A 230,686-nucleotide genomic window follows, 5' to 3' on the forward strand; every position below is an offset into this window, starting at 1 on the left:
GTCACTATGGTTGGCAACATCAGTGCCATGAAGTTCTGGTTCAATGACGAGCTTGTTCAAGTAAATCTGCTAAAAGCAACTGACCTTAGAACTCACCTGACTTGGATCAAGAAGTCCGTAAAAGCCCTTCAATAAGAGCTTGAGATTCAGTTGACCGCGCAACCTTTTGATCTGAATATTCAGAAATGTTGAATATCTATATAGATGCTGACGGTTGCCCGGTTAAAGACGAAACATACAAAGTGGCTGAACGCTATCAACTGAAAGTATTCGTCGTCGCCAATAAGTATCTAAATGTTCCCCAAAGTTCCCGTATTGAAATGGTCGTCGCCTCCAGCGACTTCGATGCCGCTGACGATTGGATCGTGGAGCACGCTCAAGCCGGCGATATTGTTATTACCGCCGACATCCTACTTGCCGAAAGATGCGTTAAAAAGCAGGTCCGTGCCATTGGCAGCAAAGGTATTGAGTTCACTGAAGACAGTATCGGCTCGGCTGTCGCAACCCGCGAACTTATGCAAAACCTAAGACACATGGGTGAGGTCCGCGGCGGCCCCGCCCCGATGGATAAAAAGGATCGCTCAAAGTTTCTAAGCACACTGGATCAGGTCATCCAGCAACTGAAGCGGTCCTGAATAAGTTAAGTATTGGATTTACGTCGGCGCCTTTTCATACTGCAACCGCACCCATCAACAAATGTGAATCCGCGTCAGCTAATTGTTTTGACCTATTAAATACCTCCTGAAATCATTGTCCCATCTACATTTGAGGGGGATCAATGAAGACAGTGCTTATCGCGATTGCAACTTTGTTTTGTACGCAGGCCTTTGCCCAAGAGACTTCGACATCAACAACCAAGGTTTCAAGTCCAACGCAAACATCTTCGGTGCCTGCTGCCAATAGCAGCATTACGACCACCGCTCCAAAACAAGAAAATCCATGGCATTTCACTCTGGGTTCTGAAAACTACAACTACGAAGCAGACAACCGCAGCACCGACTCAGGAAACGTTACCTCCTACAACTTTGTAGGTGCTCGCTATGCCCCTTCAAAACTTTGGGAACTTGAACTTCGTCAGCATTTTCAAATCGTCTCTAGCCGTGACCGCCTGGGTGGTCGTGACGCAATTCTTCATCGCGACTCTGCAACAGCCATGGCCGAAACAGTTCTGCGTGCAGCCTTGAAGCCGACAGGGTTTTTGGGATCCAGTGCTGCCCTTATTGATCTTAGATACTATGCCCCTACTGACAATGTCGGCCGTGAAAATCACGAACTGGGTCGTATTCGTCTTGATAACTATTTCGAGTGGACGGTGACTCCGAAGTTCACGATGGCGGCCTACGTGTCTCCACGTGTCCTACTTAACAGCCAGGACAATCCAAACAAAGCCGTCGGTGCTGATGCTGAATACTATCAATTGAAAGCAGCACCTTACTTCATCTATACCATGAACGATCACATCAATCCGTACTATGCCTACACCGTTTCCGGCAGATCCAGCCAAGCTCAACGCGGGAATTGGGATTTGGATATGGCAAACACAGGTTCTCACGAAGTCGGATTGAATCTTTATTATGGCGCCTTCTATATCAATCCAGCGGTGATCAGCGATACGAACCTGGATGACGGCAGCGGATCTGTAGTTAGCAACGACTCGCGTGCGTTCTCTTATGATAACTTAAGCTATAATTTTAACGTTTACGCCGTTTTCTAAATTCATAAAAAGTTAAATCTTAGAATTTGAAGCCTCCCAATTGGGAGGCTTTTTTTATTTAACGTACGCTGGTGAACAAATGACCACACTTCGCGTGGCATACCCCTTGCTTTGTGAGTTCCTCAAAACATATTGGAGCAAATTGGCTCCGTTACTGAGGGGAATCACAATGAATCGATTTTTTACCTTGCTGTGCGGCGTTTTGATCTGCTCATCCACATGGGCAGGAACATTTGGAAGACCAGGTCAGTCCGGTCAAACTGGAAACTCGGGCCACTACGGTGGCAACGGAGACGACGTCACTATCTTTGCTCCAAACGCTCAAGGCGGAAGATACAATCTGAACGGTGGCGATGGTGGTGATGGTCACCCCGGAGAAGATGGCGGTGACGCCTACTTTTGCAGTCAAGACCGTGTCTCCGAAGACCTTTTTGGAGCTAATGCAGGCGACGGTGGAGCCGGCGGTAACGGTGGTAGTGGTGGTCATGGCGGTGATGCAACCATTTATTATACTGATATATCTCAACTCAAAAAAATATTGATCATCTCTGAAGGCGGCGAAGGCGGCCGAGGCTCCTATGGTGGGCGCGGCGGATCACGAGGTTGCCGTTGCGACTACAGAAACTGGGAAATGCCCCCACGTTGTTATGACTATAAAGATAAAGACGGAAAACTGTGCCGCCGCTGCGACCCACCTCCCCGCTTTACCTGCGACGATGGATATTCCGGTCGCGACGGTTCCCGTGGTAACGATGGCAATGATGGACACAACGGCTCTGTCACACTTATCAAATCCGCAACGCCACTACTGGAAGAAAACAGTATTGCAGCAGTTTCTGTAAATAAACTGAACACAAACCAAACCGTGCGTGCAGTTCTGACAGAAAATCTTTTCACAGGAAAAGCAGGCATTCGCTCATTCCTGGCGCCCGGCTCAAAGGTAAACGACAACTACGATGAGTTTGTTCGTCGTGCCTCTGAAAATGTCGCGATCGTTTGGCAAGCGCCCCGCAAACCAGCAGATCACACAGGTAAAGTTGCCGCATACATCCGCAATGGCAAAGTAGGTTTCGAAGTCAGCTCCAATGATATTCTGATCACCGAAAGATCAGATTCAACACAAGAGCACACACTGACGATTAAAGAAGCTTACAAAGTCGACGAGTTTTCACGCATTGGTATCACCAAAGAGGGCTTGGGCAAGAATTCAAAGATCAAAGTACAGGCGATTTCACCAAGACCGGATATGGTCACTGACTCTTACCATGTGACGATCACTTATGTGCGTTTGATCCTAAGAGACAAAGTCGTTTTCTCGGGTGCAGTTCCAAAACAATTCATCACCAAAAGCGGCAATCAAACGATTGTGAACATCGGCCAGATCAAGTTCGAAGACTCGGACAAGATTTGGAATAAGAAGCTGGTAATCAACTTCTCATTCAACCGCAAAATCGCAAACAGCTACGAGAACATCTCGAAGTCTGCGACTTATAAGCAGGATAAGCTGTAGGAGCATTTCGGTACAAATTCCCGCAGGAACTCCTGCGGGAATTGAACCCGCGTCCACAAGTGATCCGTCATAAGACGCTACATACTTAGTCGATATTTTAATTTGATGATGGGACCGCTAGTGTGTGAGATTTAAAGACACTATGAAAAAGAAGGCTGCAAAAAAGATTTCAAAAAAAGTAGTTCGCAAAAGTCCGAAACCAAAGCTTTTGTCAGGTGGAAATCCTCAAATTGCTAAAGGCGATGGCGACGAGCCCGTGCAAGCTTACATTTCAGCTGTTCCTGGATGGAAAAAAGAAGTTGCTCGCAATCTTGATAAACTAATTACGCAGCATATTCCCACCGTAAATAAAGCTGTGAAATGGAATTCGCCCTTTTATGGAATGGAAGGCAAGGGATGGTTTTTAGGTTTCCATGTCTTTACGAAGTACGTGAAAGTCACTTTCTTCAATGGCGGATCACTAAAACCACTTCCACCCGTGGAAGCAAAACACAAAATCATCCGATATCTCCATATTTATGAAGACGGTTTTGATGATGCACAGTTTGTGAAGTGGATTAAACAGGCCTCTAAGTTACAGGGATGGAAGCCGTAGCTCCCCGAAGGGGAGTTACTTATCAATTATTTTTCTTTGAAAAATCGGTGGAGGCGAGTCGCGACTTATCGAAACTTCCTCCAGAGACAAAACTCATCCTATGTTGTGGAATTCATTCGATTCATAGATATCTAGTAAGTTTCTTCTGGAGGAAAAATGCAACGTGGAGGAAGACGTTCTTCCTCCGCAGTCTAGGATTTAAACGGAACTAAGATATCAAACTCACTGTCTGCCGAATCACGATTGAATTTTGATCCATATACCTCGATAGACATGCCGTCCAAAATCTCTAGTCCACTTTCGGGCATCCATACGTTCCAAATCTTGCGAACTGTATCGCCTGAATCTGCCAAATGCCCCTTGTGGGTAAATTTCGCGTACTTGCCAGCAGAAACTACGACTTCTGTAAATCCAATTGGAAGAGGGTGCTGGCTTCCAACCTCAATTCCTGCCAAGTACACATATCTATCCGTAGCTGATTTCTTGATCTGCCGATGGGACTCTAGCCCAACTCCATAGACAACTTCTGGATCAATTGGATTTATTTCTGACCAACGGGCCACAAATTGATCCCAGTGATTATGAGCCGCCTGAAAATCATACTCACTATATGGTTTTGCAACTCCGATCAGTCGCTTCTCTTTCATTTCAATAATTTCTGGTCTCACCGCATCCCCTTTTGTTAAGGCGTTGATATCGTCCAATGTTAGAGGTCGATCGACCTCAATGGACTTCCTCATTTTGCGGAGTTGGCCAGGAGTAACATCATAGGCATTTTTAAAAGCGCGAGTGAATGCTTCTTGTGATTCGTACTGACACTCAAGAGCAAGATCCAAAATATCTTGGTCGGTATCAATCAATCGACGAGCAGCTTCACTCATTCTGCGTTTGCGTACATACTCACTCACAGTCATTCCCATCAAGCTTGTGAATACTCTATGGAAATGAAATGGAGAAAATGCACCAGCACTAGCAATCAAATCCAAATCTATCTGCGCAAATAAATTCTGATCAATATATTGAATTGCTTTGTAGACTCTAAACCCATGGTCACTCATGACTTCCCTCTGCTGAAAGTACATATAACGAACTTTCAGCGGTGATTTTTGATCTATCTTGCTAAAGTAATAACAGAAATTCAATTCCCCCAGGCTACCCTGTGGGAATTGAACCCAAATAAATCAACATAATTAATGATTTAGAAAATGGTGGAGGCGGGGGGAATTGAACCCCCGTCCGCAAGTGATCCGCGATAAGGCGCTACATACTTAGTCAGTGTTTTAATTTGTTCGTAAGTCTTCCACAGACAAAATCCTTACGACACATTCCCCCAGTAAATTTAAGCAAGTCTGCTGGAGAAAACCCAACTCGCCGAGGTCTCTAATTTGACAATCTACTCCAAAAGCGAAACCACCTTAAGGGAGATCGTGCGGCTAATTAAGCTGCAAGTGCGTAATCGTTGCCAATTACAAAATGGACGTTTTTATCGAGGTCCTCATCCGCCCCGGTATGCTCCTTATGTTTCAGCACCCACGTCGAAGCCAGTACGCCCCCGTAGTGTTAAACATTACTCGTTCATTGTAGCACAGATTTTCAATTCACCTAATCGAAGTAAATTTGAAGTTCTAGTCTGCTCAAAACGATCGGACATAGTGTGTTTTTGGATCGTAGAAAACAACACCCAATTCACCACGTCAAAGCACGGTTTTTAAGCACGTTATGTTACACCACCTTAACAGTACGCTAACGTGAGCATGACAATTCACCTGGTAAAAGGTCCAGATATCCACCATTTATAGGGGTCTTCCACAGACTTATCCACATTGTTGCTGAAATTTTGGTGCTTTTTTTAAGGGAAATTTAAGATTCTTAAATTTTCGTGAAAACGATTCGTGTTTTCTGACATGCTCGGTAACATAGCAAAATGGACTTAAAAGGACAAAAAAAGGGAGCAATTTGCTCCCCATTTTCGCTTCAAAATTTGATCTAAAACTTAGCGGAAAAGTTCCGCTGCCGATGCCGCTGATGCCGCCAAAGAACTTACATTAGAACGTTCTTTGTTAGCATCCTGGTTCGCGTTCGGAATCAAGGAAGACTTCTTCGCTGGTGGAGGTGGAGCCTCCGTTTGTGGTGCCACTGCCACCGGCTTCGCTACAGCTTCAGGTTGCGCTTGCGGAGGTACAGGAGCTGCTTGAACTGCTGCCACCTCTACCGCTTGGGCAAGAACTGCCTCAGCTTTTGCTACCGCTTCAGCACTTGGTGCCGCTGCTTCCATCACAGAGTCAGCAAGTTTCACATCAAGAGCACTTTGCATAACTGGTTGAGAAGACGCGTTCACAGAGTTTGTTACCGGGAACAATTGGATGTTCAGTTGGTACACTCTTTCGCCTTTTGATTTCATACGAGCGATGGAGTTGTCTTTATGCAAACCTTTGCGCATCTGACGAAGTTTGAATTTGATTTCCTCGAACTCAGCTTTCGTCAAAGACATCGTAAGCGTACCGAATTCACGATCTGTCGGTTGATCCTGGTAAATGGATTCAAGACCCAAGTACATCAATTGAGATTGAAGTTTACGAACCAACGCAACCGGGATGTCTTCAGGAGATTCAGTCAGGCTGCGGGCCTTCTTGATCTCCCCTGTTTTTTCATCACGACGAAGTTCGCCAGAAGCGATCAATGCCTGAAGAGAGTTTTCGATTTCGTCTTCAGAAGCTTTGCCGCGCAAAAGGTTTTTCAATGATTGCGTATCAAACGTCACGCCATCTTGATCCACCATCGCATAAACGATCCAAGCAACCCAGTTCGGAACTTTCTCGAAGGACTTACGATCGATCTCACCCGATTTAAGTTTCACACCCACGCGGTGCTCAGACATTTTTTTAAGGAAGATATTACGATCTGCAGGGTCGGTCGCTTGCGTGAAGTTTACCAGCAGGCGGAATTCTTCGGTTTGCTCTTTATTGAAACCAAGTGCTTTACCGAATTTACCGATCATGTCCTCGGAAAGGTTTCTTTTACCTTCGATGATCATTTTCAGATAATTTGGAGATTTGATGTTCGCCGCTGCAGAGAAAACTGCGTAGTTATACTGGCGCAAAGAACCCTTGGAAGCTTTACGTTTATACTGATAAAAATCCGCAAGATATTCGCGGTAGTTCATGTAATCGGACAATGCTGGCGAAACCAGCGAAGTGTTTGAAATTTCTTTGCCTTTGCCGAACTCGTGTTGATTGTGTTGCATTGAAATTGCTCCTTTTGCGCCTAAATAGTTGAACGCAGTTGGAGCTTCAAAACAAGGGGATTCAATACGTAAGGCGGCATGTTTTCGCGCGGCATAAAAAAAGGGCCTCCGTTTTCACGAAAGCCCCTTGATGAAGAACAAAATTTTCGAACTACCTAGCGTGGACGCGGTGGTTCTGGTGGAGGAACCGGGCGATCGTTATGACATTTTTCAAGAATCAATGTGACGTTATGAATGTCCATGCTGCCATATGTGTAGATCACCATATTTTGCGTATTTGGTCCGATCACCACATTTTGTGGATTCCATAGATATGTTTGAGTCCATGGCCCAATTTGCAAACGAGGGTAGACGAACACTCCATTAATAGATAGATCCGCAAACGAAGAGTTCACCAACGACATTGCTTCGAAACGCACAGATGCCAAACGGTACCCACGGTACTGACGGGAATTAAAGTATCTGCCAATATCCAGGACATCATTGCCCATCATACGACGGCTGATACCAAGACTTACTTGCTCACAACGGCATGGGTTTTCAACTCCCCCACCACCGCCGCCGCCACCTTGGCAACGAAGATTCAAAGCAATTGTGGAGATATCAGACATGCCACGCACTTCGATCTCCATCATGCGCACGCCTTGGCCGATCACAGCGCGGAAGCGCGGCACAAAGTGCACGTAGCCTTGTGGAGAGTTCGCCCACTGATCAACTTGACCGTTAATCAGGAAACCCATTTGTGTGCGGATGTCAGAACCAAGCACTTGCACACCTACAGATTCAACCACGCAACCTTGATAGCGATGGTCAATTCCCGCAAGCGCAAACAAATTCAAACGTTGATTGATCACGCGACGTTGAACGTAAATAACTTTTTGATCTGAACCATAACCGCCGTTACCCGGTTGACCTGGATTTGGACTGTGCGGCGGCGGAGGTGGAGGAATCGGAGTCGTCGCCGGTGGCTTGCCCGGATTTGGTCTCGGGTTAGGTTTTGGATTCGGTTTTGGCTGAGGGCGCGGTTGCGGCTCTGGCTGCGGATATTCTGGCTCACCTGGAACCGGAAGATCGTCATCTGGTAATGGAAGTGGATTGTTATACCCACCGCTTTGCGGTCCTTGGTTTTGTCTTGTTTGCGCTTCACTGACTTGCGGTCCAAAAACCATCGCCATGGAAATCGCCAAGATAAAAATCTGATTCAGAGCCATCTCGTCCCCCTTTTGCATAATTAGAATCTGCGCAGAGGGCATAAAGCAAGCGTTATACCAATCATTTGGGTGTCATAAAGTACCCAGGAAGCATGACAGCATAAAAAAAAGGGCTGCAGCTTGGAGTCTGCAGCCCTTGGGCAAACAAAGGGGGATCCTTTATTTGTATTTTGGGTTTATTCAACAGATGGCAAGTCTTCACCGATGCCATCATCGTAACCGCCATCGTAACCGCCATCGAAACCACCGTCGTCATTTTGACCTTGGTAGTCGTTAAGATCGATTACTGGTTTGATACGTCTCATGAACGTGATCGCAAATGCATCTTGCTTAAACGTCGCAAGCTTTCTCATTTTAAATACGATACGCAATTGACCCAAACCATTGTTAGCTGTCAAACGAGCTTCGCCAATCATGTTTTGGTAGCTCAATTTACCAGAGCTTGTCAGACCATCTTCATCCGCATTTGGATCTGTTTTCAATGGCTTCAATACGATGTTCGTGGAGTTGCCAGATTGTGGCGCAACCAACGGACCCGCGAAAGCCAAAAGTTGATTCGAGCGAGTTGTAATAGTCACTGTGAAACCAGAACGACCGTTAACAACTTCCCAAGTATTCATAAACGCAGTTTTAACGCTGTTTGAAGACTGGTTGTATTCCTTGGAGTTTTTCGCCAAGTCACGCATTACGTCGTATTCTGGATTGCCATTTTTAGACAACGGCATTTTGAAGTGAAGGTCTGCGATGGATTGACGGAAAACGATATCAAACTTGCTTGCAGAACCCGCGTAACCCAACTCCGCTTTTACCAAAGTCGTTTCGCATTTACCGTCCAAATCAAGGCACTGAAGAGTACCATGAGAAGGAAGTGAACCTGTCGTCTTAGTTCCGTTGCCAGCACGTGCTGACTGAAGCTTGATGATATCGTTGTTTTCTTCCAAAGAAGAGTTACCAACAAAGTTGTAAACTTTCGGGAAACCATTTTCCTGAACTTTCAATGTCACAACAGATTGATCAGATACACTGTCAAACTTCAATTTAGCTTCAGTAATAGAAGATGCATTGCCAACATAATCACGTTTCAAACCGCGAATTACATCCAACGTATCGTCTGTAGAAGAGGACGTATAAAGAAGACCTTCGCTAGATACAGCACCGGTCACACGTTTACCGTATTTGTTGCTGTCAACATTAGCCGGCTGAGCCGTCTCGTAGTTAGGACCCACGATAACGCCGTCAGAGTTCATCACACCGTCAGCCACTGGAGCTGTCGGATTAACATTTGTGCCAGCTCCTTCAAGAACCGGAAGATCAGATTCATCCAAGGTGGATTGAGTTTCAGGTGGTGGGGCACCAACACCTGCAGTTTTATCTTTGCTGCAGGCAGCAAGACCTAGTGTTGCGACCAAAGCCGCAGTAATCAGAGAATGTTTTTGCAACATTGAAAACCTCCAAGTTTTTTCAGTCACGAGTTTTGATAGTCCCAGCAATAGCAAGGCTCAGGCCAAGTATTGTCACTGCTGAACATGCTTGTATTGCAATACAGACCTATCCTATGATGCCTTAGAGAAGGAATTACATGGCTGCTTACAATTTGAACGCCCTATTGAATGATAAGAGGAAATTTCGACACCACCTCCTGCTGGTCACAGTTTTGGCCCTGGCTTTGGCGGGTTCCGTGGCAGTCCTATTTGACCAGTCTGTGGCTCTATATTTCAATACTCCAGAAATGCACCAATTCATCAGACCGCTAGCCCGCGAGGTCACCAATATTGGGCTTTCTGAGCATTATTTTACTATCTGTATCCTGACCTGGATTTTTTGCGCCTATGTGGCGCCCCGATTCGCCAAACTCAAAAAGTATTCAGCATCTGTTGATTACTTCCGTCGTTGGGGTCTGAATTTTCTTGTGGCCTTGTTAGTCAGTGGCGCGATGACTCACGTCGTGAAATTCCTGGTGGGTCGCCAACGCCCTCACAAAAGCCCCTCTTTTGATCCCTTTGTTTTCGACCACATCACCACTCATTGGCACTGGCATTCATTTTCCTCAGGGCACTCGCAAGTGATGTTTACGACGGCCACAATGTTCTGTATCGCATTTCCCAAGTACAAATGGTTGTGGCTTGCAATTGCGGTGATGGCTTGTGCGACACGTGTGATTATCCAGGACCACTTTATCAGTGACACGATTTTTGGTGCTTGTGTGGGTTACGTTGGAACTTTGCTTGCACTTAAATGGATGCAAAGAAGCAAGAACGCCCTTATCTAAGAACGTTCAGATAAAAAGTCAGTAAGGCCCTGGGATGATTTCAGGGTCTTTACGATGCGCGCATACTCAGGAATAAACGATTCCACCACGCCCCAGAATTTCGGTGAATGATCCATGTGTTTTAAATGTGCCAACTCGTGCACGATCACATAGTCGATAATCTCCTCACCAAAAACCACCAGACGCCAGTTTAAATTGATCGCCTTTCTGGAAGAGCAACTCCCCCAGCGGGTTTTCTGTTCTCGGAATTTCAATTCCGAAGGATGAAGGTTCATCACTTCCGCCCAATGACTTACCTTTTGCGACAGAAGCTTTACGGCTTCACGTTTATAAAAGTGTCTCAGCTCGGCAATGGCTTTCGGATGATGCTCTAAAGAGGAATTAGCCTCCCACTGAGCTTTCGGAATATGCAGGAATAACTGATCCTCACTGACCGATACAAAGGCTTTTTTGGAGAGTGTGATGACGACCTTCAGTTCGCGGTCGCGCCCCAGATAGGGAAACCTCTCCCCGGCTTTGATGGTTTTCTTTGGATAAAGATCCGCGATCGCTTCAAACTTAATAAAGTTCTTTTCAATCCATTCACGCTTTGTGGACAGAAAATCCAGGACGGTTTGCTTGGTGGTGATTTTGTTAGTCACCACTTTAATGGGACGATTGGGATACAGGTAAATCGACAGCGACCTGCGAAAAGGCTTACGGTGCAATTCCACCGCCCAGTTTGCAAAATCAAATAATTCCACCGACCCACTCATGCAATGGAGAATGACTTAAGCCCCAAGAAGTGGCAATCTAAATCCATGGACAAGAATTCCTCTTTTTATAATTTAGATCCCGACAAAGTACTGCAAGCAGCGGATAATGCAGGCTTTTACCCAACCGGGGAATTCACGCAACTGAACTCCTATGAGAACCGCGTCTTTGATATCAAATTGGAAGAACCAGTTGAGCCAAACTCACAAAGCAAGAACGTCATCGCCAAATTTTACCGCCCCAATCGCTGGAGCAAAGAGGCGATTTTAGAAGAGCACGAGTTTCTGCTTTCCTTAAGAAATGAAGGCATTCCCGCTGTGGCACCTTTGTTTCAAGGACATGATTCCACGGTTTCTGAAGTTGACGGCATGTATGTTTCATTCTTCCCGAAAGTTTTGGGGCGCATGCCTCAGGAATTTTTAGGGGATGACTACCGCAAAGTAGGCCGCCTGATGGCGCATGTTCATAATGTGGGTGCGCGCAAGAAAGCGCCACATCGTCCGACTTTGGATACAAGTTACTACGGCGGCTGGGATACTTTGGACAATCTTCAGGACTGGGTCACGCCGGAATTACGCTCCCGCTATAATGTTGCTGCCGAAGACATTCTTTACGCCATCGACGATAACTTTGACCCGTCAGAATTCATTCGTATTCACGGCGATTGCCACAAGGGGAATTTACTAAATAACGGCACACAGTTTTTCCTGGTGGATTTTGACGATTTCGTCAATGGCCCGGTGGTGCAGGATTTCTGGATGTTGCTTTCAGGCGATCAGGATTCCTTCGGTGAAGAAAAAGATCTGATCATCTCTGGTTATGAGGAGCTTCGTGAATTCCCGGAGCATCAGTGGTCATGGATTCCAATGTTGCGTGGACTGCGAATCATCTCTTATGCCGGATGGATCGCCAAACGCTGGGAGGATCCAAGTTTCCCACGGTTGTTCCCTGAGTTTAACACCTACCGCTATTGGGCGGAGGAAGTTGAAGCGCTTGAGAAAATCGCGTGGTCCATTAATCCCGCCTAAATTTCGTTGACGGACCGTCCTTGGAAAGCAAAGCTTTTAATTAACAAGCTTCACCAAGGACGGACCATGAAATTTCTTATTTCAGTATTGTTGCTGGGACTGACCCTGAATTTGACTGCCTGCAAAGTTGCAGAAGTTGAGGAAGAGGAACTTCCTCCAGACTCTCTCGTCAACCAAACAGACTACAGCTCCTGCAACACGGGTAGCAGCGGAACCAGAACTATCATTGGTTCTTGGCTATATCGCCAAGGCGTCGGTAACACCAGCTTTACAAAAACATTCACTTTTTCCCGCGAATACGTGCGCATGACCAATGACTGCGTGTTTGACGGCATCCCGGTTCGCGCGACTTCCACGTCACGCGTAATGCTTGGCATAAACTCTGTGAGCTATTTGGATGCGGTACTTAATGAAAACGCATTGCAAAGAGAGGACTACAAACTGGTTTGCCAGTCGAAAATTGACCTCGCTGACCTAAGCTATCGCTTCCAGGGCAACTGCCTTGTCCTTACAGGCCAAGACGGCAAAGGCTCTTTGACACTTATTCCGGCCACCAACTAGTTCATTGCCGCCCCAGCATCAAAACCTGGGGCTCGCCGCAAAGCAGAACTTCCTCAATCCTTTGTCATGAGGTCCGCCCCTGATCTATATTTCTAGGGCTTATTAACCTATCAAAGGACAACTCATGAAAAAAATCAAAGTTGCAAATCCCGTCGTTGAACTAGACGGCGACGAAATGACAAGAATCATCTGGAAATTCATCAAGGAACAATTGATCCTTCCTTACCTTGATATCGACATTAAGTACTACGACTTGGGCATGGAACATCGTGATGCTACTAACGACCAAGTAACTGTTGACGCTGCTGAAGCGATCAAAAAATACAACGTTGGTATCAAATGCGCGACAATCACTCCTGACGAAGCTCGCGTTACTGAATTCAAATTGAAACAAATGTGGAAGTCACCAAACGGCACAATCCGTAACATCCTGGATGGTACTGTTTTCCGTGAACCAATCATCTGCAAAAACGTTCCACGCTTGGTTCCTAACTGGACAGCACCAATCTGTATCGGCCGTCACGCATTCGGCGACCAATACCGTGCAACAGATTTCGTGACTAAAGGTAAAGGTAAATTGACTGTTACTTTCCAACCTGAAAACGGTGGCGAAACGATCACTCACGAAGTTTATAACTTCAAAGGTGATGGCGTTGCTTTGACTATGTACAACACTGATGAATCCATCACTGGCTTTGCTCGTTCTTGCTTCAACCAAGCATTGACGAAAAAATGGCCTTTGTACCTTTCCACTAAAAACACGATCCTGAAAAAGTACGATGGCCGTTTCAAAGACATCTTTGAAGACATCTACCAAAAAGAATTCAAAGCGAAGTTCGATGCAGCTGGCATCACTTACGAACATCGCCTGATCGACGACATGGTTGCTTCTGCTCTTAAATGGAATGGTAACTTCGTATGGGCTTGTAAGAACTACGATGGCGACGTTCAATCAGACACAGTTGCACAAGGTTTCGGTTCTCTTGGTTTGATGACTTCAGTTCTTGTTACACCAGATGGTAAAACAATGGAATCTGAGGCAGCTCACGGAACTGTGACTCGTCACTACCGTCAGCACCAACAAGGTAAACCAACTTCTACAAATCCAATCGCTTCTATCTTTGCTTGGACTCGTGGTCTTGAGCACCGTGGTAACTTGGATAACAACCCTGAGTTGGTTAAGTTCGCTCAAACTTTGGAAAAAGTTTGCGTAGCTACTGTTGAAGCGGGCCACATGACTAAGGACCTTGCAGTTTGCATCTATGGCGACAAAGTTCCTGCAGACAAATACATGAACACCGAGCCGTTCTTGGCAAAACTTGATGAGAACTTGAAAAAAGCTCTTTCAATGTAAGCTGGTCTAATTCTTTAATAAGAATTCAAAAGCCCTGGGGAAACCCGGGGCTTTTTTTTTGAGATTTAGAAGGTAATCTTAATCGCATCAGCATTCTTTTTCGCAGGTCCGTGAAAGACGGCCTCGATATTGTTGCCATCCGGATCAATCACAAATGCGGCGTAATAACCTGGATGATAGGGGCGCTCCCCGGGTTTACCGTTATCTTTTCCACCCGACTTCAAAGCGACTTCATAGAATTTATCAACCATCGTGCGGTCTTTTGCCTGAAAGGCTAAATGCGTGCGGCCCGTTAGCTCCCCAGCTGCTGCCTGGCTGGATTTTGTGGAAATGAAAAGCTCATCGACCCAAATGAAATCCGGGCCTTCGCCGCCCAATGGAATTTGCAAAGTTTCAAAGAGCGGAAGATAGAACTTCTTCGTGGCCTCAAGATCACGAACAACCAGCTGAAGGTGATCGATCAAACGACCGCGATAAATCTCATTTGTTTCCATGATCTCTCCTTTGCTGGGGGCGACTATTGGTTGGAATCCTCTTTGGACCTACCAAGGATGAAGAGTTTTTTTAGCTCTGCCAATCCCTGAGGTAGTGTCATTTCGCAGGAGAAACCGGTCATTTCGATTTTCTGATTTGATACAACATAGTCCCGCTTATCAGGGTCTTTCATGGATTCATTTGCGGTGATCTGCAAATGAGGAACAACCTTCTGGATTTCGCTACATAGATCCAGCTTGGTCATGTTCGCAGAACTAAGTCCCACGTTAAAAATCTGCCCACGCATTTGATCCCAGTTATTAAGCGCATGAAGGTAAACCCGCGCGCCATCCAACACATGAAGAAAGTTTCTTCTGAAGTGTCCTTCAAAAAGATGGATCTCCCCGCTGTCCATAGCCTTCCACATAAAGTCATTCACCAAAAGATCATAGCGCATGCGGTAGCTGGCTCCGAACAAGGTCGCAAAGCGGAAGGAAAGAGAATTTTCCCTGGCTAGCACTTCCTGTTCAGTTTCAACTTTCAATTTTGCATAGTGCGAAAGCGGAGTCAGTGGACTGTTTTCATCGCAATAAGCTTCGCCACCCACACCGTATCCACTGTTGGTCATCGGAAAAAGCACCATTTGATTCTTGGATAGCACCTTCAGTGAATCGACGATTGACTGATGATTGATGGCTCGGGCAAGTTCCGGATTTTTTTCACAAACAGGTGCCCCCGTCAGACAAGCCAAGGGAAGCAAGGCATCGCACTGTTTTAACCAGTCTTCGTAAGAATTGAGATCGCAGACATCCGCTTTACGCAAATGAAGTTTCGGATTCTTGAAATGATTCTGAAGTACCTTTTGGTTGTATCTGAAATCATCCAAAGCAAAGACTTCGTGACCTGATGCCAGCATCAAGTCCACCAATTGAGTCCCTTTGTATCCGGCAGCCCCGGTAATCAGGATTTTCATGCCGTCACTGCAGATTCAAACAGTTCAGACACATCCAAACCCAGGTCTTTGCGCAGAACTTCCCTGCCGCCGTACTGGTAGGTGTATCCACCGTTCATATTCAACGCCATACGTTTTACTGAGCATTTTAAATCATGATCGACGACGGTTTCAGCCACCAAGGTCCCCAGACCACCATTTTTAAAGTGCTCTTCTAGGCAGATTACATGAGTGAATGTTTTAAGTTCTTGAATAAGCTTTTCGTGTACGAAATCCAATCTGGCCACTTCGATCACATTAAGATCAGGATTCTTGCTGATGATCTCCGGGGATTTAGCCACCAGATTGCCTGTCACCAGAAGCGCCTTCTTGCTTGCGCCTTTGCTTAAGTATCTAAAGCCCTGGGCAAAATTCATTGCGGATTCACCTGCAACGTGCGCAAGTACCTCGCGATCCATGCGAATGTATCGCGGAGTTTTTGGATGATCCAAAACATACTTCGCGGCTAGCTCTGCATTTTCCGCACTGGAGATATTCAAGATCTCGATATTGGGGAAGGCACGCATAACTGCCACATCTTCAATCCCATGATGAGTGGGGCCGGAGTCAGCATAACTGAATCCCCCGCCGACGGCGATGATCTGCACCGGCAACTTCATGATGGACATTTGCACACGGATTTTTTCCAGACAGTTAATCGTGATAAAGGAGGCAATCGCAAACGCAAATGGCTTTTTGCCTTCCAAGGCCAATCCCGAAGCCACAAGAATCGCATTTTGTTCAGCAATGCCCACGTTGTAGAACTGCCCCGGCAGGTTGCGACGAATCAGGTCCAAAGCCGGCGCACCCATATCAGCAGAAATAACCACGACGTCGCGATCGATTTTTCCGCGCTCATAGATTTCAGACAATAGAGCATCACGCTGGGAAAGTTCTGTGTGTGACATTATCTGGATCCTTTCGCCAAATCCTTGCGGGCTTGGTTGATTTCCTGAGTTCCTTTTGGCGGAACACCATGCATGACCGGATTATGGGAAAGGGATGGAATACCGGCGCCTTTTGTAGTTTCTGCGATAATCACCGTGGGTTGTCGATATTTACGATTGCGAAGTCCTGACATGCTTTGCACCAGTGACTCAATGTCATGACCATTTACTGTGACTACATTAAAGCCAAAGGATTCAAACTTTTTATCCAAAGGCTCAAGTGCCAGCATATTTTCAGTGAAATCCGTGGTTGCCAAAAAATTCCTGTCCACAATCACGACCAGATTGTTCAGCTGATTGTGAGCCGCAAACATCGCCGACTCCCAGATCGAACCCTCATACAATTCACCATCCCCCAACAGACAATAAACCATGTGCAGGTCCCGATTCATTTTTGCAGCCAATGCCACTCCGGCGGCCACGCCAAGTCCGTGCCCCAAGGCCCCCGTTGTCAGCTCGACGCCGGGAACACTGTTTTGCAAGTGAACACCGAAATGACCACCTTTTTGGGCAAAGCCATTTAGCCAGTCTTTGGGGAAAAATCCTTTTCTGGAAAGAATACTGTAAATAAGAGGACTGCATTGTCCTTTGCTGATGATCACGCGATCACGGCCCGGCCATTTCGGCTCTTCAGGCTTTACGTTCACCAGTCCACCAAAGTAGAGACTGATCAGCACTTCCACCGAAGACATTGAGGAAGTCACATGTCCCGTGCCGGCCTTAATACACATTTCCAAAACTTCGGTGCGCGTTTCGTGCGCAAGTTTGTTTAATTCTTCAACGTTCATCATCTGCCGACCTCAATAAGAGCTTTACATAGCTCGTCGATCCATTTTAACGGTAGACCTGGGAAGTTTCCCAGATAGAAACCATTGTGGTGAATTTGTTCAGTGTTTGTATAAAGTGCCGGATTCACATCAATGCCGCGGGTTTTTAAAAAACCCTGACGAAGTTGGTTGCCACCGCCCGACATTCCACGGCGATACTCCACCCCAAGGTTTAGCAAGACCTTTTCCACCTGAGGTTTTAGATGTGCGTGCTCTGAGCGCAATTGCAAAAGAAGTGCGTAGCTGGAGCTGCCTTTAATTGAGTAGTCAACGAAGTAAATCTGCTTATTCAGGTTACTCAGAAATCTTTGCAGTCTTAGGTTTCTTTGGGAGTTGTTCTTATCCAGACGCTTTAACTGGCTTAATCCCAAAACCGCACCAAGTTCGTTGTTGCGAAAGTTGTAACCTACAACCGGAAAATCAAATTCCTTGTAAACGTCTTTTGAGTTCCCAAGATATTCCTGCAATTCCTGGGGAGCCGTCGACTCGCGAAGAAGCCCATGCCCCCGCTTAATACGAATCAACTGCGCAAACTTGGAATCATTGGTGGATACCATTCCACCTTCAATGGTGGTCATGTGATGGCCATAGTAAAAGGAGAAATTCGAGGCAAATCCAATGCTGCCGACTTTCTTCTTACCAAAAACAGCGCCATGGGATTCACAGGCATCCTCGATAAGCGGAATATTTTTGCTTTTAAGCAAATCCAAAAGACTTTTACTCACCCCATTCAACCCCAGAACGTGTGTCAGAAAAACTGCTTTCGTTTTGGAGGTGATTGCTTTCTTTACGCTCTCAAAATCCAAAGCCAGGGTGTTTGGATTGATATCCACAAATACAGGCGTGAAACCATTTTCAATTACCGAGACCACATCAGACACCCAAGTCAAAGGCGGAAGAATCACCTCACCCAAGCCCACGGTGTCGCGCAGCGCAGACATTGTTAGAAAGTTCGCAGCAGATCCGGAGCTGACAAAGATACTGTGCTTTACACCCAACCACTGCGACCATGACTTTTCAAAAAGCTTTACTTTTTCACCTTGGGTAAACCGATCCGAAGTCATGATGTGTTTCACCAGAGCGGTTTTATCAGCGTCGGTGATATTGTTTTGAATCAAGGGCCAACGAATGTTATTCATATGAGGCCTTCGCCAGAACTTTATCGACAGAGTATTTGCGACTTAGGTTTATCTTTTTCAAATTTACAATGTAGTCATAGGTCTTCTGACCAAATTTCGTTTTGATCAGATTCAGATAAGAGGGGCTGTTGTGATAAATGCTCCAGGCCTGATCGCGGAACGTCAGCACTTCCGAAGAACTGATATACTTTGTCGGGAGTGGCTTGCAATCATAGGAATGCTGACTGTAGCCCAACCACGTCTCCGGAAGTTCCGTATTATTACGAACCGCCTCACGATAAAGCTCTGAACCTGGATATGCCATGGCAGAATAGAAATTGGCAGTTTCAAGATTCAGCTCAACCGCCAAATCCAAACTTCTTTGCATGGTTTCCAACGTATCGTCCGGTAAGCCAAAGACGAAGTTACCATGAACGTGAATGCCGCCATCTTTAAGCATCTTGGTTTTTTCGAAGATATCCTCTTCGGTATAGCGGCCTTTATTCACACCGGTTCTGACTTTTTGATCAAAAGCTTCTATCCCCAGCACAATCCAATTGATTCCAGCGGCTTTTAACTTATCGACGTGATGAGGTTTGATTGTATCAATGCGCCCGAACACCCAGATATTGAAGTTGTACTTTCGCTCAATCAATAGCTCGGCAATCCTAAGAAAGTGCTCTTCTTTTAGAACAAACATCTCGTCAGCGATCTTGATGTTTTTAACTCCCAATGAGGCGTAAACATCAAATTGCTTTATGATAAACTCTGGATCCCAATAGCGAAATGTTCCCTGTTTGCCGAACGGAGCACTGATGCAACAAAAGCTGCATTTGAATGGGCAGCCCAGGCTAGTGTAAACCGTGGCATAGGGCTGGCGTTGATCGATATGATCAAAACAATGCCAGTTCGGTGCTTTGTAATTTCCCATCGGCAAAGACTGCAAATCAACTTCTGGAAATACACTGCCCAATAGTTTTTGCTCAATCAGTGGAGCCGTGGGATTGTGCTCGATTCGCCCGTCATCGCGAAACCACAAACCAGGAACTTTTCTTAAGTAAGAAATAGTCTCCAAGTCCGTTTGCAAAAGAGCATCCAGTGTTCTTGGTCCTTCGCCCTCGCAAACAAAATCACATACCTCATCCTGCATGGTACGCAGTGGAAGGGCTGAGATATGACCACCCAACATGATGACTTTTAGTTGAGGATTCAGTTTCTTTAGTTCCGTACACAGATAACTTGCCCCAAACATCGCCTGGGTCGAAGCAGATGGATGCTGTCCATAAACCACGATACAGACCAGTTTGGGATTTAGCTGAGTGATTCGATCGTAGGTTTGCGAGGTCTGCAGCGCCTCGGCCGCACAATCAATCTGATCAGCGGAGTGCCCCATGCTTTTCATGGAAGCCGTCAGCATCCCCATCCATACCGGAAGCTCCAGTGTGGCAACGCCACCACTCAAATTCTGGTAGACGTGTTCAGATATTGGGGGATTTAGAAAAAGTATGTCCACTGATTTTACTCCAAAATTATTATTTGGATAAACAGCAGTTTGTGCAATAATTAATCATGTTATTATATTGCATTATATTTTTGCTTGTCGTCGTTTACTGGCCAACAGCCCTTTACTGGAACGACGACATTCTATGGGCCCGAGGTATTTCAAATTACATTGATTGGCCCGTTCATTTTGCCCACGCCACCAAAGTTCACTATCAGTCCATAGTTGAATGGTACACCCACAATCCGTTCGTTTATAACACGCGAAACAACTATCCATTCTGGGCAGATGTTCCATCAGGACTACTACTGCGCTTAGGACTGCCATTTAAGACTTCATTTCTTATCCCGTCCGTTTTGCTCACCGTATTCTTTCTTTATTGCGTTTATAAGTTCCTGAATAAAAGAGGTTTCGACAAAAATTCCATTGCCGCAGTCCTGGTGCTTTTTCTATTTGCCAGTATGCCCAACGGAGAAGGAACTCAGCCGCAACTTTGGCTTAATACTTTTAGCCCCAACCGCAGTCTACTTCTTACCTTTTCACTGCTTTTGATTGTGTATGGTATATTTAGTGACTTCCTGAATTCGGGATGGAACTCCGACCGAAAAAAGAAATTCCTGACTTTCACGAAACTGAGTCTTATCACTTTGATAATGTGCCTTACTCACCCACACACCCTGCTTTCCACAGCAGTAACTGCCACCGTATTCTCCGTCCTTATCTTTAAGAAAAAGAAATCTATTCCCATCGAAGCAGTGGCATGGGCCTTCAGCAGTTTGGCGATAATTCTAGCCTTCAAACATTACCTTTGGGGGGAAGCAACTGCGGGATACCCAATATTTCGACCCAATTGGACTTCTGAAAGGTTCTTCATCAGTCCCTTCTTATTTTGGCCGATGTTCGGTGGCGTCGTTTATACTCTGGGAATCGGATTGGCGATCTACAAGAAGAAGTTCCTGGAACTTTCGATCGTCATCACTTTAACTCTGGTCCACTTGCTATTCCAATGGCAAATCAACGAGTATGACAACATCAAGAACACCCTCTTGATGATGTTCTTGTGTGCCGTAATTTTGGTGGAAGTACTTCCATCAAAAAAGCTTCTGGCCGTAATTTGCGTTATCTGCATTTTGCCATCCCTCAAAGAGTGGACCGAAATCTATCCAATCAGTTCGCGAATAGAAATGGATATCGCTGAAAGAATTCAAAAGACTACTCCCAAAGACTATGTCGCAATTATCGATAGCCGCCACAACCATCTGGTGCCGATGTTTACGACAGTGCCAGTTATGGCGTGGTGGGACTTTTATTCCTGGACTCTGGGATTGAACACAAAACCCGAAACACTATTTAGATTCGAAGCTTTGCGAATACCACAGAAGACTTCATATTCAAAGCCGCTGCTTTATGTAGCCCGTCTTGACGGAGGCTATTCGCCATTCGAAGTGGCAGGACGATTCAAAGATTTGACAGGAGTTTATCTGCAATTCGATGCAAACGCTCTAAAAAATCTTGCACCTTACGAACAGTTTCCAGGATATACAATCTACAGGAAGCTCGCAGCCCCGTCTCCTTAATGATCCAGGTTTACGGCTTCATTAACGATATAGTGAGGCCTATTGCGAGTGGCTGTATGTACTTGACGAAGATAAAAACCAAAAAGCCATACGATAAAGAAAAGCCCTGAGAAACCAAAGCTCACAACCGTCAAAAGCAAAGTATTCTGGTTAAAAGAACCTGCCATCGACCATACACCAATTAGAGTACCAATGAAAAAAATCACGCCCACGAAGAAGGGCAGATGCAATGGAAAGTACGAGAAGTGAGTCCATGCCCTGAAAAATTCAAGATAGCTTCTTGTGCGACCCAATGAAAAATTCGTTTCACCCGCAAAACGTGGCTGTCGCTTAAACGGCAAATAAGCCTGCTTCAAACCAACCCAATCAGTGTATGCACGGAAATACGGATCCACCTCTCCAGAGCGTAAAATCTCATTTACAGCCCGACGAGTAAGAAGCTTAAAATTTCCACAATCGATTGAATACTTAAATGGATATGAAGCGGCCAGAATTCTATAGGACAGTTTCAGCATGATTCTTTTATACAAAGTCTCACCGTGACGTTCGACCATATGGGTATTCACCACGTCAGCATCAGTGGATTGCCACAACTTGACCAAATCGGCAAAGAGTTCGGGTGGGTCCTGAAGATCGGAATCCATCGTAACCACCAGATCACCCTTGGCAACCTTCAGTCCGGCAAAAAAACAGATATCCCGTCCCATTTGGCGGGTCATCTGCAGGATCCGAATTCGCTTATCAGATTTTATAGACTCTTTGATCAAATTTGGCGAAAAGTCCCGGGAATGGTCGTCGACAAAGATCATTTCTCCGTCGATATCAAAATCCTGTTTCAATTTATCCAAAGCAGATCCACAGCGAGCAATGAACTCTTGAATTGTGGCGCCTTCATTTAAATTCGTAAGTACTACTGATAGAAGCATATCATCTACTTTGCCATAGCCATTTTGATCATGCTAGCTTTAAAGAATGAAGAAGCCATCCCTCAATGAATTCATTTTTTACTACTTGATTCCTTTGATTTTCATTGGCAGCTACCTCTTTACTGCGGTTAAGGAAGTTAGGTATGGCTTAAATCGCGATTATGCCGAGGGAACAACCTTGGCATTTGTGGACAAGTACAGAAGCGCCACAAGCCCACGCGATATTTACTCCGCAGAATCATTTCAAGAAGGAGAGATCATCGGTTATCCAGCTCTGCACCTTGCCTTGATTAGCGCTCTTTCAAGCGATGCATCGACTGCACTTTCCTCCGGCAGAATCGTCTCGGTTACTTCAATATTACTCATCTCAGTTCTTGCGTGGCTCATATTGTTTAAAGGTCAGCTGGTAAATCTGAAATTTCTACCCCTGATAACTACTTTACTTCTGTATCAATCGGCAATTTACGACTGGTCGCTCTTGGCAAGAGCCGACCTGCTGGCCGCGCTCTTCGAAGTTCTCGGTATATTTATTTTCCTAAGATCCAATGGAAAGTCGATCGGTTCACTCGCCATCTCGATGATTTGTTTTGCAGGTGCATTCTTATGCAAGCAAAACGCCGTTGCTGGCCCGATCCTGATAGTCATTCTTTTGGCTTTAAACAACCGTCGCACCTTCCTGAAATCACTTCCGGTTTTAGCCGTTGTCAGCATAAGCATCGGCTTGATCGTCACTGCTTTATTTGGCGGCTCATACTGGCAACACACGATTCTGCAACTTGGTAAGCAGGAGTTCTTCCTTTCCAGATTGCTCCAATTAATCTCAGGATACTTGCCCGCTCATCTTTTTCTGTTCGCTCTTGCCCTGATCGCAATGAAGTTCTCGGATCATAAGCTGGCAAAACGTGTACTGCCTGTGTGGATTGGTATTGCATTGATACTGGCGTTGACGGGCCTGGGTAGATCCGGTTCAAACTATAACTACTTTATCTCCCTGAGTGTTCCACTGGGAATTATCGCATTCCTTGGCATACGAGTTGTCATGCAAATGGAAATGTCCTCTAAAAAATTGATGGCCTTGATTTGCCTGGCCCTTTTCACAGGAATGGCATTTGCGGAGAATAGCAACTTGGCCGGAAGGCTCACCTTCCTGGATCATCGCTCTTGGCCACCTTCGCGACAAGAACCTGAGATTGCTCTGTCCAAAACAAGAACTCACCTGGAAAGTATCGGCGCTAAAAATGTGTTTTGCGATGAACCTGGAATCTGCGCCCTGCTGGGCTATCCCACCAAATATATGTACTTTGAGAATCAAATGCATTCGGTGCGCAAGACGGACTTAACCCAGGTGTTCGATACCTTACTTCTCACGGAGTATCCCGACAAGAATCTCGCGTGGACTCAGTTTAAGCTGCCTGCGGGTTTTTTGGATCAGATCCAAGCCGATTATGAACTGCAACGAATCACCGAAATGGGATTCGTCTTTGCACGAAAGCAGTAGCTACAGAAACTTGCACTGATTATTCTGAACCAGTACAACTCTATCCAGAATACAATTGAATTTGAAACCCAGCCAGCCAGGATTTTGAACCCAGGATACATCCGTCAGTTCTTTCTTTATAAGATATGCTTCTGCGTTGGAATTGGCTTTGGGTATTCTGACTTGAACCAGCCCTTCAATACTCTGCCAATCCGTTTTGTAGCCGCTCTCTGAACAGATCATTTCGGAAAAATGGGCTTTGTGAACCTCACAAACCTGGCTCTGTGACGTTAAATAATCGAAGCGAAAACCACCCGCCGCAAAAACCAGGAGCGCTGCACCCATTATAATTAAAGCAATCAATTTCGATCTGTTCACAGGTATTAATTGTTGCTTTCGCCACTTGGATAGTCACTAAATAAACCATGAATATGAAAAAAGTTATTCTCTTGGGTGAATCAGGTTTAATTGGAGGTGCTTTAGCAAAAAAGCTTGGGGCCAGTGGGCAATTCGCTTTAACAATGCCATCTTCCAAAGAGCTTAATCTGCTGAACTCAGACGCGGTTGAATCATATTTTGCGAAACACAAGCCCGATCTGATACTCAATGCCGCCGGCAAATGTGGTGGCGTTGCTGCAAACATTCAAATGCCAGGAGACTTTTCCCTGGAAAACACGATCATCAGTGCATCCGTATTTAGTGCCGCAATAAAAACTGGTGTCACTCGTATTATTCATTTCATCCCTGCGTGTATTTACCCTACGAATGCCACCCTTCCCTATTCAGAGGATTCTATCCTAAGTGGTGCCCCCGAGGAATCCAGCCAGTATTTTGCGGTGGCGAAGCTAAATGCTTTATTTATGGCGGAAGCCCTGAACAAGCAGCATAAAACCAATTTTGTATCAATCATTCCCAGTAATGTATATGGCCCCTGCCATAGAGCCTCTGTAGACCATTCACATGTCATTCCCTCATTGATAAAGAAAATGACCACGGCAAAAAACAGCAACTCTCCCTCAGTGGAAATTTGGGGCAACGGTACCAATCAAAGGGATTTTTTGCATGTCGAAGATCTCGCCGAAGCCACTTATCAAGTCATGATGGCAATCAACCCACCACCGGTGATCAATGTCGGGAGCGGTGAAGTAACAACCATCGAGAATCTGGCCCGCATCATTCAGTTGCATGTCGGATATACTGGAAAACTTAACTTTTCAGACAACGGTTTGTCGGGCGCTCAGCACAAATACGTCGATACTTCCAAAATCAAAAAGCTTGGCTGGACGGCCAAAGTCTCTTTGCGCGATGGAATCAAATCTTTGTGATTTTAATATTCGCAGGGTGCCTCATTCCATCAACTGGAAGGAAGATATCGTCCTCACCATCCGGGGACTGCACTCTCAAGGTTTTTCCAATCTCAAAAAAATGCTGATTGGAAACTTTTTGCCGATCGGCCAATAAATTGAAACCATCCGGAAAAACATCTTCCGGATAGCTCTTTAATACTAAATTCAGATCAATTGAGACCCGCAGCCCGGCGTTTTCAGTCCGATGCGTGCCATGCAAAAGAGACGAATCCACCATCAGAATAGTGCCAGGAGCGCTGGTCACCGGCAGCTCTTGGCTATTGGCTATTAATTCATTCGCATCGTGATAGCTGCCAAGTGGTTTCATCCATTCGCTGCCCATTTCATTATTGGGTCGCCATACTTTCAGGCGATTGCCCTCCATATCCCCCAAAACTGGAATATGCAAAAGCACTGAGCGGGCTGAACACCCTACCCACGTTTCTGAATGCGGTAGCTCTGTTGGATAACTAAGGGATTTTGCCGTTTTATCAATGCCCTTCAAACGAACGTTGAATGGGTAAATCCAGAAATCGACAACATTAGAAATTTTCGACTGCGTAAGAATTTCTGCGATCAGTTTGTGAACTTGGGTAAACTTTTGGTCACAGTATGATTTGGGGATAACAATGCCTGAGGTGCTCAGGTTCTTGGCTTTCCTTAATACTTCCCCCAGAAACTGACCACTATCAATGTCGGACCAATCCGTTACACCGGCTGAAATACTCAAATACTCGCTGACGTGATTCTGCAACTGAGTATATAGCTGGGCCGGTATCTTGTAGCTTGCAGTCAATGGCTCGTCAGACTGAAATCCTGTGCGCGCCATTGCCTCATCAAAATACATTTTTCTGGAAAGCTGATAATCATTCATACCAGCTCCCCTTCCAAATGAGCCTTCAGTTGGAGATAACCTTCACGGGTTCCAAAATCAATCTCTGCGAACGAACCCAGAAGAAAGTCAGACTCATCCCTGATTTTCCCGAAAACATCCTTCTCAAAGGAACATTCAGCAGGCAATCCCAATTTTTCCCATTCATAAATGATGTCAGAATTTAAAAGCGCAACTCCGACATATTTATACTCTTCGGTGTTGTACAGATCTGACCATTTCTGCACCTCACCTTTGGAAACCAACTCAAGCATCTTGATGCCGTCAGACCTACCCATCAAGAATATAGATTTACCAGAAATGGGATGTTTCGACAGAGCCGGGAAAGGACATTCCTCGAAAAATGTGTCCGCGTTTGAAAGAATGAAACTGCTTTCCTTCAGGTAGGGCCCAATCAAAGCCAGAGCCCCACCGGTTCCAAGGCGTATTGGCTCCTCGGGGAATGAGAATCTCATACTATAGCTCTTCCCACTGACGTATTCCATAAGGGAATCTCGATCCGGTCCCGCCAAGAGAATTACGTGTTGAATTCCTGATTGCTGTGCTTGTTTGAGCAGATAATCCAGAAAAATAAAATTGCCAAACCGACTCAGACATTTGATCTGACCCTGAGCATTCAAAAAATCGTTTAGACGAGATGCTTTTCCACCCGCCAAGAGAACCAAAGTTTTTGTTTCCAATTCTGAAGTTCCCAAAGTAGCATTTCCCTGAATGATATTTAAAACGAGTATACCATATCGAATAGGTTTAATTGGAGGCGGAACAGATCTGCCTTTTTTTACTAACGAACATGGAACCGAAATCATCAACGCATCATTTAATGCTTTCTCTCATTGTGAAATTCAGAAAATCCAAAGTCCACACATTTTTATTGAGACACAGGATTATAAAACTCATGCACAAATAGACAAGCTTCCGGAGCTGGCCCTGATCGCCAAAGATGAATTCAGAATCTGTCTTGCAGTACTGAATCATTTTGCGGATCAGATAATGAATCTAAAATCTGGTATTCACATTAAATCCTATTCAGAGTTTGCTCCGCAAACAGGACTGGGGGGAAGCTCGGCACATTTGATATCTGTCTTAAAAACATGCCTGGAGTTTCTAAATCAATCATGGGATGACGAGAAGATTCTAGATACCGCCCATTCACTTGAAAGAAATACGCTAAGTATTTTTGGTGGCTTTCAGGATTTCTATCCGTGCCTTCATCAAGGCGCGCATCATTTGTCCAAAAAACCCGATGCAGAAATCATCCATCACAAATTAGATAGCTCTTTCCTTAGGAACCTGGATCTTGCATTTTTTGTGTCTGAAACAACTGGTGTCAGTTTAGGCGAAATGGAATTGCCGGATGCAAGTTCGCTTCAGTTGCAAAAAAAGTACGCCCGTGAAGCAGCTCTAGCCTGGAAGTCCGGTGACGGAAAGACGTTCAAGCAAACTCTTAAAAGCAGCTGGAACGTCAAACAAGGTTCTGATCAAGCGCCGAAACATGTCTTTGCAATGAAAAGCTGCGGTCTTTCCAAGAAAATGAACGTTCTGGCTGTGGAGAATTCCAATGAAAAGATTTTTTTGGAAACCATCGGCCGTGGAGTGCGTAAAGTTGAGTGGACTTAAAAATTTTATCAAACGTCACTGGGAGAAGTTGATCTTCCTAAACTGCATTGGTGCATTCTTAGCGCTTTATACTCATGACATCCTGTTTACACTGGATGGTGGCGGCAGATACGTCAGTGGCAAAGACCTGTTGGAAGTGGGTTATCACGGCTTCAATGACCACTACTTTATGGGAGGAATTCAAAATCTATTCTATCCCCCTCTTCATGATTTCCTGTTAGCAGGTGCAATAAAATTCAACGAATGGATTCTGTTCGGCGCATTGAATGAACGCCTTCTTTATAGCGCATTCGTATTCGGAATATTCACCTTCTTCATTTATTCCCTTTATAGAGTGAGCAGAAGTTTTGAAAACGCGTTCGCAAAAATATTCTTCGTTATTTTTGCGTCGTGGCCACTGTATTTGAATATTTACTCTTTCGAAAAGAAGTTTGGCTATTTTCTGAATTTCTACAAAACACCCTATACGGTCTATTTTCAGGGTTTAACTCTACATGACATATTCGTGACTGGAATCACCAATCAGTTTCTGTCGGCCGGATTTCTGGTTTTGGGAATTCTTTCAATCCAGAAAAAGAACAAGTACCTCTCGGCACTTTGGATTTCCCTTACGATTCTTAGTCACTTCGTCTTTGGACTGGTGATCGTGCTTATCTATGCAATAAAGAAGATTTTTGAGAAGGACTTCCGCACACTTTTTGCGGTTGGATTAGCATCCTTGGGTTTAACTGCCTTTTTTCTGATACCAATGATCGCAAATGGAAGCTATTTGATAACCATCAATTCAATTCCTATACGCACTGGCTTCTGGCTGTCGATCGTTGGTTTTTCATTTCTGTTCTATAAAAGCAGAACATATTCGTACTATCTATCCTTCTCCGCATTTATATTGGTAAGTTTAATAGGTATTTCAAAATTAGCGGATAAGTACGATCTGGCGTTCATACCTTTTCATTATTACCGTCTTTTGTTCGTCTCTCTTTTGGTGTTCATATTTGCCACAGCATTCGCTTTGAACGAACCACTGTCCCGTTTGCGTAAAGGCTTGATTCTGAGCGTATTTTTGGTCGCTTGGATTATGAATTTTGGCGGCCACTTCACGTTAGATAACTTATTTGATAAATATGAACCTGAAGTCGTCAGTATCACCCCTGAAAAACAGAATGACTTTTCTTTTGGGCGCACCTATTTTTTCGGGATCACAAGGGGCGTGGACTTTGCATCTGAAATAACCTTGCACAGAATGCAATCGAGATCGTTCTTCACCAAAGGTCTTTACTGGGAAAGCGCACCGGCAAACAGAATGACTTCTTCTGCTCTATTTTTCCTTACAGGTCCTCCTTCTGTCATGGAAGATGGATTTGATGATCCTTTTCATGGCAAAACCTGTCAGATCATGAGTTGTTTCTTCAGATCCTTCTTAAACCAATCCGTCGCAACGGAAGTTTTCATGCCGCCCAAATACACAGTCGTCGAACACTTCTGGCAGGGCATGAATTCGCGAAGTAACTTGGTTTCCTGCTATGATACCATTCTTAAGGATCTTGGCGAAAAGTCAGGACAACTCGCCTACGATTCTGTGAGCTTGGATCGGTATCTAAACAAAGCAACGGGAATGGTGCGCACCTTGAACACCAACTCCACCCGTCCCTCTTCACAATATTTCCTGGATCGCTGTACTGCAGATGTTAATGATGACGGACGCGTCCCTGCGAATCAACTTCACAAGATTTCCCGAGTTTCATCTGGAGATTATGAGTTTTTCGCACCAGACACCAAAACCTCACTTTTAGTTTCCTTGCAATACTTCCCAGGATTTAAGTACGAAGCCAACGGTTTGAAAGATCTTTTACCTGAAGATTCGCCGTCTGCAGGTATGATTCTAAATGGATCAGGCACTATAAAACTTCACTACAGCCGCACCCCACTCATGTGGGTTTCGTATTTTATTTCGGTATTAGCGTGGTCAGGAATGATTGTTATGGGTTTGGCCCATATACGACGTAGAATTCGTTCTGATAAATAATGTGGTACTGAGTTTCGATAAGATCCAAAACGTTATTAGAGAGTCTTTGCACTGGGACCACGTGAGCTGCGGACTCGCGAACGATCAATGCTATACTTTTACTTTTAAGCTGCTGCAAAAGAAGATCTTCTGAATATTCGCCCCTTGCGATGGACTGCCCGATTTCAAAGGGCCAAAATTCAGTGTTTTTATCTGCAAACATTGGCAGCGCCGGGTTTTCTGACCAGATAGACCCTTTGGCTTCACGAATATATTTTAAAACAACGTCCGTTTCTTCTTTAGCCTGATTTGTGTAATTAGCCCAGAATATATTAGGTCCCGGGTCCTTTATAAAATAGGAACGCACCTTCATATTTGGCCAACACGTAATCAGAACAACGGCGGCAGCAATGGAGGATTTAAGCAGTGACTTGTTTAAGTAGGTCTCTCCTCGGGCTACCAATAAAGTTAAAACGACGGACAACTCCAGCAGAAAATTTGAACTACTGCCCTCGCGCCCAGCACCCACAACCCAAATCAGGGAACTTGCCAAAAGCAATAACAATAACGCGTCAGCTTTTTTCAAATCCATTTTAACTAACCCATATACCGCCACCAATAGAACTCCTAAATGGAACTCAATATTGGACATCAGCATCTCAGTCAGGTTCAATAATTTGAACTGGTTTTGGTTGGATTTAATCAGATGGTCCCATACGAATCCCCCACTGAAATAGTGCAGGATTAAAAGCCCCCCAATGACGCCAGCAAAGTAAATTGACCAACGGCCCAGCTCTTTCTTTTGGAACCGGACCGTTTCCCAAAGCATCAACGTAAACGGAATCCACACAGCACTTTGCTTGGTAAAGAACGCCAGTATAAAACACACCAGACTTAGAATTTTGAAAGAACTCTTTTCTGTCACCTTCAGGTAAAAGAACAGTCCCAGTATTTGAAGAAATAATGCCAATCCATCGACGCGCCCCATGGCCATCCAGTTAGAAACCGAAAACCATGAAAACCAAAGCAGAAATGGCAGTGCAAAATCCCATGCCGTTGCCTTGTCCTCTTTCCAGTCGCAGTTTATTTTAGCAAGCAACAAGCCGACACCAACCAAAGCCAGCGTATTTATAAGACGAGCCGTGAACAACCAAGCTTCAGGTTCTTGCCCAATTAGCGACGTGATGTATTGAAATAAAGGAGTGTACGAAAAGTAGTTGAGATGTTCCGCGGCCTCGCGGGAGTATGGAAATAAACCCGAAAATAACGTTTTTACCTGGGAAAGCGTCGTCGCTTCCCCGTAGTCAATCGTATAGGGAAACCGCAGTATTTGTGCAGACCTGACGACGACGGCCAGATAGCAGATGAAGCCATAGAGAAAAAGAACGATTGATAGTGGTTTTAACCTTTTCAATTGCATGAATTAAAAAGTCGGCGAGTTATTACATCTATCTGGAGACGCCAAATCGCAATTATTGTTATTACATCGCAAATATCGCACTACTTGAGTGGAAATAGATGCACCACTACCCTGAACAGGAATTCGTTGCGAGTAACCGGTCGTGCCCCCTGCACCAACACATCTACCGGGAATTGTAATTGTTGACGTCGAAGCTGACGCAGGTCTGGTTCCTGAGCCCGGAATTGTTATGGTAACAGGCACCGATTGATCAGGAAAACAAACATTGCCGCCTGATTGCCCTGGCACATTGATGTCAACATAGCCACCACCACCAACTGTGCTATTCACAGTCTGCCCGCATGCTCTTGTAGAACACTGGGAATCTGCTGTTACAGCCCCTACGCCCTCACAATTGGCATTCGTGATCTTGTATATCTGTTCACAGCCTACACCGGTACCACCGACACCTTTTATCATTTGAGTGTTATTTGTTCCGCTTGGGCAAACTTTGCCAAGCTCATTGCGCACGGTTGTACCTGCAGGAGTACAAGTCCATGAACCACCCTGAATAGTTTGAATATCGTTTTCGTTGGGACAAAGAAAGTTACCATAGATCGTACCAAAGCAATTTGCAATTCTAGCTGCCGGACCAATTGGTCCTGTGGTCACAAAATAGGCCTTACCGACTTCAGTAAATTTTAAATCAACAGTTCTGGTATTTCCCGCATTCTGACGAACCTTCATTTTCAAATCAGTTACATACAGCCTCTGCGGAGCAGGAACTGCATTAAGTATTTCAGTTGGCTCAAATGCACGGATCCATTCGGTAGTTAAACCGTAGCTATTAAGACTTACGCCATCTGCAACAGTGTTTAGCGTGTCCAATCTAAACGAAACGGCGATATTATTTCCTGTTAGGCCTGGGATTGAGCCTGGTATCGCTGGTGCCAATTGGAAAGGATTCGTTTTATTAACTAACTGCGAACATACGGCGTTCGAAGAGATAACAGATTGTAAAGTTGAAGTAAGGGACGCTCGCGACAAAGATGCGCGAACTTGGGCTGCTTGTTTACTAGATGTATTTCCCATCTCAGCAACTGCTAAGCCAAGTATTGCAGCCAATCCGAAGCCTACAAGCACCTGTATTATACTCATTCATTCCCCTAAATAACGAACCAACGACTCCAAAGATAAGTACTGATATAATGACATCATTTGAGCAGATTGAAGTAAATACTTAAAAATTTACGTCTCAACCTAATACATTGGTCCAGCTAATTAAGAGCTTATTTGATGGGGTTTGCGATCTTATGTTCGCTTCACTAACAGTTGAAAGAACGGCACCAAACAGGTGTCGTTCTTTTCAGAAAATTTCCTGCTAATAAAACTACTTATTTTTTGCGAATTGAATATCCAATGAAATCGTCACATCATCACCGACCAGAACTCCACCGGCTTCCAAGGCCGCATTCCAGTTCAAGCCAAAGTCTTTGCGTTTGATTTTGGTTTTGCCGGAAATGGCAATTTTAGTATTACCCCAAGGATCTGTGTGCTCGGCGGATGGCCCTTCAACTTCAAGAACAACCTCTTTCGTCACACCGTGAATCGAAAGTTCGCCGGTCACTTTTAGCTCTTCGTCTCCAGAGCGCTCTACTTTGGTGGATTTAAAAGTGATCGTCGGATATTTTTCAACGTCGAAAAAGTCCGCACTCTTCAAGTGGGCATCACGCTGAGCTTCGCGCGTATTGATACTTGCTGACTCGATGGAGGCTTCGATCACTGATTTTGTAATGTCCGAAGAATCCAAAGCCAAAGTTCCGCTGAGTTTTTCAAAGCCACCATGAACTTTTGCGATCATCATGTGTTTGATGGAGAAGTTTGCGCTTGAGTGAGCCGGGTCGATTTGCCATTTAGTTGTAGTCATAGTGTCCTCCTAGAGACTTGTTTATTTGCTACTCCCTTACTATCGACCATAACTGATTGTCGCGGCAGAGGACTGATATGCAAATCATTGTTGCATTTGTGTACCCCCTTCTCTTCAGAGGACCTTGTTAAGGTTCAAATAACGTCTTCCCACAAAACGAAAAACAAATTAGTTTACGAATAAGCCGGAATAAGACAGTATCTCCAGGGGAATTCGGACTTAACTATGAATTTACTAAGAATCATCTCAGCATCGGCAATACTACTCGTCTGCAGCCAAAGCTTTGCAGACATGCGATTTGTTTATCATGCTCCCGAATCCAGCAGCGATCATCGGTATAAATACCATTGGGAAATTCTGAAAACCGCATTGGATTTGACCACAAAGAAATTCGGACCTTACTCTTTTGTGCCTTCTGAAGTATTCAGTGAGAATCAACAACTGGCTGAAATGAAAAAGAGCAGTCCAAAGCTGACTGTGATGATTCGGGAAACCAACAAAGTATACGAATCGGAACTGACGTCAGTGAAAATTCCGATCGACAAAAACCTTATTGGCTATCGCGTTTTCCTGATTGAAAAGAAAACCCAAAAAGAGCTTAACAACGTAAACTCATTGAAACAGCTGCTTACTTTTTCAATTGGGCAAGGCACTGGCTGGGGAGATATCTCGATTTTAAAGAACGCAGGATTTAACGTTCTGACTGAAGACAAGTACAACGATCTATTCAAATCCCTGAGTGGCGGAAAGTTCAAAATATTTCCTCGTGGAGTCGTCGAAGTCCTGGAGGAGTATCGCCAATTCAAGGGCAAGTATCCAAATTTGATGATCGAGAAAAATCTGTTGCTGTACTATCCTCTACCCACCTACTTCTGGTTTCACAATTCGCCAGACGGCCTTCTGATGGCACGCAGAGTGGAAGAAGGATTAAGATTCATGATTAAAACCGGTGCTTATCGCAAAATCTTCGACAAGCACTATTCAAAAGTCATTCGAGAACTGGATTTGAAAGACCGAACGATGATTGAAATCTCAAACCCCGATCTTCCAAACTCCGTACCCTTTGACCGAAAAGAACTCTGGTACGATTCGGCCGAGTAACAAGTTATTTAATTTGAATCTTTAATTTGTACTTCGCTTTGGAAGTGCAAGTGTTCTCGACACCATCTTTTGCACAAATCATTTTGCCACAGTTCATGGAAAGAACCTGATTGTCTTTGTTAAGCTCTTTCAATTCCTTCTTCCAATCAGCACAAGCCTTCTTCCAATTCACACGAGCATCTTTAATCATAGTGGCTTCGTCGCCTTGAATTTCGTCCTCGCCCTCAGTCACTTCAAACTTATTATCAGCCGTAGAACCCTTCTTAACCGAAATAGTAGTATCCCCATCCGCCGGAATGTCCTTAACCCCAATAGACTGAGCAAATGAAACCGAAACCAACAAAGTAACCAAAACCACAAAAACAGCTTTCATAAGAAAACCTCCAATTCAAAAATCCTACCCACTCCCCCAAAAACAAAAAAGCCATAACACCCCCGCTCCCCAACACAACCGTTCACCCAACGCACAAAGTCATCCCCCAAACTCTCCATGGAGCAGCTCTTCCGACTGGTTTTTACAAAGAACTCACTTCCACAGAGGAAATTTAGGATGGAGAGCAGGTTCGTGCAGACCTCCGCGGGGCCAGGAAGGCCCCCCGCCAAAGGCGGGAGCGGCAAGGGCAGGATGCCCGGGTCGAAACGAGCCTGCTCTCCATCCTAAATTTCCTCTGTGGGACGACGAGTTATCGAATGTAACCCAACCCCCAGTAGGATAGACCAATCCATGGCCGGGTCCCATGCAATGGCTCCCTTGACGAACTCCGCTAGGTCCGGAAGGAAGCAACGGCACTCGAGGGTCCATGTGATATGGGGTGCTCGGCCACTTTTTTGTTTTAAGCAGTTCGGAGAATGTTTTGTCTTATCAGGTGATTGCACGCAAATGGCGTCCCCAATCTTTCACTGACGTAGTCGGACAGAATCATATTACCCAAACACTGGCGAACGCGCTTAAAAACAACCGCCTTCCTCACGCTCTACTTTTCACAGGTCCTCGTGGTACCGGTAAGACTTCATCCGCTCGCATCCTGGCAAAAGCTTTGCGCTGCCCGAATGCAGTGAATTTCGTTCCGTGCAACACGTGTGATTCCTGCCGTGAGATCGCAATCGGTTCCAGCGTTGACGTTATGGAAATCGATGGAGCCTCCAACAACGGTGTTGATTCCATCCGTGAGCTTCGCGAAACCGTGGCATTCATGCCCACCAGCGGTAAATACAAAATCTACATCATCGACGAAGTTCACATGTTGTCGACAAGTGCCTTCAACGCCCTTCTGAAAACTTTGGAAGAGCCGCCAGGCCACGTGATCTTCATCATGGCGACGACTGAGGTTCACAAAATCCCACAAACGATTTTGTCCCGTTGCCAACGTTTTGATTTCCGCCGCATCACCACTCGTCAAATCACTGAGCGTTTGAAACTTATCTGTGACCAGGAAGGCGTCCCAGCCGAAGAAGAAGCTCTTTGGGTGATCGCACGCCAAGGTGACGGTTCCATGCGGGACTCGCAAAGCTTGCTTGATCAGGTCATCACGTTTGCAAACGGTCCTTTGACCCGCACGAACGTTGTGGAAATTCTGGGTCTGACTGATCGCGCTTTGTTGTTTGAAACTTTGACTGCATTGGTGGAGCGCAACTCCCAAGCAGTTTTGGCTGTCATCGAAAAGATCTCCAAGGCGGGTTTTGAACCGCATTTGTTCTCTCAAGATTTGCTTGAGATGATTCGCAATTTATTGTTGGTGAAGGTTTCTGAGTCTCAAGCCGCTCAAATTCTGGAAATGCCGGATACTGAGTTGCAGGCTTTGAACGATCTTGCCCAACGCCTGTCAGAAGAAGACATTCACATGCTTTTCGACATGGCCTTAAAAGGTGGAAATGATATTCCCCGCGCTCAAGATCCTCGCATCGTTCTTGAAGTGATTTTACTTCGCATGGCATCTGCGCCGAAGCTTTCCGACCTGAAGACCCTATTGGCCAACGGTCCCCAAGCCTCTCACAGCGCAGGTGGTGCCAGGCCCTACGTTCCGCCGGTAGTTCCCACCGCTCCAGGCCATCAAAGACTGAAAGAATCCCAAACCGTTCCGGAAGTTCCGTCGGGTTTGGAGAAAATGAAATCTACATTCGAGGCCCCGGCAAAGAAGGCCGCTGACAAACCGGCTGCGCCAGCACCGGCTCCAGTGGTGGAGGAGGCTAAACCAGAACCTCCGAAGCTTGCCACGGGCGCCACTCCGACCGAGCGTTGGATGCATTTTGTAGAACTTCTGCGCCAGGATGACGCTCTGTTTGCAGCAAAGATCGAAAACCTTCTGTTTGTTAAAGAGGAAGGCAAGCTTTTGACCCTGGGAGTGCCGACAAAATTGGTATTCCTAAAGGACCAAATGGCTGACACTTCTGTGCGTAAAAAGCTGCAAGGATTTATTGATTCGTACTGGGGTGCTGGGTATTCTTTTGAAGTATTAATGAAGGGTGATCAGGTCGGCGAATCCGCTCAGGCTCTGCAACAGAAAAAGGTGCAGTTGGCCGAAGATGAAATTCGCACCAAGATTACCGAAAACCCGATGGTGAAAGCAGCTCAGGAAGCATTCCAGGGCAAAATCAAATCCATCGTAGAACTTAAAGGCGAAACTTCGCCAAAGAAATAAGGAGTTCCTATGAAAGGCCTAGGCGGCGGAATGGCAGCTTTGATGAAGCAAGCCAATCAAATGCAAATGAAAATGAAAAAAGCCCAGGAAGAACTTGCTAAAGCTGAATACGAAGCAAGCACTGGCGGCGGCGCTGTAACTGTAAAAGTTAACGGCGACCACATGATCACTTCTTTGAAAATCAGCGCTGATGTTATGAAAGACGGCGACGTTGAAATGCTTCAGGACATGATCACTTCTGCAACTAACGAAGCAGTTAAAAAAGCCCGTGATATTTCTGCTAAAGAAATGGAAAAAATCACTGGCGGTATGAACATTCCAGGTATGTTCTAGTCAGATAATCGGAGAATCTCTTGCTTCACATCACCGCTCTTGAAAAATTAGTCCACGAAATGAGTCGTCTGCCTGGTATCGGGCCGAAGACGGCTCAGCGTTTGGCCTATTTCATTCTCAAATCCGAGACTGAGTTTCCAGAGCGCTTAAGTGAAGCCCTTCTTCGTGTGCGCGCGGAAGTTCACGACTGCCCTCAGTGCTTCAACTTTACGGATGCAGACCTTTGCCGTTATTGCAAAGATGCTCACCGTGCGGATGATTCCCTGTGCATCGTGGAAGAACCTTCCGATATTATGCGCATTGAATCCTCTGGTGCTTTCCGCGGCCGCTACCATGTTTTGCACGGGGCGATCTCTCCACTGGAAGGCATTGGCCCGAAAGAGCTTAAAATCCATGAATTGATTGAGCGCGTGGACGCTGGAATTCGTGGTGAAAGTCCCGTGATTAAGGAGATCATCCTGGCATTGGACGCAGATCTTGAGGGTGATACGACGATTTTGTACCTAGCAAAGCAACTTCAAGGCAAAGGATTGAAACTTTCTCGCATTGCCCATGGAGTTCCTATTGGCAGCGACATCGATTTCATAGATGATAGAACTATGGGTCGTGCCCTGCAAAATAGAGTGGAGCTGTAATGTCCTTTATTAACTACAATGCCAAAGAAATTCACTGCAAAGTCGTGTACTACGGTCCTTCATTGGGCGGTAAAACGACAAATATTCAGTGGGTTTACCAAAAAACAGCTGAGGATCAAAAATCCAAGCTCGTGGCATTGAACACGGACATTGAGCGCACTCTGTTCTTTGACTTCCTGCCATTGAACGTGGGAGAAATCCGCGGCTTTAAAACCCGCTTCCATCTTTACACAGTTCCGGGCCAGGTTGTTTACGATGCTTCCAGAAAGCTGATTCTAAAAGGTCTTGATGGCGTTATTTTCGTCGCTGACTCGCAAATCGAGCGTATGGACGAAAACTTGGAATCCCTTCGCAATCTGGAAACGAACCTTGAGCAACAAGGCTACGATATCCGCGAAATCCCATTGATCATGCAGTACAACAAGCGCGACCTTCCAAATGTCGCTTCATTGGCTGAGATGAGAAGCGCCCTGAACCCTTACAACGCCCCTGAAATCGAAGGCTGTGCCTCCGAAGGTAAAGGCGTGTTTGAATCTCTGAAAACCGCTTCCAAGTCCATTATCAACGTCCTTAAGGGCGGAACTACACTCTAGTTCATATTCAGATTTTCCTTACGACCTAGGCACTGCTGTGCTATAGGATACGGCACCTTTTGGGCGTATAATTTACGTTCAAAGCGTGAGTATGACGTGAGGTTGTGACGATGAACTATGATGTTGCTGCTGAAATTCAAAGACTGAAAAAAGAAAAGAACGCCGTCGTTCTGGCTCACTACTATGAAGATGGCGAGATCCAGGATGTTGCCGACTACGTGGGCGACAGTTTCTTTTTGGCCAAGAAAGGTCAGGAAGTGAAAGAGCAGGTCATCCTGCTTGCTGGCGTGGTCTTCATGGCTGAGTCCGTGAAAATCATGAACCCGACTAAAACAGTGTTGGTTCCGGAACTTGAAGCCTCATGTTCATTGGTTAAAGGCGCGCCTTACGACAAGTACCTGGCTTGGCGCCAACAACATCGCGATGGTATCGCGGTGACGTACATTAACTCTTCTGCTGAAGTTAAATCCATCTCTGATGTGATCATTACCTCTTCCAATGCCGCGCAAATCGTGGAAGCGATTCCTAAGGATCGCAAAATCCTGTTTGGCCCGGATCAACACTTGGGCCGTTGGTTGTCCAAGAAATTGAATCGCGAAATGGAATTCTGGAATGGCTCCTGCGAAGTGCATGTCTTGTTCAATGCAAATCGCCTGGCGGCGCTTATCAAGGAAAATCCAGATGCATTGATTCTGGCGCATCCAGAGTGCGATGATTCCGTATTGGCTTACGCCAATGTGATCGGATCAACACAGCACCTGCTGGATTCCGTTTCCACTCAACCACATAAGAAATTTATTGTGGCGACTGAAACCGGTATCTTCCACCAGATGCAAAAACGTCGTCCGGATGCCACATTCATTCAAGCGCCCGTTGTCGATGAAGGCTGTCAGTGCAATGACTGCCCTTACATGAAGATGAACAACATGGAAAAAATCAAACGCGCTCTTGAAACGTTGAAGCCGGAACTGAATCTGCCAGAAGCACTTCGCCTGGAAGCCAAAGTTTCTTTGGATCGTATGATGGATATCACCAGCGGCAAGCCCGTGCAGTGGCCATCTGAATTCACCCTGTAAAATTCCGAAGGGACTTTGACATGTTCATTGATAAAATGCTGTTGGAGTCCTTGAAAGCACATCTGAATTGCCCCGACTTGCTGGTCTTTGCGTACACCGAGTGGGGCAGCAGAAATCCCGATCACCGCAAACTGATTCATGCACATCGCGATCAGATTATTTTAAACTCCAACTCCCCTTTGCATTCCAGTATTGCTCATACCAGCGAGATGGGAGTTTTAGCGGTCTCCTCCCACGTTATTGGTGTCGACATTGAATCCACAACGAGAGTTTCAGAAGTCGTTGCAAAGCGCGTATCACGCCCTGGAGAGTACGAACAGGCCCCGAGCCCTGCCAGTCTGTGGATTGCGAAAGAGGCGTGCTTTAAGGCCCTGCGCCCCTTCAAACAGCCCTCGGTTCTTTCTGATTTTTCTGTAGGAAAATGGCAGAAAAATGCATCCCAATTTGAGACATTCACTCTGCTTGATTACTCTGAACATCAAGTCCCGTCTGAGGGAGCTGGCGTGTGTTTCCACCAGGAAAAATTTAGCTTTGGATTTTTCTGCGTGAACCTTTAACTTTGGTCCGGTCCTGCCGAAGAGTTTAATAGCTCATATGCAAGTTCCTTAAGAGCAAGGTAGGTAAAATGGGAAACACAGCTGCAAATAAAAGAGTTGCTCCACGCAAGGAAGTCACACCAATTCACGTCTCTTACATGACGTCGTTGGATGATTTCGCAAAGATCGCAAAAAATTGCGAAATTGTTGAGGCCTCATCATCAGGTCTGCTTTTACTGGTTAAAAGAGAAGACTTGATTCCCACGGCTTTAAGAAAAAATCTGACTCTGGATGTGTTGATTGGCGATCGCGTCTTCATGCATCTGGATGAAATGAACCTGGAAATTTCCGGCGTTATCAAAAGAACGAAATTGCTGGGCAAAAAAGGTTTCCACGTCGCTGTCGATTACAGTGAAGATGCTCCAGAATACTGGAGAGAATGTCTGATGGATCTTTTACCGACTCCAGGTGAGCTGGAAGAGGAATAGTTCCAGGGCTCATTTGCATATGAAAGCAAAAAGGGAATCCGTTTGGATTCCCTTTTTTATTTTTAGCGCGCATCCTTGGCATAGGACTTCATAAGCTCATCAAGCTTTGCGCTAAAGATCACCTGACCTTCAGCGCTGGCATAGTTTTCAGATTTAAGATCCTGACTATATTTTTCAATTTCTTGCGAAATCGCCGACCAATTGCTGTTCCGAATACTCAATTTATCTTCATCAATTTTTTGTGCCGGTCCCATTATGTCCCTAAAGTTGGGTCCCGCTTCCATTTGCTTTTGCAGCTGACGTTCTCGAACGGCAATGTCTTCCATTTGTGATTTAGTAGCAGGATTGTTTTTCAATACATCCTCTATCTTTTGGCGTAATAAACGATTCGCCCTTTCATTTTCATAATCTTTACGAAGACGTGCAACATTCGCCGGAGTTGCCGTGGACATTCCATTCTTCATTCCTTCGCCAGGACCCGCGCCCGACTCAACCCAGGTAAATGGCACATTCAGATCGCCAAGAACGGGTTGGATTCCCATGCGAAAAAAATTTTTTAAAGCGCTGAACTCAGGATTTAATGCGGTATCAACATCACCTTTATCATCAAGATAGCTCGCAGTGGCATTGAGCTTCGAAAGAATTTCCCCTCGGCTCAATTTCTTAATATCACCCCACTGTAAACTTTGTGGAGCCCCCACTTTATCCAACAGCTTGTTATATTCTGAAATCTCCTGGGAAAAGTTTTGAACGAAATTATTCTTTATATTCGAAAAATGAATCAATCGAATCATTGTATCAGCAGAAGGCATTCCGACTTGCTGATCTGGTTCCAGAACCTCTTTACAGTGAGCATAATCCTGAAGTTGCTCGTAAAAACGTCGCAATTCGCTGTTCGAAGTATTGGCAGGAGGATTTTCACATCCTGTTTCTGCATTCAAATAGCAGGTGTATATCTTCGCATCTTTGAGGTATGCACCCTGACACATCGATTGAACATTCTTAAGATCCATCGTGACACTTTTATTGGAAAACTTGTCACCTACACAAATAGCCGCATCGGTAATTCTAACGCCATCCAAGCGCTTAAGTGCTTTCTGTAACTCGTTTTCATCTTTGATCGCCGATAACTTTTTTTCTTGAGTCAGAAAGTCCTTAAGTAAAGCCCAATTCGCGGGGCTATTCCCAAGGGGTCCTTTCTTATCAAAACCCACGACAACCTCGACCTGAGGAAATGACTTCTTCCAGTACATACTAAGACTACTCAAGTTTGCAGTATAGCATCCCCATAAAGCCAGAGAGCGAATTCCATCGCCCAGAGGAGGATTACTTGAAAATGCGCTCGCCAAGTCTTTATCTGATAGATCTCCATAGATTCCTCCAAATTGGCCATTTCCGTCATGACCAGAAACAACCATGGAAGAAAGATGAACGTCCTTATTTTTTAAGTCTTTAAGAAATTTGTCGAGCTTCTCGCGATCAAGCTGATACTTTTGACGAAATTCATTCTCGTTGGCCATGGCTTCATTTAGGTATTTGGATGCACTTGAACATGCTGCCGATTCCGAATTTCTTTTGGAGCAACCCTTACGAAAATACTCTTCATTCGCCTTTTCAGTCTTTGCCTTGAGTGCAATCTGGTTTGCCGCGATTTCTTTTGTCACCTCAGGTATGGCAATGACTTTCTCCCCTCGAAGAGACGCTGCAGCCTTTGCAGCCTCTATTTCCTTTGGATTTCCATTCAAATCCAAAAAAAGAATGTCTGCGTGAGACTTGCATGAGAAGCATAGGAATACGACAACTCCGATTATAAAATTCTTCACTGGCGCTGCACCTTGATTAGATTTTTAATCTTAACTAGCTGCCTCTTGGAAAGATCCGGATACTTTTTTGCGAGTTCGTTCGCACTGTAATTTTGTGCGCGCAAAACAAACATGTCTCTGTCATAGTGACTTTTATCTTTAAAATACTTTTCCAGTCCGGCTTTATCGATCAAGTCATCGCGCTGCCCAGGAGAGATCACTTGATGTTCTCTTTGGGTTTTATTCACGGGTCCTTTAAGTTGTTCAGCTGGATACTGATTGGAATAAACTGAATGGTTTAACTCCACCCCAGGGCTCAGGTTCGTCGCGAAAGCGGATGGCGCGCTTAAAAGAATGGTTAGCGAAAGACGAGTTCCAAACATGAATTATCCTCTCCAATATCATAATACAGGAGCGAACAATTGTAAGGGCGAGTGCAATTGACCCGTCCTTAGACTAGCTTTCCTCCAGCCTAACTGGAGGAAACTCTTATAGATCGTAGAACTTAGGAAGACCCATCTCTGAAACCAGAACGATGGAGTAATGCGGAGGCAGAAACCAGCTTAGGGCTTCTGCAATTCCCTGATGTTCCTTCTCTGGCGGATTCCCCAAGGACTCCAGGGAGAATGCCAGATCGTAATTCTTACGATCCTGACTCATCACCAAAATACGCGGGCGCAAAACTGCCTGATCACGGAAGAATTCTTTGATGATTGTGCGAACATATTGTGGAAGATACTGTGGAGAAGCGTCCCCAGCATGAAGCGCCTGACCTTGTTGCAATTCCAAAGTACCTACTGGAGCTTCATCGGCAGTTCTGTAGAACAAGCCGGTCTCTTTGAAGTGCCAAAGCATACCGTAAGTGAAAACATAGTCCGGATAGTTCTTTTGCGGATTTACGGCCAAGCCCACACCTTTAAGTGCCGCCCACTGCATGATCTTATTTGCCGGCTCTGAAGCATCCATGGAAGTTTCAGTCAGCATATAGGGCCAGCCATCCGGTCCTTGTTGAGGAGCATCCAACATCAATTTCACGCTGCCGGAAGTGATCGCCATGAAGAAATCAATCTCCCATTGGTGATCACGTTGTTCGTCAGGTACTTTTACGATTTCGTTCAAAGTCATATTTGCTCCATCAAGGATCCAAAAAACAAAAGGCCAAACCCGCAGGTTCAGCCTTTGTATTGCCCTTCAAAGTTTGGGTCAAGACGCGATTAGTACTCTTCAACAATCACGATAGAACTGAAGCCAACTTTAGTTTGTGCCTTGCCGTTCTCATAAACTTGACGACCCGTTCTTGAATCGATCACTGGCATATGGCCTTTATCAGCTCTTACAACTGCGTCGTGGATCAAGTTGATTGGACCGGATTTAACGCGAACACAGCCACCAGAAGCACGGGAACCCAATGCCGCAACACCATTCGCCTCGCCACCTACGATATCTGGCGGAACCTGGTGAATAGCCAAACCGCGTTTGTCGTTAAAGAACATCGCATAAGGCATCATGAATTTAGACTCACCTGAGCGGTAGTCATAATTGTAAACGCGTTTGATGTTATAGAATCCGCGAGTTGTGTGTCTCCAGTGAGATTCACGAGAACCTTTGAAGATACCGTTTACGATACCTTTGAATTTACCGATGTATTCCAACTGTTCAGTACCAGTGGAAACATTAGTGGAAAGAACCAAGCGACGGTTTGTGTACAGACGAAGTTTCTGAGCACCAGGACCCTTCGCAGCTTTATTGATAACGATCACGTTGGTGAAATCGTTGTAGGCAGTGTCACCTGCAAGATATGCAGCCTCATTAAAAAGAATACCTTTTGGAGCTTCGTAAGCATCTTCAACCATCAAACGCTTTGCTGCTTCTTCACGCTTGGAAAGTTTAAGAGGTTGCTCTTCAGGGATGGATTGAGCAAATGCTGCCAAAGAGAATGTGGACGCCAAAAGCGCTGCCAGTACAAGTTTCATTGCGACTCCTTACAATACGTTCTGGTACTTTCAATCAAGTTCCATTCGAGGAGTCAGATAACTTAGGTACCGTTGGAAATCATTAGTTTTGTGAAGAATGGAACAAATCACCATACTTCGCACACTTAAAGTTAATCACGTTTAACCAAAAACACCCTACTTTGCAGTTGACCGCCCAAAAAACGCATAGCGTCACTGGCCATCTCTCGACTTCCCACTCTATGACGACGGGCCTACGATTGTTGTTCAACAAGTTAATCCTCAAAAGGAATTGAACATGAAAATCCTAGCTCGCTTTGCACTTCTGATCTCTGTTTCTATTCTTGGCTTCGCCTGCGCACATCACCGCGATGTCAGACCCAGCGCCAGTGGTGATCACAAAGTGATCCTGAATCAGGAAGATAAAGAAGCTGGCTATAGAGATGCGATGTCTCAGGCAGAAGACTACTGCAAACAAACCGGCAAAATGCCTCTGATCGTAACTGAGGGATCTAAATACCAAGGCAATATGGATGAAGGCACATATCAAAAAGCCAAAACCGCTTCCAAAGTAGCCCAAGCAGCCGGCAGTGCCGTCTTCGCATTGGGTGGCCAAACAGAATCCACCGTTGGCGGCATCACAGGCCTTGGCGGCTCCGTAGCCCGCGGCGCTCTAGGCAACGGCTACCGCTACGAACTAGTCTTCCGCTGCCAATAGCACTAAGGGGTCTGCTTGGAAGTTCTGCTTAAAGCAAACCCTTCAAAATCCGGTACGTCTTTACCGGTTGCCAACTTCAAAGCATGCATGGACTGACCGACGAGCGAATACCGATACAGGGTGGACTTAAGTGTCTGCCCTAGTTTTTTCATAGATTGATCGTTCCAACCCGTGGATTCGATTTCCGCGTGATAAGTGTAAGCAACCGTCATTGCCCATAAGTACATATAGCAGTTTGCCAGATATCCATTCAGAGTAAATACGGGGGTTGTTCCCCACATACTTCTGTCCTCTTCAAAGTAAGGCGCAGCCTTAACGGACTTGGTGATTTCATTTACAACAGACTGCAGATCATCTTTGTCTGGATTAAACCCGGAATACACATGCAAAGAAATTTGCGACAAATGCAACAATCCATGCGCTCTCTCATCGACTTCTTTTCTCATAAATTTAGTAAGCATTCCAACTTGCGCATCGGTTAAGGACTCGCCCGTTTTATAGTGCTTGGCAATTTTCTTTAGAACGTAGGGATTCTGCCCCCAATACTCAAGAACCATACTCTCAAACTCTAAGCTATCCTCTTCAATTCTGAACTGTGGACTGATCGTGCCTTGATTTTTCTTCCTCAAATATAACGCAAACAAATGTCCAAACTCATGGAAGAATCCAGAAAGCTCCTCAAAGTCCAGAAGGGAAGGTTTATCTGGAGTCGGGGAAGGAAAGCCGAAGGACAGCACACCAATGGGAGTGATGCTTTCACCATTCTCCAAAGAAGGTTCTCGTAAAGTTGACCAAAATGCACCAATGCTCTGAGTGCCAACAATTTTTTCTCCGGCTCTTTGGTACGGATCAATATAAAATCCACCAAGCTTCGTGCCGTCTTCATCAAACAGCCAATAAAACTCGACGTCGGCATTCCAGGATTTAACCTCGGCAGTTGCATTTTCAAAACGGATCGAAAAGCATTCTTCAAATAATTTGAATATTCTTTCTTTGGTTTCCTTATAGGGAAAGTACTCTGCAATCTTCGCTGCATCAAAGCCCTGTGACTCATTATAAAGTCGACCATAAAGCGCAAGATCCCAAGCCTCTAGCTCCTGAATACCGTCCCGAGCTGCCATTTCACGATAGGAGTCATGAAGCTGTTCCTGGGTTTTCTTATAAGCTAAGGCAAGAGACTTACAAAGCTGATCCAACTGATCAGCCGTTGCCGTATTAACATCCAAGGAGCTTTCCAAGAAATTCTCAAAGCCGCGAATCTGCGCCAGCTCTTTTCTTTTTGTCAGGATATTTCGAATCGCCTCGCTGTTATCAAACTCACCATGTGAGGCGATTTGCTTTCTTTGTTTGTAAATTTGCTTTTTCAATTCACGATTTGGGGAATATTCCATGAAGGGAAGGTAAACACCTGTGGTGAATGAAATTAACCAAGGACCCTGCTCTGGTGTTGATTCGTTTTTCTTGAGATGAGTATTGAAATGTTCGGAAGCACGCACGACCCATTGCTGCGGAAGTTCTCCCAGGTCCTTGCGATCATGAACAACGATTCCACCCGCCACCGTGGCCTTTTGAATATTTGAATTAAAAACTTCGGACCATTTTGCGATCTCTTTATTGATCCCAGAAATGCTTTGTTTTAATTGGGCATCCGCCAAGGTTCCTTGGCTTTTTGCATTATTAAGAATGCTCTGGATATACTTCTTCTGTTCTTGTTTAAAAGATTGATATTCATTGCCCTCTTGCAGGGATTGAACTTTCGCGATGATTTCAGTGGTGGAAACAAGTCTTCGTTCCAACTCAGTATAGTCCGAGAAGATTTCCGAATAGGCCTCTTGGTACTCATCGTTAGAAATGGAATAGACATAGACCACAATAAGTCGACTGGCAAAGCTGGCCACTAAAACTTCCGCCTCATAGAACGGAACCATAAAGTTATCCCAAGTCGGATCACTGACAGCTTTCAGAGTGGCGATTTTCGCATCAAGTTCTTTACTAAGCTGCGCAAAGGCAGCCTTGATCTCGGCCTTTGATGAATGAGTCATCTCGAAGCATCCGTTGGAACTTAAAAAACGCTCTGACATTTTTCTCTCCACACCTGCTGTTCCACGAAAGAACAACGCCCCTGTCAAGGCAATGGACAACAGGCAAATAAGTTCAAAGAAGCCCCGCTAAGAGCCCCCTGATTCGGTTCTAAGTACTACTCACGAAAAATAGCAAACCAGAGGCCAATCCAAAGATTGGAATGAAAGCAGCGAACACTGCTCGGAGTTATCTGCCGGCGGCAGATAACAACAAAACCTGAACTTCGATTTTAGGGGATGTTTCTTTAGAAAATACTTCGGCGACGCCGAAGTGCAGACAGTACAAATAAAAAAACCGCCCTATGGCGGTTGTTTTTACGGGGCCCTATCGCGGAAGCGATGGGGAGATCCAGAAATTAAAAAAGCTGCTCTAAGGCAGCTTTTTTAATTGGTAGGGAGTACAGGATTCGAACCTGCGACATCCACCTTGTAAGGGTGGCGCTCTACCAACTGAGCTAACTCCCTATTGGTAAGAAGGACCTATGTTTATCTGCGTCCTTCCGACTTTGCAATAACTTTTTTAAATATTTTAATAAATTTCTTAAGCCCTAGCGGGACACACACGTTTCTTGCGAGAAGCGGAAACGCGATGAAACCTTGGACAGCTGTAAGTTCACCATTTCACTGGTAGTTTTAGCTTCCACGCTGCCTACAGAAAGAACCATCACAGAATTTTTGTAGAGATTACCTGAAGTCGGTGGCTGAGGAGAGTTCTCCAAGCTAAATGACGTCAGTCTCAATCTGTAAACCGTACCACCACAGCTGGTCATTTGCGCCAGGATCATTTTTCCTGTCTCAAAGCCCACGCCCTCAGCCAACACTCTGCGAGTTTCCCCGTCAATTTGTCTGACCAAAAGTTGGCGACCACCGCTGGTCTTTTCTTTCACAACTTTAAATGCGAAATAAGACACGTAATCGTCTTGTTCGATTCTCCACAACCCTTGGATATCATCCCATGGGAACGGCTGAGCCGAAGACCATGGCCAAGGAATTGGTCGGTTGTCTCCAGACGGCATGATCGTACCTTCGTCATTCGAAGGATAAGCATGACCAACACTGGAAAAGATCAAAAGAGCTGCTAGTAAAATATGACGTAACATGAAATTCCCCTTTAGTGCTCGAAATGAATGCGAGCAGCTTTATTCATGTAATAGCCGTTTTTGGCTCTAAAAATATATTTTGGTTTTTCGTAGTCTGGTTCAATCAACTTACGAAGACGTTTAATCGTCACGTAAATCTTATTGTCATGAACAGCCGGATCATACGGTTGTTTCCAGACGTTCTCGACCAGGAATTCCTTGGAGTAGATCGTGCCTTGGTTCTGAACGAACAGGCGCAATAGATCCAAAAGAATGAACTGATTTTTGAAATCGATGCGACCCAGCTTGCGCTCGGTAACCGCATGATTAACTTCATCAAACACAAGGTCGTAGCTGTGTTGAGAATCCGCTCCGATTTTAGAAGCATAGAATTGGGCAATTTTCGCAAGACGAACGTGGTTTTCAGTGTCGATGGATTTTTGTGCCAAAGACAGATAAACACGCGCCAGATCTTTTTCGCCCATTTCGAAGTACACATCACCCAACTGAATCATCAGGTAAGACGCAGAAACCACGTTACGAGTCTCTTTCAAAGCATCATATGCTTTCCAAAGAACCGTGATGGATTCCTCGTACTTTTTCATCTGAGCCAAAATGTTACCATTCAGGATCAAAGCAGAAATTCTTAGCTCTGGGAAATTATAAACCTGGAAGAAAACCTCAAGGTTGTAGATCTCTTTCAGGGCGTCCGCGTAGCGAGCGACTGAAGGATTGGAGTAAACCATCGCAAGACCGAAAATAGCATTGCAGATGTCTTCCTTATTATCCGTAGCAAGCGCCAGCGCCAGGGCCTTTTGTACGTAATCAAGGGCATCGTCCGTCTGATTTTTGTAAGACGCACATACCGCAAGGAAGTAGTAAGTTTTAGAATTAAGTTCGAAGCCTTCTTTAAGGACAAGGTCTTGGAGTTTTTCCTTGGTCGCATTGATGTCTTCGATTTGTTCGCGTTCGGCAAAAATACGCAACAAAAGTGTTTGGCACTTCAAATAAGCAGAATGATTTTTCTCGGCGAAATAGCCATTAGCTGCTTCGCGGAGATGGTCCGTTGCGGGACCGAACTCTCCACGATCGCAATACAGCTTGCCGAGCTCATAGGCGCGATCGAATTGACTCATAGAAATTAAAACTCCAAATATTTCCAGATTCTGAGGAACGACAGGTTCTGTCAGATTGTCAGGATATCGTCAATGCGAGATGCGGGATGTTGCTCAAAAAGTGAGCATACTGAGAATTGATTTCAGTAAATTAATGTTCTGAGCTGGAACGGATGTAGTTGCTCGGCGCATCATTTCGCAATCACTTAAAAAAGTACGTGTTTGAAGTCGTCCGCGAGGTGCTTTTTCACTTCCTGAATAAAAAGCTTCACATTGATGTTCTGTTTATGGCGAACCGGAGTTACGGCCCAGATATCTTTTTTACCTTCATTGTAATTTTCCAAAACCGAAACAAGTCGGCCGCGCTTTATATCCTCGAAAGCATAAGAGCCAGGCAGTCTGGCGATTCCCAGTCCCGCCAAAGCCGCCTTATGCAAAACCCGGGGATTGTTACTTTTAAAATTTCCCGAGATCGGCACTTGAAAACCTTTGCCGCGTTTTTTGAAGCTCCACGAACTGCGCTCCCCGATGCAGTTGTGATGAATCAAATCCGCCGGCTCATTCAGTTCCGGCGCGGAGGCGAGATAACTTTTGGTACAAACAATGTATTCAAAACGCGAAGCGATTCTTTGCGCCAGCAACGATGAGTTTTCCAAGTGCCCGATACGAATAGCCACATCGAATTTTTCCTCAATCAAATCCACAATGCGGGTTGAGAAATTCAACTCCACCTTAAGCTCGGGATAGCGCTTGGCCATCTCCACCACAACAGGCGCGATATAGTCCTCGCCAAACACCCCTGCCAGAGTCACGCGCAAGCTGCCCCGCGGAGTATCAGACAAATCCAGGATTTCCTGTCTGGCCAGATCCAGATTCTTCAATGACTCACGGCAGGTTTGCAAATAACGCTCACCCATGTGCGTGAGTTGAACTTTTCGGGTGGAGCGGACGAAAAGCGCAATTCCCAGATCGCTTTCAAGCTGTCGGATGTTTTTGCTAATATGAGACTTGGATACATCCAGAACCTCGGCGGCTTTTGAAAAGCTTCCGGATTCGGCAACTTTGACAAAGGCAATGATTCCCTGGAGCGACTTTATTGTTTCCATGCAGAAACAGTATTGTTCCTTTCACTGGCTAGTCAAGTAAGTGCTATGTTCATATAATTTCTCTCATCATTTAATTCACAAGTTAAGGAGTCATCGTGAAGATCAAAGCCGCAGTCGCATGGAAAGCCGGAGCCCCACTTTCAATTGAAGAAGTGGACCTGCAAGGACCTAAAAAAGGGGAAGTTCTGGTTAAAGTTGTCGCAACCGGCGTTTGCCATACTGACGCCTTCACATTGTCAGGCGCGGATCCAGAGGGACTATTCCCCGTGATCCTGGGTCATGAAGGCGGCGGGATCGTTGAGGAAGTCGGCGAAGGTGTCACTACTCTAAAAAAAGGCGATCATGTTATTCCTCTTTACACTCCGGAATGCAAAGAGTGTAAGTTCTGTCTGTCCGGAAAAACCAATTTGTGTGTGCGCATTCGCGCCACTCAAGGAAAGGGTCTGATGCCGGATGGCACTTCCCGTTTCTCCAAAGATGGAAAAATGATTCATCACTACATGGGTTGTTCAACATTTGCGGAATACACAGTTGTTCCAGAAATCGCTTTGGCTAAAGTAAATCCTGCAGCACCTTTGGAAAAAGTCTGTTTACTGGGTTGCGGAGTGACGACAGGAATTGGCGCCGTACTAAATACGGCCAAAGTTGAAAAAGGCGCGACAGTTGCGGTGTTCGGCTTGGGTGGTATCGGTTTATCCGTCATTCAAGGTGCAAAAATGGCCGGCGCTTCCCGTATTATCGCCATCGACATCAATGATGCTAAACGCGAAATGGCTGAAAAATTCGGCGCCACTGATTTCGTGAATCCCAAAAATCATGACAAACCCATCCAACAGGTGATCGTAGAGATGACAGAGTGGGGTGTGGATTATTCGTTTGAATGCGTGGGCAACACCAGCCTGATGCGTGCGGCACTTGAGTGTGCACACCGCGGATGGGGCCAATCCATCATCATCGGCGTAGCCGGAGCTGGACAAGAGATCTCGACACGTCCCTTCCAGTTGGTTACTGGCCGTGTATGGAAAGGCTCCGCCTTTGGTGGCGTGAAGGGCCGCACCGAACTTCCGGGCTATGTTGATCAGTATATGTCAGGAGAAATTAACATCGACGACATGGTTACTTTCGAAATGCCGCTTGAAGATATCAACAAAGCCTTCGATTATATGCATGAAGGCAAAAGCATTCGTTCAGTTATCAAAATGTAGGAGCAACGATGGAAGCAACTCTTCTGAAGTCCCATAAGACATTCGAGGGAAAAACCCAGTTTTGGGAACACGACTCAACGTCGACTAAAACCAAAATGAAGTTTTCCACGTTTATTCCCACAGGCTTGGTGAAGGGTTGCGTGATCTGGCTGTCCGGTTTGACCTGCACAGATGAAAATTTCATCACCAAAGCCGGCGCGCAAAAGTATCTGGCAGAACACCAATTGATGGTCATCTGCCCGGACACTTCACCCCGCGGTTTACAACTCCCGGGCGAGCACGAAGCTTATGACTTTGGCTCTGGTGCCAGCTTCTATGTTGACGCAAAAACAGAAGGCTACAATGCGCACTACAATATGTTTTCCTATGTAGCGAACGAGCTTTTTGATTTGATCCAGTCCCAATTCCAAGTTCCCAAAAACAAAATCTCCATCATGGGTCACTCGATGGGCGGGCATGGCGCCCTGGTGATTGGCCTTCGCGAAAGTCAGAAGTTTCAATCCATCTCGGCATTTTCGCCGATTGTGAATCCCACCAAAGCCCCTTGGGGCGTTAAAGCCTTCACGGGCTACCTGGGTGAGGATCAGGATAACTGGAAACAATATGACGCCACAGAATTGATTCGCAGTGGAGCTCGTCACGAAGGCACCATACTTATCGATCAGGGCCGCGCCGACGAATTCTTCATCAAAGGTCAGCTTTTAACCAGTAATTTTGAAAACTCCTGTGAAGGGTCTGGTCAGAAAGTAAAAGTAAATTACCGTGATGACTATGATCACAGCTATTACTTTATTGCGACCTTCATCGAAGGGCACATCAAGCATCACGCGAGCTTCTTAACTTAGTTCAAAATACGGCTGTTCTTCACAAACTTAGAAGGACAGCCCCAGCGCCGACGATCAGCGCGCCAATCAATTGAATTCGCGTCAGGGATTCCTTCAGCAGGAACGAAAACAAAACCGCAAAAAATATCGAGGAGTTTCTGAGGGAAATTGCAAATCCCGGAACGGAAACCTTCAGGCCATACAGAAAAATCACAAAAGACAAATTGGCGGCAACACCGGCGGCGACGGCTTTGACGGATTCAGTTTTCAGAATTTGTTTAACGCGGTTCACGCGCGATCCTTTGATCGCAAACCATAAAAAAGGCCATGATATGACCATGGCAACCGCAAACAAGCTTTTCGGTTCTGCTCCATGGTGAAGCGCCTGATGATAGCTCAGATGATATCCGCCGATAAATACCGCGCAAACCCAGGCCCACGGCACTTTCGCAAACCAACCACCATTTTGCTCTGAAATCTTTGAGGGTGGAAAACTGAGAATAACGATGCCGCCCAAAACCGCAAGCGCCCCCACGGTCTGCAAAACTGTCGCCGTTTCACCCATGAAGGTCGTGGAGACAATCCATACAAAGATCATCGCTCCGCCTCGCATGATCGAATAGGCTTTGCCCAATTGGCTTTGCTTAAGAGACCACGCCAAGGTCACGAAATAAGCCCCTTCAAAAATGCCTGAAAGCAGCGCGTATATCAGCGGAGTGCCAGCGTTGAATTTGTCTGACATAAATAACAGTGAAACGGCAATAACCAGATTACTGACGGTCATTGCCACAAACAGGAATGCCTCTTTGTCCTTGGTGGTTTTTGCAATTGCATTCCAACTCGCATGAAGGAACGCAGAAGATAGTAGTAACAGGGCACTCGTGTTCATCGAGGCCCATCATACGCATCGGATCTATTTGCGGGAAGAAATTTGTTTATTCAACTGCGTTTTCCGATCTTCCAGACGCTGAAAAATCTGATCCACTTCTCGCTGAAAATCCTTTTCTGGTTGCTGAAGACCATTTAGAAAAGTGCTCCAGTGACGCGTGATTGCCGCCATCGCGACCGTTTCACGCATTTGCTCTTCGGTAGCGCCATGAAGTTTTGCAAACTCTGAATAGATATACACGCAACGTTCGCAGGAAGTTTGTGCGGAAACAGCATAACTAATAAGATCAATGGTTGCCGGAGACAGAGGAGATTTTGGATTCATGCTTAGCATCTTGTGTTCGTTCCACGCACCCGCGACACCTTTAGCTGCATAGGTTTTGATAAAGTTTGGCACGATCCCCACCGTTTTTTCCATATCCTTGTGGGCAGCGTTGACATCGCCGACCAATGGCGAAGGCTTGAGTTCGCTCATCTCCGCGGGCTTTTTCTTGCGCAGGAACTTAATCATATTATCCACGTCCATTTTAAACTTGGGCATTTCAATGGGAGAACCCTCCCAAAACGTGGCCCATTTCCGGGTGTCTGCCGCCACCGCGATCGCATAGTTTATCTCCTGAGGAGTTGCGCCATTAAATTTGGCTGCGCGCTTATGAAAATACACGCAATAAGTGCAAGGGATCTGCGCCGCCACCGCCACCCCGATCAGCTCTTTGGTTTTAGGAGTGAGTGCTGTCGTGGGATTTAACTGAATGTCGCGAATCTCCTGCCAGGCACCGGAAATAGCTTCCTGAGGAAACTCCTTCATATACGTCGGAACCATATCAAAAGTCGCACGAATCTCCTCATAAGCCGCTTGTGCCTGGGGATTCTGAGGAGCAATACTTTCCGGTTGTGCCGCATAAGCCACCAGAAAAAATAGTAAAGGAGCCAATAAGGGAAGGATGACTTTCATAAGGTTCTCCGATGTGTGAATACCTAAATCCTAAACACACCAAAGATCGTCCGTTAGACCCAGCTCCAAAAAACAAAGGGCCGGTCATCTGACCAGCCCTTCGCATTCAATTACTTCTAATTTCTAATGTCGTTCACCACTAGTGGTGAGCAACATTCTGTTGGCCCGTGTACTGAGCCTTGATACCAAACTCGCGTTCCTTTTGGATTTTGAAGATCTCTTTTGGATTTTTGATATCCAAAGCGTTGATCAACACTTGATCCACATGGTCCACAAGGATGACTTTCAAGTCTTTCATCACTTCCTTAGGGATGTCCTTAAGATCTTTTTCATTCTCTTTAGGACAGATGATCATCTTGATACCACCACGGTGAGCTGCCAGAGTTTTCTCTTTCAAACCACCGATTGCCATTACACGTCCGCGAAGTGAAACCTCACCAGTCATCGCAACTGTGCGCTTAACCGGGATTTTCGTGATCGCTGACACGATGGAAGTCGTCAAGGCGATACCTGCTGAAGGACCGTCCTTAGGAACAGCGCCTTCCGGCAAATGGATGTGCACGTCGATGTTCGCGAAGTATTCTTTGTCCAAACCGAACAAAGGACCTCTGGAACGTACGTAGCTCATTGCTGCCGCACAGGATTCTTTCATCACATCACCAAGTTGACCCGTTACCGTGAACTTGCCTTTACCAGGCACCACGCTCACTTCGACTGCCAACAAGTCCCCGCCCACTTCTGTCCAAGCCATTCCGTTCGTAAGACCGATTTCGTTCTCCGCCTCGATTTGACCGAACTTGAATTTGTGAGGGCCCAAAAGCTCTACCAGTTTTTGTGAAGTTACAACGTAACCTGCATTCTTACCAGTTTCCGCTTTCGTTGAAGTCTTCGCTCCTTTAGCACCTTTCTTGGCAGCTACTGTTTTACCAGCGGCTTTCTTAGCTGTGCCTTCAGATTTGAAGTCATTCAAAGTTTCATTCATCACGATATCTTTAGCCACTTTACGGCAAACGTTTGCAACTTGTCTTTCAAGGTTACGAACGCCGGCTTCTCTTGTGTAGAAGCGGATGATGTCGCGGATAGCTTCATCTTTTACCGTTACTTTGTGATCTTTCAGACCATGGTTTTCCAATTGTTTTGGAACCAGGTAGTTTTTCGCAATGTGGAATTTTTCCTGCTCGATATAACCTTCAAGCTGGATGATTTCCATACGATCCAACAATGGACGTGGGATTGTATGAAGGCTGTTCGCCGTTGCGATAAACATTACTTTTGAAAGATCGTATTCAACTTCAAGGTAGTGATCCTGGAACGTCGAGTTTTGCTCTGGATCCAAGACTTCAAGCATCGCTGCTGAAGGGTCACCTCTGAAGTCATTCGCCATTTTGTCGATTTCATCCAGAAGAACCAGTGGATTGCCTTTATCAACCTTGCGCAAAGCTTGGATGATTTTACCTGGCATCGCACCAACGTAAGTTTTTCTGTGACCGCGGATCTCTGCTTCGTCTCTCACGCCACCCAAAGAGATACGTGCGAAAGAACGATTCAAAGATTCAGCGATAGATTTCGCCAATGACGTTTTACCAACACCCGGAGGACCTGCAAGGCACAAGATAGGGCCTTTCATGTCTTTCGAAATCGAAAGAACAGCTAGGTACTCAAGGATACGGTCTTTAACTTTTTCCAATCCGAAGTGCTCGTCATCCAAAATGCGTTGAGCATTTTTGATGTCATGTTTCTCTTCGGAGTAATCCTGCCATGGAAGTGACAAGATCCAGTCGATGTAGTTACGAACAACTGTCGCTTCAGCTGACATCGGTGACATAAGCTTCAATTTCTTGATCTCTTTCATCACTTTGTCTTTAGCTTCCTGGGACATTTTCTTGTTCTTACATTTGATCTCTAGATCCTGAAGCTCAGCTTGGTAATCGTCTTTCTCGCCAAGTTCTTTTTGAATGGCCTGCATTTGCTCATTCAAGTAGTACTCTTTCTGAGAACGTTCCATTTGTTTCTTCACGCGAGTGCGGATCTTTTTCTCCACTTCAAGGATTTCGATCTCACCCGTCATCAAGTTCAACAAATGTTCCAAACGTTTGCTTGCATCGATGATCTCAAGAACTGCCTGCTTGTCTTCAAGCTTCAAGTTCAATTGAGCCACGATAATGTCAGCCAATTCACCTGGGTTCTCGATAGTGGAAACTCTCATCAAAATTTCAGGCGGGATGCGTTTGTTCAATTTTACGTAAGTTTCGAAAGTCGTCTTCACCGAGCGAACCAGCGCTTGGGCTTCAACTACGTTCGTGCCGTCTTCGTCCAAGGACTCAACCGCAACCATGAAGAAGTTTTCGTTGTTTACGAAATTCTTAATCTTTACGCGACGTTTGCCCTCTACCAGAACTTTCACAGTTCCATCCGGAAGACGCAGCAACTGGATGATTGTACCTACGGTACCGATTGTGAAGATATCCTTGGGCTCGGGATTGTTCGTTTTAGCGTCCTTTTGCGCCGCCAATACGATATCGGTTTGCTTGCTCATCGCTTCTTCCAGAGCATTGATACTCTTTTCGCGACCTACAAACAGAGGCATCATCATATGTGGAAATATGATCAAATCTCTTAGGGGCAAAAGCGGTAGTTGTGTGACTTTTCCCTCGCTCATATCCTCTCCCTCCCTTGGGTTAACGAGCTTCTTGTACGATTAGAACAAGAGGATGTTCATTCAGGTTAATTTAATCCGTTAAAACCTTAGCGAATCCTTCCTTATTTTAACTATGGTAACTATTGCGTGGGAAGCAATATGTGGAACCAGAAATATAAGTCTGGCCCCTGTCAGTTTAGACCCCGGTTTTTGCCTATTTTTGAGGCAAAATTGCCACCAACGGACCTACCGCTTCCGAACCCTTAAAATACGTGAAAAATAGAAAAACTTTCCTAATTGTAATACCTGTAAGAGAGATTTTCGTCCCCTTTTTCAAAAACTTGTTCGATAAGTGCTATGTGACACGTAAAGAATCCAAATGGTCCAATACCAACTCACTGAGCCTGAAGTTGCTTATCGCAACCTGGGCCGTCAGCTCCTTTGCCACGTTAATTCTAACGGCGGGGCAGCTTATTTTGGATTACCAAAAGGATTTCGATAAGCTACAGAACAACTTCTCCATCATTAAAAACTCCTACCTGGATTCCATGGCCGAGCATTTGTGGTCTTATGACACTCGCCTGTTGGAAATCCAGCTGGATGGACTAAGCCGTCTGCAAGGCGTGAGTTACCTGAAATTGGTTGCCGATAATAAAACCATCTACGAAACCGGTATTACGGATCCTGCTGAGGAAAGTCATCGCAGCTTTGAAATCCTGCATAAGAACACCAATGAAGTCCTGGGCACCCTGGAAGTCGAGCTGGATATCAGAAACCTGCGTGAGAAATACTTCCACGAGGCTATCTGGATTTTCATCCGCCAAGCCGCAAAAACCATGATCGTGGTTTTCTGTTTGTACTTCATCTTCAATCACATTGTGGTTGTGCACATTAAACGCATTGTTGAATATTTGACCTCCGACGAGCGCACTCGTGGTGAATTGCATTTGGATCGTCAATCCAGCGAAGTGAAAGACGAACTCGACATTCTGGTCGACTCCATCAACCAATTCAAAATCGAACTCCTGGAAGCAAACCAGCAGTTGGAGCAATTGAACCAGGCCCTTGAACACAAGGTGATGAATCGTACGCGCGAATTAACGACAAAAAATCAGAGTCTTGAAAAAGCCATGCTTCAGATCAAACGCATGCAGGCGACTCTTGTTGCACAGGAAAAACTGGCGTCCTTGGGTAGCCTAACAGCCAGCGTGGCCCACGAGATCCGCAATCCATTGAACTTCGTGCTGAATTTCAGCGAACTTCTCAGTGAGTCTGAGGATAACGAGGAAATCCGGGAGATCAGCCGTGTTATCCTAAAACACAGTCAGCGCATTGACCAAATCGTTCGCTCCATGCAGATTTTGTCGAGCTATGACAGCGACATTCTGGAAAACACAGATATCAACGAAATCGTAAAGAAGGCATATCAACAAACGATCGCCAACCGCGCGTTGGGCTCTGCCTACATTCCTCCAAAAGTGAACTATCGCCTTACTGAATCCATTCATGCTCAGGCGTATTCCGCTTCCTTGATGAGAGCCTTGTCAAACATCATTGACAACTCCATCCACGCGCTTGAGAAGAAAGTTTTAACTGAGAAAAACACTGAACCAGAACTCACTATTACAACTGCGGTCCGTGGGGACAATGTGGAAATTTCGATTCGTGACAATGGTATCGGCATCCCATCTATATTGGGAGAAAAGGTCTTTGACCCATTCCTCACTACCAAAGCACCCGGAGAAGGGGCTGGACTTGGTCTCACCGTTGCGTTTAACATTGCTCAAAAGCACGGTGGCACATTAAAGTACACAAGTGAGTTTGGTCAGTGGACTGAATTCGTGATGTCGTTACCTATGGTTCACGAAAGAATTCATGCATGATTCATATTGTGGTCGTCGATGATGAGGCAGATACGCATCTGCTTTATAAATTGAAATTTAAAAAGTTCTTCGCTGACCTTGGCGGAGTGAAACTTGTTTCATTTCTAAGTGCCCTTGACTGCCTGAACTACCTGCGTGTTGCCGATACTAAAGTTGACCTCATTATGTCTGATATTAATATGCCCGAGATGGATGGCTTTGAGCTTCTTCAGGAAGTTCGCAAGTCGAACACCACCCTTCCTTTCTATGTGGTCAGTGCATACGAATCCTCCGAATTCAGAAATCGCGCTGAGCAACTTGGCGCACAACGCTTCCTAAGCAAGCCCGTCGATTTCCACGCCTTGGGCGAAGCATTAAAATCCGATCTGAACCTATCTTTGTAATCCAACGTATTCTTCCATTTACTTTGGCTCCCCTTTTATAAGTTTCGTATAAGAAGAACACTACGAAATAAATCAAGGAGGACCTCAATGAAGAAGTTCGTTTTACCTTTGCTACTGATGGTTTCTGGAAGTATTCCCGCTTTTGCAACACCTCTTACCGCCGACAATATTGTGGGCCGCTACAATGTCGAAGCATCTTATATGTTCCAAAAGGCATATATGAAGTTTCACGTCATGAACAACAAGGAATTTGAAATCACCCGCTATCATAAAGATGGTCGCACTGAAGCAACCTGCCAAGGTTCATTCATAGTGACCAATAAATCATTCTATGATGAATACGGCATCCGCAACAACAATGGGCGCTACTTCAAAGGTGTCTTCACCTGCCCCAACGATCGCTCCAAGAAAATCGACTTCAACATCGACTACAAAAACACCCAGCTTGAAGATCTGCCAAAAGGTGTAAAGGTAACTGCAACCACCTCCATGGTTCCACGTGCCACCCTAAAAGCCTATGTAATCAAACTACCTTAAAAAACAAAAACCCCAGAGATCACTCCCTGGGGTTTCCACTTCGATTTTCGATAATCGATTCTCAATTCTCGGCAAGCGCCAGCTTGCTAAGCTGAATCTTTCTTTTTAGCTTCTGCTGCATCAGCTTCGGCTTTCATTTCCTCGTCGGTTTTGTAAACCATCATCGGAGCCGTGCCATCATTGATAACGTTTTCATCGATGATAACTTCTTTCACGTTACCTTTTGATGGAACGTCGTACATGATATCCAGCATTGCTGTCTCAAGCACGCCACGCAGACCACGGGCACCTGTTTTACGTTTCAAAGCCATTTGCGCCACGGCACGAAGAGCTTTGTCAGTAAATTTCAAGTCAACGCCCTCGAATGAGAACAGTTTTTGGTATTGCTTGGTGATCGCATTTTTAGGGCGAACCAAGATATCCATCAACGCATCTTCATCCAATTGACCAAGAACTGCGATCGCCGGTAGACGACCGATAAACTCTGGGATCAAACCGAACTTGGACAAGTCATCCGGCTCCACTTTCGCAAGCAAGTCAGACTGTGCAAATTCAGATGCCGTGCGGATTTCCGCTGCGATACCCAATGTTTTATTTGTCGTTCTGTTTTCGATGATTTTATCCAAACCAACGAATGCACCACCCACGATAAATAGAATGTTCGTCGTATCCACCTGGATGAATTCCTGTTGTGGATGCTTACGACCACCTTTCGGAGGCAGATTTGCAACTGTACCTTCCAGGATTTTCAGAAGGGCCTGCTGCACACCCTCACCCGATACGTCACGAGTGATGGATGGATTTTCTGACTTACGGGAGATTTTATCGATCTCGTCCACGTAGATAACGCCTTTTTGGGCTTTTTCCACGTCGTAGTCAGAAGCTTGAAGTAGATTCAGGACAACGTTTTCAACGTCTTCACCCACGTAACCTGCTTCAGTCAATGTTGTTGCATCCGCCATAGCGAATGGAACGTTAAGGATTTTTGCAATTGTTTGCGCCAACAATGTCTTACCGGAGCCCGTTGGTCCGATCAAAAGGATGTTGGATTTTTGCATTTCCACGTCAGCGGATTTTTTACCACCAGACATAGCATTCACACGCTTGTAGTGATTGTGAACCGCAACTGCCAAAGTTTTCTTGGCTTGAGTTTGGCCGATCACGTAATCATCAAGGTAAGTTTTGATATCAGACGGTTTTGGTACTTTGAAGGTACCTTTTACCGCTGTCTCTTTCTCTTTTTCCTCGTCGATGATGTCGTTGCACAGGTCAATACACTCATCGCAGATATATACGCCAGGACCAGCAATAAGTTTTTTAACTTCTTTTTGGCCTTTACCGCAGAAACTGCATCTCAATGCGCCGTTGGTGTCTTTAGTCGTCATCTCTGATTACCCTTTTTTCGCCTTACGAGATTCTACAACGTGGTCAAGCAGACCGAATTCTTTAGCTTGGTAAGGGTCCATGAAATTGTCCCTTTCCATTTGCTGCCTTAGGAATTCATAGTCCTTGCCAGTGTGAGTTTCATAAATTCGAGTCAATTTTTCCTTGGTTCTTAGTAGCTCGCGCGCATGAATTTCGATGTCCGTCACCTGACCAGACAAACCACCACCTGAAAGAAGAGGTTGATGGATCATGATACGGGTATTTGGCAGACTATAACGCATACCTTTGGTACCCGCTGTCAAAAGCAGGGAACCCATGGATGCTGCCATACCCATGCAATATGTCGCCACATCGCACTTCACGAACTGCATCATGTCGTAAATCGCCATACCGGCAGACACACTGCCCCCTGGGGAATTGATATACAAATGGATAGGCTTTTCCGGGTTATCGGATTCAAGGAATAGGAATTGGGCAATAAGTGCATTGGCTACTTCATCAGTCACCGCCGAGCCCAGGATGATAATACGGTCTTTAAGGAGGCGAGAGTAGATGTCGTATGATCTTTCACCTTTGGAAGTTTGCTCTATGACGTAAGGAATGAGTGGCACTGATGTCTCCTAATGTTGTCTACCCCCGGCCAACGCCGAAGGAATTTAAAGGTCTTATGCTGTGCTACCTATCGGAATACTCCAGCAAGACTTTATGAAAAAGCCTTTGACCCCTAGGAGTGCTATGTTACATCTAACAAAGCCGAATTACACAATCATTTTAAGAGGTTTAACTATGGCTTTTAACTTACTGAACAAAGATATTGATACTTTGACTTGCCCGGCTTTGGTCGTGTTTTCAAAGTCTTCATCACAAAAAGACAAGCTTGCGAAAGTGACTCATAATGAGCTGAACAAACAGCTGGTTGATTCTATCTCTGAAAAAACCATTACTGGTAAACATCAGGAAGCTATCACTTTCCGTGAATACAACATCAGCGGCTACCGTCATCTTATTGTTGTCGGTCTGGGTAAAGAAAACGAGATCACACACGAATCCGTTCGCCAATCTGTTGCTTCGGCACTTGAAGCAATCAAAGCATTGAATGTTAAAGAAGCTGCGATCCATTTTGACGGCATCACTGCTGGCAAAAAAGACGCTGCTGATTTTGCAAAAGCGGTTGCTGAAGGTTTGGTTTTGACTTCTTACGTATTCGACGAATTGAAATCGACTACTAAAGCAAAAAAATCTGAAGACGAATTGAACGTACACGTTGTTACTAAATTGGCAGCTGACAAAGCTGTTAAAGCGGCCTTCCACGAAGGTTCAGTTTTGGCGAACGTAGTTAACTTCTCTCGTCGCCTTGGTGATATGCCAGGTAACTTGATGACTCCGACAATCCTGGCAGACTCTGCAGTGGCAGCAGCTAAAGGCATCACAAACTTGAAAGTGACTGTTTGGGATAAAGCTCGTATCAAAAAAGAAAAAATGGGCGGCCTTCTTGGTGTTGCTGCTGGTTCTGATCAAGAGCCACGTTTCATCATCATGGAATACAAAGGCGCAGCGGCTTCTAAAAAGCCAGTTTGCTTCGTAGGTAAAGGTCTGACTTTTGACTGCGGTGGTATCTCTATTAAGCCAGGCGCAGGCATGGAAGAAATGAAATACGACATGTGCGGTGGCGCAAACGTAATCGGTACTTTGCTTGCGATCGCTCAATTGAAATTGAAAGTAAATGCAGTTGGTTTGGTAGCTTCTACTGAAAACTTGATCAACGGTTCTGCGACTAAGCCAGGTGACGTTCACACAGCTCGTAACGGTAAAACGTTCGAAGTGAACAACACTGATGCTGAAGGTCGTTTGATCCTTGCAGACGCTTTGTCATACGCGACAGAACTTGCTCCGCAAGTTATCTGTGACGCTGCGACTTTGACTGGTGCAATGGTTGTTGCTTTGGGTAACACGCACACTGGTTACTTCACTCGCAACTCTGCTTTGAAAACTAAAATCGAAAAAGCAGCCGTTCAATCTGGTGAATGGGTATGGAACATGCCTTTGACAGATTTCCACTTGAAAGACATGAAAGGCGTTTACGCTGATCTTTCTAACATCTCTTCTGGTAAAGGCGCTGGTTCTGCAACAGCAGCAGCATTCCTTGAGCAGTTCGTTGGCGAAGGCATCCCTTGGGCTCACTTCGACATCGCAGGCACTGGTTGGGCTGTAGGCAATCGTCTTCCATACGCTCCTAAAAAAGGTGCTTCTGGCGCGATGATTCGCACTTTCGTTGAAGTAGCAAAACAATACGTTTAATTGCGTTTTGAATCTTAAAACATCAAAGGCTCTGGTGAACCCAGGGCCTTTTGTTTTTTGGCATTAGACCTATCATGCCCCACCCTTCAATTTGATAATTCCTATATGGGGAATCCATTAAAATTTCTTTCGCTTTTGGTGTTATCTTTTCTGCCGATAGCATGTGCCTCGCTGCCAAAGAATGTTAAAAGAACACCCAGCTATACATTTCCTGCCGACCCCACAACGACAATATCCAAAAACATCAAAGCCAAACTTGCGCAACACAATGGCGACTCCGGATTTAATGCACTATTCAATGGCGAAGACGCCTTCGTCTCCCGAATGGCTGGCATGCGAACTGCGGAGCGGTCGTTGGATTTGCAGTACTACATTTGGAACAACGATTTGACCGGCACAATTCTGGTGGACGAAGTCTTAAAGGCCGCGGATCGCGAGGTTCGTGTGCGAATCCTGCTGGATGATCTGAATCTGGGAAAACACGAAAAAATGCTTCGACTGATATCGATGCACCCCAACGTTGAGGTGCGCATGGTGAATCCCTTTGCCCATCGCAGTATGCGCTTCATGGACATCTTCAGACTGGGAAAAATCGACCGCCGCATGCACAACAAAGTTTTTATAGCTGATAACGAAATTGCCATCGTCGGCGGAAGAAACATTGGTGACGAGTATTTCTGGGCCAGCAATGAGATGAACTTCGGTGATCTGGATATGTGGTGCATAGGCCCCGTGGTCTCCGGCCTGGCCAGCGAATTTGATATATATTGGAACGCAGAGATCTCTTATCCCATAGAATCCCTGACCTCCAATATCAAACCCACAGAACTTGATTATCTGACTTTTCGAGAAAATCTAAAAGGAAATACATACCAGGCCTATCAAGCACTCTATATTCAGCGACTTTATCAAAGCAATATGGGCAAAGCCTATGCTGCTGCCGACGTGCAACTTCAGTGGGCCCCAGCACAGGTGATCTATGATCCTCCTGAAAAGTTTGATCAGAAACCACATGAACAAACGAACAATCTTCAGTCACAGGTTCGACCTTACATGCGCGAATCCAAGCGGGAATTGTTCATGATCTCGCCCTACTTTGTTCCCGGGGACAATGGCGTTAATTACCTGAATAAGAAGGTTGCTGATGGAACATCCGTCACAGTTTTGACCAATTCACTGGCATCCGGCGACGTGGCCGCTGCGTTTTCGGGTTACAAAGGCTATCGTAAGGATTTAGTAAAAGGTGGCGTTTCCCTTTATGAACTAAAGCCCCACGATCACGAAAATCTTAGAAAAAGAAAACGCTCTATTGGTTCAAGTTCCTCACATGCAGGTCTGCACGGAAAGACGTTGGTCTTCGACCGGCGCACAATCCTGGTGGGCTCGATGAACCTGGATCCCCGTTCGGTATTCTTGAATTCAGAAATGGGGGTAATCATCGACAGCACCGAAATGGCTGAAAAGTTCGTTACGCAATTTCAGGAGAATCTGCCAGAGATTGCCTATCAACTGGGTCTTAACGAAAAGAACAAGTTAACGTGGACAACCCTTGAAGACGGACAAAAAAAAACCTTCACCTCTGAACCGGAAACCACCTGGTGGCAGAGAGTGAAGGCTTCGTTTCTTTCCTGGATAGTACCGGAAAGTCAGCTTTAGAAATTAACTACAACTGGATGACCCAGGTAGCGGGCAACTTCGTTGCTTTCGATAATCAAGTCAGCACTGTTGATGTTTTTCATACGGACAGTTTTAAGTAACCAGGTTTTTGGCCAATGATCCGGAAGATTTGCAAATCTTACTGTCACAGCACTGTCACCGTTGAATTGAAATTCGCCATCGGCAGGATTCTCACCCAGAATTTTTGCGACCGGAACCCAAAGAGGATTGATCTTAGCCATGTCTGAAGAGAATTCGCATGATCCTTCCACTTCCATGGACGGCTTATCACCAGAAACAGAAACGCCTTCCGCTTCAAAGACAAAGCTGACTTTGGCAAATTCCTGACAAGCCAGTTTTTTCTGACCGTATTGATCGACGAAAACAAAGTGACCCAAAGACAAACCGGATGCACCTGGTGCCTTCTTTAATTCAAAGCCACTTACCAAACGCTGTTTGACGGCTTCTTGCAGATTTTCACCAGACAGATGCGAAAAATCAAAGTTAGAACGAACGGCTGCCGGGTCACGACTGATTGATTGGATTTCTGTATTGTTGTAAACCAAAGCATAGCCTGCCACAAAGCAGACAAAGAAAAGCCCGAAGACTCCCACATATTTTTGCATATCGTTTCCTCTTATATGCAGGATAGCAGGGCTCGAGCGCGACTTGGAAATTAATGTGTCTACGCAGGTCTATCGTCTAGTAGGTAATGATCACGCTTTGCACGTTCATAGTTTGACCACCCACCTGCATTTGACGAATTTGCGGGTCCAGAACCATCTGCGGAACCGGTGCATTCTGTCTGGAACGGTAGGCAGCGTGGATGACCTGAACATCGCGCCCCTTGGACTTAAGTTTAACATCTATACTGCTGGAGTCTTTTGCGTTTAGCTGAAAGTTAATGACACCTTTATTGGAGATCGCTGAAGCCACTTGTTGACCATTCAAATAGATTCCAACTCTTTCGCCATCATTAGCACTGGTAAGGGCACTGATATAACGACCACCGGTATAATCTGTAGGATTTGAAGAGAAGCCTTCGGACGTCATTTGAGCCATATCAATGATGGTCAACGAAACCCCGATAGTCCCAGAAACCATTCCCGCATGGGAAAACACAGAGACCATCAACCCCGCCAAAGTAAGACCGACAGTGCGAAAATTAAGTTTGAAAAGGTTCATTTAAGCCTCCTGAATTCTGTATTCAGCAGCAATCCAGCAAAGCCCGTTCCCGACTCAGATTAAATACGTGATTGTTGATGGAACACCACCTGTCTAAATATAAGACAGGTGGCAGAAACTGACGCTGATTAAGTGTAGCCCTTGAATTGGGCATGCAGCTCGCGAGCCTCATGGGCGATGGCCAATAATCCCAATTTAGCGGTCCAACCATAAACGTTTTCCTGAGGGCATCCCGGAGTGTTGATCGCAAGATCAGATACACAAAGTCGTTTGTAAACTGCACCTGGGCTGTTCAGACTTTCAGTGGAGCTTTTCTCGGAATGCGTTCTTAAGAAACCACCGGCGAGATCTGATCCGATCATGTAAATAACCGGCTCCGCACTTGCTCCGTCTGCTTCAACGATGGAGGGAATTCCTTCCTGAATAATCACTTCTTCAACGTCACGACCACCCTTGGCCGCTTTCATTTTTTTACGTGATTTATAGCTCCACTCTTTTACTTCGGCTCCAGAACCCACGCGAATAACTGCCAGACCGTACGTTCCGGCATTGTTTTTTACGAATACAAATGGCTCTTGGTTAATTCCGCGCTTTTGATACTCGCCCTTCAAACGAGCCAGCATCGCATCCACACGGGCGGCAAGTTCGTCACGACTTTTTTCATCGCCAATATCAAAGTGCTCAAACAATTCAGTTTCCACATTCATCAGAAATGGATCGATTTTGGCAATCGCACTGAATTCTGCAACAAGCTGATTATAGTATTTGAAGTAGGTGCTTTTTTTACGTTGATACCATCCCAACTCACGAGGCGGATTCATTGGGAATTGCACAACAGTTTCCGCCCATTCTTCATAGGCCATGGAAAAGTCATTATTGCTGATGATTAAATCCGGATTGTAGTCCTTCATCAAAGTGCCGCTCATCAGTGCGGAGTAGAGAGTGATCTCGTTTCCTGCTGAGCTTGTGATTTGCAAAGGCTCTGGCAGTTCTCGGGGAATCGCCACACGCACTTCAATACTGGAAGCTTCGATCAATGACTTGATCGTGAAAACATTTTCCCAATAAAAGGCATTGTTGGTGTGCTCTTCCGTCACCAGAAGAACTTTTTTGATTTTATCACCGTAGTGTTGGGTGATGTACTTATTCATAAGAGACACTGATGTCTCTTTGTCCGTTGGACAAATATTGTTAAATCCCGCAGGAAAAATATTTGCATCAACATTGGTGATTTTATATCCCGAGTCCCTGATGTCATAACTTGAGTAGATCGGGTACTGGTATTCATTTGACTTGGCCGTGAACCAAGCACAAATCTCGTTCATATTGGCGATTGTTTGTTTGTGAAGGGTGAGCTTCGCCATTATTTCTCCTTAAAATCTTAACTACAAATTCGGATCCGTACCCGGAGCGACCTTTTTTTTGGGAAGTGCTTTTATAGAAGAACTTTCCTCGCCCGGCAACAAAGCATCTGCTTTTGTGCGTCCGGATCTTTTAATGCTGTTAAGTCTTTTAGACTCCTCCGTCAGACCCATGGTTTCATGGCCCTGATACAGAAGTCTTTCTGTTTTATTGCGCACATCATTGGCTAATGTGAAAAATTCAATCTGATAACTATTCAGAGTTTGTCCAGTGATCGGCTTATATAATTCCGCTCGATCAATTAAATGAACTAATGCGCCCCCCAAATGAGCCTGTTGACTTGGGTTTTGCTGAACTGACTCCACTTGCTGGTACATTTCATTGTAGGTTGCATTCAGTTGCTTTACAGCCCTCGGCGACCATTTGCTGTCATTCAACTCTATGGTTTTGATCAGATAGATCTGCATCAGATTCTGCGAGTTTACGAAAGAATCAAAGTTTTCCGCGGAGAGTTGGTTGGTGGAGGAGCTTCCCATCTGAAAGTAGGTTTTGGCCAACCAGTCTTTTTCAAGAGTTGCGGGGTCCGCTTCGGCGCGAATTTTTGCAATGCCTTTTTCAGCTTCGTTCAAATACTGAACGGCCTCTTTCTCTCGACCCATACGACTGTAAGCCGCCGCAAGCCTTGCCGGAATCTCGGCATAAGCTACCGTCATAGGCAGAGTGTTGCGTAAACTTCTTGCATCCAAAAGACTTGCAACTGCCTTTTGATCGTCACCCAGGGCCTCTTCGCAAAACGACATTCGATAGCTGGCCAATGCCGAGATGTCAGGTTGAAGGTTTCTGGTTTTCAAAGTCACGTCACGATAGATGGCGGCTGCCTCGGTCCACTTGCCCTGCCCCTCAAGCGCCTGACCTTCGCCAATGCGGGAAGCCTGAGTGTAAGAGGATACCGGATAAGTTTGTTGAAATAGCTTGAATTGCTTGAAGGCTTCCGGGTAATTCCCGGCGCTCAACGTATCTTGAGCGGTTTTGATATCGCGTTCTTCCAGAAGGCGCTGATTTTGCAATGCTCCTTCTTCGCTGCGATTCATTTGAAAAAAGCTACAACCCGTTAATGCGAAAAGAACAAACAGGCTGATCACTTTATTCATGGAACCTTCTCCTCCTCAGTAATGAGGGCGCTGATTTCTTCCAGACCCGAAAGGTCCGAGACATCCTTAACCAAGTCAGGAATTCTCAAAACACGGGCGTCGCGCGACATCTTCTTTTCAAAAAGTCGATAGATCGCATCCCTGTGATTGTAATAGGTCTTCATTTGCATGTACAAGTCCACAAGCCCTTGCTCCGCTGTCCCGCCTTCATAACCTACCCGGAGGTCCAGCCAATGAGGGAAAACGCGGTTCAAAATCACCGTGTCTAAGTTGTACCCACCCTTTCGGATTTCGCGGGAGAAAAACTCGGCTTCCTTTAATTTTGCCTGATCAAAACTGGTCACAAGGAAAAATCTTGTCGTCGGGGCCACGAGCATTCGCTGAACTTCGGTTGTTCTTTGCAAAAGCTTCCCCTGCCACTGTTCAATATTAATGAAGAAATCACCCAACTCGCGAATGAACTGTGAACCGGTCAGGGTTTCCAGAACTTTCAAAACCTGGCGTGTGCCCGCCTGAATCAGGTGACCGAAGATTCCGGATTTTTTTCCTTCAGGATCCCGGAACCACTTGGCAACTCCTTCACTGAACAATGTTGCCAGTTTCTGCGGAGCTTTCAGGAAATCCAGCGCATGTTTGGTCGGTGGAGTATCCAGAATGATCAAATCAAATTTCCCGGATTCATAGACCGAGTACAGTTTTTCAAGAGAGGTGAATTCCTGCGAACCACTTAAGCTTGTAGATAGCTGCTTATAAAGACTGTTCTCAAAAATTCTGCGAACAGCCTCTGATTTTTGTGCGGCTCTTTCCACGAATTCATCGAAGGTTTTTTTGTGATCTATGACGGAGGCGTACAGCTCCCCCTTGAAATTCTGACCGGGAACTTTGGTGATATCGTTCGTGCCTTCAATTCCCAAAGTCTGCGCCAGACGCTTTGCCGGATCGATTGTCAGCACCAGAACTTTTTTACCTTCTTTTGCTGCCAGTACGCCAACAGCCGCTGCCACCGTGGTTTTCCCGACGCCGCCACTGCCAACACAAACCAACACTTTGGTGTCTTTTAGCAAGTCGCGACTCATGGGATTTTCTCCACGGCTTTTTCCACAAGCTTCCAAGGATCAGTTTCAAAAAACAGCGGAACTTTCACGATGTTCTTAAAGTTTGTGCCTGCCTGTTTAAACATGGACTGTTGTCGATCCAGTTGTTGTTCAAGATACTGGGCAAACAATCCCAAATCAGAACTTGTCTGAGTCTCTGCGTTCTTTAATGAAGACAGTGGAATGTTCACATCCAGAACTTTGTTCATGACCAGGTTCGGCTCTACAGAGAATTCATTTTTCAAATATTCGAAAAGCTCCGTGGATTCTTTCAGAGGCAATTCCTCGGGCAACGAGACGATGTGATACTTCGTGATGTTCTGATCACGAAGTACGCGAATGATACTGCGACTTTGCTCCCCCATCGGACCAATCTGCACGGCTTGCGCCATTCCGCTGGGTGCCGCCAACAGTGCCTTGAAGTGCCCCGTCGCAAATGCATCCACCACCAGACAATCAAAATTCATCGGTGGACCGTACTTGCGTGGACCCGAAGTGATTTTTCCCAGCATCGCGAGCTCCGGCAAACCAGGTGCGATGTTTATGAAAGCCTTCATCACGGCATTATCGAAGAACAATTTCGCAAGACTTTCCACTTTGATCAGATACTGGGCATATTCACGCAGACAGGCTTCTCCGGTCCACAGAGCTACGGACAGTTGCGGCTTAATTTCAACGGGCTGAAAACCGACGTCAGCTAAGTCAAAGAAATCCTTAAAGAAACTTTGATCTCCCAGCTCCACTAATAGAACTTTTTTACCCTGACGACTTAATTTCAAAGCGAGCGCCGCGGCTATAACCGACTTACCAACGCCCCCTTTTCCCGTCACAAAGTGAATCTCTTGCTGCATAGATATTTAAAGTGTCTCTGAGCTTCGAAATATAGGCATTACGCATGGCATTACAAGGTGCCTTCAGAGCGGGCATAACCTACTATCCGACGGCTTTTAACATGTAGGAGTAATCGCATGAAATCAAACGTAGAAAAGGTTTCTAACCTTTCAAGAAAGATGAATATCGAAATCCCAGCTGCAGTTGTGGCAGCATCTTTCAACAAAGTGTTCAGCAGCATTCAAAAAGACGTGGAAATCAAAGGCTTCCGTAAAGGTAAAGCTCCTTTGAACACAATCAAATCCATCTATGGCGACCGTGTAAAACAAGACGTCGTTCAAGACCTAGTTCAAAAACACTACGCGCAAGCGTTGGAAGAGCACAAACTTGATCCTATCAGCTACCCAGAATTTGAGTTTGCTGATCCAGCTGCTGACAAAGACTTCTCTTTCTCTGCAGCTTTTGATGTTCGCCCGGAAATCACTTTGAAAAAATACGAAGGTTTGGAAGTTGAAAAAGAAGCTTTCGAATTCGACGCTAAAAAAGTTGATCAAGTGTTGGAAAACATCCGCTCTTCACGCGCAACTTTCGAAACAGTAACTGAAGATCGCGCTGCTAAAAAAGGCGACACTGCAGTTATCGATTTCGAAGGCTTCATCGGTGGCGCACCTCTTGAAAACGGCGCTGGCGTAGACCACAACCTAGAGTTGGGTGCCAACCAGTTCATCGAAGGCTTCGAAGACGGTATCGTTGGAATGAAAAAAGGCGAGAAGAAAACTCTTACTTTGAAATTCCCGGATCCATACCACTCTGCTGACCTTGCTGGTAAACCAGTTGAGTTCAAAGTTACTTTGAAAGAAATCAAAGCAAAAGTATTGCCTGAGTTGAACGATGAGTTCATCAAAACTCTTGGTGGACCAGAGTCTTTGACTGACTTGAAAAAAACTATTCAAGAAGACCTTGAGCAAAACGACAAAAAACGTATCGAAGACGGCTTCAAAAACCGCACTTTGAAAACTCTTGTTAAAGAAAACCCAGTTGAAGTTCCTCCTTCTTTGTTGAAAGAGCAAAAAGCTTCATTGGTTGAAGACTTCAAAAAGCGCATGGCTGACCAAGGCATGGGCGAAGCTGATTTCTCTTCTTACGTTCAAAAATGGGATGCTGATTTCACAAACACAGCGACTGAGATGATCCAATCTTCATTCTTGGTTGATGCTATTGCGAAAAAACATGATCTATTCGCGAAAAAAGAAGACGTTGATGCGAAATTCGAAGAATACGCAAAACAAACTGGCATCGAAGTTTCCCGTATCAAGGAATTCTACGGTCGCCCAGAGCAATCAAGCCGTTTGACTTACCAAATCACTGAAGAAAAAGTGATCAACTTCTTGAACAAAACTATCAAAGTTAAAGAAGTTCCAGCTGGTACATTCAAAGACGAACAAAACTAATTGTTCTTCTTCTGACAGTTGAAAAACTAAAAAAGGCTCTCGCAAGAGAGCCTTTTTCTTTAGGTACGGCCTTACCTTTAGAGTTGTGGTGTGAAGGCTTTCCAGAATTTGGCTGGGTCTTCGATGAATGGGGTGTGACCCATGCCTGGCAAGGAGACTAACTTCCCCTTTTTGATTTTGCTGATCACGTCTTTGGACATTTTTGGATAGTTGCCCATTTTCTTTTTATTTTCTTCCGGCGCCCAGGCTTTGCCAATTGCTGTGGTGTCTTTTGTTCCAACCACCAAGACGGTCGGCATTTTTAGATTTTTGAATTCATAGTACACAGGCTGGGTAAAGATCGCCTCTGAGGTCAGTGCCGACGTCCACGCGATGCGCGTGTAATCTGGGCCATCGAACCAACCCTTTGCTGGCACCAGGTATTTGTCGTACTCAGGTTTCCACTTGTTGTCGTAGTAGTGATCCAGTTGGTATTTCTTCACTTTGTCGATGTTGCCGGAAAGCTCCCCATCATAAAGCTGGTCCACTGATTTATACGTGGTCAGTGTCTTCCAGTCCTCTAACCCCAATGGATTCACCATGAACAGTTTGGTGACATTATCTGGATACATCAACGCATATCGTGCCGCGAGCATGCCTCCCATAGAGTGGCCCAGAAGCTGGAACTTTTCGATTTTCAGATTATCCATCAGCATTTTTGAATACGATGATAACGCATGAAGTGAATACTGAAACTCTGCCGGCTTCGTGGATTTTCCAAAACCGATTTGATCGATCATGATCACACGGTAGCCTTTACCCACCAAAACTTTTGCCATGTCTTCGAAGTAGTAACCGGAAAAGTTTTTTCCATGAAAAAGAACTATGACTTTGTCGGATCCCTTGTCAGGAGCCACATCCATGTAAGCCATTTTCAAATCCTGACCTTGCGCTCGGAAGGAATAGAATGAAACCGGGAATGGATAGTTAAACTGAGTCAGCTCAGCATCGAAGCCTTTCATCGGCTCAGATGTTTTTTCGGATTTTGGCGGCTGAGAAGCACACGCAGATAGAACAAGCAGCGAAATCAAAAGCAGTTTTCTCATATCATCTCTCCTAGAGAGAAAATGATACGGGATGAATCGCCTCATCCAAAGCATTCTTTAATTTCGAGTGCTAAACACCAGCGGGTTATCTGCAGTTATTGAATTGTTGGAAGTAACGCTGGCAGACGGAGTATTGGCTGCTGCAGTCGTTGACGTCAGCTGAGTTGTAGTGAGTCGTCGGGCAAACTCTGGAAGAGTTGCGAGCTACATTGATTGTGAATTCACCGTGGCTAAAAGAATCGCCATTGGATCCATAGATCGCATAACTGATTCTGTTTTTTCCGGAAGCCAACAATGGCTTCTGGAAAATTGTCGACAACCACAGGTTAATTGCGGAACCACTGCGTCCTTGTGAACCGTTATAGTCGTCTTCTTTTGTACGAACGGAACCGTCTTCACGAACGTTGCGCAGTTCATAGCGAACAGCTCTGGAATCACGTGGACCCACGAAATAGTCGTAAGATGCAGGATCCAGAACAACATCTCTGCACGTAAATGTGGCAGCGCCTCCGCCGTTGAACCCTTCGCAGGTAACGTGGACTTGGCCTTCAATGGGTGTTGCTTTGAATTGGGAGCCTGACGAAAAACCCACAGCATCGGCAGCATGAACTGCTCCGATGACCGATACGCTGGCGCATATAAATGTGAGTATATTCTTAAACAAGGAGGCCCCTCCACCCAGTAAAGTTGCGGTAGAGTAAGGCCCCTATTTTTCGGAATCAATAACTAGCGCGTCAAACCCTTCATGGTATTCCACGCCTTAAGATAGCTAAATGCTTGATATGCTTGGTAATCTTTCTTCAAGATATTGTCGCGAGGCGACAGCTTTTCTTCTTTTTTCGACCCAACGTCCTTCCACCAAGCCAAAGCACCTTCTTCAGCACCCTTTTTAACATCCAGCTTTTCAGCAGCTTTTTCCTTATCACCTTTCAAGTGACCAGCAATATCACCCTCGCGAGTGGTTTCTTGCTTCTGGATAGATTTCGCGAAAGTTTCTGGATCGATGTCTTCGATTTCAACATCAGGATGGATACCTTCCGCCTGGATCGAAGTGCCACTTGGTGTGTAGTAACGCGCAACCGTAAGTTTTAAGCCGGAACCGTCACCCAGTTTAATAACTGACTGAACGGAACCTTTACCGAACGTGCGTTCGCCAACGATCAAAGCTCGCTTATTATCCTGAAGTGCTCCGGAAACGATCTCACTGGCACTGGCTGTGTATTCATTCACCAGAATCACAAGTGGAACATCCGTGTATTTGCCTTTTTTCGTGGCCATTGCCACTTCTTTTTCAGCTTTGTTACGACCGATCGTTGAAACGATCACGCCTTCTTTCAGGAACATGTCGCTGACTTTAACTGCCTGATCCAACAAACCACCCGGATTTCTGCGCAGGTCGATCAACATACCGTTAAGTTTGCCATTGGCTTTAACATGGGCCTGGATCGCACTTTCCAAATCTTTGGAGGTGTTTTCAATAAAGCTTGTGATACGAACATACGCAAAGCCGTCACCCATATCGGTGTATTTCACGGACTTGATTTTCACCACACCACGAGTGATCGTGATATCGCGTGGCTTTTCTTCTTTTTCACGCACTACACGCAAAACAATTTTAGTGCCTTTTTTACCGCGCATGAACTGAGAAGCCTCAACCAAACTCATACCTTTGGTGCTGTTGCCATCGATAGCAATAACTTTATCACCAGCCTTGATACCCGCCTGCCAAGCTGGCGCGTCTTCGATTGGAGAAATGATTGTCAGAATTCCATTCTGATTTGAGATCTCGATACCCAAACCACCGAACTCACCACTGGTTTCAGTTTCAAAATCCTTGAAGATTTCAGGCGGCATAAAGTTTGTGTGGGGATCCAACTCGCGCAGCATCCCTTTGATCGCTCCGTACACAAGTTTTTTGGTATCCGTCTCTTCAACGTAATACTGCTGAATCAGATTCAACACTTTACTGAAGTTTTGCAGATCGGCGTAGCGATCCTGCGCGAATGCACGGACTTGAAAACCGGTTTCAGCCATTGCAAAGATTGTCAGAAGCAGAATGCCTCCGAGAATATAAGTTTTCCAGTAGCGTTTAATACTTTGCATGTGGTTAGAGTCCTTTCATCCACTGTTGCGGGTCGTAGGGTTCCGAAAAATGTCTAATCTCAAAATACATTCCCGCAGGCAAATCTGCGGAGGCATCACCTGAGGTGGCAACAATCTGGGATTGAGTAATTTCATCCCCGGTTGTCACTTTGATTTCTCCGGCATGGGAATAGACAGAATAATAGTGATCGCCATGATCGACAATTAAAGTATTTCCAAATCCAGGAAGTTCACCAACATAGGCAGCTTTTCCATCAAAAACTGACTTAATCGCACTTCCGGTTGCCGCCGAAATAAAAATACCTTTGCTGTTTAAAGTGTAAGGGTGATCCTTTGCTTTAATAAGTCCAAATTTTTGAGTTACGACACCTTCCAAGGGTCGAGGTAGCTCACCTTTGGAATCCATGAATGATGCTTTAAATAAGGCATCAAAGACACCCGCATCTTCCACATTAAACTGCTCGGATTTCTCTCTAAGCGCGCTGATTTTGTTTTCAGCGAACATTTTCGACTTGCGTATACCATTTAGAAGTTTGTTTTTTAAGTTTTGCTCAGCTACGAGCTTGGTTTCCTGAGTGGAAATTCGCGCTTCGACGGATTTCAGATTCTCCAGACGCTGCGCCAGGGACTTCCTTTTATTCTGAAGATCCTGGACGTCATGCCTGTATCCTTTAATCAACTCCAAATCTCTTTGGGCAACAATTCCTAAAATTTTCAAATTGCGATCCATGGAAACAGAGCTATCCGCATTCAAAATGAAACGCGCCAGCGGTTGGCCACCCAATTTATAGATGGCCTTTAAACGCTCCGCCAGCTGAGCTCGCTGAAGTTTCGCTTTTGAATCCAGCTCATCCACTTTATCCGTCAGGTTCTTAATATTAACTTCCAGTATGGAGCGTTGCTGGGATAACGACCCACGCTCCGTAACTGTTTTCTTAATTCGTTTATTGATTTCGTACAATCCAGACAGAACCTGTCGCTGCTTTTGTTCGGCATCCGCAAGCTTCTGCTTTGTGAACTCGATGTCTTTGCTAATTTCATCAGCCTTTTCCGCAGACGCACCGACAGCCGTGGCTGCATGAGCTGCGGAAACAGTAAGCAAAATTGCAAATGCCCCAAGGGCCATCGATCTTTTCAAATCCTAAGCCCTCTGACTTGCGGCCGCATAGCCATCATTAATTCGTCTGACACAAAGGTAGGAGCCAAACGCTCCCAGTAACGTTCCGCCGATTATCATCGCGGCAATCATTGCCGGAGAAATAAAACTCAATTGCTCGCCCAGTCTTAAGAAGCTTAGACGACCGTTCACTACTGTTTTTCCAATTGAGTACATTCCCAGACAGATCAAAATCGCCATCGAGGATGAAACAAAACCCAGCAAGGCCCCTTCTTTAAGAAACGGCTTGCGGATCATTGATGAAGTCGCGCCAATCATTTCCAGAACGACAATTTCATCACGATGTACCTGAACCGAGGCACGAATTGCATTGGACATAACAAAGATGGAAGCAATCAAAACAACAAAACCAACCAGGTTCAGTGACAAATTGATTGCGGATACAAATGCTCCATACTTTTCAACCCAATCCTGCCCAAAGCTTACATCATCAACTCCGGAGCGGTTCTTCAAATCCGCCGAGATCGCCTGCAATGTCCTGCTTTGTTCTTCAGTTGAAACATCAGATTTCAATTTAACCTGATAGCTTGAAGGAATCATTTTCAGAAGTTCTTCGTCCTGGCTGATATCTGGAGCATAACTTGCCAATTGAGCACGAAAATCCGTCAATGCCTTTTCCTGGGTTACCAGAGCAAAGTCGCCAATATCTTTTTGGGATTTAAAGTATGCTTCCAATTCCTGCCGGCCTGCTTCGGAAATATCCGATGACAAATAGACAGTCAGCTGAACATCCTCGCCCCAATGGGTCAGAATATTTTTGAAGTTCTGCGACAAAAGAGCCGCAGCTCCCATAACCACAAAACATGCAGTGACCACAATTAAAGTCGATAGCTTCAGTGCCAGATTTTTTTGCGGAGGTCTCACTTGCTATCCCCCACAATCATTCCTTCCTTAAGCTCAAGAGTGCGTTTCAAACGACGCTTCACCATTTCATGATCATGGGTCGCAACAAATACGGTTGTCCCCTGGGAGCAAACCCGCTCCAGCAGATCCATGATCTCTTCACTTAAGCGCGGATCCAGATTTCCCGTGGGCTCATCGGCAATAAGAACGCCAGGCTGATGAACGATCGCACGTGCAATCGCCGTTCTTTGCTGCTCTCCCCCTGATACGAAATCAGGATATTGATCGTGCTTATGGGCAAGTCCCACTTGTTCCAAAACATCGTAAACTTTTCTTTGAATTGCTGGTGCTTTATCGCCACGAATTTGCAGTGGAAGTGCCACGTTTTCGAACAATGTCCGGTCTTTAAGCAATTTGAAATCCTGAAAAATCACGCCGATTTTCCTGCGGAAGAACGGCACCTGACCATCACGAATCTCTCCCAGATCATACCCTGCAACTTTCACTTCTCCGGAAGTGGCCAAGTCATACGCAGAAATCATTTTAAATAGAGTTGTCTTACCTGCTCCACTTGGACCTGTTAAAAAAACAAATTCACCCTGATCGATCTTTAAATCGACGTTCTTCAGGGCATGCACTGGTCCCGGGTATGTTTTATAGACGTGAGAGAATTCAATCATCTCTCTATCTTATGAAAGATGGAGCATGATTCATACTCGCCAGAAGTCGAGGATTTGCCTTTTAAGGCATTCCCCCAGCCATCAGAGTATCAATGATCTTGGAGTGTTGACGATGAAGGGCCTGTTTGATCGCTTCAGTCGGTTGATTGGAGCCCAATTGCAGAACTCGTTCATGTGGAGTTTTGATGGTTTTCAGAACCGCACCGTTGCAAAAAATTCTGCTCACCAGAAATGGATTCGCCATGCCCCAATCTTCTGTTTGCACGTGGTATTTTTGTCCGCGAACTGTGATATCTGAATTAAAGCCTTTTTGCATTCCAACAAACCTCGATGTTCAATTTAACAAAGATTCATTACTTTCTCATCAAATTTTTATATGCACGGTGTTTTGACTCTTCAGGCAAGACCAATACTAAATGTCTATGGAGGTATATTATGAAGTTCGTTTCAGTTCTATTAATCTCAGCACTTACAACCATGTCCTTGGTCGCACATAGCCAGGAAGCTCCGCCTCCCCCATTTAAGGGTGAAGCTGAAGCCGGTGCCATCATGGTAACTGGTAACTCTAATTCAGAAAACTGGGCGGCAAAAGGCAAGGCTGCTTATCAACAAGACAAAAATATTTACAGCATGTTTGGTCAATATATCCGCACTGAAGCCAACGATGTTGAAAGCACAAAAAACTGGAACTTTGGTGTTCGTTATGACCGTGAATTCACAGATTATTTGGGCATGTTCGTGTCGCAAAAATATGAAAGCGATCCTTATGCGGGGTATGTACAACGTGACTCTACGGACATCGGTTTAAAATACTGGTTAGTCAAAGGCGACAGCTTCAACTGGAGCACAGAGGCCGGTTATCGTTATTCCAAACAACAAAACGTCGGCACTGGAACCACGTATGATCAGTTGATTCGTCTATACACTGAAATCAATACTGCAATCGACAAAGAATTTTCTTTCAGATATTGGATCGAGTATCTACCGAACATGACGAACCCTGATCGTTACCAGGTGAATACAGAGGCCTCCATCAACGCTATGTTAAATTCCATGTTCTCATTAAAGCTGGCTTACCTGCTACAATATCAAAACGAACCCGCTCCTCCGGGAGAATACAACACGACGACGACAACTTTGAATCTTGTCGCAAAGTACTAAAGAAAGGACTTTGGGTATGTTGAAAGAGTTTAAAACCTTCTTAATGAGGGGCAATGTTTTGGATATGGCAGTCGGTATCATTATTGGTGCCGCCTTCACTAAAATTGTAGGATCCTTTGTCAGCGATATGCTAATGCCTGTACTAAGTCTGGGCATGGGGAAAATTGATTTCGCAAACATGTTCATCGCCCTGAACGGCGAATCATACGCCACTTTAGACGCAGCAAAAGCAGCGGGTGCCGCGACTATCAATTATGGCGTCTTTATGAATGCGCTCATTGATTTTGTTATCGTGGCATTTGCGATCTTTATGATAGTGAAAGCTGCGAATCGTCTTCGCAAAGAAGAGGCAAAACCAGCCGACACCAAAGCTTGTCCTGAGTGCCTGACGAATATTCCTATCGCAGCAAGAAAATGCTCGGCTTGTGGAAGCCTGCAAGCAGGGCCTTCCATGTCTGGCAGAGCGCCCTCGATGAACGTCTAGTGTTTCAAATTGAGGCGTAAACTTTCCCCCTGAAAGTGACGATAATTGGTACTGCAATTGCAGCCGTTATTTAACATCAGGGGGAAATCAAATGAGTACAAATAGACAGTTCAGCAAATATACAGCTGTTAAAATAGTTTTCACCCTAATCACATTGATGACATCCGCAGTTTGGGCGCAAAGCCAATCCTCAAACAATTCTTCAAACAGCAATAGTAGTAACAATAATAGCAGCAGCAGCAACAACAATAATAATAACAACAGCGGCAACTGGGATAACTCTCGTTATGTATGCAAAGAATATCAGGACGACCTTCGTGATGCGAAGAACGATTTGACCAAACTCTGCAGAGACGCTGGCGCGGGGGGCGGTTGTGCCGAAAAAGTTGCATCTTGCAGCAGCGCTGCGGGAGCAGACGGATCTTTGAATCTTTATTCAACTGCAGCCACTGCAGTGGGCTCTGATAATGCCTTGGGAACTGCATTGGGTGTGATGGGCCAATCCGGCGGGGGCGGCAACGGTTGCCCCCAATACACTTTTCAGGACTACTTCAGCAAAAAAGATAAATATACTGATGATCTGGATAAAACTGAAGAGGACCTAGCTGCTCTTTCTGACGAAAAAGCGGAAGTTCAGGAAGATTTCAATAAAGAGATCGCAGACCTTCAGGAAGATCTGAATAAGGCCCAAGAAGACCTTCAACAAAAAAAGCGTGATCTTGCCGATCAAAAACGTGACCGGATTGCAGAGTTCCAAAAAGCTCAGAATGATTCCAAAGACTCTTTGGATGAATTGGGAACACAGCTTTTGGATCTTCGTGGCAAGGTGATTTCCGCCCAACGCGACAAGGCTTTGCAACTTATATCACTGACGGAGGCCTCCGCTAAAAGAGGATGCCTGAAAGCCGTAAGTGATCAAAAAGCCCAAATGGCGAAAGATAGTTCTTTGAGTGGCCTGTCTTCCGGAACAATGATTTCAAAAGCAAAACGTCAAAAGCAGGATCTGATTGCAATTTGGAATGATTGCATGACTGTTTACGAACAAAAGCGTCAGGCTCTTTTAGAATCAAAAAAACAAGAAGAAGAAACTCTGGATAACGAGATCAAGAAGGTTCAGGATAAAATGACTCGCGTTCAAGACAGCCTGGATCTGGCCGGTTCTCAAATGACTGAAATTCAGAATCAAGCCACCACTGAAGAGCAAGAAGCCGAACAGAATCTGACTAAACTCATGCAGAATATTCAGAACAAAATGACGGCAGCCAAACAAAAGTTGGAACAAAAACTTCAGACAATTGCCACAAAAACAACTCAGTACGGCGAGAAGATCAATCGTTTAAGTACTCAGATTTCACGACTTGGTGTTGAACCTCCGTCTGGGACAACCACGACTGCTACTGCGATTTCTGGCGAAATGGCTGATAAGCAGGAGCAAATTGAAGAACTTCAAAGCTGGGTTGACTCCGCTTGCGGCAGTATGAAAAACAATCGCGGAAATTCAAGTCAACAAGGCGGCAGAAGCTAGCCCTCGGACCAGTATCTCTGGACCCTCATGTAACACACTGCTAGAATGGGGCTTCGTTAAAGGAGCCCCTTACAGTGTTAAAAAAAATCATCCTGGCATTCGTCGCCCTATGTATCCTTGGTGTTGTCGGCGCCGTACTTGCTTATCAAACTGTTAAGTCCAATCTTCCCCAAATTATTACGGTTCAAGATTACAAACCTGAACTTGTAAGCCAAGTTTATGATCGCAACGGAAAAAAGATCGGCGAGTTCTTTCGTAAGCGCCGAACCTTGGTTCCCTACGACAAAATTCCAAAAGATCTGGTGAACTCCTTCCTTGCGGCAGAGGACGATCAGTTCTTCCAGCATAAAGGCATCAACCCACAAGCGATCTTCCGTGCTGCTTTAGCGAACTTAAGAGCCGGTCGTTCCGTACAAGGTGGTTCAACGATCACTCAGCAGGTTGCAAAAACCATGATGCTTTCCTCTGAGAAAACTTTGACTCGTAAATTAAGCGATATCCTGTTGGCAATTGATATGGAAAAAAATCTTTCCAAAGAAGATATTCTTTTCCTTTACCTGAACCAGATTTACTTCGGCCAAGGCGCTTACGGTGTTGAGCAAGCAGCGCAAACTTATTATCGCAAGCCAGTGAACAAACTGACTTTGCCGGAAATGGCTATTCTTGCCGGCTTGCCAACAGCTCCAAGTGCTTACAATCCAATTCGCAATCCATCTCGCGCCAAAGAAAGACAGATCTATGTTTTGCGCCGTATGGCAGAAGTGGGTTTCATCACTCAGGAGCAAGCCGAAAAAGCAATTCAAGAGCCTGTTAAAGTTTATGTTCGCGAAAACTACGAAGAATATGCTCCCTTCTATCTTGAAACCGTTCGCCAAATGCTGGTCGCACAACTGGGCGAAAATATGGTTTTGGATAAAGGACTTAGAATCTATACAGCATTGGATTTGAAGCAACAACTTGCCGCTCAGGATTCAGTGATGGCAGGCCTTAAAGGACTTGATAAACGCCAGGGTTACCGTGGTCCTATCAAGAACATCTCTTCGGATTCAGATATTGAAGCCTTCATCACCGAGAACAGAACGAAGTTAATTGGTGATTCCACACCGGAAAGAATCATCCAACCCGATGGCAAATATGCAGACCTGATTGCTCCAATCGACACAAAAGCCGCAAAAGAGCATCCCCTGCTGCCTTCTTATATTAAGATTAATGACACCGTTCAGGGTGTGGTTTCGAACGTGGATGACGCTTCTGGATTGGTTTACGTGAAATTTGCGGACTCCCAGGGTTTGATTGATATCGATTCAATGACTTGGGCTCGTAAGCCTGACTCTGAAAAACGCTACGACCTTGCGACCATCAAGAAACCATCCGAGGCACTCAAAAAAGGCGACGTTATCCTTGTTAAGATTGTCGGCGACAAGTTCTCTCCAACAAGAACGATCGCTCCTAAAAAAGGTGCTGCACCTTTGAATCTGCCGGATTTCAATAAGTACGTAGATTTGGAACTCGATCAGGAGCCACTTGTTGAAGGTGCTTTGATTTCTCTGGATCAGGATTCACAAGACGTTCTGGCAATGGTCGGCGGTGTGAACTTCGCAAGAAGTGAATTCAACCGTGCTATTCAAGCTCCTCGTCAAACTGGTTCTTCATTCAAATCCATTGTCTACGCATCTGCGATGGACAAAGGCTACAATCCTGCGACACCTATTATGGATGCCCCATTGGTGTATGAAGGTTCAACTGGTGATGAAGAGGGTCAGGGCGATTCGAAGGATTCCAAAGTTTGGAAGCCCGCGAATCACTCAAAAAGTTTTGGCGGCGACATCATCGTACGAAATGCTTTGTCGCAATCTTTAAATATTCCTGCCGTTAAAGTGATCGAAGATGTTGGGGTGCCTTGGGCCACTGAGTATTCGCGCCGTCTGGGAATCTTCAGTCCGCTGAATCCTGACTTCACTTTGGTTTTGGGTTCTTCGAGCGTGACTTTGTATGAAATGACAAAGGCATTCTCTGAACTGGGTCGCTTGGGCAAACGCACTCGCCCACTTTTGATTCATAAAGTGGCTGATGCCGATGGAAAAACCATTCTTGAAAATGTTTCCCTGGATGCACGCTTCGAAAGAGAAATGAAACCTTACGAAGATGATTTTGAAAATCGTCGTAAAGAGTATCTGGCTTTGATGGCTGATCCGGCAAAATTGGAAGAATTCAAAAAGAAAGAGCCAAAGAAGGCGGCCCTGGCTGAAAATCTTTTCTTCCAGGATCCAGAGCAACTGATCAAACCAACCACGGCATTTGTGATGACATCACTCCTTCGTGGTGTGGTTGAAGACAAAAATGGTACCGGTGCTCGTGCTCGCGCCTTGGGTCGCGAAGTTGCCGGCAAAACCGGTTCAACGAACAACTACTATGACGCGTGGTTTATTGGTTACACACCTCAGGTTGCCACGGGAGTCTGGGTGGGTTTTGACAAAGAGAAAAGTCTGGGTAAAGGCGAGGTCGGTGGCCGCTCTGCATTGCCAATTTGGGTAGATTACATGAAAGCCGCCCATGAAGGACTTCCTCATGTGACTTTCCCTGTACCGGATGGTATCGTGTTTGCAAATATTGACAGTGAAACTGGCAAGCTTGCAAATGCTTCTACCAAGAACATCCTGCGCCAGGCCTTCGCTGAAGGAACTGAACCAACTGCTGCTTCCAGCAAGCAAGAAGAAGCAACAGACTTTTACAAACAGGATTTTTCTGAGTGAAGGATATCCACCTCTGGGGTGTGAAACAGAACAACCTTAAAAACATCGAGGTCAAGATCCCGGTCGGTAAAATGACTGTGATCTGCGGCCCGAGTGGTTCAGGGAAATCCTCTCTGGCATTTGAGACCCTATTTGCTGAAGGACAACGCCGCTTTATTGAAAGCATGTCCAATTACGCACGCCAATTCCTGAATAAAGCACCAAAGCCTGACATTGAAGGCATCAGCAATATTCCACCGGCGATTTCAATCGAACAAAAGAACACTGTTAAAAGCTCGCGCTCCACGGTCGGCACAACAACCGAAATCATAGATTACTTGCGCTTGTTGTATGAAAAGATCGGCAAGTCTTATTGCCCGACCCATCACTGCCCGACTGAAAAAGAGAGCGTCACAGAGGCCACAGATAAAGTGATCAAAGAATTCACTGGTAAGCGTGGCTACCTCATGGTGGAAATTTCCGAGAGCGGACGCGTGGCTCAAGCCAAGAAGCTGCACTCATTGCTTTTGCAAGACGGTTACCTGCGCATCTATATTCCGAAGGTGGCGCCAACGGTAAAACCTGTTGCGACAAAAAAAGCGACTCTTAAGAAAACCAAAACCAAAGGTGCAACCAAAAAGACAGTCGAAGAGGTTATTAGTATTCCTATTGCCCCTTCCAGTTTGACCAATGAAGAAATGGGAACTGTTGTCGAGATTGGGGACCCGGCTGCAATTAAAAAAGGCCTCCCAAAGGAAACTTTCTATCTGATCATCGATCGTATGAGTTTCAATGCGGATGAAAGAGGCCGTATTGCCGATTCTTTAACGCAAGCTTATGAAGCGAGTATCAAATACAATACAAATCTGATCTCACGTAAAGCCACAATCCTGACGACCGAAGGTCAACGCCTGCAAGTCAGCGAAGAATCCTCTTGCCCGGTTTGCGGCTATACTCCACCGCCACTGACTTCAAGATTGTTCAGCTTTAACTCACCCATCGGCGCGTGCCCGACCTGTAAAGGTTTTGGAAATATTTTGGATATTGATGAAGCCAAAGTAGTTCCAAACCCTGCTATGAGTTTAGCCCAAGGTGCTTTAAGTCCTTTTTGGATGCCAAGTGCCGCCCACGAAAAAAAGCAGCTCCTTGCATATTGCAAGAAAGCCAAAATCGACATTCACACTCCTTGGCAGGAACTGCCGAAAGAGCACCGTGAAGTGATTTGGAAGGGCAACGACGATTTCTTTGGGGTTCGTGGCCTGTTCGAGTATCTGGACCAGATTAAATACAAAATGCATGTGCGGGTTTTTATCGCCCGCTTCCGCAGTCCTTTCCTATGCCCGGACTGCAAAGGTGCGCGACTTCGTGAAGAGGCCAACCATGTTTTGGTTGGCAGCGCGAACATCAATGAACTTTCCTCAATGATCATCGAGGATCTGTGCGAGTTCTTTAAAAAAATTGAACTTTCACCTCATCAAGTGGAAGTTGCCGGCGAAGTACTAAAACAAATCCGTTCTCGCCTGGAATTTCTAATGCGCGTGGGAGTTCATTACCTTTCCCTCAATCGTGAAACCAGAACTCTATCAGGCGGCGAATATCAAAGGCTGATTTTGGCAAATCAATTGGGCATGGGATTGTCGCAGGCACTTTATGTTCTGGATGAGCCAACAGTTGGCCTGCATCCACGCGACAACGACCGCTTGATTTCAATTCTTAAAGAACTTAAGGAACTCGGTAACACTCTGGTTATCGTTGAACACGATCACGACGTGATTAAATCCAGCGAAAACATCATCGAGATGGGACCGGGATCTGGATATCTTGGTGGAGAAGTCGTTTACTCCGGCACTACCAAGGAATTCTATAAATACGAAAAATCCAACACGGTTCCTTATTTGAAAGACAATAAACACCTGGCAAATCTTCGAACGATTCGCCCAGTGGATATCGAAACCTACAAGATTAAGATCGAACTAAAAGGCGCCAAAGGCCACAACCTTAAGAATCTGGATGTGGTGATTCCTTTGAATCGTCTGGTCACTGTGACAGGCGTCAGTGGATCTGGGAAATCAACGCTGATTTCAAAAACGCTGTATCCGGCTTTGGCGCGCGCCCTGGATCTGGAGTATCTTCCGGCCCAGGAATATGCCGGCCTCGAAGGTGTTGATCACATCAAGAATGTTCTTTTGATTGATCAATCCCCGATTGGAAAGTCTGCCAGAAGTTCACCGATTACCTACTTAAAAGCCTTTGATGCGATTCGAACAATCATGGCCAGCACTCCGGAAGCACAAACACGCGGCTACACGCCAGGGACCTTCAGTTTGAATGTCGACGGTGGTCGCTGTCCGGCGTGCAAAGGTACGGGCTTTGAAGAGATCGACATGATGTTCATGGATAACGTGGTTATTCCATGTGACGTGTGTGACGGTAAAAAGTATCGCAACGAAATCCTGGAAATTAAATACAAAGACAAAAACGTCTCTGAAATTCTGGCTATGACTGTAAGTGAAGCCATGAACTTCTTTGTTGCTCACCCTAATATCCGCAAGCCACTTTCTGTCCTGAAAGAGGTCGGCTTGGATTACCTGCAACTGGGTCAGCCTGCCAACTCCCTGAGCGGCGGGGAATCACAACGTCTTAAGATTGCCAAAGAGCTGTCTCAGGTCCAACAAAAGGCCACACTGTACATTCTGGATGAACCCACTACGGGACTTCATTTCCGCGAAGTTGATTTGCTGATGAAAGTTTTAAATAAGCTTATTGAAACAGGCGGCAGCGTCGTTGTGGTTGAGCATAATTTGGATGTGATCCGTGGTTCCGATTATATTATTGACCTCGGCCCTGAAGCGGGTAAAAAAGGTGGTAATATTGTGGCTCACGGCTCTCCTGATGACATCATGAAGGCCAAGAAAAGTCTGACAGGCCAATATTTAAAACGCTATATCGACGGGAATGCATAATACCCGCGAGACGGAAGTAGAATGCTACCTGAGATTAAAAAGTTACTTGCTGAAATTAAACCTCACAAAAAACGTTTTACCGTGGTTGCGGTCACCGGCATCTTGAATGCGCTGGCAACTGCACGGGTCGCTTTCTTGTCAAAGGTGCTATTCGATGCACTTTCAGCCAACAATCAGGATGAGCTTAAGAAACAAGTTCCAATCGTAATTGCACTTGGTTTTATTCAATCTATTTCCAGATACTATCACTTGTATAATATGAACTACATTTCTGAGGCAGTTGTCGCGCAGGTTCGCCAAAAACTTCAGTACAAGTTCATGCGTTTGAATCTCTCCTTCCACAACACCTATGCAACAGGCTCCGGCGGTTTGATCAGCCGTATTCTTAATGACATCAAAACCATTCAAGATGGTTTGCGCGTCGTTGCCGATATCTTTTTGTATCCACTCCTGCTGATCGGTTTGCTCGTCAATCTGGTTGTCATCGACTGGAAGCTGACTTTGGCGGTATTGATCGTTGCACCTTTGGTTGGAATGATTCTTAAGTCCGTTGCCCGCAGTATGCGCAAGTACATTCCGCGCGAACGCGACACCATGGAGCACATGACCTCCACCATCAAGGAAAGCCTGGATGGAGTGCGGGTTATTCAGTCATTCAATCTTGAAAAAGACATGGCAAAACGCCTTGAGGACGAATCAAACATCTTCCTGAAGATCCGCAAAATCGTATTCAAACGCCAGGAAGCAGCAGGCCCTGCAACCGAGTTTATCGCCACTTCCATCGTTCCGTTGATCATGCTGTACAATAGCTATGAGATCGCTGCGGGCCGCGGAACTGCTGGTAACTTTATTGGCTTTATCGTTTCCTTGTTGATGGTAAATGCTCCAATCAAAAAGATTCAGGAAGCTTACATCCGTATTCAGGAAGTTGTGATTTCAGTCCGCCGTATCTTTGAAATCATCGACAATACTTCAGAAGTTCCGGAAGTTGCCAATCCTGTTGCCTTCCCTAAAGACTGGAAAAAGATCAATTATAAAAACGTAAGCTTCAGTTACGGCAAAGAGATGATCCTTAAAAATGTGAATCTGGAAATCAACCGCGGTGAAGTGGTGGCCTTGGTCGGCGCCAGCGGCTCGGGTAAATCGACGATCGTGAATCTTCTGGAAAGATTCTTTGATTCAACTTCCGGTGAGATCCTTATCGATGGCGTAAATATCAGAGACATGGGCTTAAAAGATCTTCGTCGCAATATCGCTCTGGTCACTCAGGACGTGTTCTTGTTCAGCGATACCATCGAAAAGAATATCTGGGCTGGTGACTACAACCGCGACCGCAATGACATTCAAAAAATGGCGCAACTTGCAAATGCCCACGACTTCATCATGAAGATGCCACAAGGCTATCAAAGTCGTGTTGGTGACCGCGGAAATCTTTTGTCTGGCGGTGAAAAACAACGTGTCAGCATTGCTCGTGCGATGTTTAAAGATTCTCCAATCCTAATTCTGGATGAAGCTACAAGCGCCTTGGATACAGCCAGCGAAATCGAGGTTCAAAAAGGCCTGGATCACCTTCTGGAAGGTCGTACGGCTCTGGTGATTGCGCATCGTCTGTCCACAATTCAAAAGGCTGACAAGATTGTCGTCATGAAAGCCGGTCAAATTGTGGAAATCGGAACACACGCAAGCCTGTTGTCACTAAAAGGCGAATACCACAACTTCCACAGCCTGCAACAGACTACTTAAACTGCTCCGACAACCATTTCATCACATACGGCATGCGACAGCTCCAATAGCTGTTCGCATGTGTATTATCCTTACCACAATCCTTAATGCCAATTTCAAATTCAGGATGGTTCTTTTTTAGTTCCTCAATGAAGGCCTTAGTATCCGGAGTATCTTTCAAAAACGAATCCGCAGAGCCAATCTCTAATTGGAAATTCTTAAAGGGCAGACATCTCTCGCTCCCTGGCTTTTTTAGCTTGTCACAGATATGGCGAGCGCTGCGGGCTTCAAAGTCCTTGCCGACACCATAGGAGTAGTAATCTTCTTTGGGCTGATTTTGATTGGTGGTTGGAGTCCAGATTTCCGAAGGCGTTCGAAACACCGGGCTCATGGAAAAGACAGTACACACCAAATTGGGATTACTTAGACCCAGTTGTAAAGCTCCATTTCCACCCATGGAAATTCCAAATAAAGCGCGATCACAGGGCTCGTTCTTGATAACCTGAAAGTGAGTTTCGATATGTTCAACCAAGTCTTTAGTAACCATATCGGCCATCTTTACCTTGGAGATCGCACCGTTCATCCAGTAATGACTTTGGCCGTTTGGAGCAAAAATCAAAAACGGTCTACCGCCACTACGAATCGTTTGGTCATAAGCCTCCAGGCCACCAGCATATAATAGTGAATCACGATCGCCTCCGCGCCCATGCAGAAAAATCGCATAGGGGTACGGGGTCACTGTATCCGGCATATAACCCGGAGGAACGATAACGTTGAATTCAACTTTCTTTTTCAAACTTTTTGAAAAGAAATTCGACGAAAGACAGCGCGACGTAAATACTCTTTGATTAAAAACTTTCGCATCATACGGTTCACACCTGTTAGTGTTTGCAAAAACATTGAACGAAATCAAACCTAGAAAAACGCAGAGAATTAGACATTTCATATCCTTTAACGATAGCACATCACATTTTCGTTTCAATTTGAGTCGGCACATAAACATGGGAAATCACGGAGTTATTTCCCGTAGATCCTAAATCAGTGTACGAAAATTATATGACCAAGGTCCGGGTTTGCATGAACTTTCGACACAACCCTCAAGTCCGTCTAGTTTCTTGACGATAAAAATATCGACAGTTTGAAAGTTCTAGAAAAAGAAAAGGGAGTTGAAATGATTAATTGGGATGAGTTTGAACATATACATGTTATCAAAAAACTCAAACATATCCTTAGCGCTTGGTGGAATATCGACGTTGTATTCACTGACGAGCGAGGTGCACTAAGAGGGTATGACTCCGGCAAAGCTGGTTTCAACAATCCTGCAATCGCGGCTTTGGTAAATAAAGAAGCCGGTCAAGCCAGCATTGCTGAGCTTGTAACGAAATCACTTGATGATCTTCGTACTTCACAAAACCGCTTTTCATTGCGCAAGTGGGACATGGTTGGTTTTGATGTGGGTGTATTCCCTATCATGATCGAAAACGATTGTGTTGGTACAGTTGTGGCGATGGGTTTCTTCCGTGAAGCCAACTTTACTTCACGCATGACTGAAATCCGTGAGCGCTTGGCCGCTTTCGGCATGTCTGGCGAAGTGATTGAAAAATGCTTGGGCAAATTGAAGTTCCTGGATGACCATGAACGCACACACTTCACTGAAGTTTGTGAATTGGTTGCTCAAGAGATCGTGACTCTTCACTTGGAAATCACTTCCCGTGAAGATCGCATCAAAGAATTGAACAAAGAACTTGGCAACAGATTTAAATACGACAACATGATCGGTAAATCCAAGCCAATGCAATCCCTTTACGCTTTGCTTGATAAGATCAAAGGCGCGGACTCCACAGTTCTGGTTCAAGGGGAAAACGGTACGGGTAAAGAGTTGATCGCAAAATCGATCCACTACAACTCTCACCGTAAAGAAAAGCCATTTATCATTCAGAACTGTTCTGCATTCAATGACAACTTGTTGGAATCAGAATTGTTCGGTCACGTGAAGGGTTCATTTACTGGCGCTTTGAAAGACAAAAAAGGTCTTTTCGAAATGGCAGACAAAGGTACATTCTTCCTGGATGAGATCGGGGATACGTCTCCACAGATGCAAGTTAAGCTTCTTCGCGTGTTGCAAGAAGGTACTTTCACTCCAGTAGGTGCGACTGAAATGAGAAAAGTCGATGTTCGTATCGTTGCGGCGACGAACAGAAACCTAAAAGAAATGGTTGAACAAGGCACATTCCGTGAAGACTTGTACTACCGTCTAAATGTTATCAATATCCGCGTTCCGCCTTTGCGTGAGCGTAAAGAAGACATTCCGTTCCTGACGGATTTCTTCTTGAACAAAATCCATGAATCTCAAGGTGGCGTTAAGCACCAATTGACGAAGCGTGCACTTGAAAAACTGTACGACTATCCATGGCCAGGTAACGTTCGTGAATTGCAAAATGAAATCGAAAGACTTTGCGTTCTTTCCGGCGAAGAATCCAAATTGATGGGTGAGCTTCTTTCCCCAAAAATCCTGGAAGCTGGCGAGAAAAACAAAGTTCAAGGTTCCCGTTTGCAAGGTAAGTTGAAGGATGCGTTGGAAGATCTTGAGCGCGAAATGATCCGCGAGGGTCTTCGCCGCACAGGTTGGAATAAATCCAAACTTGCAAAAGAACTGGGCATCAGCCGTGCAGGTCTTATCATGAAGGTTGAAAAGTACGGCCTTGATAAGCGTAAGATCGCCCGCTAATTTGCGGCACCGATTTTAAAATATTTACCCGTTCGAACTAAAATTAGAGGGCTTTGAAGGACTACTTCAAGGCCCTTTTTCTATGCTCCAAACACAGCTAAGCACATGAAATCACGCATATTTACCCGTACACTCAACACTTGGCACCGCTCTTGTATATAAGGGTTTTTGTTAAGGGGTGTTTTTAATATGCAAAGTACAACTTTGGAATCATCATTTGTATCTCGTCTTAAGCAGCTGGTGGAAACTCGCTACGGCAAAGACCTGCAAATCCGTCAGCTGATGGATATGTCAACGATGCTACCTGATCAGGATACATACTTGCGGGGCAATGACTTTCACGTTCCCATTAAAGTAAATGGCTCCCTGCTGGGCACTGCGATCGTTCCTTCTGCATTGGATCTTAATGCTGAAAAACGCCAAGGCGTCACACAGCTGATTCGCATGGTTCTGGAACCAGCTCTATACAAATGGTATTTGGAACAAAAAGAATCCAATCTTGTAGAAATCAGCAAAGCAAACTTCGCCACCGAGAACCTTCATGTATTCGGCGACGAGGCCATGCCAAGCATTGATGAACTTCTGGAAGACAACTCCGAAGACCTGGCCAAAGGTCTGTCAACGGAACTTGTTTCTCACTTGATTCACCTTGAGGGCTCCACCAACACGACAAACAAAAAAGTCGCTCTGCAATTGCATGAGCTTACTGGACGCTGGGCATTTGTTCCTTTCAACGACATCAAAGGTCAACTGCACTCCAGCTTCGATATCGCTAAAATGGGTGCAATGACAGTTTTCGTCGAAAGAATCGAAGATTTGAACTCTGCTGAGCAGGAATTACTACTGGATTATCTGCGTGAAGAGCATGAATCTGATGAACCTCTTATCATCACGAGCTCAGCTCTTAGCCTGGAAGAACTTGGCAAGCTGGAAGGCTTGGCATCTGACCTTGTTGACGAAGCTTCGGTGAACTGTTTCGAGGTGGACCGCGCTCCATTGACGACACAGGGTTTGAAAGAGGTTCTGGAGTTGTTCTTTATGAAGGAACCAGAGATCACATAAGTTCTTGTCTTTACAATGAGTGTCTGTGAGAATTTTTCTTATGGTCACTCATGATGCTTTTCTAAATTCATTTTTAAGTCGCTCTTTGTCCACTGACGCATTCAAAGTATTCTCTCTTGCGGGAGATGCTTCGAATCGTCGCTACTACCGCGTGGTGCATGACAATCAATCCTGGGTGCTGATGCGCTGGGAACCCTTCGATCCACTGAACTACCCGTTCATGAGTGTATTAAATCACTTTTCAAAAAATGGCGTCCATGTTCCTAAAATCGTTGCGATGTCACCGGAAGAGGGTCTTGTTCTGTTGGAGGATCTTGGCGATTTGATGCTGGAGCGAAAGTTCTGGGAAAGCCAAAGTCATGAATCTTCCATGGAGTGGTATAAAATGACTGTGGATGAGGTTGTTAAAATCCACCACAAAGCGACGTTGGATAATGATCCGAACTGTTCCGCCTTCAAGATGAAATTCGATACTGAAAAGTTCCTGTGGGAAATGAATTACGGCAAAGACAATTTGCTGGCCGGAATTCTGAAGTTCCCTTTCAACGAAAAGTCCAACAAGGAAATTTCAGATATCTTTTTGGATATCTGCTCGAAGCTTGATGCCGAACCCAAGCGAATTGCTCATCGTGACTATCACTCCAGAAATGTGATGATCAAACTCGACAAAGTCCATATTATCGATTTTCAGGACGCTCGATTGGGTCCGATCCAATACGACCTGGTTAGCTTAATGCGCGACTCTTACGTCGATATGAGTGACGATATGGCCAACAAACTAATCAACTACTACCTTGAGCAATCAAAGCAGTATTTGCCCAAAGACTTCTCCCGCGAGCATTTTGACCGCGTGTATGAACTTCAGTCCATTCAACGCTGCTTTAAAGCCTGCGGAAGCTTCGCAAGCTTCTTCCATCAGCGTGAAGACCGTCGTTACCTAAAATATCTGTCTGGCACTCTACGCAGAGTCATGAAAGCCATCAACGAGTTCCCGGAATACAAAGTATTTGCGGATATTCTGATTGATTCAGGTGCATTGGAAAGAAAGTACGAATCCCTATGAATGTAATGCTTCTTGCAGCTGGCGAAGGAACTCGTCTTCGCCCTTATACGAATATTCTGCCCAAACCTGCCATGCCATTTCTGACTATTCCCTTGGCGGCACACTCCTTGGGCTTTCTGCAAGAAGTGGGAATTTCGAAGCTTGTCGTAAACACCTATCACCTGCCTGAAAAAATCCACAGCTTGTTCAACAGAATCAATCACGGGGCGCAAAAGCTCGTGTATTGCGATGAAGTGGGTGAAATTCTTGGGAGTGGCGGCGGACTCAGCAATGCCCGCGAACACTTCAAAGGTGGCGGTGATTTCATAATGATGAATGCCGACGAAGTCATCTTGCCGAAGGATTCCGAAGTTCTAAAAAAAGCCATCGCCCACCACAAATCCTCCGGTGCCTTATCCACTTTGATGGTTATGGATCACCATGAAGTTGGTACCAAGTTCGGCGGTGTTTGGACAGACTCTGCCGGAAACATCAAGGGATTTGGAAAAACAAAAATCGAGAACTGCGAAAAGGCCTGGCACTTCATTGGTGTGCAAATTCTGTCCGAAAGAATATTCGACTATCTGCCAGCGAGTGGCGTTTCCAATATTCTATATGACGGCGTGATGGCTGGGGTTGCCAAAGGCGAGAAAGCTCAAGTCTTTCCGTTTGAATGCACTTGGTTTGAAACCGGCAATCCCGCGGATTTGCTGGAAGCCTCCAAGCACTGCTTGCAGGTTATGATGGCCACTGATTCCCCGGAAAAACAAGCTCTTGAGAAAACATTCTCGCAGTTTGCAAAAGCGCGAATCGTTACGCAAAAGTTTGATCAGGCCACTTTGCAGTTTTCTGCAGAAGCGCTGATTGACAACAACTCAAAATTTTCTGGTTTTGTAAGTGTGGGATCTAGAACGACTATCGGAAAAGATTGTGTTCTGGAGAATGTCATTATTGGGGATGACGTGACGGTTGCTGACGGCACTCGCGTCAGCAACACGATCCTACTATAAATTACTTCTTTAAATCGATATCAGCTGAACCAAAAAATGAGTCCTGGCTTTCTTTGACTTTGTATCGTCGGGACATCATTAGAAAAATACTATCAGCGGCCACACCAATGGGTTCGCCGTTATAGTTCTTGCTCATGCCTGCCGCCAGTCTGGACGGATCCTTATCCAGCAAACTTGCCGAACCAGAGCCACCAGAGCCTGCGTATCCAGGGTATCCAGCACCAGATGATGAACCATCATCGCTGGGTAGTCGACCACCGCCGCCACCGCCAGCACCATCTTCATATCCATTCACTGCTGTTGTGGAGCCGATCTTAACTTTTTCCAAAGCTTTCTTTTCAACTTGGGCTGCCCCAGCCATCGCCGAATCGATTGCACCTTGTGGCAGACCCGCCGCCGCCATACCTGCAGCTGAAGTCATATCATTTACATTGTAAGAGGTTCCGTCCGGCGAAGTGATTTTCGTTGCTGAACCATTCACCAAACCCTTGGCTTTTAAATCACTAAGACCCGCTTCGGCTTTTTTCATATAGTCAGAGCCAACTGCCGCCACAGACTTATACTCTGGATCACTTGTTACGGATGAATTGTAATTACCATTCGAGCCATAGGCGTCAGACAAGTCCCCTGTGTAAGCAGCTTGAGATGCCTTATTGCCATCTTCTTTTGCCTGCTTCATGGAAAGAATCGCCATCGCCGTAAAGGCGGCGGCAACTGCACAAGCACTTTTATCGTCAGATGAACAACGCGACCAATTGATTGCGGCAATCCCAAACTCCGTGGCACTGGCCACGGCATTGATTGCCTGACCTTTGTTATTGGCTTTTGCAGAATCATCAGCAGAGCTGTTTACCGCAGTAGCATAGGAAGAAGTATTGCTGCCATCCACTCCCGAAGTTGCAAATGAGCACACCGGAGCCATTGCCAAGCTAAGAGTGCACGCCGATGTTGTTATGGTTTTTATCATCTTCATCGCGGTCTCCTAGTTATTAATTAATGAGGAACGGTTGTCCTGGTAGCGCTCGCGAACTTTTTCCCAGTTGGATTTTCCACCCTGACCGGTCACTTCTTTGCTCGCGTTTGTAGTTCCACCATTCATTTTCAAAGGATCTTTTGCTCCGCCTGGCAAGTAACTGCGATAGCCCGACTTATCACTGTCGGCATCTCCGCCACCGCCCCACATACCACCACCTCCGCCGCCACCACCGGCGCCGCCAAGGATGTTTGTATCAAGAGCTTTCTGACCGCTTTTTTCCTCACCTGCAGCACCAGCGCCACCGAAGCCGCTGCCACCACCAAGGTTTGCTCCGCCACCACCAACAGGGGCCCCTGCGCCACTGGCTGCGCTGGAAGGATTACGAGCACCTGAAATATCAGGGTCTGCGTTGCCCACAGCAAGATCTGCTGCCGTCAAACCGTCAGTTCCCGCTTCTGAAGAACCGGCCGATAGAGCTGACAAGCCACCACCAGAGGCATTCATAGATGCTTTAGCAGCTGTGGATCCACAACCTTCAAGCATTGGATTTTTTAAACAGATACACTCTGGCAAATTTGCATTAGCTGCAACAGCACAAGTTTCAGCAGTCGTTGCACCTGCAGTTGAAGCATCCGCACTGGATTCTTCTTCACAGCTTTCACCTTGTTTTAGTGATTGTGCGATACCAAAGATACCTGCCGCAGCAGAAATGGCCAACTGTGCATACTTTCCAGTACAAACTTCAGCTTTACCAGCGACGGAAAGATTGTTTCCTTTTTCAAGTTCTTGAGCCACAGCTCTCGCCATCGCATTTCGAACTTCGTAATAAGCAGGTTTACATGCTTCTGGGGCATTCGGATTCTTACAAGTAATACTGAGCTGACCATTTAAAACTTTGTACAGTTTTGTAAGTCCATCTCGAGCAGCTACACACGACATACCACAACCCGCCTTCATAACACCACATGCACCGGTGTAAGCGGTCATAGCGTATTTTGCGATATCCATAGCCTTAGCAAAGTTACTGCACGAATCCTTTACCGCTGCGCTCCCCACCGTTGACATCAAAGTATTAACTGCGGCAACGCCATCTTGAATTGCAGGACTCCAATTCTCTAAACAAGCATACGCAGCTTTTTCCTGGCGACTGATACATGCTTGACGATTGTTTTTATATTCGATCATTGCGTCACGAATCGGTATTTCAGCTTTATCCAAAACTTGCACCCATTGAGCAGCAAGACCTTTATAGTTGGCTTCAATTTGCGCATAAACGCTATCCAACCCCCTGCCCGCACCATCAGCGCCATCGGGAGGATCTTTTGAGGGATTTATAGTAGTTGGTGTTGAACCGGCAGCTTGCTTTTGCTTTGGAACACCGACATCTTTTTCAGAATAGGAATCCTGAGCAAATACTGGAGTGTGCGCAAAGCTTATTGCAAAAAGAATAGTAAACACGCGATGAATCGCATTACTCATAAATGTTCCCCTACCTGTCTCTTTTCGGACAAAAGTCAGAGAATCTTAAGTGTCTCATTTTGAGAAATTAAGAATGAATCTAGAAGTCTGAAGGAGGCAAATTCTTGATCTTGGCAGCTCCGGAGTTATCTCCACCCAATTGCAGCTCAGAATTCAAATAGTCAGAGGAGATCATTTTAACCGAGTAACCGGAGCTTCCACCCACAATACAATTGCCAGAAGTTGGCGGAGCAGGAGTTTCACCCTCGTATTTAGGTTCAATTGTACACTTACCCAGCTTGTTGGTGTTCAAAGAGTAGTCAAGCAGACCGTTGTCAGCCCACCCCGTAAGAGTGTGCTTCCAGTCCTTGGAGATATAAGTAAGTTTTTGATCAATATCCAGCTGCAGTTCCTGAATCTCGCGGTTTTTCAAAACCTTATATTGATCCTTCACACTGAATGCTTCCAGGTTTTCGCCACCCTGGTTGTAATCCTTGTGATGTCCGATATCGGGTCTTACAAGCTTATCGAAACCTGAAACCACTTTTGGGATGAACTTGTCTTTAATGCGAGTGTAATAGTTATGATAGAAGTCCGGCTCGATAGAGTAATAAGCCATATCGAATTGATCTGGTAAAACTGCCAGTAACTCCAGATTTCTGAATCGCGAAGGTCCGCGTGTTTCTTCGCTCCAAGCCAGCATATCCCCGTTTCCGGAATTCTTTTTTGCAAAGTCGAACGGCAATTGCTTCCAATGATCGAAGTTCGGTGCATTGTCACGCAAGTCAGCTTGTGTGTTTGAACGCCCCTGGCTCCAAGTTGGATCTAATCTGAAAATGGCGCGACCGAATTGGAAAAGCAAGTTACGGCTTTTCATCCCTACCGGATCACCAATAAAGCGGCTGTAGTTTCCGGCACGGGTTGCATCTTTAGGGTTACCGATATTGCTTGTATCGAAAATTCGCGGAGGCAGATTCTCATCCATCTTTCCGCCACCAGCAGATCTGTCAGATCCAGACGGCCATTGGGATTCATACCAAGGACCCATGCGACCACCAAAAGGCTTAAAGAATGCGCGCGCACGTAACTGCACGGAACCCAGTGGTGAGAATGGAATATTCGGCGTCGCCGTCGCACTCACACCCACATAGGCCATACACCAAGGGTTCTTTTCAACACCCATGGAGTAGTTGTACGGATCTTCAATATTTTGGCGAAGCCCTACGAACTGAGAAAGCTCACTAATCTCTCTCCACAGTGGATGGCCCTGATCCTCGCGAACTTCACGCGGCCAATTGTTTCGATCGGATGCCAATTCTTTTGGAACAGAAACGATACGGCTCTCTTCCTGTCGGCACTCAGTATCGATATAATTGAAAGCCGGTGCAATTCTGACTGGCACCAACCATTTTGCAGGCATGGTATCCGTTGCAGGATTATTACAACCTTCAGCACCAAGCGAGTTGTACACTTGCACCCTTAGAGCATCGTTGTTGTTAGCTGATGTCAGATTGTTTCTAAGGGTATTTAGAATACCTGTCTTAACGCTATCACCATCTAAATCATGAAAGTCACTGGTGCTGTTACTCATGGAGCGCGACATTGCCGCGATCAACAACATGCGATCACCTTGATCGATATTATAAGCCACCACATATTGAGCCAGCAGACGGTAGTTGAATGCACCGAAGTATCGGCAACGTTCAAAGGCCCGACTGCGTAAAAGTTCAGTCGCATTACTGATCGCCGCATTGATGCTATGGTGCAGAGCTATGGGTTTGGTTTGCTCGAAGATTCTGATGCCACTGTTGGACTTCAAAAACTTACATGTATTCTCCCCATCCGGCATCGGCTTGAAAGGAACGTAAGTGGCACAAAACGAAGGTGCATCGTAAAAGTCCCGCGCACTCATGTTGATGTCATCAGTGTCAGCAGATCCCGGGCGCAAGGTCAGACCCCGCGAAGGATCTTTTAAAAGCGGATGCTCCTCGAAATCCCCGGCAGTTCCAATCATACGATAGCGCCAAGCCAGCAACTTCCAGCTTTGACGAATCTGATAGTTCACATGTGCGATGGCGTTCATGTTCTCGGCCTGCTTCATCGCCCCATAGTAAGCGGCGAAATCCACAGAGTTTTGCAGATTGATTTTGTGGTGAACCAGAAGACCCACATTGATGACCATCGCGAAAAATATAAACAGTATCTGGAATATGAGGGCAACAAAAAGAGCAACCTGACCTTTGCGATTTCTCAGTATTTGAATAAGTGGTGGTTGGTCTTTCATCATGTCGTTTGATTATTGTCGCGTATACCTTGCGCAGAGGCAATAACTCGACCTTGAAAACTTTGACTTGTTCTATAGTGAGATGACAGACTTTTATCCATGACAACGAAGGGGAATCTCGACGATGGTCCGTAAAATTCTATCTGCCCTAATCGTCTTCTCGACAATCACTGCTCCACTGGCTTCCAGTGCCGCCGTTTTGTTTGAGGGATATTCAAAAATCAACGCAGGTGAAGATCACATCGGTTACGTGATCAGTCGCTATGAGTTTGACGACAAAAAGAAGCACTTTATTTCGACTTACTTTATCAAAACCGGAAAAGGGCCCACGGAAACCACGGAGAGCCTTAAAGCCACTGCCGATTCTGAACTGGCGCCAATTTCCTACGAATACACCTCGCTAGCTGGCAAGGACACCAAGATCATTGATGCCAAGTTCAAAGCCGGCGCCATGACTGCCTTGGTAAGCACCAATGGGAAATCCTCGAAAATTGAAAAGAAGATCCCCAAAGGAACTTTCCTTTCGACTTTCCTGGTTTATCTGATGTTGAAAAGTAAAGAAGGTCTTCGCTCTGAAACCAAGTATGAATATCAAGCCATCGCTGAAGAAGATGCCGGTATTTCAAAAGGTCAGGCATTGGTCGGCAAAGAACAAATGTTCAACGACTACAAGGTGTTTAAAATTTTAAACACCTACAAGGACTCAAAATTCCTAAGCTACGTCAATGAACGTGGCGAAGTCATCGCCACCAATGCGATGGGCACTGGAATCTCTACTGAATTGGTAGCGACTCCAGCAGAGGCCACAAATGGTCAATCCTACAGTGCCACAATCTTGAAAACATTGTTTGGAACTGTCCCTGCCGGAACTCAAAACGTGGTTGCCCAGGGTAAAAAAGCAAAACAAAATGCTCCCGCGACAACAATCGGCGCGCCTGTACAAGCTCCTACTCCAACGACACAACCAGAAACTGAACCGGGTCAATAATATGGGAATCAATCAAGTAATCGGACAACACATGTTCATCGGTATTCAAGGTCATTCACTGACTGCTGATGAAAAGAAATTTATCGTGGAAAAAAACATTGGCGGCATCTGCCTGTTTGGCAGAAACGTGGCTGAGCCAAAACAAGTTCACGACCTCTGCGCAGAGATTCAATCTCTTAGACACAAACAAGCCGACAAGGCTCCTTTGTTCATCGGAATTGACATGGAAGGCGGCCGTGTTCATCGCCTGAAACCTCCGTTCACCGTTTGGCCAGCACTTAGAAAGCTGGGCGACTTGGATGCACCGACTGTCTCTTTCCATTTTGCCAACCGCATGGGACAAGAGCTTCGCTCCGTGGGAATCAATCTGGATTTTGCCCCATCCGTTGACGTATTCACCAACGACGCCAACAAAGTGATCGGCGACAGATCCATCAGCTCCGATCCTGAGATGGTGGCGAAACATGCCTCCGCCTTGGTACGTGGTTATATCAAAGCCGATATCATCACTTGCGCGAAACACTTTCCTGGTCACGGAAATACTTTGCTGGACAGCCACGAAGATCTTCCTGTTGAGAACCTGGACAGGGCACGCTTGGAAAGCTGTGAGTTGATTCCATTCAAGAAGGCCTTCAAGTCCCGTGTCGATATGGTGATGACTTCGCATATTAAGTTTCCAAATATCGATCCTGAATGGCCTGTCACTCTTTCAGAAATTTTCGTTAAGAAAATGATCAAAGAAGAACTGCGCTACCGTGGTCTTGTGATCACAGACGATCTGGGCATGAAAGCGATGTCAGCACACTATGATATCGAGGAAATCCCTGTTCGTGCACTCCAAGCAGGTTGTGATCTGCTTTTATACTGCAATGAATTCGATGTCCCACCGATTGCTGTGGAAGCTCTGCTTGGAGCAGTCGCACAAGGCTCATTGGATCAGGCTCAATTGGAATCAAACCATAAGCGCATTCTTGAATTGAAAAAAGCGAAGATTGTAAACCCTGATCCGCTTCCAATGGAGGAAGTAATCAAGATCGTGGGCCACGCAGAGCACTTAAAGATCGCTTCTGCCATCAACAGCGGCACGACTCCGGAAGGGTTACTGCCAGAGTAACAGTCATGTAAAAAGTTCCCACCCCTGGGGTCTAAGCTGCAGCCTGCGGCGCCTGGGGTTGGCCTGGGAATTGATAATGCTCCTCTAGGTTGGCAGAGGAGTTTTTATGAAATTCGATCCAAAAAACGAAAATTTTGAGTCCGAAAGACAGCTCGATTTATTCACGTCGGGTACTGCAGGATTGGATTTCATTCCGGATTTTAAAATCCCGGCTCCCCGCCCGCCAGAATCAAACAAATCCCCGCGTTTTATGTCCATGTCCGTGGCCATGCATATAGCTGCAGCCGTGGCCATGGCGGTGTTAAGCGTGCCGTTGGCCAACGAACTTAAAACTGAAACTATCACAATTGAACTGGAAGAGCCGGTCGTTCACCAGGCAACCAAGGGTGCCGATGTGGAGCCCACACAAGGTGGTTCGCCTGCAAAACTTGAAACTGCATTACCAGAAAAGCTTCCCGGTAAGTTACCGGTAAAAGAGGCCGCCTCTGCTCCAGCCATGCCTGTTCAGAATGAATCCGCAGCCAAAGCTGTTGTGGCAGCGCCAGTTGCAATAGATGAAACTTTGCCTGAGCCGGTTGATGATCTCTTCCCTGCTGAAGTCAGCAAACCAGCTCCCGTAGCTGCTACAGTCGCCAAGGCGGCCCCTGCGAAAACAACATTCAAAGCGGCTCCGATGACTATTGATGATATCAACTCCCCAGAACTTGATGCCGCTGAAATCGCCGATCAAAAATCAGAAGCAAACATCGACGAGGACCTTAATAAGGATTTCGACGACATCGACAACAAATCCGCAAGCAAACTTGCCAAAGAAGAAGCTGAAATGAGCGCCATGGCTCATGCACTGAAATCCAATCATGATAGTGATATGCAATCACTGGAAGATCAAAACAGCGCACAAGCCGCAGCTCTTGCAGAGTCACAAAAAAATCTTCGCAACAGAAACGCTAAGGCTGTTGCCTCCGCCATGGCTTCTGAGAAAGCGGCTGCTCAAGCTGCTCAGGCAGCTGCCGCTGCTGCTGCCGCAAACTCTGCTAAAGAAGGAAACGGGCTTGGTGGCAACGGTGGCGGTAAAGGTGAAAAAGCCGGAGCCGGCGCTGGTAATAACGGATTGGATAAGGCCGGCGAAGAAATCGCTGGTGCACCAACAGGCGTAAGAAGCCTGGATCAGCTAAAGCAAATGCCGGGAAATAAAAGACCACAGTACAGTGAAGACGAGCGTCTTCAAGGTCATCAGGGTAAAGTCAGCTTTGAAGCTTACATCACAAAAGATGGCGTCCCTGTTCAGTTCAAAATGAAGCAGTCCACTGGATATAGAAATCTGGATAAGAAAACTTTGGCAGCCCTTAAATCCTGGAGATTCTATCCAGGACAAGAAGGCTGGGTTGAAATGCCATTCTCTTGGGATCTTAAAGGTGGCGTTCAAGAAGTGAAAGGCCGCCTAAGAACAGCCGTTGGCCAGCTTTAAGCCAGTCACAATCAGCACAAACGCAAAAAGCCTTTGGTGAACCCAAAGGCTTTTTACTTTTTCAAAGCACGAGGCTAATTAGTCTTTGAAAAGAGTTTTAGCAGACTTAGTTGTACCTTTAGTACGGATAGCCGCTTTACGTTTTTTACCGCTAGTAGTTTTTTTCTTCTCGCGAATGTATTCAGTTTTTTTAGTTTTAGAAGCCACGGTTTACCCCCGGAATATTTATTAAAACTCCGGCCGTGCCGAAGTGCGCTATTACCCGTCAAAGCCGGGATAGGCCAGACAGAACGAGTTAACTATCAAAAGGGAATAATCAAGTCAATCGAATGCCTATAATCTGACGATTTTTGTGTATTCCCGTAATAAGCGTAGTTTAAACGGAACCTAGGTCCACTGAACCCCGCCCCTACCGAAGCACGCGGCTGGGACTCGTCAAAATCATCGGAAAAGCCGAATCTGAAGACTGTAAAGCGATTTAAGAAGGTTTCAAGCCCCAAACCAATGAATCCCTCGGAATCGGCATCGGCTCTAAAGCGGGCGAAACTTCTATAAACATAGTTAAATCCCGCCCCCACTTTGGTTTTTTTGCGGATCTCTTCCGGAACGTTGGAAGGCGGCCCAAACAGGTTATATCCGACCAAACCCAAGCCAATACTGTCCACTGGAGTATAAAGAAGACCCAGGTCCGCGTTATAGGAAGTGAACGAGGATGCTGGCAAACTTTGCTCCAAATAATGAACACTCAAGCCCACTGTCCATTTATTCAAAAACATTTCTGCCATCGTGATGGCAATATCATGTTCCTTCAGCTCTCCAAGATTTTCGATCTCAGTCGTCTTTTGCACGTACGCACCGGCAGCAGGAATGGTGCTCTCTTTTGTGTTATCACTCAAAAAAGCTGCGATTTCATCTTGCGCAAATGACGTGTAAAAAAATCTTCCGCCCAAATGAGCCATGGTTGCGGGATTCAGGAAACTTGCATCTCCTGGCTCCACAGCCGCACGTCCAGTTCCGCCAGCTGCTACTGACGCCGAAGAATTATACACTTGGGCTACCGCTTGTATCGAGCTAAGATAAAGCAGAAGAAAAACAGAAAGTTTTTTTACTAAGCTCAAAGGATGGAGCATGAATCAACACCTCGCACGCATCATATGCACTGTCATTTTAGTCGTCACATACTATCAATCAGTTCACGCCAACGCCAACAACTTTACTGCGAAACAAATAAGATCCGGAGACAATCTGATCAGCATTCTGCGCAATAATGGCTTCACCGCACGTGAACGCGAATCCGTTCTGGCTTCAGATGTGGGATTGCGCCGCCTGTTTCTCACTCTGGATACCAAGTATTTAGTTCGTAAAGCCTCAGGAGAGATCGAACTGCGCATGTTCGACTCCCAGACATCTGACGCATTTCGCATTCTTAAGAAGAACGGCAAAGTTCAAGCCGGTCAGTACAATCCAAAATTTAAAACCAATGTTTTGCGCATTGATGGAAAAGTTCACGGCTCCATCCTGGGCTCCATTCTTCCGAAATTAAATAGCAACTGGGTTGCAACCCGCTTTATGGATGCCTACGCATTTGACCTGAAATCATTCCGTGGTTTGCGCCGGGGCGCCCCTTTCTGGTTCACAGTTGAAAAGAAGTATGAAGAAGGTCAGTTCGTAAAATACGGAGAGATTCTACAGGCTTCGCTGGAGATAGATGGCGAACAGGTTCACAAAAAATTCGTAAAGTCCAAGTACGGCGGAGTGTTCTTTAATGATCAGGACCTGCAGGAAAAGCGCGCATTCTATGCCCCTGTGAACTACATTAAAATCGCAAGCAGGTTTCAACCAAACAGACTGCACCCCATCACAAAAAGAAAAACTCCACATCTTGGAGTTGATTTCGAACTGCCGATTGGAGAACCGGTTTTGGCGGCAAGAAAAGGTATCGTGGTTCGCTATGGTCACAATCGAGCGGCAGGAAATTACATAGTTCTGCGCCACGCCCACGGAGTTGAGTCAGCTTATAATCACCTTTATAAAATTGATCGTCGCATAAAACAGGGATTGCAACTGGCGCCAGGAGATAAAATTGGTGAAGTTGGATGCACAGGCTACTGCACTCGCGCACATCTTCATTTTGCGATCAAACTGAACGGCAGAATGGTGGATCCGTTAAAGTATATCAAGCCGTACCCGAAGAACATGCATCAGGTACTGGCTTCACAAGTGGCTCAGAATTAATTCTTAAGACAGATCGTTGCGTAGTTGGCGCAACGTTTTGTTGGAATGACTTGATTTGGATAAGCAGCTGATACACTTCCGATTAGTGGATTGTAACAGGAAGCTGCGGAATTATACTCCACACCTTGTGCCACGCTATTCACAGTGTTTTCCACATAGCATGAAGGCACTGTCGCCTTAGGAACCATGCAACCATTCGTCACATTCACATCCCATTGATCCGCACGGAAATGACGACGAACCACTTCAAGTTCATAGCGAAGAGTCGCATTACCCGCGATTTCCGCCGCCGTGTGCGCCGGACAAGAAGCAGCGTCACGAGCCAAATAGATTTTGTATCTGCGGTTGCAATTCCAAGAAGCCGAAATCACATTTCCCGTATTCAAATCCACTTCCTGCAACACATGCAACACATTCAAAGGCGAAAAGCCGTTTGCAATATTCAGAGGCTGCCCGAAGGACATGCGGTAACCACGACCATACGCGGACGCCTTGTTGGTTGATCCGGAAGATACAACCGAGCCCACATTCGTAGTGCTGTTCAGGTAAGTCATCGTCAACTGACCTGCAGACTGCAGGATATCGCGCAAACTTTGAGAAATACTTTGATCCGAGTTGAACTTCAAATTCGCTTCTAGTGTGCGTGAGTTCGTGGAGTATGGATAGTAGCGAACCATCTGACCACGATTGCTTAGCAAGGACTCCATGATATAGGAAGATGAAAGAACATCTGCCATCGGAACCACATCGGTATTCAACGTCAAAGAACCACTTGCAGAATAAACGCTCGTCAAATTTGCACGATCACGCACTGCCATGGTCGGCATAACATTGATATTCGCCGGAGAATCTCCCAGATACTCTGCGAACTGCGCCTTGGTTACTGAGGTTGCGGGATAAACAGGAGAGAAATTTGATTCCACATAAGTATAATAACTATCCTGAACCTTCATGCCCATTGATTGGTAGGCACCTGCTCTGATCGCATAGTAAGCGTTGCTTGTAGCCAAATTTGATTCTGCGCAGGAGTTATAGGAAATCTGGTCAAATCCACCATCAAAGGCAAAGGGAACTGAGGAAACTTTCGATGCCATTTGCGAACCGTATTTTGAGGTGAGCGCCGCGTCCAAGCTGCCAAAATCACCCGTTTCATCCAAAGACGAATCGAAACCGGCCTTTCCGCAGTTTTGAAAGGAAACAACAAGCGCGAATGAGGCAGCTATGACACCGGCGACTTTCACCGTTGTTTGCTTGTTTGGCATTTTCATGGAAAATTCCCCCGTACTTCAACGATAACACGATGCTGGGTACATATCTGACAAAAAACAGGTTGGAAGCCCATTCGCAGCATATTTCGTTATGACTTGTATTAGAATGAAACGTTTGCGATTTTAAGAGCATGTCTAAAGTAAAAAAAGCCATAATTCCAGCCGCAGGTCTAGGTACCCGATTTCTTCCGGCAACCAAAACAGTTCCCAAAGAAATGCTTACCATCGTTGATGCTCCCATCATTCTTTACGTTGTTGAGGAAGCCATCAAAGCTGGAATTGAGGACATCGTACTAATTGCCGGACGTGGAAAACACGCTATCGAAGATTTCTTCGATAAGTCCTATGAGCTTGAAGATAAATTGGAACGCGATGGAAAGTCGAAACTCCTTGAGCGCGTCACCAAAGTACGCGACTCCGCAAATATCATCAGCATCAGACAAAAACACGCTTTGGGCTTGGGCCACGCTGTTCACTGCGGCTTGCCTATTGTTGGCAAGGAACCTTTTGCCGTCCTTTTGGGTGACGAGATCACTATGGAAGCCAATGGGGAACCGAACGTAACTTCGCAGTTAGTGCGATCCTTTGAAGAAACCGGCACCTCCACAATCTCGGTCATGAAAGTTTCTGAAAAAGACGTTTCAAAATACGGTATTGCCGAAGTCGAGGAAAAATCCCCAGGATTCTTCAAGGTGACTTCTCTGGTTGAAAAACCAAAACCCACTGAAACTAAAAGCCGCTGGGCACTGCCTGGTCGCTATGTATTTGATAATTCCATCATGGATCTTCTAAGCAATGCGCAACCTTCGCTGAATGGTGAAATCCAGTTAACCGACAGCATGAAGCTGCTGTGCCAGCAAAAAGGTCTTAATGCGATGACTTTTACTGCCGATCGCTACGATGCTGGTGATAAGCTGGGATATCTGCAGGCCAATATTGAGCTTGCGCTTAAAAACCCGGAACTGAGTGCGGATTTGAAATCCTACATCCTGGATCTGGCAAAAAATCTTAAGTAGTTAGGGAATTGTATGAAAAAAGTTTTACTTGCGAGTCTGATTGGTGTGCTGGCTCCCGCCCTGGGATCCGCTTTCATCCTTCCAACCAGAACGATTCTGCAAAAAACTTCTGATAATGCTGGCAGCGGTATTTACGCTGTTGAACAGGAAGTGCAATTTGCAAATGGCGATGACACTATTCTGGTTCGTGAAACCTGGTTGATCGACAACGATCGCACCATGCGCCTGACTGTAACCGGAACCAAGGAATTGCAAGGCAATTTCCGCATGCAATTTCTCTATGCTGGTGGACAGCGCTGGACGGTTTTGAACGGTAATAGAAAAAGCGACAAGACTCCTGACGATTTTCTGGAAAAGTATTTAAATTTCAGAAACCCCGATATCTTCGCAAACACTCTGGCTTCGATGAAAATCATTCCGGCCGGTGCCTATTCCAAGCGTTTGACTGCGAAAAAGGGCGACGACATCAAGTACGATGCGGAAAGCTGGGTGCGCTACTCCCGCACTGGTGGCGCCGTAAATTACGCTTTCGGCACACCAACACCTGAAGACGACAAGAACAACTATCCAGGTCTGTGGATCGAACAGGATCAGTTTGTGGTTCGCAAAGTTCGCCTGCCAAGTCAGGTGGAAATGACTGCGGATAACTACAATCAATTCGCCAAGGGTCTGCATTATCCTCGCACCCGCACGATTCGCTGGGGTAATAATACAGCAACGATCCGCCTGATCAGTGCTTCGGCTCGTCCTGCCACGGCTGCTTCACAATTCCAGCCAAACTCGCTGGACATGAACACAAAACTGGATGGCCTTGATAAACTTTCAGCAAAAGACGCCGTGATTGAATTCTATTCGAGGTTTAGATGAGTGAAGCTTCTCTCTGGAGAGTGGCAGTTGATGCCCCTCTTCCAGAAGCTTTAACATACAGCTCATCATTGCCTCTCGTTCGCGGTCAATTGGTCAATGTTCCACTCGGAAAACGAAAAACCAAAGGCCTCATACTCGGACCTACAACTGAAGTCCCTGAATTTAAAATTAAAGCGATTGATTCCATTGATGAAGAATATGCACCACTCCCCGACGCATTTGTAAAATGGTTGGAGTGGCTGGGTTCCTATTATCTGCATCCTGTCGGGCAGGTCGTACAGTCAGCCTTTCCTCCCCTGAAGAAAACAGACAAACAGCGCGCCAGCAAACGAGCGCCGGTGATTCCGCAGCTGGAAAGCGACAAGCTTCCAGACCTGACCCCGGAACAAAAAACAAGTATTGATGCCATCGCCCAACACCAGGGCTTTTCAACACATCTTCTATTCGGTGTGACTGGATCCGGAAAAACGGAAGTCTATCTGCGCCTGCTGGATAAAGCTCTTAAAGAGGGCAAACGCGGATTGGTGCTGGTTCCAGAGATTTCACTGACGCCTCAGCTGATCCAAAGATTTGCACGACGCTTTGGCGATAAGATCGCAGCCTTGCACTCGCAACTAACCGATCGCGAACGCACCAACCAGTGGTGGGATGTGGTAGAGGGACGAAAATCAATTTTGATTGGCGCCCGCTCCGCCTTGTTCTGCCCGGTTCCTGACTTGGGACTTATCATTGTCGATGAGGAGCATGAGCCTTCCTACAAGCAGGATGAGAAACTGAAATACAATGGCAGAGATGCCGCCGTCATGATGGGTAAAATCATGAACTGCCCGGTGGTTCTGGGTTCTGCCACCCCAAGCCTTGAAACCTGGAAAAACGCACAGGAAGGGCGCTATCATCTGCATCCCCTGAAGAACCGCGTGGCCAACCGCTCTCTTCCGGAAATTGAAGTCATTGATTTAAGAAAGCAAAAGGCGGACGACGATCATCAAAAACTGATGGTCGAAAAATACTCTCACCTTCCATATTGGATGAGCCCGCAACTTTTCGAACGCATGCGCGAAACGGCAGAACGTGGCGATCAAAGCGCCTTGTTTTTAAATCGTCGCGGCATTGCTCAAATGGTCGTTTGCCCGGCATGCGGTCACACACGCGAATGTCCCAACTGTGATATCTCGCTCACCTTGCACGCTGGCTCGCACTTGGTATGTCACTACTGCGATTATCACGAGCAAATGAAAAAAAAATGCCCCGATTGCAAAGAGGGCGAGCTTGAAGCCATTGGACTTGGCACTGAACTATTGGAAACCGATCTTACAAGATTGTTTCCGGGAAAAGTTATTGCTCGCGCTGATCGCGATGAAATCCAAAGTCGCGCGGATCTGGAAGACCTGATTGCCAGAATGGAAAGCGGAGAAATTGATATTCTGGTCGGGACACAAATGATCGCCAAGGGATTGGACTTCCCGAAGCTTAAGCTTGTGGGCTTGGTGCTGGCCGATGTGGGCTTCAATCTTCCTGATTTCCGCGCAACCGAACGAAGCTTTCAGTTGATGACTCAGATGAGTGGCCGAAGCGGTCGTCACGTCAAAGAAGGCGAAAGCCCCGGCTTGGTTATCATTCAGACTTTCAACACCGAGCATGACAGCCTTGTGTTCGCACGCAATCATGACTTTGAAGGTTTTGCTGCTCACGAACTAAACGTTCGCGAAGCCTTGAATTATCCACCTTGCGGAAAGCTTGTGAGCTTCCGTATTCAAGGAACCAAATTGAATGCCGTCGAAGAGACCGCTCGACTTTTAGCCAGACGTGCTCACAGCCTAAAGGCCCAAGTTGAGAAATATAAAGCAGTCGAAGTACTGGGGCCAGCTGAGGCCGCACTTGCAAAACTACGAGGACAATTCCGATATCATCTCCTCGTAAAATCGCCGCAAGGCTCTTTAACGAATCCATTCTCCAGACAGCTCCTTGGCGACCAGGAATGGGTCCCGTCGGGAGTTAAAATTATCATCGACATTGATCCAATGAATTTGCTTTAAATCAGTTCTGCGATCTACACTTATAGAAGTGCGCACAGTGGTCGCACAAGGACTGATATGATTCAATGCCCGCGCTGCGGAATACAAGTAACTGAGCTTCACCCTATCGAGGGCGATCTTGCTGCGAAATTGCAGCAGGCAGGCGAAGCCAATCTGCCACCGGAAGTGTGTGCAGGATGTATTTCTGATTTGCGCAGAACGGCCGTCACAAGTAGTGGCGGCGTATTGATGGCACAAGAGCGGGCACGCGAACAGCATCGCATGACGCTTTGGAAAAGCCGCGTGCAGCTAATCAAGCAAGCACGCAATTCCATGGGTCAGAAAATGTATGCCGAAGCCGCAATCTCTTACGAAAAATATCTGAAAATTCTGGATATCGTGTTTGAGGTTAAAAAAGGCGATAAGTTGCGCCCTGAAGCCTTCAAAGAAAGCGCACGCCATACAGAGCTTACAGTGGTTGCTTCCGTATACTGGGACTTGATGCGTATTTATGACACTCACGATCGCTATCATGAGCGCATGCAGAATTCTGCAAAGCAATTGGCGATGTTTGTGCAATTCACACCGATTTATCCGGATATCATTAAAAAGGCCGAGTCATTTGTTCGCACTGCCAAAAATCCGAATATTGTTAAAAATTTCCTGAAGCTTGCCGACAAAGAGCGTCCACGCTGTTTTATTGCAACTTCCGCGTTCGGTCCTCAGGCTTACGAAGTTCAAACACTGCGTGGTTTCCGAGATGAAACTTTGAAAGAATCGTTCCTCGGTCGTAAGTTTATTTACTATTACTACAGAATTTCCCCTTCTATAGCGTGCTCACTCGATAAGCACTCCTGGCTCAAACCCGCTGTCAGAGCCGTACTGCGCACATTGATTAAATGCGTTAGCCGATAATTCTAAAGCCTTCCTTCTTGCAAAGGCCCAGCCTTGTGGTGGAAGGTATTTACATGGCTCATATTTATGATTACGCAATTATCGGTAGTGGTTTGACAGGTCTTAGTATCGCAGCAGCTTTAAGCCGCGAAACCAAGAACATCGTTTTGCTTGAAGGTTTGGATAATTCCGCCGGCTCAAACAAACAAATTAATTTCCCAACAGGCCCTATCAACAACGGCATCCGCTTTGTTCCTGATTCTGTTTCCTCGGAAAAAGCTTTGGGCTTTTTGGAAAATCTATTGGGTCAGAAGGTGATTGCAGATGTTTCTGAAGAAGCACCTGTCACTTACGATTCTGGAAACTTCAAAACCTTCCTCGGTTTCGGTGAAAATCCGCCAGCATTCTGGGAAGAGCTTTCCTATTTCACTTCAAGCAAACGCATTGATCTGCAGCTGCAACCATTCCAATGGGCACAGATGCTGATGGAGCAATTCAAAGGCGATTTCGCCCCACGCTCCTATGTGACAAAGTTCCACCAGGAAGGTGATCGTGTAACATCCGTGACTGTCAACGGCTCGAAAACGATTCATGCTCACAACTTTATCTTCGCCGGCACAGTTCGCGATCTTTCTATTTTGCTTCCTGAGGACGCGATCTCCACGCGTGCGCGCTCCAAGCTGGGTAAAAACAATTATTGGACGGCACTATGCCTTGATATCTGCCACAGCAAAGCTGTGACTGAATCAACGGCAGTTCATGTTCTTAACGGCACAACTCAGGATGAGATCGGCCCTTGCGCCGGTCGCTTTATGCCCGCCGTTGAGGTTGATGGCAGCCAATTGCAAGCTTCCCAATGGATCACATTCATTGAAACCGAAATGACTGATGATAGCGAAGTTGTGGGAATGGCATTGAAAAAAATCAAACGCCAAATCAAACGCGCTTATCCTGAAGCTTTGGACGACATCAAGCTTGAGCGAATTTTTGTGGCTCCTTACATCGCCGGCAATGGCGACCTTAAGTTGAGCGCAAATCAAACGATCCCAAGCCTTGAGAATCTTTGGGTGGCCTCTTCCACTTTGAACGATCAAAAGAACCTTGTAGGGGCCCTTTTGCAGGCAGAAATGATAATTGCTTCCCTGGGCTTTAAAGTTGAGAAAACCGCAGCCTCCGAGGCTCCGGCCGAGGACTTTGCTGAAGCAAGCATGTAAGTTATTGAAATTATAGATGTTTGATTAACGCCGCTGCAGAAATGCCGCGGCGTTTCTTTTTGCAGCTTTTCATTCGAGAAACTCTGCTACCAGACTGAGCAAAAGATCCTTGCTCTTCCATGCCACGCTATGATATCCCGTGAGTCCAACAATAACACACTCTAGAGCACAACCTGGTCCCCGAGTACTGAAAAAGGGGTCTTCCGGCGAAACAAAAAAAGCTGGCTCTGCACTAGAGGAGGATTAACCAGAAAGGACGTACTACCATGGCACAAGTTACCATGAAAGAAATGCTAGACGCTGGAGTTCACTTCGGACACCAAACACAGCGTTGGAACCCAAAAATGAAACCTTACGTTTACACAGCTCGCGGCGGTATCCATATTATCGACCTGCAAAAAACTGTTGTTCGTGCGAACAAAGCTGCTGAATACGTAAAAGAAATCGCTGCTAACGGTGGTCGCATGATCTTCGTTGGTACTAAAAAACAAGCTATCGAGCCTGTTCAAGAAGCAGCAGCAAAATGCGGTCAATACTACGTTACTAAACGTTGGTTGGGCGGCATGATGACTAACTTCGAAACGATCAAATCTTCTATCGATCGTCTTCGTAAAGTTGATGCTATGAAAGAAAAAGGCGAATTCAACTACCTTACTAAAAAAGAACGCGCAAAAATCGAAAAAGAATACCTTCGTTTGTCTGAGTTCTTGAACGGTATCCGCGACATGAAAGAAATGCCTTCTGTAATGTTCGTAGTAGACCTTCCAAAAGAACACATCGCAGTTGCTGAAGCTAAACGCTTGGGTATGACTGTTGTTGGTATCGCTGATACAAACTCTGATCCAGATTCTATCGACTACCCAATTCCAGGGAATGACGATGCAATCCGTTCTATCAAATTGTTCACTAACCTGGTTGCTGACGCTTACATCGAAGGCGCTAAAACTTGGGAACAAAAAATCCGCACAATGACAGACAAACAATCTGACGTTGCTAAGGAAGCTAAAGGCGAAGAGGCAGCTCCTAAACGTCGTGCTCCTGCTGCAAAAGCTGGCGCGAAAGAAGCTCCTAAAAAATCTGCTGGTCCAGCAGTTGTTAAAGCCAACAAAGGTCGTAAACTTGTTGCTGCTGGTACAGCAGAAGAAGTTGAGATCCAAGCTGAGCTTGAAAACAAAGACGAATCTGCTGAGTAATCTCAGTCAGGTCTCTGAAGAAAGGGTGGCTTGACCACCCTTCTCTTTGTTTGTCCCATATATAATCAAAAGATCTTTATTACTGTTCTTATTATAAGGAGTCTTCCTAATGTCTATTTCCGCTACTCTTGTTAAAGAGCTAAGAGAAAAAACTAACGCAGGTATGATGGATTGCAAAAAGGCGCTTGAAGCGACTTCTGGCGATTTCGACGCTGCTGTTGAATGGTTGCGCGTTAAAGGTCTTGGCGCTGCAGCTAAAAAAGCTGACCGTATTGCTGCTGAAGGTGCGGTATTCGCACTACTTAACGGCACAACTGGTCTTGTTATGGAAATCAACTCTGAAACTGACTTCGTTGCTCGCAATGACGGTTTCAAAGCTTTGGCAGCTGACGTTGCTGAGCACATGTTCAAAACTGAACTTGCTGCTGACGTTTTGACTCAAGCTTTCTCTAAAGATTCTTCCAAAAAATTGGGCGATCTTTTCACAGAAGCTACTGCAACTATCGGTGAGAAAATCGTTCTTCGCCGTCAAGAGAAGTACACTGCTGCTGCAAACACTTTGGTTCACACGTACGTTCACGGTGAAGGCAAAATCGGTGTTATGATTGAAGTTGCTGTTTCTAAACCAGAAGCTGTAACTAACCCAGCATTGAAAACATTCGCACAAGATGTTGCTTTGCACATCGCTGCAATGAACCCAATGGCTATTTCTTCTGAACAAATCCCTGCGGACGTTGTTTCTAAAGAAAAAGAAATCCTAACTGCTAAAAACCTAGAGTCTGGCAAAAAACCTGAAATGATTGAAAAAATCGTTGAAGGTCAAATCCGCAAGTTCTTGGCTGAGAACTGCTTGATGGACCAAGCTTTCGTTAAAAATCCGGACTTGAAAGTTTCTGATTTGGCGAAAAACGTTGGTAAAGAAATCGGAGCAGACGTTACAGTTAAGCGTTTCGTACGTTTCGAATTGGGCGCTGGTATCGAAAAGAAATCCAACGACTTCGCAGCTGAAGTTGCAGCTCAAATGAAAGGACACTAATTTGAAAGCGCCTATCTATAAGCGTATTTTGCTAAAGTTAAGTGGTGAGGCTCTTGCTGGAAAGCAAGGGACTGGTATCAACACTGCGACAATCACACAGATTGCGAATGACGTAGCAGAGGCTTACAAGGCAGGCGTTCAAATTGGTCTCGTCATCGGTGGCGGTAACATCTATCGTGGTGTTGCCGCTTCTGCTGAAGGCATGGATCGCGCAAGCGCAGACTACATGGGTATGCTTGCGACATGTATCAATGCCCTGGCTTTGCAAGATGCTCTTGAAAAAGCCGGTGTTCCAACCCGTGTACAAACAGCCATCGAAATGGCTGAAATCGCAGAGCCTTATATCCGCCGCAGAGCTATTCGCCATTTGGAGAAAAACCGCCTGGTGATCTTCGGTGCCGGTACCGGAAACCCTTATTTCACAACAGATACAGCCGCTTCTCTTCGCGCGATGGAAATCGATGCTGAAGTGATCATGAAGGCGACTAAAGTTGACGGTATCTACGATAAAGACCCTGTGAAACATGCTGATGCGAAGAAATTCGAAAAAATCAGCTACATCGAAGTACTGAATCGCGGTCTCCAAGTTATGGACTCAACTGCGATCTCTATGTGCATGGATAACAAACTACCGATTATTACTTTTGACCTTTCAGTTCCAGGGAATATCCTTAAAGCTGTTCAAGGTGAAAACATCGGCACCCTGGTTCACTAGGGTCCAACTAAGGAGTCTCAACATGGCAATTGCTGACATCAAAAAGACTGCTCAAGCACAAATGGACAAATCCATTCTTGCTTTGGGTGAAGAGCTTAAAAAAATCCGTACAGGCCGCGCTCAAGTTTCAATGCTTGATGGCGTTCGCGTAAACTACTACGGCAATCCTTCTCCACTATCACAAGTCGCTTCCGTATCTACTCCAGATGCGAAATCTTTCCTTATCGCGCCTTGGGAAGTATCTATCCTTAAAGACATCGAACAAGCGATCATCAAATCTGAATTGGGCATGGCTCCAATGAATGACGGTAAAGTGATTCGTTTGAAAGTTCCTGACGTAACAGAAGAGCGCCGTAAAGACCTTGCAAAACAAGTTAAGAAAATTGCTGAAGAAGCACGCGTAGCTGTTCGTATGGCTCGTCGTGATGCCAATGAAGCGATCAAAAAAATGAAGGCTGATAAAAAAGCACCTTTGAGCGAAGATGAAGCTAAAAAAGGTGAAGCTGACATCCAAAAAGTGACAGACGATATGATCAAAAAAGTGGATCAAATCGCTGACGAAAAAGAAAAGTCAATTTTGACTATCTAAGGTTTGGGAGCCCGGTGACTCTACCTAAGCATATTGCAATCATTATGGATGGTAACGGTCGTTGGGCTCAGCTCAAACGAAAGCCACGTACTTTTGGTCATATCAAAGGTACGCGCGTGGCTAAAAAAATCATCACAGCATGCTCCCGCAAAGGTATCAAAAACCTTACCCTATACGCATTCTCTACTGAAAATTGGTTCCGCCCTCAGGCTGAAGTATCTTTCCTTATGAAAATCCTGCGCCGTTATCTGGCAAAGGAAACCAGCAACTTGGTTAAGGAAAACATCCGCTTCTCCGTGATCGGTGATCTATCAAAAGTTCCTTCAGATGTTTTCAACGCAATCAAACAAGCTCGCGAAGCTACAGCTCAATGCACAGGCCTGAATCTGGTCTTTGCCTTGAGCTATGGCTCTCGCCAGGAAATGACGTCAGCTGTCCGTGATATTGCACAGATGGTAGCTAAAGGCGAAATTAAACCTGAAGAGATCGATGAGGCTTTGATTAGCACTTCGTTAAGCACGTATCCGACTCCAGATCCTGATTTGATTGTTAGAACTAGCGGCGAGCAAAGACTATCAAACTTCTTACTATGGCAGGCCGCTTATTCGGAATTCTACTTCACGGAAACTCTGTGGCCTAACTTCACAGAAGCTCATCTTGAGGAAGCCCTAAATGCTTTTTCCGTGAGACAACGCCGCTATGGCAAGGTCTCTACAAATGACAACTTGGAAAAGCTTTCTAACTAGAGCCGCTTCTGCCCTTGTGGCATTGGCAATCATTTTTGCACTTTATTACTTCCTAAAAATTCAGGGACTTAAAATCATCATTGCGGTCGCAGTTGTTTTGAGTGCGTGGGAACTTCTGGGCATTCTGTTTAAGTCAGAAAATTCCCCGCTGCTAAAAGGTGCTTTTTTCGCACTGACTTTGTTTGTCTTTTTCGTATCCACGATGGCTTTGAACTTGGGTGCTATCATCTTCGCACTTTCCATGATTGTTTTAACAATCATCAGTTTGTTGCAGCTTCACAAATCCGGCGATCTGCAACGTATGACTAAGTTTCAAGCCCATTCCGCTTTGGGATTGATGTACGTGGGCCTTTTGCCGTCTTTCGCATATCGCTTGCTGGATCAGGAAGCCGGTCTTTCTTGGTTTATTTATTTGCTCGCAGTGGTATTTGCCGGCGACACGATGGCTTATTGCTTCGGTGTCTTGATCGGAAAACACAAAGTTATGCCTACTATTTCCCCTAAGAAAACCTGGGAAGGGTCTGTCGGTGGAATCGTTGGTTCTGTTCTTGCGGGCTTCATTTGCTGGAAGTTTCTGCTGATGGATTACCCTTGGTATTTCATTTTGGGACTTGCCGCTGTCTCAGGATTTGTCGGTCAATTCGGAGACTTCTTTGAGTCTTTGCTAAAGAGGGTTGCGGACGTAAAAGATTCCGGAAAAATCATGCCTGGCCACGGCGGGGTCTTGGATCGAATTGACGGTGTCCTATTCGCAAGTCCTGTAATTCTACTTGGAGTTGTGATCCTATCTCATCTTTCGTCGTAAGAATAAAGTCGAGCACCTCGACATATATTTTGTAATTTAGTAGCTCCGGGAAGCTCTAACCAATTAGAATAACCGGATGGAAATGCTATTAAATTTAATTCACAGCGGTTTATCAGTAGTTCTACCATTCGTTATTCTACTGGGTATTTTAATCTTCGTTCACGAATTGGGGCATTTCCTGGTGGCCCGTTGGTGTGGTGTTAGAGTCGAAGTTTTCAGCTTGGGCTTCGGTAAAAAAATCCTAAAATACAAAAAAGGCGATACTACCTACGCCCTTTCCATTATCCCACTTGGTGGATACGTTAAAATGTTTGGTGAACAACCAGGCGTTGAGATTTCAGAAGAAGACAAAAAGGTCGCGTTCACGCATAAAACGGTATGGCAGCGTATCGCTGTTGTTCTTGCCGGTCCTTTGATGAACTTCTTTTTTGCCATCTTTGTACTAATGATGGTGGCCTTCATCGGTGAAGATGCAAAAGCACCGATGCTTGGTGATATCAAACAAGATACTGCCGCTTACACTGCTGGCTTCCGTTCCGGAGACCGCGTAATTTCCATTAACGATAAGAAAATCGGAACATGGGAAGAAATCCAAAATGTTCTAAGTCTTAAAGCCAATCAGGATCTGCATCTTGATGTCGTCGTTCAACACGAAGGCAGTCAGGAGGAATCAAAGGTTTCTGTCCTTGCGAAGGCTGAACCAAATCCAAACATCCTAAGCGCCTATGACTACATGGCCAATGTTGAAGGCCTTACAGCGCTTTCTGCTGGCACAACGGTCGGTGTGATCCCAAACACCGCTCTATTTGCCCTGGGTCTGCGTACCGGCGATTCCATTGTCGGCATCAACGGATCCAAAGTTAGCCACTGGAGAGAACTGCAAGCGGCACTTGAAAAAGCCAACGTTAGCGCACCATTGTCTCTGGATATCATGGGCAAACGCGAGGGCGACAAAGAAGACAAAGCTCTTACTGTGACTCTGGCGCCACTTGAAAGCATGAAAACTTTCACGATGAGCAATCTGGGTCTTGAGTCCTCTGAGCTTTATCTAAGTAAAGTCATGGACAACTCCCCGGCAAAAGCAGCAGGATTGAAAGAGGGCGACCGCCTGGTTTCAATCAACAATACTGTTTTGAACAAATGGGACGACGTCATTGCCAACATCAAATCATTTGATGGCAAAAACCCGGTTGATATCAAAGTTCAACGTGAAGGCCAGATCGTAGATTTGAAGATCACACCTAAAATGACCACGCAGATGACGGCTGCAGGCACCGAGGAAAAGCGCTACACAATTGGTATTGCACCTGTTGTGAACCTGTCCACTCCAGAAACACTGGTGGTGCGCACCAACAACCCGATCGAAGCACTTGTTCGTGGTACCGAGAAAACTTGGGATTTCACTGTGATGACGGTGATGAGCTTTGTTCGCCTATTTGAGGCTAAAATCTCCCCTAAGAATATTGGCGGCGTCATTTCAATCGGTCAGGCAGCTAGTGAAACTTATAAAATTGGTATCACTCCTTTCTTACAGATGATGGCAATTATCTCTGTGAATCTGTTCATATTGAACCTTTTGCCAATTCCAGTGCTTGATGGTGGACACTTGGTGTTCTATACCATCGAGGTAATAAAAGGAGCTCCGCTGAGTTTGCGCAAGATGGAGATCGCCCAACAAGTCGGTATGGCTTTGTTGATGAGTTTGATGATCTTTGCCTTGTTCAATGATTTTACTCGCATCTTTAGTCTATGAAGATACTCGCAATGGAAACCAGCACCCTGCTAGGCGGGGTCGCTGTTATTCAAGATGGAAAAGTCGTCGCTGAAGAATCCTCTCAGCGACAAAAGTCTCATACCGAAATCATTTCCCCATTTGTTGAAAGAACTTTAGAAACAGCCGGACTTCGATTGGAAGACATTGATGTCTTTGCCGTCGGACAAGGTCCAGGGAGTTTTACAGGTATTCGTGTTGCAGCCAACGCTGGCAAAACCTACGCGTATAGCTTTAATAAACCCATGGTCACCATAGACTCTTTGATGTTGCTGGCTCAGCAAGCTCGCGAATCCAAGCTCCCGGTTCTGGCAATCATGAATGCTTACAAGAACATGGTGTACCTTGGTATGTTCGATTGTTCGGGCGATGAACCGGTGTATTTAAAGGGTCCAGCCGCTATTCCTGTGCGCGAACTTTCCCAACACATCGATCGCGATGTCACGGTTGTTGGCGACGGTTGGGAGACCTATCACGAGTATTTTCCCGAAGAACTAAAATTGAAAATGCATCTGAACTCCGCATTTCCCAATGAGCCTTTGGCAAAAACTTTGGGGTTAATGGCAGAGAAACGCGCACAACTTGGTCAAACTTTGGACTGGAAATCGTTTATTCCCCTTTATATTCGCGCATCTGAAGCCGAAGAGACAAAAAAAGGAATATTAATTTCCCCCTTGAAATAGGACTGTCCATGGATCGCGACTTCGAACAAGAAAACAACGATGTTTTAACCTTCAAAAACTCTTCTTCCAAAGACAAGGCTGCTGCCAAAATTTGGGTTACAGCTTCTGGCAAGGGCGGCGTCGGCAAAACGTTTGTTTCTTCAAGTTTGGGAATCACGCTTTCAAAACTTGGTCACTCGGTCGTCATCGTGGATCTTGATCTCAGCGGTGCAAATATTCACACCGTGATGGGCATCAAACCTTCTCATATGAACATTCGCCACTACTTCGAAGGCGTAAAAACACTTCAAGAACTGGTGATTCCGACTCAACATCAAAATCTTTCTTACGTACAGGGCTTCTGGGATTCCTGGTCTCCAATCGACTTTACTATGGAGCAGATTCAATCTCTTATCCCGCAACTTCACTCCTTGCGCGCTGACTACGTGATCGTGGATTTGGGTGCCGGTGCTCTTGAGCCGCACTTGGAACTTTTTAAAGCTGCTGATGAAAAATTTTTGGTCACAACACCAGAACCTACCAGCATTGAAAAAACCTATCGCTTTATTGAAGCTTTTGTCTGCCATACGCTAAAACAGGATTCCACACCTGATGCCTACGGCAATATGATCTCCACGTTGCGCAGTCACCGCCAACGCACTTTGGGTAAACCATTTTCATTCCGTTCCTTCCTGAAAGAACAAACCGGATTGAATTATGATTTCTTCGAAAGTCTGACGAACAAGCCAGTTCGCTTGTTGGTTAACAATTGCCGCTACCAAAATAACGCTGAACTGGGTTATGGGATTAAAAGCGTCTGCAACAAGTACTACGACCTTAGTATTGATTTTGCGGGTGCGATCGATTTCGACAATGCAGTGTGGCAGTCAGTCAAAGGCCGTGAACACGTGCTATTCGCCCAACCATTCACAGGTCTGGCGGGACAATTTTTAACCACGTGCAAACAACTTATTGATCCCGAGGAACTTCGCGCCGTAGTATAATAGGTGCATGGAAGCGACTACTCGTTATAATTACTACGAAATTCTTGAACTACCCGCTAATTCACCTCAACACGAAGTGACTGCGGCCTATGAACGAGCTCGCAACACCTACTCAGGCGAAAATCCAGCTATTTACACAATCTTCTCTGAACACGAAGCCCGTGAATTTTTGGTCCTGATCGAAGAGGCGTACCAGGTTCTTGGCAACAAGATCCTACGTAACATCTACGACCAAAGACTGTTAAGCGGCTTGGCTTCCCTCAACGAACTGACTTATGCATCCATCGTTGAAGCCAGCAAAACAGTGACTCCTGCAGAACCAAAAGCAATCGAGAAAAAGCCTGCACCAGTCTTCGAAAAAAACGAAGCTCTGGAAGCAGAGATCAAAGCTCAGGAAAACTGGACGGGCGAATTCATTAAGAAGGTTCGCGAATACAAAGGCATCACTGTTGAGCGCATGAGCGAGATTACCAAGATCAATGCTTGGTATGTAAAAGCCATCGAAAGCACTGAGCCAGATAATCTTCCAGCAGTTGTTTTTGTACGCGGATATGTCGTGCAAATTGCAAGAGCGTTGGGAATTGATGACAAGAAAGTCGCTGATTCCTACATGAAAAACTTCAAAAAAGCGCTTGGAAAATAAATCCAACTCTGAACATTCCGATCAAACAATTCAGCTCACAGCTTTGCCCGAGATGGTGGGTTTGCGTTTGGATAAAGCACTCGCTTTATTGCCTGAAATCGAAAATCGCACTCGTGCGGCTCACCTGATCGATAATAATCTTGTTAAGGTAAATGGGAAATCAGCCAAGGCTTCCCAACCTATTAAGTCTACAGACAATATTGAAATCACAATTCCCGCACCGGTTCCCACAGAGCTGCAATCCTACGATTTAAAGTTAGATGTGCTTTTTGAGGATTCCGATGTGATCGTCATTAATAAACCTGCAGGCCTGGTGGTTCATCCGGCCGCAGGACATGCACACGACACCCTGGTGAATGCACTTATCTCGCACACTGATGATCTTTCGATGAAGTTTGGCGAGGAACGACCAGGTATTGTTCACCGTTTGGATAAAGAAACCAGTGGAATCATCGTCGTCGCGAAAAATGACAAAGCCCATGAATCACTCACTGCACAGTTTAAAGAACGTAGCACACATAGAATTTACTATGCAGTTTGCATCGGCACCGCTCGCAACCTAAATGGCACCATAAAAAGTTTTTTGGCACGACACCCTGTTGATCGCAAGAAATATGCTTCTGTTCTGGGAGATGATCGTCGTCCTTTGCTGGACCAAAATGAACCTCCGGAAATTGGCAAGTGGGCGGTCACGCATTACGAAACGTTGGCACGCAAAAGCGGTCTCAGCTATATGAAGATGAAGCTTGAAACCGGGCGCACTCATCAGATCCGTGTGCATTTATCTGAAAGCGGATTACCTATTGCCGGTGACTCCACCTACGGGGCTGACAAGAAAATCAAATCTGTCGAACAAAGGGTCATTCAAGAAGACCTGCGATCTTTGCCAAGATTCCTGCTGCATGCTGCAGAATTGGGTTTCACCCATCCGCGCACTCAGGAAAGAATGTTCTTCAAAAAAGATTGGCCCGAGGATATCTCTCTCCTGATTAAAAAGTGGGGTTTGATGTGAATATCGAAAAAACTCCCCTGGGATACGAAATCAATGCGAATGGCATTTCCTACTTTTTCGGCGGAAAAGAATCGCAACTGGATAACTTAAAGAAAGCCTATCCCGGTTTTGATTTTGTCAGAGTCAAACAAACTCACAGTGATATCGTCGTGGAATCCAAAGACGCAAGCCAGGACTACCAGATAAATGCTGATGGGCACATGACGACTGCAAAAGGACTGGCATTGTGTGTGATCACTGCGGATTGCGTGCCTGCTTTGTTCTATCACCCGCAAACCGGCACCATTGCTGGTGTTCACGCTGGATGGCGTGGCGTCGCCAATCGAATTTTGATCAATACAATTCACCAGATGGTAAACCGGGGTATTCCCCCGCAAGAAATTGAAGTCGTCATCGGTCCACATATTCAAAAAGACAGCTTTGAATGTGGCAACGATGTCAGAGACCAGATTCTGGCCAGTCTTCCCGAAGTTTCCGCTGAAGAAAAAGAAATGTTTTATACTGCGATCTCCAGCGAGAAATCCCTGGTGGATTTAAATCTGATCGTTAAGTCCCAGTTGGAATCACAGGGAATCTCCCTGGAAAAAGTATTCACTCTGCATTTGGACACAGTTAAAGACGAATTCTTTCACTCCCACAGACGTGATAAAGAAAAAGCCGGTCGTCAAATCAGCTTCGTTGTAAGAACACCATGAAGATTCTCCCTCAAGATTTCTATTTTGAGGATACGATCACGGTGGCTAAATCGCTCCTGGGAAAAACCCTGCATATCAAGACAACGGGATCAGAGCATCAAGCCCGCATTGTTGAAGTGGAAGCTTATCTCGGCATCAAGGATCCTGCATGCCATACCTTTGAAGGTCGGCGAACTCCCCGTACTTCTTCCATGTATCTTTCCGGCGGACACAGTTACGTTTATCAAATTTACGGAATGTATTTTTGCCTAAATGTCGTCACCCGTTCCGAACAACATCCCGAAGCCGTTTTAATCCGCGCTCTAGAGCCCTTGCCCTTGGCCGCAAAGTTCGAAAAATCTCAACTGGTTTCAAATGGTCCCGGCAAACTTTGCAGACACTATGAAATCAACAAGGATCACAACGGGTTGCAAATGTGGCGAAAACAATCAGCTCTCTACGTCAGTGATGATGGTTCTAAGGTTTCAAATAGCCAAATCATAGAACGACCTAGAATCGGGGTGGATTATGCAGGAGATGCTGCTCTATGGCCATTGCGATTCTATCTGGCTGATAACAAATTCGTTTCAAAGAAATAACCCACCTCGTCCAGTCTCATTGCATTTTCATTTCAAACAGACACCTATTTGGACTAAGATGGTAACCGCAATAGGAGTACATGATGAAAATCAATATCGGCATCAATGACAAAGACAGAAAAGAAATCGCAAAAGGTCTATCCACATTGTTGGCAGACACGTACACACTTTACCTTCAAACTCACAATTTCCACTGGAACGTTGAAGGTCCGATGTTCCAAACTTTGCATTTGATGTTTGAAACTCAATACAACGAGTTGGCATTGGCTGTTGATTCCATCGCTGAACGTATTCGTGCTTTAGGTCACTACGCACCGGGCACTTATGCGGAGTTCTCGAAACTTTCTTCTATCAAAGAAGTTCCGGGAGAAAAACTAAGCGCAACTAAAATGATCGAAACGCTTGTTCACGGCCAGGAAACTGTGGCGCGCACTGCTCGCAGTATTTTTGCAGTAGTTGAAAAAGCCAGCGATGAACCAACTGCGGATCTACTTACTCAACGCCTACAGGTTCACGAGAAAACGGCGTGGATGCTTAGAAGTTTGTTGGAAAAAAAATAGATTCATAAACACAAGAGGTTCTCTCGGGAGCCTCTTGTTTAAATCTTGTTCTTATGTGCACCACTGTGCACACATTATTTTAACTGCAGAATTTCCCTCTCTTGCAATTAACCCCCAAATCACTGCCTCAACATTAGAATCAAACCCACAGTTGGACTTTCCCTAGCCTTATGATCATTCAAGGCAAGCATCTGAAATCCCGATAAATTGATAGTTACTATGGCTACCGAAACGCGACATCGCGGGAACGTTTTTTAAGGAGCTTTCGACGTGGTATTCAGAGCCTTTGCTTTACTTGGTGCAATTATATTCAGTCTCTCGGTTAATTCCAAGGCGGCATCCGTTGCATCAGCAAGCTCACTCACATATCAAGGGCGCATAGTTAAATCAGACGGAACTCCATTCCAGAATTCCAACGTTTCTTTCGTCTTTCAAATCCTGGACCCTTCGGGCCAATGCCTAATTTATCAAGAGCAAGTGACTGCGATCAATCTAGCAAATTCTGATGGTGTCTTTGATGTTCCTATCGGTAATGGTTCTGTTCAGTACATAACCGGTGTGGGTGCCGCAACGGTGGTTGATATTTTTAACAACGGTCTGACTTACATGTGCGGATCCTGTACCAGTAACGGCATGTCTTACACTTGCTCTGCAGGAACTTCCTCGTACGGCGCCACGGCAACTGCAGGTCGTCTTCTGCGAGTTTCATTTCATGACGGTTCAGGCTGGCAAACTATCACTCCTGACAATGCTATCAGAGCGGTTCCGTACGCAGGTCATGCCCAAACAGCGCAAAAGCTTGGCGGAAATGTTGCCAGTGATTTTGTTTTAAAAAATGACATTAACAATAATGGCACAAGCTCTATCGCCTGTGGTGTCGGTGAATTCCTAAGCTGGAACGGAACGAAACTTGTTTGTGGAACTCCAAGCGGTGGCGGCAGCGGCAGCGGCACTGTCACGCAAATCAATGCAGGGACAGGACTTACGGGTGGACCGATCACAACAACCGGAACACTTTCTTTAAGTGCTTCTGGCGCTGCCGCAGGAACTTATGGTTCTGCGACGGCTGTTCCAGTTATCACAGTTGATACTTATGGCCGTATCACAACGGTTAGTAATACGACAATCACTGGTGCAGCGCCGACTGGTTCTGCCGGAGGAGATTTAAGCGGCAACTATCCGAATCCCACTGTCGCAAGAATCAATGGTGTGCCACTTTCAATTTCATCACCCGCTAATGATCAGTATTTAAAATACAGTGGTGGCAGCTGGATTAACGCCACCGTTCAAGCCAGTGAAGTCAGCGGTTTGACGACTACTTTAAATAACTATGTGGCCTATTCAAGTCTTCCGACTTGTAACTCGGCAGCTTCAACATTGTCCTTCATCTCCCCTGTCGGCGGCTTCGCTTGTACAGCGATTTCAATCACGGGGGCAAATGTCAGCGGCAATATCGCAGGAAATGCGGCGGGCTTTACTGGCTCGCTTGCTGGTGATGTCACCGGTGTGCAAGGAACAACAGTGGTTGCAAGAATTCAAGGAAGAGCCGTTGCCAGCACTGCGCCGACATCCAATCAAGTTCTGCAATTCAATGGAACCCAGTGGACGCCGGTTACAATGAATTCTTTAACAGGCATCACTGACGGAAATAACACCGCTCTGGGACAAAGTGCACTAACCGCAACCACTTCTAATGCCAATACGGCAATCGGAAATAATGCTTTGCAAGCGTCAACAACTGGCAGCAGCAATACTGCTGTCGGGTATTACTCTTTAAAAGCAAACACCGACGGTATCTACAACACTGCTGTTGGCGCTTCTACGTTAGTAAGTAACACCACTGGTTCTTTTAATACCGCTTTGGGAAGAGGCGCACTCATAACAAATACTACAGGTAATCTCAACGTTGCCATCGGATATAATGCTCTTTTCACCAGTACAGCCACCACACCAAGTGTAGCTGTTGGAGCTTATTCTCTCGAGAAGAATACGACAGGAAGTGAAAACGCCGCGCTGGGAACCTACTCCATGCAAAAAAACACCACTGGCTGGGGAAATGTGAGTATGGGTTATTACTCCATGATCGACAATATCCAGGGGAATAAAAATGTGGCAATTGGAAGAGCAGCCCTGGCATCCAACGTTGCACTAAGTGAATCGACTGCTGTTGGTTATGCTTCAATGGGTAATTCGGATCCTACGACAACAGGCGCGATCAGCAGGAACACCGCTCTAGGAGCACTCTCTCTGTTAGGAAGCGGGACGATCGCAAATAATACTGGCAAATCTAATACCGCCCTTGGGCACTCTGCACTGACAGGAATGTCTTCTGGATCTGGCAATATTGGTATCGGATACAATGCCGGTTCTGCGATCACCACTGGAAGCAATAACGTCGTCATCGGCTCCAATACTGGCTCCGACATCGCAACTACTTCCAACAACATTCTGATCGCCGATGGTGCCGGTAACGAAAGAATGCGAATTCTTTCCTCTGGCAACGTGGGTATCGGAACCATTTCGCCGGATAAAAATCTTACTATTCTTGGTGGAGCCAACACGGGGATTCGTGTCGAAGGAACCTCCGGAAATACACATTTAGACTTTACCGTCGGCGGGACAGTTAGAACGAGTTTTTACTGGGACATGCTGAACAATATTTCTATTTTAAATGGAAACGGAACAGCATCGGCAATCAATCCCAACGGTGGCTTTGTTGGAGTGGGCACGATGGTACCCACTGCCATTCTTCATGTTAATGGAGCCGCTCTTGCGACAGCTTGGAATACAAGCTCCGATGCGCGTTTGAAAGAAAACGTCGCAGAAATTCAAGATCCCCTGAGTAAAATATTAAATCTGCGCGGAGTAGAGTTTGATTGGCGCAGCGATGTTGATCAACCAACAAAGCACGAACAAACACACGATATCGGTGTGATCGCGCAAGAAGTGGAAAAGCAATTTCCAGAAGCTGTGACATCGGTCAAAGACGGCTACAAATCCGTCGCTTATTCAAAACTTGTTTCGCCAATTATCGGCGCGATCAAAGAACTGTACTCGAAATTCTTGGGGCATGATGAGCAGCTTGCAAAGCAAGCGCGCGAACTGGCTTCCATTAAAGAAGAGAATGCAGAAATGAAGCAGGCCCTTTGCGAACTTGGGAAGAAAGCATTCTGTCAGAAGAAATGATATTTCCGGGAATTTTAGGCAAAAAAAATCCCGCATAGTGAGCGGGTTTTAAAAAAGAAAAGGCTCCCAAAGGGAGCCTTTTTAAATCTAAATAAATGGTGGCTTGAGACGGAATTGAACCGCCGACACAAGGATTTTCAGTCCTCTGCTCTACCAACTGAGCTACCAAGCCATTCGGAAATCTCTTTCACTAACGTTCAGAGAGACATTGGTTTAACTTTTGCCCCCCTGCCTGTCAACAATTAGACTTTGTCGAAAGCAGATTTTAGGTCAGCTAGAAGGTCATTCAGGTCCTCAACACCCACTGAAAGACGAATCAGGCTGTCATCAATGCCCAAGGCCTTGCGATTTTCAGCTGGTACGGAGGCATGCGTCATAATGGCTGGATGCTCGATCAAGCTCTCAACCCCACCTAAACTCTCGGCCAACGCGAAGATTTCTACGTTTTCCAAGAACTTACGGGCAGCATCCATTCCACCTTTAATGTAGAACGTAATCATACCGCCATAACCATGCATCTGTTCCTTGGCTAGTTTGTGCTGAGGATGACTTTCCAAACCTGGATAAATCACTTTTTCAACCTTGGCGTGGCTCTCAAGGAAGCGAGCAACTGCCATCGCATTCTCCTGATGCGCCTTCATACGCAAAGGTAAAGTTTTCAAGCTTCTTAAGCACATGAATGAATCAAAAGGACCTTGAATCGGACCCATGGAGTTGGACAAGAACGCCATGCGCTCAGCAATGTCTTCACGAGAAGTCACAGCTACTCCGCCAACCACGTCACTGTGACCACCGATATACTTCGTCGCAGAGTGAACCACGATGTCAGCACCCAGTTCTAATGGACGTTGGAAGTACGGGCTCATGAATGTGTTATCAACAGCCACCAAAATGCCCTTCGCTTTTGCGATAGCGCAGATCTTTTTGATATCCACCAATTTCAATGTGGGATTCGTTGGAGTTTCCAACCAGACCATTTTTGTATTTGGTTTGATTGCCTTTTCAAAGTTCTCAACGATCGTCAAATCAACGAACGAAAACTCCATGCCATCGTGGCGCAAAACCTTATCAAACAGACGGAAAGTACCGCCGTACATATCATCCATGGCGATCACATGGTCACCACCTTTGATAAGATGCAAAATCACAGTCGTGGCTGCGCAACCAGAGGCAAACGCAAATCCATATTTGCCGCTTTCAAGGCTGGCCATACAATTTTCGTAGGCACGACGAGTGGGATTGTGAGTACGAGAATACTCCCAGCCCTTGTGAACACCTGGAGAAGATTGTACATAAGTCGAGGTCATATAAACCGGAGTCATGATAGCGCCGGTTGTTGGATCCGGTGATTGACCCGCGTGAATCGCGCGGGTTGCAAAGCCAAGTTTGGAATTCGTATTTTTCATGTCTTTACCTGTTATTTAGAAAGATTTTTAAGGGCTTCTTCAGCGCTAATCACTCTGTTGAAAACAGATTTTACATCATCTGCCTTCAAAAAGCCGTTTTCGATCATCCACTTGTCATTAAACGCTTTGCTCAAGTACTGGCGGCCGCTATCAGGGAAAATCACCACGATATTTTGTGGTTTCTCAATTTTCTCTGCGTATTTCATAGCAGCGACCAACGCTGTTCCGCTGGATGGTCCAACCAAAAGACCTTCTTCAGCAACCAATCTGCGAGTCATTTCGAAAGCTTCTGGGTCACCGACACGAACAAATCCGTCATAGATGTCCAAGTGAACGTTGCCTGGAAGCATATCTTCGCCAATACCCTCAACTTTATAAGAACCTGGAGGGTCCACGATCTTTTTATGATAATAAAGATCATAAAGGATCGAACCAATTGGGTCTGCGCAGATGATCTTAACATCAGACTTCTTTTCTTTTAGGAACTTGGCACAGCCTGAAAGAGTACCGCCAGTTCCAGCGCCCCCCACCAAAACATCCACTTTACCATCCGTTTGATTCCAGATTTCTGGACCTGTTGTCTGATAGTGGCGTGTTGGGTTGTCAGTGTTAAAGAACTGATTCGTCAAAAACGCTCCGGGAATACCATCGGCGATCTTTTTTGAAACAGTATAGTGGCTTAGCTCATGCTCTGGCTCCACCATCGGAGTGATAACCACTTGGGCGCCATAAGCACGCAAAATAGCTCTTTTTTCCTCACTCATTTTCTCGGGCATCACAAATATACATTTGTATCCCTTAACAGCTGCCGCCAATGCCAAACCAACACCGGTGTTTCCAGATGTTGCTTCAACAATGGTGCCGCCCGGCTTCAAATCGCCGCGTTTTTCAGCTTCTTCGATCATCGCCACTGCAACGCGATCTTTGATGCTGCCACCAGGATTAAAGTACTCAACCTTTGCGAAATATTTATGTTTTGAGTTCTTAGTTACGTTACGAAGTTCCACCAACGGGGTGTTCCCGATGGTTTCCAGGATCGATTTATAGATTTGTGACATGATTGACTAGCTTTCTAAGTCTCTGCTTCTGTTGGAACGAAGTAAGACTGTGTTCATAGACTGCAAAACTGTATTCATTTGAGTCATCGGATCTCCGGAATATTCCATTCCAAGCTCTGAAGTCAGCTGTTTCACCAGATTTCTGTTTGGTTGATCTTTCATCAACTCTTCAACCAGCTTTTCAAGTGATACCGTCTTCTTTTTAGTTTCAAGCTCAGCCATGGATTTCCCCCAACGGGGTCACTCTATCACCCCCCTCCCAAAGAGTGAAAAAAATTTTGCAGCAGCGGACCAAAAAGCAGCAGCAGAAAGGCTGGAAACTGGAATAATAGAAGGGGGATCAGCAATAAAAAAGGAAGTCTCGCGAGCTTTGTACGAATATCATCCTCACAAGCCTCCAACATCTCCTCTTCCAGGCTGACAATGACATTATATATGGCCTCGCCACGCATTCCGCGCTCCAAAAGCTGCAAAAGCACCTGCCGATGGGGAGATAAGGACTGATTAATGAGGCCATGCGTGACCTTTCCTTGCTGCAACAGCGCCAACCAGCGACCCACAAGAGATGGAAAATCGCCCTGATGCCGTTTTAAATAGTTCATCACGCCAACTTTCGTGGGCTGACCTTTCTCAAGTGCCCGTTTCACGCATAACAAAAGAGCCAACGGGGGTGCTACACCTTCCATTTCATCCTCCGACCCACACTAAAAATAATAATCAGCCCCAAAACGAACATAAAAAGAGAGCCCAAAATTAAAAATCGATGGCGAGCGAAGCCAAATTGCACAAATACAAACGCCAAAAGGGCGCAATAAAGGGCGGTGACAATTATCGCCTGCATCTTTATCTGCTGGGTCACTTGTCCGGACCTACGTCGAAAATTTTCTTCCACTTTGTACTGCCTGCGCAGCGCTTTTGCCTGATCAATCACGCGCGTCTGCGACCGGTCGATCTCAAGAAGGTCTGCCTGCAAATCCTTTATCCGTGCGGATTTCGTGGCGATGACAATTTCCGCCGTGACTACGGAATTGTAAATTTCGCGGAGCTGATTCCTTTGCCAGCCACTTTGACTTTCGATCGCCACATGAAGACTTTGTCGAAAGGATTTTCCCGCTTGGAGTCCCAAAATAAGGTTGTCCAACATGGGGATCACGGCCATGGAAAGTCGCTGAGTAAGAAAAATGCGGAAAATTTCCGGAAAAAACTTTAAACTTATTAAAAGAATGCCGAAGAAAAGCCAGAGCGACACCGCAGAGTCGGAAAGCGCGGCGATAAAAGTGATCGCAACCAAGTTCAAGATCATCAAAGACCTTGAAGTTCGTTGAGAGATTGCAAATTCCCGCGCGATGTTGGCAAGAGAACGCTGAACGAGCGCTTGTCCGAACATCGAAAGCATAAAAAAAGTGATCAAGAGGTGCCTCCTTGGGTTCTTGTTGATCGCAAAAAATATGCAAGAAATTTTTTTGTTGACGGCGGTGGTCGATTTGGGAAGACTTAGGGTAAGTAAGGTTTTTTACAAGTAAGTAACAACAACAACGTTTGCATCCTAGGAGGAGCACATGGCAAAGAAAGCAGCAAAAAAAGCTACTAAAAAAGCAGCAAAGAAAACTACTAAAAAAGTAGCAAAAAAAGCTACAAAAAAAGTAGCTAAAAAAGCTACTAAAAAAGCTTCTAAGTAGTTAGACGCTGTACTAATTTAGTACACTGAACCCCAGAGGCAACTCTGGGGTTTTTTTATGCCTGAAATCCGCTCCAGTAGCGGGTTTCAAACAAAAAAGGCCCGCATCTCTGCGAGCCTTTTTTCATTTAAATTTCTGAACTTTTTTTAGAAGTAGTACAAAGCTCCGATCGTTCCTGAAGGAAGCAATTGTGAGCGCTTCACTTCATACATCGCAACCACTTCCGCAAACACAGAAACGCCGGCCAAATCTCCGGACAATTGATTGTACTGAAGGCCGAAAGATCCGTTCAAAAAGTCAGTTCCAAACTGCCCGGAACGTTTCTCATCGTCGGTTAAAACACGGTCTAAAATCCCCGATTCCATCCAAGAAGTGGAATTTCCCATCGAATTATACCAACGAGAATAACCTGCAGTGTAATAAGGTGCGATATAATCGCCCTCAAAGGCATGTTTCCATGAAAACTGGATGGAATTATATCCGGGACCTGTTCCGAATCCGGCTACAACACTGTTTTCTTCCTCAAAATTAAACTCGCCAGTGATTCCAACCAGCCCCAATTGACCACCCACAGACATTCCCAGTCCGACTTTACGACTTTGGCGCATGCTTAGAGTTGAAGAGTAGGTCATCCCCAGGCGCTCGGCCCGCATGGAGTCGCTATAATCCTGCTCGATACTCAGTGCTTTGGATGAAACAGATGAAGAATCAGACCACAGATCTGTCGTGGAAATCTCGGCAAAGGAAATACTTGAAGTCAGCAAGGCAAGGATTGCGACGCCGGTGAAACGTTGGAACATGGAAGCCTCCTTTTAGTTTCAGACCTAAAAGATTCGGGCTCTGACGCCTTCTTTTTGCAAGAACTGTTTAATAGCCGGGCCATCAAGCGGTTCCAAACGGAAAAGAAGCTTATGAACCAGGTCATAAGTGTCTTCAGCCTTTTTAGATCGAAGATTGGACGTAAGATAAGCTAAGTCATCGCTAATTTTAATAGAATTATCAAGCAGCCGTGAAATTTCAGGGTTTTTAGTGGTTTTATCCAGCAATACCAGCGTTCGATTGAAGTTTGTAACCAACAAATCCATCTGCTTGATTACGCTGGTGACAGATCCTTCGTTCTTTTCCAAAATTTCGATCATTTTTCCCGCTAAACCGTAGCCTTGAGATAAAAGTTGATCAATTCGCGGAGGATCTTCACCACGAACATACTCACCCGACGCAAATTCCCCGGAAGTTGCCGACCCTGGAGAGATTTCCAGAAACTTTTCCCCAATGACACCCGCAAGATTGATGAAAAATTTGGAATCTTTACGGACACTCGTCCAGGCCTTCTTATCGATGGTGATGGTTAAACGCAGTTTTACTTCTTCCCCGTCAGCCATTTTATGTTCTGGATCAAAAGCAATGGACTTCACTTTGCCCACTTTAATACCCATAACTCGAACTGGAGATCCCTCTTCAATTCCACCTGCAAAATTGAACATCACATTTAGTTCTTTAGTATTTGAAAACGGGGTTATGAAACCCATGGCATAAGCAAATGCTGCCACCATGATTAAACTAACCAGAGCTAACAAACCGACCTTGGTTTCCACTTTCATAAACGCTCCCGAATAGGATCAATAAAGATAACTAAAAGTATAAGATAAAATAAAATCGATAACAATAATTGCGATCGAAGCCACGACCACAGTATTTGTGGTCGCTTTGCCAACACCCTCCGCGCCCTGTTGGCAACGGAAACCGAAATAGCAGGCCACCAAAGGAATCACTCCACCGAAGCAGGCACCTTTTATCACCGCAAAATACACATCTTTAAACTGCACAAATCGGTGCATCGAACTGATAAACATCCCGGGCGTATAGCCCAAATACGTCTGACTGATCAGCATAGCTGCGAACAAACAGGTCATATTTGATATTAAAGTAAGAATAATTCCACCCACTACGCAGGCAAAGAATCTTGGAATAACCAGGTAATTAATCGGATCAATTCCCAGCATTTTCAAAGCATCGACCTGTTCGGTGATCTGCATGGTTCCGACTTCAGAGGCATAACCAGCCCCCACACGGGAACACAATAGTAATGCGGTCACAATCGCTGCAAGTTCGCGCAAAATCAATACAGCAGCAAATCCCGGCACCATCGCATCGTTTTGAATGACCAGTTTCATGTGAAATGATGACTCAAGAATGGTTACAATTGCCGCAAAGCAAACGCAAAACACGATAATAAAAAGGCTGCGATTTGCGACGAAATGAAGTTGCTGAAAAAACTCTTTGTAACGGAAAGGTCCATATAAAGCGATCATGATCTGTAACCTCTGATTGCTTGGATAAGCACTTCGCCAAGGAAACTGGTAAACCAATCCATCACCACAATGCAAATCATCGTGGTAACCGCAGTTGCAACCACCGCTCGCCCCACACCTTTTGCCCCACCTGTCGTGGTGTATCCCTTGTAAGTGCAAATTGTTGCCAGAACGACTGCAAAAACCAGACTTTTAATCAGTCCGCTTAAAATTGAAATCGGATGAACAATTGTAGGGATGTGGCGAATGTATTCTTCTGCTGAAATTCCCGCAAAAGCCTGCGCCAGCGCCATGCCACCGAATACCGACATCATTAATCCCGCAGCCAATAGAAAAAAGCTGGATATGACGATTCCCAAAAATCTTGGAACGATGATCTCCTGAATAGGATCTGCTCCTAAACAGCGAACGGCGTCGATTTGCTCTGTGACTCTCATGGTGCCAAGCTCAGCTGATGTATATGCGCCGACTTTTCCGCTTAACATGAACGCGATTAACATCGGGCCTACTTCACGGAAAGTCGCACTGGTCGCGAGTCCACCCAAAAAGCCCAAGGCACCGAATTCGCGAATCGGCATTGCGAATTGCACGGCCATAATAGCGCCCACGAAGAACCCTGCCATAGCAGTCGTCGGAAAGGACTCGATCGAAACTTTCCAAATCTGAACAAAGATCTCATGCACCTTCAGCTTTTTTACAAAGACTGTACTGACTATCGTCCTTAGAAAAATAAGTGTGCCGCCAATTTCATCCAGAATTCCCACCGCAAACGCCATCATGCCAGCACCTCGGCCAGAAAGTCCTTTACCAGGGGTACTTCCGATTTTTTTAGTTCGTCCGGTGTGCCCATTTCAACGATTTGCCCCTTATCAAGCACGATGATTCGATCTGCAATTGTAAGAGCGCAATTCATGTCATGACTGACTACTATGGATGTTGTTTTAAGAGTTCTTGATAGATCCAGGATCAGTTTGTTCACTGCTGTCGTCGTAACGGGATCCAGACCTGTGGTGGGTTCGTCGAAAAGAAGGATTTTTGGATCCAAAGCCACCGTGCGCGCCAGACTGACTCGCTTTTGCATGCCGTAGGAGATCTGAGCTGGAAGCTTTTCATCGACTCCATTCAAATGCACCAGGCGAAGGGCTTTCGTGACTTTTTCCCTGATTATTTCTTCGGAAAAATCATAATGCCGGCGCAGTCCGAAAGCCACGTTTTCAAAAACAGTCAGTGAATCGAACAAAGCCGGATGTTGAAAAACCATGCCGCATTTTTTTCGAATCGGCAGGTATTGTTCCTCGGTAAACTTGGCCACTTCCTGACCGTCGATCCAGATTTCACCCTGATCCGGTGTTAACAGCCCCACAAGATTTTTCAATAAAACTGACTTGCCTGTTCCGGAGGTTCCCAGAATAAATACGATTTCGCCTTCGCGAATAGTCGCCGAGAGTCCGTTTAGGACTGTGCGATCTCCGAATCTTTTGACGATGTTTTTGAATTCTATCACTCTGAAATTTTAGAGTTGGATTCTATACGGGGTCAAGCGCCGTCAGAGGTCCCTCAAGAAGGCCGCGTACAAACTGGCGCACTCTTGGATCAGCATGATTTTCTGTTTCTTTCGGAGATCCAGTGATAATCACTTCTTCATTTACAACCATCGCAATTCGGTCCGCCATTTGATAGGCGCGATTCATATCATTCGTCACCGCTACAATCGTCGAATTGTTTTGTTGTTGCAGAGTTTTGATCAGCGTGATGATTTTCTTTGAAGTGATTGGATCAAGTCCCGCTGTTGGATCGTCATAAAAAATTATCTGCGGGTCCAAAGCCAATGCCCGAGCGATTCCCAGACGCTTTTGCATGCCTCCACTGATTTCATCAGGATACAAATCACGTGCATGGGGGATGCCGACAGCATCCAAAAAACTCTCAGCTTTCTTTGTTATTTCCCACTCCGAAAGACGAGTCGTCTCCCTTAACGGAAAACATATGTTTTCAATGCAAGTCAGAGAATCGAACAGGGCGTTCTTTTGAAACAGGATTCCCATTTTTTTAAGAAGCGGAAGTTTATCTTTGCTGCTTAGCGTTGACCATTGGTTTTGTTCAATGAAAACTTCGCCATTCTGAGGGGTTACGAGTCCCGACAAAGTCTTCAGTAGAGTTGTTTTACCCTGGCCACTTGGTCCAATTATGACAAATGCTTCGCCGGACTTGATATCCAAATTTACGGAGCGCAACACAACCTGTGAGTCAAAAGTCACAGATACGTTTTGCAAACGCAATACACTCCCCATTTTCCCTACCTTCCATCAGTCCTGCGCCGAGCGGTAATCCTTGTCTCTGAGTATGATTTGATATTGAATGGGGCATCAAACGCAAGTGTTTAAATCAGTTCGTGTAATCGGAGATATCACAATGAATATTCATGAGTATCAGGCGAAAGAAGTCTTGAGAAAGTTCGGAGTAGCAACGCTTAAAGGTAAGCTAGCTCACTCTCCAGAAGAAGCAGTAGCTGCTGCAAAAGAAATCGGTGGATCAGTTTGGGTTGTAAAAGCTCAAATCCACGCTGGTGGTCGCGGTAAAGGCGGCGGTGTTAAAGTTGCCAAGTCTTTGGACGAAGTTGCTGCTTTCACTGAAAAAATGATCGGCATGACTTTGGTGACTCACCAAACAGGTCCTGAAGGTAAAGTTGTTCAAAAAGTATTCATCGAACAAGGTTGCAACATCGCTAAGGAATACTACGTTGCCTGCTTGATCGACCGTGCGACAGGAAGAGCTGCAATGATGGCTTCTTCTGAAGGCGGTATGGATATCGAGGAAGTGGCTGAGCACAATCCAGACGCAATCAAAAAAGTGGACATCGACCCGACTGTTGGTTTGATGCCTTTCCAAGCTCGCGAATTGGCATTCCAAATCGGAATGGCTCCTGAAATCGTTAATAAAGCTGTAAAATTCTTTGCAGGTCTTTACAACGCATTCATCGCGACAGATTGCTCTATCGCTGAGATCAACCCGCTTGTTGTAACTAAAGAGGGCGACGTTCTTTGCCTGGACGCCAAAATGAACTTCGATTCAAACTCATTGTTCAGACATCCAGACATCGTTGAAATGCGCGATCTTAACGAAGAAGAGCCTTCTGAAATTGAAGCTTCCAAGTTCGATCTGGCGTTCATCAAGCTTGATGGTAACATCGGTTGCTTGGTAAACGGTGCGGGTCTTGCGATGGCAACTTTGGACATCATCAAATTGCACGGCGCTGAACCTGCAAACTTCTTGGACGTTGGCGGCGGCGCTAACAAACAAAAAGTAACTGAAGCGTTCAAAATCATCCTTAAAGACAAAAACGTTAAGGGCATCCTGGTTAACATCTTCGGTGGTATCATGAAATGTGACATCATCGCAGAGGGCGTAATCGCTGCTTCTAAAGAATTGGGTCTTAAAGTTCCATTGGTTGTACGTCTTGAAGGTACAAACGTAGAACTTGGTAAAAAAATGTTGAAAGAGTCTGGCTTGAACATCACTCCAGCGGACAATTTGACTGATGCAGCTAAGAAAATCGTTGCTGCGATTAAAGGATAAGCGAACATGGCAATTCTTATTAACAAAAACACAAAAGTAATCTGCCAAGGTTTCACTGGTGCTCAAGGTACATTCCACTCTGAGCAAGCATTGGCATACGGAACTAAAATGGTTGGTGGCGTGACTCCGGGTAAAGGCGGCACGACTCACATCGGTCTTCCAGTGTTCAACACTGTGAAAGAAGCTAAAGCGGCTACGGGTTGCAACGCTTCTGTGATCTTTGTACCTCCTCCATTCGCTGCTGACTCTATCATGGAAGCTGTTGATGCTGATTTGGATCTTGTGATCTGTATCACTGAAGGCATCCCAGTTCTTGATATGGTTAAAGTAAAAGAATACATGAAGGGTAAACGCACTCGTTTGGTTGGTCCAAACTGCCCAGGCGTTATCACTCCAGGCGAATGCAAAATCGGTATTATGCCAGGTCACATCCACAAAGCAGGTCGTATCGGCGTTCTTTCACGTTCCGGTACATTGACTTACGAAGCTGTTGGTCAATTGACTGCACTTGGTATCGGTCAATCCACTTGCGTAGGTATCGGTGGTGACCCAGTGAATGGTACAAACTTCATCGACGTTCTAAAATTGTTCAATGAAGATCCAGACACTGACGGTGTTATCATGATCGGTGAAATCGGTGGTACAGCTGAAGAAGAAGCTGCTGAATACATCAAAGCTCACTTCAAAAAACCTGTTACTGCGTTCATCGCTGGTGCTGCTGCTCCTGCTGGTAAACGTATGGGTCACGCTGGTGCGATCATCAGTGGTGGCAAAGGTACTGCTGAAGCGAAATTTAAAGCGCTTGAAGCTGCTGGTTGCAAAATTTCCCGCTCCCCTGCGGATATGGGAACTACTATGCAATCTATGCTTAAAAAGTAGTTTTAAGTCATATATTTGAAACTAAAAAACCCACGGTGATGAATCGTGGGTTTTTTTATGTCTAAAGTCTGTAAAGAGGATCTGCTTTGTAAGGCGCAAACGGATCGAATTCCTGCTCGCGCAGCTTCTTGCGTTTGTTGTATTTCTGCCAGCGCTCTGCCACTGCAAAAAGATCGTAGTCAACTCCACCCGTAAGCAGTTGATCTGTTAAATTCGTCGGAATTGGTTTTTCTGGTGTCGATCTGCTGAATGCCAAAACAGGTTTAGCAAAGGCCGATTGTTTTCTGCGATTGGCAGAGTACGAATCCTGCACAAACCTGAAATTGGCCTGAAAAATCTGATTTTTTCCAGTGGGATTCCATTTGGTTTTATCAAAAGATTCACTAAGACCTTTAATCAAAGCTCTTAATGCATGCACTTTCAAAATCGCATCGTCAGCTGTAACTTTTAAACCGCGCTCAATGAACCTTCCTTGAGCATCCACTTCGAACTCCACATAAACATTTCCGAAGTGATTATATTGAGCCAACAAGGAATCGAAGATCAATTGTTCATCGACTTTCTTGAAAACCTGCTCGAAGTAAGACCATTGATTGCCGTCAGAAATAAATGATTCTGCATCGGCGATGTACGTCGCATGATCACGATAATCAGTTGATGGCCCCGTGATTTCATTCTGAAATTTAACTTTGGAATCAGCGACATATCCCGCACCGAAAAGATTCAAATTTGAACCTTTGGCTTTGGTAGCGACGGACTTACCATGCCGTCCGCCTTTATCGGAGCCAGCAAATTCTAGTTTTGATTTTGGTGCATCCAAAATCTCAAACTGAATCACTTCGGTTGATTTCTTCAAATCTGGTGACGCGAAAAAGACAACGGTCCCACCACAACCAACGCATGCAATGCTATTGAAAGAATCAGATTTAGCTTCATGGGGCTAGATTATGGTCCTGATTTCCTGAAGTAAACAACTTTTACCCCAAAAGCATCGCGCAAGCCTTCAATTTCGCTCACAAAAAATCCGATTAATAATACATGCACAAACTTATCATCATCTTAGCTTTCTTCTTTAATTCTGTAGTCTTAGCGGGCACCACCGACTGTGAAAAAGCAGATGAATCCCTGCGTGCATTGAATACTGAAATTTTTGGGGAACAATCCGAGTTTGTGGACATGACACCCAAATTGAAAGCAGCAATCAAGATTGTTGATGAGTGCAAATTTGATCTTAGAAAAATTGGAGTTCCTGATTCCATTTACAAAGACGCCATGGTGAACAATCGACGCGACGAAATTTCGCGCCAGAAGTTCATTCTATCGTTGTATGCCACATCCGGAAAAATCGATTCAAAACTTGAAACCTTTAAAAAGTATATGGCTTCAGGCAATGATCTAAATCCTGCGAAAACACAGCAATACATAAACGACGTAAAAAAGCTGTCCGAGCAATCCTTTGCCGAAGAATCAAAAACTTGCAGTACAATTGATTTACGCGACAAAACCGGCCCTGTGCGCAATCAAGGCATGGACGGCTGGTGTTATGCATTCACCGTGGCAAATTTGGTTTCATGGAAGTCAGGCAAAGATATTTCCGCTGCAGCAGTGGCCTTTGGTTATTCGGATAACGGCTATCACGACTTATATCGCATGTTGGGTGCCAACCAAAACTTCATCACCAATCAAGGCTTCACGACGGCGGCCTTCCGCGCTTCAAAATCAAAGGGCTTCTGTCTTGAAAGTGAACTTCCCAGCGAAGGCTTTAACGGTATTGAAACAAATGTTCCCCTTGCAGTCCTAGATAGAATGGGCAAAGAAGTCATCAATGGAAAAATCTCGAAAGACGACTTTAACAAAGTTGCGGCTAAAGCGTTTCCGAATCTTACGGCAGCGCAAATTAACGAAGTCTTGGGTCGCGCCAGCAAATCGACTTACTTCAATAAGCTTGTCAGAAAAAGCTGCGAGCATCGTGTAAGTGCCAAAGATATGGAGATGTCATTCTTCAACAATCTTGACGCTAAGAAATTTGGAAAAGAATTGGAGCAGCATTTAGCCGAAGGACGACCGGTCGAGATTGGCTACAATGGTCACTTCTTTACACATCCCCACACGCCATCAGGGTTGGCTTATCACTCTAGCATCCTGGTCGGAAGACGCATGAATGCAAAAACAGGTCAGTGTGAATATTTACTAAAGAACTCTTATGGAAAATCTTGGAAACCGGCCGCCGTTGATGAATTTGATTCTGAAGGTGGTTATGCGTGGGTGCCAAAGTCCCGCATGATTGAAGCAACAAGGAATGCTAGTTATGTTAAGTAAAATTCTTTTTATCAGTCTTCTTCTTGTCTCTGCTGCGTATGCCTCCGATCCCGTGGCACTGTATGGCTTTGGCAAACCCGCTCAAGAACTTGCATTGGATGGGTATCGTTCCACTTCTAAATCGGGTGGCACACAAATCTATGATAAAACAAACGCATCTAGCAGCTATAAGATCGTTTATAAAAGGAATGAGTATGTATCACGAATTTATCGCGAGGGAACTCAGTTATACATGCAATACACAAAACTCGATGACCAGGGAAAAGTATTAGGACAAGCACAATGCAAATTTCTGAAATCCACGAAGGTTACTTCTTGTGATGGTCAAACTGCACATATGTGTAAAGAGCTAATCAGAAAAGTTGAAGTTGGTGGTTTTGATTTCGATATCAAAAAGATGAAAGAGTGCGCTGATCTTTCTAGTAAAATTAACTATAGTCGCGCCGGTGCGGATGAACTTCTGGACGAAGGAGCAAAAGCCCTTTCAATGGCGAATGGCGCAATTCCACCCGTAGTGAAAAGCACCCCCAGCTCGCTGCAAACTTTGATGAAGGACTACAGCGCCTGCAAAGCTATCGAGGCTGAATTGTCAGATGTTCCAGAAAATACGGCTGTGAAAACATCCACAGCCGAATCAAAAAAAGGTGCACACTAGGTTTTTACTGACAAACCAAACCAGGCTCGTTGCCTTCGCTGCGGAAATCGAAATATTCGCGCTTATCAAGATCATTTACGAACAGTTGTCCTGTGTATTTACCAGTAGCTGTTCCGCCTGCAATTTCCGGATAAAGCTGCAAGTAAACTCCCCCTTGAGTTGCATCACCACGCATGCTCAGGTCGCCATATTGGGACAACGGAGAAAGTGTGATTGGTGTGGAGTATTGGTTGTGTGCGCCGATTCTTTTAACAATCAGGTTTGCACCGATCGTGTTAAAGCCCACCCAAGGATTTTGCGCATCAACAGCGCGGCTCAATTGAACAGTCACGATTGCTTCTTCACCGATAGTTGTACAGCGCAGCTGTGTGAAGGAAGCCATGGAAACTAGCGGGAAATATGCCACGAAAATCAATGCAAGCAAGGCTTTCATAAAAACTCCTTAAAGTGTGCCCCCCGTTTACTCCCGCCGCTCCCCTGAGGCAAGCCTCAACCCTAATTAAAAGCTCATTGAAAATGCCCCTGTCAAAACTGTCGACAATTGACCCGGTAGAAATTACGAATTCCCCAAAGACTTCACCTAAATAGCCCCCTCATTTGCTAAGATGCAGACCAATGAAATCACTGGGAATTATTCTATTAATATTCACTGCCGGCTGTGTTGCGAATGAACCCGGAACTGCCTCCGTAAAGAATGGTGCTGCCGTTTATTATGATGGTGATTCCCGCGAAGAGGTCACAGTCCAAGATCGCACGTGGGTCGTGGCTCAGGCGACAGCCATGATTTACGATGGCACCCGCAAGAATTTTCCATTCCTAAAAGACATGTATCCCCTGTGTGCAAATGAAAGATTTCAGGAACAACGACTTGTCGGCCACTGTAGCGGTGTTTTGATCGCTCCCAACAAAGTTCTAACCGCTGCGCACTGTATGCAGAATTCCAACTCCTGCCCCAATGCGCGATTTGTATTCGGCGCTCATCACACAGCATCGAATTTGAATATTTATTCCTGCAATCGTGTGCTTTCGCTGGATACCAAAATGGATTTTGCCATCGTGGAGCTTGATCAGGCTGTGTCTGGTGTCAGACCCGCACAAATTTCCACTGAATTTAATTTGCGTAACGGCGACCAGGTTCTGAGCTTGTCATACCCCTTGGGTTTGCCACTAAAGCAGGATGTTGGCGTGGTCAGGGACGTGCAAAATGGCTCTAACTTTTTCAAAGTTTCCGTCGACACTTTTGCCAGTAGCTCCGGCTCTCCGCTCTTTAACAAAAAGGGTGAGGTTGTGGGTGTTCTAAGTCGCGGCGCCGATGATATCCTGGAAGATGATATTTATAGAGTTCAAAGTCGCGGCGGCTGCATCAACTTTAATAGCTGCGAAAACGGCTCCTGCACCGGCGAAACATTCCTAAAGGCCGCACTGATCAGCGACAAAATCTAAACTTGCCTTGACCCTTGGCGCTTAGGAATTATGCTTCAGATATCAACTTTTTCTGAAGAACCGAGAGCGCTATGAATCCTTCGCAACGAATTGAATTTTCAAAAACCTGGCTTACCAACGACGTCTTCCCTCTTTGGAGTGGTAAAGGCATTGATCGTAAAAATGGCGGCTTTGAGGAAAATCTGACTTTCGAAGGCGAACCGATGGAAATGCCTCGAAGAGCGATGGTGCAATCCCGCCAGATCTATTCGTTCCTGACCGGAATGCGTATGAACACGGTTTCCAAGGATGTTGGGACTTTTGCTGTCAATCAAGGCGTGCGCTACATGATTGATAAGTACCAACAACCTTCCGGCGAATTTAGCTACTCTGTGCTGGCTGATGGCACTCCCAAGAGCATGAATCCTGATCTTTACACTCAGGCTTTTGCACTTTTTGGTTTGGCGCAAGCTTACCAGCTGGATCCAAAACCAGAATATAAAACACGTGCGAAGGATCTGGTTAAGTATCTGTATCGCGAAAGAAGCGTAAAATCCGGTGGCTTCACTGAGCTGGATGAAAAAGGAACTGTTTCTTACAAATCAAATCCGCACATGCACATGTTTGAATCTGCCATCGCCTGGATGCAAATCGATAAGGATCAAGAATGGTGGAAACTGGGTGAGGAACTGGCCAACCTGGCCCTGACAAAATTCATCGACCCACAGACCGGCATTCTGGGCGAATATTTCGACGAAAATTGGAACCATCTTCGGGACAACGGGAAGTTCGTTTATGAACCTGGCCACCAATTCGAATGGTCATGGCTGTTTTCCTTATATCAGGATCTGACGGGCAAAGACTGCAAAGCCGTTCGTCACAACCTTTTCCTTTCCGCTGATAAACACGGAACTGATCCTGTAAGAAAAATCGCTTTTGACGAAATGTGGAGTGATTTCACGCCTAAATTGACGTCTTCGCGCTTCTGGCCACAATGTGAGCGTATAAAAGCAGCAGTTCGCCTGGCCAAAGAAGTTCCGGCCACGGAACAGGCCATCTATCATAAGGCCGCCGATGATGCCATGGACACCCTGTTTAAATTCTTTGCGACCCCGAAAAAGGGTATGTGGTACGACCAGCTTTCAGCTCAGGATACTTTTTCTGGAAATTTCTCTAAATCCAGCTCTTTATACCATATTATCAATGCCTTAGAGGAGTACGTAAACTTGCGAAATTAGGACGGAAAGCTTGACAGCGAGGTCCCCCAAAGGCTAACAAGAGGCCTAAAAAAGGGAGACCTCTCGTGAAGAAGCTTTTAGTCATTGCTTTGCTTTTTGCATCCGCAACAGCTCAAGCCGGTCGCATCAAAGAAGTTGTCATCATGGCAACGGAGGATGTCGAACAGACATTGGATTTATTGAATCCAGACTATCGCTACACGATTAAAGGACAAGGCTTCACTCAGGCTGACGACTCCGCAGGAACTGCGATTAAAACTATCGTAAACGTTCGCAACCTGATCACTCTGCAAACCAGAGAATGGACGTGCGTATCCCAGTTCCACAAGACACCAGAATTTTTTGAGATCACATATACCATTTGTAATTAACAAGGAGATACCTAATGGCTATCGAACAAACATTCTCAATCATCAAACCAAACGCTATGAAAAAAAATGCTATCGGTGACATCGTAAGCATGTTTGAAGCAAACGGTTTGAAAATCGCTGCTGCAAAAATCGTTGTTTTGTCTGCTGATAAAGCTGGCGAATTCTACGCTGAACACAAAGCTCGTCCATTCTTTGGCGAACTGGTTTCTTTCATGACTTCTGGTCCAGTTATGTTGATGTGCTTGCAAGGTGAAGGCGCAGTTTTGAAAAACCGCGAAATCATGGGTGCAACTGATCCAAAAAAAGCTAACGCTGGCACAATCCGTTCTAAATTCGGCGACAACGTAGGTGAAAACGCAGTTCACGGTTCTGACTCTGTAGAATCTGCTGCTCGCGAACTTGCATTGTTCTTCGAAAAACACGAAATCTGCAACGCGTAGTCTGTGACTGCAAATTCTCGCATCCAAGTTAAGATCGAGAAGATGGCCATCGGAGGCGCGGGCATTGCCCGCCACGATGGCCTTGTTATTTTTGTGCCCTTGGCAGCACCCGATGATGAGCTTTTGGTTGAAATCACCACGGCGAAAAAGAACTTCGCAGAAGCCCGCATCGTTGAAATTCTAAAGCCAGGTCCTTCCCGCAGAACACCACCCTGCCCTGTCGCCAATGTTTGTGGCGGCTGCAACTGGCAGCACCTGACTGAGCAAGAACAACAAAAACAAAAAGAAGCATTGGTGCTGGAGACAATCCGCAAATTCAATCCTGATTTGAATTTCGAATACCTTCCTTTGCAACCAAGCCCGCGCTCTTTGCGCTACCGCAATCGCATTCAGCCAAAATTTCAAAATGGCCGCTTCGGTTTTTTTGCAAGAAACTCCCACGAGATTGTCGAAATCGACGACTGCTTGATTACAGAGGATGTTCTGACAAAGAAATTTCCGGAAGTCCGCCAATGGGCCGCAGACAAAAAGTCGAAAGATCTTTTGCGCCTGGAAATGTATATCTCTGAAAATGAGGAGATCCGCTACGGGCTGATCACTGACGAGGACGATGGCATCGGCTTTTCTCAGGTCAACCGCTTTCAGAATCCACATTTGTTAGAAACCACGTTGAACTGGGCTGGAGATACCGAGTATCGGCAGGTTTTTGACCTCTATGCTGGAGCGGGTAACTTTACTTTCCCGCTGATGAACAAGTATAAATCCGCCAACGTCACGGCTGTCGAACTAAACCCAAAGCTGGTGGAGCGCGGTCGCGCCCAAAATAAAGAAAAACGCCTGCGCTATTTCATGTCTGACGTGGAAAGCTACATGCGCAGAGCGACTATCCAAAAACAGGACCTGGTGGTCCTGGACCCTCCACGTGCGGGCGCCAGCGAGTACATTATGCGTTCTTTGGCTGCGGCAGAGCCACAAAAGATCATTTATATCAGCTGTCACCCGGTTTCTCTGGCAAGGGATCTGAAATGGTTCTTCGCATCCGCTCAACAACTCGGCAAAAAATTCCGCCTGGAGCGCATGCAAACTTTCGAGATGTTTCCACAGACAGACCATGTGGAGACTATTGCTGAGCTCAGGGTTGACTCTTAGCCCTCTAGTGATACCTTTTTATTCATGCGTAAATGGATTATCGCTGCCTGTGCACTCACTTTGGTGGGCTGTGCAAGTTGGAATCAAGACAAAGAAAAAGCTGCGTTATATCTTCGAATGGGCAATGCCTTTATCGAAGAAACGAACTATCCCAATGCAATCGTCGCTTTGTTAAAAGCCCAAGAGCTTGATCCAAACGAACCCACAATCCAAAACAGCCTTGGGCAAGCCTACTTCCTGAGAGAACGTTACGACCTTGCAGAAAAACAGTTTCGCAAAGCAATCGCCATGAATCCCCAATATAGCGATGCACGCAACAACCTGGCTCGCACACTCATTGAAGTCGGCAAGTTTGCCGAAGCCGACAAAGAACTAACATTGGTACTAAATGATCTTACCTACGGTGGCTTCACCAAAGCTTACACCAATCTGGGACTTTCAAAATTTCACCAAAAGCAATATTCCGCTGCCCAGGATGCTTTCCTGAAGGTTCTTAACTCCACTGCAGACGACTGCTGGGCAAATACCTACTATGGTCGAGCTTTCTTTGAGCAAAAAAAGTACTCACAGGCAGCAGAAGCCCTGGATCGCGCCATTGGCTTTTGCCAAAAAAATCTGATCGATGATCCTCATTACTACAGCGCCCTGGCTTATTTCCGCCTGGGGGATAAATCCAAATCCATCGCTCGTTTTGAAGAAATCATTCGCTATTATCCAAATGGCCAATATCGTGAAAAATCCAAGAGCATGCTGGAGCTGATTCGAAAGGGACAACAATGAAAAAAACCGGTGAAATACTAAAAGCCGCTCGTGAAGAAAGAGGCCTTTCACTTAATGAAGTGGGTCTGTCCCTGAAAATCAGCAGCAAAGTTTTGAAAGCCATCGAAGATGGTGACGAAAATCAATTGCCAGCAAAAACGTTTTTGCGCGGCTTTGTAAAAAGCTACGCAACCTTCCTGCGTCTTGATGCTGATAAAATTCTGGAAACCTTCTATCAGGAAATGGGCAGCACGCGCCCTCAGCCTTACATCCGTCCGACTTCGACCCCAGAAAAGGAAGCAGAAGTTGCAAAAACCACTGCTTCTTCTGACGAACCTGAGGCTACCGTCACTCCGATCAGAAAATCAGCTCCAGCAACTTCTTCCAGCAATGACTATTCGCCGCTGAACAAGAAAAACAACACCAAGACGATCGTGGTTGGTGTGCTATTGGTATTTCTGGCGGGCTTGATCATCTTCACCAAGAAAATGATCGACAAGTATTCCAAAGAAGCTGAAGTACCAACCGCAGAAGTAGCGGAAATGATGGAAGGTGCAACTCCGGTTGATGGTGACGCCGCTCCAGCAGAGCCACTGACATCTGAGAGCCCGACTCCAAACGCGTCGCCGTTGGCACAAATCACAAAACCAGAAGAAAAGCCTGAACCAATCTCCAAGGCAACACCGGTTGAGACACCTAAAGCCTCACCATCTCCTTCTGTTTCACAAAGCCCCTCTCCAACGGCAACTGTAGCGGCAACTGCGACAGCCAAAGCGTCCCCGTCACCAACGCCGACAGCATCTGTCGCTGCAACGACGTCTCCGACAGCTTCTCCATCACCAACAGCCTCTCCAACACCTGAGAAAGCAAAACCGGTGGAGCTGATCGTTGAGGCTTTGGATACTGTTGAAATCGAGTACTCCTCCCCATCCGGTAAGCCACAGAAAATCAGACTGTCTGCAGAGCAAGTACACACTTTCAAAAGCAAAAGCGGTTTGAAAATTAATTTCTCCAACGGTGGCGCCGTGAACCTGATCCTTAACGGAAAAGAATTGGGCATTCCAGGAGATCTGGGTAAACCAATTAAATTGAGCTACTAGCCTTGAAAGACCTGAAACGACTTTGGCTTATCAGCCTTTTCGTCAAACTTATTCTGGCGGCACTGCTTCCACTCAGTGCCGATGAAGCCTACTACTGGGTTTGGTCCCATCGCCTGCAATTAAGTTACTTCGATCATCCACCCATGGTGGCATGGCTGTTTTATCTGGGTCACTTTCTGGAACCCCTTCTTAACTCCGTTCGCTGGCCCGCAGTTCTGCTGGGTCACTGTGGGATCTGGGTTGGTGTTGAGCTTCTACGAAAACACATCGATCTCGAGAAAGTTCGCGTGTGGGTTTACCTGGTATTATTCTCCCCGCTGTTGGGCTTTGGATCTTTGATAGTCACTCCTGATCTACCGGTTATCTTTTTCTGGATTTTGTCCATCTACTGTTTCGATCTTGTTTTGCAAAAAAAGGATTTGAAAAGTTATGCGGGCCTGGGGTGCGCACTCGGTCTTGGATTCTGCGCCAAGTACCACATTGTTCTTTTTGTGCCTGCCATTTTACTTTACCTGGTGTTTGAAAAAAAATGGCGGGATGTGAACTGGAAGTACGTTCCGGTAACCTTGCTTTCGGGTCTGCTTTTCTGTCTGCCGGTCATTCTGTGGAACTATCAAAATGACTTTCAATCCTTCCGCTTTCAATTGGATCACGGCTTTGAACGACCAGATTACAAAGCAGAATGGACAATCAGTTATGTGGCAGCACAAATTCTGATTATTTTCCCCTGGGTGTTCTGGTCTGCACTTCGCGCGAAAGTTCCAGCGACATTAAGGTATTTGATTTACTTTGCTTGGTTCCCACTGATTTTCTTCTTTGGAACATCCTTTAAAGCACTCGTGGAAGCAAACTGGCCAATTATCGCCTACCCGGCGGTCTTCATGCTTGCCGTGCTTTATCCAAGAATGCAGCAATGGTATCGCTACTATGTTGGATTTTTCGGTCTGCTGATCACGGTCGCGGTTTCCATGCTTTTTATTCCATCTTTACGAAACATGGATCCAAAGGTCAGTGAGCCCTTTGATTATCAAAAGCTTGCGAAAGAAACTGTCGAATATCAGCCCCTTTATGGGAATTCATACCAAATGTCGTCATCTCTTTGGTATTTTAGCAAAACTCCGGTCTTCAAACTTAGCGGCATCAGTCGTTATGACTATTTCGATACTTTTCCAGAGGCAAAACCTCAGGGTAATAAGTTTTATTTGGTGAAGCGTGAAGGCAATGGTTTACCGCAGTGGCTTTCCGAACAACAATGGACTTATCAGGAAATCAAAAGGGTTGCGCCTGACTTTGTTGTTTTGGAATTCACTCGACCATGAAAACACTTGTCGCACTATCATTCTTACTGGTGACTTATTTCCTCTACGGATTTTATCTAAATCAATTCGACACTTCTATCGTGCCACGACAGATCTCAGCGGCACACTCTTCCAACTACTACGATTACAAGGGTGTCTTAAACGTACACACTGATCTTTCAGCTGGCTCTGCAACTCCAAGCTTTGTGATTACTTCTGCCAAATTGGCCAGCCTGGATTTTCTGATCTTTACTGATTTGAATCTGTTCAATATGCCAACCAGCTTTGAGTCCTATCATGGAAATCTTCTGGTGATGTCTGCAGGCAAATACAGCTATCTGGATTCTCGCATCATGTTTTACTCAATGAATCAGGAAAGCATCGGCGACTCTTTCGGTGAGGCTCAGGTCAAAATGGCGGACCTTCTTTCGCAAAAGACGGGCGCTTCCAAAGACTCCCTTTCAATCCTTGCGCATCCCTATAAGGCTGGCTTTTCATGGAATGGAGATTTCCCAACGGGTTTGGATGGCTTTGAGTTATGGAATCTTAAAAGTCTTTCCAATCGGGCATGGGAGTATTCAAAGCTTTCAACTATCTGGAGCTTGTTGATTTACCCCTTCAATCCACGTTTGTCTTTTCTTAGACTTTATTCAGAGCCCACAGACGAAATTACTCTTTTGGATAAACTGTCACTTCAAAGGAAGATCGTAGTCTACGCGGGAGCTGAAGCTTCAGCACGCGCTATTCCCCTGGCGAACTACTTCATCAAGTTCCCAAGCTACAAAAGATCTTTTGAGATCATGTCCAATCATGTGCTTTTGAAGTCAGAGCTTACTGGTAGTTTCAACGGTGATCGCGCCAAAATCTTTAATGCTTTGAAACAAGGAAATTTCTATCTGGCGATGGACATCCTGGGTGATCCGAAAGGTTTTGTTGCTACGATTGAAGACGACAAGCAAACCTATCTGATGGGTTCCGAGATTAAATTAAAAAAAGGCATGCAATTAAAAGTTAGACTGCCTGCTGTTCCTAAAGACTTCTTTGAAATTATCATTCTTAAAGATGGTCAGGATGTTGGCCGTATCAACGAGCCGGAAGCTATTTTCCCAATATCCAGTCCGGGTGTGTACCGTATTCAGGTCCGAGTTACATCCATGCTACCAATGCCGGATGCTAAAAAGTGGTTCACTTGGATTTATACTAATCCTTTTTATGTGACCCCGTAGCCGGGATCTCACAAACGAGGCCGTCGATTGGTTCCAGCTGGCAGGCCAGGCGCTCGAATTCCGCAAAATTCCGGTCTTCAGCCATCTCCATCTCGATCTCATTTCGCTCAGGCAAACTACCCAGGCCCTCACGAACATATACCCTGCATGTGCCGCAAGTTCCGAAGCCCCCGCAGGTATGATTCAAAGGCAAGCCTTCGCGCACAGCTACATCTAATACACTCTGGTCCTTTTGACTCACCAAGACATTCCGGTTGTCCGGCAAAAAGGTTATATATTTTCCAGACTTAGACCTCACAGCGAACTTCCCCCATATTAGGGCACTCTTTTGTTGTAAGGGCCCCATCCATTTTGTATCAATTATCCCATGAGATTTGTAGCTTTTGACTTTGAAACAACTGGAACTGTGCCTGGCGTTGACCAAATTATTGAAATTGGAGCTGTTCGCTTCATTAATGGTGAACCAGAGGCTGTATTTGCAACACTTGTGGACCCTCTTCGTCCAATTCCTCCAGGCGCTTCAAAAGTGAATGGTATCTTTGATGATATGGTTAAAGGAAAACCAACAATTGATACATTGTTGGACTCTTTGGCTGATTTCTGCGGTGATGATATCATGGTTGCGCACAACGCTCCATTCGATGCTCAATTCCTTACTGCTGACGTTAAGAGACACGAATCCAAAGCACCACGCGGACTTGTATTGGACTCCTTGCCAATCGCGCGCAAGGTATTCCCAGGCCTTCCAAACTACAAGTTGGGCACCTTGGTACAACACCTTAAGATTCCCACTACAGACTTCCATAGAGCAGAAGAAGATGCGACTTACCTTGGTCATATGTTCACACAAATGCTTAAACGTATTTCCATTGGCGGCCAAGCTCCGCAAGTTGCAAACCTTGTAGCTTTGACGGGCAAACCTGAATTGCGTTTTCCGCAAATCATCCGCCAGCCAAAACAAATGGATTTCTTTGGCGTTTAGTTTTCAGAATTAGTAATGAAATTAAAAAGGCCGTGGTAACACGGCCTTTTTTTTATGCTTTGTGTGCGATTGGATAACGTCTTCCCCGGCCGAAAGCATGCGGGGAAACCTTCAGAATCGGAGCTGCTTGCCAGCGTTTGAATTCCGTTCTCATCAATACTGGAAGCAACCATTTATCCGAAGATGTCTTCGGCTCTTTTGCCTGCTCAACCAATGAGACAACAGACTTATCCAACTCATCGTATGGTGGTAGCGAATCCTGATCTTTTTGATTCGGTCTAAGTTCCGCAGAAGGGGCACGCGTGATGATCGTTTCCGGAATCACCTCACCTTGCTTGTTGTAGTGGCGCGCAAGTTCGTACACCTGCTTTTTAGTCAGATCACCCAGCGGAGCAATACCGCCGCACATGTCTCCGTATAAAGTCGAATAGCCGGAAGCATATTCGCTTTTATTTCCTGTAGTCAGCAGCAAGCTGTTATTCTGATTGGAATAAGCCATAAGTGTTAAACCGCGCAGACGTGCCTGCAGGTTTTCATTCACAACACTGAAGCCTTCTAGCGCAATTCCCTTTTCCAACTGCTCTACAATCGCCTCATACATCGGAGCAATCTCAACAACTTTGAAATCAACCCCAAGGTTCTTGGCAAGGTCCCGCGCCAGATCCAGGCTCATTTTCGCATTATACGGGCCAGGCAAAGCCAGTGTCGTCACGTTTGCAGGTCCCATGGCATCAACTGCCAGCGCCGCTGCAACCGCAGAGTCAATACCACCACTGGAACCCAGATGTACCCGCTTCATTCCCGTTTTTGCGCAGAAATCACGAATGCCCAAAACCAAAGCGCGTCTTAGTTCTTCAGTGGAAGTTAGTTTGGCGTTTTTGTTCCAGACTTCCTTGGTATCAAGATCAAGGACATTTAAATCCTCTTCAAAAGCCTGACAAGTCATCAGCTTCTTGCCTTTTTTATCAAGCACGAAGCTTGCGCCATCAAATATGATCTCATCCTGTGCGCCGACCATATTTGCGTACATGATGGGTGCATTGAAGTATTCAGCAGTTTTTCTGGTCACGTATTCACGCTGTTTCATTTTATCAACGAAGTAAGGTGAGGCGCTTAGATTCACCACCAGATCAATTTTTTGCTTTTTTACTTTTGCCAGAGGATTGATTCTATACGGCGACTTGCCCTTGGCATCCGGCCACGCCCAGATATCTTCACAAATCGTCAGAAAGAACTTCTTACCCTTCCAGGTAAAGTAATTCTTACTAAAATCACCTGGTTCAATAAAACGAGCCTCGTCAAACACGTCGCCCGTTGGCAACAACTGCTTGTGAAAGAATCGCGGTTTCTGACCTTTAACCGCAAACACTGCTGAGTTGAAGTAAGGGCGCCCTTTTTTATCGGGATTACGTGTAATCATACCGAAGATAACGGCAATGCCTTTGGGAATCTTCTTTAAAAGATCCTTCATCTCGGCTTCCTGCTTTTTAACTATTTGCTCGCGCTCTAAAAGATCAAAGGGATGATATCCAAACAACGAGCACTCAGGAAACACCACCAAGTCGCATTTGCGTTGCTGCGCTTGGTGAACATAATCCAGAATTTTTTCTTTGTTGGATTTAAAATCGGCCAGAGTGGGATTGATTTGTGCCAGAGCAATTCTCATGGCCTCAATATACGCTGACCTATTGGACTTTCAAGTCGGGTTTTATGTGTCGATGACTGTACGTCCCGAAAAACCGTCGTGATAACCATGAAAATGATTCACTTCAGTCTCAGGAAACTTCCAGCAGAAATAGCCTTCTCCGCTGTTAAAATCAGCCATCCAAAGGCCTTTAGGCTCTGCGCCCAGCTTCTCGATTTTTGCCTGCCAACGATCAATGATAACGTTTATTTGCTCTTCAATAGATACCACTGAAGGGTGGGTTTTATCGGAATAGGCCTCAATGCGGTTAACATGAAGTTTGACCTCACGATTTGCCTCATCAGTTAACCGATAGACTATCGGCAACAACTGTCGCGCTTCACTAATTGTGAAGAATTTTTTGCGATTGATTTCAATCACATTTTCCAAAAATGGCCCCCTCGAAACAAGCGAGTGCCTTGTATGCTTGAAAGCTCTGATTGGATCAAGAAATTCCGTTCGGTGACAGACAACTTAAGATTATGCGTGGAAAATTTCTAAACGCGATGCAGACTATTTTTCACCACTCTTGGAAAATTGCAGTGCCTGACCACCGAGGAAAATCACGAGTGCAATAATGAGGGCGGCAATGAACAACCAACGTATAAAATTTCCAAAAGTAACGGCTTCTTCCTCTTTCGGAATATCGATTTTTGGTTCAGGTTTTTTGACAGCAATTTTCTTTTTCGGCTGAGCAAATCCATCGCTTTGAACAGAGGTTGTCTTCGACCCCGCATTGGCTTTTTTCTCGAGCTTTTTTCTTTCGTCATCAGTAAGGCCTGTAATTGGTACAGAAGCTACCCGTCTGCCAACCTGAACTGAGTATCCACCATTATTTGATTGAAAGTATCCGCCGGCACCGCCGCCTTCGAGCGCAATCTCCACAACTTTTCCGCTTTGTTGGCCGGAACCATCAATACCCGAACTCGGTGTGCGGGATCGACTTATGTAATTACTTCCACGATTGCGTGACTGTGCGCCCGCATAGGTGCTGCCACCGCCACTGCTGCTGGAGGATGAGGAACTTGATTTTGATTTCGCTGCATCCTTGGATGACGAATCACTGTTGCTGGAGTTTGAATTTGCCGAGGACGGATTATTTTTGAATTCACCAGACACATTCTGGAAGCTGAATTTGCATTCCATATCGCTGTCTTGCCCCAGCTTCGGCAATTCGCCGGTTTCCAGAAGGCAGGCCAGATAGTCACCTGTAAATGACTGAACAAATGCCTGAAATGGCTTAAAAATCTGAGAGATCAACATCAAAATAAGAGACACCGTAATGACTAATATCAAAACGTACTCAATCACAGCCTGACCGCGATTGCTTTTTAGTCCAGCTGAATATTTAGATCTCTTCACTCGCTTGGGCATTTAAGTCATAATACAACATATGAAAAGCAGACTGAATTTCAAACACTTGCTCGTGGTAATCATCTTGCCTTTTGTCTCACTATCGACCATTGCCGGAACGCCGGAGGCCCCTGCAACCCAGACCTCGGGGCAGGAGAAGGTCGAACAGCTTAAAGCTGAAATTCGCAAGCAACCTCAAAACACCAAATTGGTGGTCAAGTTGGCCGAGGAGTTTTACGCCCAAAAGGACTATCAGAAGGTCACTTTGCTGCTGTGGAAGAATATCGACAAGATTGATCGCAACGCTATTTTGCTTTTAGCCCGGGCTCACGAGGCCCGCGGTGAAACTGGGGATATGATTCGCGCATTGAACAACCTGGTCAGCAAGGACGAAAAGGACGCCGAAGCCTATTCCCTGCTGGGCAACGCCTATACAATGCAAAAGAAACCCAAAGAGGCGCTTGAAAACTACAAGCTGGCTATCGAGGCGAATCCAAAGCTTGAGCCACCTTACCGGGCGCTTTTGAAAATGTACGAAGACCGTACTCCACCAAATTACTATGAGATGCGTATTCTTGCGCAGGATATGATCGACAATATTGGCAAGCGCGCGGACTTTCTGGAAATCCTTTGCGACGTTAACACCAAGGACAGCACTTACGATGCAGGAGTCACCAGCTGCAAAGAAACCATTCAGGCCGACTCCAAACGCGCCAGTGCCTATGTGAATCTGGGGTTGAATATGAAGGGCATGGGGGACGACGACAAGGCAAAGACCACGCTCAAAAAGGCTGCAACGGACTTTCCAAAATCTGAATTCGCACAATACACCTATGGTCGCCTTCTGGAAGACGATAAGAGCTCCATAGAGGCGATGAAATACTACAAGGTGGGCACTGAGGCGGATCCGAAGTCGGCTCGCTCCTGGCTAGGTCTGGCGACGACATCCTTTGAGATCAAGAAATACGAAGTGGCTTTCATTGCCTATAAGAACGCCTGCAAGTACGACAAAAAAAATGCCGTGGCATTTAGAAGGGCCACGACAGTTTTAAGAAACTCCAGAAATTCAGAATGGACGGGAAAATTCGAGAGTGCCTCTGAGAACTGCACGTTCTAACGAAAAAAGGCTCCCTAAGGGAGCCTTTTTAATTTCTAGTTTTCAGTAACAATCTCACCGATCAAATCGTATTCCATAGAGTCAGTTACATGCACTTTAACCATGTCGCCGACTTTAGCTTCACCGTCGTTGATCAAAACGACGCCGTCGATGTCTGGAGCTTGACCCCAGAAGCGGCCTTGCAATAGCAAGTCTGTCTCTTCAGAGAAACCTTCAACGATGACGTCGATTGTTTTACCGACGAAATCACGGTGCTTGTTGCGGGAAATGTTTTGTTGCACTTCCATCAAAGCATCATGACGGTAGTCTTTTGTTTCATCATCAACCTGGTTATCCATGCGGCCACCAGGAGTGTTTTCCTCAGGAGAGTACTTAAAGCAACCAACGCGGTCGAACTGCTGTGCTGCCACGAACTGCAACAACTCTTCAAATTGCTCTTCAGTTTCACCTGGGAAACCCACGATGAACTGAGTGCGGATTACTGCCTCTGGTAAATGTTCACGGATGTTCATCAATGCTGTTTCAATTTCATCACGAGTCATTTTACGATTCATGCTCTTAAGAACTGCATCATTCACGTGTTGAAGTGGCATATCGAAATAACGAACAATTTTTTTGCTGTTCTTGATAACTTGAACCATTTCCTGAGTGATGCCATCTGGATACAAGTACATCAAGCGGATCCATTGAAGGCCCTCAACTTGATCAAGAGCTTTCAACAACTCAACCGGACTTTCCTTGCGAGTTGGATCTTTACGACGAATATCAAAACCATAGTCAGTGAAGTCGTGGCTGATAATAATAAGTTCTTTAACGCCACCAGCAACCAAAAGTTTGGCTTCAGCAACGATCGCATCGATAGAGCGGGATTGAAGGTTACCACGGATCAACGGGATCGCGCAGAAAGCACAACGCTTCATGCAACCTTCAGAAATTTTCAAATACGCACGGTGACCCGGCTGGGAATTCACACGCGGAGTCGCTTCTTCCTGAAGATAAGTCGGAAGATTAAAGAATGTTCTTTGCTTCTCGCCTGCTTCAGAGTTTTTCAGGATTTTTGAAATGTTTTGGAATTCACCAGAACCAACAAACAAATCCGCCTCTGGCAAACCTTCAACCAGGTCGTCCTTATAACGTTGAGTTAAGCAACCCGCGACAACAACCTTTTTGATTTTGCCTTCTTGCTTAAGATCACTCATGTCCAAAATGCGTTGGATGGATTCTTTTTTAGAATCCTCGATGAAGCCACAAGTGTTCACGATAACTGTGTCAGCTTGATCAGCCTCACCCACAACTTCGAAACCATCCTTCATCAGAGTCCCGGCCATGATCTCACTGTCGACCAGGTTCTTTGGGCAACCCAAACTGATAAAATGAACTTTTTTGTTTTGAACTACTTCTTGTTTCATAGGTCTGTCACCGGCACGCCTTTAGGTGGTTCGTACTTAAATAAACTTTTTTTAACGTTGTTCTTAAACTTCACATCAGAAAACTTCATAGTCGTGATGTTCTGAACATCATCCTTGTATGAAATTTGCTCAACGATTGTTTTTTTGGTGTTCACGACAAATTTGATGTCCTTGATCACCAGGTCTTCTTTGATCGGTGCAACAGAAAGAGTGGACTTGTCGCCATCTGTTTCTTCTTTTGTCACCTTGAAGTTGCCCTGCAAATCACCACCCAACAAAGTTGCGATGATGGTTTGAGATTTATTTTTCTTATTCACTTTGCCGCGACCAATTTGTGGATCGCCGCCAAATTCTTTTGGTGGATATTGAACACTCCAGATTGTGGTGCCATCAAATACCAAAAGACTTTTCTCAGGAGTCGTATTTTCCCAACGAAATTTACCGCTGGAAATCGCAATAGTGCCTTCGTACTTGTTCTCACGCCCCTGCAACGCCAGCTTATCAATCTTTTCCACATTCATTTCCACAAGTTTTGCAGAACGATACTTCTGGGAAATTTTCTTTAAAGTGGTATTGGATTTTTCAGCTGCAAATGCATTCAGGGATAGTCCGAGAGATAAAATTAAAGCGCTGATTTGTTTAAGCATTCGGGCGTTATAGCAGATCGGGTCAGTCTCCGCAAGTAAGCGTCCGATGAGCCAGGGTCCAAGCCTCAAAATGAGGGGGCCTCCCAAGTGCCTCGTACGCGGCAAGCACTGTGGAGCCCGTGGTAACGATATCATCGGCAAAGACCCATAGGGCCTCTGACCAATTCTCAGACACCAATGAAGAATTTTCATCTAGCTCCAGCTCCACCTGCACCCTTCGCTCCCGACTGGCACCCCTCTGACTGAGATTCGCCTTTTTATTCAAGCAAGGGTAAAGCTCTGCACCCAAAGCCTCACTCAGGGCCTCGGCCCATTGATAGGCGTGATCTTTCCCCCGGCTCGGATTAGAAGACGGTGCTGGAATCACGATTATTCGTCTGTCTGGCAGTCCCCGTTGAATTCTTCGAATCAGAAACTTTCCGGCCCAATGATTCCAATCCGAATTTTGCTGTGTTCCCTTTAAACCCACCAGCTGGGCCGAAAGTAAATCACTGGTTCCCGGAGTCCATTTGAACAAAGAGTACGCTTCAAAAACTCCCCAATCCAGCGACTCCAATTGAGGCTTCAGATAAGAATTTACGGTGATCCGACAGGGCGGACAAAGCAGTCCATCTGACTTGTTAAAAGAGCCGCAATGCAGACAAGGAGTTAGGCATCTGTTCAATAGAGTTCTCAGTGAGTTCATAGTTGCTCTGCATAGCAACTTATCGACCAATACAGCCTTTCATTTGACAAGATTTGGTGTCCGACCTAAAAACTTAACAGGTGGGGAATGTCATGCGGCATTTAGGAATTATCGTCTTTTTGATTAGTACAGTTGGCTCAACAGCATTTGCTGGTTTATCAGCTTCACGCCTTGCAAACGAGTCCTATCAGTCTGCCAAGATTCGCAGCCGAATTGGTACTTTTGCTCTTGCTGATCAGGATTTTTTCTCCTCTTCAAACTCACCGGAATCTTTATCAAAACCCCTATCCCAATTGGATATTTCCAAGATTCCCGATGTTGGTTCCTACGAAGACTTGCTGGCGAACTTTAAGTTTATTCGTGATTCATATTTTATGAAGGACGGACAAACTCCCCGCCGCCTGACATGGCTTTATCCTGACGACGGTTGCTACGCACGCGCGGAACTGGCGGCAGAAAAACTGATTGAAATCAAAAAATCCACACCCAAGAAGGTTTTCGCCTTTGGATCTTTACTGGCTCAGACGAAAAACTCACCCTATGGTCACGTGGAGTGGTGGTACCATGTTGCTGTCGTTTACCGCGTACAAGGAACCGCTTACGTTCTGGATCCCGCATTGAATCCACAGCAGCCCATGACTTTAAAACAATGGGACGTCGCCATCGGTGGTCGCAACACCAACATCAACTACTCGATTTGTTCCAAGGATACGTTTGATCCGGACGATATCTGCACGAATCCAAATCCCGTGAATGAGGATTTCGCAGCAAAAGAGCAAAGCTACTTTTTTCCTGATGAATGGAATCGTCTGCTGGAATTAGGGCGCAATCCAGAGCAGGAACTCGGAAATCGGCCGCCTTGGCTTTAGGGAACTGTTACCTCAGATATTGTGGTAAGGGATTTTCTTGATGATGGTGAAGGCTCGGTAAATCTGCTCAAGACTCATAGCTTGAGCCATAAGGTGATTCATCACCATCGGCGACAAAGCCACTTTCAAGTCCGCACGTTTACGAACGTCTTCATTCACTCCAAAAGCACCACCGATAATAAAAATCGCGCGCTTCTTTGAGCTCCCCAGGATATTTTCAACTTTTTTAGAGAATTGTATCGAGTCGAAAACGGAACCGCGCTCATCAAAGAGCACGACGTAATCATCTGAATTGATATTTTTTAAAATAAGTTCGGATTCTTCATTTCGCTTAAAGTCTGCGTCTTCACGAGCAGACTTTTTAGCTTTAAGACTTTGAATTTCAAATGGCATGAAAAACGAAATCTTCTTTTTGTACAACTCGCTGACCTCGTCGGCCCACGCCTCTTTGGCGGTTGCGAGGTTGTACAAAATGAATTTCATTACTATTGCTTCCCAACGTATGGATCTTTAAGACCCAAGTCTTTGGCATTCTTCCAAATGCTTTCCAGGCTGTATTCCTGGCGAACAAAGTCATAGAACACGTGAACGATCAAAGAGCCGTAATCCACCAGTACCCAACGGCCTTCATCAACACCTTCCACTGAAAGTGGGTGAAGATTGAATTCCTCTTTAACTGCGATCACAACGTTTTCAGCCATAGCAGTTGCGTGACGAGTTGAGGTACCAGACGCGATCAATGCGAACTCGCTAGGAGCTGTGATTTCGCGAAGGTCAAAGCCACGAACGTTGATGCCTTTATTCGCGAATAGGACATTTGCACAGAATTCGCTGAATTTTTTAAAGTCATCAATGCGATCGCCAAGATTGCGGTAAAGCTTGTGTTCTTTGATGTACGTTTCAACAGAAAGTGGCAGGTATTTTTCAACCGGCTTGCCAGTTCTAAGCCATTTACGAACTTCGCTGGATGAAATTTCAATGTCACGCAAGGTGATGAACTGAATGTTACGGCCGGTTGTTAACTCGATGAAATTGAAATCAAAGTCAGCAACCAATGGCTTCAAATATCCTGGCATTTCATCCATGGATTCCGGCATGTCATAACCCGGACGTGTTGTAACAACCAAGTTTGTTTCAGCCAAAATTTTTGAATAGTCTTTCCACTGGCTAAGTTCTTCGAACTTATCCGCACCAACAATTAGGTACAAATCAGAAGCCTCGTATGTTTTACGAAGATTCATGATCGTATCAATTGTGTAGCTCATGCCACCGCGTTTTAGCTCTTGGTCGTCTACAAAATAAGTCTCACCGTACTGAGCGAATGCCAGCTTGGTAAGCTCAAGTCGTTGTTCCGCCGTTGGGCCTTCAACTGGAGTTTTAAGAGGATTTTGTGCTGCTGGGACCACATGGATTTTGTTCAAACCCATTTTTTTTGCCACTGTTTGAATGGCATTGATGTGACCCATATGAGGAGGATTAAAGCTTCCGCCAAAGATACCAATTTTCATTATTCTTCATCCTTCAAAATCTGGCGACCCAACTCTGTCACAAGTTCATTGATGTTTTTGCCGGTGACCGCAGAAATGGCCAAAGGCGCAGAGCCTGTCGCTTTTTTGAATTTCAATTTTAGTTTTTCAAGTTGATCAATACTAAGAGTGTCAATTTTGTTGAGCACAACAAACTGAGGACGTGTTTGCAGAGGAAAGAATCCCTCTTTGTCCTGATTACTCTCGTCGTACATTTTTAGTTCATAATTAAGATCTTCAAAATCCTGGAATGGATCACGACCTGACATACCGGATGCATCCACCAAATGGATGAATACGCGAGTACGTTCAACGTGTTTCAGGAATTGAATGCCCAGACCAACACCTTCGTGCGCGCCTTTTACCAAACCCGGAATGTCAGCTACGACGAATGAACTGTAGTCACCCGCTTTAACCACACCCAAATTTGGCGTCAAAGTTGTAAAAGGATAATCCGCGATTTTAGGCTTCGCTGCTGAAATACGGGAAATCAAAGTTGATTTTCCAGCATTCGGGAAACCGATAATACCAACGTCCGCGATCAACTTTAACTCAAGCTTAACTTCAAGCTCTTCGTTATCTTCGCCTGGTTGTGCATGTGTAGGAGCCTGATTGATAGAGGTTTTGAAAAACTCATTGCCCTTACCCCCACGACCACCACGCAATAACACGTGTTCGTCGATACCAGTCATGTCGACAACGATCTCACCCTCAAGATTTCTAAGGATTGTTCCTTCAGGAACGATCAAAACAAGATTTTCACCATCAGCACCATGCTTTTGACGGCCAAAACCCATCTCGCCATTTTGAGCTGCGTATCGTTTGTTCTGTCTGATTTCAAAAAGGGAATTAATGTGACGGGAAGTTTTAATAACAACATCACCACCGCGGCCGCCGTCTCCACCATCAGGACCACCACGAGGGGCTCCCGATTCTCTACGGAAACTAACGCAACCCGGGCCGCCACGGCCTGAGGCTAATGTGATTTTAACTTCATCAATGAATTTCATATGAGCACCAATACTTTGAGGAGAGATATAACAACAAAAAAGGAGCCAATGAAGGCTCCTTTTATGCATTTGTAAAATCTCTTGGTGCTTATCAAGAGCAGGATCTAGTGGAAACTAGACAGCTTTAGGATAAACACTAACTTTGAAGCGATCTTTTGCAAAACGCTCAAATTTAACAAGACCTTCGATTACAGAATAGATCGTGTGGTCACGACCAATTTTTACGTTGTTACCAACGTGGAATTTTGTACCACGTTGACGAACGATGATTGTTCCAGAAAGAACTTTTTCACCGCCGAAACGTTTAACGCCTAAGCGTTTACTCTGTGAATCACGACCATTCTTTGTACTACCACCGGCCTTCTTACTTGCCATGACTAACCTCGCTTAAAATCTATGATTACGCTTTTTTAGAAGTCTTTTTAGCTACTTTTTTCTTAGCGGTTGCTTTTTTAGCAGTCTTTTTAACAGCTTTTTTCGCAACTTTCTTTTTCGCTACAGCTTTTTTAGCAGCTTTTTTAACGACTTCTTCGCCTTTGTTTTTGTTAGATACACGTTCTTTGCGAGCAGCAACGCGAGCTTCAGCAGCTTCTGCGCGTTTCGCAGCAACGTCTACTACATTTGGCGTAGCATCTGTTTTAGTTGTTTTACCATCAATTGTGATCGATTTCACAAATAGTTCAGTAAAGTCTTGCTTGTGAGTTGCAAACTTTCTGTAACCTTGACGACGTTTCTTTTTGAAAACGATTTCTTTTCTAGTTTTAGCTTGCTTAGTAACTACAACAGTTACTTTCGCACCCTTAACAAGAGGTTGACCAACATGAGTGGACTCACCACCAACCATCAAGATTTCGTTGATATCAAACTCTGCACCTAGTTTTTGTTCAACTTTATCAACTTGAACAACGTCACCAGCTTGAACTTTATATTGCTTACCGCCCGTACGAATAATCGCGTACATTAGAACCTCCAGCTACCCGAATTAAGCCACTGGTAAATGCCACCTTGCACTAGTCTTTGTCAACCTATTGCATGCTATTTTTTTCAGCTTTTCGGGAAGAAGAAGAGATTAGCGGTGGCGGTGACTCTTGGCAATAAAAAAGACAGCTTTTTTAAGAATCCAGTCGTTCATTAAATATTTAATATATTCAATGTCTTATGTGACTTTAGGGTTTTAAAAGTTCGACTTTTAGCGCATCGCTCAATCGGAGTTGAGAATTGTTCACCACAGCTTCTATTAGTTTTCTGTGTGTTTGGTAGCTGGCTTGAGCTGCTGCGCTGCCGGAGTTTTGGGACGAAATGACTCTTAATTGCTGCTTTTCTCGGTTCAAAGCCTCGTAAATTGCTTCTGCGCGAGAATTTCCCGTTTCTTTAGAATAGCTCTTAATAAAGTATTCGGCCGCTTTGTCATATCTTTCGGCGTTTGCATTTATTTTCGCTCCCATCCAATAATCACGATCCGATTTTGTATATTTTGCATCCTTCACAACCGCTTCAAAGGAATCGGCTGCAGATCGGAAGCTCTGTTTTGCTTCGCTGGCCCTGCCCGCACTTAGCAGCTTCTCACCTTGGAGGCGCATTGAGTTTGTATAGTTGCGTGCTGAGGTGCTGTTCGCAGCAACACCTGCCAACCCTTGTCGCATGAGGGTCGCACGTTCTGATTCACTGAAGCCTGCGCTCTTTAATATGTCGGCTTTGTTCTTAAGGTCCGTTGCCGAATAGCTCCCGTAACCTCTACCGGTATTGGCAGCCACTTCATGGGCATCTATCAATGCCTTGCTTTCTGCCTCACTCAAAGCCCGGCCCAAGGATTTTTCAGCCGCCACCACTCTTTCAGCGTTCGTGAGCCTTGCTGCCTTATCCAACGAAACCCCGGCTATCTTTGCAATATTGCTCATTCGCGCTGCTTTCATTGCTACGGCCACAGCGCCACTGGCAAGCGTGCCCACCTCAGCAATAGCTTCGCACACCATCGCGGCCGCAGCCTGAGGGTTGTAACACTCCAATCGCACGCCTAAATCTTTAAGTTTGGCTTTCGCAGCCTCAGTTAAGCTCAACTGTGTTCCTGGCAAACGTCTTTTACCCCAATCCAGGAATTCTTTTTCTTCAGGAGTGAAGCTTGCTTTCTGCAAAAGCACTTTTCGATTCAGCTCCAGGCTGGCTTGATCCGCTTTTTGAGTTTGCAATAGCCTGATGCTGGCTTTGATTGCTCCACAACTTGATTTTGCCAGAGTTGCGGCAGAAGGCTTCGGTACCTGAAGCAGCTTTGGTGCGGATTTATTGAGTTGATCGAATAACGTGGCACGACCGTTTGGATCGGCATCACAGGCTTGGTTCGCAGCTCTTGCAATCTCCACTTCCTCAGCAAATTCACCAAGGGCTTCAACGCTATCTACGACAGTATTTCCCAACCCTTTAACGAAATTCCAACCACCGATTGCGCATCCCGATGTGTAACTCCAGGACTCCTCGAGGTTACGCGCAAGTCCTTCCGTGCTTTTACATTTCAAAACTTTACCTTCAGGATCTTCCCCCTCTTCGCGCATTTGCTCGTATAGATCGACGCACTCTTTGGATTGCGCCGTCTGCACACAAGCATTCAAAGACAGTTTTTCAAAAACTGAAAGTGGATCATTGGAGGAAGTGTTGCACGCAACCTCAGCCCGTGACACGAGTGAAAGCAAAGAAATCAATAAGATATGCAACAGGAACTTCATAATACTCTCGTCGGAATTTCGAGAGCAAAGTGAATTGAAAACTTATAAAACACTGACCCCAAAAGAGGTCAGTGCGTTTCAAAATTAGACAAAGAATATTTCGTATTGTTCCAAATGGTAATTTGGCTCAATTTTAAAGGCGACAGAGCGGCCGAGTTTTTTCTCGATGTTTTCCAAACTCTCCCCTTCAACCTCGTAAATCCAATCAACCACTTGGCTGTGACAGTGAATGACGACATTGGTCTTCTTATTAGTCAGCATATCAGCGTCGCGCTCAAGCTCACGGAAGATCTCATTCGCCACAGTGGATTTACGTTTAATGTAGCCTTTGCCATCACAGTAAGAGCACGGCTCACACAAAGTTTTAATCAAACTTGGGCGAATGCGTTTACGTGTCATCTCTACCAGACCCAACTGGGACATGGAGACGACATTTGTACGCGAACGATCGCGCCCCAACTCTTCGGCCAAGGCTTCCATGACTTTTTCGCGGTGGGACTCTTTTTCCATATCGATAAAGTCGATGATAATAATTCCGCCACAGTTACGAATTCTAAGCTGATGCGCGGTCTCGCGAACTGCTTCAAGATTCGTTTTCAAAATCGTCTCTTCAAGATCTTTCTTGCCGACGAATTTGCCGGTGTTGACATCGATCACAACCAAAGCTTCGGCCTCGTCAATCACGATATAACCACCGGACTTCAACCAGATCTTACGCTCCATTGAGCGGGAGATCTCGATGTCGATGTCGTACAAGTCGAATAAAGGCTTCTTCTCTTCATACAGGACGATGTTCTGCTTATATTTCGGCATGAATTGAGAAACGAATTTAACAACCTTGCGATGGATTTCAACATTATCAACCCAAACGCTGGTTACATCCTCACTCATCAAATCGCGCAGAGCACGAAGTTCCACATCAAGTTCAGTGTGCAATGCACCCGGTGTTTTTTTCTTTTCGTAGTTTTTGAATATTTCTTTGCTAAGACGATCCAAATACTCGATGTCGGCCTTCAACATCTCTTCGGATGCACCATCACCAGCGGTACGAACGATCACACCACCTGATGGATTGATTTTTTGCACCAATTGGCGAAGTCTTTCGCGCTCAGTCTCGTCTTCAATTCGACGGGAAATACCCAGGTGACGCACCGTCGGCAAAAACACCACGAAACGACCTGGCAATGACAAGTGAGTTGTAATCCGCGCACCTTTTGTGCCCAATGGATCTTTGGCAACCTGAACGAGAATACTTTGACCTTCTTTTAGAAGATCCTGAATCGGAGTTTTCACTGCGTGATGAGGCTTGTCGTCGTCCCCATCCATTTCAAGTGGTTCTTCACGGTCCACATTTGAAAGGAAGTTGTCGTCAACGTCCTCGCGAATATCGCCGACATAAAGAAACGCTGCTTTTTCCAGACCAATATCCACAAAGGCTGCTTGCATTCCCGGCAACACACGAATGACTGTGCCGCGGTGGATAGACCCGACTAATGTCGGTGAGGTTTTACGTTCAATTTTTAAATCTGACAGCACTCCGCCGTCCACGTAGGCTACGCGTGTTTCTTGAGGTCTGACATTGATGAGAATTTCTGCTGACACGGCGTCCTCCAGACAGGTCTTGGATTCGATCTCTCTTCAATAGTCCAGAAACAATCGTGAGAGCAATTAATATTTAAACATTAAAGCACAACTTGCCGAAAAGATCACTGAATTAGACCATTTAGGAGAATAGAATGGCTACGATTGATGAACTGTTTAAACTCATGGTTGAACAAGGTGCCTCGGACTTGCACGTGACAAGCGGAGCAGCGCCTTATTTGCGCCTGCATGGGAACATGGTTCCACTGAACTATCGCGAGCTTTCAAATCAGGATGTTCAGGGACTTATCTTCGAAATTCTTTCTGAAAAGCAAAAAAAGGCCTTCGTTGAAAAATGGGAGCTGGATTTCGCCTACACATTACCCGGGATTGGACGCTTCCGTTGCAACGTATTCATGCAGCGTAAAGGTTTGGGCGCGGTTATGCGTATCATCCCAGAGAAAATCAAAACCGCACAGGAACTTGGAGTTCCACCAGCGGTTCTTGATATGATTGATTGCGATCGCGGTTTGATTCTGGTTACGGGTCCGACGGGTTCTGGTAAATCCACGACTCTGGCGGCGATGATCCATCAAATTAACCTGACTCGTGAAGCACATATCATCACCGTTGAAGATCCGATCGAGTTCGTACACCCAAATATCAAATCACTGGTGAATCAGCGTGAGGTTGGAAGTCATACAAAAACTTTTGCCAACGCACTTAAAGCCGCACTCCGTGAGGACCCGGATATCTTGCTGGTGGGTGAGTTGCGTGACCTTGAAACGATTGGTCTTGCATTAACCGCGGCAGAAACAGGTCACATTGTTTTTGGTACTCTGCACACCAACAGTGCGGCAAAAACAATTGACCGTATCATCGACGTTTTCCCTGCGGGCCAACAAGCGCAAATCAGAACAATGTTAGCCGAATCCCTGCGTGGCGTTGTGGCTCAAACACTGTTCTCACGTGCGGATGGCCAAGGCCGTGTTGCAGCTTACGAAATCATGCGTAATACCAAGGCGATTTCCAATCTTATCCGTGAAGGTAAGATCCATCAGGTTGCCTCTGCAATGCAAACAGGCTCAAGTCAGGGTATGATTTTGTTTGAAAAGTACATCGAGGACCTGGTTCGCAAAGGAAAAGTTTCTGCAGCAGATGCCAAAACGTTCTTGGGCACAACAGGCAGCACTGACACAGCTATCAACGCTATGGGCGGCGCCACAAAAACCAAAGTCGGCTAACAAAAACAATAAACTTTCAGTTACAGTTCAAGTGCCTTTGGTAAAACCAAGGGCACTTCTCTTTTTATAAGTCGGCATTGCCCTATTACAGAAGGTAAGGTACCTTTTCTTTTTGAACCCTAAGAGGTGCCTTGTGCAATTGAATAAATACATTGATCACACGCTTTTAAAACCTGAAGCGCAATCCGCGCAAATTGAAAAACTCTGCCAGGAAGCCCGTGAACATGGCTTCTTCAGTGTTTGCATAAACACTTCCTATGTAAAACAGTGCGCAGAGCTACTGAGCGGCTCCGATGTAAAAGTATGCTGTGTTGTTGGATTCCCATTGGGCGCCATGGACACCATCAGCAAAGCTTTTGAAACCAGCACTGCCATTAAAAATGGCGCGCAGGAGATCGACATGGTCGTACAAATCGGCGCACTGAAAGATCGCCGTCTTGACTATGTTCGCGACGACATTAAAGCCGTGGTGCAGGCAGCAGCAGGCAAAAAAGTAAAAGTTATTATTGAAACATCGTTGATCAGCGACGAAGAAAAAGTCCTGGCATGTAAAGCAGCCCTTGAAGCCGGAGCTCACTTCGTAAAAACCAGCACTGGCTTTGCCGGTGGCGGCGCTACAGTTGACGATGTGAAACTAATGAAATCCATCGTGGGCGACAAAATGGAAGTCAAAGCTTCCGGTGGTGTTAAAAATGCAGAGCAAGCAATGGCCATGATTCAAGCTGGCGCTACCCGCTTGGGTACCAGTTCCGGCGTTGCTTTGGTTCAGGGTCAACAGTCTCAAGGAGGCTACTAATGTCTTTCCTTCCAGCAGAAATTATTAAAAAGAAACGTAACGGCGGTGAACTGACTGCCGATGAAATTGAAGAGTTCATTCTGGGTTATGCCCGTGGCTCAATTCCTGACTACCAAATGTCAGCGTTGTTGATGGCCATCTTTTTTAAAGGGATGAGCAAAGAAGAGACTTTGGGTCTGACAAAGGCGATGCTTCACTCCGGTGAGGTTGTAGATTTTTCCTCTGTTAAGGGATTCAAAGTCGACAAGCACTCCACGGGTGGAGTTGGCGACAAAACCAGTTTGATTCTAGGTCCTATCGTAGCTGCCGCTGGCGCGCCAGTGCCGATGATTTCCGGTCGCGGCCTGGGTCACACCGGTGGAACTTTGGATAAGCTTGAAGCCATTCCTGGCTTCAACACTCAAAAGCCATTGGATGAGTTTATTGAGCTGGTTCGCAAAAACAATATTTGCTTCATTGGTCAGACTAAAGAAATCTGCCCGGCAGATAAAAAGATCTACGCACTTCGTGATGTCACCGCGACTGTAGAAAGTTTGCCGCTTATTTGCGCCTCGATCATGTCCAAAAAACTGGCTGAAGGCATCGATGGTTTGGTTTTGGACGTTAAGTATGGCTCCGGAGCTTTCATGAAAACTCCTGCGCTGGCTGAAGAGTTGGCGGTAAATCTGATGAATATCGCAAAAGGTTACGGCAAAAAAGTGACTTCACTTCTGACCAACATGGATCAGCCGCTGGGCCGCTATGCCGGAAACTCTCTTGAAGTGGATGAGTGTGTTGCCATCATGAAGAATGAAAAATTCATGGGGCCACATGGGTATGATTTGTACGAAGATACGCGCGAACTAAGTCTGCGCCTTTCTGCGCACATGCTTTTGCTTGCTGGAATTGGCAAGACGGAAGAGGAATCATATCAAATTGCACTTGAAACACTCACGTCGGGCAAGGCACTTAAGAAATTTGAAGAACTTTGCAAAATCCATGGTGGTGATCTTCGCAATGTTCCAAAACCAAAATTTAGTTTAAAAATCACTGCTGAAAAATCAGGATTCATTCAAGGATTCCACACCGAGAGTATTGGTGTTGCCGGAATTTTGATCAAAGCTGGTCGCGCGCAAACGACTGATATCATTGCACCCACGGCGGGAATCGAATTCCACGCCAAAGTCGGTGATGAAGTGAAATCCGGAGACACTTTGTTCACGCTTCATGGGGACGACATGGATCTGCTTAACTCCGCGGTTCCTATGCTGAAATCGGCGATTAATATTTCCTTGCAAAAGGTGTCAAAGCCTAGTTTGATACTGAAAGTTTTGAGCTAACCCTCGAGGACAAAGGGAGAACAACTTGGTACTCAATAAACTTCAAGAATCGATCAGCTTCATCCGTTCAAAAACTTCGGCGAAACCGAAGGTCGGTGTCGTTTTAGGTTCTGGTTTAGGTGCCTTTGTTCAGGATGTGGAAATTGAAACAACAATTCCCTACAAAGACATCCCGCACTTCTCCCCTCCAACAGTTGAAGGCCATTCCGGAAATTTGATTTTCGGTAAAGTAAACGGCCAATCCATCGTGATTTTGCAAGGTCGCAATCACTATTACGAAGGACACAGCATGGAAAGTGTTGTGTTCCCGACTAGAACACTTGCGATGCTGGGAATTGAAGCTTTGATTTTGACCAACTCCGCGGGCGGTTTTGGCGAAAGCATGCAGGCTGGCGACTTCATGATCATCGAGGATCACATCAACTTGATGGGCACAAATCCTTTGATGGGACCCAACATCAAGGAACTTGGACCTCGCTTCCCGGATATGACTGAAGCTTACGACAAGCGCCTGATCACAATCATGGAACAAGTTCTTCAAAAACAAGGCACTCGTTATCACAAGGGTGTTTACTGTGGCGTAAGTGGTCCCACTTATGAAACCCCAGCTGAAGTTAGATATTTGAAATTGATCGGCGGAAAAGCTGTCGGCATGAGCACCGTGCCAGAAACTATTGCAGCAAACCATCTGGGTCTGCGCGTGGCGGCTCTTAGCTGCATCACGAATTTGGCTGCTGGAATTTCATCTCAAAAACTTTCACATGGTGAAGTAACAGAGACTGCGAACCGCGTGGAATCCCAATTCACTTCTTTCCTTAAAGAATTTATCACCAACATCTAGACTGTGGTCTGTTTATATAAACAGACCTATGTGTTGAAGCGAACTTCTGTTAATCCAGTTTTCGCTCTTGGATAAACAATTTTCAGTCAATTTGGAAAAAGCTTATCATGTTTATTCGTGCGCCTGCCGAATTGATATACATGAAAAAGTTTATTCTATTTTCTATTGTAGCCGGCTTCACTACTTTAACTTTGATCTCTTGCGGCTCTCCGCCCGCGAAGGAGCAAAGTCAGGCTTCGACAACTCCAAATGACGGCACATTTTCCGATGAAACCGCTCTCTATTTTAAAGTGAGCTCAAAATGGATGGCCTCAGACAAGATTACAACTCATGGAAGTTGCAGTATCTCAAGTCTTACTCCATCCACCGGCGTTCCTTTTGAGTGCGAAATCAAAATCCCTGAGGGCCAAATGTACCACAGTGACATCGACTTCACTGTCGGTACAAAATTGAATCAACTTTGCCCAATGATTGCCTTTAGACCTTATGTATATCGCATTTCAAATCGCGACGACGACTACGTACCGAACCTTTCGGAAACTGGAGATTTTGCAACTTGCGCCACCACACCCAACGCAATTGAATGCTTCGGGGGCGCAATGACTCAAGTTCTAGGCGCAAGTTATCCCGAATTTACTTTTAAATTTTTCATGTCCGCTCTTGGTGAAAGTAGTGCCTTCACGGTCCCCGCTGAGAACGGTCTTCGTTACTATAGCAGTACACCCAAAAAGAAAAATTACATGGTTTCCAACAACATGCTCACTGCCGCGCGTGGAACAAACATCGCCGGAACATACGTCGCAGGCTCAATGTTGGACTATCAAGCGATTTGCTATGATTTGTGGTATCACCCTGTATATACAATTAATTTGAGGCTTTCTGACGAAGATTCTGATGGCAGCGACGGCGGCATTCTAGATGAAATTCAAGATTGGCAATAGTCCTTCCCCTCGAAGACCAAGGTCCAGCACCTTGGTCTTTTTGTTTATGGGCCTTAGGTTAAACTAGCCTCAAAATAAGACGTATTTTTCCGATCAATTAACCTGTGCGAGGTAGCATGAAGTCCTATAGATGGGACCTTTGGGCCCGCACAGGGAGTGAACATGGATGTTCAAAAAATACTCTCGGCGGTTGCTTGCGTCTTAGTATTTACAGCTTGTAGCAAAAAATCGTCGGATTCAGTTTTCTCAGACAGTACAGCAATGGATTCTGCTGCGTGTATGGGACAAGCCATTCAATCAAAATTCATCGTTCAGTGGGAAGACGGCCGATTCACTGTCGAATCAGGCAAAGACGCTGAATCATTTAAAAAAGAATTTATCGAACCAAAACTAAATGACATTCGCCAAGTGGAGTTTGACCGTCGCATTCAGGTTGAATCGACAAAGGTATCCACCTCAGCGACAGTCAGCGATTCCTGGGGTCTGAGTATGATCAAGGCGAACTCCGCTTATACTCAGGGAATTTACGGAGAAGGTGTTAAGGTTGCAGTTGTGGATGCCTATGTGGATGTCAGTCATCCCCAACTTGCAAACCGAATTGCCATCAATACTGGCGAGATCCCAAATAATGGGATTGATGATGACGGCAACGGTGTCGTGGATGACTACTACGGAGCGAGTTTCGTTTCTGTTCCCTCCTCTACAACAATTCCAAGTCCTCATGGGTCCCATGTAGCTGGAATCATTGCAGCAGATTCAAACTATGGTCCGGTAAAAGGCGTCGCCCCCCGTGCGAAAATCATCCCGGCGCAGTTTATCGCAAACGACGGTGGCGGCTCCTTGGGTGATGCCATTCTAGCTCTTCAATACGCAGCTAAGCGTGGTGCAAAAATCATCAATGCCAGCTGGGGTGGAGCGCCTTGCGTGGCTTCTCTTAGAAATGCATTCAAAGTTTTGGAAAGTCAGGGAATCTTGGTCATCGTTGCTTCAGGCAATGACGCCCGCGATATCGATGTGTATCCGGAGTTCCCGGCTTCATTCAATTTATCGAATCAGATCACAGTGGCAGCTTCTGACTTTACCGATTTCATGACGTCCTGGTCGAATAGTGGCTTTAAGTTCGTACACGTAGCTGCACCCGGAGAACAAATTTTAAGTACAGTTCCAGGGGCCTCTTCGATGTATATGGATGGCACAAGTATGGCTGCTCCATTTGTGTCGGGCACAGCGGCTCTGCTATGGAGCGCAAAACCCACAGCGACAGCGCAACAAATCAAAGCAGCTATAGAACAGTCAGTTGACGTTACTTCTGGGCACGAGTTTAAAGTAAAAACTCGAGGCCGAATCAATATTCAAAAGGCACTTCAAGTACTTGGACAGTTAGTGCCATAAATTCAACAAGATACCTCGTGAACGCAGGGCAGAAAAACATGCTCTGCGTCTGTCGTTTTAAGATGATTACTCAGATGCTCGTTGGTAGAAATATTCCTTCCGTTTTTTCAAACGTTAAAGAAGGAATTTATGAGCGAAGTATCTACAGGTATTCAAGCTAAGCTTGCTGACCTTGAAAAAAGAAATGAAGCCGCGATGGCGGGTGGCGGAGCTGCTCGTGTTGCGAAACACAAACAAGGCGGCAGACTTTCTGCGCGCGAGCGTTTGGATGTTCTTTTGGATCCAGGCAGCTTCGTTGAGATGGATCGTTTCGTTACTCATCGTTGCACAAACTTCGGCATGGACAAGAACGTTGTTCCTGGCGACGGTGTGATTACTGGTTACGGTCGCATCAACGGCAAATTGGTTTATGTCTCTTCTCAAGATTTCACTGTTATCGGTGGATCTATGTCCCGCACTCAAGCAAACAAAATCTGCAAAGTGATGGACCTTTCAATCAAGAACGGCGCACCTTTCATTTCTATCAATGACTCGGGTGGAGCACGTATTCAAGAAGGTATCGAATCACTTGGTGGTTATGCTGATATCTTTACTCGCAACACGATGGCTTCTGGTTTGGTTCCACAAATCACAGCAATCATGGGGCCCTGCGCGGGTGGCGCGGTTTACTCCCCGTCTATCACTGACTTTGTCTTCATGGTTAAAAACACTTCGTACATGTTCGTAACAGGTCCTGATGTTATCAAGACTGTGACTCATGAAGAAGTAACTAAAGAAGAACTAGGTGGCGCAACGACTCACTCTGCGAAATCAGGTGTGGCGCACTTTGCGGCTGAAGACGATAAGCACTGCTTGTTGCTAATCCGCGAATTGATGAACTTCCTTCCATCAAACAACTTGGATGATGCCCCGGCGTTGCCAAACACAGATCGTCCGGACCGTTTGACTGAAGCGATCATGAACTTGATCCCAGACAACCCTAAGAAACCTTACGACATGCTTTCAATCATCACAGAGTGCGTGGACGAGGGTTACTTCCTAGAGATCCATAAACACTTTGCTGCAAACATCATCGTGGGCTTTGCTCGTTTCAACGGTCGCCCAGTTGGTATCGTGGCAAATCAACCAAACAATTTGGCTGGTTGCTTGAATATCGAGGCTTCTCGTAAAGCGGCTCGCTTTATCCGTTTCTGTGATGCTTTCAACATCCCTGTTGTTTCCTTCGTTGACGTTCCAGGCTTCTTGCCAGGTAAAGATCAAGAATGGAATGGTATCATCACTCACGGTGCTAAATTGTTGTATGCATACGCTGAAGCGACAGTGCCTAAAATCACTGTGATCACTCGTAAAGCTTACGGTGGTGCTTACATCGTAATGGGTTCTAAACTTTTAAGATCTGACGTGAACTTGGCTTACCCTTCTGCAGAAATCGCAGTGATGGGTGCTGAAGGTGCAGTAAGCATCATCAGCCGCGAAGAGATCAACAAAGCAAAAGATCCAGCAGCAGAAAAAGCTCGTTTGACAGCTCAGTACGAAGAGAAGTTCTCGAACCCGTACGTGTCTGCTGAACTTGGCTACACTGATGAAGTTATCGATCCAGCTCTTACTCGTAAGCGCATCATCGACTCTTTGGAAATGCTAAAAAATAAACGCGATATCACTCCGGCTAAAAAGCACGGAAATATCCCTCTGTAGGAGCGAACATGGCATTGTTTAAAAAAATCCTGATCGCAAATCGTGGGGAAATCGCAATTCGTATCACTCGCGCTTGCCGCGAGCTTGGTATCGCGTCAGTTGCCGTTTTCTCTGATGCCGATCGTGATAGCTTGCACGTTTTCTTGGCGGACGAGGCTTACCACATTGGGCCTTCTCCATCGAAAGAAAGCTATTTGAATTATAGAAAAATTTTGGAAGTGGCTAAGAAGGCTGGCGCAGATGCAGTCCACCCTGGCTACGGTTTCTTGTCTGAAAACACGACGTTTGCAAAAGCTTGTGAAGAGGCGGGAATCACTTTCATCGGACCAACAGTCGCCAACATCGAATCCATGGGAGACAAAATCTCTGCAAAAGCTTTGATGAAGAAGTCTGGTGTTCCAACTGTTCCGGGCTCTGATGGCGGTGTTGAAACTGTTGAAGAGGCTACGAAGATCGCTGAAAAAATCGGTCTTCCGGTTATCATCAAAGCCACTGCCGGTGGTGGTGGTAAAGGGATGCGTATCGTTCGTAAGATGGATGAAGTGGAAAGTGCGTTCCGTGCTTGCCGCTCTGAAGGTCAGAACTATTTCGCAAACCCAACTGTTTACATGGAAAAGTTCATCAACGATCCGAAACACATCGAGATCCAAGTATTCGGTGATAAACACGGTAACCACGTTCATTTGTTTGAGCGCGAGTGCTCTGTTCAGCGCCGTAATCAAAAGATCATCGAGGAATCCCCATCCCCTTCTGTTCCTCACGAAGTGCGTTTGCGCATGGGTGAGGCTTCTGTTCGCGCAGCGAAACAGATTAACTACGTAGGCGCTGGTACGATCGAATACATCTTTGATAATACGACTAAAGAGTTCTATTTCATGGAAATGAACACACGTCTTCAAGTTGAACATCCAATCACAGAAATCGTGACTGGTGTGGACTTGGTTCGTGAGCAGATCAGCGTAGCTGCTGGCAAGCCTTTGAGCTTTAAGCAAGAAGACATCAAGCAAAAAGGCCACGCTATTGAAGCCCGCGTGTGTGCAGAAGATCCTGAAACGTACAAACCAAGCCCTGGTGTGATTCGCGCTTGCCGCCATCCACAAGGTCCGTTCATGCGTGTGGATTCTTATGCTTATCCTGGCTACAACGTGCCTATTTACTACGATCCGATGATTTCCAAGGTGATCACTTGGGGTGACACTCGTAATGAAGCCATCGATCGTATGCAACGTGCTTTGTCCGAGTTCGTACTAACGGGTATTAAAACAAATATCGTTCTTCACAAAACGATCTTGGATCACCCGACGTTCCGTGATGGCACTTACACGACACAATTTATCGAGAAAAACTTCGAAGTTATCGAACCGGTTATGTTCAAGCAAGTTGACGACCCCGTGTTCTTGATCGCAGCGGCTATTGAGGCCTACAACGATCGTAAATCGAAGGATATCCGCCAGCTTAACGTTCGCTCCACTTGGAGAAGCGTTGGCCGTAAACTTCAGTTAAGGACGTAACATGTATTTCGAAGCAGAACTTAGAGGAATCAAATACAAGGTGGATGTGACGGAAGGCCGTCACACTTGGAAAGTTTCTTTGCAACAAGATGGCAAAGAGTGGGTTCACCACGAAATCTCCAAGAACGACTATAAGCACGCTGAAGAGTACATCAGCTTCCTTTTCCAAGGGAAATCGTACCTGATCGACGTTGTGGGTTCAGACACGGAATACACGGTGTTTACACGTAACTCCTTCCGTTCGATTAAGATCTTCAATGATGAAATGCTATTGCATGAATCTTTGAAAAAAGGCGGCGGTTTCGGTGGCGATATGGAGCTTAAAGCTGGTATGCCAGGAAAAATCATCGAGATCTTTGCAAAAGAAGGCGACGTCGTGAAAGCGAACAAGCCACTTTTGATCATGGAAGCGATGAAAATGGAAAACGAAATGCGCGCTGCTCGTGATGTAAAAATCAAAGAGATCAAAGTTAAACAGGGTGATTCAGTTGAATCTGGCGCTGTTTTGATCAAGTTCGAAGAGCCTTAATCGGTACTTCGCAAAGAATAAAAAGGGGAAGCTTTCGAGCCTCCCCTTTTTTATGTCCAAATTTGAAAACTTCTATTCGCGTTGGTTTTGGCGGTATTCAGCCGTACGCTTTCTCTCGAAGATACTAACCATCAAAACGCCTGCTTCATATAGCAGAACCATTGGGATCAGCATCATCACCATGCTCATCAAGTCCGGCGGAGTGATAATTGCTGCCGCAACGGCAAGCCCCATGATCGCATAACGACGCTTTTCTTTAAGAAACTTGGAACTTACAATCCCCATCATTCCCAGAATTGAAATCACCAAGGGCAACTCAAACGACACACCAAACATCAAACACATTTGCGTAAAGAAGCTTAGATACTGATCGATTGAAATCATCGCTTTATCTGTGCTGCCACCGTAGTTCATCAGAAAGTGGAAGGCCATCGGCAAAACGATAAAGTATGAAAACGCCATTCCCGCCACGAAAAGACCTGAACCCGCAACGATAAAACCGACGGAGTACTTCTTTTCGTTCTGATAAAGTCCCGGAGCTACAAACTTCCACACCTGGTACAACCAGAATGGGCAGGAGATCATGATACCCAACACAAAGGAGATTTTGATGTGAGCCATGAATTTATCCAGAGGACCTGTGTAGATCAAACCACCATCAGGAAGGTAGGGCGCAATCGGACCACGGATGAAATCAAAAACAGGTTCGCTGAAATAGTAGCAAACACCTGTTGCGATCAACAGAATCCATACACAGCGAACCAAGCGAAAGCGCAGTTCTGCCAAATGTTCGTAAAGGGATTGGGCCTTTTCGTTCAGCTCTTCAGTTCTTGCCATTAGCCCTTGCTTCCTTGATCGTCGTCAGACTTTTTAGAAAGATCCTTCAGTTCCATTTGTTGCGGTTCTTTGGCATCAGCGACTCCACCATGGGGCACATGATCTGGAGAAGACCAATCGCCCTCTTCAGCAACTTCAGACTTCACTTCAACCGAAGGTTCGGCAGGTGGATTCTGTGGTGGAGCTTTTTTGGGAGCGTCAAACAAATCAATCGGATCAAACTTGGCTTGTGCCTTCAGTTCATCCGTCAAATCACCTGTTGTACGTTTAAGTTCATTAAGAAAGCGGCCCAGTGTGCGCGCCAACTGCGGAAGTTCTTTGGGACCGATCACGATCAGCGCCAAAGCACCAAGGAATATAAGTTCTGACATGCCTAAGCCAAACATGGTCGCAGATTAGTGGAATCACCCTTGTTTGCCAAGCTTTACTTGGTCTTGTGGAAGGGTCAAAACACCCATTTCCACCAGCTTTTCCTTGGCCAGTGCCGATCCCGTGCGCTGATACCGGTCATAGAGGCGAAGGATGCTCTCGTCCGACTTAACAAAGGAGTGCTGACTGATATAGGTCAATACATCAACGAACTCAATAAAGCGGGCTGAGAACGTTTTATAAACACGCGCCAATCCATCCTCACGGGTGCAGTGTGCTAGATGTGTGTAGGCAGCTCCACCGATGTTTGCGTAGTAATCCACATCGACAATTTTTCGCTGTAACGAGTCCCCAAAAAAGCCGCTGATATACAGAGCTCTGTCTCCAAGCTTACGAAACTTTTCGGGCTTCAATGCTTGTTCTGCGTTATGGGCATGGAGATACATTTCTGCAAGAGTGCTTTCCGCCTCAAACAATGCGCGTGCATCCAGATATTGTTGAAGTAAATTTACGAGGTAGGTTTCGACAAGAGGAAACGTCTGAACTTTACGATCGTAGAGTCCTTTGGAAACGAGCTCTTGAAAGTAGCCTTCTGGACTAACCAAAAGGTCCACCGTTTGCGAGTCGGGTTTATCTTTCATCCTTCACTCACCGCTTTGCCTTACTATAAGTCTAACAATTATTTGTGAGGAATCGGTTAATTGTTTGCGGGAATCAGGACGTTGGTTGGATTTTAAGTGAGATTCTCAAACTGAGACACCAGAGCCCATTCCGCGCTTCCTGTATAACTTTTATACACTCCCCACCCCCTCATTTGTTCCCCATGGGTAAATACCCTGGCACCAGGCTTGCTCTTTAAGGCTGTGAAGAAAGAGCGGGTGTATATGATTAAGATTAATATGACTTCCAAATTAAAGATGAAGAAGTGCAAAAGCTCCGGCCGTTGTGTCGCTACTTTCGCAGTTCTTACTGGTTTGGCTGCCTATTACTACACAGCTCCAGCTGTGGATACCAACACTGTAGTTGGTGATATCACTGCGAAAATAGAGCAAGTTAAAGACTCCGTTCTTTCCCCAAAACCTACTCTGGACATGAACGCACAAATTGAAGCTATTGTTGCAGAAAGCGAACTTGAAGAATCCCAGCAAGCTGTGAATAACGCTGTGGAAAGCGACGAACCAGAACATATTCCTGAATCAGCTGTGGTGGAAAACCGCGAAAACATTCTGAATGACTATCAAGATCTAATCGCTGAGGACTTCCACATCCCGGAAAACATGCGTAATCGCGTGGGTTTTTGGTTTGATATCTATACTCAACACAACTCCCACAAACGCCTTATCCATCACACTGATTATCCGTGGATTGTATTTGAAGTCGTGGATGTGACTTCCATTATTGAATCAGACACTCCAAAGTTTCGCTGGATGAGAAATCAAAAGGCAGATGTGCTTGTAAAACAGCAGGTTGAAAAAACCAAAACTGCTCTTAAATCTCTTTCAAAAAGAAAGACCTTCGACAACCTGACTGAAGATGAAACGCGTGTGATGAATGCGTTGTCGCATTTGGACGGTGAAGTTCAAAAGAAAGCCAAGTTTGCTTTGGACAACGTGCGTGTGCAAATGGGACAAAGAAACTTCTTCCAAGAAGGCTTGGAAGTAAGTCCTAAGTACCTTCCAGGTATGGAAGAAATCTTTGAGAACTACAATCTTCCAGTAGAGCTGACTCGCCTTCCATTCGTGGAAAGCAGCTTCAATAAACACGCAAAATCCAAAGTGGGTGCATCAGGAATCTGGCAATTTATGGGTAACACCGGCAAGAAGTTCATGGTGGTCACTGACCATATCGACGAAAGGACTTCTCCGTTCAAGGCTTCCGTTGCGGCAGCCCAACTGCTTAAAGAAAATCATATGATCCTAAAACGCTCTTGGCCTTTGGCAATCACCGCGTGGAACCACGGTCCTCCGGGCATGCGCAAAGCCATGGCTAAAACGAAAACTCAGGATTTGGGCGAGATCGTAGACAAGTATCGCAGCAGAACATTTGATTTTGCCTCTTCAAACTTCTATTCAGAATTCCTGGGCGCTTTGTTTGCGGAAAGATACCATAAAGAGATTTATGAAGACGTAAACTACGCCAAACAATTGAACCTGCACACTGTGAAGCTTTCCAGAAGCATTAACGCGAAAGATCTTATGAAGCGCAGCAAGCTTTCAGAGGATGACTTCATGCTTTTCAATCCGGATTTGAAAAAAGCGGTGCGAGTAAACGCACAAGTTCCATCTGGCTTCATGATTATGCTGGATGATGATTCCCGCGATCATTTGAAGAACATCGTAGCCAGCGCCACTCTGGGCAAGAAAAAGAAAGTTTCCAAACCGACGACCGCTCAAAATGAAGTTACTTTGAGCGAGCCGGTTGCTAACGAACTTTAAATATCATTGGGCCCGACCAGAGAGATAATCTCTGGTTGGGAGAATATTTTCTGCGCCAATTTCTGAATATCTTCCGGGGTGATCGCAAAATACTTGTCTGCCACATCCAGACTTTCACGATAGTCCAATCCATAAATATCATCGAAGAGAATTGCGTTACAGATCGTGCCTTTACGTTGCAACTCAATATCATGGCGACCAATCAGATATCTTTGTGCGCGGGTCAGCTCTTCCTCGCCCACTTTCACTTCGGCCAGCTTTTGAAACTCAGCTTTTAGCATCTGAATGGATTTCTGAGCTTTCTCAGGGGAACAACCGATGTAACCACCGAAGTAACCGCCCTCGATACCTTCCATATGCATAGGAGAAACCGAGTACGCCAAAGAGTTCTTGTCACGAAGTTCAAGGAATAAGCGACCACCCTGACCACTTAGAATCGATTGAATAATTTCAAGCGTGTATCTCTCAGGACTCTTCAGAGTCAAACCCTGATAGCCCACGATGATATGACTTTGCTCTTTTTTAAGCTCATGGAAAATATGTTTTGATTCAGTGATCTTCGTTACCGGGAAATGATTTTCTATCTTCTTTCCTGGAGAAAGTTCCGCAGTCACTTGTTCTAAAGTTTTAACCCATTTTTTCGTATTCACATCGCCCACCACACAGAATGTCAGATTCTTTGCGTGTGCAACGTTGTTATAGTACTTGATCAATGATTCCTGATTGATGGCTGAAATCGACTGATCATTCCCCAAGAGGTCCCGCGAATACGGATGGTTCTTAAAGATTTCCTTCATGAAGTTCATCACGCAAATCTGTGATGGGTTATCATTTCTTGATTTAACCTGATTCTTTTGCACAATTTTTTCGCGCTCCAGAATTTCCGCCGGGAACTGTGGATTCAACAGGGAGTCGGTGTATATTTCCAGCATTTTGTCTTCAAATGGCGACAGGTAGTCCATCGACATACCCACGGAGTTTCTGCCACCGAAGGCTCCAATTCCTGCCGCCAGTTCATCAACTCGGTGATTGATTTCGTCCTCAGTAAAGTTCTTGGAACCGGATAACCAGTTTCTGGAGAACAACTCTGTCAGACCATTGGTTGTCCCATCTTCAGTACGGGCACCACCAAGGAAAGCCGCCTTCATAGATACATACGGAGTGTCTTTTTGTTCACGAATCAAAAGCGTTGCACCGGATTTCAAAGTGATTCTTTGAGTCTCAGGAATGTGCTTCACCGCTTCAGTGTTGATAGCGAATCTTTTTGGCACGAAACGTGGGGTTTTCTCGCTACTTGCCTTAACAGTAGACAAGGCGGCTTGAAGGTTCTTTGCAAAACGCTTCATGGATTTGTCCGCGACTTTTTTATCCATGTTTGTCATTAGCGACAAACTGAATGCATTGGCCTTAAAGTATTTTTTGGCAACCTTTTGAATGTCGACCGGCTTCAGAGAGTAGACCTGTCTCATATACTTGCGGTAGTGATTGTGATCCCCGTAGTAGAATTCATCTCCTCCGGCTTTTCTCGCAATGTTATCCACAGTCTCCATCGAATAAACTTCGTGGCTGGCAAAATTCGTTATCGCTTTTTGCATTTCCATCGTCGATGGAGGTTCTTCAATCAGCTTTGTAAGAACCGGAATCATTGTGTCCAATGCCTTATCCAGGTTCTCCGGTTCCAGATTGAAAGAAACGGCAAACAAACCATCATCGGGCATCGAATAGCTGAATGCTCCGACGGAGTTTGTCAAAGGCTCCCGGATACGCAAAGTCTGCATAAGTCGGGATGAATCACCCTGACCCAGAATTGCCGCCAAAACCTCAAGAGCTGCGATATCCTTGTGATTCACGTCAGGAATGCGCCAGCTTAGATAGCCAGTTGTTGTTTCGAATTTTGCCTGTTCAACTTTAATGCGAATATCTTTTTGGGCAGGCTCTTTGGTGTGTTTGGTCTTGCGCAGCTTAAACGGCGCGAAGCCACCAAACATTTGCTCAACCTTCTTTTTCATTTCTTTGGATTCGAAATCCCCGGCTATTACCAGGAACATATTCGAAGGAACATAGCGACTTTGATAGTACTCGCGGATCTTTTTAGCGCTAACGCTTTTTACAACTTTGTCGTAACCAATAACTGGAATGCCGTATTCATGTTTGCGGAAGATATTTGAGAAAAGCAATTGGCTGGATCGGCGTCCTGGGCTGTCTTGCCCGCGTTTGATTTCTTCTAAGACGACTTCGCGCTCATTGTCGATTTCCTTAGGATCAAAAGTGGGAAAACCCATCATTTCACTGATGACGTCCATCGCCACGTCTGTGAATTGCTTGGAAATCGTCACATAGAAAACAGTTTGATCGAAGGAAGTATAAGCATTCAGCTCCCCACCGGAACCCTCGACGGTCGCGGCAATTTCGCCCACTTTGTACTTGCGGGTGCCCTTAAAGACCAGATGCTCAATAAAGTGAGAAATCCCCTCTTCACCCTTTTTTTCGTCTGCAGAGCCTGTTTTCACCCACATTTGAACTGAGACCACAGGGGATTTGTGACTCTCTAACAAAAGGACTTTCATACCGTTTTTTAGTTGAAATTTCTTAGACATACTCTACATAACTCCCATGGCTTTTGGCGTTTACGTTCACATCCCTTACTGTATCCAGCGCTGCACTTATTGTGACTTCGCGACTTACGAGCAAAGTAAGATTTTGCCGCCGGATCAGTACGTCCAATTGCTGTTTGAGGAGATTCGCCAAAAGCATCGCTATTATCAGCCTCAAAAGTTAGACACACTTTACTTTGGTGGCGGTACACCAAGTTTGATCCCTGCTCATCTTATTGTAGCTGTTATCAAAGAGCTGGGTAGATATGGCTATACAACTGGACCCGATACTGAGATCACTATCGAGATCAATCCAGCGACAGTCGACAAAGATAAATTGAAAATGTACATCGACCATGGAGTGAATCGCTTCAGTGTTGGTGCTCAAACTTTCGATGACCGTTTGTTAAAAATGGTGCATCGCGAACATTCGGCAAAACAAACTCTCGAAACCCTGGACCTTTTGCGGGCTCACAACCTTAACTTCAGCTTCGACATTCTTTTCGCTCTGCCATCTCAGACGCTGGATGGTTTGAAAAATGATGTTCGCATCGCAGTTGAGCAAGGCGCCAAACATATCAGTCCATATTGCCTGACAGTTCCTGATGGCCACCCGCTCTCAAAAGGCCGCGCCATTGAAGAAGAGCAGGTTGATATGTTTGATTTCATTGCCAGTGAATTGACGGGTCGTGGGTTTCAACAATATGAGATCTCTAATTTCGCACTTCCAGGTTATGAGTCCCGTCACAACATGTTGTACTGGATTGATCAGCCCTATTGGAGTCTTGGACTAAGTTCTCATTCGTATTCCAAAGAATCAAAATGGGGTACCCGCTACTGGAATCTCAATTCCATTGGTGAATACAAAAAACAGATTCTGGATTTTGAAGGCAAAGAATTTACTTCGCCGGCTGCACATCTCCCGAAAGCCCAGGTGGAAGAACTTGAAATGCACCAGGCTCTTACGGACTTTTGTCATACCTCAATGCGTTTAATGCGCGGTCTCAATGAGCGTGAGTTGCAGGAGAAGTTCCCTGTTGCGGTTTATCATCAGGTTTCCAGCATCATGAACAAGCTCATTGGAAATGGCTGGGTTCAACAGGAGAATAACCACTGGTCCCTAACACGAGACGGCTTAGTAATTAGCAACAAAGTATTTCAAGAACTTACCTTCCTCCAAGAGGATGTCTAGGTCAGAAAAATCTGATCCTGCTTTAATTGACAATATTCAATGAATACACAATCTTAAGTATTGCGAAAGGAACTTTCATGTCAGAGGAAAACAACTCTCAAAATTCAAATCCTGAAACATCAGAAAACTTCGACGTATCTTCTGAAATCCAAAAGCTGCAAGAGCAGGCTGAAAAATATAAAAACGACTTCATGTACCTGCGCGCAGAGTTTGAAAACTATAAAAGAAACGCGATCAAAGAGCGTTCTGAGTTGATGAAATATGGTGGCGAAAGATTTATCCGCGATCTTTTGGACGTGGTGGACAATTTCGACCGTGCATTGCAAGTGAACGTAACCGCTGAAAACCTGAACACCTTTAAACAGGGCATTGAAATGACAGCGACGGAACTGCGCAATCTTTTGACTAAGCACTCTGTAACTGAAATCGCGTCTGATGGTATTCCATTTGATCCGAACATTCATGAAGCCCTTAGCTCAGAGGCCACTGATAAAGTTGCCCCTGGACATGTGGCGCGCGTTTTCAAAAAGCCTTACAAATTGCACGACAAGGTGATTCGCACCGGCCAAGTGGTGGTTGCGAGAAAGCCAGAATAAGAGGAATTGATTGTCTAAGAAGGACTACTACTCCCTTTTGAATGTTTCGCGTACAGCGACTGCGGATGAGATTAAGAAATCTTTCCGCAAGCTGGCGATGCAGTTTCACCCGGATAAGAATCCCGGAGATAAAAAGGCCGAGGAGAAATTCAAGGAACTGAGTGAAGCTTACGAGGTCCTCAGCGACACCAAAAAGCGTGAGATGTATGATCAGTTTGGTCATGCCGGTGCTGGATTTGGTGGCGGCGGAGCTGGTGGTCCCTTTGGTGGGGCTGGCGGTTTCGGTGGATTTGGCAATGCTGGCAGCTATGGTGGTGCTGGTGGTGGCCAGGGTGGAGATCCCTTCCAGGATATCTTTGGTGATGTCTTCGGCGATATTTTTGGTGGTCGTGCCGGCGCCGGTGCTGGTGCGGGTGCACGCACTCGTCGCCCGCAAAAAGGAACGGATCTTCGTTATACATTGAATGTTTCTTATGAAGAAGCTGCGGTAGGTACTGAAAAAGTAATCAGCTTCATGCGCCAACGTGGCAGCAAAGAAGAATCCGCAAAGCTTTCTGTTAATGTCCCAGCCGGAGTTAAGGAAGGACAACGTCTTAAACTTGCTGGCGAGGGAGATGGCGGTGGCGGCACTCCTGGTGATCTTTATGTGATCATTGCCCTGCAGGACCATCCTTTATTTAAACGTGCTGAAAACGATGTGACCCTGGATCTTCCAATCACTTATACGGATGCGATTTTAGGAACCAATATTGAAGTTCCCACTCTGACTGGCAAGGCGATGATTCGTATTCCGCCGGGCACTCACTCTGGACAAACGTTCCGTTTAAAGGGCAAAGGTTTCCCTAAAATCGGTGGTTTTGGGTCTGGTGATATGATGGTCAGAATTTTGGTGGATACTCCCAATAACCTGTCCAGCCGTCAAAAAGAATTGATCGAAGAACTTGCTAAGGCCGGAGAAGCAACACCTATGGTGAAGGCTTTCCACGACAAAGTATCTCACTTGATGAGGAATAGAAAATGACAGCGAAGCTCGCTCTGATTGTCTCCGTATGTGTAATCGCATCTTGTACGACTGCCACAACAAAAAGAACGGAGACCAAGCAAGCTCCCGTCGCTGGCAAAACGAATGGTAAAAAAGGCAAAGGAATGTCAGGCATGTCGGCTAAGCCGCCGCCTGCAGCTCCAGTCACCCCAGAGGCTGCTGCACCTGCCGCTTCCTCTGATCCATTAATTGCCCTTAAAGACCTGGTGGTTCTTTCAGTTCAAGCACCAACCAAGCAAGAACAAGACGTGTATCGTCTTCGCGCCATCGAAGACGTTGAGAATCGTCTAAATGAAAAGCAACTTGAAGAGGTCGCTGACAACTCGGACTATGGTTACCTTCGCGGTCATGCGATGTCCAGACTGGCTGATAAAGCCCTTGAAGAGCGCGACATTTCCAAAGCTAAAAAATACTACGCCGGTGTTATAGACTATCTTCCAGAAAGCGATCTGGCGGCCCGTGCACAAGATATTATTTCACAGCTTGATGCTGCTAAAAACGTTCAATCAAAGACTATCGGTGTGGTCTTGCCACTAAGTGGTCGAAACGCCCCTGTGGGTCAACGCGCCCTTCGTGGTCTTGAAATGGGCTTGGGACTTCACGTTCCAGGTTCCGGCTTTAAACTTGCGGTAATGGACAGCGAAGGAAATCCAGATTCAGCCCGTCGCGGGGTTGAGCGCCTGGTTAAGGAAGACAACGTCATTGCAGTCGTCGGCAGCTTGTTAAGCAAAACCGCGCCCGCAGTCGCTGCCAAATCAGATGAATTAGGAGTTCCTAGCATCGCGCTTTCCCAGCGCTCTGGCTTGACGGAAATCGGGCCCAGCGTTTTCAGAAATTCACTGACAAGTGAAATGCAGGTTCGTCAGCTGGTTCGTACAGCAATGGACGATATGGGCATGAAGAAATTCGCAGTGCTTTATCCAAATGATCAGTATGGTGTGGAATTCACAAATATCTTTTGGGATGAAGTATTGGCACGCGGTGGGAAAATCACTGCGATTCAAACATACTCCAACAAAGAAACTGACTTCAGACTGGTTATTCAACGCTTGGTCGGCACATACTACGGCGAAGGCCGTCAGGACGAGTTCAATTTGCGCATGAGAGAGCTTAAGCATTCTGATAAGAAACGCTCAGCTCGCGGCGATAACACAGAAAACGTACTCCCACCGATTACGGATTTTGATGCGATCTTCATCCCCGATAGCGCTAAAGCGATGGGTCAAATTGCTGCAATGCTCGCATTCAGTGACGTTCGCGGCGTCAAGCTGATGGGTACAAATCTTTGGAACACAGCCGGCATTGCAAAACGCGCTGGTAACTTCGCCAATAGTTTAATGTTTGTGGACTCCATCGCCCCTACGACTCAGGACCAATCCCGCTTTGCTTCTGAGTACAAGAATCTTTATGGCGAGGCACCTTCACTTATTGAAATTCAGGCTTACGATGCCGGCTTGATCCTGCGCCAGCTGGTGGCTTCAGGAGCCGATTCTCGCGAAGAATTGACGGCTAAGCTTATCGGCCTAAGTAAGTTTCCAGGGTCGCTGGGAAGCCTTTCTATGAGCTCTGAGCGCGAGATTGACCGACCTGTTATCTCTCTGACAGTAGACAAGGGTGAAATCATTCCATTACGTATTCGCCAATAGGTTCCATAAGTTTATTTAATGACCTTTTTTTAACCGGCCCCCTACCCCGTTCCGTCTAAGGAACACAAAGCGGCAAGCAAGTCGCTAATCCTAAAGAAGGGGGCTGTTATGACGAACCAAATCAAAGAAAACATTGTTACCGAGTGCCGTAAGAAACTTATTCTGACGAAACAAGACATTCTGAATCGTATCAGAACAGCCCAATCCAATTTCGTTCGCTCGGAAAAGTCTGGCGACGAGGGGGATGTTTCAGTTGCTCATATCGAGGAGCACACTTTTTTAGTTTCACAGGAGCGCATGAGAAATCAACTGCTCGAAGTCGAGATGGCCCTGGCACGAATTGAGCAAGGTACATTCGGACTTTGCGAAGAAACCGAAGAGCCGATTGAGGCAGAGCGTTTATTGGCAATTCCTTGGACTCGACTCAGCATTGAAGGTGCTGAGATGCGTGAAGCCTTTGGTAGAAAGTTTGCGCGTTAAAAAATCTGTTTCACTTTCTGTTTCTGTTTCACTTTCTGATCGCGCACTTCTCCTCTGAAAGCCATGCAGCAAAGCAGTGCTTACTATTTCGTCACGCACTGCTTTTTTGGTGACACACAACTCATCCCTCGTAATAACAGGCTCAATTTTGGGCACGTCTCAATACAACTGAGACGGCGATCATCATATCGGGGGGTGAGATGAACGCAACCGAACTAAGTACGGAAGAACTTGAAAGCTTGAAGGACTCTTTGCTTTTGCAAAAGGGTTCGATCCTTAACAAGTCACACGAATTCATTGCAGAGCAATCCAGCATCAGTGGCGCTGGTGATGAAGCCGAAGTGGCTTCTCAGGATGTTGCTAACAATATCTCCATTCATTTGCATGAAAGAGATCGCACGGCACTTTATGCGATCGAGCGTGCATTGGGTAAAATTGCAGAGGGGACTTACGGCCAGTGCGAATCCTGCAGCGAAATAATCGGTGCACGTAGACTTCAGGCCAGACCTTTCACAGCCCTATGTATTGAATGCATGGAAGAACAGGAAGCACTTCGCCACTGACACGGATGTCAGTCCAATTTTTCATATTTTCATTCAAGCAATTCTCAGCTCGCTCCGAAAAGTCTCATACATGAAACATTTCCCGCATCAACGCGGAGGAGCGGTATGAGTTTTGACGATAAAGTTCTAGAAATCCCACAGACACTTCCAATGCTACCTGTGAGAGACATCGTTGTTTTCCCCTACATGATCATTCCATTGTTTGTAGGTCGCGATTCCTCGATCCGTTCAGTTGAAGAGGCTTTGGCAAAAAATCGCCTAATCTTCCTTGCTTCACAAAAAGATATCTCTGAAGAAAATCCAACGCCGGATTCTATCTACACAGTAGGTACAATCGCGATGATCATGAGAATGCGCAAGCTTTCTGACGGTCGCGTAAAAATCCTTATTCAAGGTGTGGCTAAAGGCCGCGTGAAAAACTACTCCAAGACTTCTCCATCGTTTGAAGTGGCAGTAGAAAAAATCGAAGAAATTCCAAATCAAAAATCCGTTGTCGAAAACGAATCTTTGATCAGAACAGCGAAAGAGCACATTGAACGTATTATTGCTCTAGGTCGCCCACTTTCACCAGACATCTTGTTGGTGTTGGATGATGTCACTGATCCAGGTCGCATCGCTGACTTGATCGCTTCCAATCTTGGCATCAAAGTTCAAGACGCTCAACAAGTTCTTGAGACTCATGATTCTACTGAAAGACTGAAAATCGTAACTGAGATTTTGGCTGCTGAACTTGAGGTTATGCAAACTCAAGCTAAGAATCGTCCAAATCAAAAAGACGATGCGAACAAAAATCAACGTGAATACTTCTTGCGCGAGCAAATGAAGGCTATAAAGAACGAACTTGGCGAACAAGATTCTAAATCTGAAGAGATGGACGAGCTTCGTGATAAACTGACGAATGCTGGTATGCCTCCTCATGTTGAGCAAGAAGCAATGAAGCAGTTGGGTCGCTTGGAGCGTATGCATCCAGACGCATCTGAAGCAACAATGGTTCGTACATACCTTGACTGGATGGCGGATCTTCCTTGGAGCAAAAAATCTGAAGATCATATCGATCTTAAGCGCTCTAAAGAAATTCTAGATGAAGATCACTACGAGCTTGAAAAAGCCAAAGACCGCGTGATGGAATTCCTAGCGGTTCGTAAATTGAAACCAAATCTTAAAGGACCTATCTTGTGCTTTGGTGGTCCTCCAGGTGTAGGTAAAACTTCTTTGGGTAAATCTATCGCTCGCGCGATGGGCCGTGAGTACTTCCGTATCGCTTTGGGCGGCGTGAAGGATGAAGCGGAAATCCGTGGTCACCGCCGTACTTATGTAGGTGCGATGCCAGGTAAAATTATCCAAGCTCTTCGCCAAGCGAAAACAAACAATCCAGTTATCGTACTAGATGAGGTTGATAAATTGGGTTCTGATTTCCGCGGTGACCCTTCAGCAGCAATGCTTGAGGTTTTGGATCCAGAACAAAATGCAACTTTCCGTGATAACTATTTGAATGTGGATTTCGACCTTTCAAACGTGTTGTTCATCGCTACTGCTAACGTGTTGGAGAATATCCCACCAGCATTGCGTGACCGTATGGAAATCTTGAATATCCCTGGTTACACAGAGAACGATAAACTTTTGATCACTAAAAAACATTTGATCAGAAGACAAATCGAAGCAAACGGTATCACTCCAGAGAACATCAGCTTCACTGATGAAGGTATCAAATACCTTATCGCTGGCTACACTCGCGAAGCAGGTCTTCGTAACCTTGAGCGCGAAGTAGGTTCAGTTTGCCGTAAAGTTGCTAAAATGGTGGTAATGGAAGAGGCAAAATTCGTAGAAGTAAACGCTACGACTGTACCAGAACTTCTGGGCCCTCCACGCTTCCAACGCGACGACAAAATCGCTGATTCCCAAGTTGGTGTTGTGCAAGGTCTTGCATGGACACAAGCTGGTGGTGAAGTGTTGACTGTTGAAGCTTTGAAAATGAAAGGTAAAGGACATCTTGCATTGACGGGCCAACTTGGCGACGTGATGAAAGAGTCTGCTCACGCAGCAATGTCTTACGCTCGTGCTCACATGGAAGAACTGAACATTCCTGAAGACTTCTTTGATAAGTACGATATCCATATCCATTTGCCAGCAGGTGCGATCCCTAAAGACGGTCCTTCTGCAGGTATCACTCTTACAACTGCGCTTGTAAGTTTGATGACAGGTACACCGGTTCGTCATGATATCGCGATGACTGGAGAAGTGACTCTTCAAGGTCGCGTACTTCCTGTCGGTGGTATCAGAGAGAAGTGTCTTGCGGCTTTGAACCTTGGTATTACGAACATCGTGATTCCAATGGCTTGTAAAAAGGACTTGGCGGATATTCCGAAAGTTTTCAGAGACAATATCAACTTCATCTTCGCTGAGAATCTTGATGAAGTGTTTGCAGTAGCTTTCGATAAGAACGCCGCTACAGACCACAAGAAGACTGGCGTTAAGAAAGAAACTAAGAAAACAAAATCTTTGGCAGCGTAATCACTACCTGCCCAAGTACATCGCCCCTCCCAAGATGATGTAAAGAAAAAGGACTGAGCAATCAGTCCTTTTTTGTTTTTTCGTCCGATCCCCGGATTGCATTCTCCCCAAACTGAAACTATCCTGACTTCAGCACAACTGCCGCAACGCGTATCCAAAAACCGGCAGGCACCTTTTGGGATGGGATCTATGAGAATTGTTGCTTCTGTTTTTCTTGCCACTGCATTGGTTTTTTCTCCGCTTGCTGATGCGAAAAAGTCTAAAAAGAATAAAGTGCAGTTTCTTACTGGTGTAGTCGAGAAATGTCATGATGGTGATACTTGTCGTGTGAAGGTCGGCGGTAAGATTGCCAAGATTCGTTTTGCTGGTATTGATTGCCCCGAGCTTTCTCAAAAACATGGCAAGCAGGCTCGCAACTTCACTGAGTCAGTAGTTAAGGGAAAAACTGTTAACCTGGAATGCGACGGCAAATCCTTTGATCGTTTAACTTGTACTGTATTCTTTGAAGACAAGAACGTTAATCTAATGATCGTACAAAATGGTTGGGCCTATGACTCCACCAAATACTCCAAGGGCCGCTACCTGGCTTCCGTTGATGAAGCCAAAAGTCGTCGTGCAGGAATCTGGTCAGATACGGATCTTATGAGTCCCTATTGCTACCGTCATAAGACGAATAGGAAATGCTCCCTTGATCGAAGCTATATGCCTTAGTTTCCTCGAAAATCTCGTCGATTTCGCCGGACTCATTAAAGATGATAATCTGCGCATCCCACTCCGCCACACAGGACTGAATTGTTTCTTGTGGGGCATACAGGCCCACCTTCGTCAAAACATTCGCATACACACAACGATCCGCAATGGCTGAAACCGTATGGTGATCCCCTATTCTATGTCTTAATGGATGAAGATATAAAGTCGCCGACTCATGGTCGTAAAGGTTTCCCCTTGCCTCAGTCGTTGATACGGCATTTTTGAACAATCCCAGTTCTTTTTCAATATTCGAACTGCTCATACGAACGTGGATTGATTTTTTTGGGCAATTAAAGAATCTGATTCCCTCTGCCAGATGAACCATACCCATCAGATTCGGGCTTTTAGCTGTCAACAATGCGACTGCCTGATCCACCATGTAACCGCGAATCAAACTTCGTAAATCCAGGTTCCGGGATTCTTCGCGAAAGGGTTCAAAGTACCCATCCGAAATTACGCTGGCATCAAGGGCTGCCTCCAAAACTTCGGCAACCGCCTTGGACATTTCAAACGAGTCATCGCCTTCAATCGTCAATACCTGGTTGATTTCTGAATGCGGGTCATCCAAATTTACCTGCATTTCAATCTCTGCCAGATTTTGAAGCACCGAGGTCAGATGACCCTCATGATCGCCAGGCGAAAAGAGATTGATCTGAATAAAGTCACCCAACATGGGGCGACCGGCCTGTGCTGTATAGTCGAGAATGTTTTCCATTAAATAACGATAAAAGAAAAAGCCCCGGTTGGAATTAGCAACCGGGGCTTTTTGCAGGATAACATCTAAATTTTAAGGCTTACTGTTTAAAGCCCTTAAGGCGGTCGTTTTCAGATTCCAAAACCCGAACCAGAGTTTTGAGATCCATGACTTCATCCTTCAATTGGAAGATTTGCTCTTCCTTTTCCTGAAGGATCTGCGTGTAGGCTTTCTTAAGTTCATTAAGTAGCTTGTTTGCCGCAGTTAGGATTGGCTCATCCTTATTTACTTTAACCGTCTTTTCAGCAAGGTCCTGAGCCTTCATTTCATCCTTTGAAGAAGCCATTTCCGTTCCTTCTTTCATCATTCCTTGATGAGCACCCACCAAAGCAAGGTTTTCGCTTTCTTGGGAGGGGCGATGTACTCTTTGATGGGTACCCATCGGTTCATCCATGATGAAGTACTTGCCGTCTTCAAATCGGAATCTAATGTCGTCAGCTTTGATTCTTCGGCGGAGAGTACTCACACTAATTCTGTATTTAGTGGAGTAGTCCATTAGCGGTAGCCAAGAACCAGTCATCTCAACGTTCATTTCGATCCCCTTTTACTCACCCTGGCCTAAACCAAAGTGCAAGTAGCTAGCTTTTCGGAAATAGGTGGTCGCCTACTCAGCTTGCGTATTCAACCCTATCACAGGACTTCAGTCTGTCAAAGATAGTGTGACTACTTATTCAAATTCAACAAAAAACAGGACCTTGATCTGGCTATTCAGCGACTAGTCACGGTTTTAGGCTGGACCAACGTCTGACTACCCTTGCTCTCCACCACCTGAGATCAGATACTTATGCACAGATTATGCGTATTAAAGATAAAAAGAAAATTGCATTGGTCCTAAGTGGCGGCGGCATCAAAGCGGCAGCTTTTCACATTGGCGTTTGCCTGGCTCTTCAAGAGAAGGGTTTCAAGTTTGCCGGTGGAACCAAAGAGATGGTGCGTCAGAATTTCGATCCTGATGATCCGATGACGATTCGTTGTTATGTGGGATCCAGTGCCGGTGCATTTGTTGCTTCGATTTTGGGGGCTGGGTATCCAATTGAATCATTGATCAATGCCTTCCAGATCGGATCCGGCACCACACCTTCTTTCGATAAAGATGACCTTCGCTATTTAAAACCGATCTCTTACCGCAACATCTTCAATTTGAATTCCAGTGGTTTGCTTAAGTTCATTCCCCGCACATTGCTGGATAAAACCATCGTTAAGGGCGGCGTCGAATCCCTGATTAAAAATGGATTGAAGCTTAACGGTTTGTTTTCAACCGGTGGCATTGAAAGCTATCTGCGCAAAGAAGTTCTATTGGATAATGACTTCGCAAGATTAGGTGTCGATCTGTTTGTGATTGGTACTCAGCTTAATCATACTCGTAAGGCCATCTTCGGAAACTTCCCTGAGTCTTACAAAACCCCAAATCACATGTACATTAACTACGCCCCGATCAGCACGGCGGTGGCAGCTTCAACTTCCTTGCCTCCTGTTTTTGCTCCGTATGGAATAAAACGGCCGGAAGACGATAAAGAGATGTTCTTTTATGATGGCGAGATCAGGGACACACTTTCCACACATGTTGCCGCCGATCACGGAGCTGATTTGGTCATTTCCTCTTACTCAACGCAACCTTATCACTATACTGAAGAGATGGGCTCGCTGCATAAGTACGGGATTCCATTGATATTAAATCAAGCTCTGTACCAGGTGATTCAACAAAAGATCGCCAAACACATTCAAAATCAGAACGACATTAAGTCGATTTACAATACTGTGGATGGCTATCTAAAACAGATCAAGCTTCCCGATGACCAGCGTGAAAAGCTGTTGGGACTTATTCGCGATAAAGTTCAGCATCGCCCTGAAGTCGACTACATCTATATCTCACCACGTCCACAAAACTACGAGATGTTCTTTGTCGATCACTTTAGCCTTAATCCGGAAATCCTGGCGCGCATCGTGCGCATAGGCTTCAAATCCGGAATCAACGTTCTCCGCCAACACGACTTTTAAATAAAAAAACCCCGGCCTTTTAGGTCGGGGTTTTTGTTTTCACCTATGGCGCAGTCGCTTACAGCAAACTGTTTTCGATTGCCGAAAATAGCGGACCGGAAACGAAGCCCATGAAGATGATTGCCAAAGCAGTGACTACAACCATCACAGTAGTTGCATTCAAAGAGTGCTCAGCGATATCAGCGTTGCCATCTTTCATGTACATAACAACGATTGGGCGCAGGTAGTAGTAAACGGAAATCACAGAGTTCACCATACCCCAGATTGCCAGCCACAACAGACCTTCACCAATAGCTGCGTTGAACAGGTAGAACTTACCAAAGAAACCCAGTGCTGGTGGAATACCTGCCAATGAAAGCAGGAAGATTGTCATACAAAGAGCCAGCATCGGACGTTGTTTTGCAAAACCCGCAAGATCATCGATATTTACGATATGGTTCTCGGATTTCTCAAGCATGCTTGCAATCGCAAACGCACCCAAAGTCATCAAAGCGTAAGACAGGATGTAGAAGATCACACCAGCAGCACCAAACGCTGCATCGTCACTTACACCCGCTGTGATTACGCCCACCAGAATATAACCTGAGTGAGCCACAGAAGAATAAGCGATCATGCGTTTGAAATTGTTCTGAAGAATCGCTGCTGTATTACCCACGATCATCGTGATAACCGCCAACCATTGAAGCATATCAAACAAATGATCCGAACCCACCAAAGAGCGAGTTGCGATCACACGAAGGAATGCCGCAAAGGAAACTGCCTTAACCGCAGTAGCCATGAATGCCGTGTGCGGAGTCGGAGATCCTTGGTAAACGTCCGGAGTCCAAGCGTGGAATGGAGCGATTGAAACCTTGAAGCAGAAGCCCAGGATGACAAAGGCCATACCAAACATAAATAAACGGTTCGTTTGAACCAGTTCAGATGCCTGATCCATGAACGCAAGAATGTTTGTGTTTCCAGTTGTACCGAAGATAAATGCCACACCGTAAAGGAACAAAGCCGAAGCAAATGAACCCAGGATGAAGTATTTAAGTGCCGCTTCTTTGGAAAGTTTCTCTTCGTGGCTCATTGCAATCATCAGATATAGAGACAAAGACATCATCTCCAAGCCGATAAACACCATCAAAAGATCCACCGCAGAAACCAGGATCAACATCCCGACAGCTGAAGACATCGCTAGGAAAATCAGTTCCGAAAACTGCTTGCCCGTTGTTGCCGGATTTTCGTACATCATCACCATTGAAGCCGAAGCCGCAAACAATGCAATGATACCCATCCACTGAGTTACACCGTCAAAGATCAAACCATTATTGAACGCCGTTTTACCCGCGCCGCCGAAAACGATCATCAAACCAACCGCAATCACCACGCCAATCAAAGCCTGGCTTAGAGTGATGATTGGATTTTGTTCGCGATTACCACGAAGAACTTTTGCCGTGATCGGCACAAGGCTTGCCAAAAACAAGGCAAGCATTGGAGATACTAGAAGAATGTCACTTAGACCAATATTCATGTTCATTATTTATCTCCTTGTGCAGCTGCTGCTGTGGATTGCTCCGGCGTAGTCGGCGCGGTAGCGGTAGCAGTAGCAGTGGCACCAGGTTGATTGATTGTCAGGTTGTAGGTGTTTTTGTTGTTCACCAAGTGATCAATGCTGGCTTTGGAGTAGTTAAGGAAATTGTTCGGGAACAATCCCATCCAGAAAACCATAATTACCAATGGAATCATCACTGCGATTTCACGAGCATTCAGATCATGAAGTGGGTGATGTTCGTCTTTAACCAACTCACCTTGTTCACCGAAGAACACACGTTTAAACATCCACAACATGTAAACCGCACCCAAAACAACACCCGTTACTGCAAAGTATGCAAATACCGGTTGTGCCTGGAACGTACCCATCAGGATGAAGAACTCGCCCACGAAACCGTTCGTCATTGGAACCGCGATCGAAGACAAAGTGATGATAAAGAAGAAAATCGTGAACAATGGCAAAACACCGGCCAAGCCACCGTACTTGCTGATTTCACGAGAGTGCGTGCGCTCATAAATCATACCGATCAAGATGAACAGGGCACCCGTTGAGATACCGTGATTCAACATTTGATACAAACTACCAGTCATACCATAAGCATTGAATGCAAACAGACCCAGAAGGATGTAACCCATGTGAGACACAGATGAGTAAGCAACCAGTTTCTTAACGTCCGGTTGAACCATCGCTACCAAGGCACCGTAAACGATACCCACAGTACCGATCAGCATGAACAACCAAGCCCAGTATTCAGAAGCCTCTGGGAACAATGGAATCACCCAGCGCATGAAGCCGTAAGTACCCATTTTAAGCATTACACCCGCCAGGATTACTGAACCAGGTGTTGGTGCTTCAACGTGGGCATCTGGCAACCAAGTATGAACCGGGAAAGCCGGAACTTTGATCGCGAAAGCCAATGCGAAGGCAAAGAACAGAAGCGTTTGCAGGCTGAAGAAAGTACCACCCACGAACGGAATCTGAAGTTTATAGAAATCAAGCAAGCTTGCGCTCATCTGACCTGTTGTTTCCTGAGTCAGGTACATCATGTAGATCATCGCAACCAGCATCAGTACAGAACCCGCCATCGTGTAGATGAAGAACTTAACTGTTGCGTAGATTCTGCGAGATCCACCCCAGATACCGACCATAAAGTACATCGGGATCAGAGAAAGTTCCCAGAATACGTAGAAGAAGATCGCATCCATCGCAAGGAAAGTACCAAGCATCGCAGTTTGCAGAATAAACATACAAACGTGGAAGCCTTTTACGCGCTCACTGATAGATGTCCAGCTTGCCAGGATAGTGATCGGAGTAAGGAACGTTGTCAGAAGGATCAACCACAATGAGATACCATCGATACCCATGAAGTAGCTGATTCCGAAACGTTCAATCCACATGTAGCGCTCAACCATTTGCAGGTTGGAAGTGCTTGGATCAAACTGCTGAAGCAAAGCCAATGAAAGGATAAACTCGATAACCGCGAAGCCCAATGCCAGCGGACGGATCGTCCTGGCATTCGGCCAAACAGCGATGATCAGAGCAAAAACTAGAGGTAGAAAAACAATTGTACTCAGGATCATATCTTACCCCATGATCACGTATGAAAGGACAACAACGACACCGATACCGATGTACATTGCGTATTGTTGCATATTTCCAGTTTGAAGAGAGCGAGCCAAAGAGCCCATTCCTTTCACCAGATCCCCTGCCCAATAAGTGCACTTATCGATGAAATTCACATCCACATAATACCAAGTGTTCTTACTTAGGTTTATCAAAGGATTAATGATTCCGCCGAAGTACGCTTCGTCCACGAAATATTTGTTATAAACAAGGTTGTAAACCGGTTTGATGCTTTCAGCGATTTTCTTAGGAGTCTCTGGAGACTTCACATAGAACTGGTACGCGATAATCGAAGAGATCGCCGCCAAGCTCACAGAAGTTCCCATCAATACCCACTCAGTTGTTACATCGAAGTGGCCCAAGTTTGGAATCTTAGTGATCATCGGACTCAACCAGTGCTCCCAAACATTTGGAAGGTGACCCAAATGCTCACCAATCACGTGAGGGATACCAATCCAACCACCGATCACAGACAACACCGCAAGGACGATCAAAGGGATCGTCATCAAAGCTGGAGATTCATGTGGATGGACGTCAGATGGAACGCGGCTTTTGCCCCAGAAAGTCAAAGCCATCAAACGAGTCATATAGAATGCAGTCAAAGTCGCACCCAAAGCACCTGCTGCCCAAAGGATCGGAGAACCCATTGGTGAGAAGAATGCGTAAGCCAGGATTTCATCCTTAGAGAAGAAACCTGCAAACGGTGGCATACCGATAATTGCCAACCAACCCAACAAGAAAGTGATGTGAGTGATTGGAAGGTATTTTTTCAAGCCGCCCATTTTTCGGATGTCTTGTTCTTCGTGCATTGCATGGATCACAGAACCAGAACCCAAGAACATAAGGGCTTTAAAGAATGCGTGAGTCATCAAGTGGAACATTGCTGCTCCGAATGCACCCACACCGCAAGCCAGGAACATGTAACCCAGCTGGGAAACTGTAGAATAAGCCAGAACTTTTTTGATATCCCATTGGGTCATACCAATAGTTGCTGCCAATACTGCTGTTGCCGCACCGATGATCGCAATAACCATCATTGTGTTAGGAGCCATGATGAAAAGTGGATTCAAACGAACGATCATGTAAACGCCCGCAGTAACCATCGTCGCCGCATGGATCAGGGCTGAAACCGGTGTTGGACCGGCCATCGCGTCTGGAAGCCAAACGTACAATGGAATCTGCGCTGATTTACCAGTTGCACCGATGAACAGGAACAAAGTTCCCAATGTCAAAGCACCCATCCAGGAAGCTTCAACCGTTGTTGGCGCCAAAGCATTTAGTTCTGCAAAGTTCAAAGTACCGAAAGTCATGAACAATACGAACATACCCAACAAGAAAGCCGCGTCACCGATACGGTTCGTGATGAATGCTTTCATCCCTGCCGCAGCTTTTTCTTTATCTGTGAACCAGAAACCGATTAGCAAGTAAGAGCAAAGACCCACGCCTTCCCAACCTACGAACATCACCAGCAAACTGTCGCCAAGAACCAGCAACAACATGTTGAAAATGAACAGATTCAGATATGCGAAGTATTTAGCTGCGCCTTTATCGTGGTGCATGTATCCGATGGAGAACATATGGATCAAAGTACCAACACCCGTGATCACAAGGATCATGATGGCGCTGATTTGATCAACTACGAATCCGGCGTTTACTTTGAACTTATCAACCGCCATCCACTCGAAAAAGCTGACTGCGATTCTGCGGGATTCCGCAGACATTTGCACCAAATCCACCACAAGAAGGATCGAGCACACGAATGAAATCGCAACCGCCAGAGTGGCAATCACACCGGCCACGTTTGCAGAATGTTTTTTATAGCGGAAGCCATTGATCAGGAAACCAACCAATGGACTTAGGATAACGATGGCCATTAAAACTGAATGATTCATTCGGCCTATCCTTTCAAGTGCTCAAAGAAGCGAATATTCACTTCGTTAAAGCGTTTAAAGATCGATACTGCCAGTGCCAGACCCACCGCCGCCTCAGCTGCCGCGATAGTCATTACAAAGAACACCATGATGTGACCATCAAGCAGGCCCAGGAATTTACTGAATGCGATGAATGTCAAATTCACTGAATTCAGCATCAACTCTACGGACATCAACAGGACGATTACGTTACGACGAAGCAAAACGCCCGCCATACCCATTGCGAACAAAATTGAAGCCAGAACCAAATAGTGTGTAAGGCCGATGTTATTGATGAAATCAGCGTTCATGTGTTCCACCTTTACTGCGTGAAAGAGCTACTGCGCCTACAGCGATCACCAAAAGAAGAACGCCTAGAGCTTCAAAGCCAAAGATATATTTTGTGAATAGAATCTGCCCAAGAGCCTTGGTTGTTTCCATACCTGTGCCAACCAAAACCGGATTATCTGTTGTCTTAAGATTCATCAGGTTAACAGTTGCGTAGATGGAACCAAAGATCAGACCAGCCAACAACCCGACGGACATGATTTTCATAATGCCCGTGAACTTACCGCGTGTGAATGCGGAGATATCCTGTTTCAAGTCGAAAAGCATGATAACCATCGTGAAAAGTACCATCACCGCGCCTGCATAAACGATCAGCTGAACGCCCGCAATAAAGAAGGCGTTTAGAGTCACGAACAAGGCCGCGATACCCACCATGGTCATTGCCAGGCTCAATGCCGAATAAATCGGGTTCTTCAAAAGGATCACCATCAGGCCAGAGCCCAATGTTACGATCGCCAAAAACCAAAATAGAAAAGCGTCTGCTGTCACTTTTAGCTCCTTACAATGATGCCAAGTAAATCACGAGTGCCGTGATGATCGTGTTAGCCAATGCCCAAGGAAGCATTGTTTTCCAACCAAGATCCATCAATTGGTCGTAGCGGAAACGAGGCAAAGTCCAGCGAACCCAAACGAATGCCCAAATGAAAAAGAAGAACTTCACGTTGAAGACAACAAAGTGAATCAACGCCACCAAAGCCGAAGCCCAGTTGGCATTTGAAGTCACCGTCAGTGCCCATTCACGAACCTGCTCCACGGAGACAAACGGAATGCCGTAACCACCGAAGAAGAAGATCGCCATCAAACCGGAAGCGATCATCATGTGACCGTATTCCCCGATGAAGAACATGTTGAATTTGAAACCGCCGTACTCTGTATGGAAGCCGGCAACCAACTCAGACTCACCCTCTGCCAAGTCGAATGGCAAACGGTTGGATTCCGCAAAAGTCGCAGTGAAGAAAATCAAGGCGCCCAATGGCTGGAAGAAAATACCCCAGTTTGGAAGCCATGAAGAGGAAATCGTGTAGCCCATGAATTGGAAATTCAAAGTTCCTTGTTGAGCCATAGTCATATCGCTCAAGTGGAAAGTTCCGTACATCATGATCACGCCCACGATTGAAAGGCCCAGAGCCAATTCGTAAGAGATCGTTTGAGCGGAAGCGCGAAGCGCACCCATCAAAGAGTACTTATTTCCTGAACCCCAACCCGCCATCAACATTGTGTAAGCAGCCAAGGAAGAAACGCCCAGGATGAATACGATACCAACACCGATATCATAACCTTGAACTAGGAATGTATAAGGACCCCAAGATTGCCCAAACAATTCGAATGTTCCAACGGAGATTGGTGTCGACATCGGAATCGCCGAGAAGGCAACCGCACCTGGAATCAACGCAAATACCGGAGCTGCATAGTACAACAAAGGTTTTGCTGTTGAAGGAACGAAAGCTTCTTTCGTCAAGAACTTCACGGCATCAGCCAACAACTGCATCAACCCCAATGGACCGACACGGTTTGGACCAAGACGATTTTGAATGAAAGCAGAACCGCGACGCTCAACCCATACAAGGATCGGCACGAGTTGAACCATCATCAAAAAGATAACAACGAGCTTTAGCCCGTTGACGATTATTTCGAATGAATCTTTACCCATTCCCATTGATTAATCCCATTCCAATGCTTTTGATTTTACTTCCCAGAACAAACCGAAGATGAACACAGCCAAGAAGAAGGCCATGGATCCAAAAACGACCCCGCCTTGTCCAGTAGCGATGAAATCACGGAACGATGTCGCCCATGGGTACATAAAAATGATTTCGATATCGAAAAGAATGAAGAGGATTGCTGTGAGATAAAACTTCACAGAAACTTTCGTATCTTTTTTATCTAGCGAAGGGAGACCACACTCGTAGGGCTCGTACTTAACCGGATGATAATGCACTTTTCCGCCCGTCTTGATTGATAACCAGACAAGAAAACTGCCAAAAAGCGCAATAAAAATGACGATGAAAATGATTCCACCGAGTGCCACAGACCCTCCAAAGTTGTCGTTATTATTTGGATTTCAATTAGTTATATATGTGGAGTCTCTGAAATCCAAGAAATATGAATGGAAACAAGGCGATAACCATGGCAACATAACCCCACAAAATGAAAGCCGAAATGACTCACACAAGGCTCGAATCGATCTTGGATCGAGCCTTCGAAACAACCCGCGGAAAAGTTCAAGTGACCGGAGCCTCTTCTCCGCTCGCTCTTGCTTTCTTTTTGTCACAAACTTACTCTAAAAAAATCAACAGCTTGCCGCACCTAGTTGTTGTTGGCAGTCATGCCGAAGCAAACAAACTTCAGCAGCTTTTACAGTTCTTCGACCCACTTCGTCAGAGCACGATTTTGCCTGCTTTTGATGTTTCGGCCTATTCTGGTCTTTATCCGAACACGAGAATCGCCGCGGATCGAATTCGATTCCTGGCAAAAGCACAGGCTGCGCGACCCGGAGAAATCTTCATCGCATCTCCTGACGCGCTGATACAAAAAACTATTCCCGTCAAAATTCTGAAGGAAACCTCGCGAACCTTGTCGGTTGGCGACGAGCTGCCAGAAGACATTGCAGAGTATTTGAACTCTCTTGGCTATGTTTCTGCGCCAATGGTTGAAGACAAGGGACAGTATGCTTTGCGCGGAGGTATCGTTGATATCTTTGCACCCACGGAAGAATTGCCGGTTCGATTGGATCTGTTTGGCGATCAAATTGAAACGCTTCGGTACTTCAACGTCAGTGATCAGCGCAGCGCCGATGAAATTAGATCTTTTCAGCTGACTCCGGCTCGCGAAATTCTATTTAGAGACGAAACACACGAAAGACTTCTGCAACGAGTGCGCGCAAGTATTGAAGATCGCCCTGTTGAAAAAGCAGAGGCCGATGAAACTTTGCGCTCGCTTGTTTTAAAGAATTCTTTTCCAGGAATTGAATTCTTATTGCCGTATTTCTATGGAGAACCCGCAGCGCCGACAGAGCATTTCCAAAACCCGGTCAATGTCTGGTTCCTTGATCCCGTAGAAATTTCCCGCAATGCGGATGATTTCATCGCTGAACTGAAAGCTGACTACAACACCAGCTCTTCCCACGTGATTCGCCCAGAGATGGATCTGCTGTATCAAAATTTTGAATTGCTGACATATCCACAAAACAGTCGGCAGGTTTACTTCTCTACTCTTGAATATTTGGATAATGAAAATGCGGCGGATGCCCACGTTGAATACCGAACATCTTTAACTCAGGATTTTTCAAATCTATCGAGTGCCAACCCTGTGGGCTCTGAATTATGGTTGCAAGCTGCAACCAACAAACTTCACAAGTGGCGCGATGACGGCTACCGAATCTTCGTAAGCACCAAGAATCAATCCCATATCGATCGTCTGGCTTTGATATTTGAAAAGCTCGAGATGAAAGCGGTCCGCTGCAATCAGGATGAGTATCGCTGGGATTCCTGGCTGCAGGAGCAAGATAGCGACAAGCACCTGATTCACATAGTAAGTCGCTACTTGTCTGACAGTCTTCGTCTGGATGAAGAGCGCGTTATCTTTTTGCGCGACGAGGATTTCTTTGGCAAAAAAATGCGCAGCCGCGAGTCCACGGCCGCTCAGGACTTCCAAAAGCAGGCTAAACGACTTTCCTTTGGAGATTTAAAGCCCAATGATCTGGTCGTTCACGTTAAGCACGGCATCGGTGTTTACGAAGGACTGAAGATCATGAACATTGGTGGAGTTGAGTCTGAATACATTCAGATTGGCTTCAAGGACAAAGATAAACTGTATCTGCCCGTCTATCGTGTGGGTCAGTTGCAAAAGTTCTCCGGGGCCGGAGCCACCACAGTTTTAGATAAACTTGGCGGGACCGCCTGGGAGAAAACAAAAGCCAAAGTTAAATCCCATGTTCGCGACATCGCGGCAGATCTGTTGGCACTTTATGCAAAACGTGCAGAAATGCATCGTCCTCCATTTGAATTCCGTGAAAACGAGATTCAACTTTTTGAAAATGGTTTTCCATATGAGGAAACCAACGATCAATTGCGCGCCATTGGCGATATTCTTTCTGACCTAAAGTCCACCAAGCCCATGGATCGCTTGGTTTGCGGTGACGTTGGCTTTGGAAAAACCGAAGTGGCAATGCGAGCGACCTTTTTTGCAGTTCAGGCGCGCAGACAAGTCGCTATTCTTGCCCCAACGACAGTTCTGACTTTCCAGCACTTTGAAACTTTCAAAAAACGCTTTGAGGGATGGCCGGTCGATATACGTGTATTGAACCGCTTCGTGACACCGGCAGAATCCAAAAAAACCATCCAGGACATCAAAGATGGCAAGGTCGATATTATCGTCGGCACTCATAAGTTGCTGGGCAGTTCGATTGGTTTTAAAGATCTTGGTTTGTTAATCATCGACGAAGAACAAAAGTTCGGCGTCACTCACAAAGAGAAAATCAAGAAAATCAAAACCAGTGTCGACACGCTGACTTTGTCAGCAACACCGATTCCACGTACTTTGAATATGGCATTGGTGGGAATTCGCGATCTAAGTTTGATTAATACCGCTCCAGTGGATCGTTTGCCGACACGCACCTTCGTTACTAAGTTCGACGAAGAAACCGTGCGCAAGGCTATCACCGCGGAAATTTCCCGTGGTGGTCAGGTTTACTTTATTCATAATCGCATTGAATCCATTTATGGATTGGCCGATGAAATTCGCAAAATCGTTCCCGAAGCCCGCATCAAAGTGGCCCACGGACAAATGGAGGAACACGAGCTGGAAAAAGCCATGCTCTCGTTCTTCCATCATGAAATTGATGTGCTGATCTGTACGGCGATTGTTGAATCCGGCATGGACGTGCCTCGCGCCAACACTATGTTCATTGATTCCGCTCACATGTTCGGCTTGTCGCAGCTGTATCAATTACGTGGTCGTGTCGGGCGTTCAAAAACCCGCGCTTACTGCTACCTGATGATGCCGCGAAATCGCAAGCTGGACAAAGAACAGCAAGAGCGCCTGAAGATCATTCAGGAAAACACGGCCCTGGGCAGTGGAATCAAAATCGCACAGTACGATCTTGAGTTGCGGGGATCTGGCAACATCCTTGGTGAAGAGCAATCCGGCCACGTGAATACCGTGGGTTATGAGTTGTATATGGATCTATTGAATGAGGCTTTAGCGGAAGCTAAGGGGGAGAAAGTTGAAGACATGGAGCTTGATCCAGAAATCAACCTTAAGATTCCAGCTTTAATCCCTGACGCCTACATTAAAGACATCCGCATTCGCCTGGGTTACTACAAGGCCCTGGCCGAAATCACATCCACTGATGACCTGGATCGTATCGAAGAAGAATTGCGCGATCAGTTTGGTCCGATCCCGGATCAAACAGTCAATCTTATGGGTTTGATGCTGATTCGTCGCCAATGTAAAGAACTGGGCGTTCGAGACATCAGCGCCGGTCTCACATCTATTTCTTTGGTGTTTACAGAGAAAACAAAATTGGATCCTACGAAAGTCATTCAGTTGGCGATGAAAGAATCCAAAAAATATTCCATCACTCCGGATAATCGCCTGAATATAAAGATGTCCAACATCTCTTGGTCAGCGGTTCACGAGGAAATGGATAAATTGTTGCGATTAATTTAGAATTCCAGGCGCAAACCTGCGCCCCATATCGGATCTGATTCCATATTGGCTTCTGTATCGTCACCCGCAGCCAAGTATTGACTCATGAACACATCAAGAAACGTATTTTCCAAGCCGTAGTTGAAGGTGGCGGCTTTCGCAGTGTCGCGATCAAGCCAATCCAGTTGTAATAAGAAACCCACCGAATACGAATAACCCACTGGCGCATCTTCATTGATGGTGCTGGTCGGAGATTTATCCGTAAGACTCATTTTATACATCGACATGCCAAAGTAAGGGACCACATAAGGCTCGTTCATGATGTTGTCCATGGAATACTTTAAGGTCGCCATCAGTTTGGAAATTTCCAGTGTGCGATCTTCTCCGCTGCGGTTATCTTGGATGCTGCCCATTCCATAGGAGCCACCAATGGCCACGGAGCCGAGTGAAAAGTTGTATTTGTAGTCCATCGCCAAGCTTATAATTGGCAGGGAAGCTCCATCAAAAAGCTCTTGATAAGTTTTCCCATCATTGATGGAAACGAAGCTTACGGGAACATAGTCCTCATATTCCAAACCAAAGTAGATACCATGAGTTTCCCGACGGATCTTGTAGTCAGCCAGGTTGTCCTGTGCGATTTCTTTTTCAACCAAGGAATTGGTGTGGACTTCCACATATCCCTCTTCTGGTTCCTCAATGCTCGCAAATGAACTACTGCAAAAGATGACCAGCACCAGTGACACCAGTGTGTTGATTTGGATTCTTGGACTAAGGTGCAATTTCATGCTGTAACTCAAATCTTGTCTATTCCCGCTCTTGGCGAATGATATTCTAAGACCTATGAACAAGTATATCAGGGAAATCTGCAGAATTTTGAGCATTACTCTTGTGTTTTTTGCAATTCCCGTCCTTGTGCCAGCTCAGACAAAGTCATTAGATCAGATTATTGATACGAAAATTTCCAAAATGTCCCTGAATGAAAAGGTGGGGCAACTATTTATCGTTGGCTTCCCGCACACCAGGACAAACAAGGATTTTGAAAAGTTCATCCAAGACTATAAGCCGGGTTCCTTCTTGCTGTTTAAGCGAAATATTCAATCTCTGGAGCAGGTAAAAAAGCTGAACGAAGACCTCTACAAAATTTCCTACAACTCCACAAAACTTCCACCCTTGATTGCCATCGATCAAGAAGGTGGTGCGGTATCACGACTTCCCATACAGCCCAATCCTCCAAATGCACTCGCTATTGGACAGACTCAATCAAAAGAACTTTCTGAGGAAATGGGCTATCAAACGGGACTCTTTCTTCGCGAAGTTGGATTCAACATGAATCTTGCCCCAGTACTTGATGTCGCAGACCCGTATACCTCAAGCTTTATCGGCGTACGTTCATTCGGATCTGATCCGACACTGGTAAAAGAGATCGGCACGGCCTATGCAAAAGGGCTCTTGCGATCCAAAGTAATTCCCACTGCAAAACACTTTCCTGGAACTGGAAACGTCAAAGCGGACCCGCATAATGTTGTTGTTAATAATGTCTCTAGTGAAAGTTCTCTGAAAGCAAAAGATCTGATTCCGTTTGAGGGATATTCTTCACTTGGCTCCAATGTCGCAGTGATGCTGTCGCATTCTATTTATCCGGCACTGGATCCCAAGAGAGAACCTGCGAGCTTTTCCTCAAAGATATCCACAGAGCTTTTACGAAACGATTTGAAATACCAGGGTCTAGTAATAACCGACGACCTTCTGATGAAGGGCTCTAAAGATATACTTCGCCCTGATCAGGCTGCTCTAAAAGCACTTCTTGCGGGAGCAGATATCGTGATGATGACCTGGTCTATTCACGATCAGGAGCGCGCCATCAAAACCGTTCGCAGCGCTGTGGAAGACGGTAGATTTTCAGTAGATCTTTTAAATCAAAAACTTCACCGCATCCTTGTGACCAAAGCGTTTGCCAATATCTATAGAAGAAACCCTAATCTTCCCTCCCTCATTGCCAAAGGTACACTGAGCTCGCAGGACTACGTTAGCCTCGAAGAGCGAGTTTTAAACGAAAACATCCGCACTAACTTAAACTCCAAGACGGCTATAACTGACACGTCAGAAGCAGAGCGTGCCCCAGCTGCGAATCCCGAAGTGGTCTGTGCGTTCTCTCCATCATTTGATTTTTTAACAAGCTTTAAGAATGCATCGACCGACACTGTTCACACAAAGCAGCTATTCGGGAGTTCAAAGGTTTCTGATATCCTTAATCCGGCAAAAAGCAATTCCTGCGAAGTGATTCTGGTGGCGGTCACCGGACCTAAAACTGCACGTCTGCTTCGCACCCTGCCCACACAGATAAAAAAGAACACTGTTGTGATAAATTTGGGTTCACCAGGATTGGTACCCAAAGAACATCCCTATCGCAAGCTAGTGCAGCTGTATTTCAATCACAAAGACTCTGGCAAGAAAGTGGCAGAGCATCTTGCGGAGATCCTTAATTCGCAATCTGAAAGCTTTGCGCTTCGCGATTAGATATAATCAATGGTGACTTCACCACTCTGAGTTTCGATTTTACCAAGCTCCATCAGCAGAACACTCATTCGGTCATAGGTATCAATAGTCAGACTATCCCACAGTTGAACCTTTGGAACTCGTGGCGACGAGCTTGTGGTCTCAATGAGCCCTTTTCGTACATTTAAATAGTATGGCTCATCTGTAGCCGAGTCCGCAATTCGATATGAAATATTCGAGTTCAAGATTCTGGTCAGCTGTTTTGAGCGCAGGTATGTCATCCCGGCCCGCATGATGTGTCTATCAATCTTATCGGCAATATCAGAGGCCGTTAGAATAACTTCGATGTCTTCAGACTCGCCGTTCTCGACCTCAGATGACTCGACTTCTTCCTCTTCCTCAATAAATTCAAATTTCCGATTCCACCAAAGACTCAGAGCCATTATTTTTCGCAAAGATTTAAAGTCTTCAACACCCATCCCGTGACGCTCACAAAAGATCTGCAAACCATCTTTGACTAAGCTCGCTTCAATGGGCTCATAGAAAACATTGTCGTGAAAGCTCTCGGCGAGCACGCAGTCTCGCAGGTTTCTTAAAGAATCAAAAACTACGCTTGAAGTAAATGGTCCAATATTGAATTCCTGGCTTTGCTCAAACTCCATGTCAGTAAATTCCCGATTAAAGAACACAAGATTTCTATGGGCCGCCTTTAAACTGATATTGTATCTTGGGTCCCATTTTTTAATTTCATCGGTTTCAAGCAATGCCGCCTCAAGGGGACTGCCGCAGACTGTGACTCTTAAGTCATAAACCTGCGTTAGCATCTCAAGCTTTCGACTGTCGCGATTCTTCTGACCACGGAAATAGCTATTAACCCGATCTTTCAATGAGGTTGCCTTTCCGACGTAAAGGATTTCATCCCACTTACTGATCATTCGGTAAATACCCGGTTGATCCGGCAATGAAAGGCGCTTTGCTTTGTCCAAGGGATATTCATACTTGGTTCGCGCAGTCTTTGGTGTGACGTTAAGCCACGCTTGAAGCTGCTCCCAGGTCTCAACACCCTGCTTAGCTAACTCTACCATAAGCCCCTGCCAAATGACCCTGGTGGCCTGCGTCTGCTGGGCCGCTCTCTTTAAATCCTGTGACGGATAACCAAAGTATCCGGCAAGACCTTTAATCCCCCTGGTTGGAAGATTCGGGAATAATCTTTTTGCAATCTCGTGAGTGCAAAGAATCGAAAATGGAAAGTCACTTTCCTTCTGCGCATAGTAGCTTTTAAGAAAGGGCTTTTCGAACTGGGCAAAATGAATCAGGCAATGGTGCCCCTTGAATTTTGCCTCGATCTCGGAAAAAACTTTATCAGGCGTCTCAGCCGCGGCCATATCCTCGTTGAAGATTCCTGTGATCAATTGAATGCGATACGGGATCTTCTCTTCATTCGGCAGTTGAACCAGGCTTGCCTTGGTTTCCCCATCAAGTGACGTCCATGCCACCTCAAGGATGTGCGCACCACTCTCTGGCTTTGCGCCCGTAGTTTGCACATCCAAAAAGAAGAGTGGCATTTCATTTAACTTCACGTCGTTTTCCAAAACTCTGAAACATCAGAAAGAATTTTTCCGGAAACCAATTCCTGCACACTGTCCTGAAACCAGCCCTGAGGCATTGTTTCAGAGTATGTGGACTCCAGGAATCGAGTATCCATTAATACAATAATGCCCTTGTCATTTTCTGAGCGAATGACCCGGCCAGCAGACTGGATGGTTTTTGCCATCGCAGGATAAACATATGTGTAGTTAAAGGCCTCGGACTTTTCATGGGAGCGCTCATAGTATTGGCGAATTTGCTCTCTCTCGAAGTCAAAGTTTGGAAGTGCCGGCCCCACCACAAAGGCGCCGATCAGCATATCACCAGGAAAGTCGACTCCCTCAGAAAATATACCACCCTGAACCGCAAGTAGAAGTGTAGGTTTGTCGGCACTCTTCATGAAGGACAAAAAGTCGTCCACGCGATCCGCCTTCATTTCACGTTGCTGCACCAACCGTTGATAGCTGCTGTCTTTCAGATAGCCCTCAACGTCTTTCATAAACTCAAAGCTCGGAAATAGAGCAATATAGTTTCCGGGTTTTACCGCCATGATTTTTTCCATGGCCTGGGCAATCTTCGGCGCATTCACCGGTCGATCTTTGTACTTGGTTGATATTTGCGGAATCAGCAGTATTTTTCTGTGCTCTTTAGGAAAAGGAGAAACAAACTCCAGCGATTTTGTGAACTCCTCATCCAGTCCCAATAGTTTTCTTGAGTAAGGAAATGGCTTTAACGTCGCCGAGAATGCGACGACGTTCTTAAATGATTTATAAATTTCATTCAAGTGTCTGGAGGCATCACAACAGGTGACTTTCAGAGTTTCGTTGATTTCGCCGTAAATGCGATTCTTTTGATAGGTTTGAAAGAACTCAGGGCCTTGCAGCTCCAAAGCTTGAGAAAATTCACTCCACAGATTAACAAGTCTCAAAACTCCGTCCTGAGGTTGAATCTCGACATCTGCCTCCAGGTACTCAGCCAGAAACTCCCGCAGTCTTGATTCCAACTCAAACACCGGATCAAAATCAATTTGAACAGTTCGCGATTCACCACGATAGGACTCGATCACTGCAATGGCTTCCTCACACAAAAGTTGCGCACGCCTTTGAAAGCGTAATGCGATTTTTGCCAATGAAGGAATAACATTTTGTAAGTCCCTTGTGGATATGGCTGGTGAAAAGTAGTCCTGAGCCCTGGCTGGTAGATTGTGGGCCTCGTCAATGACAAGGTTTGCCTTTTGCGAAGGCTCCATTAATGGCATCTCTAAACGCCCCAGAAGGCTTCTGGTTGAAAAAACGTAGTTGTAGTCAGCTATCACCACATCCGCTCTTTCAATCGCCTCTATGGACAATTCAAAAGGACACACCTGGTACTCTTCACCTAACTCCTGCAGCTTTTTCTGACTTAGCGATCTTAGTTTTGAAACTTTGTTAACCAAATCGTTTTCAGCAACTTTCTTGTAATAGTCTTTGGCAAATTCACAGTACTGCGGATTGCACAGCGGCTCCGCCTTAAAGCACATCTTACTTTTGGCAGTGATTGTCAGCGGTCTGATTGAAGCACCCTGATCCTGCAGCTTCTCTACAGCCTCTTCCGCCACCTGATGTTGAGAGTTTTTTGGAGTGACGTAGATGACCTTCTGGCCGCGAGCAAATGCATCCTTTAAAGAAGGATACAAAACCCCAATGGTTTTGCCCAAGCCCGTGGGAGCTTGAATAAGTAGTGATTTCTCCTCGACAAAACCCAACTGAATATTTTCAATGAGTTCGGTTTGCCCAGGACGAGGTGAAATGAATGGAAACTTTAGATCCTCTGCGGATTCCACCCGTTTCTTGAAGATCTTTTCACGAACCTTGGTTTCATCCACTAGCTCAGCAAGTCGCAATGCAAGCCAGGCTTCATACTCTTCAATATCAAGGTCGAAATACATCTCACTTTGCTTGAAGTTTCGCGAGGAAACCAAAAGCATTTTTAAATCTGGAATTTCACCAGTTTGTTTATAAAGGATGTAACCATAGGTTCGCAGCTGCCATACGTAGGGATGATTATCATCCACTGTAAGTTTGTGTTCCAGGCTATCCACATCAAAAGAAGATTTAATCTCTTCGACCATAAAGCTGGATCCTTCAATCACACCATCCGCCCGACCGGAGATAACAAATGTGTATTGATCTCTTTCAAACTCGATGGTCAGCTTTTTTTCAGCCTCATAACCTGGAATCTCACGAATGCGTTTTTTCTGAATGCTCTGGTGAATTTCCTGACCCATTCGTGGCGTCTGTCCATAGCCGGAGTGAGCTTCTATGCTTCCAACGCGTGGGCATGGCAAAGCGAACTGCCGCAGATCGATTGGTATTTTGCGATTGTTTTTCTTTGCCATGATTCCGCCGATTCTAATTCAAACGGCACTGATTTGCCGTAGGTTTTTTTCTTCGCCGTGCAGAATGTGAGCCACCACTGAGATACCGTGGCTTTAAAATGAAAAAGGCCCGATCCGAAGATCGAGCCTTTATATTTGAACTAGAATTATCAAGTCGCTTGGGGCCTATTTTTTAGCAGCGCCTTCAGCCACTTCAATTTTCGCTCTTGCGCGAGTCCATTCTTTTTGGAACTCAACCCAGTCAGCATCTGTGATTACTTCGTCAAGGACGTGTTTCTCAGATTTTGCCAAGGCTTCTTTAGTTGCAACAAGATCGATTTCTTCTGGCAAGTCAGCGATGTTCGCAAGAACATTCACGCCTTCAGGGGATACTTGGCAGTAACCCCAGCTGATAACAGCTTGGTTCTGCTTTTCTTGACCCTTAAGTCTCCATTTCATCACACCGATACCCAGTGTAGTGATTAGAGGCGCGTGACCAGGAAGAATATTAAGTTCTCCTTTAAAACCAGGAACAGTTACTTCTTCGACCTCTTGGCCAACAAGTAGACGACGCTCTGGAGTCACGATTGTCAGTTTCATATTAAATCACCTTTTCCAAAGCGACCTTCTCAGGCCGCTTCATGAAGACGAAATCCTTCCGGATTACGCCTGCAACTTCTTAGCTTTTTCGATAACGTCTTCGATAGTACCAACAAGGTAGAACGCTTGCTCAGGAAGAGCATCATGTTTACCTTCAAGGATCTCTTTGAAGCCTTTAACAGTGTCTTTGATATCAACGTATTTACCAGGCAAGCCAGTGAACTGCTCAGCAACGAAGAACGGCTGAGACAAGAAACGTTGGATTTTACGAGAACGAGATACAACCAATTTGTCTGTCTCAGACAATTCGTCCATACCAAGGATCGCGATGATATCTTGAAGCTCACGGTTACGTTGCAACAATGCTTGAACGTCACGAGCCACTTTGTAGTGCTCTTCACCGATAACAGTTGGATCCAAAAGACGAGATGTAGACGTCAATGGGTGAACTGCAGGGAAGATCGCCATAGCTGCGATATCACGGTCAAGATTCGTAGTCGCATCCAAGTGAGTAAATGTAGTAGCTGGAGCTGGATCCGTGTAGTCATCCGCAGGAACGTAAACCGCTTGTACGGAAGTGATGGAACCTTTTTTAGTGGAAGTAATACGCTCTTGAAGAGTACCCATCTCAGTTGCCAAAGTTGGTTGGTAACCAACGGCAGAAGGGATACGACCCAAAAGGGCAGAAACTTCAGCACCCGCTTGAGTAAAGCGGAAGATGTTATCAACGAAGAAAAGAACGTCTTGGTTCTCAACGTCACGGAAGTATTCAGCAACAGTCAAACCTGTCAAAGCAACACGCGCACGTGCACCAGGAGGTTCATTCATTTGACCGAAAACCAGAGAAGTCTTAGCCAATACGCCAGACTGTTTCATCTCTTGCCACAAGTCATTACCTTCACGAGTACGCTCACCTACACCCGCGAATACAGAGAAACCACCATGCTCAGTAGCGATGTTACGGATAAGTTCCTGGATAAGTACTGTTTTACCAACACCCGCACCACCGAACAAACCGATCTTACCACCCTTAGCGTATGGAGCTAGCAAGTCTACGACTTTGATACCAGTCATCAACATTGCTGCAGATGTAGCTTGGTCTTCAAATTTTGGAGCAGTTCTGTGGATACCCCAGTGGTCTTTTGCGTTTACTGGACCCATTTCGTCGATTGGCTCACCAACTACGTTGATGATACGACCCAAAGCTTCGCGACCAACTGGCGCTGTGATTTGAGTGCCCAATGCTTTAACTTTTTCGCCACGAACCAAACCTTCAGTTTGATCCATAGAGATAGTTCTTACAACACCGTCACCCAAATGCTGAGCAACTTCAAGAACCAGGTTGAATTCAACGTCAGAGATAAATTTATTAGATACACGAAGAGCAGAATTGATTGCAGGAAGTTCCCCGCCTTCGAATTCTACGTCCACTACGGGACCCATAACTTGTTTTACTTTACCGAATGCCATTATTCAGCTCCCTATCCTTTAAGCGCTTCCGCGCCCGATACGATTTCGATCAATTCTGTAGTAATTTTTTCTTGTCTCAATTTGTTGTACGTCAGAGTGAGTTTGTTGATCATCTCTTTCGCGTTGTTTGTCGCGTTTTCCATCGCGCTCATACGAGCACCATGTTCACCGGCAACAGACTCGGACATACATCTGTAAACCTGAAGGTCGAAATGCTTTTCAAGCAACTCTTTAATGATTTGCTCTGGAGCTGGTTCGAAAATCATGTCTACAGCAAAGTTTGCGTTTGCCTCAGCTTCTGAGTTGAAAGTCGTCAAACCAAGATCAATTGGAAGAAGAGTTTCAGCCGTTACAACCTGAGAAATCGCAGATTGGAATTCGTTATGAATGATACGAACTTCATCGTATGCACCTTCTAGGTAGTCATTCATCACGCGATTCGCAACCTTGGAAGCCAACTCGTAAGAGATGTCTTTATCAAGCTTCGTGATGTAATCAACCGGCTTGATACCACGTCTAGCAAAGTAGTCGTGACCACGACGACCCACGAAAAGAAAATCAATCTTCTCCAGGTTCGCCTTGTTGTTGTTATAGTACGCCTCAGTAAATTTGTTGATATTGCTGTTGAAAGCGCCGCAAAGACCGCGATCAGAAGTGATAACAACAAGCAAAACATTCTTTACTTGTTCCTTCTTCTCCATCAACGGGTGCGTAACTTTGTTAGTCACAGCGATATCCGCAATCACCTTACGCAAAGTCAAAGCATAAGGACGCATGTTAACGATGTTATTCTGCGCCTTTCTCAACTTCGCAGCAGACACGAGCTTCATAGCCTTCGTGATCTGCTGGGTGTTTTTTGTGGACTCAATCTGAGCCCGGATATCCTTCAAACTTGCCATTTAAGCACCAAACTATTTGTTAGTAGGTTGGAAGATAGCTTTGAACTCTTCAAGAGCTGCCAACAACGCTTTTTTAGTGTCGTCTGCAATAGCTTTCTTCTCAGTGATAGTTTTGATGATGTCCGCGTGCTTGTTTTTCAAGAACTCGATCATCTCTTTTTCGTAGCGCTTAACATCAGTCTCTGGGTATTGGTCAACGAATGCGTTACCAGCAGCGAAGATCATGATGATTTGTTCTTCAACTTTTACCGGAGAGTATTGAGGTTGTTTAAGTACTTCGATCAAACGACGACCACGTGCCAACTGTTGTTGAGACGCTTTATCCAAGTCAGACGCGAAAGCAGCGAACGCTTCCATAGAGCGGAACTGAGCAAGTTCAAGTTTCAAAGAACCCGCAACTTGTTTCATCGCTTTAATTTGAGCGGAACCACCCACACGAGAAACTGATTTACCTACAGAGATAGCTGGACGCACACCTTTGTAGAATAGATCTGATTCAAGGAAGATCTGACCATCAGTGATGGAGATAACGTTTGTAGGGATGTAAGCAGAGATATCACCCGCTTGTGTCTCGATGATTGGCAATGCAGTCAATGAACCGCTGCCTTTATCTGCAGACAATTTAGAAGCACGCTCAAGAAGACGGCTATGGCAATAGAACACGTCACCTGGATAAGCTTCACGACCCGGAGGACGACGAAGAAGTAGGGACAATTGACGGTATGCTTGAGCTTGTTTCGTCAAGTCATCGTATACGATCAAAGCATGTCTGCCAGTATCACGGAAGTATTCAGCCATTGCTGTACCAGAGTAAGCAGCAAGGTATTGAAGTGGAGCTGGGTCAGATGCATTGGCTGCGATGATTGTCGTGTACTCAAGAGCACCCGCTGCACGCAATTTTTCAACAACTAGAGCAACAGTCGATTGTTTTTGACCGATAGCTACGTAGAAGCACTGAACGTTTTGACCTTTTTGGTTGATGATAGTGTCAACCGCGATAGTCGTTTTACCAGTTTGACGGTCACCGATGATCAATTCACGTTGACCACGGCCGATTGGTACCAAGGCGTCGATAGCTTTGATACCAGTTTGAAGAGGTTCTTCAACCGGGTGACGGTAAACGATACCAGGAGCCTTAGTTTCAACGATACGAGAGTGAGGCGTGTTGATAGCGCCACGGCCGTCGATCGGGTTACCAAGAGCGTCTACAACGCGACCAAGAAGGGCTTCGCCAACTGGAACGGAAACGATCTTTTTTGTTCTCTTAACAGTGTCGCCTTCTTTGATGTGGCGGTCTTCACCGAAAAGTACAACCCCTACGTGACCTTCTTCAAGGTTCAATACCATTCCGAATACTTCACCTGGGAACTCAACAAGTTCACCAGCCATTGCGTTTTCAAGACCGTAGATACGAGCAACCCCGTCCCCTACTGAAAGAACGCTACCTGTTTCACTAACTTCAATCTTTTTGTTGTACTGATTGATTTGCTCTTTGAGAACGCGACTGATCTCGTCGGCACGGATTTGTGTTTCCATTTTTAGTTGGCTCTCCTGTTTAATTCTTCATTTAATTTTTTAAGATGTGTTTCAATGCTGTCGTCAAAAGTCCATCCACCAACTTGGGCTACAGCGCCACCCAAAAGTTTAGGATCCTGTTGGTAAGTAAGAACGATTTTTTTACCAAGCGTTTTGCTTACTTTAGACTCAAGTTCTTTTTGTGCGTCAGCAGACAATGGTTGTGCTGAGCGAACAGTTCCACGAGTTACGCCCTCTTCAATATCAAGAGCGTCGCGGAATGCTTGTGCAACCTCTGGAAGGAACGCAATACGGCCTTTATCAGCCATCAACACCAAAGTGTTCATTACTTCTTCAGAAGTGCCTTTACCCTCAAGGGCAGCCTTTAGAGCCGCTGTTTTATGGGTAATGGAGATCATTGGGTTTTCGAAATACGCAGCAACAGAAGCTTCCTTGTTGAAAGCGTCGGCAACGGCTTGAAGCTCAGCATACACTTTAGAGTGGATACCTTTTTGCTTTGCTACAGCCAAAAGGGCTTTAGCATATCTTTTAGATACTTCGTTTACTTTCATCGACTAACCTCGATGTGATTGATGAATTCATTTTGAAGTTTTTGTTGATCAGCCGCACCGATGTCTTTCGTCAAAACGATACGAGCAGCATCAACGGAGTCAGCCAACAATTGAGTGCGCAACTCTTTTTGAGCGCGCTGTGTTTCAAGCTTGGCAGTCAATTCCGCTTCGTCTTTGATACGCTTGGAAACACTGTTTGCCTCGTCAATGATTTGATTCTTCAAATCATTTGCATGAGCTTGTGCTTTTGCCAATTGTTCCTGACGAGTGCTATTCAGGTTTGCAAGTTTGTTTTTGATATCAACAAATTCACGCTCAGCTTGTTCGCGTGCAAATGCAGATTTTTGCGCAGCCTCAAGGTAAGCAGATTTTCTGCCACCGAAGAAGGAAACGATGGAGTCTTTCGTGAAGTAAACGATACCCGCGAAAAGAATGATGATGTTGATCGCCTGATAGATTGTCACTTTTGGAATTTCAATAGCATGGTGACCGTCACCGTGCTCAGCTCCAGCAGCGAAAACAATCGCAGGCGCAAGGATGATAAGAAGGTTAACAAGAACTTTCATTTTCTCTTCTCTCTTATTTGCCCAACAATTTGGATGTGATTGCAAGTGCAACAGCTTGAGTTTGTGCTTTCAATTCTTTTGAAGCGGACTCTACTGCTGCTGTGATTTTTGATCTGTTTGAATTAACCAGTTGTTCAGCCTCAGAACGAGACTTGGAAACCGCTGCTTCATACTGTTTATTTGCTTCAGCTTTGGAAGCATCAACAATGTTTTTGATTTCACTGTTTAGCTCGCGGATTTTGCCTTCATATTCAGAAGACAATTCGACAGATTTTGCTTGGTATTCCAAAGCCAGATCTTCGCCGCCCTTAGTTTTATTTTGTCTCTCTTCAAGAGCATGTGCATATGGTCCGAAAACAAACTTAGTTAAGAATAACAAGGCAATCGCGAAGAACACGAATTGGATGCCGGCAGTTGTGTTGATGCCTAATTGTCCAAAAATTTCCATTTTGTTGAAATCCCTATTGTTTTTTTGAACCTCGGGAGTAGCATTTCAACCCAGAAACGGTCAAGGACATATTCCTATTGAGAATTAGGCCTGCTGTAGTGAAAATGAAATTGCCTAGGACTTAGGCATATAGGACGCGCCCTCAAATACAACGCCTTCATCAATCCGCAAACTCGGAGATGTTACGGTGCCTTTGAATATTGCGGGCGGGTGCATAATGACGCGGCGGCGAGCGAACAGATTTCCCTCAACTCGGCCACTAATAATGATTGTATCGGCCTCAACTTGGGCAGCCACGGAGGCGCCCTCATTAATAACGATGGTATCTTTAGTAAAGATTTCCCCTTTAAAATCCCCGCCAATTTGGACGGTTCCTTCAAAGCTGAGCTTTCCTTCGAAATGCGTCCCCTGGTCAAGGATTGCAGTCACATGACCAGAAAGCACGTCTTCTTGAAAAGAGTTTGGGGAATTTACTGCCATCCTTCTTTAAGCCTATCTACCAAATTGGTCAGTTCATCATCAGAATAAAAGTGAATGCTGATTTTGCCTTTGGAGCCTGAATAATCGATGTTTACTTTTGTACCCATGATTTTTTGAAGCTCTTCACTTAGTCCGCTGATCAAGCGTTGTGTAACATTTGAATCGAATGACGGAACGTCTTCCTCTTCAACATTACCTTTTACAATAGCTTGAACCATTTTTTCCAATTTACGAACTGCGATCTTGTCGTTCACGACCTTTTTTGCAAGTTCGATTTGTTTTTTGGGTTCTGGCAAAGACAGAAGGACTTTTGCATGACCAACGGAAAGTTCATTGCCCGAAATCATATCTTTGATCTCGTTAGGCAATGCCAATAGACGAACAGCATTCGCTACTGTCGCACGGTCACGTCCAACTTTTTCAGCCACTTGCTGTTGAGACAATTTGAACTCTGTGATTAGGCGAGAATAACCCTCTGCCTCTTCAATTGGATTCAAATCTTCACGTTGAATATTCTCAACGATAGCTAACTCAAGTGCCTGTTTGTCGTCGTAAGACTTTAGAATAACTGGAACTTCATGTAACCCAGCAAGTTGGGATGCTCTCCAACGGCGTTCACCAGCTACGATTTCCAATTTTCCAGAGGCAGTTCTGCGCGCAACGATCGGCTGCAAAATTCCATTCTCTTTAATGGACTGAGCAAGCTCTTGTAGGGGCTCTTTCTCAAACGTTGTACGTGGCTGATATTTACCTGGAGACAGCTTGTCGATTGCGACTTTCCAAATCTTGCTTTCTGGATCCACGGGAGGGGCGACAGTTGCAGCAACATTAATAGAAGGCGCACCGGCCGCTGTTGCAGCAGGTGAATTTGTAGTTGATTGCGCTGGCGCTGCTTTTACGAGAGGGGCAGATGCAGCCGGCGCATTCATTAAATCATTGTTAGCAGGACCACCCAAAAGTGAACCCAGGCCACGGCCCAAGCCTCTTTTTTTGTTTGAGGATTCTACAGCAGTATCAGACATTTACTTCCCCTTCATAGGCATTCTTGTTTGCAACTTCTGCTGCCTTAGGAAGAGATCTTGCGATCACTTCATGAGCCAGCTCAAGATAGCGAACTGAACCAATTGATTTGCTGTCGTACTCTAGGATGGATTGACCATGGCTCGGCGCTTCGCTGAGTCGCACGTTTCTTGGAATAATTGCGTTAAATACTTTGTCACCAAAGTGTTCTTTAATCTGAGTTACAACTTGATGACTCAAGTTGTTGCGCACATCGAACATCGTCAAAACGATGCCTTCAATATGAAGCGCAGGATTCAAACTCTTTTTGATTAACCCTGCGGTGTTCAACAACTGACTCAAACCTTCCAATGCATAGTATTCACATTGAAGAGGCACAAGAAAACTGTCTGCAGAGTTCAGAGCATTCAGAGTAATCAAACCAAGAGATGGTGGGCAGTCAACGATGACAAAGTCATATTGATCAGCCACGATGGATACCGCTTGTTTTAAGCGATATTCACGATGCGGCATATCAACGAGTTCGATTTCTGCACCAACTAGATCTGGATTAGCAGTACAGATCTTTAGGTTCGGATTTGAAGTGTTGTTAGTAGCCTCAGTCAGTGTTTTTTCACCGATGAGAACGTGGTATGAGTTTGCATCCTGGGTATCAAATCGTTTGATGCCTAGTCCGCTTGAAGCATTTCCTTGTGGATCCATATCGATCAACAATACGCGCTTACCTAGAGTAGCCAACGCTGAAGAAAGATTCACAGACGTGGTCGTCTTGCCTACTCCGCCCTTTTGATTAGCTATACAGATAGTTTTAGCCATCGTTCCTCCCTGATAGTTCAAAATTCGTATTTTTTACATGCATGTGCAACTATAAAGACTAGTTTTTCGCACCTCGCCTTAGGTTTTTCTACGTTTTTACCGATGTTCCACGTGGAACAACTACTTTTATGAGATTAATAGCCGCAATTCTCCTTATTTTCACGCTCACCGCTTGTAATAAGCCGATGGAAAATCCAGAGGTGAAGGATCCGATATACTCTGATCTACAAACACAAGTAACTGCTGCAACTGCCGCTCTTGAGGGTGAGAAAAAGAAGCTTGAAGGATTTGAAAAAGACTTGATCACCGTCGTCCCACAGACTGGCCAGATAAAGTACGCCAAAAAGCGCATTTACGAATCTCAAGCGGCCATCACCCGCCTGGCTCAGGAAGTAGAGTATTTAAAGCTCAAAGTAGAGCAAAGAAAAACACACGCCCAACAATCCTATAAGAAAGCCTTCGCAAAGAAGGAAGATTGGCCCGATCCTAAAGAATGGACGTCATATCAGGCAGAACAAAAGCTAAGAAATGCAAAAAGAAGTTGGGACGTTAAAGAGCGAATGAAAGCCGCTGGAGTGACGATTGATACAGGGCTGGGTTCTACAGAGGGTGGCGCAGAAGGCGCCAAAGAGGCCGGCGGCGAAGCGAAATCAGGTCATTAGAAGATGTTCCACGTGGAACATCCCCATTTTTACTCAAAACAAACGAATTAAGAGATCTTTTCGGTACGAACAACGCCATATTTGATAGCGCCGACAGGGAGTTTGTATTCCCCCACAAGTGACGGAGACCAGATAGAACAAAGCTGCGTAGGAATTTCTCCCACCTCAATACCCCACTCTTCCCCTTTAAGATGATAAACAGAGCCGCCTTTTGCGACGATCTTGCGAGCCATAAGAATCGCCTTAGAAATATTGCCGAAACCACGACAAATTGCGAATTTGACCGAGCCCTCTGGAAGAGACTCGATATTACGGTGCTCTACTGTGATGTTCTTAAGATTCAAGGCACCAATAGCATAATTTAGGAATTCGCATTTCTTGGGATCCGTATCGACCAGCACAACCTTGATGCTGGGGTTAAGAATGCCAAAAACAACCCCGGGGAATCCACTTCCGCTGCCAAAATCATAGATTGTATCAATACTTGGATTCGCCTTTGTAATCGCCTTGGTGGCAAGAATAGAGTCCGCAAAATGTAAGGCATCGGCCACGAAGACTGACTTTGCGGAAATCAAACTAACGGTCCGATTAAATTTTTGAAGCTCGTCGTGATAAGCCTTAAGTCTTGTTCTGACCTCAGGACTTAAATCGGGGAACCATTCATCGATACGCCATAGGATTTGCGGTGTCTCGGAGCTATCAGTGCTGCTCATCCAGATTCATCTCCCTGATCTTTTTGTGACCTTTTAGATGAATCATTATAGCTTGAATCGCAGAGGGATTTACACCACTAATCCGTTGGGCTTGACCTAAGGTACGGGGCCTAACGCGCAGCAGCTTATCCTTCTCTTCATTGGAAAGTCCGCGAATATCTCCGTACTCAAGAGTGTCTGGAAGTACTAATTCTTCGAGTCTTTTCGACTGATTAATTAGATCCATTTGGCGTTTTACGTAGCCAGAGTATTTTACTTCGATTTCCACCGGTTCAACCACATTTGGATCAGAATCCAACTCGAAATTTAGCAATTCCAGGTGTGAACTTGTAAGCTCAGGACGACGCAGCAACTCTTCGATAGTTAACGACTTTGTCATAGCTGAAGTCGGAATTGTTGCCAGAATTTCTTGTGTCTCTTTGGTGTTGTAAACGCGTGTTTCACGCATTCTATCGTGCAAAACTTTACGCTTTTCACGAAGCACCGCTAAAAGCTCTAAAGACTGTTCAGACACGATACCCAACTTCTGGGCCCACTGCGCCAACCTATCGATAGTATTGTCTTCTCGAAGAACTAATCTGTGTTCTGCGCGCGAAGTAAACATACGATACGGTTCGCGTGTTCCTTTAGTCACAAGGTCATCAATCAAGACGCCCATATAAGCTTCATCACGACCTAAAATAAATTCGTCGCGACCCAAAATGCTATTCGCGGCATTTACTCCGGCAATGAAACCTTGAGCAGCGGCTTCCTCGTAACCAGAAGTTCCGTTGATTTGACCTGCCAGGAAAAGTTGGCGAATCGTTCTTGTTTCCAAGCGATGCCAAATTTGAGTTGGCTCGATGTAGTCGTACTCAACGGCATAACCATAGCGAGCGACTTTTACGTTTTCTAGTCCTGGAATAGTTTTTAAAAATTCATCCTGAGTTTCCTCAGGCAAACTTGTTGAAATACCCTGAAGATAAATCAAGTCCGTTGTTAAGCCTTCTGGTTCAAGGAAAGTTTGGTGGCTCACTCTGTCTGCGAAACGAGTTACTTTATCTTCGATCGATGGGCAATAACGTGGTCCAACACCTTCGATAATTCCGCAATACATAGGGGATTTATCCAAGTTTCCACGAATAATATCGTGGGTTTTTTCAGTTGTCCGAGTCAGATAGCAAAGAATCTGCGGAAGCTTCAACTGAGTCGAAGATTTATAGCTGAATGGATAGATCTTTTCGTCGCCACCATGAGCAATCGTTTTCGACCAATCAATAGAGTCTTTAAGAAGTCGCGCCGGCGTTCCCGTCTTCAAACGTTTTACTTCAAAACCGAATTGCGCCAATTGATCTGATAAACCGACTGATGGTTTATCACCCACACGTCCACCCGCCTCCTGGCGAAGACCCGTATGCATAACACCGTTCATGAAAGTACCGGTGGTAATGATTGTAGCTTTGGCAAAAATCTCGGAACCATCATCCAAAACCACTCCGGCGCAAAGATCTTTATCCAAGATCAGACGCTTTACTTCGCCCTGAAGGACTTCCAAATTTGGCTGTGTATAAAGAGCATTTTTTTGAAAAGCAGAATACAGATGCTTATCGTTTTGAACTCGAGTTCCACGAACTGCCGGACCTTTCGAGGAGTTAAGTCGCTTGTACTGAATTGTTGTTTCATCAGCAGCGATACCCATTTGTCCACCGAGGGCATCAATTTCACGAACCATGTGACCTTTTGCAAGCCCACCGATGGAAGGGTTGCAGCTCATATAACCAATACGATCAACATTCGTCGTAACCATCAAAGTTTGAAGGCCCAAACGAGCGGACGCCAAACATGCTTCGATACCGGCATGTCCTGCACCCACAACGATCACATCAAATTTTTTATTAGTCATATGCTACTTCCCGATACAAAACTCTTTAAATACCCGGTCCATGATTTGATCATCGAACCGCTTACCTAAAGTTTCGTGAATCGCGATGAGGGATTCCTTAAGCTCCAGCGCCAGGAATTCAGAACCCATCCCCTGATCCACCAAGGTTTGTGACCTTTGAGTATTCTCTAAAGCACGGACCAGGTTTTCATAGTGACGGGCATTGGAAATAAGAACGGTATTTTCCACCTGCAAATCCGCGAATTCCTGGACAAGCTCTTGAAGGACACTCGAACGCACCTTTTTATCAAGAGCACTGACAAAGAACACCCTTCTTGTGAAGAAGGCCTTGGGATCTGCAATCTTTTGGAAAAATTTACTGTTTTTAATGGCTTTTTCGACAGTTTCAAGTGGTTTAGACCCACCAATTCGGTCGATTTTATTGGCTAAAATGAAGGTTTTTTGAGGATCCAGGGACTCCAGAATTTGAGTCTCTTCTGGGCCCATACCCTTTTCGATATCGAAGACAAAGAAAACCACGTCGGATTCATTTTGAGCTTCATAGCTTTTTTGAATACCAATGCGCTCAACCAGATCCGTTGCTTCATCGCGAAGACCAGCCGTATCGACGAAAGTGAACTTCACACCCTCAAATGTCGTATCCCCATGAATCACATCACGAGTAGTACCTGGAATATCTGTGACAATCGCGCGCTCATCTTCCAGGAATAGGTTCAACAAGCTGGATTTACCCACATTCGGAAGACCTGTTAAAACGACTCGAAATCCATCCTTAAGAAGACGGCCGACTTTGAATGTTCCGACCAGGTCCTTAAGAACCGCTTCGATTTTTTTAAGACGAACTTGAACTACGGAATAATCAACAACGTCGATACCTTCAGTGGAAAAATCAATGCTGGCCTCAGCGTGAGCCAAAATCCAAGTCATATCGTCTTCAACTTCTTCAAGCTTATGCGACAACTGTCCTTTTAGCTGACGAAGTGCAATCTTAGCTGCCTGTTGCGATTGAGATTCGATCAAGGCCAATACTGATTCAGCCTGAACCAAATCCAGTTTTCCATTCATAAAGGCACGATAAGTGAACTCTCCGCGATCCGCAGGACGAGCCCCTAGTTGCACCAGGGAGTTCAATATACTTTGGCAGATAAGCGGGCTTCCGTGACAGGAAATCTCGATGACTTCCTCGCCCGTAAAGGATCTTCCATGTTGGAAGTAAGTTACCAGAACTTCGTCAATCTCATTACCGCCGTCTTTCAGATTACCAAAATAGACTTTATGAGACTCAGGATGTGCGGGTATGAATTTGCACAGCAGTGCTACGATTTCCAATGTTTTAGGGCCGCTAATTCGAATGACGGAAATGCCACCCACTCCGTGAGGAGTGGAGACCGCGCATATTGTATCCTTGTCACGATCTCCGCGAATCATACGACCCTACTAACAATTATTCTTGGTGAGCGTCTTCAGCTTTGTTTCCTTGAGCTGAATTGCCACCTTTTGCTGGATAGATTTTAATTTTTTTGTACAAGCCATCACCCAAAGAACGGCTTTTGATGCGAGGATCTTTAGCCAGGTATTGATGTACAACTTTGCGATCTTTTGGAGGAAGGGCTCTGTAGTATACAGACTTCCCTTGCTCAATGCAGATTGCTTTCAAGTTTTCAGCGCGCTCGATAAGTGCGCCCTCAGTTTCGTCACGGTAACCACCGCAATCTACTGTGATGTTTGTTTTATCTTCAGGGAAATTGTGCTGAATCACGCGTTTAAGAAGCAATTGGAATGCATCCAACATTTGCCCTTTTTTATCTTTCAAAAGCTCTTCATCTCCACCAGAGAATTGAACTGAAAGAACGGCCCCACCGTCATCTTCTTTTGAAGAAGTGATTTCAAAAGAAAGATCGAATTGAGCTTTTTCGATGATACCCTCTAGAGTGTTTTGCACCAAAGATTCAACTTCGCTGTTTGCACTCTTGCTTTTTCCCCCGAAAAGCTTACTAAAAAAACCCATTTTACCTCCCAGGTAAAAATAAAAATCTAAGTTACTATTTCGCTTTAACCGTCTTAACGACCGGTTTTGCAGTTGGATCTCTCATGATCAAATACTGTTGGATGATACCGAACAACGTACTGACAACCATATAAAGAGTCAGACCGCTTGGTAGCTGCAACATGAACACTGAGAAAACCAGAGGCATAAACGCCATAATTTTTGCTTGAGTAGGATCCATTGTGGATGGAGTGATCTTTTGTTGGATGTACATAAAGATCGCCATCGATACCGGAAGTACATAGAACTTATCATGAGCACTCAAGTCGTTGATCCAAAGGATGAACGGAGAGTTGTAAAGCTCAATAGAAGAACCAATTACGCGGTATAGTGCGAAGAAAATCGGGATCTGAAGAATCATTGGCAAACATCCAGACATTGGATTTGCACCATGTTGCTTCATCACAGCCATCATCTCCGTGTTCAGTCTCATCGCATCGTCTTTGTACTTTTCACGAAGACCCTGGATGATCGGTTGAACCTTTTGCATCGCCTTCATGGATTTCGCAGACATGATATTGAATGGAAGAACCACGAAACGAACCAACAAAGTCAGAAGGATGATCGCAATACCCCAGTTACCAGCCAATTGATGGCAGGCTTTCATCACGTATAACAAAGGACGAGCGATGAAACCAAAGAAACCAAAATCAATAATGTGCGCCAATTCAGGATCGGCTGCCTTCAACAAATCGATGGATTTAGGACCCGCATAGAAAATTTGCGAGAACTTCATTTCGTCTTTTAGTTGAACCGGCTTGTACGTAAGCTCAGCCATAGCTGTTTGCTTTTCAACGTTTGAAGTCAGTTTTACTTCTGGAATAATTTCTGACTTATCAAGTACAGCTGCTGCAAAATACTGAGAGCTTACGGAAATCATCTCTGTATTTGGGAAATCTTTAACAACGTTTTCTTTGGAATTGCTGAAGTTTACAGTGTCGTGTTTGTCACCTTCATGACTAACAAAGAAATCCTGATGCTCATAAGAAGGAAACAACCAGGAAGTTGATTTAGACACGTGGATAGTTTCTGGAATCAACAAAGAGAAGCCTTTTTTTACATCTTCAGTTGGTTTGTTGAAAGAAACTGTATTTGTGAAAGATGATTTTGCGGGATCAAAATTCATCTCACGTGTAATCGTCATGTCACCGACTTGTGCCACACCAATGTAAGAGCCTGGTGCCTTTTCAGACATATTGAAAACAACCGGCTTATCGTGACCCAAGAAACGAAGAGCATACAACCCGTCATTTACTCCGGCGCCAAGTTTGATTTTATTTCCCTGTTTATCCTCATAGTTATTCACAGTGAAATTCTTCAATCCCATACCGTGATTGGAAATTTGGAAGGAAACTTTGTCGTTAGTGAATGTGAAAGACTGTTCTTGAGTGGGAGGTGCAACAGTTTCAGATTTAGCCTCTACAGTGGCTGCAGGAGCCGCGACATTTTCAGATGGAGTCGCTGTATTTTCTGCTGTCTGCGTTTGAACTGTTTTTGGCTTATTATATTCTGGATATTTCTTACCCAGATATGTTTGCCAACCGAAATAAACAACTGCAACCGCACCTACGGCGATTAGAGTTTTAGGATCGAAAAAGCCAGGATTATTCTTATCTTGCTGATTCATGGAGCGTTCCTCCTGATTCTGGGACCGGATCATAACCATAAGGTCCACCCGGCCGACATTTACAAATTCGTTTTGTGATTAACCAAAAAGCTTTATGCGATTTGTGTTTGTGAATAGCTTCCAAGGCATATGCCGAACAACTCGGTTCGAAGCGACAGGATCCACCTAAATGTGTGGTTCCAATAGATCTGTAAGCAGCAACGAAAAACCAAAGCAACGCTTTAAAGGTTTTTTCGAAGAGACCCAATCCCACGATCCATAGCTTTGATAAATTCCTCGTGTGGGAGGCCTTTATAAAAGTTGGTTTCCATGGGTTTGAAGATGATATTGATGTCGGCTTCAATAGAGTTTCCTGTTTTAAGCAAGGCTCTAAAGTATTCTCGACTCCAACGTTTAAGCTTGTTTCGCACAACTGCAGGACCGACTTTTCGACTAGCAGTTACACCAAAACGCAACTGACCAACGGAGTTCTTCTGATAATTCAGAAGTAACCACCTCGTAGGCCAGTTTCTTTTGCCAGATTGTTTAAGAGAGAGAAACTCAGAGCTGCGCTTAATACCTAGCGGAGAACTATTTTCCACCTGTAGAAACCGTCAAACGTTTTCTACCTTTAGCGCGACGACGGTTAAGAATTTCTTGACCAGCTTTAGTAGCCATTCTTGCACGGAAACCGTGAGATGTTTTACGACGTTTGTTTGATGGTTGGTATGTACGTTTCATGTGTTCTCCTGAACTACTCTCTACCGAGATATTTACGACGCTAAAAGACGTCAATTACGCCAACTTTTAATCGGCGACTACATATATGATTCCACAAAGCTGTAATCAACTAGATACGTGGGGCACTAATTAATCACAACGCGGCATCAAGGTCAACTGTTGAAAACTTCAGCTGACCTTGTTAAGGCTACCCTGCATTTCGAGGGGATGGTCTATGGAGTTAAACGCTTCTTTTTGGACATTAATTAAGACAAAAATGAAAAGTCGTAATGATAACAATAAGTTATTAGATACTTGGCTTGATCCTATTGAGTACCTCAGCACGGGTGGCTCATTTGAACGTCCCAAACTGATACTCGGAGTACCCAACGCCCTCCACCAGTATTTTGTTATAGAGAACCTTCAGGATAAGATTTACACAGAAATTTCAGATACTTACAAAAGACCCTTTGAAGTTGAGTTTAATGTTACTGGGGCCAAAGTGAATACTCACATTGAAACCGTGGCCTCCATTGAAGAGGTTCCTGTAAATCAGGGGTCTGAAGTTCTTCAAGCTCAGCTTTCACGTGCTCAGGCTACTCAGACTACTCAACCTAGGTCCAGTGACTCATTAAATGTGGATTTGACCTTTTCGACCTTCGTCGTGGGAAAAAATTCCGAGTTTGCTCACGCGGCTTGTTTTAACGTAGCCCGCAACCCAGGAGCGGATGATTATAATCCTCTCTATATATATGGACCGGTTGGGATGGGTAAAACGCATCTTTTGCATGCCGCTGGAAACCATATTCGTGAGCAATTTCCGCACCTTAGAATTACTTACTTATCCGCTGAACGCTTTATGAATGAGTGTATCTCAGCGATTCGCCGCCATGAAATGGATAAGTTCCGCCAAAAGTATCGCGAAAACTCGGATATTCTTTTGGTCGACGATGTTCAATTCATCGCCCGTGGTGAAGCTGTTCAGGAAGAATTTTTCCATACGGTGAATAGTTTTATCGATACGCGTAAGCAGGTTATCCTGGCGAGTGATCGTATGCCCAAGGATATCCACGGACTTGAAGATCGCAGTCGTACCCGTCTTGAGCGGGGATTGATTGCAGATATCACCATGCCGGATCTTGAAACACGTATCGCAATCCTTAGATATAAAGCTGAAAAGTTTAATATGCGCCTGCCAGAAGACGTGGTCCACCACATCGCACGCATCTCTAAACGTTCTATCAGAGAGCTGGAAGGCAACCTTAAGAAGGTTAAGATGTTCTCTGAGCTACAAGGTTTACCTATTGATGGCGAGCTTGTGAAGCGCATCCTTTCGCACCATGAAACTCAATCTACTATCTCTGTAGAAGAGATTATGAAATTGACTGCTGATCACTTTAAAGTACGTGTTTTGGATCTAAAATCCTCTACACGCGCCAAGCCAATTGTCGTTCCACGTCAAATTGCGATGTACTTAATTAAGAAATTTTTGGAAAAGTCTTTGGTGGATATTGGCAAAGCATTCGGCGGAAAAGACCACACAACAGTGATGAACGCGCTGGATCGAGTTAAGAATCTACAGGCGACCGATCAAGATATCGCAAAAGATATCGAGGATTTAGAGACAAGAATCCACAATATCACAGGTGTGTGAATGTGGACTGTGGATAGAGTTGTGGAAGAATCTGGGGGAAGAAATGTGGATCTGAGTTACCCCCAAAATTCGCAATTTTCAGCCTAACTTGTACAGAGGCTTTATCCACAACTGTTTTTTAGTGTTTACACGTACTTAGAGGATTTGTTAGGTTTTCCACGCCCCTACTACTACTACTAGTTATTTATATTAATAGTAATAGATAATAAGAAGGGTGTTTTAAGAGGGAATAGTTATGAAGATCGAAATTGATAAAAGAGATCTGTTAAGCCTTATCGGTAAAACTCAAAATATCGTTGAGAAGCGCAATACAATGCCAATTCTCATCAACGTACTTCTTGAAGCTGATCAAAATTTACTGAAAGTATTCGCAACAGATTTGGAAGTAAGCCTTACTGATCAAATCAAAGCGCAAGTTCATCAACCAGGTAAAGTGGCAGTATCAGCAAAAAGTCTTTTCGAAATTGCAAAAGAACTTTCTGAAGGTCCAATCACTTTGATCAAAAAAGAAAACAACTGGTTGGAAATCAAACAAGGGAAATACACTTCCAAGATTGTGGGTATCTCTGCGGAAGAGTATCCGATCTTCCCTACTTACAACTCTCAAGCCTTCATCAAGATTGCTGCACAAGTTCTGAAAGAGATGATTGATAAAACAATTTACTCTGTATCGAACGATGAAACTCGTTACCACTTGAACGGTGTATTTTTTGAATTAAATCCACAAGCTGGTTTCAAAATGGTTGCTACCGATGGTCACCGTATGAGTTTGGTTTCGAAAGAATCCACAGACATTAAAGTTTCTGCCACTCAAGGTGTGATCATTCCTCGTAAAGGTCTTCATGAAATCAAAAAGATTTTGGAAGGCATTGATGGGTCTGTGGAAATAGCTGTGGAAGGCTCCCAATTCGTACTAAAACATTCATCAACAATCCTGATGATTCGTTTGATCGAAGGAAAGTACCCGAATTATCAACAGTTTATTCCACAGAAGCTGACGCAAAAAGTGGGGATCAACAAGGAAGCTTTCCTTACTTCACTAAAACGCGTTTCACTTTTGGCGAATCAAAAATCCAAAGCGGTGTTGTTGAATCTTTCAAACGGCCGTATGGAAATTTCTTCGAACAATCCAGAGTTGGGTGATGCGAAAGAAGAGATCGAAGTTGAATATGCAGGCGGAGAAATCAAAATTGGTTTCAACGCAAAATACATCACTGACATTCTAACCAGCATGACTCATGACAAGATCGATTTCGAATTGAACGATCACTTGTCACCTGGTTTGATGAGACCTCATAACGACACTTCTTACACTTGTGTTGTTATGCCTATGAGAATCTAATGATCTTTGAACGACTACGTCTTGTAAATTTTCGCAATTACCGGGACGTAGTATTGAAGTTTTCCCCTCGCGTGAATGTCTTCGTCGGAGACAATGGCCAGGGGAAAACAAATCTC

Annotated in this window: 218 protein-coding genes, 2 tRNA genes and 2 other RNA genes (2 of these 222 running past the window's edge); 107 read left to right on the forward strand and 115 right to left on the reverse strand. The window is 45.5% G+C overall.

What is annotated here, in order from left to right; genetic code table 11:
* From AAAA73_RS09020 to AAAA73_RS09040, 5 genes are all read left to right on the forward strand, one after another.
* Positions 1-135 carry the end of a S1 family peptidase gene (locus AAAA73_RS09020; protein WP_340597956.1) on the forward strand. It extends 711 nt beyond the left edge of the window, so 135 of the gene's 846 nt are visible here — the last part of the coding sequence; its start codon lies beyond the left edge, outside the window; the stop codon is at positions 133-135.
* 50 nt (positions 136-185) lie between these two features.
* Positions 186-635: a YaiI/YqxD family protein gene (locus AAAA73_RS09025; protein WP_340597958.1), complete on the forward strand. Its 450-nt coding sequence runs from the start codon at positions 186-188 to the stop codon at positions 633-635.
* A gap of 143 nt (positions 636-778) precedes the next feature.
* Positions 779-1,714 (forward strand): hypothetical protein, encoded by a 936-nt coding sequence (locus AAAA73_RS09030; RefSeq protein ID WP_340597960.1) that lies wholly within the window; start codon positions 779-781, stop codon positions 1,712-1,714.
* A gap of 169 nt (positions 1,715-1,883) precedes the next feature.
* Positions 1,884-3,224, forward strand: coding sequence for a hypothetical protein (locus AAAA73_RS09035; protein ID WP_340597962.1), 1,341 nt, complete (start codon positions 1,884-1,886; stop codon positions 3,222-3,224).
* Positions 3,225-3,366: 142 nt separating this feature from the next.
* Positions 3,367-3,819: a DUF1801 domain-containing protein gene (locus tag AAAA73_RS09040; protein WP_340597963.1), complete on the forward strand. Its 453-nt coding sequence runs from the start codon at positions 3,367-3,369 to the stop codon at positions 3,817-3,819.
* A gap of 191 nt (positions 3,820-4,010) precedes the next feature.
* Here AAAA73_RS09040 and AAAA73_RS09045 read toward each other — a convergent pair whose 3' ends face one another.
* The 5 genes from AAAA73_RS09045 to AAAA73_RS09065 form a co-directional block, all read right to left on the reverse strand.
* Positions 4,011-4,901 (reverse strand): AraC family transcriptional regulator, encoded by an 891-nt coding sequence (locus AAAA73_RS09045; RefSeq protein WP_340597965.1) that lies wholly within the window; start codon positions 4,899-4,901, stop codon positions 4,011-4,013.
* A gap of 124 nt (positions 4,902-5,025) precedes the next feature.
* Positions 5,026-5,373: a transfer-messenger RNA gene (gene ssrA, locus AAAA73_RS09050) on the reverse strand.
* Positions 5,374-5,812: 439 nt separating this feature from the next.
* On the reverse strand, positions 5,813-7,063 hold the full coding sequence (locus tag AAAA73_RS09055) for a TIGR02147 family protein (RefSeq protein WP_340597966.1): 1,251 nt from the start codon (positions 7,061-7,063) through the stop codon (positions 5,813-5,815).
* 155 nt (positions 7,064-7,218) lie between these two features.
* A complete protein-coding gene (locus tag AAAA73_RS09060; protein WP_340597967.1) occupies positions 7,219-8,274 on the reverse strand; it encodes a hypothetical protein in 1,056 nt (351 codons plus the stop codon).
* A gap of 176 nt (positions 8,275-8,450) precedes the next feature.
* Positions 8,451-9,716, reverse strand: coding sequence for a hypothetical protein (locus AAAA73_RS09065; protein WP_340597969.1), 1,266 nt, complete (start codon positions 9,714-9,716; stop codon positions 8,451-8,453).
* Positions 9,717-9,853: 137 nt separating this feature from the next.
* Between AAAA73_RS09065 and AAAA73_RS09070 the strand changes: the two genes are divergently transcribed.
* On the forward strand, positions 9,854-10,543 hold the full coding sequence (locus AAAA73_RS09070) for a phosphatase PAP2 family protein (protein WP_340597971.1): 690 nt from the start codon (positions 9,854-9,856) through the stop codon (positions 10,541-10,543).
* Here AAAA73_RS09070 and AAAA73_RS09075 read toward each other — a convergent pair.
* The gene (locus AAAA73_RS09075) at positions 10,540-11,286 is read right to left on the reverse strand and encodes a M48 family metallopeptidase (protein WP_340597973.1); all 747 of its coding nucleotides are present in this window, start codon (positions 11,284-11,286) and stop codon (positions 10,540-10,542) included. The genes AAAA73_RS09070 and AAAA73_RS09075 overlap by 4 nt on opposite strands.
* A 15-nt stretch (positions 11,287-11,301) precedes the next feature.
* Here AAAA73_RS09075 and AAAA73_RS09080 point away from each other — a divergent pair, with 15 nt between their 5' ends.
* The 3 genes from AAAA73_RS09080 to AAAA73_RS09090 all read left to right on the forward strand — a co-directional run bounded on the left by AAAA73_RS09080 (position 11,302) and on the right by AAAA73_RS09090 (position 14,239).
* Positions 11,302-12,324 (forward strand): serine/threonine protein kinase, encoded by a 1,023-nt coding sequence (locus tag AAAA73_RS09080; RefSeq protein ID WP_340597974.1) that lies wholly within the window; start codon positions 11,302-11,304, stop codon positions 12,322-12,324.
* Positions 12,325-12,390: 66 nt separating this feature from the next.
* Positions 12,391-12,885, forward strand: coding sequence for a hypothetical protein (locus AAAA73_RS09085; protein ID WP_340597975.1), 495 nt, complete (start codon positions 12,391-12,393; stop codon positions 12,883-12,885).
* Between the two features lie 124 nt (positions 12,886-13,009).
* Positions 13,010-14,239, forward strand: a complete 1,230-nt coding sequence (locus AAAA73_RS09090) for an NADP-dependent isocitrate dehydrogenase (protein WP_340597976.1) — start codon at positions 13,010-13,012, stop codon at positions 14,237-14,239.
* 65 nt (positions 14,240-14,304) lie between these two features.
* Here the strand turns inward: AAAA73_RS09090 and AAAA73_RS09095 are convergent, their stop codons facing one another.
* From AAAA73_RS09095 to AAAA73_RS09120, 6 genes are read right to left on the reverse strand one after another with little or no spacing between them, the layout of a single operon-like run.
* Entirely contained in the window at positions 14,305-14,733 is a 429-nt protein-coding gene (locus AAAA73_RS09095) for a VOC family protein (RefSeq protein ID WP_340597978.1), read from the reverse strand.
* 23 nt (positions 14,734-14,756) lie between these two features.
* The gene (locus AAAA73_RS09100) at positions 14,757-15,686 is read right to left on the reverse strand and encodes an NAD-dependent epimerase/dehydratase family protein (protein ID WP_340597979.1); all 930 of its coding nucleotides are present in this window, start codon (positions 15,684-15,686) and stop codon (positions 14,757-14,759) included.
* A complete protein-coding gene (locus tag AAAA73_RS09105) occupies positions 15,683-16,612 on the reverse strand; it encodes a transketolase family protein (protein WP_340597980.1) in 930 nt (309 codons plus the stop codon). The genes AAAA73_RS09100 and AAAA73_RS09105 overlap by 4 nt, the downstream gene beginning before the upstream one ends.
* Positions 16,612-17,442 (reverse strand): transketolase, encoded by an 831-nt coding sequence (locus tag AAAA73_RS09110; RefSeq protein ID WP_340597982.1) that lies wholly within the window; start codon positions 17,440-17,442, stop codon positions 16,612-16,614. Before AAAA73_RS09110 ends, AAAA73_RS09105 begins: the two co-directional genes overlap by 1 nt.
* Positions 17,439-18,617 carry a DegT/DnrJ/EryC1/StrS family aminotransferase gene (locus AAAA73_RS09115; RefSeq protein WP_340597983.1) on the reverse strand — a complete coding sequence of 393 codons (1,179 nt, stop codon included), beginning with the start codon at positions 18,615-18,617 and terminating at the stop codon, positions 17,439-17,441. The genes AAAA73_RS09110 and AAAA73_RS09115 overlap by 4 nt, the downstream gene beginning before the upstream one ends.
* Positions 18,610-20,109 carry a B12-binding domain-containing radical SAM protein gene (locus tag AAAA73_RS09120; RefSeq protein WP_340597984.1) on the reverse strand — a complete coding sequence of 500 codons (1,500 nt, stop codon included), beginning with the start codon at positions 20,107-20,109 and terminating at the stop codon, positions 18,610-18,612. Before AAAA73_RS09120 ends, AAAA73_RS09115 begins: the two co-directional genes overlap by 8 nt.
* A 56-nt stretch (positions 20,110-20,165) precedes the next feature.
* Here AAAA73_RS09120 and AAAA73_RS09125 point away from each other — a divergent pair, with 56 nt between their 5' ends.
* On the forward strand, positions 20,166-21,674 hold the full coding sequence (locus tag AAAA73_RS09125) for a hypothetical protein (RefSeq protein ID WP_340597987.1): 1,509 nt from the start codon (positions 20,166-20,168) through the stop codon (positions 21,672-21,674).
* Here the strand turns inward: AAAA73_RS09125 and AAAA73_RS09130 are convergent.
* Complete coding sequence (locus AAAA73_RS09130; protein WP_340597989.1) at positions 21,671-22,600, reverse strand: glycosyltransferase; 930 nt, start codon at positions 22,598-22,600, stop codon at positions 21,671-21,673. The genes AAAA73_RS09125 and AAAA73_RS09130 overlap by 4 nt on opposite strands.
* Before the next feature lie 46 nt (positions 22,601-22,646).
* Here AAAA73_RS09130 and AAAA73_RS09135 point away from each other — a divergent pair, with 46 nt between their 5' ends.
* A complete protein-coding gene (locus tag AAAA73_RS09135) occupies positions 22,647-24,098 on the forward strand; it encodes a hypothetical protein (RefSeq protein ID WP_340597990.1) in 1,452 nt (483 codons plus the stop codon).
* On the opposite strand, the gene AAAA73_RS09140 is transcribed toward AAAA73_RS09135, so the two are convergent.
* A complete protein-coding gene (locus AAAA73_RS09140) occupies positions 24,099-24,455 on the reverse strand; it encodes a hypothetical protein (RefSeq protein ID WP_340597992.1) in 357 nt (118 codons plus the stop codon).
* Positions 24,456-24,508: 53 nt separating this feature from the next.
* On the opposite strand from AAAA73_RS09140, the gene AAAA73_RS09145 reads away from it, so the two are divergent.
* Complete coding sequence (locus tag AAAA73_RS09145) at positions 24,509-25,402, forward strand: NAD-dependent epimerase/dehydratase family protein (protein ID WP_340597993.1); 894 nt, start codon at positions 24,509-24,511, stop codon at positions 25,400-25,402.
* Here the strand turns inward: AAAA73_RS09145 and AAAA73_RS09150 are convergent.
* Together AAAA73_RS09150 and AAAA73_RS09155 are read right to left on the reverse strand one after the other, a co-directional pair.
* A complete protein-coding gene (locus AAAA73_RS09150) occupies positions 25,389-26,297 on the reverse strand; it encodes a hypothetical protein (RefSeq protein WP_340597995.1) in 909 nt (302 codons plus the stop codon). The two genes, AAAA73_RS09145 and AAAA73_RS09150, sit on opposite strands and share 14 nt — an antisense overlap.
* Positions 26,294-27,121: a sugar phosphate nucleotidyltransferase gene (locus tag AAAA73_RS09155; protein ID WP_340597997.1), complete on the reverse strand. Its 828-nt coding sequence runs from the start codon at positions 27,119-27,121 to the stop codon at positions 26,294-26,296. The genes AAAA73_RS09150 and AAAA73_RS09155 overlap by 4 nt, the downstream gene beginning before the upstream one ends.
* On the opposite strand from AAAA73_RS09155, the gene AAAA73_RS09160 reads away from it, so the two are divergent.
* Positions 27,027-27,932: a GHMP family kinase ATP-binding protein gene (locus AAAA73_RS09160; protein WP_340597998.1), complete on the forward strand. Its 906-nt coding sequence runs from the start codon at positions 27,027-27,029 to the stop codon at positions 27,930-27,932. The genes AAAA73_RS09155 and AAAA73_RS09160 overlap by 95 nt on opposite strands.
* Entirely contained in the window at positions 27,874-29,958 is a 2,085-nt protein-coding gene (locus tag AAAA73_RS09165; RefSeq protein ID WP_340598000.1) for a hypothetical protein, read from the forward strand. The genes AAAA73_RS09160 and AAAA73_RS09165 overlap by 59 nt, the downstream gene beginning before the upstream one ends.
* Here the strand turns inward: AAAA73_RS09165 and AAAA73_RS09170 are convergent.
* The 3 genes from AAAA73_RS09170 to AAAA73_RS09180 form a co-directional block, all read right to left on the reverse strand.
* Complete coding sequence (locus AAAA73_RS09170; protein ID WP_340598002.1) at positions 29,912-31,357, reverse strand: hypothetical protein; 1,446 nt, start codon at positions 31,355-31,357, stop codon at positions 29,912-29,914. The genes AAAA73_RS09165 and AAAA73_RS09170 overlap by 47 nt on opposite strands.
* A gap of 3 nt (positions 31,358-31,360) precedes the next feature.
* Positions 31,361-32,494 (reverse strand): hypothetical protein, encoded by a 1,134-nt coding sequence (locus AAAA73_RS09175; protein WP_340598004.1) that lies wholly within the window; start codon positions 32,492-32,494, stop codon positions 31,361-31,363.
* Between the two features lie 232 nt (positions 32,495-32,726).
* Complete coding sequence (locus AAAA73_RS09180) at positions 32,727-33,263, reverse strand: YceI family protein (protein WP_340598005.1); 537 nt, start codon at positions 33,261-33,263, stop codon at positions 32,727-32,729.
* 225 nt (positions 33,264-33,488) lie between these two features.
* Between AAAA73_RS09180 and AAAA73_RS09185 the strand changes: the two genes are divergently transcribed.
* Entirely contained in the window at positions 33,489-34,364 is an 876-nt protein-coding gene (locus AAAA73_RS09185) for a hypothetical protein (protein WP_340598006.1), read from the forward strand.
* Between the two features lie 4 nt (positions 34,365-34,368).
* On the opposite strand, the gene AAAA73_RS09190 is transcribed toward AAAA73_RS09185, so the two are convergent.
* Positions 34,369-34,737 carry a hypothetical protein gene (locus tag AAAA73_RS09190; protein ID WP_340598007.1) on the reverse strand — a complete coding sequence of 123 codons (369 nt, stop codon included), beginning with the start codon at positions 34,735-34,737 and terminating at the stop codon, positions 34,369-34,371.
* A 353-nt stretch (positions 34,738-35,090) separates the two neighbouring features.
* Here AAAA73_RS09190 and ffs point away from each other — a divergent pair.
* The 8 genes from ffs (at position 35,091) to AAAA73_RS09230 (ending at position 40,664) form a co-directional block, all read left to right on the forward strand.
* An RNA gene (ffs, locus tag AAAA73_RS09195) (signal recognition particle sRNA small type) lies at positions 35,091-35,189 on the forward strand.
* Between the two features lie 29 nt (positions 35,190-35,218).
* Positions 35,219-37,003, forward strand: coding sequence for a DNA polymerase III subunit gamma/tau (gene dnaX, locus AAAA73_RS09200; protein ID WP_340598008.1), 1,785 nt, complete (start codon positions 35,219-35,221; stop codon positions 37,001-37,003).
* A 9-nt stretch (positions 37,004-37,012) separates the two neighbouring features.
* Entirely contained in the window at positions 37,013-37,336 is a 324-nt protein-coding gene (locus AAAA73_RS09205; protein WP_340598009.1) for a YbaB/EbfC family nucleoid-associated protein, read from the forward strand.
* Positions 37,337-37,356: 20 nt separating this feature from the next.
* Entirely contained in the window at positions 37,357-37,971 is a 615-nt protein-coding gene (gene recR, locus AAAA73_RS09210) for a recombination mediator RecR (protein WP_340598010.1), read from the forward strand.
* A complete protein-coding gene (mglA, locus tag AAAA73_RS09215; RefSeq protein WP_340598011.1) occupies positions 37,971-38,564 on the forward strand; it encodes a GTPase MglA in 594 nt (197 codons plus the stop codon). Before recR ends, mglA begins: the two co-directional genes overlap by 1 nt.
* 110 nt (positions 38,565-38,674) lie before the next feature.
* Entirely contained in the window at positions 38,675-39,640 is a 966-nt protein-coding gene (gene nadA, locus AAAA73_RS09220; RefSeq protein WP_340598012.1) for a quinolinate synthase NadA, read from the forward strand.
* A gap of 20 nt (positions 39,641-39,660) precedes the next feature.
* Entirely contained in the window at positions 39,661-40,197 is a 537-nt protein-coding gene (locus AAAA73_RS09225) for a 4'-phosphopantetheinyl transferase superfamily protein (RefSeq protein ID WP_340598013.1), read from the forward strand.
* Positions 40,198-40,265: 68 nt separating this feature from the next.
* Complete coding sequence (locus AAAA73_RS09230; RefSeq protein WP_340598014.1) at positions 40,266-40,664, forward strand: hypothetical protein; 399 nt, start codon at positions 40,266-40,268, stop codon at positions 40,662-40,664.
* Between the two features lie 62 nt (positions 40,665-40,726).
* On the opposite strand, the gene AAAA73_RS09235 is transcribed toward AAAA73_RS09230, so the two are convergent.
* From AAAA73_RS09235 to AAAA73_RS09250, 4 genes are all read right to left on the reverse strand, one after another.
* On the reverse strand, positions 40,727-42,415 hold the full coding sequence (locus AAAA73_RS09235; RefSeq protein ID WP_340598015.1) for a hypothetical protein: 1,689 nt from the start codon (positions 42,413-42,415) through the stop codon (positions 40,727-40,729).
* A 68-nt stretch (positions 42,416-42,483) separates the two neighbouring features.
* A complete protein-coding gene (locus AAAA73_RS09240; protein ID WP_340598016.1) occupies positions 42,484-42,849 on the reverse strand; it encodes a hypothetical protein in 366 nt (121 codons plus the stop codon).
* A 106-nt stretch (positions 42,850-42,955) separates the two neighbouring features.
* Positions 42,956-43,591: a hypothetical protein gene (locus tag AAAA73_RS09245; RefSeq protein ID WP_340598017.1), complete on the reverse strand. Its 636-nt coding sequence runs from the start codon at positions 43,589-43,591 to the stop codon at positions 42,956-42,958.
* A gap of 89 nt (positions 43,592-43,680) precedes the next feature.
* Positions 43,681-44,439: a L,D-transpeptidase family protein gene (locus tag AAAA73_RS09250; protein ID WP_340598019.1), complete on the reverse strand. Its 759-nt coding sequence runs from the start codon at positions 44,437-44,439 to the stop codon at positions 43,681-43,683.
* A 277-nt stretch (positions 44,440-44,716) separates the two neighbouring features.
* Here AAAA73_RS09250 and AAAA73_RS09255 point away from each other — a divergent pair, with 277 nt between their 5' ends.
* Entirely contained in the window at positions 44,717-45,136 is a 420-nt protein-coding gene (locus AAAA73_RS09255) for a hypothetical protein (RefSeq protein WP_340598020.1), read from the forward strand.
* 2 nt (positions 45,137-45,138) lie between these two features.
* Here the strand turns inward: AAAA73_RS09255 and AAAA73_RS09260 are convergent, their stop codons facing one another.
* The 5 genes from AAAA73_RS09260 to AAAA73_RS09280 form a co-directional block, all read right to left on the reverse strand.
* Positions 45,139-47,217, reverse strand: a complete 2,079-nt coding sequence (locus AAAA73_RS09260) for a M3 family metallopeptidase (RefSeq protein ID WP_340598021.1) — start codon at positions 47,215-47,217, stop codon at positions 45,139-45,141.
* Positions 47,218-47,606: 389 nt separating this feature from the next.
* Positions 47,607-47,682, reverse strand: a tRNA-Val gene (locus AAAA73_RS09265).
* 83 nt (positions 47,683-47,765) lie between these two features.
* On the reverse strand, positions 47,766-48,317 hold the full coding sequence (locus AAAA73_RS09270) for a hypothetical protein (RefSeq protein ID WP_340598022.1): 552 nt from the start codon (positions 48,315-48,317) through the stop codon (positions 47,766-47,768).
* An 11-nt stretch (positions 48,318-48,328) separates the two neighbouring features.
* Positions 48,329-49,432 (reverse strand): helix-turn-helix domain-containing protein, encoded by a 1,104-nt coding sequence (locus AAAA73_RS09275; protein WP_340598023.1) that lies wholly within the window; start codon positions 49,430-49,432, stop codon positions 48,329-48,331.
* 185 nt (positions 49,433-49,617) lie between these two features.
* Positions 49,618-50,517, reverse strand: coding sequence for a LysR family transcriptional regulator (locus AAAA73_RS09280; protein ID WP_340598024.1), 900 nt, complete (start codon positions 50,515-50,517; stop codon positions 49,618-49,620).
* A 95-nt stretch (positions 50,518-50,612) separates the two neighbouring features.
* Here AAAA73_RS09280 and AAAA73_RS09285 point away from each other — a divergent pair, with 95 nt between their 5' ends.
* Positions 50,613-51,722, forward strand: a complete 1,110-nt coding sequence (locus AAAA73_RS09285; protein ID WP_340598025.1) for an S-(hydroxymethyl)glutathione dehydrogenase/class III alcohol dehydrogenase — start codon at positions 50,613-50,615, stop codon at positions 51,720-51,722.
* Between the two features lie 8 nt (positions 51,723-51,730).
* On the forward strand, positions 51,731-52,567 hold the full coding sequence (gene fghA, locus AAAA73_RS09290) for an S-formylglutathione hydrolase (protein ID WP_340598026.1): 837 nt from the start codon (positions 51,731-51,733) through the stop codon (positions 52,565-52,567).
* A gap of 19 nt (positions 52,568-52,586) precedes the next feature.
* Here the strand turns inward: fghA and AAAA73_RS09295 are convergent, their stop codons facing one another.
* The 3 genes from AAAA73_RS09295 to lon (AAAA73_RS09305) form a co-directional block, all read right to left on the reverse strand.
* Entirely contained in the window at positions 52,587-53,435 is an 849-nt protein-coding gene (locus AAAA73_RS09295; RefSeq protein WP_340598027.1) for an EamA family transporter, read from the reverse strand.
* Positions 53,436-53,459: 24 nt separating this feature from the next.
* Positions 53,460-54,389 (reverse strand): carboxymuconolactone decarboxylase family protein, encoded by a 930-nt coding sequence (locus AAAA73_RS09300; RefSeq protein WP_340598028.1) that lies wholly within the window; start codon positions 54,387-54,389, stop codon positions 53,460-53,462.
* Between the two features lie 139 nt (positions 54,390-54,528).
* Entirely contained in the window at positions 54,529-57,048 is a 2,520-nt protein-coding gene (gene lon, locus AAAA73_RS09305) for an endopeptidase La (RefSeq protein WP_340598029.1), read from the reverse strand.
* Between the two features lie 338 nt (positions 57,049-57,386).
* On the opposite strand from lon (AAAA73_RS09305), the gene AAAA73_RS09310 reads away from it, so the two are divergent.
* The 3 genes from AAAA73_RS09310 (at position 57,387) to AAAA73_RS09320 (ending at position 59,830) form a co-directional block, all read left to right on the forward strand.
* The gene (locus AAAA73_RS09310; RefSeq protein WP_340598030.1) at positions 57,387-58,910 is read left to right on the forward strand and encodes a sensor histidine kinase; all 1,524 of its coding nucleotides are present in this window, start codon (positions 57,387-57,389) and stop codon (positions 58,908-58,910) included.
* Positions 58,907-59,293, forward strand: a complete 387-nt coding sequence (locus tag AAAA73_RS09315; RefSeq protein ID WP_340598031.1) for a response regulator — start codon at positions 58,907-58,909, stop codon at positions 59,291-59,293. The genes AAAA73_RS09310 and AAAA73_RS09315 overlap by 4 nt, the downstream gene beginning before the upstream one ends.
* A gap of 87 nt (positions 59,294-59,380) precedes the next feature.
* Positions 59,381-59,830, forward strand: coding sequence for a hypothetical protein (locus AAAA73_RS09320; protein WP_340598032.1), 450 nt, complete (start codon positions 59,381-59,383; stop codon positions 59,828-59,830).
* 86 nt (positions 59,831-59,916) lie between these two features.
* On the opposite strand, the gene clpX is transcribed toward AAAA73_RS09320, so the two are convergent.
* Positions 59,917-61,215: an ATP-dependent Clp protease ATP-binding subunit ClpX gene (gene clpX, locus AAAA73_RS09325; RefSeq protein WP_340598033.1), complete on the reverse strand. Its 1,299-nt coding sequence runs from the start codon at positions 61,213-61,215 to the stop codon at positions 59,917-59,919.
* 6 nt (positions 61,216-61,221) lie between these two features.
* Complete coding sequence (locus AAAA73_RS09330; RefSeq protein WP_340598034.1) at positions 61,222-61,827, reverse strand: ATP-dependent Clp protease proteolytic subunit; 606 nt, start codon at positions 61,825-61,827, stop codon at positions 61,222-61,224.
* 175 nt (positions 61,828-62,002) lie between these two features.
* Here AAAA73_RS09330 and AAAA73_RS09335 point away from each other — a divergent pair, with 175 nt between their 5' ends.
* Both AAAA73_RS09335 and AAAA73_RS09340 read left to right on the forward strand, forming a co-directional pair.
* On the forward strand, positions 62,003-63,514 hold the full coding sequence (locus tag AAAA73_RS09335; protein WP_340598035.1) for a leucyl aminopeptidase: 1,512 nt from the start codon (positions 62,003-62,005) through the stop codon (positions 63,512-63,514).
* 105 nt (positions 63,515-63,619) lie between these two features.
* Positions 63,620-65,170: a phospholipase D family protein gene (locus AAAA73_RS09340; RefSeq protein ID WP_340598036.1), complete on the forward strand. Its 1,551-nt coding sequence runs from the start codon at positions 63,620-63,622 to the stop codon at positions 65,168-65,170.
* Here the strand turns inward: AAAA73_RS09340 and AAAA73_RS09345 are convergent.
* From AAAA73_RS09345 to AAAA73_RS09370, 6 genes are all read right to left on the reverse strand, one after another.
* Positions 65,167-65,796: a hypothetical protein gene (locus tag AAAA73_RS09345; RefSeq protein WP_340598037.1), complete on the reverse strand. Its 630-nt coding sequence runs from the start codon at positions 65,794-65,796 to the stop codon at positions 65,167-65,169. The two genes, AAAA73_RS09340 and AAAA73_RS09345, sit on opposite strands and share 4 nt — an antisense overlap.
* A gap of 76 nt (positions 65,797-65,872) precedes the next feature.
* On the reverse strand, positions 65,873-66,355 hold the full coding sequence (locus AAAA73_RS09350) for a hypothetical protein (RefSeq protein WP_340598038.1): 483 nt from the start codon (positions 66,353-66,355) through the stop codon (positions 65,873-65,875).
* Between the two features lie 128 nt (positions 66,356-66,483).
* A complete protein-coding gene (gene gshA, locus AAAA73_RS09355; protein WP_340598039.1) occupies positions 66,484-67,719 on the reverse strand; it encodes a glutamate--cysteine ligase in 1,236 nt (411 codons plus the stop codon).
* A 21-nt stretch (positions 67,720-67,740) separates the two neighbouring features.
* Positions 67,741-68,868: a tetratricopeptide repeat protein gene (locus tag AAAA73_RS09360; RefSeq protein ID WP_340598040.1), complete on the reverse strand. Its 1,128-nt coding sequence runs from the start codon at positions 68,866-68,868 to the stop codon at positions 67,741-67,743.
* Positions 68,865-69,944: an ArsA family ATPase gene (locus tag AAAA73_RS09365; RefSeq protein WP_340598041.1), complete on the reverse strand. Its 1,080-nt coding sequence runs from the start codon at positions 69,942-69,944 to the stop codon at positions 68,865-68,867. The genes AAAA73_RS09360 and AAAA73_RS09365 overlap by 4 nt, the downstream gene beginning before the upstream one ends.
* Positions 69,941-70,813, reverse strand: coding sequence for an ArsA family ATPase (locus tag AAAA73_RS09370; RefSeq protein WP_340598042.1), 873 nt, complete (start codon positions 70,811-70,813; stop codon positions 69,941-69,943). The genes AAAA73_RS09365 and AAAA73_RS09370 overlap by 4 nt, the downstream gene beginning before the upstream one ends.
* A 117-nt stretch (positions 70,814-70,930) precedes the next feature.
* On the opposite strand from AAAA73_RS09370, the gene tig reads away from it, so the two are divergent.
* Positions 70,931-72,244 carry a trigger factor gene (tig, locus tag AAAA73_RS09375; protein WP_340598043.1) on the forward strand — a complete coding sequence of 438 codons (1,314 nt, stop codon included), beginning with the start codon at positions 70,931-70,933 and terminating at the stop codon, positions 72,242-72,244.
* Between the two features lie 77 nt (positions 72,245-72,321).
* Here tig and AAAA73_RS09380 read toward each other — a convergent pair whose 3' ends face one another.
* The 7 genes from AAAA73_RS09380 to AAAA73_RS09410 form a co-directional block, all read right to left on the reverse strand.
* Positions 72,322-73,329, reverse strand: coding sequence for an alpha/beta fold hydrolase (locus AAAA73_RS09380; protein ID WP_340598044.1), 1,008 nt, complete (start codon positions 73,327-73,329; stop codon positions 72,322-72,324).
* An 85-nt stretch (positions 73,330-73,414) separates the two neighbouring features.
* On the reverse strand, positions 73,415-73,993 hold the full coding sequence (locus AAAA73_RS09385) for a hypothetical protein (protein WP_340598045.1): 579 nt from the start codon (positions 73,991-73,993) through the stop codon (positions 73,415-73,417).
* 62 nt (positions 73,994-74,055) lie between these two features.
* Positions 74,056-75,432 carry a S41 family peptidase gene (locus tag AAAA73_RS09390; RefSeq protein WP_340598046.1) on the reverse strand — a complete coding sequence of 459 codons (1,377 nt, stop codon included), beginning with the start codon at positions 75,430-75,432 and terminating at the stop codon, positions 74,056-74,058.
* 4 nt (positions 75,433-75,436) lie between these two features.
* Positions 75,437-76,570, reverse strand: coding sequence for a murein hydrolase activator EnvC family protein (locus tag AAAA73_RS09395; RefSeq protein WP_340598047.1), 1,134 nt, complete (start codon positions 76,568-76,570; stop codon positions 75,437-75,439).
* 3 nt (positions 76,571-76,573) lie between these two features.
* Positions 76,574-77,473, reverse strand: a complete 900-nt coding sequence (locus AAAA73_RS09400; RefSeq protein ID WP_340598048.1) for a cell division protein FtsX — start codon at positions 77,471-77,473, stop codon at positions 76,574-76,576.
* Positions 77,470-78,132 carry a cell division ATP-binding protein FtsE gene (ftsE, locus tag AAAA73_RS09405; protein WP_340598049.1) on the reverse strand — a complete coding sequence of 221 codons (663 nt, stop codon included), beginning with the start codon at positions 78,130-78,132 and terminating at the stop codon, positions 77,470-77,472. Before ftsE ends, AAAA73_RS09400 begins: the two co-directional genes overlap by 4 nt.
* A gap of 61 nt (positions 78,133-78,193) precedes the next feature.
* Complete coding sequence (locus AAAA73_RS09410; RefSeq protein ID WP_340598050.1) at positions 78,194-78,448, reverse strand: hypothetical protein; 255 nt, start codon at positions 78,446-78,448, stop codon at positions 78,194-78,196.
* 119 nt (positions 78,449-78,567) lie between these two features.
* Between AAAA73_RS09410 and AAAA73_RS09415 the strand changes: the two genes are divergently transcribed.
* From AAAA73_RS09415 to AAAA73_RS09440, 6 genes are all read left to right on the forward strand, one after another.
* The gene (locus AAAA73_RS09415) at positions 78,568-79,293 is read left to right on the forward strand and encodes a DUF481 domain-containing protein (RefSeq protein WP_340598051.1); all 726 of its coding nucleotides are present in this window, start codon (positions 78,568-78,570) and stop codon (positions 79,291-79,293) included.
* Between the two features lie 16 nt (positions 79,294-79,309).
* Entirely contained in the window at positions 79,310-79,777 is a 468-nt protein-coding gene (gene mscL / locus AAAA73_RS09420; protein WP_340598052.1) for a large conductance mechanosensitive channel protein MscL, read from the forward strand.
* Between the two features lie 91 nt (positions 79,778-79,868).
* Positions 79,869-81,302, forward strand: coding sequence for a hypothetical protein (locus AAAA73_RS09425; RefSeq protein ID WP_340598053.1), 1,434 nt, complete (start codon positions 79,869-79,871; stop codon positions 81,300-81,302).
* A 74-nt stretch (positions 81,303-81,376) separates the two neighbouring features.
* The gene (locus AAAA73_RS09430; protein ID WP_340598054.1) at positions 81,377-84,055 is read left to right on the forward strand and encodes a penicillin-binding protein 1A; all 2,679 of its coding nucleotides are present in this window, start codon (positions 81,377-81,379) and stop codon (positions 84,053-84,055) included.
* Positions 84,052-86,997, forward strand: a complete 2,946-nt coding sequence (uvrA, locus tag AAAA73_RS09435; protein ID WP_340598055.1) for an excinuclease ABC subunit UvrA — start codon at positions 84,052-84,054, stop codon at positions 86,995-86,997. Before AAAA73_RS09430 ends, uvrA begins: the two co-directional genes overlap by 4 nt.
* A gap of 21 nt (positions 86,998-87,018) precedes the next feature.
* A complete protein-coding gene (locus AAAA73_RS09440; RefSeq protein ID WP_340598056.1) occupies positions 87,019-88,740 on the forward strand; it encodes an ABC transporter ATP-binding protein in 1,722 nt (573 codons plus the stop codon).
* Here the strand turns inward: AAAA73_RS09440 and AAAA73_RS09445 are convergent.
* The gene (locus tag AAAA73_RS09445; RefSeq protein ID WP_340598057.1) at positions 88,733-89,515 is read right to left on the reverse strand and encodes an alpha/beta hydrolase; all 783 of its coding nucleotides are present in this window, start codon (positions 89,513-89,515) and stop codon (positions 88,733-88,735) included. The two genes, AAAA73_RS09440 and AAAA73_RS09445, sit on opposite strands and share 8 nt — an antisense overlap.
* A 375-nt stretch (positions 89,516-89,890) precedes the next feature.
* Here AAAA73_RS09445 and AAAA73_RS09450 point away from each other — a divergent pair, with 375 nt between their 5' ends.
* From AAAA73_RS09450 to AAAA73_RS09465, 4 genes are all read left to right on the forward strand, one after another.
* The gene (locus tag AAAA73_RS09450; RefSeq protein WP_340598058.1) at positions 89,891-91,447 is read left to right on the forward strand and encodes a sigma 54-interacting transcriptional regulator; all 1,557 of its coding nucleotides are present in this window, start codon (positions 89,891-89,893) and stop codon (positions 91,445-91,447) included.
* Between the two features lie 189 nt (positions 91,448-91,636).
* A complete protein-coding gene (locus tag AAAA73_RS09455; RefSeq protein WP_340598059.1) occupies positions 91,637-92,509 on the forward strand; it encodes a hypothetical protein in 873 nt (290 codons plus the stop codon).
* Positions 92,510-92,534: 25 nt separating this feature from the next.
* A complete protein-coding gene (locus AAAA73_RS09460) occupies positions 92,535-93,572 on the forward strand; it encodes an aminoglycoside phosphotransferase family protein (protein WP_340598060.1) in 1,038 nt (345 codons plus the stop codon).
* On the forward strand, positions 93,569-94,561 hold the full coding sequence (locus AAAA73_RS09465; protein ID WP_340598061.1) for a sugar phosphate nucleotidyltransferase: 993 nt from the start codon (positions 93,569-93,571) through the stop codon (positions 94,559-94,561). Before AAAA73_RS09460 ends, AAAA73_RS09465 begins: the two co-directional genes overlap by 4 nt.
* Before the next feature lies 1 nt (position 94,562).
* Here the strand turns inward: AAAA73_RS09465 and AAAA73_RS09470 are convergent, their stop codons facing one another.
* The 3 genes from AAAA73_RS09470 to AAAA73_RS09480 all read right to left on the reverse strand — a co-directional run bounded on the left by AAAA73_RS09470 (position 94,563) and on the right by AAAA73_RS09480 (position 99,282).
* Positions 94,563-95,534: a hypothetical protein gene (locus tag AAAA73_RS09470; RefSeq protein WP_340598062.1), complete on the reverse strand. Its 972-nt coding sequence runs from the start codon at positions 95,532-95,534 to the stop codon at positions 94,563-94,565.
* 9 nt (positions 95,535-95,543) lie between these two features.
* Entirely contained in the window at positions 95,544-97,016 is a 1,473-nt protein-coding gene (locus tag AAAA73_RS09475) for a hypothetical protein (protein WP_340598063.1), read from the reverse strand.
* A 79-nt stretch (positions 97,017-97,095) separates the two neighbouring features.
* The gene (locus tag AAAA73_RS09480; RefSeq protein WP_340598064.1) at positions 97,096-99,282 is read right to left on the reverse strand and encodes a TadE/TadG family type IV pilus assembly protein; all 2,187 of its coding nucleotides are present in this window, start codon (positions 99,280-99,282) and stop codon (positions 97,096-97,098) included.
* A 121-nt stretch (positions 99,283-99,403) separates the two neighbouring features.
* Here AAAA73_RS09480 and AAAA73_RS09485 point away from each other — a divergent pair, with 121 nt between their 5' ends.
* The 3 genes from AAAA73_RS09485 to AAAA73_RS09495 all read left to right on the forward strand — a co-directional run bounded on the left by AAAA73_RS09485 (position 99,404) and on the right by AAAA73_RS09495 (position 102,849).
* Complete coding sequence (locus AAAA73_RS09485) at positions 99,404-100,267, forward strand: hypothetical protein (protein WP_340598065.1); 864 nt, start codon at positions 99,404-99,406, stop codon at positions 100,265-100,267.
* A gap of 1 nt (position 100,268) precedes the next feature.
* Positions 100,269-101,381 (forward strand): beta-N-acetylhexosaminidase, encoded by a 1,113-nt coding sequence (gene nagZ, locus AAAA73_RS09490; protein ID WP_340598066.1) that lies wholly within the window; start codon positions 100,269-100,271, stop codon positions 101,379-101,381.
* Positions 101,382-101,487: 106 nt separating this feature from the next.
* Complete coding sequence (locus tag AAAA73_RS09495; protein WP_340598067.1) at positions 101,488-102,849, forward strand: energy transducer TonB; 1,362 nt, start codon at positions 101,488-101,490, stop codon at positions 102,847-102,849.
* 78 nt (positions 102,850-102,927) lie between these two features.
* On the opposite strand, the gene AAAA73_RS09500 is transcribed toward AAAA73_RS09495, so the two are convergent.
* Both AAAA73_RS09500 and AAAA73_RS09505 read right to left on the reverse strand, forming a co-directional pair.
* Entirely contained in the window at positions 102,928-103,056 is a 129-nt protein-coding gene (locus AAAA73_RS09500; protein ID WP_340598068.1) for a hypothetical protein, read from the reverse strand.
* Between the two features lie 95 nt (positions 103,057-103,151).
* Positions 103,152-103,967 (reverse strand): hypothetical protein, encoded by an 816-nt coding sequence (locus AAAA73_RS09505; RefSeq protein WP_340598069.1) that lies wholly within the window; start codon positions 103,965-103,967, stop codon positions 103,152-103,154.
* 10 nt (positions 103,968-103,977) lie between these two features.
* Between AAAA73_RS09505 and AAAA73_RS09510 the strand changes: the two genes are divergently transcribed.
* On the forward strand, positions 103,978-105,084 hold the full coding sequence (locus AAAA73_RS09510) for a M23 family metallopeptidase (protein ID WP_340598070.1): 1,107 nt from the start codon (positions 103,978-103,980) through the stop codon (positions 105,082-105,084).
* Here the strand turns inward: AAAA73_RS09510 and AAAA73_RS09515 are convergent.
* Entirely contained in the window at positions 105,081-106,352 is a 1,272-nt protein-coding gene (locus AAAA73_RS09515; RefSeq protein ID WP_340598071.1) for a hypothetical protein, read from the reverse strand. The two genes, AAAA73_RS09510 and AAAA73_RS09515, sit on opposite strands and share 4 nt — an antisense overlap.
* Positions 106,353-106,483: 131 nt before the next feature.
* On the opposite strand from AAAA73_RS09515, the gene galU reads away from it, so the two are divergent.
* From galU to AAAA73_RS09615, 20 genes are all read left to right on the forward strand, one after another.
* Positions 106,484-107,368, forward strand: a complete 885-nt coding sequence (gene galU, locus AAAA73_RS09520; RefSeq protein WP_340598072.1) for a UTP--glucose-1-phosphate uridylyltransferase GalU — start codon at positions 106,484-106,486, stop codon at positions 107,366-107,368.
* A gap of 12 nt (positions 107,369-107,380) precedes the next feature.
* Entirely contained in the window at positions 107,381-108,235 is an 855-nt protein-coding gene (locus AAAA73_RS09525) for a hypothetical protein (protein ID WP_340598073.1), read from the forward strand.
* A complete protein-coding gene (gene priA / locus AAAA73_RS09530; RefSeq protein WP_340598074.1) occupies positions 108,232-110,271 on the forward strand; it encodes a replication restart helicase PriA in 2,040 nt (679 codons plus the stop codon). The genes AAAA73_RS09525 and priA overlap by 4 nt, the downstream gene beginning before the upstream one ends.
* Positions 110,272-110,328: 57 nt before the next feature.
* Positions 110,329-111,165, forward strand: coding sequence for a CFI-box-CTERM domain-containing protein (locus AAAA73_RS09535; protein WP_340598075.1), 837 nt, complete (start codon positions 110,329-110,331; stop codon positions 111,163-111,165).
* A 53-nt stretch (positions 111,166-111,218) separates the two neighbouring features.
* Positions 111,219-112,358: an NAD(P)-binding protein gene (locus AAAA73_RS09540; RefSeq protein WP_340598076.1), complete on the forward strand. Its 1,140-nt coding sequence runs from the start codon at positions 111,219-111,221 to the stop codon at positions 112,356-112,358.
* A 266-nt stretch (positions 112,359-112,624) separates the two neighbouring features.
* Positions 112,625-113,551, forward strand: coding sequence for a 30S ribosomal protein S2 (gene rpsB / locus AAAA73_RS09545; protein WP_340598077.1), 927 nt, complete (start codon positions 112,625-112,627; stop codon positions 113,549-113,551).
* Between the two features lie 109 nt (positions 113,552-113,660).
* On the forward strand, positions 113,661-114,587 hold the full coding sequence (gene tsf / locus AAAA73_RS09550) for a translation elongation factor Ts (RefSeq protein WP_340598078.1): 927 nt from the start codon (positions 113,661-113,663) through the stop codon (positions 114,585-114,587).
* A gap of 1 nt (position 114,588) precedes the next feature.
* Positions 114,589-115,302 (forward strand): UMP kinase, encoded by a 714-nt coding sequence (gene pyrH, locus AAAA73_RS09555; protein ID WP_340598079.1) that lies wholly within the window; start codon positions 114,589-114,591, stop codon positions 115,300-115,302.
* A gap of 22 nt (positions 115,303-115,324) precedes the next feature.
* Entirely contained in the window at positions 115,325-115,891 is a 567-nt protein-coding gene (gene frr / locus AAAA73_RS09560) for a ribosome recycling factor (RefSeq protein ID WP_340598080.1), read from the forward strand.
* A gap of 14 nt (positions 115,892-115,905) precedes the next feature.
* Entirely contained in the window at positions 115,906-116,637 is a 732-nt protein-coding gene (locus tag AAAA73_RS09565; protein ID WP_340598081.1) for an isoprenyl transferase, read from the forward strand.
* Positions 116,609-117,442 carry a phosphatidate cytidylyltransferase gene (locus AAAA73_RS09570; RefSeq protein WP_340598082.1) on the forward strand — a complete coding sequence of 278 codons (834 nt, stop codon included), beginning with the start codon at positions 116,609-116,611 and terminating at the stop codon, positions 117,440-117,442. Before AAAA73_RS09565 ends, AAAA73_RS09570 begins: the two co-directional genes overlap by 29 nt.
* A 76-nt stretch (positions 117,443-117,518) precedes the next feature.
* Positions 117,519-119,195 (forward strand): RIP metalloprotease RseP, encoded by a 1,677-nt coding sequence (gene rseP / locus AAAA73_RS09575; protein WP_340598083.1) that lies wholly within the window; start codon positions 117,519-117,521, stop codon positions 119,193-119,195.
* Positions 119,192-119,896, forward strand: coding sequence for a tRNA (adenosine(37)-N6)-threonylcarbamoyltransferase complex dimerization subunit type 1 TsaB (gene tsaB, locus AAAA73_RS09580; protein ID WP_340598084.1), 705 nt, complete (start codon positions 119,192-119,194; stop codon positions 119,894-119,896). Before rseP ends, tsaB begins: the two co-directional genes overlap by 4 nt.
* A gap of 8 nt (positions 119,897-119,904) precedes the next feature.
* On the forward strand, positions 119,905-120,879 hold the full coding sequence (locus tag AAAA73_RS09585; RefSeq protein WP_340598085.1) for a P-loop NTPase: 975 nt from the start codon (positions 119,905-119,907) through the stop codon (positions 120,877-120,879).
* 7 nt (positions 120,880-120,886) lie between these two features.
* The gene (locus tag AAAA73_RS09590; protein ID WP_340598086.1) at positions 120,887-121,522 is read left to right on the forward strand and encodes a helix-turn-helix domain-containing protein; all 636 of its coding nucleotides are present in this window, start codon (positions 120,887-120,889) and stop codon (positions 121,520-121,522) included.
* On the forward strand, positions 121,512-122,534 hold the full coding sequence (locus AAAA73_RS09595; RefSeq protein WP_340598087.1) for an RluA family pseudouridine synthase: 1,023 nt from the start codon (positions 121,512-121,514) through the stop codon (positions 122,532-122,534). Before AAAA73_RS09590 ends, AAAA73_RS09595 begins: the two co-directional genes overlap by 11 nt.
* Entirely contained in the window at positions 122,531-123,229 is a 699-nt protein-coding gene (pgeF, locus tag AAAA73_RS09600; RefSeq protein WP_340598088.1) for a peptidoglycan editing factor PgeF, read from the forward strand. The genes AAAA73_RS09595 and pgeF overlap by 4 nt, the downstream gene beginning before the upstream one ends.
* Positions 123,226-123,807, forward strand: a complete 582-nt coding sequence (locus AAAA73_RS09605) for a DNA-3-methyladenine glycosylase (RefSeq protein WP_340598089.1) — start codon at positions 123,226-123,228, stop codon at positions 123,805-123,807. The genes pgeF and AAAA73_RS09605 overlap by 4 nt, the downstream gene beginning before the upstream one ends.
* A gap of 83 nt (positions 123,808-123,890) precedes the next feature.
* Entirely contained in the window at positions 123,891-124,367 is a 477-nt protein-coding gene (locus AAAA73_RS09610; RefSeq protein ID WP_445292037.1) for a Dps family protein, read from the forward strand.
* A 270-nt stretch (positions 124,368-124,637) separates the two neighbouring features.
* Positions 124,638-127,553 carry a tail fiber domain-containing protein gene (locus tag AAAA73_RS09615; RefSeq protein WP_340598091.1) on the forward strand — a complete coding sequence of 972 codons (2,916 nt, stop codon included), beginning with the start codon at positions 124,638-124,640 and terminating at the stop codon, positions 127,551-127,553.
* 96 nt (positions 127,554-127,649) lie between these two features.
* On the opposite strand, the gene AAAA73_RS09620 is transcribed toward AAAA73_RS09615, so the two are convergent.
* The 12 genes from AAAA73_RS09620 to AAAA73_RS09675 all read right to left on the reverse strand — a co-directional run bounded on the left by AAAA73_RS09620 (position 127,650) and on the right by AAAA73_RS09675 (position 136,299).
* Positions 127,650-127,725: transfer RNA gene (locus AAAA73_RS09620), tRNA-Phe, on the reverse strand.
* Between the two features lie 70 nt (positions 127,726-127,795).
* Positions 127,796-128,959: a cystathionine gamma-synthase gene (locus tag AAAA73_RS09625; protein WP_340598092.1), complete on the reverse strand. Its 1,164-nt coding sequence runs from the start codon at positions 128,957-128,959 to the stop codon at positions 127,796-127,798.
* Positions 128,960-128,970: 11 nt separating this feature from the next.
* Complete coding sequence (locus AAAA73_RS09630; RefSeq protein ID WP_340598093.1) at positions 128,971-130,017, reverse strand: PLP-dependent cysteine synthase family protein; 1,047 nt, start codon at positions 130,015-130,017, stop codon at positions 128,971-128,973.
* A 6-nt stretch (positions 130,018-130,023) separates the two neighbouring features.
* Positions 130,024-130,239, reverse strand: a complete 216-nt coding sequence (locus AAAA73_RS09635; protein ID WP_340598094.1) for a hypothetical protein — start codon at positions 130,237-130,239, stop codon at positions 130,024-130,026.
* Between the two features lie 26 nt (positions 130,240-130,265).
* On the reverse strand, positions 130,266-130,703 hold the full coding sequence (locus tag AAAA73_RS09640; RefSeq protein ID WP_340598095.1) for a hypothetical protein: 438 nt from the start codon (positions 130,701-130,703) through the stop codon (positions 130,266-130,268).
* Complete coding sequence (locus AAAA73_RS09645; protein ID WP_340598096.1) at positions 130,691-131,428, reverse strand: hypothetical protein; 738 nt, start codon at positions 131,426-131,428, stop codon at positions 130,691-130,693. Before AAAA73_RS09645 ends, AAAA73_RS09640 begins: the two co-directional genes overlap by 13 nt.
* A gap of 414 nt (positions 131,429-131,842) precedes the next feature.
* Complete coding sequence (locus tag AAAA73_RS09650; RefSeq protein ID WP_340598097.1) at positions 131,843-132,496, reverse strand: hypothetical protein; 654 nt, start codon at positions 132,494-132,496, stop codon at positions 131,843-131,845.
* 24 nt (positions 132,497-132,520) lie between these two features.
* Entirely contained in the window at positions 132,521-133,297 is a 777-nt protein-coding gene (locus AAAA73_RS09655; protein ID WP_340598098.1) for an MlaD family protein, read from the reverse strand.
* An 18-nt stretch (positions 133,298-133,315) separates the two neighbouring features.
* Positions 133,316-134,008 carry an MlaE family ABC transporter permease gene (locus tag AAAA73_RS09660; protein WP_340598099.1) on the reverse strand — a complete coding sequence of 231 codons (693 nt, stop codon included), beginning with the start codon at positions 134,006-134,008 and terminating at the stop codon, positions 133,316-133,318.
* The gene (locus AAAA73_RS09665; RefSeq protein ID WP_340598100.1) at positions 134,005-134,787 is read right to left on the reverse strand and encodes an MlaE family ABC transporter permease; all 783 of its coding nucleotides are present in this window, start codon (positions 134,785-134,787) and stop codon (positions 134,005-134,007) included. Before AAAA73_RS09665 ends, AAAA73_RS09660 begins: the two co-directional genes overlap by 4 nt.
* Positions 134,784-135,512, reverse strand: coding sequence for an ABC transporter ATP-binding protein (locus AAAA73_RS09670; protein ID WP_340598101.1), 729 nt, complete (start codon positions 135,510-135,512; stop codon positions 134,784-134,786). Before AAAA73_RS09670 ends, AAAA73_RS09665 begins: the two co-directional genes overlap by 4 nt.
* 22 nt (positions 135,513-135,534) lie before the next feature.
* Positions 135,535-136,299: an ABC transporter ATP-binding protein gene (locus AAAA73_RS09675; protein ID WP_340598102.1), complete on the reverse strand. Its 765-nt coding sequence runs from the start codon at positions 136,297-136,299 to the stop codon at positions 135,535-135,537.
* A 121-nt stretch (positions 136,300-136,420) separates the two neighbouring features.
* Here AAAA73_RS09675 and sucC point away from each other — a divergent pair, with 121 nt between their 5' ends.
* Positions 136,421-137,584, forward strand: a complete 1,164-nt coding sequence (gene sucC, locus AAAA73_RS09680; RefSeq protein WP_340599366.1) for an ADP-forming succinate--CoA ligase subunit beta — start codon at positions 136,421-136,423, stop codon at positions 137,582-137,584.
* Between the two features lie 6 nt (positions 137,585-137,590).
* Positions 137,591-138,463 (forward strand): succinate--CoA ligase subunit alpha, encoded by an 873-nt coding sequence (gene sucD, locus AAAA73_RS09685; protein ID WP_015092761.1) that lies wholly within the window; start codon positions 137,591-137,593, stop codon positions 138,461-138,463.
* Positions 138,464-138,524: 61 nt separating this feature from the next.
* Here sucD and AAAA73_RS09690 read toward each other — a convergent pair whose 3' ends face one another.
* On the reverse strand, positions 138,525-139,319 hold the full coding sequence (locus AAAA73_RS09690) for a hypothetical protein (RefSeq protein WP_340598103.1): 795 nt from the start codon (positions 139,317-139,319) through the stop codon (positions 138,525-138,527).
* A gap of 182 nt (positions 139,320-139,501) precedes the next feature.
* Here AAAA73_RS09690 and AAAA73_RS09695 point away from each other — a divergent pair, with 182 nt between their 5' ends.
* A complete protein-coding gene (locus tag AAAA73_RS09695; protein WP_340598104.1) occupies positions 139,502-140,782 on the forward strand; it encodes a hypothetical protein in 1,281 nt (426 codons plus the stop codon).
* The gene (locus tag AAAA73_RS09700; RefSeq protein WP_340598105.1) at positions 140,772-141,437 is read left to right on the forward strand and encodes a hypothetical protein; all 666 of its coding nucleotides are present in this window, start codon (positions 140,772-140,774) and stop codon (positions 141,435-141,437) included. The genes AAAA73_RS09695 and AAAA73_RS09700 overlap by 11 nt, the downstream gene beginning before the upstream one ends.
* 4 nt (positions 141,438-141,441) lie before the next feature.
* On the opposite strand, the gene AAAA73_RS09705 is transcribed toward AAAA73_RS09700, so the two are convergent.
* Complete coding sequence (locus AAAA73_RS09705; protein WP_340598106.1) at positions 141,442-141,870, reverse strand: hypothetical protein; 429 nt, start codon at positions 141,868-141,870, stop codon at positions 141,442-141,444.
* A 182-nt stretch (positions 141,871-142,052) separates the two neighbouring features.
* Here AAAA73_RS09705 and AAAA73_RS09710 point away from each other — a divergent pair, with 182 nt between their 5' ends.
* The 9 genes from AAAA73_RS09710 to AAAA73_RS09750 all read left to right on the forward strand — a co-directional run bounded on the left by AAAA73_RS09710 (position 142,053) and on the right by AAAA73_RS09750 (position 150,440).
* Positions 142,053-142,880, forward strand: coding sequence for a trypsin-like serine peptidase (locus AAAA73_RS09710; RefSeq protein WP_340598107.1), 828 nt, complete (start codon positions 142,053-142,055; stop codon positions 142,878-142,880).
* Between the two features lie 71 nt (positions 142,881-142,951).
* The gene (locus AAAA73_RS09715; RefSeq protein ID WP_340598108.1) at positions 142,952-144,097 is read left to right on the forward strand and encodes an AGE family epimerase/isomerase; all 1,146 of its coding nucleotides are present in this window, start codon (positions 142,952-142,954) and stop codon (positions 144,095-144,097) included.
* Between the two features lie 65 nt (positions 144,098-144,162).
* The gene (locus AAAA73_RS09720; protein ID WP_340598109.1) at positions 144,163-144,468 is read left to right on the forward strand and encodes a hypothetical protein; all 306 of its coding nucleotides are present in this window, start codon (positions 144,163-144,165) and stop codon (positions 144,466-144,468) included.
* Positions 144,469-144,482: 14 nt separating this feature from the next.
* The gene (gene ndk / locus AAAA73_RS09725) at positions 144,483-144,908 is read left to right on the forward strand and encodes a nucleoside-diphosphate kinase (protein WP_340598110.1); all 426 of its coding nucleotides are present in this window, start codon (positions 144,483-144,485) and stop codon (positions 144,906-144,908) included.
* 3 nt (positions 144,909-144,911) lie between these two features.
* Complete coding sequence (locus AAAA73_RS09730; RefSeq protein ID WP_340598111.1) at positions 144,912-146,057, forward strand: class I SAM-dependent RNA methyltransferase; 1,146 nt, start codon at positions 144,912-144,914, stop codon at positions 146,055-146,057.
* Positions 146,058-146,081: 24 nt separating this feature from the next.
* The gene (locus AAAA73_RS09735) at positions 146,082-146,837 is read left to right on the forward strand and encodes a tetratricopeptide repeat protein (protein ID WP_340598112.1); all 756 of its coding nucleotides are present in this window, start codon (positions 146,082-146,084) and stop codon (positions 146,835-146,837) included.
* Complete coding sequence (locus tag AAAA73_RS09740) at positions 146,834-147,916, forward strand: helix-turn-helix domain-containing protein (RefSeq protein ID WP_340598113.1); 1,083 nt, start codon at positions 146,834-146,836, stop codon at positions 147,914-147,916. Before AAAA73_RS09735 ends, AAAA73_RS09740 begins: the two co-directional genes overlap by 4 nt.
* Before the next feature lie 2 nt (positions 147,917-147,918).
* Positions 147,919-149,235, forward strand: coding sequence for an ArnT family glycosyltransferase (locus tag AAAA73_RS09745; protein WP_340598114.1), 1,317 nt, complete (start codon positions 147,919-147,921; stop codon positions 149,233-149,235).
* Positions 149,232-150,440, forward strand: coding sequence for a hypothetical protein (locus AAAA73_RS09750; protein WP_340598115.1), 1,209 nt, complete (start codon positions 149,232-149,234; stop codon positions 150,438-150,440). The genes AAAA73_RS09745 and AAAA73_RS09750 overlap by 4 nt, the downstream gene beginning before the upstream one ends.
* On the opposite strand, the gene AAAA73_RS09755 is transcribed toward AAAA73_RS09750, so the two are convergent.
* Positions 150,415-150,786, reverse strand: coding sequence for a 2Fe-2S iron-sulfur cluster-binding protein (locus AAAA73_RS09755; RefSeq protein ID WP_340598116.1), 372 nt, complete (start codon positions 150,784-150,786; stop codon positions 150,415-150,417). The genes AAAA73_RS09750 and AAAA73_RS09755 overlap by 26 nt on opposite strands.
* A 21-nt stretch (positions 150,787-150,807) precedes the next feature.
* Here AAAA73_RS09755 and AAAA73_RS09760 point away from each other — a divergent pair, with 21 nt between their 5' ends.
* Positions 150,808-151,422 (forward strand): 3'-5' exonuclease, encoded by a 615-nt coding sequence (locus AAAA73_RS09760; protein WP_340598117.1) that lies wholly within the window; start codon positions 150,808-150,810, stop codon positions 151,420-151,422.
* A 52-nt stretch (positions 151,423-151,474) separates the two neighbouring features.
* On the opposite strand, the gene AAAA73_RS09765 is transcribed toward AAAA73_RS09760, so the two are convergent.
* The 3 genes from AAAA73_RS09765 to AAAA73_RS09775 all read right to left on the reverse strand — a co-directional run bounded on the left by AAAA73_RS09765 (position 151,475) and on the right by AAAA73_RS09775 (position 154,468).
* The gene (locus AAAA73_RS09765) at positions 151,475-153,088 is read right to left on the reverse strand and encodes an NAD+ synthase (RefSeq protein WP_340598118.1); all 1,614 of its coding nucleotides are present in this window, start codon (positions 153,086-153,088) and stop codon (positions 151,475-151,477) included.
* A 42-nt stretch (positions 153,089-153,130) separates the two neighbouring features.
* Entirely contained in the window at positions 153,131-153,487 is a 357-nt protein-coding gene (locus tag AAAA73_RS09770; protein ID WP_340599367.1) for a DUF2203 domain-containing protein, read from the reverse strand.
* 132 nt (positions 153,488-153,619) lie between these two features.
* Positions 153,620-154,468 carry a hypothetical protein gene (locus AAAA73_RS09775; RefSeq protein WP_340598119.1) on the reverse strand — a complete coding sequence of 283 codons (849 nt, stop codon included), beginning with the start codon at positions 154,466-154,468 and terminating at the stop codon, positions 153,620-153,622.
* Between the two features lie 31 nt (positions 154,469-154,499).
* On the opposite strand from AAAA73_RS09775, the gene AAAA73_RS09780 reads away from it, so the two are divergent.
* Complete coding sequence (locus tag AAAA73_RS09780) at positions 154,500-155,576, forward strand: tetratricopeptide repeat protein (protein WP_340598120.1); 1,077 nt, start codon at positions 154,500-154,502, stop codon at positions 155,574-155,576.
* Positions 155,577-155,611: 35 nt separating this feature from the next.
* Here the strand turns inward: AAAA73_RS09780 and rimO are convergent, their stop codons facing one another.
* On the reverse strand, positions 155,612-156,985 hold the full coding sequence (gene rimO, locus AAAA73_RS09785; RefSeq protein ID WP_340598121.1) for a 30S ribosomal protein S12 methylthiotransferase RimO: 1,374 nt from the start codon (positions 156,983-156,985) through the stop codon (positions 155,612-155,614).
* On the reverse strand, positions 156,982-157,632 hold the full coding sequence (locus AAAA73_RS09790) for a LolA family protein (protein ID WP_340598122.1): 651 nt from the start codon (positions 157,630-157,632) through the stop codon (positions 156,982-156,984). The genes rimO and AAAA73_RS09790 overlap by 4 nt, the downstream gene beginning before the upstream one ends.
* Before the next feature lie 777 nt (positions 157,633-158,409).
* On the opposite strand from AAAA73_RS09790, the gene AAAA73_RS09795 reads away from it, so the two are divergent.
* On the forward strand, positions 158,410-159,186 hold the full coding sequence (locus tag AAAA73_RS09795) for a protein-glutamine glutaminase family protein (protein ID WP_340598123.1): 777 nt from the start codon (positions 158,410-158,412) through the stop codon (positions 159,184-159,186).
* A gap of 12 nt (positions 159,187-159,198) precedes the next feature.
* On the opposite strand, the gene AAAA73_RS09800 is transcribed toward AAAA73_RS09795, so the two are convergent.
* The 7 genes from AAAA73_RS09800 to AAAA73_RS09830 form a co-directional block, all read right to left on the reverse strand.
* A complete protein-coding gene (locus AAAA73_RS09800) occupies positions 159,199-159,669 on the reverse strand; it encodes a 23S rRNA (pseudouridine(1915)-N(3))-methyltransferase RlmH (RefSeq protein ID WP_340598124.1) in 471 nt (156 codons plus the stop codon).
* Positions 159,670-159,671: 2 nt separating this feature from the next.
* Positions 159,672-160,694, reverse strand: a complete 1,023-nt coding sequence (nadD, locus tag AAAA73_RS09805) for a nicotinate (nicotinamide) nucleotide adenylyltransferase (RefSeq protein WP_340598125.1) — start codon at positions 160,692-160,694, stop codon at positions 159,672-159,674.
* A complete protein-coding gene (gene obgE, locus AAAA73_RS09810) occupies positions 160,694-161,722 on the reverse strand; it encodes a GTPase ObgE (protein ID WP_340598126.1) in 1,029 nt (342 codons plus the stop codon). The genes nadD and obgE overlap by 1 nt, the downstream gene beginning before the upstream one ends.
* Positions 161,723-161,836: 114 nt before the next feature.
* Positions 161,837-162,097, reverse strand: a complete 261-nt coding sequence (gene rpmA, locus AAAA73_RS09815) for a 50S ribosomal protein L27 (protein WP_088615960.1) — start codon at positions 162,095-162,097, stop codon at positions 161,837-161,839.
* A gap of 25 nt (positions 162,098-162,122) precedes the next feature.
* Positions 162,123-162,683 carry a 50S ribosomal protein L21 gene (gene rplU, locus AAAA73_RS09820; RefSeq protein WP_340598128.1) on the reverse strand — a complete coding sequence of 187 codons (561 nt, stop codon included), beginning with the start codon at positions 162,681-162,683 and terminating at the stop codon, positions 162,123-162,125.
* A gap of 205 nt (positions 162,684-162,888) precedes the next feature.
* On the reverse strand, positions 162,889-164,439 hold the full coding sequence (locus tag AAAA73_RS09825) for a hypothetical protein (RefSeq protein ID WP_340598129.1): 1,551 nt from the start codon (positions 164,437-164,439) through the stop codon (positions 162,889-162,891).
* An 84-nt stretch (positions 164,440-164,523) separates the two neighbouring features.
* Positions 164,524-166,041, reverse strand: a complete 1,518-nt coding sequence (locus AAAA73_RS09830) for an Rne/Rng family ribonuclease (protein WP_340598130.1) — start codon at positions 166,039-166,041, stop codon at positions 164,524-164,526.
* Positions 166,042-166,175: 134 nt separating this feature from the next.
* Here AAAA73_RS09830 and AAAA73_RS09835 point away from each other — a divergent pair, with 134 nt between their 5' ends.
* The 9 genes from AAAA73_RS09835 to AAAA73_RS09875 all read left to right on the forward strand — a co-directional run bounded on the left by AAAA73_RS09835 (position 166,176) and on the right by AAAA73_RS09875 (position 176,288).
* The gene (locus tag AAAA73_RS09835; RefSeq protein WP_340598131.1) at positions 166,176-167,264 is read left to right on the forward strand and encodes a type IV pilus twitching motility protein PilT; all 1,089 of its coding nucleotides are present in this window, start codon (positions 166,176-166,178) and stop codon (positions 167,262-167,264) included.
* 133 nt (positions 167,265-167,397) lie between these two features.
* The gene (gene deoC / locus AAAA73_RS09840) at positions 167,398-168,060 is read left to right on the forward strand and encodes a deoxyribose-phosphate aldolase (RefSeq protein WP_340598132.1); all 663 of its coding nucleotides are present in this window, start codon (positions 167,398-167,400) and stop codon (positions 168,058-168,060) included.
* Positions 168,060-169,379, forward strand: a complete 1,320-nt coding sequence (locus tag AAAA73_RS09845; RefSeq protein WP_340598133.1) for a thymidine phosphorylase — start codon at positions 168,060-168,062, stop codon at positions 169,377-169,379. The genes deoC and AAAA73_RS09845 overlap by 1 nt, the downstream gene beginning before the upstream one ends.
* A 25-nt stretch (positions 169,380-169,404) precedes the next feature.
* Positions 169,405-170,220: a purine-nucleoside phosphorylase gene (locus tag AAAA73_RS09850; RefSeq protein WP_340598134.1), complete on the forward strand. Its 816-nt coding sequence runs from the start codon at positions 169,405-169,407 to the stop codon at positions 170,218-170,220.
* Between the two features lie 140 nt (positions 170,221-170,360).
* Positions 170,361-171,161, forward strand: a complete 801-nt coding sequence (locus tag AAAA73_RS09855; protein WP_340598135.1) for a hypothetical protein — start codon at positions 170,361-170,363, stop codon at positions 171,159-171,161.
* 261 nt (positions 171,162-171,422) lie between these two features.
* Positions 171,423-172,553 (forward strand): S8 family peptidase, encoded by a 1,131-nt coding sequence (locus tag AAAA73_RS09860; protein WP_340598136.1) that lies wholly within the window; start codon positions 171,423-171,425, stop codon positions 172,551-172,553.
* A gap of 129 nt (positions 172,554-172,682) precedes the next feature.
* Positions 172,683-174,248, forward strand: a complete 1,566-nt coding sequence (locus tag AAAA73_RS09865) for an acyl-CoA carboxylase subunit beta (protein WP_340598137.1) — start codon at positions 172,683-172,685, stop codon at positions 174,246-174,248.
* Positions 174,249-174,262: 14 nt separating this feature from the next.
* Positions 174,263-175,759 carry an acetyl-CoA carboxylase biotin carboxylase subunit gene (gene accC, locus AAAA73_RS09870; protein ID WP_445292038.1) on the forward strand — a complete coding sequence of 499 codons (1,497 nt, stop codon included), beginning with the start codon at positions 174,263-174,265 and terminating at the stop codon, positions 175,757-175,759.
* A 1-nt stretch (position 175,760) separates the two neighbouring features.
* Positions 175,761-176,288, forward strand: coding sequence for an acetyl-CoA carboxylase biotin carboxyl carrier protein subunit (locus AAAA73_RS09875; RefSeq protein ID WP_340598139.1), 528 nt, complete (start codon positions 175,761-175,763; stop codon positions 176,286-176,288).
* A gap of 72 nt (positions 176,289-176,360) precedes the next feature.
* Here AAAA73_RS09875 and tatC read toward each other — a convergent pair whose 3' ends face one another.
* From tatC to AAAA73_RS09890, 3 genes are read right to left on the reverse strand one after another with little or no spacing between them, the layout of a single operon-like run.
* Positions 176,361-177,125, reverse strand: coding sequence for a twin-arginine translocase subunit TatC (gene tatC / locus AAAA73_RS09880; RefSeq protein WP_340598140.1), 765 nt, complete (start codon positions 177,123-177,125; stop codon positions 176,361-176,363).
* Positions 177,125-177,511, reverse strand: a complete 387-nt coding sequence (locus AAAA73_RS09885) for a Sec-independent protein translocase subunit TatA/TatB (protein WP_340598141.1) — start codon at positions 177,509-177,511, stop codon at positions 177,125-177,127. Before AAAA73_RS09885 ends, tatC begins: the two co-directional genes overlap by 1 nt.
* Before the next feature lie 18 nt (positions 177,512-177,529).
* A complete protein-coding gene (locus AAAA73_RS09890; RefSeq protein ID WP_340598142.1) occupies positions 177,530-178,135 on the reverse strand; it encodes a hypothetical protein in 606 nt (201 codons plus the stop codon).
* Positions 178,136-178,378: 243 nt separating this feature from the next.
* Between AAAA73_RS09890 and AAAA73_RS09895 the strand changes: the two genes are divergently transcribed.
* Entirely contained in the window at positions 178,379-179,929 is a 1,551-nt protein-coding gene (locus AAAA73_RS09895; protein WP_340598143.1) for a lytic transglycosylase domain-containing protein, read from the forward strand.
* On the opposite strand, the gene AAAA73_RS09900 is transcribed toward AAAA73_RS09895, so the two are convergent.
* Complete coding sequence (locus AAAA73_RS09900; RefSeq protein WP_340598144.1) at positions 179,926-182,526, reverse strand: M16 family metallopeptidase; 2,601 nt, start codon at positions 182,524-182,526, stop codon at positions 179,926-179,928. The two genes, AAAA73_RS09895 and AAAA73_RS09900, sit on opposite strands and share 4 nt — an antisense overlap.
* Positions 182,527-182,542: 16 nt before the next feature.
* On the opposite strand from AAAA73_RS09900, the gene hemW reads away from it, so the two are divergent.
* From hemW to AAAA73_RS09940, 8 genes are all read left to right on the forward strand, one after another.
* Complete coding sequence (hemW, locus tag AAAA73_RS09905; protein WP_340598145.1) at positions 182,543-183,715, forward strand: radical SAM family heme chaperone HemW; 1,173 nt, start codon at positions 182,543-182,545, stop codon at positions 183,713-183,715.
* 77 nt (positions 183,716-183,792) lie between these two features.
* Positions 183,793-184,311 carry a nucleotide exchange factor GrpE gene (locus AAAA73_RS09910; protein ID WP_340599368.1) on the forward strand — a complete coding sequence of 173 codons (519 nt, stop codon included), beginning with the start codon at positions 183,793-183,795 and terminating at the stop codon, positions 184,309-184,311.
* Positions 184,312-184,321: 10 nt separating this feature from the next.
* On the forward strand, positions 184,322-185,332 hold the full coding sequence (locus tag AAAA73_RS09915; RefSeq protein ID WP_340598146.1) for a DnaJ C-terminal domain-containing protein: 1,011 nt from the start codon (positions 184,322-184,324) through the stop codon (positions 185,330-185,332).
* Positions 185,329-186,999 carry a penicillin-binding protein activator gene (locus tag AAAA73_RS09920; protein WP_340598147.1) on the forward strand — a complete coding sequence of 557 codons (1,671 nt, stop codon included), beginning with the start codon at positions 185,329-185,331 and terminating at the stop codon, positions 186,997-186,999. Before AAAA73_RS09915 ends, AAAA73_RS09920 begins: the two co-directional genes overlap by 4 nt.
* Positions 187,000-187,107: 108 nt before the next feature.
* A complete protein-coding gene (locus AAAA73_RS09925) occupies positions 187,108-187,479 on the forward strand; it encodes a TraR/DksA family transcriptional regulator (RefSeq protein ID WP_340598148.1) in 372 nt (123 codons plus the stop codon).
* Between the two features lie 200 nt (positions 187,480-187,679).
* Positions 187,680-188,042: a TraR/DksA family transcriptional regulator gene (locus AAAA73_RS09930; protein WP_340598149.1), complete on the forward strand. Its 363-nt coding sequence runs from the start codon at positions 187,680-187,682 to the stop codon at positions 188,040-188,042.
* Positions 188,043-188,147: 105 nt separating this feature from the next.
* Positions 188,148-190,553, forward strand: coding sequence for an endopeptidase La (lon, locus tag AAAA73_RS09935; protein WP_340598150.1), 2,406 nt, complete (start codon positions 188,148-188,150; stop codon positions 190,551-190,553).
* A 189-nt stretch (positions 190,554-190,742) separates the two neighbouring features.
* Positions 190,743-191,264, forward strand: coding sequence for a thermonuclease family protein (locus tag AAAA73_RS09940; protein ID WP_340598151.1), 522 nt, complete (start codon positions 190,743-190,745; stop codon positions 191,262-191,264).
* Here AAAA73_RS09940 and AAAA73_RS09945 read toward each other — a convergent pair.
* Positions 191,194-192,018 carry a hypothetical protein gene (locus AAAA73_RS09945; RefSeq protein ID WP_340598152.1) on the reverse strand — a complete coding sequence of 275 codons (825 nt, stop codon included), beginning with the start codon at positions 192,016-192,018 and terminating at the stop codon, positions 191,194-191,196. The genes AAAA73_RS09940 and AAAA73_RS09945 overlap by 71 nt on opposite strands.
* Before the next feature lie 79 nt (positions 192,019-192,097).
* A complete protein-coding gene (locus AAAA73_RS09950) occupies positions 192,098-192,589 on the reverse strand; it encodes a hypothetical protein (protein WP_340598153.1) in 492 nt (163 codons plus the stop codon).
* 263 nt (positions 192,590-192,852) lie between these two features.
* Here AAAA73_RS09950 and AAAA73_RS09955 point away from each other — a divergent pair, with 263 nt between their 5' ends.
* Complete coding sequence (locus AAAA73_RS09955; RefSeq protein WP_340598154.1) at positions 192,853-194,055, forward strand: patatin-like phospholipase family protein; 1,203 nt, start codon at positions 192,853-192,855, stop codon at positions 194,053-194,055.
* Positions 194,056-194,113: 58 nt separating this feature from the next.
* Here AAAA73_RS09955 and AAAA73_RS09960 read toward each other — a convergent pair whose 3' ends face one another.
* From AAAA73_RS09960 to AAAA73_RS09990, 7 genes are read right to left on the reverse strand one after another with little or no spacing between them, the layout of a single operon-like run.
* Entirely contained in the window at positions 194,114-195,574 is a 1,461-nt protein-coding gene (locus AAAA73_RS09960; RefSeq protein ID WP_340598155.1) for an NADH-quinone oxidoreductase subunit N, read from the reverse strand.
* On the reverse strand, positions 195,574-197,169 hold the full coding sequence (locus tag AAAA73_RS09965; RefSeq protein WP_340598156.1) for a complex I subunit 4 family protein: 1,596 nt from the start codon (positions 197,167-197,169) through the stop codon (positions 195,574-195,576). Before AAAA73_RS09965 ends, AAAA73_RS09960 begins: the two co-directional genes overlap by 1 nt.
* A 3-nt stretch (positions 197,170-197,172) precedes the next feature.
* A complete protein-coding gene (gene nuoL, locus AAAA73_RS09970; RefSeq protein WP_340598157.1) occupies positions 197,173-199,104 on the reverse strand; it encodes an NADH-quinone oxidoreductase subunit L in 1,932 nt (643 codons plus the stop codon).
* A gap of 5 nt (positions 199,105-199,109) precedes the next feature.
* Complete coding sequence (gene nuoK, locus AAAA73_RS09975) at positions 199,110-199,433, reverse strand: NADH-quinone oxidoreductase subunit NuoK (protein WP_340598158.1); 324 nt, start codon at positions 199,431-199,433, stop codon at positions 199,110-199,112.
* Positions 199,423-199,959 (reverse strand): NADH-quinone oxidoreductase subunit J, encoded by a 537-nt coding sequence (locus AAAA73_RS09980; protein ID WP_340598159.1) that lies wholly within the window; start codon positions 199,957-199,959, stop codon positions 199,423-199,425. The genes nuoK and AAAA73_RS09980 overlap by 11 nt, the downstream gene beginning before the upstream one ends.
* Before the next feature lie 10 nt (positions 199,960-199,969).
* On the reverse strand, positions 199,970-201,127 hold the full coding sequence (locus AAAA73_RS09985; RefSeq protein ID WP_340598160.1) for a complex I subunit 1/NuoH family protein: 1,158 nt from the start codon (positions 201,125-201,127) through the stop codon (positions 199,970-199,972).
* A 3-nt stretch (positions 201,128-201,130) separates the two neighbouring features.
* Complete coding sequence (locus tag AAAA73_RS09990; RefSeq protein ID WP_340598161.1) at positions 201,131-201,499, reverse strand: NADH-quinone oxidoreductase subunit A; 369 nt, start codon at positions 201,497-201,499, stop codon at positions 201,131-201,133.
* A 119-nt stretch (positions 201,500-201,618) separates the two neighbouring features.
* Between AAAA73_RS09990 and mfd the strand changes: the two genes are divergently transcribed.
* The gene (gene mfd / locus AAAA73_RS09995; protein ID WP_340598162.1) at positions 201,619-205,140 is read left to right on the forward strand and encodes a transcription-repair coupling factor; all 3,522 of its coding nucleotides are present in this window, start codon (positions 201,619-201,621) and stop codon (positions 205,138-205,140) included.
* On the opposite strand, the gene AAAA73_RS10000 is transcribed toward mfd, so the two are convergent.
* Positions 205,137-205,904, reverse strand: coding sequence for a hypothetical protein (locus AAAA73_RS10000; protein WP_340598163.1), 768 nt, complete (start codon positions 205,902-205,904; stop codon positions 205,137-205,139). The two genes, mfd and AAAA73_RS10000, sit on opposite strands and share 4 nt — an antisense overlap.
* Positions 205,905-206,007: 103 nt before the next feature.
* Here AAAA73_RS10000 and AAAA73_RS10005 point away from each other — a divergent pair, with 103 nt between their 5' ends.
* On the forward strand, positions 206,008-207,636 hold the full coding sequence (locus AAAA73_RS10005; protein ID WP_340598164.1) for a glycoside hydrolase family 3 protein: 1,629 nt from the start codon (positions 206,008-206,010) through the stop codon (positions 207,634-207,636).
* Here AAAA73_RS10005 and AAAA73_RS10010 read toward each other — a convergent pair.
* The 12 genes from AAAA73_RS10010 to AAAA73_RS10065 form a co-directional block, all read right to left on the reverse strand.
* Positions 207,633-209,195 carry a GIY-YIG nuclease family protein gene (locus AAAA73_RS10010; protein WP_340598165.1) on the reverse strand — a complete coding sequence of 521 codons (1,563 nt, stop codon included), beginning with the start codon at positions 209,193-209,195 and terminating at the stop codon, positions 207,633-207,635. The genes AAAA73_RS10005 and AAAA73_RS10010 overlap by 4 nt on opposite strands.
* Positions 209,192-211,579 carry an ATP-dependent DNA helicase gene (locus tag AAAA73_RS10015; protein ID WP_340598166.1) on the reverse strand — a complete coding sequence of 796 codons (2,388 nt, stop codon included), beginning with the start codon at positions 211,577-211,579 and terminating at the stop codon, positions 209,192-209,194. Before AAAA73_RS10015 ends, AAAA73_RS10010 begins: the two co-directional genes overlap by 4 nt.
* Before the next feature lie 165 nt (positions 211,580-211,744).
* Positions 211,745-212,158: an ATP synthase F1 subunit epsilon gene (gene atpC, locus AAAA73_RS10020; protein ID WP_340598167.1), complete on the reverse strand. Its 414-nt coding sequence runs from the start codon at positions 212,156-212,158 to the stop codon at positions 211,745-211,747.
* Between the two features lie 63 nt (positions 212,159-212,221).
* Complete coding sequence (gene atpD, locus AAAA73_RS10025) at positions 212,222-213,628, reverse strand: F0F1 ATP synthase subunit beta (RefSeq protein WP_340598168.1); 1,407 nt, start codon at positions 213,626-213,628, stop codon at positions 212,222-212,224.
* Between the two features lie 11 nt (positions 213,629-213,639).
* Complete coding sequence (gene atpG / locus AAAA73_RS10030; RefSeq protein WP_340598169.1) at positions 213,640-214,527, reverse strand: ATP synthase F1 subunit gamma; 888 nt, start codon at positions 214,525-214,527, stop codon at positions 213,640-213,642.
* A gap of 12 nt (positions 214,528-214,539) precedes the next feature.
* A complete protein-coding gene (gene atpA / locus AAAA73_RS10035; protein WP_340598170.1) occupies positions 214,540-216,063 on the reverse strand; it encodes a F0F1 ATP synthase subunit alpha in 1,524 nt (507 codons plus the stop codon).
* A gap of 2 nt (positions 216,064-216,065) precedes the next feature.
* Positions 216,066-216,614, reverse strand: coding sequence for an ATP synthase F1 subunit delta (gene atpH, locus AAAA73_RS10040; protein WP_340598171.1), 549 nt, complete (start codon positions 216,612-216,614; stop codon positions 216,066-216,068).
* The gene (locus AAAA73_RS10045; protein ID WP_340598172.1) at positions 216,611-217,180 is read right to left on the reverse strand and encodes an ATP synthase F0 subunit B; all 570 of its coding nucleotides are present in this window, start codon (positions 217,178-217,180) and stop codon (positions 216,611-216,613) included. The genes atpH and AAAA73_RS10045 overlap by 4 nt, the downstream gene beginning before the upstream one ends.
* 13 nt (positions 217,181-217,193) lie before the next feature.
* The gene (locus AAAA73_RS10050; RefSeq protein ID WP_340598173.1) at positions 217,194-217,628 is read right to left on the reverse strand and encodes an ATP synthase F0 subunit B; all 435 of its coding nucleotides are present in this window, start codon (positions 217,626-217,628) and stop codon (positions 217,194-217,196) included.
* Positions 217,629-217,742: 114 nt separating this feature from the next.
* Positions 217,743-218,108, reverse strand: a complete 366-nt coding sequence (locus AAAA73_RS10055; RefSeq protein ID WP_340598174.1) for a bactofilin family protein — start codon at positions 218,106-218,108, stop codon at positions 217,743-217,745.
* Positions 218,099-219,130, reverse strand: coding sequence for a ParB/RepB/Spo0J family partition protein (locus AAAA73_RS10060; RefSeq protein ID WP_340598175.1), 1,032 nt, complete (start codon positions 219,128-219,130; stop codon positions 218,099-218,101). Before AAAA73_RS10060 ends, AAAA73_RS10055 begins: the two co-directional genes overlap by 10 nt.
* Positions 219,123-219,944, reverse strand: a complete 822-nt coding sequence (locus AAAA73_RS10065) for a ParA family protein (RefSeq protein WP_340598176.1) — start codon at positions 219,942-219,944, stop codon at positions 219,123-219,125. The genes AAAA73_RS10060 and AAAA73_RS10065 overlap by 8 nt, the downstream gene beginning before the upstream one ends.
* Positions 219,945-220,072: 128 nt before the next feature.
* Here AAAA73_RS10065 and AAAA73_RS10070 point away from each other — a divergent pair, with 128 nt between their 5' ends.
* Positions 220,073-220,606, forward strand: a complete 534-nt coding sequence (locus AAAA73_RS10070; RefSeq protein ID WP_340598177.1) for a hypothetical protein — start codon at positions 220,073-220,075, stop codon at positions 220,604-220,606.
* Between the two features lie 47 nt (positions 220,607-220,653).
* On the opposite strand, the gene rsmG is transcribed toward AAAA73_RS10070, so the two are convergent.
* Genes rsmG through rpmH form a run of 8 tightly spaced genes read right to left on the reverse strand, consistent with a single transcriptional unit; the run spans position 220,654 to position 227,595 of the window.
* Positions 220,654-221,319, reverse strand: coding sequence for a 16S rRNA (guanine(527)-N(7))-methyltransferase RsmG (rsmG, locus tag AAAA73_RS10075; RefSeq protein WP_340598178.1), 666 nt, complete (start codon positions 221,317-221,319; stop codon positions 220,654-220,656).
* Positions 221,306-223,201, reverse strand: a complete 1,896-nt coding sequence (gene mnmG, locus AAAA73_RS10080) for a tRNA uridine-5-carboxymethylaminomethyl(34) synthesis enzyme MnmG (protein ID WP_340598179.1) — start codon at positions 223,199-223,201, stop codon at positions 221,306-221,308. The genes rsmG and mnmG overlap by 14 nt, the downstream gene beginning before the upstream one ends.
* Before the next feature lie 3 nt (positions 223,202-223,204).
* Positions 223,205-224,629 (reverse strand): tRNA uridine-5-carboxymethylaminomethyl(34) synthesis GTPase MnmE, encoded by a 1,425-nt coding sequence (mnmE, locus tag AAAA73_RS10085; RefSeq protein ID WP_340598180.1) that lies wholly within the window; start codon positions 224,627-224,629, stop codon positions 223,205-223,207.
* 16 nt (positions 224,630-224,645) lie between these two features.
* Positions 224,646-225,209, reverse strand: coding sequence for a Jag family protein (locus AAAA73_RS10090; protein WP_340598181.1), 564 nt, complete (start codon positions 225,207-225,209; stop codon positions 224,646-224,648).
* A gap of 34 nt (positions 225,210-225,243) precedes the next feature.
* Positions 225,244-226,875: a membrane protein insertase YidC gene (gene yidC, locus AAAA73_RS10095; RefSeq protein ID WP_340598182.1), complete on the reverse strand. Its 1,632-nt coding sequence runs from the start codon at positions 226,873-226,875 to the stop codon at positions 225,244-225,246.
* On the reverse strand, positions 226,859-227,128 hold the full coding sequence (gene yidD, locus AAAA73_RS17420) for a membrane protein insertion efficiency factor YidD (RefSeq protein ID WP_445292029.1): 270 nt from the start codon (positions 227,126-227,128) through the stop codon (positions 226,859-226,861). Before yidD ends, yidC begins: the two co-directional genes overlap by 17 nt.
* Complete coding sequence (gene rnpA / locus AAAA73_RS17425; protein ID WP_445292030.1) at positions 227,097-227,456, reverse strand: ribonuclease P protein component; 360 nt, start codon at positions 227,454-227,456, stop codon at positions 227,097-227,099. Before rnpA ends, yidD begins: the two co-directional genes overlap by 32 nt.
* Positions 227,446-227,595: a 50S ribosomal protein L34 gene (rpmH, locus tag AAAA73_RS10100; RefSeq protein ID WP_340598183.1), complete on the reverse strand. Its 150-nt coding sequence runs from the start codon at positions 227,593-227,595 to the stop codon at positions 227,446-227,448. Before rpmH ends, rnpA begins: the two co-directional genes overlap by 11 nt.
* A gap of 214 nt (positions 227,596-227,809) precedes the next feature.
* On the opposite strand from rpmH, the gene dnaA reads away from it, so the two are divergent.
* From dnaA to recF, 3 genes are all read left to right on the forward strand, one after another.
* A complete protein-coding gene (gene dnaA, locus AAAA73_RS10105) occupies positions 227,810-229,228 on the forward strand; it encodes a chromosomal replication initiator protein DnaA (protein ID WP_340598184.1) in 1,419 nt (472 codons plus the stop codon).
* A gap of 235 nt (positions 229,229-229,463) precedes the next feature.
* Positions 229,464-230,570 carry a DNA polymerase III subunit beta gene (gene dnaN / locus AAAA73_RS10110; protein ID WP_340598185.1) on the forward strand — a complete coding sequence of 369 codons (1,107 nt, stop codon included), beginning with the start codon at positions 229,464-229,466 and terminating at the stop codon, positions 230,568-230,570.
* A protein-coding gene (recF, locus tag AAAA73_RS10115; protein ID WP_340598186.1) for a DNA replication/repair protein RecF crosses the window boundary here: on the forward strand, positions 230,570-230,686 show its 5' end (the start). The gene runs 1,008 nt beyond the window's last position; only the first 117 of its 1,125 coding nucleotides appear in the window; the start codon lies at positions 230,570-230,572; its stop codon lies off the right edge, out of view. The genes dnaN and recF overlap by 1 nt, the downstream gene beginning before the upstream one ends.

This window comes from Bdellovibrio sp. GT3, from assembly GCF_037996765.1.
Taxonomy (GTDB): domain Bacteria; phylum Bdellovibrionota; class Bdellovibrionia; order Bdellovibrionales; family Bdellovibrionaceae; genus Bdellovibrio.

What these genes read in the sequence shown, in the direction of transcription:
- AAAA73_RS09860 (WP_340598136.1), top strand. Translation starts at nt 171,423, where the DNA reads ATGGATTCTGCTGCGTGTATGGGACAAGCCATTCAATCAAAATTCATC.
- AAAA73_RS09790 (WP_340598122.1), bottom strand. Translation starts at nt 157,632, where the DNA reads ATGCTTAAACAAATCAGCGCTTTAATTTTATCTCTCGGACTATCCCTG.
- AAAA73_RS09070 (WP_340597971.1), top strand. Translation starts at nt 9,854, where the DNA reads ATGGCTGCTTACAATTTGAACGCCCTATTGAATGATAAGAGGAAATTT.
- AAAA73_RS09950 (WP_340598153.1), bottom strand. Translation starts at nt 192,589, where the DNA reads ATGAACGTTGAGATGACTGGTTCTTGGCTACCGCTAATGGACTACTCC.
- AAAA73_RS09605 (WP_340598089.1), top strand. Translation starts at nt 123,226, where the DNA reads ATGAAGATTCTCCCTCAAGATTTCTATTTTGAGGATACGATCACGGTG.
- AAAA73_RS10060 (WP_340598175.1), bottom strand. Translation starts at nt 219,130, where the DNA reads ATGTCTGATACTGCTGTAGAATCCTCAAACAAAAAAAGAGGCTTGGGC.
- AAAA73_RS09875 (WP_340598139.1), top strand. Translation starts at nt 175,761, where the DNA reads ATGTATTTCGAAGCAGAACTTAGAGGAATCAAATACAAGGTGGATGTG.
- lon (WP_340598150.1), top strand. Translation starts at nt 188,148, where the DNA reads ATGAGTTTTGACGATAAAGTTCTAGAAATCCCACAGACACTTCCAATG.
- rplU (WP_340598128.1), bottom strand. Translation starts at nt 162,683, where the DNA reads ATGTACGCGATTATTCGTACGGGCGGTAAGCAATATAAAGTTCAAGCT.
- AAAA73_RS09230 (WP_340598014.1), top strand. Translation starts at nt 40,266, where the DNA reads ATGGGAAACACAGCTGCAAATAAAAGAGTTGCTCCACGCAAGGAAGTC.
- AAAA73_RS09415 (WP_340598051.1), top strand. Translation starts at nt 78,568, where the DNA reads ATGAAGTTCGTTTCAGTTCTATTAATCTCAGCACTTACAACCATGTCC.
- dnaN (WP_340598185.1), top strand. Translation starts at nt 229,464, where the DNA reads ATGAAGATCGAAATTGATAAAAGAGATCTGTTAAGCCTTATCGGTAAA.
- AAAA73_RS09300 (WP_340598028.1), bottom strand. Translation starts at nt 54,389, where the DNA reads ATGAAAGTCATCCTTCCCTTATTGGCTCCTTTACTATTTTTTCTGGTG.
- AAAA73_RS09535 (WP_340598075.1), top strand. Translation starts at nt 110,329, where the DNA reads ATGATTCAATGCCCGCGCTGCGGAATACAAGTAACTGAGCTTCACCCT.
- AAAA73_RS09160 (WP_340597998.1), top strand. Translation starts at nt 27,027, where the DNA reads ATGATATTTAAAACGAGTATACCATATCGAATAGGTTTAATTGGAGGC.
- AAAA73_RS09425 (WP_340598053.1), top strand. Translation starts at nt 79,869, where the DNA reads ATGAGTACAAATAGACAGTTCAGCAAATATACAGCTGTTAAAATAGTT.
- atpG (WP_340598169.1), bottom strand. Translation starts at nt 214,527, where the DNA reads ATGGCAAGTTTGAAGGATATCCGGGCTCAGATTGAGTCCACAAAAAAC.
- AAAA73_RS09570 (WP_340598082.1), top strand. Translation starts at nt 116,609, where the DNA reads ATGACAACTTGGAAAAGCTTTCTAACTAGAGCCGCTTCTGCCCTTGTG.
- AAAA73_RS09335 (WP_340598035.1), top strand. Translation starts at nt 62,003, where the DNA reads ATGGCTTTTAACTTACTGAACAAAGATATTGATACTTTGACTTGCCCG.
- AAAA73_RS09780 (WP_340598120.1), top strand. Translation starts at nt 154,500, where the DNA reads ATGAAAAGCAGACTGAATTTCAAACACTTGCTCGTGGTAATCATCTTG.
- nagZ (WP_340598066.1), top strand. Translation starts at nt 100,269, where the DNA reads ATGGGAATCAATCAAGTAATCGGACAACACATGTTCATCGGTATTCAA.
- galU (WP_340598072.1), top strand. Translation starts at nt 106,484, where the DNA reads ATGTCTAAAGTAAAAAAAGCCATAATTCCAGCCGCAGGTCTAGGTACC.
- AAAA73_RS09205 (WP_340598009.1), top strand. Translation starts at nt 37,013, where the DNA reads ATGAAAGGCCTAGGCGGCGGAATGGCAGCTTTGATGAAGCAAGCCAAT.
- AAAA73_RS09525 (WP_340598073.1), top strand. Translation starts at nt 107,381, where the DNA reads ATGAAAAAAGTTTTACTTGCGAGTCTGATTGGTGTGCTGGCTCCCGCC.
- AAAA73_RS09360 (WP_340598040.1), bottom strand. Translation starts at nt 68,868, where the DNA reads ATGAATAAAGTGATCAGCCTGTTTGTTCTTTTCGCATTAACGGGTTGT.
- AAAA73_RS09965 (WP_340598156.1), bottom strand. Translation starts at nt 197,169, where the DNA reads ATGATCCTGAGTACAATTGTTTTTCTACCTCTAGTTTTTGCTCTGATC.
- lon (WP_340598029.1), bottom strand. Translation starts at nt 57,048, where the DNA reads ATGAGCGAGGGAAAAGTCACACAACTACCGCTTTTGCCCCTAAGAGAT.
- AAAA73_RS09470 (WP_340598062.1), bottom strand. Translation starts at nt 95,534, where the DNA reads ATGAAGATGATAAAAACCATAACAACATCGGCGTGCACTCTTAGCTTG.
- AAAA73_RS09175 (WP_340598004.1), bottom strand. Translation starts at nt 32,494, where the DNA reads ATGAGTATAATACAGGTGCTTGTAGGCTTCGGATTGGCTGCAATACTT.
- mscL (WP_340598052.1), top strand. Translation starts at nt 79,310, where the DNA reads ATGTTGAAAGAGTTTAAAACCTTCTTAATGAGGGGCAATGTTTTGGAT.
- mnmE (WP_340598180.1), bottom strand. Translation starts at nt 224,629, where the DNA reads ATGATTCGCGGAGATCGTGACAAGGATACAATATGCGCGGTCTCCACT.
- rsmG (WP_340598178.1), bottom strand. Translation starts at nt 221,319, where the DNA reads ATGAGCAGCACTGATAGCTCCGAGACACCGCAAATCCTATGGCGTATC.
- AAAA73_RS09700 (WP_340598105.1), top strand. Translation starts at nt 140,772, where the DNA reads ATGTTAAGTAAAATTCTTTTTATCAGTCTTCTTCTTGTCTCTGCTGCG.
- AAAA73_RS09625 (WP_340598092.1), bottom strand. Translation starts at nt 128,959, where the DNA reads ATGAAAAATACGAATTCCAAACTTGGCTTTGCAACCCGCGCGATTCAC.
- AAAA73_RS09930 (WP_340598149.1), top strand. Translation starts at nt 187,680, where the DNA reads ATGAACGCAACCGAACTAAGTACGGAAGAACTTGAAAGCTTGAAGGAC.
- AAAA73_RS09350 (WP_340598038.1), bottom strand. Translation starts at nt 66,355, where the DNA reads ATGAACCTTTTCAAACTTAATTTTCGCACTGTCGGTCTTACTTTGGCG.
- AAAA73_RS09465 (WP_340598061.1), top strand. Translation starts at nt 93,569, where the DNA reads ATGAATGTAATGCTTCTTGCAGCTGGCGAAGGAACTCGTCTTCGCCCT.
- AAAA73_RS09240 (WP_340598016.1), bottom strand. Translation starts at nt 42,849, where the DNA reads ATGTTTGGAACTCGTCTTTCGCTAACCATTCTTTTAAGCGCGCCATCC.
- AAAA73_RS09665 (WP_340598100.1), bottom strand. Translation starts at nt 134,787, where the DNA reads ATGATGGCGTTTGCGGTGGGAATTCTGGATGAAATTGGCGGCACACTT.
- AAAA73_RS09910 (WP_340599368.1), top strand. Translation starts at nt 183,793, where the DNA reads ATGTCAGAGGAAAACAACTCTCAAAATTCAAATCCTGAAACATCAGAA.
- AAAA73_RS09940 (WP_340598151.1), top strand. Translation starts at nt 190,743, where the DNA reads ATGAGAATTGTTGCTTCTGTTTTTCTTGCCACTGCATTGGTTTTTTCT.
- AAAA73_RS09455 (WP_340598059.1), top strand. Translation starts at nt 91,637, where the DNA reads ATGCAAAGTACAACTTTGGAATCATCATTTGTATCTCGTCTTAAGCAG.
- AAAA73_RS09945 (WP_340598152.1), bottom strand. Translation starts at nt 192,018, where the DNA reads ATGGAAAACATTCTCGACTATACAGCACAGGCCGGTCGCCCCATGTTG.
- AAAA73_RS09795 (WP_340598123.1), top strand. Translation starts at nt 158,410, where the DNA reads ATGCGGCATTTAGGAATTATCGTCTTTTTGATTAGTACAGTTGGCTCA.
- mglA (WP_340598011.1), top strand. Translation starts at nt 37,971, where the DNA reads ATGTCCTTTATTAACTACAATGCCAAAGAAATTCACTGCAAAGTCGTG.
- AAAA73_RS09710 (WP_340598107.1), top strand. Translation starts at nt 142,053, where the DNA reads ATGAAATCACTGGGAATTATTCTATTAATATTCACTGCCGGCTGTGTT.
- AAAA73_RS09635 (WP_340598094.1), bottom strand. Translation starts at nt 130,239, where the DNA reads ATGGCTGAGCTTGAAACTAAAAAGAAGACGGTATCACTTGAAAAGCTG.
- AAAA73_RS10045 (WP_340598172.1), bottom strand. Translation starts at nt 217,180, where the DNA reads ATGAAAGTTCTTGTTAACCTTCTTATCATCCTTGCGCCTGCGATTGTT.
- AAAA73_RS09655 (WP_340598098.1), bottom strand. Translation starts at nt 133,297, where the DNA reads ATGAAAGTGGAAACCAAGGTCGGTTTGTTAGCTCTGGTTAGTTTAATC.
- AAAA73_RS09145 (WP_340597993.1), top strand. Translation starts at nt 24,509, where the DNA reads ATGAAAAAAGTTATTCTCTTGGGTGAATCAGGTTTAATTGGAGGTGCT.
- AAAA73_RS09115 (WP_340597983.1), bottom strand. Translation starts at nt 18,617, where the DNA reads ATGAATAACATTCGTTGGCCCTTGATTCAAAACAATATCACCGACGCT.
- hemW (WP_340598145.1), top strand. Translation starts at nt 182,543, where the DNA reads ATGGCTTTTGGCGTTTACGTTCACATCCCTTACTGTATCCAGCGCTGC.
- AAAA73_RS09320 (WP_340598032.1), top strand. Translation starts at nt 59,381, where the DNA reads ATGAAGAAGTTCGTTTTACCTTTGCTACTGATGGTTTCTGGAAGTATT.
- AAAA73_RS09890 (WP_340598142.1), bottom strand. Translation starts at nt 178,135, where the DNA reads ATGAAAGATAAACCCGACTCGCAAACGGTGGACCTTTTGGTTAGTCCA.
- nuoL (WP_340598157.1), bottom strand. Translation starts at nt 199,104, where the DNA reads ATGAATCATTCAGTTTTAATGGCCATCGTTATCCTAAGTCCATTGGTT.
- AAAA73_RS09090 (WP_340597976.1), top strand. Translation starts at nt 13,010, where the DNA reads ATGAAAAAAATCAAAGTTGCAAATCCCGTCGTTGAACTAGACGGCGAC.
- AAAA73_RS09275 (WP_340598023.1), bottom strand. Translation starts at nt 49,432, where the DNA reads ATGAGTCAATTCGATCGCGCCTATGAGCTCGGCAAGCTGTATTGCGAT.
- ftsE (WP_340598049.1), bottom strand. Translation starts at nt 78,132, where the DNA reads ATGATTGAATTCTCTCACGTCTATAAAACATACCCGGGACCAGTGCAT.
- dnaA (WP_340598184.1), top strand. Translation starts at nt 227,810, where the DNA reads ATGGAGTTAAACGCTTCTTTTTGGACATTAATTAAGACAAAAATGAAA.
- AAAA73_RS09025 (WP_340597958.1), top strand. Translation starts at nt 186, where the DNA reads ATGTTGAATATCTATATAGATGCTGACGGTTGCCCGGTTAAAGACGAA.
- AAAA73_RS09180 (WP_340598005.1), bottom strand. Translation starts at nt 33,263, where the DNA reads ATGACTACAACTAAATGGCAAATCGACCCGGCTCACTCAAGCGCAAAC.
- AAAA73_RS09165 (WP_340598000.1), top strand. Translation starts at nt 27,874, where the DNA reads ATGAAAAGATTTTTTTGGAAACCATCGGCCGTGGAGTGCGTAAAGTTG.
- AAAA73_RS09705 (WP_340598106.1), bottom strand. Translation starts at nt 141,870, where the DNA reads ATGAAAGCCTTGCTTGCATTGATTTTCGTGGCATATTTCCCGCTAGTT.
- rpmA (WP_088615960.1), bottom strand. Translation starts at nt 162,097, where the DNA reads ATGGCAAGTAAGAAGGCCGGTGGTAGTACAAAGAATGGTCGTGATTCA.
- AAAA73_RS09955 (WP_340598154.1), top strand. Translation starts at nt 192,853, where the DNA reads ATGCGTATTAAAGATAAAAAGAAAATTGCATTGGTCCTAAGTGGCGGC.
- AAAA73_RS09925 (WP_340598148.1), top strand. Translation starts at nt 187,108, where the DNA reads ATGACGAACCAAATCAAAGAAAACATTGTTACCGAGTGCCGTAAGAAA.
- AAAA73_RS09080 (WP_340597974.1), top strand. Translation starts at nt 11,302, where the DNA reads ATGGAGAATGACTTAAGCCCCAAGAAGTGGCAATCTAAATCCATGGAC.
- AAAA73_RS10055 (WP_340598174.1), bottom strand. Translation starts at nt 218,108, where the DNA reads ATGGCAGTAAATTCCCCAAACTCTTTTCAAGAAGACGTGCTTTCTGGT.
- atpD (WP_340598168.1), bottom strand. Translation starts at nt 213,628, where the DNA reads ATGGCATTCGGTAAAGTAAAACAAGTTATGGGTCCCGTAGTGGACGTA.
- AAAA73_RS09750 (WP_340598115.1), top strand. Translation starts at nt 149,232, where the DNA reads ATGAAAACACTTGTCGCACTATCATTCTTACTGGTGACTTATTTCCTC.
- AAAA73_RS09365 (WP_340598041.1), bottom strand. Translation starts at nt 69,944, where the DNA reads ATGAGTCGCGACTTGCTAAAAGACACCAAAGTGTTGGTTTGTGTTGGC.
- AAAA73_RS09450 (WP_340598058.1), top strand. Translation starts at nt 89,891, where the DNA reads ATGATTAATTGGGATGAGTTTGAACATATACATGTTATCAAAAAACTC.
- AAAA73_RS09985 (WP_340598160.1), bottom strand. Translation starts at nt 201,127, where the DNA reads ATGGGAATGGGTAAAGATTCATTCGAAATAATCGTCAACGGGCTAAAG.
- AAAA73_RS09390 (WP_340598046.1), bottom strand. Translation starts at nt 75,432, where the DNA reads ATGCAAAGTATTAAACGCTACTGGAAAACTTATATTCTCGGAGGCATT.
- AAAA73_RS09170 (WP_340598002.1), bottom strand. Translation starts at nt 31,357, where the DNA reads ATGCAATTGAAAAGGTTAAAACCACTATCAATCGTTCTTTTTCTCTAT.
- AAAA73_RS09960 (WP_340598155.1), bottom strand. Translation starts at nt 195,574, where the DNA reads ATGAACATGAATATTGGTCTAAGTGACATTCTTCTAGTATCTCCAATG.
- AAAA73_RS09150 (WP_340597995.1), bottom strand. Translation starts at nt 26,297, where the DNA reads ATGAATGATTATCAGCTTTCCAGAAAAATGTATTTTGATGAGGCAATG.
- gshA (WP_340598039.1), bottom strand. Translation starts at nt 67,719, where the DNA reads ATGGCGAAGCTCACCCTTCACAAACAAACAATCGCCAATATGAACGAG.
- AAAA73_RS09495 (WP_340598067.1), top strand. Translation starts at nt 101,488, where the DNA reads ATGAAATTCGATCCAAAAAACGAAAATTTTGAGTCCGAAAGACAGCTC.
- AAAA73_RS10050 (WP_340598173.1), bottom strand. Translation starts at nt 217,628, where the DNA reads ATGGAAATTTTTGGACAATTAGGCATCAACACAACTGCCGGCATCCAA.
- AAAA73_RS09340 (WP_340598036.1), top strand. Translation starts at nt 63,620, where the DNA reads ATGGGGAATCCATTAAAATTTCTTTCGCTTTTGGTGTTATCTTTTCTG.
- AAAA73_RS10015 (WP_340598166.1), bottom strand. Translation starts at nt 211,579, where the DNA reads ATGGCAAAGAAAAACAATCGCAAAATACCAATCGATCTGCGGCAGTTC.
- AAAA73_RS09735 (WP_340598112.1), top strand. Translation starts at nt 146,082, where the DNA reads ATGCGTAAATGGATTATCGCTGCCTGTGCACTCACTTTGGTGGGCTGT.
- AAAA73_RS09900 (WP_340598144.1), bottom strand. Translation starts at nt 182,526, where the DNA reads ATGTCTAAGAAATTTCAACTAAAAAACGGTATGAAAGTCCTTTTGTTA.
- AAAA73_RS09650 (WP_340598097.1), bottom strand. Translation starts at nt 132,496, where the DNA reads ATGTTCCAACGTTTCACCGGCGTCGCAATCCTTGCCTTGCTGACTTCA.
- AAAA73_RS09485 (WP_340598065.1), top strand. Translation starts at nt 99,404, where the DNA reads ATGGTCCGTAAAATTCTATCTGCCCTAATCGTCTTCTCGACAATCACT.
- AAAA73_RS09590 (WP_340598086.1), top strand. Translation starts at nt 120,887, where the DNA reads ATGGAAGCGACTACTCGTTATAATTACTACGAAATTCTTGAACTACCC.
- AAAA73_RS09185 (WP_340598006.1), top strand. Translation starts at nt 33,489, where the DNA reads ATGAATTTACTAAGAATCATCTCAGCATCGGCAATACTACTCGTCTGC.
- sucD (WP_015092761.1), top strand. Translation starts at nt 137,591, where the DNA reads ATGGCAATTCTTATTAACAAAAACACAAAAGTAATCTGCCAAGGTTTC.
- AAAA73_RS09800 (WP_340598124.1), bottom strand. Translation starts at nt 159,669, where the DNA reads ATGAAATTCATTTTGTACAACCTCGCAACCGCCAAAGAGGCGTGGGCC.
- AAAA73_RS09130 (WP_340597989.1), bottom strand. Translation starts at nt 22,600, where the DNA reads ATGCTTCTATCAGTAGTACTTACGAATTTAAATGAAGGCGCCACAATT.
- AAAA73_RS09155 (WP_340597997.1), bottom strand. Translation starts at nt 27,121, where the DNA reads ATGATTTCGGTTCCATGTTCGTTAGTAAAAAAAGGCAGATCTGTTCCG.
- AAAA73_RS09835 (WP_340598131.1), top strand. Translation starts at nt 166,176, where the DNA reads ATGGCTACGATTGATGAACTGTTTAAACTCATGGTTGAACAAGGTGCC.
- AAAA73_RS10070 (WP_340598177.1), top strand. Translation starts at nt 220,073, where the DNA reads ATGAGATTAATAGCCGCAATTCTCCTTATTTTCACGCTCACCGCTTGT.
- AAAA73_RS09065 (WP_340597969.1), bottom strand. Translation starts at nt 9,716, where the DNA reads ATGTTGCAAAAACATTCTCTGATTACTGCGGCTTTGGTCGCAACACTA.
- rpsB (WP_340598077.1), top strand. Translation starts at nt 112,625, where the DNA reads ATGGCACAAGTTACCATGAAAGAAATGCTAGACGCTGGAGTTCACTTC.
- AAAA73_RS09055 (WP_340597966.1), bottom strand. Translation starts at nt 7,063, where the DNA reads ATGCAACACAATCAACACGAGTTCGGCAAAGGCAAAGAAATTTCAAAC.
- AAAA73_RS09410 (WP_340598050.1), bottom strand. Translation starts at nt 78,448, where the DNA reads ATGCAAAAAGGCTTTAATTCAGATATCACAGTTCGCGGACAAAAATAC.
- AAAA73_RS09855 (WP_340598135.1), top strand. Translation starts at nt 170,361, where the DNA reads ATGAAAAAGTTTATTCTATTTTCTATTGTAGCCGGCTTCACTACTTTA.
- atpC (WP_340598167.1), bottom strand. Translation starts at nt 212,158, where the DNA reads ATGAAACTGACAATCGTGACTCCAGAGCGTCGTCTACTTGTTGGCCAA.
- AAAA73_RS09035 (WP_340597962.1), top strand. Translation starts at nt 1,884, where the DNA reads ATGAATCGATTTTTTACCTTGCTGTGCGGCGTTTTGATCTGCTCATCC.
- AAAA73_RS09825 (WP_340598129.1), bottom strand. Translation starts at nt 164,439, where the DNA reads ATGAAGTTCCTGTTGCATATCTTATTGATTTCTTTGCTTTCACTCGTG.
- nuoK (WP_340598158.1), bottom strand. Translation starts at nt 199,433, where the DNA reads ATGAACGCTGATTTCATCAATAACATCGGCCTTACACACTATTTGGTT.
- atpH (WP_340598171.1), bottom strand. Translation starts at nt 216,614, where the DNA reads ATGAAAGTAAACGAAGTATCTAAAAGATATGCTAAAGCCCTTTTGGCT.
- priA (WP_340598074.1), top strand. Translation starts at nt 108,232, where the DNA reads ATGAGTGAAGCTTCTCTCTGGAGAGTGGCAGTTGATGCCCCTCTTCCA.
- mfd (WP_340598162.1), top strand. Translation starts at nt 201,619, where the DNA reads ATGAAAGCCGAAATGACTCACACAAGGCTCGAATCGATCTTGGATCGA.
- AAAA73_RS09610 (WP_445292037.1), top strand. Translation starts at nt 123,891, where the DNA reads ATGAAAATCAATATCGGCATCAATGACAAAGACAGAAAAGAAATCGCA.
- AAAA73_RS09295 (WP_340598027.1), bottom strand. Translation starts at nt 53,435, where the DNA reads ATGAACACGAGTGCCCTGTTACTACTATCTTCTGCGTTCCTTCATGCG.
- rimO (WP_340598121.1), bottom strand. Translation starts at nt 156,985, where the DNA reads ATGAAACAAGAAGTAGTTCAAAACAAAAAAGTTCATTTTATCAGTTTG.
- AAAA73_RS09515 (WP_340598071.1), bottom strand. Translation starts at nt 106,352, where the DNA reads ATGAAAATGCCAAACAAGCAAACAACGGTGAAAGTCGCCGGTGTCATA.
- AAAA73_RS09865 (WP_340598137.1), top strand. Translation starts at nt 172,683, where the DNA reads ATGAGCGAAGTATCTACAGGTATTCAAGCTAAGCTTGCTGACCTTGAA.
- tig (WP_340598043.1), top strand. Translation starts at nt 70,931, where the DNA reads ATGAAATCAAACGTAGAAAAGGTTTCTAACCTTTCAAGAAAGATGAAT.
- AAAA73_RS10090 (WP_340598181.1), bottom strand. Translation starts at nt 225,209, where the DNA reads ATGGGTTTTTTTAGTAAGCTTTTCGGGGGAAAAAGCAAGAGTGCAAAC.
- AAAA73_RS09105 (WP_340597980.1), bottom strand. Translation starts at nt 16,612, where the DNA reads ATGTCACACACAGAACTTTCCCAGCGTGATGCTCTATTGTCTGAAATC.
- AAAA73_RS09540 (WP_340598076.1), top strand. Translation starts at nt 111,219, where the DNA reads ATGGCTCATATTTATGATTACGCAATTATCGGTAGTGGTTTGACAGGT.
- AAAA73_RS09225 (WP_340598013.1), top strand. Translation starts at nt 39,661, where the DNA reads ATGTTCATTGATAAAATGCTGTTGGAGTCCTTGAAAGCACATCTGAAT.
- AAAA73_RS09095 (WP_340597978.1), bottom strand. Translation starts at nt 14,733, where the DNA reads ATGGAAACAAATGAGATTTATCGCGGTCGTTTGATCGATCACCTTCAG.
- AAAA73_RS09695 (WP_340598104.1), top strand. Translation starts at nt 139,502, where the DNA reads ATGCACAAACTTATCATCATCTTAGCTTTCTTCTTTAATTCTGTAGTC.
- AAAA73_RS09675 (WP_340598102.1), bottom strand. Translation starts at nt 136,299, where the DNA reads ATGGGGAGTGTATTGCGTTTGCAAAACGTATCTGTGACTTTTGACTCA.
- atpA (WP_340598170.1), bottom strand. Translation starts at nt 216,063, where the DNA reads ATGGAAACACAAATCCGTGCCGACGAGATCAGTCGCGTTCTCAAAGAG.
- AAAA73_RS09760 (WP_340598117.1), top strand. Translation starts at nt 150,808, where the DNA reads ATGAGATTTGTAGCTTTTGACTTTGAAACAACTGGAACTGTGCCTGGC.
- AAAA73_RS09640 (WP_340598095.1), bottom strand. Translation starts at nt 130,703, where the DNA reads ATGGAAGGTGTAGCACCCCCGTTGGCTCTTTTGTTATGCGTGAAACGG.
- AAAA73_RS09030 (WP_340597960.1), top strand. Translation starts at nt 779, where the DNA reads ATGAAGACAGTGCTTATCGCGATTGCAACTTTGTTTTGTACGCAGGCC.
- AAAA73_RS09345 (WP_340598037.1), bottom strand. Translation starts at nt 65,796, where the DNA reads ATGCAAAAATATGTGGGAGTCTTCGGGCTTTTCTTTGTCTGCTTTGTG.
- AAAA73_RS09885 (WP_340598141.1), bottom strand. Translation starts at nt 177,511, where the DNA reads ATGTTTGGCTTAGGCATGTCAGAACTTATATTCCTTGGTGCTTTGGCG.
- AAAA73_RS09370 (WP_340598042.1), bottom strand. Translation starts at nt 70,813, where the DNA reads ATGCAGCAAGAGATTCACTTTGTGACGGGAAAAGGGGGCGTTGGTAAG.
- obgE (WP_340598126.1), bottom strand. Translation starts at nt 161,722, where the DNA reads ATGAAATTCATTGATGAAGTTAAAATCACATTAGCCTCAGGCCGTGGC.
- clpX (WP_340598033.1), bottom strand. Translation starts at nt 61,215, where the DNA reads ATGACGACTAAAGACACCAACGGCGCATTGAGATGCAGTTTCTGCGGT.
- AAAA73_RS09740 (WP_340598113.1), top strand. Translation starts at nt 146,834, where the DNA reads ATGAAAAAAACCGGTGAAATACTAAAAGCCGCTCGTGAAGAAAGAGGC.
- AAAA73_RS09260 (WP_340598021.1), bottom strand. Translation starts at nt 47,217, where the DNA reads ATGTCAGAGCGTTTTTTAAGTTCCAACGGATGCTTCGAGATGACTCAT.
- AAAA73_RS09585 (WP_340598085.1), top strand. Translation starts at nt 119,905, where the DNA reads ATGGATCGCGACTTCGAACAAGAAAACAACGATGTTTTAACCTTCAAA.
- nadD (WP_340598125.1), bottom strand. Translation starts at nt 160,694, where the DNA reads ATGAAAATTGGTATCTTTGGCGGAAGCTTTAATCCTCCTCATATGGGT.
- AAAA73_RS09660 (WP_340598099.1), bottom strand. Translation starts at nt 134,008, where the DNA reads ATGATCGCTTTATATGGACCTTTCCGTTACAAAGAGTTTTTTCAGCAA.
- AAAA73_RS09250 (WP_340598019.1), bottom strand. Translation starts at nt 44,439, where the DNA reads ATGAAACTTGTACTGGCAGCGCTTTTGGCGTCCACATTCTCTTTGGCA.
- nadA (WP_340598012.1), top strand. Translation starts at nt 38,675, where the DNA reads ATGAACTATGATGTTGCTGCTGAAATTCAAAGACTGAAAAAAGAAAAG.
- AAAA73_RS09135 (WP_340597990.1), top strand. Translation starts at nt 22,647, where the DNA reads ATGAAGAAGCCATCCCTCAATGAATTCATTTTTTACTACTTGATTCCT.
- AAAA73_RS09270 (WP_340598022.1), bottom strand. Translation starts at nt 48,317, where the DNA reads ATGTTACGTCATATTTTACTAGCAGCTCTTTTGATCTTTTCCAGTGTT.
- AAAA73_RS10000 (WP_340598163.1), bottom strand. Translation starts at nt 205,904, where the DNA reads ATGAAATTGCACCTTAGTCCAAGAATCCAAATCAACACACTGGTGTCA.
- AAAA73_RS09060 (WP_340597967.1), bottom strand. Translation starts at nt 8,274, where the DNA reads ATGGCTCTGAATCAGATTTTTATCTTGGCGATTTCCATGGCGATGGTT.
- AAAA73_RS09480 (WP_340598064.1), bottom strand. Translation starts at nt 99,282, where the DNA reads ATGATGAAAGACCAACCACCACTTATTCAAATACTGAGAAATCGCAAA.
- sucC (WP_340599366.1), top strand. Translation starts at nt 136,421, where the DNA reads ATGAATATTCATGAGTATCAGGCGAAAGAAGTCTTGAGAAAGTTCGGA.
- AAAA73_RS09895 (WP_340598143.1), top strand. Translation starts at nt 178,379, where the DNA reads ATGATTAAGATTAATATGACTTCCAAATTAAAGATGAAGAAGTGCAAA.
- AAAA73_RS09255 (WP_340598020.1), top strand. Translation starts at nt 44,717, where the DNA reads ATGAAAATCCTAGCTCGCTTTGCACTTCTGATCTCTGTTTCTATTCTT.
- AAAA73_RS09510 (WP_340598070.1), top strand. Translation starts at nt 103,978, where the DNA reads ATGAATCAACACCTCGCACGCATCATATGCACTGTCATTTTAGTCGTC.
- rpmH (WP_340598183.1), bottom strand. Translation starts at nt 227,595, where the DNA reads ATGAAACGTACATACCAACCATCAAACAAACGTCGTAAAACATCTCAC.
- AAAA73_RS09045 (WP_340597965.1), bottom strand. Translation starts at nt 4,901, where the DNA reads ATGTACTTTCAGCAGAGGGAAGTCATGAGTGACCATGGGTTTAGAGTC.
- frr (WP_340598080.1), top strand. Translation starts at nt 115,325, where the DNA reads ATGGCAATTGCTGACATCAAAAAGACTGCTCAAGCACAAATGGACAAA.
- AAAA73_RS09715 (WP_340598108.1), top strand. Translation starts at nt 142,952, where the DNA reads ATGAATCCTTCGCAACGAATTGAATTTTCAAAAACCTGGCTTACCAAC.
- tsf (WP_340598078.1), top strand. Translation starts at nt 113,661, where the DNA reads ATGTCTATTTCCGCTACTCTTGTTAAAGAGCTAAGAGAAAAAACTAAC.
- AAAA73_RS09100 (WP_340597979.1), bottom strand. Translation starts at nt 15,686, where the DNA reads ATGAAAATCCTGATTACCGGGGCTGCCGGATACAAAGGGACTCAATTG.
- AAAA73_RS09280 (WP_340598024.1), bottom strand. Translation starts at nt 50,517, where the DNA reads ATGGAAACAATAAAGTCGCTCCAGGGAATCATTGCCTTTGTCAAAGTT.
- fghA (WP_340598026.1), top strand. Translation starts at nt 51,731, where the DNA reads ATGGAAGCAACTCTTCTGAAGTCCCATAAGACATTCGAGGGAAAAACC.
- tatC (WP_340598140.1), bottom strand. Translation starts at nt 177,125, where the DNA reads ATGGCAAGAACTGAAGAGCTGAACGAAAAGGCCCAATCCCTTTACGAA.
- AAAA73_RS09920 (WP_340598147.1), top strand. Translation starts at nt 185,329, where the DNA reads ATGACAGCGAAGCTCGCTCTGATTGTCTCCGTATGTGTAATCGCATCT.
- AAAA73_RS09765 (WP_340598118.1), bottom strand. Translation starts at nt 153,088, where the DNA reads ATGAGAATTGCTCTGGCACAAATCAATCCCACTCTGGCCGATTTTAAA.
- AAAA73_RS09845 (WP_340598133.1), top strand. Translation starts at nt 168,060, where the DNA reads ATGTCTTTCCTTCCAGCAGAAATTATTAAAAAGAAACGTAACGGCGGT.
- AAAA73_RS09125 (WP_340597987.1), top strand. Translation starts at nt 20,166, where the DNA reads ATGTTATTATATTGCATTATATTTTTGCTTGTCGTCGTTTACTGGCCA.
- AAAA73_RS09245 (WP_340598017.1), bottom strand. Translation starts at nt 43,591, where the DNA reads ATGACTTTGAACGAAATCGTAAAAGTACCTGACGAACAACGTGATCAC.
- tsaB (WP_340598084.1), top strand. Translation starts at nt 119,192, where the DNA reads ATGAAGATACTCGCAATGGAAACCAGCACCCTGCTAGGCGGGGTCGCT.
- AAAA73_RS09040 (WP_340597963.1), top strand. Translation starts at nt 3,367, where the DNA reads ATGAAAAAGAAGGCTGCAAAAAAGATTTCAAAAAAAGTAGTTCGCAAA.
- AAAA73_RS10065 (WP_340598176.1), bottom strand. Translation starts at nt 219,944, where the DNA reads ATGGCTAAAACTATCTGTATAGCTAATCAAAAGGGCGGAGTAGGCAAG.
- AAAA73_RS09190 (WP_340598007.1), bottom strand. Translation starts at nt 34,737, where the DNA reads ATGAAAGCTGTTTTTGTGGTTTTGGTTACTTTGTTGGTTTCGGTTTCA.
- AAAA73_RS09085 (WP_340597975.1), top strand. Translation starts at nt 12,391, where the DNA reads ATGAAATTTCTTATTTCAGTATTGTTGCTGGGACTGACCCTGAATTTG.
- AAAA73_RS09110 (WP_340597982.1), bottom strand. Translation starts at nt 17,442, where the DNA reads ATGATGAACGTTGAAGAATTAAACAAACTTGCGCACGAAACGCGCACC.
- AAAA73_RS09475 (WP_340598063.1), bottom strand. Translation starts at nt 97,016, where the DNA reads ATGAGTAATGCGATTCATCGCGTGTTTACTATTCTTTTTGCAATAAGC.
- ndk (WP_340598110.1), top strand. Translation starts at nt 144,483, where the DNA reads ATGGCTATCGAACAAACATTCTCAATCATCAAACCAAACGCTATGAAA.
- yidC (WP_340598182.1), bottom strand. Translation starts at nt 226,875, where the DNA reads ATGAATCAGCAAGATAAGAATAATCCTGGCTTTTTCGATCCTAAAACT.
- AAAA73_RS09315 (WP_340598031.1), top strand. Translation starts at nt 58,907, where the DNA reads ATGATTCATATTGTGGTCGTCGATGATGAGGCAGATACGCATCTGCTT.
- AAAA73_RS09380 (WP_340598044.1), bottom strand. Translation starts at nt 73,329, where the DNA reads ATGAGAAAACTGCTTTTGATTTCGCTGCTTGTTCTATCTGCGTGTGCT.
- rseP (WP_340598083.1), top strand. Translation starts at nt 117,519, where the DNA reads ATGGAAATGCTATTAAATTTAATTCACAGCGGTTTATCAGTAGTTCTA.
- AAAA73_RS09630 (WP_340598093.1), bottom strand. Translation starts at nt 130,017, where the DNA reads ATGTCACAAATCTATAAATCGATCCTGGAAACCATCGGGAACACCCCG.
- AAAA73_RS09755 (WP_340598116.1), bottom strand. Translation starts at nt 150,786, where the DNA reads ATGGGGCCCTTACAACAAAAGAGTGCCCTAATATGGGGGAAGTTCGCT.
- AAAA73_RS09440 (WP_340598056.1), top strand. Translation starts at nt 87,019, where the DNA reads ATGCTACCTGAGATTAAAAAGTTACTTGCTGAAATTAAACCTCACAAA.
- mnmG (WP_340598179.1), bottom strand. Translation starts at nt 223,201, where the DNA reads ATGACTAATAAAAAATTTGATGTGATCGTTGTGGGTGCAGGACATGCC.